Genomic DNA, 225,747 nt, shown 5'->3' with positions numbered 1-225,747 from the left:
ATGCTGCGGGCCGCTCTTTCGGAGCCGTCTCGGTAGATCAGGACCCGATTGCGAGCTGGAGCGCCACGGCGAGATTGGCCGCGAACAGAGCAGCGTCGACAACGAAGATCCGGAGCATCGGGCCTTTCAGCACCGGCCAGTACGCCACGCCGACGCGGCCGCCGCGCATCAGCACGGGGACGTTGTACGCGAACTGGCTGAAATGGCAGGCGGCGAAGAACAGGAACAGCGCGAGTTGAGCTTCGACCGGCTGGAAGAAGGACGGTCGGGCGACCAGTAGGTAGAGCGAGAGGAGTCCGATCGGCAGATTCATTCCGCCGAGGAACGCGACGCTTGCCGCAAGGGTGGGCGCGATCGGATTGCTGCGTTCTTCGCGCGGCAGCAGGATCTTCAGCGTGTTGGTTTGCGCGATGCTGAACTGGATGAAGGCCCCCACGAACCAGAGCGTGTTGAGAAGCAGAACGATATCGATCAGGCGCATGGTTATTTTCCGTAGAAGGCTTCGCTACGCACCACGCGGCCCGCATCGTCGAAGTCCATGAATTCGCTGGCGCGCGTATCGCCCAGTTGCCACCACACCGTCAGCCGCGCGATCGCCTCATCCCAGCTCCAGCTCAGTATCTTCAGGTCGGCACTCTCAACGTGGCCATAGGCTTTCCGCCAGTAGGCGCGGATGCTCTCGGCGCCGATGACGGACGGACACCCCGTCAGGGTGAGAGCAAGAGGGCTGCGCATCTGCGCATTCTCGGCGAAATGCGCGACGACCGCATCGATATCGACCCTGCACCAACTCGCGCACCATGCCGCAACGAAGCGTTCCGCGGCCGCGCGATTCATTGCCTGTCCGCTCATGACACGGCTCCTCCCTGGCTCGTCGCCGGGAAAGTGGCGCATCCCGCATCTCATGTCAACCATGTTGACTTTAGAATCGTCAGTTGTTGTCGGCGATCGCCTCCATCACGCCCATCCAGCCGGCCGCACCGGACGCTCCGACGCGATCGAACGCCTCGCGCATCACGTTGCGCTCGTGATCCGACGCGCGCTGCTCGACGCGCCGTCCCGCCTCCGTCAGGCGCAGCAGTTTCGAGCGGTGCTGCTCAGGTGAACGCTTCGAGGTCAGGAGCTTGCGCTCCAGGAGCAGATTGAGCGGCCGGTTGACCGCCTGCTTGGAAATGCCGAGGATCTCGATCAGCGCGCCGATCGCGATGTCCGGCCGGCGCGCCACCACGTAGAGGATGCGGTGATGCGGACGCGACAGGCCCTGCTTCGCAAGATATGCGTCGGCCTCCAGCGTCATCCCGCGCCAGCCGTAATACATCAGCTCCAGCGCCGCATCGAGTTCGTTCAGCTTTGCAAGTGAGGCGCGGTGAAGCCCCGTGGCGTGAGAGGTCTTGGCCATCGTCGGAAGCTAGCCCCTCGCCCGCAATTCGCGCCGCAGCACCTTGCCGGTCGCCGTCATCGGCAGCGTCTCCGTGAACTCGACGAAGCGGGGGTATTCGTGGGCTGCAAGCTGCACCTTGACGAACTCCTGGATCTCGCGCGAGAGCGCATCGCTGCCGGCAAAGCCCGGGCGCAGAACGATCCAGGCCTTGATCGACTCCGTGCGGATCGGATCGGGAATGCCGACCACGGCCGCCATCGCCACCGACGGATGCTTCATCAGCGTGTGCTCGATCTCGGACGGGCCGACGCGATAGCCGGCGGTGGTGATGACGTCATCCTCGCGGCTGACGTACCAGAAGTATCCGTCCTCGTCCTGCACACCGAGATCGCCGGTGAGGAGGAAGTCGCCGGCATATTTCTTCGCCGTCGCCTCTGGATTGCGCCAATATTCAAGCATGGTGACGGGACATGGCTGGCGGACGCCGATGATGCCGCGCTGCCCCCGTGGCAATTCCTCGCCCTTCTCGTTGACGATGCGGACGTCGAAGCCCGGCGTGGCCTTGCCCATCGAGCCGGGGCGGATCGGAAACAGGTTCGAGTTGCTGCCGATCACTAGATTGCACTCGGTCTGGCCGAACACCTCGTGCGCATCGATGCCGAAGGTCTCGCGCACCCAGCCGAGCAACTCGCCGCCGAGGGACTCGCCGCCAGTGAAGATGCTGCGCAGCTTGACGCCGGTATGCTTCACGCCGGCCTGCCGCATCAGCTTCAGCGCGGTCGGCGGCAGGAAGACATTGCGTACGCCGAGATCGGCCATCATCTGCATCGCCGCTTGCGGCTCGAACTTTCGCGCGCGGTGGCCGACCAGCGGGATGCCGTGGTACCAGAACGCCAGCAGGCCGTTGACGAGGCCGCCGATCCAGGCCCAGTCCGCCGGCGTCCACATGAGATCGCCGGGCTTGGGTAAGAAGTTGTGGCACATCTCAACGTTCGGGAGATGACCGAGCACGACCCGATGCGCATGCAGCGCACCCTTCGGATTGCCCGTGGTGCCCGAGGTGTAGATGATCAGCGCGGGATCGTCGCACGAGGTATCGACCCGCGGGAAGTCGGGCGAGGCGGTGTTCAACGCGTCCCAGAAAGATTTCGTGCCGGGCGGCGCGCGGCCGCCGACCACATAGACATTCTTCAGGTCAGGCAGGCGGTCGCGGATCCTTGCGAGCTTCTGCCAGCCGCCTTCATCGGTGACGATGGCCTTGGCCTGCGAATTCGATAGGCGGAATTCCAGCGCGTCCTCGCCAAACAGCGCAAACAGCGGGATCGAGATCATGCCGGAGCGGAACGCCGCCATATGCGCGATCGGCAATTCCAGCGACTGCGACAAGAAGACGGCGACGCGGTCGCCACGGTGCAGCCCATCTGCCTTCAGCACGTTGGCGAAGCGACGCGACATCTCCGCCATCTCGTCGAAAGAGGTGCGCGTGGTGGCGCCGTTCTCGTCGGCATAGATCAGCGCGAGCCGCCCCGTGCCGTCGGCATGACGATCACAGCACGCTTCCGCGATGTTGAAGCGCGCGGGGACGTCCCAGCGGAAGTTGCGATAGAGCTCGTCGTAGGTTTTGGCTTCGATCAGCATAGTCGTTCCCGGGCAGCGTCGTCCCGGCCGGGCTTGTCCCGGCCGTCCATGTTCTTTTTGGCGGTCAGTTTAAGGCCGTGGGGGCCCGGGACAAGCCCGGGCATGAGGACGGAGAGAATCCCCTCTCTCTGTCATTCCAGGTTCGCCCTGCGGGCGCCCCGAACGACAGTGGGGTCACCGCACGGTCGCGAAGAACGTCCTGACATCGCGGATGAACAGCTCCGGCTGTTCGAATGCCGCGAAATGGCCGCCCTTTTCCATCTCGCTCCAGTGGGTGATGTTAGGGAAGTTCGGCTCCATCCACCGCCGCACCGGCGTGACGATCTCCTTGGGGAACACGGCGACACCCGTCGGCACCTTCACCACCGGCGTCGCGCGGCGCTTGCCAAAGCTCTCCCAATAGAGCCGCGCGGAGGAGGTTGCCGTCGCGGTCGCCCAATAGAGCATGACGTTGTCGAGCAGCTCGTCCCTCGTGAGGATGTTCTCGGGGTGTCCGTTGCAATCGGTCCAGGCCCAGTACTTTTCCAGGATCCAGGCCGCCTGTCCGCTCGGTGAATCCGTCAAGCCGTAGCCAAGCGTCTGCGGACGCGTCGACTGCTGCTTGGAGTAGCCGGAATCGAGATCGGCATAGTGCTTGAGGCCGGCGAGCGCACGCTTCTCCTCCGCCGTCGGCTCGCCCTCGACCTTCGGTGCCGCGCTGAAGGCCAGCGTGATGTGGATGCCGGCGCAATGCTCGGCATCCTGCGCGCCGAGCGAACTCGTCACCGCCGAGCCCCAGTCGCCGCCTTGCGCGCCGTAACGCGCGTAGCCGAGCCGGGCCATCAGCTTCGCCCAGGTCGCGGCGATGCGATCGACGCCCCAGCCGGTGGTCTTCGGCTTGGCCGAGAAGCCGAAGCCGGGCAGCGAGGGACAGATCACGTGGAACGCATTGGCGGGACTGCCGCCATGCGCGGCGGGATCGACCAGCGGCGCGATCACCTTCTGGAACTCGACGATCGAGCCCGGCCAGCCATGGGTGATGATCAGCGGCAGCGCGGACGGCTCCTTCGAGCGCACATGGATGAAGTGGATGTCGAGCCCGTCGATCTCGGTGGTGAACTGCTCGAAGCGGTTCATCTTCGCTTCGCGCGCGCGCCAGTCGTAGTCCTTGGCCCAGTAGCTACACATCTCCTGGATCCATCGCAGCGGCGCACCCTGGCTCCAGTCGTCGACCAGCTCCGCCTCCGGCCAACGCGTACGGGCGAGGCGTGATTTCAGGTCCGCCAGGACGTCGTCGCTGATGGCGATACGAAACGGCTTGATGGCGGTCATCGGTTGCCTCCCAGTTCTTCTTGTCATTCCGGGGCGCGCGGAGCGCGAGCCCGGAATCCATATCGCAACGGAGTTCGGTGGCCGATGGATTCTGATGCGCAATTGCGCATCACAGCTCGAGGACTCGCGTCGTCCCGGAATGACAGCTCAACTGGACAGCGCGGCCTTCACCAAGCCGGACGCCTTGCCGAAATCCATCTGGCCGGCGTATTTCGCGCGCAGCGCGGCGATCACCTTTCCCATGTCCTTCATGCCGCTCGCGCCCGTCTCGGCGATCGCATCCGTGATTGCCTTCTTCACGTCGTCGTCCGACATCTGTTGCGGCAGATATGTCGAGATCACCGCGATCTCCTCGCGCTCTTGCGCGGCCAGCTCGGCACGGCCGCCCTTGTCGTAGAGCTCGACCGCCTCCTGGCGCTGCTTGATCATTTTCTGCAGCACGGCGAGGATCTCGGCGTCCGACAGCGGAGGCTTGCCGCTGCCCCGGGCGTCGATATCGGCGTTCTTGATGGTCGAGTTGACCATGCGAAGCGTGGACAGCTTGCGCTCGTCCTTGGCCTTCATGGCCTCCTTGACCGCATTGTTGATGTCGTCGCGCAGCATGTCGTGATCCCTTCGAGATAGACGCCTGATCTAGGCCGTTCGCGCCCCTGAGACAACCTCGCTCCCTAGCCATTCGATGAGCGCCCGCACGGTCGCTTCCGGCTGCTCGGCTTGCGGCAGGTGCCCGCAGCGATCGAGGATCACGAGTCTCGCGCCGGCGATGCCTTCCGCCATCTCCTTCGAGAGCGCATTCGGGATCGTGTTGTCGGCATCGCCTGTCAGTACCAACGTCGGGCAGGTAATCGTCGACAGCGTCGGGCGTGAGTCCACACGCGCGATGATCGCGGTCTGCTGCCGCAGATAGCCCTCGACGCCGACATCGTCGTCCTGCGCATGCACGAGCTCGAGAATATCGGCATCATCGCGCCGCGATGGATGCACCAGCTCCGGAAAGCTCTCCTCACGGATGGCGCGGAGCTCGCCCCGCCTCGCACGCTCCATCAGGCCACGGCGACGGGCGGTCGCCTCCGGCGTGTCGGGCCGCGCCTGGGTGTTGATCAGCGCGAGCTTCGTCACGCGCTCGCCCGCCTGACGTATGATCTCGAACGCGATATAACCGCCCATGGAATGGCCGGCGAGGGCAAAGCGCGGCGGGGCGTCAGCGAGGATCCGGCCGGCGATCGCGGCCATGCTGTCGTCGCGGATGTGGTTGGCGACCGTCACCGGTCCGAAACGCCAGAGTGCGGGGATCACGGGAGCATAGATCCGGGCCGAGGAGGCCAGCCCCGGAACCAGCACAATCGGGGTCGTTCGGTCCATTATTGCCTCGTAAGCCCCAAGATTTGCCGGAAATTAGCCGGCCGAGCTTAAGCGCCCAAGGAGGCCTGTCAAATATGCAAAAACGCATGTGAATCGGCGCTTCTCCGCTTTGACGGCGGCGCCTGCGAGGACTATGAAGCGGGCTCATGACACAACATGACAACGATACCGCTTGGCCGGACCACAAACCGACCGCGCTCCTCGTGCTTGCCGATGGCACGGTGCTCGAAGGCTTCGGTCTCGGCGCCGAAGGCCACGCCGTCGGCGAGGTCTGCTTTAACACCGCGATGACCGGGTACGAGGAGATCCTGACCGATCCCTCCTATGCCGGACAGCTCATCACCTTCACCTTCCCGCATATCGGGAACGTCGGCACCAACGACGAGGATATCGAGACGGTGAACATGGCCGCGACGCCCGGTGCGCGCGGCGTGATCCTGCGTACAGCGATTACAGATCCGTCGAACTACCGCGCTACCAAGCATCTCGACGCTTGGCTGAAGGCACGCGGCATCATCGGCCTCTCCGGCATCGACACCCGCGCACTGACCGCGCTGATCCGCTCCAAGGGCATGCCCAACGCCGTGATTGCGCATTCCAGGACCGGCGAGTTCGATCTGCATGGCCTCAAGGAAGAGGCACGCGAATGGCCGGGCCTCGAGGGCATGGACCTCGTGCCGATGGTCACGAGCGGCCAGCGCTTCACCTGGGACGAGACGCCCTGGCTGTGGGACAAGGGTTTTGGCCGGCAGGACAAGCCGGAGTTCAACGTCGTCGCGATCGACTACGGCATCAAGCGCAACATCCTGCGCCTGCTCGCCGGCGTCGGCTGCAAGGTGACGGTGGTGCCGGCGACGACCTCGTCCGAGGACATCCTGGCGATGAAGCCGGACGGCGTGTTCCTGTCCAACGGTCCGGGCGATCCCGCCGCCACTGGCAAATATGCCGTGCCGGTGATCCAGGACGTGATCAAGTCGGGCACACCGACCTTTGGCATCTGCCTCGGCCACCAGATGCTGGGCCTTGCCGTCGGCGCCAAGACCAAGAAGATGCATCAGGGCCATCACGGCGCCAATCATCCCGTCAAGGACGAGACCACCGGCAAGGTCGAGATCACCTCGATGAACCATGGTTTTGCCGTCGACGAGACGACCCTGCCGAAGGGCGCGACGCAGACCCACATCTCGCTGTTCGACGGCTCCAATTGCGGCATCCAGCTCGACGGCAAGCCGGTGTTCTCGGTGCAGTACCATCCCGAGGCGTCGCCCGGCCCGCGCGACTCGCATTATTTGTTCCAGCGCTTTGCCGATTTGATGCGGCAAAAGAAGAGCGCTTGAGATGACAAGCTGACCCGACGGATGAAGCCGCCGGGCCCGGCTTCAATCACGGACGCATGAACATGAAGTCCGTGTCGGGATCGCAGTTCTCGGCGATGAAGCGCAGCTCCGCCTGGATGTCGGCGACCGATCTCGTCTCCAGATATTTCGAGATCACCAGATTCAGCAAGGCACGACAGACGGCTTCGTGCCCGAGGCCGGCCGTCTCCGCCTCGTCGACGGCCGCCGAAAAATGTCGCTGCGCAACGTCGGATGCGTACATGGCGCTCCCCTTCTTTCGCTTCGATTTGCGTGCCCGCCAATGGCCGCCTGCGCCTTGATCTCCGTCAATTCGGCCTGTGGACTGCCGGGAGGAACAAGGGGACGGCCGTCGTCTTGACCCCAAACGGTTATTACCCGGAGCCCCACCATGTCCGTGGTCCGCGACAAAGCCGAGCCGCTCGCCATCGTCTTCGAGGACGATGGCCTCGTGCCGAACAACATCCTTCCGTTCCTGGTCTACCAGCGCGCGGTCAAGCTCGATCCAGGGCGCCCGGAGGAGACCATCGAAGACCTGTTCGAAGCAAACGGCTGGGGCGGGACGTGGCGCAACGGCGTCTACGACTATCTGCATTATCACGCGACCGTGCATGAGGCGCTCGGCGTCGCCCGCGGCAGCGCCCGCGTCCGCTTCGGCGGCGATCACGGCCAGGAGCTTCACATCACGGCCGGCGACGTCGCAATCCTGCCGGCCGGCACAGGCCACCAATGCGTCCAAGCGAGCGACGACTTCTGCGTGATCGGCGCCTATCCGCCGGGCGCCAAGATGGAGATCACGCAGGCGACGGCGGAGAACCACGCCAGGGCGCTGAAGACAATCCCGGAAGTTGCCCTGCCGCCGGCCGACCCTGTGACGGGCAAGGACGGGGCATTGATGCGGCTGTGGCGATAGCCGCAAGCGTGTGCCTTAGGTGGGTTGGCCGAAGGCGTAACCCACCGTCTCTTTCACCGCGGATACCAAGCGGCGGGTTACACGGGGCGATTGCGCTTCGCGCAATCCATGGCTTACCCACCCTCCCCACCCCGTTACGCCGCGTTGCTGCCTTCCTGGCGGCTGGCTTCGAACAGGAACCAGGTGCGGCGCTCGGTCTCGTCGATGAAGTTCTCGAGGATGCTGGCGCTCGCGATATCGCCGGCTTCGTCGCAGACATCATGCGCTTTGCGCATCGCCGCTGCCATCTGCTTGTTGTCCTGCATCAGTTCGCGCAGCATCTCGCGCGGCGGGACGTAGTCCTCGTTGTTGTCCTTGATGGTCTGGAGCTTTGCGATCTGGCCGATCGACTTCAGCGTGGTGCCGCCGATCTTGCGGACGCGCTCGGCAAGCTCGTCGGTGGTGGCGAAGATCTGGTCGGACTGCTCGTCCAGCAGCAGATGGTAATCGCGGAAATGCCGGCCGCTGACGTGCCAGTGGAAATTCTTGGTCTTCAGATACAGCGCGAACGCGTCGGCCAGAAGCACGTTGAGCGCCTCCGAAACCTTTTTGGCACCGTCGGACGACAGATCGGTGGGGGTATCGAGATCGGGCGAGATCTTGTTGCTGGTTTTGCTCACGGGAAACCTTCCTGTTAGGACGCGGGAGATTGACGGCGCAGCGTCGCACCCCTAACGCAAAGGCGGACAGCACGGTTCCTAGATAGGAACCGCCGGACGGGATACCATGGACGATTGGATCGATTATTACGACTCCACGCATACGATCTATGTCAGCAAGCTGCATCGCGACTTGCATTTCCAGATCATTGCGCGGGACATCATCGGCTATATCCCCTCGCCCGAGGCGGTCGTGCTGGACTATGCCTGCGGGGAAGCGCTCTCGGCGAGCCAGGTGGCAGCCGCCTGCGGCCAGCTGATCCTGGCAGAGCCCGCGCCGGGCGTGCGCGGGCGGCTGATAGCGCGGTTCGCCCCGAACACCAAGATCCGCGTCCGCTCGCTCGACGACGTCCGCAAGATGCCGGACCAGTCGATCGACCTCGTCGTGATGAACTCGGTCGCGCAATACATGACGCCGGCCGAACTCGATGCCGCGCTGCTGAACATTCGCCGCATCCTGAAGCCCTCGGGCAAGCTGGTCCTCGGCGACATCCTCCAGCCCAATGTCGGCATGGTCAGGGACGTCGCGGCGCTGCTCGGCTTCGGCCTGCGCCACGGTTTCCTGAAGGATGCGCTGATCGGGCTGATCAGCACCGCGCTGTCGGATTACCGGCAGTTGCGCTCGAAGATCGGGCTGCAACGCTACAGCGAGGACGAGATCACCGCCAAGCTGAAAGCAGCAGGCTTCGCGACCCAGCGCGCCCACAGCAACATCGGCCATAATCGCTGGCGCATGACCTTCATCGCGCGGCCGCCTCTGGTCCGTTAAGCATAACGATCAGCTGAGGTGGCTTGGCGCACGCTGATCGGGAATAATCCTGATGGCCCGGTGGCGGAAATGTCTACGCGGGGGCGGTGCATCGCTCTTCATCCTGGTTCAAATCCAGGCCGGGTCTCCAGCCTTCGCTGGCTTCGCCAGCTTCGGCTCGGCAAGCCTGACCTGAAGAAGGCTGCCGCGACGAAGCCGGAGGGCGAAGCCGGGCACGCTCGGCAGATTGCCCAAACCCCTGAAAATTGCCGGTTGATGGGCGTTTTTCGGGGTTTCGCCGCTCCAAAAACTGGTTTAAGACCCACCCCGCGCGCGAGGGAGACCCCGCGCTCTCGCCAAATGGGGACGCGCGGCAAGCGCGCCCTTTTTTTGTGCCCAGATCCCAGCCCGTGAGCGGTGATGCCCAAACGAACCGACATCTCGACCATCCTGATCATCGGCGCCGGTCCCATCGTGATCGGCCAGGCCTGCGAGTTCGATTATTCGGGCACGCAGGCGGTGAAGACGCTGAAGGAAGAGGGCTATCGCATCGTCCTCGTCAATTCGAACCCGGCCACCATCATGACCGATCCCGAATTGGCCGATGCGACCTATATCGAGCCGATCACGCCCGAGATCGTCGCCAAGATCATCGAGAAGGAACGTCACGTCATTCCCGGCGGCTTCGCGTTGCTGCCGACCATGGGCGGTCAGACCGCGCTGAACTGCGCGCTGTCGCTGCGCAGACAGGGTACTCTGGAAAAGTTCGACGTCGAGATGATCGGCGCGACCGCTGATGCGATCGACAAGGCGGAGGACCGCCAGCTGTTCCGCGAGGCCATGACCAAAATCGGGCTCGAGACGCCGAAATCGCGGCTCGCCAATGCCTCCGAGCTGAAGAAGTCGTTCCGCGACAAGTATCAGGCCGCGCGCGCAAAAGCTTCGGGCGCCGAGCTCGAAGAGCTCGACCGGCAATGGGTGCTGGGCGAGAGCGAGCGCCGCAAACGCTACCAGGAATATGCACTCGGACAGGCGATGATGGCGCTGTCCGAGATCGGCCTGCCCGCGATCATCCGCCCCTCCTTCACGATGGGCGGCACCGGCGGCGGCATCGCCTACAACAAGGAGGAATTCCTCGACATCATCGAGCGCGGGCTCGATGCATCTCCCACCAACGAAGTGCTGATCGAAGAATCCGTGCTCGGCTGGAAAGAGTACGAGATGGAGGTGGTGCGCGACAAGAACGACAATTGCATCATCGTCTGTTCAATCGAGAACCTCGACCCGATGGGCGTGCACACGGGCGATTCCATCACGGTGGCGCCGGCGCTGACGCTGACGGACAAGGAATACCAGATCATGCGCGACGCCTCGCTGGCGGTGTTGCGCGAGATCGGCGTCGAGACCGGCGGCTCCAACGTGCAGTTCGGCGTCAATCCCGAGGACGGCCGCATGGTCGTCATCGAGATGAATCCGCGCGTGTCGCGCTCCTCGGCGCTGGCCTCGAAGGCCACCGGCTTTCCGATCGCCAAGGTCGCCGCCAAGCTCGCCGTCGGCTACACCCTGGACGAGATCGCCAACGACATCACGGGCGGCGCCACGCCTGCCTCGTTCGAGCCGACCATCGACTACGTCGTCACCAAGGTGCCGCGTTTTGCCTTCGAGAAATTCCCGGGCGCCTCGACCACGCTGACCACGTCGATGAAGTCGGTCGGCGAAGTCATGGCGATCGGCCGTACCTTCCAGGAGAGCCTGCAGAAGGCGCTGCGCGGGCTCGAAACCGGATTGACCGGCCTCGACGAGATCGAGATCGAGGGCCTCGGTCGCGACGACGACAAGAACGCGATCCGCGCCGCGCTCGGCACGCCGACGCCGAACCGCATTCTCCAGGTCGCCCAGGCCATGCGGCTCGGCTGGTCGAACGAGGACATCTTCAAGTCCTGCAAGATCGATCCGTGGTTCCTCGGCGAGATGCGCGGCATCGTGGACATGGAGGAGAAGGTCAGGAAGAAGGGCCTGCCCAACAACGCCTTCGGGATGCGCACGCTCAAGGCCATGGGTTTTTCCGACGCGCGACTCGCAGTGCTCGCCGAGACCACGGAAGCCGAGGTGACGGCGAAGCGCCACGCGCTCGGCGTTCGCCCGGTCTACAAGCGCATCGACACCTGCGCGGCCGAGTTCGCCTCGCCGACCGCCTACATGTATTCGACTTACGAAGCGCCGTTCGCGGGTGCGCTGGCGGACGAAAGCACCCCGTCGGACAAGAAGAAGGTCATCATTCTCGGCGGCGGACCGAACCGCATCGGCCAGGGCATCGAGTTCGACTATTGCTGCTGTCACGCCTGCTTTGCACTGCACGACGCGGGCTACGAATCGATCATGGTGAACTGCAATCCGGAGACGGTGTCGACCGACTACGACACCGCCGACCGGCTCTATTTCGAGCCGCTCACCGCTGAGGACGTGCTGGAGATCATCGCCAAGGAGCGCAGCAAGGGCACGCTGCACGGCGTGATCGTGCAGTTTGGCGGCCAGACGCCGCTGAAGCTGGCACGCGCGCTGGAAGCCGCTGAAGTGCCGATCCTCGGCACATCGCCGGATGCCATCGATCTTGCCGAGGACCGCGACCGATTCAAGCGCGTGCTCGACAAGCTCCGCCTCAAGCAGCCGAAGAACGGCATTGCTTATTCGGTCGAACAGGCACGGCTGGTTTCAGCCGATCTCGGCCTGCCGCTGGTGGTGCGCCCATCCTACGTGCTCGGCGGCCGCGCCATGCAGATCATCCGCGAGGAGAACCAGCTCAACGACTATCTGCTCGGCACGCTGCCGGAGCTGGTGCCGGCCGACGTCAAGGCGCGCTATCCGAACGACAAGACGGGGCAGATCAACACCGTGCTTGGCAAGAACCCGCTGCTGTTCGACCGTTATCTGTCAGACGCGACCGAGATCGACGTCGACTGCCTCTGCGACGGCAAGGATACCTTCATCGTCGGCATCATGGAGCACATCGAGGAAGCCGGCATCCATTCCGGCGACAGCGCCTGCTCGCTGCCGCCGCACTCGCTCGAGCCTGACATGATCGAGGAGCTGGAGCGGCAGACCCGCGAGCTCGCACTCGGCCTCGACGTCGTCGGCTTGATGAACGTGCAATACGCCATCAAAGACGGCGAGATCTACGTGCTCGAGGTCAATCCGCGCGCTTCGCGCACCGTGCCGTTCGTTGCCAAGGTGATCGGTACGCCAGTCGCCAAGATCGCCGCGCGCATCATGGCGGGCGAGAAGCTCGCCGACTTCAAGCTGAAGAAGGCGAAGCTCAATCACGTCGGCGTCAAGGAATCGGTGTTTCCGTTCGCGCGCTTCCCCGGGGTCGACACGGTGCTTGGGCCCGAGATGCGCTCGACCGGCGAGGTCATGGGCATCGACCGCTCGTTCGCGGTGGCCTTCGCCAAGAGCCAGCTCGGCGGCGGCACGCGGGTCCCGCGCAAGGGCACGGTGTTCGTCTCGGTGCGCGAAAGCGACAAGACGCGCATTGCCGAGGCAGTTCGCGAATTGCATTCGCTCGGCTTCAAGGTGCTGGCGACCTCGGGCACTCAGCGCTTCCTGACCGACCAGGGCATCCCGACCGAGAAGGTGAACAAGGTGCTGGAAGGGCGGCCGCACATCGTCGATGCCATTACCAATGGCGACGTCCAGCTCGTCTTCAACACCACCGAAGGCCCGCAGGCACTGGCCGACAGCCGTTCGCTGCGGCGCGCGGCCCTCTTGCATAAAGTGCCGTATTACACCACTCTTTCCGGGGCCGTGGCGGCCGCGCAGGGCATCCGCGCCTATCTGGGCGGGGACCTTGAGGTTCGTACCCTGCAGAGCTACTTTTCGGAAACCTGATTGCTGGCGGCAGCGAAGTTTCCGCTAAGTAATTGGCAATGAACCCACAATGGCCAGAGGAACTGTCCGGCCATGTGGTAGTTCTGTTCCGGCGCCAGACCCACATGAGATCCCGGTGGGTGCGTGTTCAGCCCCGGGGAGCACCGACGAATCAAGGTTGTCGCGCCCTTCGTTTTCTGGGGGCGCGCAGCTGAAGGACGAGAGAAAAGATGGAAAAGGTTCCGATGACCCAGGCCGGCTTTGTCGCGCTCGGGGAAGAATTGAAGAGGCGTCAGTCGGAGGACCGTCCGCGGATCATCGAGCATATCGCGGAGGCGCGCTCGCACGGAGACCTGTCGGAGAACGCGGAGTATCATGCCGCGAAAGAAGAGCAGTCCCATAATGAAGGCCGCATCGCCGAGCTCGAGGACAAGCTTGCGCGCGCCGACATCATAGACATCTCCAAGCTTTCCGGAGACACCATCAAGTTCGGCGCCACCGTGACGCTGGTCGACGAGGACACCGAGAAGAAGACGGTGTGGCAGATCGTCGGCGAGGTCGAGGCCGACGCCAAGAAGGGCCGCATCTCCATCACCTCGCCGCTCGCGCGCGCGCTGATCGGCAAGAAGAAGGGCGCCTCGGTCGAGGTCAACACGCCCGGCGGTGCCAAGGCGTATGAGATCACCAAGGTGGAGTGGCGGTAGGATTGGCCGCAGCGCTGACATTTTGAAAAAGGCCGCGCGTTGCGCGGCCTTTTTGTTTCGGTATGCCTGATGCATGTGACGAAGCACGCTTTCACCGCGCGTCACTGCGAGCGGTGTTGATACATCAGCGTCCACGTTTTCGTGTCCCGAACACGCTGCAACGCGTAGCGTTGCTGCGCGGAGCCGGCCCCAGAGAGGCAACGCAAGTACACACGGCGAGATCGGCCCCGGCTCAGCGACACACCAGTGCGTGCTGCGCTGCGTCCGGAGCACGAGAGCGGAGCGCGATCACCGCCGTCGCTTCACCTCCAGCGGCACGGCCGCCTCGTACTTCGAATTGTGCAGCACCAATGACGTGCGCACGTTGCGCACGTGGGGCGCCGCTGTCAGATGCGTGACGAAATCCTGGAAGGTAGCCATGTCGGGTGCGACACATTTCAGGATGAAATCGACCTCGCCCGATAGCATCCAGCATTCGCGCACCAAGGGCTCGGCGCGGACGAAGTCCTCGAAGGCGCGCAAATCAGCTTCCGCCTGGCTGGACAGATGCACGGCGGCGAACACGGTGACGTCGAAGCCCAGCTTGCGGGCGTCCAGGAGGCCGCGATAGCCGTGGATGTAGCCCTCCTCCTCCAGCGCCCGGACGCGGCGCAGGCAGGGCGGCGGCGAGATGCCGACGCGCTTGGCCAGCTCGACATTCGTGATTCGACCGTCAGCCTGAATCTCGGCGAGAATTTTAAGGTCGATCTCGTCTAGGTTCCGCGACACGTGATTGGAACTCCTGGCATTTGCGGAGGTATCGGGTGGATTTGTCGAAATCCTCATAGCCCAATCCGCGCGCTAAGCGCAATTTTATTGCGCGCGCAGCACAATCGACTTTTGTTCCGTGTTGGAAAAATCCGCCGTGAGGGAATGCAATTCTTGCATAGCTCACCAGAAGGCTTAGATTAGCTCTGATATTTCAGCGCCTGCGCTAGGCCTCCCGGCACTTTCCGCGTCCGCGCTGCAAATCCCCCGTGAAAGGCGTCCATCGAAATGTCCGCTCCTGTTCATGCAAAGGTCGTCATTATCGGCTCGGGCCCCGCCGGCTATACGGCGGCGATCTACGCGGCGCGTGCGATGCTCGAGCCGGTCCTGATCCAGGGTCTCCAGACGGGCGGTCAGCTCACCATCACCACCGACGTCGAGAACTATCCAGGCTTCGCCGACGTGATCCAGGGCCCCTGGCTGATGGAGCAGATGGAGAAGCAGGCACTCCATGTCGGCACCAGGATCGTCTCCGACCTCGTTACCAGGCTGGAGACGGCACAGCGACCGTTCCGCCTCACCTGCGACAGCGGCGACGTCTATCTCGCCGACGCCGTGATCCTCGCCACCGGCGCGCAAGCGCGCTGGCTCGGGCTGCCGTCCGAGGCGAAGTTCCAGGGTGGCGGCGTATCGGCTTGCGCCACCTGCGACGGCTTCTTCTATCGTGGCAAGGAAGTCATCGTGGTGGGCGGCGGCAACACCGCGGTCGAGGAAGCCCTTTATCTGACCAACCATGCCTCGCAGGTCACCATCGTGCACCGTCGCGACCATTTCCGCGCCGAGCGCATCCTGCAGGAGCGGCTGTTCAAGCATCCCAAGATCAAGGTGATCTGGGACTCGGCCGTCGACGAGATCTGCGGCACTGAGAACCCCAACAAAGTCACCCATGTCCGGCTCAAGAACGTCAAGACCGGCGCGCTGACTGACGTGAAGGCCGACGGCGTCTTCATCGCCATCGGCCACGCTCCGGCGACCGAACTCGTCAAGGATCAGGTCAAGCTCAAACCGTCGGGCTATGTCGAGGTCGCCCCGAACTCGACTGCCACCTCGGTGCCCGGCCTGTTCGCCGCCGGCGACGTCGCCGACGAGACTTATCGCCAGGCCGTGACGGCCGCCGGCCTCGGCTGCATGGCCGCACTCGAAGCCGAACGTTTCTTGGCCCTGCGCGCCAGCGAGCGCGCGGCAGCGGAATAGAATCATGCCTCGATCACGCGACGGATTTACGGATATGGACTGGGACAAGCTGAAGGTGTTTCACGCGGCGGCGGAGGCGGGCAGCTTCACGCATGCGGGAGAGCAGCTCGGCCTGTCGCAATCTGCGGTGTCGCGCCAGGTCTCGGCGCTGGAGCAGGAGCTCTCGGTCTCGCTGTTCCACCGCCACGCCCGCGGCCTGATCCTCACCGAGCAGGGCGACCTGCTCTTCCGCACCGCGCACGACGTGTTCATGCAGTTGCAGGCGGCGCGCGCGAAACTCACCGACAGCCGCGAGCGGCCGAGCGGTGACCTCAAGATCACCACCACGCCTGGCGTCGGCATCAACTGGCTGATCCCGCGGCTCGGCGAGTTCACCGGGCTCTATCCCGAGATCCGCATCTCGCTGATCGTCACCGACGAGGAGCTCGATCTGTCGATGCGCGAGGCCGACGTCGCGATCCGCACCCGCAAGCCGACGCAGCCGGACCTGATCCAGCGCAAGCTGTTCGCGATGGGCTTCCACGCCTATTGCTCGCCGGAATACATCAAGCGCTTCGGCACGCCGCGGACGCTCGAGGAGCTCGACTCCCATCGCATCATCACGCTCAGCGACGGCAACTTCGCGCCGCATCTGCAGAACCGCAACTGGCTGGTTGAAGCGGGCCGCAATGGCTCGGGTCCGCGCGAGGCCTATTTCAGGGTGAACAACATCCTCGGTCTCGTGCGCGCGTGTCAGCAGGGCCTCGGCATCGCCGCGCTGCCGGACTATCTGGTCGAGGAACAGAGCAAACTCGTGCAGCTGTTCGGCGAGTCGGATTCGATCCAGCTCGACACCTACTTTGTCTATCCCGAGGAATTGAAGACGGTCGCACGCGTGCAGGTGTTCCGCGATTTCGTGGTGAGCAAGGCACAGCGCTGGCCGTCGTGATTTCCGCATGACTGACATGCGGCCTCGGCTGTTGCTGCAGGGCACTCGGCAAGCCCATAATGTTTACACGCTGAGCCTTCGCGTCGCGCATTTGTCCCCCTCCTCCAGTGGCGCGGGAGTTCAGTAATCCCTCTTGGAAGGTGATTGTGTCGGCCTCACGTGGCCAATACCTAAGCCGGGCCTTCGGGTCCGGCTTTTTTTCGTCAAAGTGTCGCTTCGCCCTCCGCGTGTATTGACAGTTCCACGCATACCCAGCATCATCTGGACATGATCACGAAGTCGTGCGCATCCGTTTCGAAAAAAGGCCCCCATTCGGGGACCTCGGAATGTTGCGCGCACTAGGCTGACTTCGTCGTCGCTGCAATCCCGAAAACCCCGCCGCCTGGACGGGGTTTTTTCATGTGCCCTCCGTCTCAGGCATTTTTCCCGAGAAGGAGATGGAACATGACCGGTCTTGAAGATCATTTGCACGGGCTTTGGCTGCCGCTGGTGACGCCGTTTCAGGGCGGCGCGCTCGACGAAAGATCGCTGCGGCGGCTGACGCGGCACTACAGCGCGCAGGCGGTCGACGGCTTCATCCTCGGCGCGACCTCCGGCGAGGGCATGACACTTCGCGAGGCCGAGTTCGAACGTCTAGTCGCCACCGTGCGCGAGGAGATGGCGGCAAGCGGCCGCACCTTGCCGGTCTGCCTCGGGCTGTCGGGGGCGGATACTTCGCGGCTGAAAGAGCGCCTCGACGAGACCGCGGACTGGCCGATCGACGGCTACCTGATCGCAAGCCCCTATTATGTGCGGCCGTCGCAGCGCGGGCTGCTTGCGCATTTCGAGGCGCTCGCCGATCACGCCGCCTGGCCGATCGCGCTCTACAACATCCCATATCGCTGCGCGGTCAGCATCACCAACCAGACGCTGCTGCGGCTGGCCGAGCACAGGAACATCGTCGGGCTGAAGGATTGCGGCGCGAGCCGCGAGCAATCGATCGCGCTTCTGCGCGACCGGCCGAAGGATTTCCGCGTCCTCACCGGCGAGGACGCGAATTATTTCGAGGCGCTCTGTGACGGCGCCGACGGCGGCATCGTGCTCTCGGCGCATGTCGAGACCGCGACGTTCGCGTCCATCGATGCCGAGCTGAAGCGCGGCGACCATGACGCCGCGCAGGCGCGCTGGCAGGAGGTCGCCGAGCTGACGCGGCTGTTGTTCGCCGAGCCGAGCCCTGCCCCGGCAAAGTACTGGCTGTGGCGATGCGGCCTGATCGACAGCCCCGAAGTGCGCCTGCCGATGGTGGAGGTGAGCAGCGAGCTCGCGGCGTCGATCGACCGCGAGATCGAGCGGCGGACGAAGGTCGCGGCGTAAAGCGGTTGTCTCACGCCGCTCGCATGTCATTCCGGGGCGCGACGAAGCCGCGAGCCCGGAATGACGGTGGGGAGAGACGGCGCAGCGTGCCGCGTGGTTAACCGCACCCCAACGGCGTCCGCGTCCACCGCATGGCGCATCCACGTCTCGTTTACGTGATCGCCCCTATCGTTTTGAAGAGAGCCTTCCAAAGGGGGAATGACCATGAGGCATCGCATCCAGCCTACGGCTGCGCGGCAATTCGCGCCGGCCGATCTCCTGCAGGGAATTCTGGTGGTGTCGTCGTTCGGGTTCTGGGCGGTGATGCTCGGCCTGATCCCGGTGCTGCTGTTTCGAGTCTGGCAAGTCGGCTGAAGCCCGCCGGAATAGTTAACCCGTGGTAGCGGCTGTCTCCAAATGCGCTGCGATCGGCGATCCGGAATTTTAAAACATCGAGGCTAACACGGACGTCCATAAGCGAAGAAATCGCGGAGGCGTTTGTGAATAGTCAGAATGAAATGGCGTCGCATTACGACGCCGGACAGCAGGGCTTCACCACCGAGGACATTCTCTGGGCCACCGGCATCTGGTCGGTGATCCTCACGTTGTCGCCGGTCATCGTGTTCTACATGCTGATGGTGGCGTAGCGCCATCAAATCCCCAGCGATGCGCTGGCGCCTGCGCGCCGTCCCGGCGATGACGTGTCAGCAGAAACGCAAAACGCGCGGCTCGTCCGCGCGTTTCTCGTCCGGGGAAATGAACAATGAAACTTAAGCAGCCTGCTTGTGCATTGCGCCGGAAGCCGACGCCGTGCCGCGAATAGCCTTCACCGAACGCTCGATCGCCGCCCACAGCCTTGCAATCTCCTGGGCCGCACGGCTCTCGGCCTGATACTCGCGCGCGCCTTCGCCGTGGCTCAGCGCCATCAGCAGGTCGGAACGATTGGTGATCTGGCCGCCCCACACCGGCGCACGGAATTTCGCCAGCGCCTCGCGGGCGATGGTGACGATCGGGCTTTCGGCGTCGTCACGCTTGGCCGGAGCTCCGTTGAGCACGACCGCGTAGGGTTTGCGCGCGGCGCGGCACATCTGGATGGTTTCCTGCACCGCGTTGACGTCGAACACGCCGGGACGCGCCGGAATGATCACCATCGTGGCATTGCGGATCGCGTCGTCGACGACGGCCGACAGGTTCGGCGGCGTGTCGATCAACACCCATTCGAAACCGTCGCGCTTGGCAGCGGAGACGATGCCGCTGACGGAGTTCACGGCAGCCTTGATCGGCGGCTCGTTGGTGCCACGCAGCTTGTGCCACAGCGTGAGCGAGCCCTGCGGATCGGCATCCACGAGCATGACCTGCTTGCTTGCCTTGATCTGCGCGGCAAGATGTGCAGCCAGGGTACTCTTGCCCGAGCCGCCCTTACGCGATGCAAAAACAATAACGTTCATACCTTCGGCCTCCAGATTGACCCCAGGCCGCGAAAATGAATCAGCGCGCTGATTCGTGAAAGATAAATTTATCGCGAGCTGCGCTCAGGCCATGAAATAACAATGCGCACTGGCTTTTGAGTCACACTAACCAGTGTGACGTCACACACGAACGGCAACGAAGCGCTTCACGCGCAAGCAATCGTGCGTTTTTTGAGCAGAGACGGGCCAAGTCGGAGCGCAACCTAACCGCGCAAACCTGCGGGCGACTCTTTTCCGTCAGGCGCGCGCCCGTAATTGCCGCAGGTCTGCGCGCCGTTGCGAGAACAAACAGAGTCCGGAAGCTGTCGCGGAGCTTATGCAGCTCCCCACGCGGGGGCGAACACATGCACGCTGCGGCAGCTGGGCGCACGCCACGTCTTCGAGCCGGCGCTTGCGCGCCTCCTTGCCTCGCGCTCAGCCCTGGCTGGCTTTCTTCTTCGGCGCCGGCTTGGCGCTCTTCTTCGCGGCCTTGGGCGCGATCTGGGTCGGCTTGCCGGCGCGGAGCTGGCGCGGCTCGGGGCCCGGGCGGAAGAACACCCGGCATTGCGGCGACAGCTGCGCCTTCTTCTTGATCATGCAGGCGGTGATGGCATCGACGTTCGGAATGAACTCGTTGCACAGCCGCATCGCATCCGGCGTGCAGGCCTGCTGCTCCTCCTGGGTGTAGGCGAAGCCGGCGCGCGGCAGGGCCAGGACGGCCAGGGCAAGCGAGAAGCTTGCGACGGCCAAGGAGGTCTTGAAGCGAAACGCCGGCATTGATTCCCCCACATGTCGAACAGGCGGGAATAGTGGGTGAACGACGGTTCGTTGGCAACCGAGGGGGCATGCGAAAGGTCGGAGCTGTGCGGTCTCGGCAACAGGGGCGGTGGACTGGCGTTCAGGGTTCCTGGCCCCTCCCGCACAGAATGCGAAAACAACCCCATGCACAGTAGCCAAATGGCTGCAAACGCTCGCCCTCCCCATTCTTAGGATTTTTCGAAGCCGAATTTGACTTGTCGGGCAAAACAGGGGCATGATGGCACCATCAAAAATCGCGTGGGTGGTCGGCTCGTTCTCCTGCGCTGGGTCAAAAGCTGAGCGGGCATGGAGGCGATCGCATGGATGGGAATGAGGCGGAGCTGCCGCTCGCGGGCGTGACGGTGGTGTCGCTGGAGCAGGCGATCGCGGCGCCGCTGGCCAGCCGGCACCTGGCGGATTGGGGCGCGCGGGTGATCAAGATCGAGCGGCCCGGCAGCGGCGACTTCTGCCGCGACTACGATCACGTGATGAACGGCATGTCGAGCCAGTTCGTCTGGACCAACCGCTCCAAGGAAAGCCTCGCCATCGACATCAAGAGCCCCGAGGGGCGCAAGGTCCTCGACGCCCTGCTGCCGCGGGCCGACGTGTTCATCCAGAACCTTGCGCCGGGAGCGGCGGAGCGGCTCGGCCTCGATGCGGCATCGCTGCTGCGCAGGCATCCGCGCCTGATCGCCTGCGACGTCTCGGGCTATGGCACCGGCGGTCCCTACAGCGACAAGAAGGCCTATGACCTGCTGGTGCAGTGCGAGGCCGGCGTGCTCGCCATCAACGGCACCGAGGCGGAGCCTGCGAAGGTCGGGCTCTCCGTGGTCGACATCGCCACCGGCATGTACATCCTCAACGGCGTGCTGATGGCGCTCTTCCGCCGCGAGCGCACCGGCAAGGGCACCGCCTTCCAGGCCTCGCTGTTCGATTCCATCACGGACTGGATGAGCTATCCCGCGTTCTACACCGAGAGCACCGGCCGGCCGCTGCCGCGCACCGGGGCGAAGCATGCGACGATCGCGCCCTACGGCCCGTTCCGCGTCGGCGACGGCAACACCATCTTCTTCGGCATCCAGAACGACCGGGAATGGCGCTCGTTGTGCCGCATCGTGCTTGGCGATGCCGCACTTGCCGACGACCCGCGCTTCCGCATCAATCCGCTGCGCATGCAGAACCGCGACGAATTGCAGGCGCATATCGAGCAGCGCTTCGCGTCGATGACGAGCGAAGAGGTGCTGCGGCTGCTGGACGAAGCCGCGATCGCGAATGCGCATCTCAACTCGGTCGAGGCCTTCCTGAAGCACGAGCAGTTGCACGCGCGCGGGCGCGTGAGAAGCGTCGGCTCTCCCAACGGCCCCCTGATGAGCTTCCTGCCCGCGCTCACCCTTCCCGGCGTGACGCCGCGGATGGACCCGGTGCCCGATGTCGGCGAGCACAACGCGGCCATCCTCGCTGAACTCGGCCTGGCCAGGGAGACGTGACGGTGGCTGTGCTGCGGCCGAGCCGGGCCTATCTGGCTGTTCCCGCCCATCGCGCCCGCCTCGTCGCCAAGGCGGCGGCGTCAAGCGCGGATGCGGTGTTCATGGATCTCGAGGATGCCGTGCCGCCCGCCGAGAAGGGCGCTGCGCTTGCGGAAGCCGCCGGCGCGCTGTCCTCGCTCGACTGGGGCAGCAAGCACGTTACGGTCAGGCTCAACGTGGTCGACAGCCCGTTCATCGCAAACGAGATCCGCGCGCTGGCGGCGCTGCCGCGGCTGGATGCGGTGATCGTGCCGAAGGCGGAGCGCGCCGGCGACATCGCCGCCATCGCCGGCCAGTTGCGCGCGGCGGCGCCGGATCGCGCCGAACCCGTCGCGCTGGAATTGCTGATCGAGACCGCGCTCGGCCTCGTCAATGTCGACGCGCTCGCCGCCGCGCACTCGAGCGTGGCGTCACTGCATCTCGGCGTCGGCGACTTCGCGGCCTCGCTCGGCGCCCGCACCTCCGACGTCGGCATCTCGCCGGACGGCTATCGCCACGTCGGGTCGGCGCAAAGCGGCTACGCCTCCGCGCCGCTCGACCTGTTCGCCTATCCCATGATGCGCCTCTTGGTGGCCGCGCGCGCCTTCGGCCTGCGCGCCATCGACGGCCCCTGCGGCGCGTTCCGCGATACCAGGCTGACCGAGGCCAGCGCGCAGAAGGCCGCTGCGATGGGCTTCGACGGCAAGCAGGTGATCCACCCCGACCAGATCGCGCCGACGCTGCGCGCGTTCACGCCGTCGGCCGAGGAGCTGGCCCAGGCGCGGCGGGTGGTCGAGGCGATGGAGAGCGCGGAGGCGAACGGCCAGGGCGCGGTGACGCTCGACGGCAAGATGATCGACTATGCCAATGTGCGGATGGCGCGACGGATCATCGCGCTGGGGTCTTGAGCGCGCATGGCCACCTTGCTGATCGTCGCGCCGGTGTTCGCGCTGATCGCGGCCGGCTATGCCTCGGTGCTGTTTCGCTTCGTCTCGGAGAGCGCGCACAAGGGCATCAGCGAATTCGCCTTCAGCATCGCGATCCCTGCGCTTCTGTTCCGCACCATCGTCGTCTCGGAATTCCCCGATGTCAGTCCTTACCGGATGTGGGGCGCCTATTACGGCGCGCTCGCCATCACCTGGATCGCGGCGATGGCGGTCTCGGCGCTGCTGCGCCGCCAGCGCGGCGGCAGCGAGGACGGCGTCGTGTGCGCGATCGGCTCGGTCTACGGCAACATCGTGATGCTCGGCATTCCGCTCGTGCTCTCCGCGCTCGGCAACGAGGCGGCGGGCCCGATGGCGCTGATCCTGTCGGTGAACACGCCGCTGCTCTGGCTGTGCGGCACGCTGCAGATGGAGTTCGTCAGCCGCAGGCAGGCGGGCTCGCCGCTCGCGATCGTCTGGCCCGTGATCGCAGACCTCGCGCGCAACCCCTTGATGCTGGCGATCGGCTTCGGCGTGATCTGGCGCTTCACCGGCCTCGGCCTCACCCCGGTCGTCGACCGCACCATCGAGCTGCTGGCGCAGGCGGGCGCGCCGACGGCGCTGATCGCGCTCGGCATCAACCTGTTCCGCTTCGAGGTGAAGGGCGAGAAGCCGAGCATTCTGGTGATGTGCGCGCTGAAGCTGGCGGCCATGCCGGTGGCGGCGTTCGTGCTGGCCAGACTGCTCGACCTGCCGCCGATCGCCGCCGGCGTCATCGTGCTGTTCGCGGCGATGCCGACCGGCGCGAATGCGTACATTTTTGCCGTGCAGTATCAGCGGCTGGTAAATCCGGTGTCGGGCGCGGTGGCGCTCGGGACGCTGCTGGCGGCGGTGACATTGCCGGTGGTGGTGTGGGTGGTGACGGGGGTGAGGTAGGGGGCGTGCCGATTGCCGACACCGCTATGCGACAGCCTGGCCCGCGCGCCAGGCCATCTCCCAGAAGTCTGCCTCGAGACGGGTGGCTTCCTTGAAGATCGCAATCAGCTCGGCCTCGCGGGCCGGCGTGGCGTAGAGATCGGCGAGATGCTCCATATGCGCCCGCGCCCTGGCAGCGACCTCCTGGTACGGCGCGCCGGCATATTCGGCGATCCAGACGCGATAGCCGTTGCTCAGCGCGTCGGCAGCGGGGTGCGAGGCGAGCCGCGTCGCGATCTCCGCGTACCCGATCACGCAAGGCGCAAGCGCGACCTTGAGCGCCAGCAGATCGCCGCGCATTCCCGCATCCAGCACGTAGCGCGTATAGGCCAGCATCTCGGCCGCCGGAGGGGCCTGTTCAAGGTCGCTCGGGGACAGGCCCCATTCGGCACAGAGCTTCACATGCAGGTTCATCTCGACATCAAGGATGGCCGAGAGGCCGCTAGCTGCTTCACGCATGTCGGCAAGCCTGGGGGACTTGTAGACCGCGAGCGCGTAGGCGCGAGCAAACTCGATGAGGAACAGATAGTCCTGAACGAGGTAGTGACGAAACGCAGCTTCCGGGAGCGAGCCGTCCGCCAATCCATTCGTGAAGGGATGCTCGGTGTAGGCCCGCCACTCAGCGGACGCGGCTGTCTTGAGACGCTCGAAAAAACCCACGATCTCTTCCGCCTGCTTGCTTGTCCATCAAACGTCATTGGCTCGCTACCGATAGCGCATTGCGAACGGAGGAGCTACGGTGGCGGCGGACAAAGCCGGCTTTGAGCAACGTTGCGGATAGGCCCCGCTTCGAGCCGCACCGATCGCTGGGCATCAACCTGCCCCGCTTCGCGGCGAAGTGCGAGCTGAGCATCTTGGCGATGTGCGCGCTGAAGCTGCCGGAGGTGCGGGTCGGGTTCGAGTTCGCAAGACTGCTCGACCTGCCGCCTATCGGTGTGTCAGGCGCGTGGTGCTGCAACACTGGCGGCGGTGACGTTGCCCGTGGTGGTGTGGGTGGTGACGCGGTGCGGCGTCGAAGGCTTAGGCGGCGACGCCTCACGGCCTCGCCGCGCCCAATCAGCAATCAGCGCAGACCCAGGAACGAGAGCACCGCGGCGATCACGACGACAAGCCCGATGATATAGATAATACCGTTCACAGTTCAGCTCCCTCAGCGTTGTCAGTCCTGCCTCAGCTAGAAACACCTGGGATCATGAAAAGGTTCGCGGTGCGTCCCGCCGTTTTCTTCCAGAACCGGGGAACGAAAACGAACGATCCCGCTTCGGGGCGCCGGCGCCACTCGATCATTTTGCCTTTGCACGCAAAGGTGGTTAGACTGGCCGGATACGTGTTGCAGGGAGGGTAACATGGGACAGCGCGAAGACATGCTCGCAGTGATCAGGGCTCGCAGCCTTTCATCCCGAGGGCTTGTTCACCTTGATGGGCCACAAGAATGCACTCGAACTGACAGGTAGCATGCAGGGGCACCCAACCCTGCGCGGGGTTTTCAATCAGTTGATTGAGGACTTCGGCTTTGAAGGTCGCGAAACGGACCAGTTCGAGAAACAGTACTACGACCTTTTGATAGCTCCACAATTCGCAGCCATAAAGGAGAATGAAACAGTTGACGATGCGGTCGCGCGCACGGTCGCGGAGATCGATCGAGCGTTCGTTCACATCGAAGCCCAATGCGAACGTAGACAACATGAGTCGTTGTCAAAACTGAAGAGTGCGTTTCTAGACTATTTATGGGCGCGATGCGACTTCCAAGCGAGCGTATTCATAGTCCAAAAGGCGGACTGGGCCCGAGCGCTCTTCTTAGATTTAGCCCCTGAGTATAGATGGGTCCTTGCTGATCTCGCGCTGAAGCAACGATTTATGCTCGCCAAGTACCCGATCGATGAGCAAGAAGCAGACCTGCTGGATCCTCTTGAAACCGAGACTACAAATTCGAGATGATGGCTCTCAGCGTGATTGAGCCTCGCAACTCATCTGGGCAATATCCCATCGAATACTGGAAATCGCTGGTACAGTTGGGTGGGCTCGAACCACCGACCTCCTGTTCCACAGACAGGCGCTCTAACCAACTGAGCTACAACTGCATCCTGGCGAGCCGCGCCTCAGGACGCCCTTCAGAGGGCCGGTGCCGAGGGGGCTGGACGGGGCGGAAACTAGGTGCAACGGGGGTTTTTGGCAAGGCCGCAAAACCCGATATTTGCCCGTCACTGCTGCGAGAAAACGAGTGGATCGGCGGGGCGTCGTTCACCTCTCCCCGGCGGGAAGAGGTCGGGTCGCTCGGCGCGCGCATGCGGGGCGGAGCGCGGTCCAACGCGAGAGCGGATCCCCTCACCCGGATCGCGCCGGACGATGCTTCGCATCGCCGGGGGGCGATCCGACCTCTCCCTTTGGGAGACGGAGCGCCGGGCGCGGTCGAGTGCACCATTTCAAAAAGAAAACCCGGGCGTTTCGGCCCGGGTTTCCATTGTTTGGCATGATCTGATCGGAAAACCGCTACACACTTTTCCGGATCATGCCGTTCAAACCGGCCCCGGCGCTCAGGCGGCGGGCGGATAATACTTGGAGGCGCTGGCCTTGATCGGCTCGGCCGTCTCGGCGGCGACGCGCTGGGTGAGCTCGGCCAGCTCCTTGGCCTGGGACTGGTAGGTCTCGAGCTGCTTGCGGGCGTGGCCGGTCCACAGCTCCATCGCTTCGGTCGGCGACTTGGCGCCGAACAGCTGCTGGGCGAAGTCGAGCTGGGCGCTGGAATTGGCCTTCATGAACTCGACCAGCTTGGCGGTGTATTCGCTCGCGCCCCTGGACGCGCAGGTGAACACGGCCTCGACGGTGCCGTTGTGGGTTTCGGCGGCGTCCTTGAACTTGGCGTAGTTCTCGCGGGCCTGCGACACGCCCTTTTCGGCGAACGCACGCATCTGCTCGGGAACCTCGAACGGGATGATCGAGGCAGAAAACGGATCAGTCGCACCTGTCATGTTGGTCCCTCACGCTAATTGAAAAATGGAGTGAGCCTTCTGGCGCGCCCGCCGGCCCCGACCGTGGGCCCTCGCATTCAGCGGGTACGAAAGACTGGAAACGCGAAACGAATGAGATGGCTCGCCCAGCGCCCAGCACTATGGCTGCCTATCATGTCAACATTGTGCATTGCAACGCGGCAGACGGGTGCGTTGCGGAAATTTAATCTAGGTAAGGGTGAGGTTCCGGTATGGGGGGACCGGGGGTTGAGGGCGGCGCGGGACATGCTCCATCGCCCTCATTCCGAGGCCGGAGCGAAGCGACGGAGCCATGGTGCGCAATTGCGCACCTGAGAATCCATCGGCCGCAGAGCAAGAGGATGGATGGATTTCCGGGTTCGCGCCGCGCGCGCGCCGGAATGACGGCGGAGCCGGCCCCGCGAATCCCTTGGATGCCGCATCGCTGCGGCTTGCGGGCCTGGCACCATTAAGGTTATCGGCGCTTGGGGGGCGTTTTCGGGCCCGGCGGCCGTGGACCTGCCCGCAGCCGCGGGCGATACTAACTCTTTCTTAAGGCTGTCATTCCGGCAGCCGCCACAGCATGCGCGAGTGACAAGCCGGCCCGATGATTCGTTCGGATTTCCAGTTGCGAGGTGTGGGCGATCCGCGGCTGGCCGTGCATGCGACCTCACCGCTGGCCACCTGGCTGTGGTCGACCGACGGCGCGCGCGTGCTGTGGGCCAATCCGGTCGGCGCAAAACTGTTCGGCGCGGCCAACAGCGCCGCCCTCGCCGACAGGGTGTTCGGCCCCGCCGACAGCCATCGCCGCCAGATCGCCCGTCTCGCGCGCCAGCTGCCGGCAGGCGGGAGCGTGCGGCTCGAACGGCTGCGTGGCTTCGGCGCCCGGCTCGGCACGCTGATGACCTGCGCCTGCGCCCGGCTCGATTTCGCCGACGGCAGTCACGCCGTGCTCGTCACCGCGATAGACCCGGCGCTGCGCACCATGCCGCTGGTCGAGCGGCTGCATCGGCTGGTCGCGGGCGCCAAGGTGCCGATGGCGGCGTTCGCGCCGGACGGATTGTTCGTCGGCGCGAGCGAGGCCGCCCGCACCCTGCTCGGCTTCCGCGACCTGTTCGAGGCCGGCCTCGAACGGGCCCGCAGCGACGCGCTGCGCGAAGGCCGCGCCGCGACGCAGATCGGCATCGGCCAGATGGTGCTGCAGCGGGTCGGCCGAGGCGCCGATATCGGCCTGGTCGCGCTGATCGAGCCGGCCGCCAACCCGGCCGCGGCGCGCGATGCCGCGCCCGCGGCGGCACCGGACGTCGCGCACAGCCAGCCGGCCCAGCCCTCGCACGAGATTGCGCCGGCCGCGCCCTCCGCCGCTGCGCCGGAGCCCCCGCCTGCTCCGTCCGCCGAGGCGCCGTCGGACATCGCACTGTTCGACGCCTTCGCCGAGCCGGAGGACATAGCGGCGCCGGCGGAGACGATCGCGCACGCGCAGCCGGACAGCGAGGCGGCAGCGCCTGTCGCATCCGCCGCGCCCGAGGCCCCGGTTGAAAACATTCCGATCGAAAGCACTTCGACCGAAAACACTCCGGTTGAAAACCGCAGCGCGGCCATCGTGTCGCCGCAGGGCGAGTCGATCACCGGCGGCATGGTCGAGCCTTCCTCGGGCAAGCCGTCTTCGGGCCAGCAAGAGCCGCCCGCACCGCGTCAGCATCCGCTGCGCTTCCTCTGGCAGATGGATGCGGAGGGCCGCTTTGTGCTTCTCTCCGACGAATTCATCGGCCTGATCGGCCCGCGCACGGCCGCCGGCTTCGGCCGGCCCTGGCGCGAGATCGCGGCCGACTTCGCGCTCGATCCCGACGGGCGCGTCGCACAGGCGCTGCAAAGCCAGGACACCTGGGCCGGCATCACGGTGAGCTGGCCGGCCGACGGCGGCGAGCGCCTGCCGGTCGAGCTCGCGGGCCTGCCGGTCTACGACGAGATGCGCAACTTCGCCGGCTTCAGGGGCTTTGGCGTCTGCCGCGATCTCGATGCGCTCAACCGGCTCGAGGCGCTTCGCCGTTTCGAGCGGCTCGCCGCGGCGCCGACGCAACATGGCCTCTCCGCCGATGTCGCCGGGCCCGCGACCGAGACCGAGACCGAAGCCGAGCCTCACATGAAGCCCGAAGCGGCGGCGGCGCCTCCGCCGATCAAGCCGGCCGAGCCCGAGCCGACATCCGGGCCTGAAGCACCAGAGACTGAAGCACCAGAGCCTGAACTGCCAAAGCCTGAACTGCCAGAGCCCACAAGCGACGCGACTTCACACCCAACCGATCTGGACACGCACGTGGAAACGCCTCCCAATGTCGTGCCGTTCCGCCCTCCCGGCGATACGCGCGCCCCGACGCTGACGCCGGTCGAGAACAGCGCGTTCAACGAGCTCGCGCGGCAATTGTCCGAGCGGCTCGAACGCGAGCGCGAGACGATCGCAGCCGACGCATCCGAGCCGGCGGCGGAGATCGCAGCCGAGCCAGCGGCACCGGAGCCGGAGGCGCCGCAGGCCGCCGCCGAATGGCTGAGCGAGCCGGCACCGCCGCCGCGCGGCACCAGCACGCGCGACCGCACGCTGCTCGACCTGTTGCCATCAGGCATCCTGATCTATCGGCTCGACCGCCTGCTCTACGCCAACCCGGCCTTCCTCGCGCGCATGGGCTATGCCAGCGTCAGCGCGCTGGAGAATGCCGGCGGGCTCGATGCGCTCTATGTCGAGCCGGGCGTGTCGTCCGCCAGCAGCACCTCGCAAGCCGGCACGCCGGTGACGATCAGCGCGACGGTCGCGACCGGCGAAGCGCCGCTGGCGACGACGGACGCGCATCTGCATGCGATCGACTGGGACGGCGAGAGCGCGCATGCGCTGATCTGCGCGCTGCCGCAGCCGACGCCGATCGTCGCGGAGAGCGTCGTCACCGAGGCCGTCGTTGCCGAGTCCATCGTCGCAGAGATCGCCGAGCCCGCAGCCGGCGAAGCCGAGGCCGAGGATCTCGCCGCCATCCTCGACACCACGGCCGAGGGCATCGTGATGTTCGATGCCGAAGGCAACATCCACGCCTGCAACCGCAGCGCCGAGGCGCTGTTCGGCTACGACGGCGAGGCGCTGCTGCAGCAGAACCTGATGACGCTGTTCGCGCCGGAGAGCCAGCAGGTCGTCGCCGATTATCTGCAAAGCCTGAAGAGCCAGGACATTGCGAGCCTGCTCGACCACGGCCGCGAGGTGCTGGGCCGCGAGAAGAAGGGCGGCGCCATTCCGCTCGCGATGATCATGGGCCGGACGCGCCCGGACGGGCCGAACTTCTTCGCGGTGTTCCGCGACCTCTCGCAGGCCAAGAAGGGCGAGAGCGAGCTGACGCAGGCCCGCCGCCTCGTCGACGGCGCGGCGAATGCCAAGGCCGACATGCTGGCGCGGATCAGCCACGAGATCCGCACGCCGCTCAACGCCATCATCGGCTTCGCCGAGGTGATGATCTCGGAGCGCTTCGGCACGCTCGGCAACGAGCGCTACGGCGAATACATGAAGGACATCCGCGCCTCCGGCGAGCGCGTCATCGCCATCATCGACGACCTGCTGGAGCTGTCGCGGATCGAGACCGGCCAGCTCGACCTGAACTTCGCCGACCTCAATCTCAACGATCTGGTCGAGGCTTGCGTCACCGTGATGCAGCCGCAGGCCAACCGCGAGCGCATCATCATCCGCACCTCGCTCGCGCATGCGCTGCCGCAGGTGAGCGCGGATGCGCGCGCGATGCGGCAGATCACCATGAACCTGATCTCGAACTCGATCCGGCTCGCCAGCGCGGGCGGCCAGGTCATCGTCTCGACCGCGCTGACCGACCGCGGCGAGATCGCGCTGCGCATCCGCGACACCGGCCACGGCCTCAGCGAGCGCGAGGTCGCCGCCGCGATGGAGCCGTTCCGCACACCGCCGCCCGGCGACGCCGCCGACAGCTCGGCGCTGAGCCTGTCGCTGACCAAGGCGCTGGTCGAAGCCAACCGCGCCCGCTTCAACATCAAGAACGCAGGCCACGGCACGCTGATCGAGGTGGTGTTCGCGCCGGTGCTGGCGAAGGCCTAGCAATCCAGGCTGTGCCGCGAAGCGATTCCTGATTGCTTCGCTGCGCGCGAAACGACGAAGGGCACGGCTCGCGCCGTGCCCTTCTGCATTCGGACCGCTCGCGTGGTCTCAGTGATAGATCTCGAACAGGCCGGCGCCGCCCTGGCCGCCGCCGATGCACATCGTCACCACGCCCCACTTCGCCTTGCGGCGGGCGCCTTCCTGCAGCAGGTGGCCGGTGAGACGGGCGCCGGTCATGCCGAAGGGATGGCCGATCGCGATCGAGCCGCCGTTGACGTTGTACTTGGCGGGATCGATGCCGAGCTTGTCGCGGCAATACAGGCACTGGCTGGCGAAGGCTTCGTTGAGCTCCCACAGATCGATGTCGTCGATCTTGAGGCCGGTGCGCTTGAGCAGCTTCGGAATCGCGAACACCGGTCCGATGCCCATCTCGTCGGGCTCGCAGCCGGCGGTCGCCCACGCGACGAAGCGGCCGAGCGGCTTGAGGCCGCGCTTCTCCGCGTCCTTGGCTTCCATCAGCACCACGGCGGCGGCGCCGTCCGAGAGCTGGCTGGCATTGCCGGCGGTGACGTACTTGCCGGGCCCCTTCACCGGCTCGAGCTTGGCGAGACCTTCCAGCGTGGTGTCGGGACGGTTGCACTCGTCGCGATCGACGACGTAGTCGACGATGCTCTCCGCCTTGGTCTGCTTGTCGACCACCTTCATCTTCGTCTTCATCGGGACGATCTCGTCCTTGAACTTGCCGGCCTGCTGCGCCGAGGCCATGCGGCGCTGCGATTCCAGCGAGAACTCGTCCTGGTATTCGCGGCTGAGCTTGTAGCGCTCGGCGACGATGTCGGCGGTGTCGATCATGGCCATGAAGATGTCGGGGGCGACCTTGAGCAGCTCCGGATCGATCGATTCCTTCGGCGTGGCGCCGCCCGGAATCGAGATGCTCTCGACGCCGCCGGCGACGATGCAGTCGGCGCCGTCCGAGCGGATCGAATTGGCGGCCATGGCGATGGTCTGCAGGCCCGAGGAGCAGAAGCGGTTCACCGAGACGCCGGCGGTGGTCTTCGGCAGGCCGGCGAGCAGCGCGGCCTGGCGGCCGATGTTCGGCGCGCCATGGGCGCAATTGCCGAGATAGCAATCCTCGACATAGTCCTTCTCGACGCCGGCGCGGTCCACCGCGTGATGAATGGCGTGCGCCGCGAGCGACATCGGCGGCGTGATGTTGAACCCGCCGCGGCCGGATTTTGCAAGGCCCGTGCGCGCATAGGAAACGATGACGGCTTCACGCATGTGTTTCTCCCTGTCGAACCATCTTGAACTGAGCGTCCTGACGCTATTGGTACACAAAGTTGGGCGGCCGCGGGAAAGAAAAACGCCATCCGGTCGCCCGCGGCTGTTTCCGCAGGTCGGAATATCCGCACGCTGTCGGATTCCGCGCTCTGGACTCGAACTCCGACCAGGAGGCGGCACTATCGCGGAGCGAATGCTTACGCCGACGCCTTCGAAGGCGGATTGTCCAGCAGGCCGAACAGCCACTCGACGCCGGCATCCATCATCGCGACCTTCGGAACGATGGCACGAAGTTGAAAGCTTCGCATCGGCAACGGTGAATCGATGCCGAGCAAACCAAAGCGGGCGCCGTGAACATCGAGAAGCCCCTTAGGCAGGGCGGCGATCAGATCGCTTTCAGCGACAACCGCCATCAAGAGCATGAAACTCGGCACGGTCATCGCGACGCGGCGGGATAGCCCTTTGCTGGCAAGGACGTCATCGACGTAAGCGCGCGTATCGCCGGCCGGGGACACGATGGCGTGCTGCATCTCGCAATAACGCTTCAGCGTCGGTTCTGCCGCGAAGGAATGGCCACGACGGACGGCGATCTGGAACCTGTCTTCAAAAACGATCTTGGACACGTAGCGCGCTGGAACGTCGTCGATCGGAACCACAGCGATGTCGACTGTCCGCGCATCCAGCGCTGCAAAGGCTGCTTCGCGCAGCACGTATCGCAAAGCCATGTCGATGAAGGGAGCCTCGCGCTGAACGAGCTTCAGCAATGGAGGCATCATGACGGCTGCGATCGCATCGGGCGCGCCGACCGTGAAGCGGCGCCTCGAGCGAGCCGGATCGAACGGCTCCGCCGTCCCCACCACGCGCCGCGCACGTGCCAGGACGTCCGCAATGGCATCGGCGAGTTGGAGAGCGCGCTCTGTGGGCACGACGCCTTTCGGCGTCTTGAGAAACAAGGGGTCGTTGAACTGCTGCCTGAGCCGGCCAAGTCCATGGCTCACCGCCGAGGGCGTGACATGAAGACGAGCCGCAGCTCTGGCGACGTTCCCTTCGGCGAGCACGGCCTCGAAAACCGGAAGCAGGTTCAGGTCGACCCGATTCAGCTGAATGTCATTCATGATGTTCGTGAAATCATATCGGCAAACTGATTTTGGGACAACAGCGACCAACCTTCGTGCATCCCCCAAGAAACGCTGCACACGAAAACCAAATGTATTTTCAAACCCTTACGGAGAACTTCCATGTCTTTTGCCACCCACCTCCCGCCATGGCTCCTGCGCAGTGCAGCGGCCTCGATCCTCCTGTTGATGACCGGCAGCACCGGCGCTCATGCGGCCCGCGCGAACGGCACGATCGCCGGCAACGGCTTCAGCTCCACCATCCTGAAGGTCGTTTCCGAGAATGGAACGTCGTGGACCAAGATCGAGGGCAGCACCATCAGCCTGCCCGTCAAGGTCCACATCACAACGCCGTCGTACCCGATCGTGAACTACAAGGTGCGTCAGCTCGGCCATCCCGAGGGCATGTATTTCGTCAACGCGTCTCCCGACAAGAAGCACGACGACGAGGTGAACTTCTCGACCACCTATGAAGGCTCGACCGACTTCATGACGGCTGCAGAAAAGCAGGCCATCATTGCGACCTGCAACAAGAAGCTCAGCGAAGGAAAGGGCATTCGCGAAAGCCACAACACGTTCGGTTCGGTCGGCGTCGAGCTGATAGCCTCGTTCCTGATCCCGAGCAACGATGTCGGTCCGCTTCCTTCGGGCGGGCTGGGAACGCCGCACAAGCACACGGCCAACGTGGCCGTGCCGGTGAAATGCGAGGGCAAGCATGGCAAGGCCGACGACGTCGCCGCCAAGGAGCCGAACTTCAGCGTCAAGGACATCCACCTCCGCTTCATGACCTCCGCCGGCCATGTGACGAGTCCCAATCCCGGGGCGAAATGCCAGGTGACCCACGCCCGCGTCCGCGTCGGCACCAGCAAGGCCGGTGGAGTCAAGTTCAAGCTCTGGACCAAGATCGGTAACGAGCCGATGCAGAGCCAGTTCGTCGAGGCCTGGTCGTCGTTCGTTTCGCCGGGCAAGTACGAGGCGGTCTTCACCAAGAAGATCTCGGTGTCGAAGACGACCAGCGTGCAGGCGATGGCCGAGGACAAGACCAATCCGATCGGACAATCAACCGGATGGAAGCAGGTTTCGCTCGACTGCACCGGCGCCGGCGGCGGCGGCTTCGCCGACAGGCCCGGCACGGCCAATCCCTCGGACAAGCGACTGCCGTCGCGCGTTTTCCTCGGCGAAGCACAGCCGGTACCCAACGCTCCACCATCCCGGCCGAGAGTTGGCGAAGCCAGGCTTCCGCCAATGCCGCAGGCTAATGCGGCGAGAGCGAAGGATCGGTTTTATCCGTCGAAGCCGCACGTAAACTAACGGCCCATCGAGCGGCCGACCGATACCGCCGGGCGAACCTCTCGGATTGATGGAGGTTCGCCCGACCGGCGCAGGAAGGTCTCTCTGGAATGCAGCGGCGGCTCAGCACGAGCGCCTCGATGTGAGACCGCCTTCGAGCTGATCTTGCGAATGAAGCCTTCGAACCGCGACGAGAGTCCTGTGGAATCTCCGCACTCAGAACGTCAGCGCCTTGGCCTGCTTGACCTGCGGCAGGGCCTGCACCTTGGCGAGCAGGTCGGCCGGTACCGCGCCGTCGACCTCGACCAGCGCGATGGCATCGCTGCCGGGCGCGACGCGGCCAAGGTGGAAGGTCGCGATGTTGATCTTGGCGTCGCCGAGCAGGCTCGCGAACTTGCCGATGAAGCCCGGCTTGTCCTCGTTGGTGACGTAGATCATCGACTTGCCGAACTCGGCATCGACGCGGATGCCCTTGATGTCGACGAGGCGCGGCTTGCCGTCGGCATAGACGGTGCCCGAGACCGACCGCTCCTGCCGCTCGGTGGTGACGGCGACGGTGATCAGGCTCTCATAATCGCTCTGCGCGGCGCGCACGATCTCGTCCACCACCATGCCGCGCTCCTTGGCGACGACCGGGGCGGAGACGACGTTGACCTCGCCCAGCATCGGCCGCAGCAGGCCGGACAGCACGGCGGAGGTGATCGCCTTGATCTTCATCTCGGCGACATGGCCCTCGTAGGTGATCTCCACCTTGAGGATGCCGGTCTCGGTGAGCTGGCCCGCGAAGGAGCCGAGCTTCTCGGCGAGGGCGATGAACGGCTTCAGCTTCGGCGCTTCCTCGGCCGTGATCGAGGGGAAGTTCACGGCGTTCGAGATCGCGCCGGTGAGCAGGTAATCCGACATCTGCTCGGCGACCTGCAGCGCGACGTTCTCCTGCGCTTCCGTGGTGGACGCGCCGAGATGCGGCGTACAGATCACGTTCGGATGGCCGAACAGCACGTTCTTGGTCGCCGGCTCCTCGACGAAGACGTCGAAGGCGGCGCCGGCGATGTGCTTGGAATTGAGCGCATCGACCACCGCCTGCTCGTCGACGAGGCCGCCGCGGGCGCAATTGATCAGGCGAACGCCCTTCTTCATCTTGGCGATCGCGGCCGCGTCGATGATGTTCTTCGTCTTCTCGGTGAGCGGGGTGTGCAGCGTGATGAAATCGGCGCGCTTGAGGAGGTCGTCGAGCTCGACCTTCTCGACGCCGATGTCCTTGGCGCGCTCCGGCGAGAGGAAGGGATCGAACGCAATCACCTTCATCCGCAGGCCGAGCGCGCGGTCGGCGACGATCGAGCCGATGTTGCCGCAGCCGATGACACCGAGCACCTTGCCGGTGATCTCGACGCCCATGAAGCGGTTCTTCTCCCACTTGCCGGCCTGGGTCGAGGCGTCCGCCTGCGGAATCTCGCGGGCCAGCGCCAGCATCAGGGTGATGGCGTGCTCGGCCGTCGTGATCGAATTGCCGAACGGCGTGTTCATCACGATGATGCCCTTGGCCGTGGCCGCGGGAATCTCGACATTGTCGACGCCGATGCCGGCGCGGCCGATCACCTTCAGCTTCGTCGCCTTTTCGAGGATCTTGGCGGTCGCCTTGGTCGCCGAGCGGATCGCAAGGCCGTCGTAATTGCCGATGATCTCGGCCAGCTTGTCCTTGTCCTTGCCGAGGTTGGGCTGGAAGTCGACCTCGATGCCGCGGTCCTTGAAGATCTGAACGGCAGCGGGCGAGAGCGCGTCGGAAATGAGAACTTTGGGCTTGGTCATGGGGATGATCCCTTAGTGGGCGCGATATGCTGATGTCGTCACCCGCGGGGCATGAGCGCGAAGCGCGTCTTCGCGCTCTGAGACCCGCGGGTCCATCTTTCTCGATGGATGGCCGGGTCAAGCCCGGCCATGACGAGAATGGGGTGACGAGTTACGCCGCCTTCGCGAGCGCGGCCTTGGTCTCGGCGAAGGCCCAGTCGATCCACTGCGTCAGCAGCTCGACGTCCCTGGCCTCGACGGTGGCGCCGCACCAGATGCGCAGGCCGGCCGGGGCATCGCGGTAATAGGCGAAGTCGTAGCCGGCGCCTTCCTTCTCGACCAGCGCGACCAGCTTCTTGGAGAAGTCGGCCTGCGCGTCGTCGGAGAGCGAGGTGATCGCGGGATCGGTGAACTTCAGGCACACCGAGGTGTTGGAGCGGATCGAGGCGTCCTTGGCCAGGAAGTCGATCCACGGCGTCTTCGCCTTCCAGTCGGCGAGCACCTTGGTGTTGGCATCGGCGCGTGCGATCAGCGCCTTGAGGCCGCCGATCGACTTGGCCCAGTTCAGCGCGTCGAGATAATCCTCGACGCAGAGCATCGACGGCGTGTTGATGGTCTCGCCGACGAAGATGCCTTCGTTGAGCTTGCCGCCCTTGGTCATGCGGAAGATCTTCGGCAGCGGCCAGGCCGGCTTGTAGGTTTCGAGCCGCTCCACCGCACGCGGCGACAGGATCAGCATGCCGTGCGCAGCCTCGCCGCCGAGTGCCTTCTGCCAGGAGAAGGTGACGACGTCGAGCTTCGGCCAGTCGAGCGCCTGCGCGAATGCGGCAGACGTGGCGTCGCAGATGGTCAGGCCCTCGCGGGTCGCACTGATCCAGTCCGCGTTCGGCACGCGCACGCCCGAGGTGGTGCCGTTCCAGGTGAAGACGACGTCGCTCTTGGGATCGACCTTCGACAGGTCGGGGATTTCACCGTAAGCCGCGCTCAGCTTGGTGACGTCCTTGAGCTTCAATTCCTTGACGATGTCGCTGACCCAGCCCTCGCCGAAAGACTCCCAGGCGAGCGTGGTGACGGGCCGCGCACCGAGCAGCGACCACAGCGCCATCTCGACCGCGCCGGTGTCGGACGCCGGCACGATGCCGATGCGGTAATCGGCGGGGACCTCGAGCACCTCGCGCGTCAGATCGATGGCGAGCTTGAGCTTGGTCTTGCCGATCTTCGCGCGATGCGAACGGCCGAGAGCTGCGTCCTTGAGATTTTGGGCGTTCCAGCCGGGGCGCTTGGCGCAGGGGCCGGAAGAAAAATGCGGCACGTTCGGCCGCGAAGCGGGCTTCGCTACGGTCATGATCTACCCTTCCAGATAGTAAGCCTCCCGTTGGGGGGAGGTGTCCCGCCGCGGCTGATACGGGAATCGGGAAGGGCAGTCAAGGAAGTTCCGGGGCCTCACGCGTCAGTGATGGGAGCTCCGGTGCAATTTCTGGAGCTTCGACAACAGCGAGCGCATTCAGCAAGTCCGTGGCATCGCTGATCAATTGCGCGGCCTTGCGGCGGCTGCCGACCTTCAAAATGCATTTGTCATTGGCCTGCACGACATAGCCGTTGCCGACCTTGATCATCGAATAGCTTGGCATCGAAATCCCCGAACCGACCGAGCTCGGTGTCAGAAGCTGCCGTAGCATTCTTCGTTCCTGTGAGAACGTGAACGACGGCTAGGTAGTTTACCAGCTCTTAAGATGAACGCATGCCCGACCTGATTTCGCCGGCCGCGCAACGCGCATTCCTTCCTGCCTCAAAAGCGGACAGTCATGCCGACGTGACTCGCCGTGAAGCCGAGCCGCTTGTAGAAGCGCTGCGCATCGACGCGCGTCTGATGCGTGAGCAGCTCGACGAGATTGCAGCCGCGCGCCTTCGCTTCCGTCACCGCCCATTGCACCAGTCGCTCGCCGATGCCGCGGCTGCGACAATCGGAAGCAACGCGAACGTCCTCGAGCAGGCCGCGTACGCCGCCTTGCGAGCTGATGCCGGGCAGGATCGCGAGCTGGAGGCAGCCGACCACCCTGCCCGCGCCCTCGGCCACCACGAGCGTCAGATTCGGATCGCGCTCGACCCGCGCGAATGCGTCGTAATACGAGGCCGGCAAGGGATCCTCCACACGCTCGCGTGCGCGACCGAGATGATCGTCGGCGAGCATCGCCACGATCGCGGCAACGTCCTCGCGGCGCGCGGAACGGATGACAATGGCATCGGCGTTCATGGCAGACAACTCCGCACCTCAGCGCGCCGGCGACAGGCCGAGAAACGCTTCGGCTTCGCCGATCCAGCGGCGGACGGAAGCATAGCGGCCGAGATCGAAGCCGCCTTCATGCGCGAGGCGCGTATAGGCCAGCAGCGACACGTCGGCGAGCGAAACTTCGTCGCCCGCGAAGAAGCGGCTGCCGGAAAGGTGCTGCTCCATGCGGTCGAGTGCCGCATAGCCGCGCTTGACCTTTTCGGGATCGAGCTCGGAGACGTCCTTTCCCAGATAGACCATGAGGAACCGGCACACCGCGATATAGGGCTCGTGGCTGTACTGCTCCCAGAACAGCCATTCGTCCATCTTGGCCGCCGTGAAAGCGTCGCGCGGGACAAGCGCGCTGTCGCGGGCGAGATAGCGGATGATGGCGTTGGATTGCGCCAGCGTGCGGCCGTCGTCGAATGCGACGGTCGGCACCTGGCCGGCGCCGTTCATCTTCAGAAATTGCGGCGTGCGCGTCTCACCCTTGCGGGTGTCGATCTCGATCCACTGGTAGGGCACTGCGAGCTTGTCGCAGACCCACTTCACCTTCAGACAATTGCCGGAATTGCTGTCGCCGTAAATCTTCATCGCAGCCCGCCCCACTTTCGGGCGACAGAGCATCAGGACGACGCGGCCGTGTCAACCGGCTGCAACGCCGGCCTAGAACTTGTAGCCGGCGCCCACACGAAAATTGTTCAAGTTGACGGAGATGTTCTTGGCGCTCGAAAACCCGACATGTTCCCACTCGCCGCGCAGGATCACACAGTCGAGCAGCGCGTATTCGATACCGATGCCTGCCGTCCATCCGTAGATGAAGCTGTTCACGCGTTGCTCGGACTGCGTCATCGTAGCGGAGCCGATGGTTGTGCGCGTGGTGACGCCGGTGTTGGGATCCGTGAAGTCGTCGTACTTCAGGTACGACACCGTCGCAAACCGCGATACATCGGCGCGTCCGATCGCGAGGCCGCCGAAGGCATAAGGCATGAAGTCTCCGCCGGACCATCCAACCCGACCCCGGAAGGTCACATAGTCCTTGAGCTGCAACGCGGCGCCGCCGCCCAGCGTCGTGTTGTAGGTATAGACGTGATTTGTGGGAGCTTCTTCGCCGGCGATCAATCTCGTCATGGAATCACTTGCGGTGCTCGCGAGATTGTTCATGTAGCTGTAGTTGGCTTCGACGCCCATCACAGCGTCGTAATACTGCCAGTTCCGGCCGACAAAGGCGCCGAATCCCGTCGTCTGCACGTGATTCTTCGGCAGCAGCGACCATCCTCCAACCGGGGCCTGCAGGATGCTGTCGCGCAGCATGAAATCCGTCATCGATTTCGGAGCGCGGCTGAAGTCCATCTCGGACGTGGCAAAGCCGAACTGACCACCGACGTAGAAGCCATCCCAATTGACGGATGACTTCGACAAGCCTTCGGTGAAGCCGCCCCGCAGCACCGGCAGGTCCGGCATGTCAGCCGCATGCGCGACAGACATCGTCCCCAACACCGCCGCTGCCAACACCAGCCTACGCATCACCACGCTCCATCGGACTCGAACTGTTGCGATGATCATCGCCTGTTAACCTTAACCAATGGTTGCGGCGGGTGCTTTCATCACTGCGCGCCATGAAAAATACGCAAAGCAAAACGGCGCGGGATGATCCCGCGCCGTTAAGAAGTCCTAACCGATCAGCGTGGGCGATCAGCCCTTGGTGACCAGCGGCGGCGGCATGTAGGCCGGCGGGCTGTTGAGATCCCAGCGCACGCCGAGCTTGATGTCGTGCGAGGTGATGTCCTTGATCTTGATCGAAGTCGGGCCGGAGGCGCTGTTGTCGAACAAGCGATAATTGCCGGGCGCCGCATCGCCGAGGTTCATGTAGCTGTAGGCCAGTTCGACGGTGAAGCCGGGGTTGACCTTGTAGGCGAGACCGGCGTGAGCGGCCCAGGCGAAGTTCCACTTTCCGTTGTCGGCGAAGTAGGCGACGCTGTTGTTGAGAGCCGGGCTGTACGACACGCCGTCGTCGCGGAAGCCGCTGATCTTGTTGTAGGAGCCGCCGACACCGGCGCCGATGAACGGCGTGATGCACCACCAGGTGCCGAGGTCGACATAGGCGTTGGCCATGACGACCCACTCGGACTTGCTGCCGCTGTAATTGTTGACGCCGACGAAGCCGGGTCCAACGACGTTGTCGCTGCCGTGCAGATTGGCTTTGCCGCGGTACTGCCCGATCAGGTCGGCACGAAACCAGTTGTTGAAGCGATAACCGACGCCGAGGCCGAACAGCGGCGAAGAGTCGAAGCCGAGGCCTTCCGTCGACTTCGTATACCCGGCCGGAAGGGCGCTATCGATGCGCTTGGCGCTCTGGTTGGTCATGCCGATGTCGCCGCGCAGATACCAGCCGCCGAAGTCGGCGGGCGGAGCCGGGGGCGCGTACATGGGAGGGGGCGCGGCGATCGGCATATCGGCGGCGAACGCCATCGACGAGATCAGGGTTGCCGCACTCGCGACAAGGAGAGACTTAACGCTACGCATTGGCTTCGTCCTTATGGCCGGTGAGGCTAAAAAACGAGCGCCTCACGTTCTGGAAACTCACGGCAGGACGATGCCAGCAAATGTTTAAGCGCCACTTAACCCTAATTTTTAAGGTTGATTTTTTCTCACTGCTCGCGCGGGCGCGGCGGGAGCGTTGCAGAAATGCAGCGCCGGCGGTTCGCAATTGCTAACGATGTATGAAGCCCTGGAGGCAGCAGTTGAGAATGCGTTAACGCGCGTGACGCGGCAGCTTTGGCAGGAACACCGCGAGCAGTCCGATCGCCGGCAGCCAGGCACAGACCTGGTAGACGAACTCGATCGAGGTATGGTCGGCTAGCTTGCCGAGCACGGCCGCGCCCAGGCCGCCGATGCCGAAGGCAACGCCGAAGAAAACGCCGGAGATCATGCCAAAGCGATGCGGCACCAGCTCCTGCGCAAACACGATGATCGACGACGTCGTCGAGGAGATGATCAGGCCGATGACGACGCTGAGCACGGCGCTGGCAACGAGCCCGGCATAAGGCAGCGCCAGCGTGAACGGCAGCGCGCCCAGGATCGAGATCCAGATCACGATCTTCCGGCCGAAGCGATCGCCCAGGGGACCACCGAGAAAGGCACCGACGGCGTTCGCCGCCAGAAAGATGAAGAGATAGATCTGGGCTGCCTGCGTCGAGACACCGAAGCGGTCCATCAGATAGAAGATGTAGTAGCTCGACAGGCTCGAGACGTAGAGCTGCTTCGAGAACAGGAGCGCGACGAGCACGGCCAGCGCGACGGCGACGCGGCGCGAGCTCGGCGCGTCGGGACGGGACTGGACAGCGGCCGTCGTCCTCGCCTTGATCTGCGGCGCGTACCAGCGGCCGATGCGCCAGAGGATGAGGATCGCGAGGAACGCGATCGAGGAGAACCAGGCGATGCTGCCCTGCCCGAACGGCACCACGATCAGCGCCGCCAGCACCGGCCCCATCGAGGTGCCGAAACTGCCGCCGAGCTGGAATACCGATTGCGCAAAGCCGTAGCGGCCGCCCGAAGCGAGCCGCGCGATGCGCGCCGACTCCGGGTGAAACACCGCCGAGCCGAGCCCGACCAGTGCAGCGGCGACGAGGATGACGAGATATTGCTGCGCGGCGCTGAGCAGCAGCAGGCCGAAGAAGGTCGAGGCCATGCCGATCGCCAGCGAATAGGGCTGCGCCTTCTTGTCGGTGTAGTGCCCGACGACCGGCTGCAGCAGCGAGGCCGTGAACTGGAAGGCCAGCGTGATCATCCCGATCTGCGCGAAATCGAGCGCATAGGTGTCCTTCAGGATCGGGTACACCGAGGCGATCAGCGACTGCATGGTGTCGTTGAGGAAGTGCGAGAAGCTGATGCCGGCGAGCACGATGTATGCCGGCCCTGCCGCCTTGCCGGCGGCGGGCGTCACATCGCTGACGACGACGGGCTCGGTCAGCGTTTCATCCGAGACGACAACAGGCTTGTTCAATGCAGCAATCCGGCGCGGCAGAACGCCGCGAACCGGTGATTACGATGCGAGCGGCAGCCAAACCACCGTCAATCGCAAATGGCTGGAATGCGTCTCTTACCCTCTCCCCTTGCGGGAGAGGGTGGCTCGCCGCATTAGCGGCGAGACGGGTGAGGGGTCTCTATCCAAACGAACAGCATTGCGAGTTGCGAGAACCCCTCGTCCGGCGCTTCGCGGCACCTTCTCCCACAAGGGCAGAAGGAAGAGAGCTCGCCTTACGCCGCCGCCTGGCCCAGCGCCGAAACGATGGTGTCGACGACGTCCTCGACCAGGATGCGGTCCTCGCCTTCGCCCATGACGCGGATCACGGGCTCGGTGCCGGAGGAACGGATCAGCAGGCGACCGTGGCCATTGAGCCGCTTCTCGCCGTCCGAGATCGCCGACTTGACGTCGGAATCGTCGAGCGGCTTGCCGCCCTTGTGCCGGACGTTCTTGAGGATCTGCGGCAGCGGATCGAAGCGATGGCAGACCTCGGACACGGGACGGCGCAGCTTCTGCACCACGGCCAGCACCTGCAATGCGGCAACGAAGCCGTCACCGGTGGTGGCATAGTCGGACAGGATGATGTGGCCGGACTGCTCGCCGCCGAGATTGTAGCCGCCGCTCAGCATCTGCTCGAGCACGTAGCGGTCGCCGACCGGCGTGCGCACGAGATCGAGCCCCTGCCCGTTCAGGAACCGCTCCAGCCCGAGATTGGACATCACGGTGGCGACGATGCCCGGCCGCGACAGCCGGCCGTCTTCCTTCCAGCTCTGCGCGATCACCGCGAGCAGCTGGTCGCCGTCGACGACATGACCGCGTTCGTCGACCAGGATGACGCGGTCGGCGTCGCCGTCGAGCGCGATGCCGATATCGGCGCGCATCTCGCGCACCTTCTTGGACAGCGCTTCCGGCGAGGTCGAGCCGCAATCCTTGTTGATGTTGAAGCCGTCGGGCTCGACGCCGATCGGCACGACGTCGGCGCCCAGCTCCCACAGCGCCTCGGGCACCACCTTGTAGGCGGCACCGTTGGCGCAGTCGATCACGACGCGAAGGCCATCGAGCGACAGATCGCGCGGCAGCGTGCGCTTGGCGAACTCGATGTAGCGGTCATGCACGCCATCGATGCGGCGGGCACGGCCGAGGCTCGCGCTTTGTGCGAGCCGCTTGTCGATGGGCTCGTCGAGCAACTGCTCGATCTGCTTCTCGACGTCGTCGGAAAGCTTGAAGCCCTGCGGGCCGAACAGCTTGATGCCGTTGTCTTCGAACAGATTGTGCGAGGCCGAGATCATCACGCCGAGGTCGGCGCGCATGGACTTGGTCAGCATCGCGACCGCCGGCGTCGGCATCGGGCCGACCAGCAGCACGTCCATGCCGACCGAGGTGAAGCCCGCGACCATCGCGTATTCGATCATGTAGCCGGACAAGCGGGTGTCCTTGCCGATCACGACCCGGTGGCGGTGGTCGCCGCGCTGGAACGCGAGACCGGCGGCCTGGCCGACCTTGAGCGCGAGCTCCGGCGTGATCAGTCCGTTGGCGCGGCCCCGAATCCCGTCCGTCCCGAAATATTTGCGGCTCATATCGTCCCCCAAGGCAGCAACCAGGGGATCCCCTCGACAACCACGGGCTTCCCGATGGGGACCCGCATCCCTGATTTGCTGGGGGTCTTATAAGGCCATCGCGGCTAACTTGGCTTCAAAAAATATGATGAATCATTACGGAACCGGCTGCGGGGCCGATTCGGTAAGGTCTTGTTAACGCTATGCTTCCCGCCAAATCGCCGCGCCGGGGCGAAACCCGTCCTACCCGCTGCGCTTCACATGGCCGTCCTCGCGGCTCGGCGGCGGCTGGGTGACGTTGACGGGATCGGAGCCCGGAAATGTCTCCTCCAGTCCCTCTTCGAGCGCCTCATCGAGATCCTGCTTCTCCTTGATCTCTTCCGGCGACGGTCCAGCGTGCGGCCTCGTCATGGCGCCCTCCTGCAAAACATCCCGCAAACGATTTGGCTGTGCATCCAACCATGCTAGATGACCCCGAAATGTTCCGATGCAAGACTGCTGGGTCAAAGACGGGCGGGGAAGCGACATGAAGCATATCACCTGTATCGACGATCTTCGTACGCTCCATAAGCGCCGCGTGCCGAAGGCGTTCTTCGACTATTGCGACCGCGGCTCCTATGCCGAGGAGACGCTGCGCGCCAACCGCGAGGACATGCAGGCGATCAAGTTCCGCCAGCGCATCCTGGTCGATGTTTCCAAGCGCGACACCTCGACCACGATCCTCGGCGAGCCCTCCACCATGCCGCTGATCCTGGCGCCCGTCGGCCTGCTCGGCATGCAGCATGGCGATGGCGAGATCCATGCCTGCCGTGCCGCGCAGGCGGCCGGCATCCCGTTCACGCAATCGACGATGTCGATCTGCTCGATCGAGGACATCGCCGCCAGTGTCGAGAAGCCGTTCTGGTTCCAGCTCTACGTCATGAAGGACCGCGGCTTCATCAAGGAATTGATCCAGCGCGCGATCGCGGCCAAGTGCAGCGCGCTGGTGCTGACCGTCGACCTGCAGGTGATCGGCCAGCGTCATGCGGACATCAAGAATGGCATGACGGTGCCGCCGGAATGGTCGCTCTCGAAGCTATTGGACTTCGCCAGCAAGCCGGCCTGGGTCTCCGGCGTGCTGCAAGGCAAGCGCCGCACCTTCGGCAACATCGCGGGGCACGTGAAGAACACCGAGGATCTCAACCGTCTCGCCGAATGGACGGCCTCGCAATTCGACACCTCCCTGAACTGGAAGGACGTGGAGTGGGTCCGCAGCATCTGGCCCGGCAAGCTCGTCATCAAGGGCATCTTGGACGTCGAGGACGCGGAGGAAGCCGCCAAGACCGGCGCGCAGGCTCTCGTCGTCTCCAACCATGGCGGCCGGCAGCTCGACGGCGCACCGTCCTCGATCGAGGTGCTGCCGGAGATTGCGGACGCGGTCGGCGACAGGATGGAGATCATGTTCGACGGCGGCATCCGCTCCGGCCAGGACGTGATGCGCGCGCTCGCGCTCGGTGCAAAGTCCTGCATGATCGGCCGCGCCTATGCCTATGGTCTCGGCGCCGGCGGCCAGGCCGGCGTCGCCAAGGCGATCGACATCATCCAGAAGGAGCTGCTCACCACGATGGGCCTGTGCGGCGTCAACAGGGTGGACGAGATCGACGATCACATCATTGCGGTCTAACACTCGTTATTCCGGGACGGTCCGAAGGACCAGACCCGGAATCTCGAGATTCTCAGGTGCGCAATTGCACACCATAGTTCGCGTTGTGCGCGCCCCGGAACGACATTCCGCCTCACATCGGCGGCGTCAGTCCGTCGCGGCCGACGCTGACGCGGTTGGTCTCGAACGAGCCGTCGGGCAATTGCTTCATGAAGGCGATGACCTTGGCACCTGGCTTCAACTCGGATCTGTCGCTCGGCACGAAGGTCACCACCGGGACGTTGTCGGGAACGAATACTTTCTTCTCGCCGTCCTTGTATTTCACCAGCAACGTGTGACCGTCATTGCCGACGACGCTTTCGGCCACGGTCGCATTGGTCATGCTGGAGTTGGGCTTGAGATCCCACGGCCGCGAGCCTTCGCCGGTGCCGCGCATGCTCTCCGGAAACACGTGGACCTCGACCGCGTTCTGGCTGCCGTCCGGTCCCGGCACGGTGGTCGCGCCGATGAACGAGCCCGGCTTGATGTCGGCGAGCGAAATCCTGGTGATCCCCGACACGTTCACATCGGAGGCGAGGTGAAGCTTGACCTCTTCACCGCTTCGCGACTTCACCTGCATGGTGTCGCCATTGACGCTCTCGATCGTGCCACGCACGCGCGTCGGCACCGGCGCCCTTTGGGCGAAGGCGCAGTAGGTTGAGACGGCCACCATCGCGACGGCGATCAGCGGACGTGTGAAGGTTGCACGTTGAACAGACATGACGGTCTCCGATTGTCCCCCACGATGGAGAACTCCGAAAGACCGCGCCCTATTCTCTCAAGACTTTGTGAGATCGGCCTCGACCAATGCGCGCAGCTCGGCCGTGACCTCGGGCCGCCGCCCAAACCACAGCTCGAAGCCGCGCACCGCCTGATGCAGCAGCATGCCGAGCCCGTCGGCGGTGCTCAGGCCACGCGCCCGTGCTTCGGCGAGCAGCGGTGTCGCCAGGGGAACGTAGACGAGGTCGGCAACGACCGCGGCTTGCGGCAGCCGCGCGACATCAATATCGAGTGAAGGCTGCCCATGCATGCCGAGCGAGGTCGTGTTCACGAGAAGTCTTGCGCGCGGCAGCACGTCGCCGATCGCGTTCCATGGCAGCGGCCTCACGTCCGGCCCGAACTGCTTTGCCAGCGTCTCGGCCCGGGCAACGGTGCGGTTGGCGACATGCACCCGCTTGATGCCGCGTTCGAGCAGGCCGAACACGACCGCGCGCGAGGAGCCTCCGGCGCCGAGCACCAGCGCCTCTTCCGCCGCGTCCCACCCGGGCGCGCTGGCGTCCAGATTGTTGATGAAGCCTTCGACATCGGTGTTGGTCGAACGCAGCTCGCCTTCGGCGAACCACAGCGTGTTGGCGGCGCCGACCGCCTTCGCGCGCGCGTCAGGCGTCGACAGCGCCAGCACGGCTTCCTTGTGCGGGATGGTGACATTGGCCCCGACGAAGCCGCGGAGCGGCAGCCGCAGCACGAAATCGCGCAGGTCCTCAGGCGGAACCGCCTCGATGACGTAGCCCCCCTCGATTCCGAGCGTGCGCAGCCAGTAATGATGGATCAGCGGCGAGCGCGAATGCGCGGCCGGCCATCCGATCAGACAGGCTGCGGGAGCTTTGGGCGCGGTCATGTTTCCCTCGGGTCGTTTCCGAGGCGATCCATTTCGCGTCGCGCCCGCCCTGTCAAGCGCGCGCCGTCAGTTCGCCCCGGCCTCGTCGGCGGTCCGGCCCTTGATGTCGGCGATGGCGCGCTCGAGGCTCGTGCGATAGCGCGCGCGCGGCGGCGTCACACCGTGGGTGAGCAGCGCGCGTCGGACCGTGGGCGATGCCCCCGTGATGAACAGCCTGATGCCCTGGCGGTGCGCCTTGGCGGCGACCCGGCCGAGCACGTTGGCCGCGGTCGAATCCAGGAACGGCACCGCGGCGAAGTCAACCACGAAGGCCTTGCGCTGGTCGGCGATGCCGTCGAGCACGCTGCCGATCGCCGAGGCAGCGCCGAAGAAGAACGCGCCGGTGATGCGATACACCAGCACGTCGCGATCGACCGCAAGCGCGGGATCGTAAGGCACGCGTTCGCCATTGCCGTCGTCGGGGCGATCGTCGGCCACCAGCGGCGTCCGCTCCTCGATGCCCGTCATCTCAGCCATGCGATGGATGAACAGCACCGCGCCGAGGGCGAAGCCGACCAGGATGCCTTCGGTCAGATCGCGGAAGACCGTGAGCAGGAAGGTTGCGAGCAGCACGACGGCATCGCCCCATGACGAGCGCAGGAGCGTCGCGAACTCGTGCTTCTCCGCCATGGTCCAGGCCACCACGACCAGCACGGAGGCCAGCGCGGCGAGCGGGATGTAGCTCGCCAGCGGCGCGGCGATCAGCATGAACAACAGCAGGAAGACCGAATGCAGCATGCCCGCAATCGGTCCGCGCGCGCCGGCGCGGATGTTGGTTGCGGTGCGGGCGATCAGGCCGGTGACGCAGATGCCGCCGAACAGCGCCGAACCGACATTGGCGGCGCCTTGCGCCACCAGCTCGCAATTGGAGCGATGACGACGGCCGGTCATGCCGTCGGCGACCACGGCCGACAGCAGCGACTCGATGGCGGCCAGCAGCGCGAAGGCGATCGCATCCGGCAGCACCGCCCTTGCCTTCTCCAGCGAGAACGCAGGCAATGCGGGCGAGGGCAGCTCGCGCGGAATACCGCCGAACCGGGAGCCGATCGTTTCCACGGGCAGCGACAATACGGCAGTTGCGACCGCCGCAAACACGACAGCGATCAGGATGCCGGGCCAGGACGGCCGCCAGCGGCGCAAGGCAGCGATGATGGCGATGCTGACGAAGGCCACCGCGACGGCGGACGGATTGACGGTGCTGATCCCGCCGGCGAGCGCAACGAGCTTCGGCACGAACTCGCTGGGCTCTTTTCCCGCAAGCGTGATGCCGGAGAGATCGCGGAGCTGGCTGGCGAAGATGATCACCGCGATGCCGGCGGTGAAGCCGACCGTGACCGGATAGGGGATGAACTTGATGTAGGTGCCGACCCTGAGCAGGCCCGCGGCGACCAGGAAGAGGCCCGCCATCATGGTGGCGAGGATCACGCCATCGACGCCGTGACGCTCCGCAGTCGCTGCGACCAGGACGATGAACGCACCGGCAGGTCCGCCGATCTGGAACCGGCTGCCGCCGAGCAGGGAAGCGATGAAGCCGCCGACGACGGCGGTATAGAGGCCGCGGTCCGGCGTCACGCCCGAGGCGATCGCGATCGCCATCGACAGCGGCAGTGCCACGATCGCAACCGTGAGGCCGGCGAAGACGTCGGCGCGGAAATCCGCGACGCCGTAACCTTCACGCCAGACGGTGACGAGTTTCGGCAGGTACAGTTCCGCGAAAGTCGGACGACGCAGCTGATGCAGCTTGGCCGCTTGATCCGTTGTGATGCTCATGCACGACGCTCCGAAGCATCGTGCGTCCCGTGTTGCCGAGGTGCGACGATGCGCTTACCCATCCTGACCCCGAGCACGATCAACCTCCGATCATGCCCCGATGCGGCGCGGCGGCCCCGGCTCCTTCAGGCGAACGCCACGCCCGCCACTGTCGCTGCGCGCCTGTTCGCCGATCAGCTCGATGCCGGCCCGGTCAAACGCCTCGACCACCTTGATCAGGGTCTCGACCACGCCGCGAACGTTGCCGGTCGAGGCCTCCATCCGCTGGATGGTCGGCAGTGACACGCCGGCAAGCTCGGCCAGGGTTTTCTGGTCAATGCCAAGCAGCGCCCGGGCTGCGCGCATCTGAAACGACGTGATCACCTCAGCCTCACTTATGGGCACCTATAGATGATATCTAGAACATATACAATGATGTAAAATACATCATTCATGCGCATGCGCAAGGGGGCCTGATCTCGCCCCTCGTGGTGAATGCGCGGCAGAAATGAAGGGCCGTACAGGAGGTGACAGCCTCTCACCCCCCTCCCCGTGAAGATGTTCAGACGGGGAAAGGGGGAGAGAGGCCGTTACCTCCCCGCTGGAATCACGCCGCGTGCTGATGCGCGGCGATGATCTGGTCGGCGGCGCGGCCGGTGACCTCAGCCATGTGATCGAACTGGCGGGTAAAGCTGCCGGCGCCGGCGGTGGCCGAACGCAGTTCGACGATCAACTCGCCGATCTCGGCCTCCGGCATCATGGCGCGGACGCAATCCCACCCGCTCCAGCCCTCGCGAGTGTCGAAGCCGAGGATCTGCCCGCGCCGCGCCGACAGGATCGCGTTGATCTTGGCCGTAGCGTCGGTCGGGCAGACGATCTCGACCATGTGGATCGGCTCCAGCAGCACCGGCTGGCATTGCGGCAGGCCTTCGTTCAATCCAATGCGCGCCGCCGTGCGGAAGGCGAGATCGGAGGAGTCGACGCTGTGATACGAGCCGTCCGTCAACGTCACCTGCACGTCGGTGACAGGAAAGCCGAGCGGGCCGCGCGCGAGGCCGTCGACGACGCCCTCTTCCACCGCCGGGATGTAGTTGCGCGGCACCGCGCCGCCGACCACCTTCTCGGCGAACTTGAAGCCTTCGCCGCGCGGCAGCGGCTTGATGTCGAGCACGACATCGCCGAACTGGCCGTGGCCGCCGGACTGCTTCTTGTGACGACCGCGCTGGGTGATCGGCTTGCGGATGGTTTCCTGATAGCCGATAGCCGGCGGATGCGAGGTGACCTTGACGCCGAAACGATCGCGCAAGCGCTCACCGGCGACACGCAGGTGCATCTCGCCCTGTCCCCACAAGACGGTGTCGTGGGTCTGAGCGTTCTGCACGACGACCAGCGAGGGATCCTCCTCATGCAGCCGCGTGAGCGCCTGGCCGAGCTTGACGTCATCCTTGCGGTCGGTGGCGGCGACCGAGATCGCAAGTACCGGCGGCGTCGGCTCGATCGTGATCAATGCAGCGGGCGGGCTCTTGCCGTTCGAGATCGTGTCGCCGGTCTTCACCGTATCAAGCTTGGCGAGCGCCACCGTGTCGCCGGCTTCGGCCGAAGCACGCTTGGTGTCGTAGGCGCCGTTGACGGCGAGGATGCCGGAGATGCGCCCCGCACCGCCCGAGGAGGATTGCAGCGTCGCCCCATCGTCGAGACGGCCGGCGAGCAGCCGCGTCAGCGACAGCTTCCCGCCGTGCTGCGAATGCAGCGTCTTGAAGACATAGCCGAGTGCGTCCTTGCTCTCGGGTACGCCGAGGCGTTTTGCCGTCTCCGCGACCCCGGGCGCCTCGTGACGCAACGCTTTCATCAGGCGCAACACGCCGTTCTCGCGCACGGCTGCACCCAGCAGCACCGGGCAAATCAGCCCCTCCCGCAATTCGCGGGCGAGATCGTCGAATACGGCATCCCGCGGCGGCTGGATGTCCTCGAGCAATTGCTCCATCAGCGCGTCGTCGTGATCGGCGAGCTTCTCCAGCATCGAGAAGCGCGCTTCCTTCTCGCGATCGAGATCGCCGCCTTCGAGCGCGACCACCTCCGAGGCCTTGTGCTCGCGATAGACGAAGGCGCGCTCCAGCGCGAGATCGACGAAGCCTTCGATCAGCTCGCCCTTCCAGATCGGGATCTGGCGCAGCACCAGCGGCACGCGGGAGGCGGGCTGCAGCATCGCGAGGGTCTCGCGGATGCGCTGGCTGGCGCGATCGATCTTGTTCAGGAACAGGAACCGCGGGATCTTCAGCTCCTCGAGCTCGCGCAGGATGATCTGAAGCTGCGGCAGCTTCTTCTCGTCGGCCTCGCAGACCACGATCGCAGCATCGACCGCGGGAAGCGCGGCGCGCATGTCGTGGGCAAACTCGACGGAACCGGGACAATCGAGAAAGGTGTAGCTGTCGCCCATGAAGCTCGTCGTGGCGGCAGTCAACCCGACGGTCATCTTGTGATGACGGGCCTCTGGCGTGGCGTCGCCGACGGAAGTGCCGGCGTCGACACTGCCGGCGCGCGGGATTGCGCCCGTCCGCGCCATGATTGCTTCCAAGAGTGTGGTCTTACCGCTTTGGAAAGGGCCCACCAGTGCGATGCACCGTGGACCCGACGTTTTATTGACTGGGGGACTTCTGACGTCTTGTCCCATTCGCCGCCTCCTTCTTGTGGAGCTCGGCCCATCATTGGGTCGGCAAACGCTGATGCTCTGCCCGTCCCCGAGATTTGGCAAGCGTCAAACGTCGCTGCGGTGCGTCGTCAGTTGGATCGAGTTTTATAGTGCCTGATGAGATCCAGCGTGATGAGATCAAATCGGCCAATCGCCGGTGTTCCACCTCTCGCAATCAGGAGAGGTGAACGAAGCACCACCGGCGGTGCGCCTTAGCGGCCGGGTCGGAGTTCCAAACTTTCGAGGCCGGCCGCGATATTGAGGCCGACCTGACCCTGGACGCTCAGCGGCTGCAGCGCGATCGAATTGTTGGAGCCGCCGACCAGGACGTTGCCGCCGAGACCGACGCCGATCGAGGCGCTGCCCTGCGCGCCCACGTAATTCCCGGAGAGGTCGCCGGGGCCGAGGCGGTCGACCGGTGCAAACACGCCCCAGGCGAGCGCGGTCTCCTGGGTGATGCCGATGTCGAGGCCCACCTTGCGGATCGTCGCGACATAGCGATCATCGGGCAAGCCGTCGGCCCGCAGCACGCAGCCGAGATGAGTCACCGATCCCACGATGAAGCCCACACTGGCGCCGCCGCGGCATTCGAGCACGCCGATCCGCGCCATCCGCTGCTGCGCGCCACTGCTCGTGACGGAGGCAACGAGGCTGGCGGCGGTGAGCCCGGCGAGGAGGAGCGAACGGCGCATGAAAGATATCTCCGCGATGATGTGATCCGAGCAGAGAGCGCCCCACCCGTGTTGCGCGATGATCTATGCCACAACAGCCGCAATGGTGCCAGATCGCGCGCAAGGAAAGCGTGCAACCAACCAAAAAGGCCCGCCGGAGGCGGGCCTTTTCGATGTCTCGTCGCGACTGAGTCTCAGCGCAGGTTGCCGCAGAAGCGCTGGATGCGCTTGCAGGCGTCTTCGAGGTCCGAGGTCTTGGTCGCATAGGAGATGCGGAACGCAGGTCCAAGACCGAAGGCCGAACCCTGCACCACGGCGACGCCTTCGGTTTCCAGCAGCTCCGTGACGAATTGCTCGTCGTTCGCGATCACGTTGCCCGACGGCGCCTTCTTGCCGATAGTGCCGGCGCAGGACGGATAGACGTAGAACGCGCCCTCGGGACGCGGGCACTCGATGCCATTGGCCTGGTTGAGCATGGAGACCACGAGGTCGCGGCGCTCCTTGAACACCTTGTTGTTGGCCGGGATGAACTCCTGCGGCCCGTTCAGAGCCTCGACCGAGGCCCACTGCGCGATCGAGCACGGGTTCGAGGTCGATTGCGACTGGATCGTCGCCATCGCCTTGATCAGATGCGCCGGACCGCCGGCATAGCCGATACGCCAGCCGGTCATGCAATAGGCCTTGGAGACGCCGTTCACGGTGAGCGTGCGGTCGTAAAGACCCGGCTCGACCTGCGCGACGGTGGTGAACTGGAAGTCGTCATAGACGAGATGCTCGTACATGTCGTCGGTCATCACCCAGACATGGGGATGCTTCACCAGCACGTCGGTGAGCGCCTTGAGTTCCGAACGCGTGTAGGCAGCGCCCGTCGGGTTCGAGGGCGAGCACAGGATGACCCATTTGGTCTTCGGCGTGATCGCGCGCTCGAGCGCTTCCGCCTGGAGCTTGAAGCCGGTCGCTGCGGTGCAGACCACGGGCACCGGCTCCCCGCCGGCGAGCGCGACCATCTCGGGATAGCTGACCCAATAGGGCGCGGGAATGATCACCTCGTCGCCCGGATTGATGGTCGCCATCAGCGCGTTGTAGAGCACCTGCTTGCCGCCGGTGCCGACGATGATCTGGTTCGGCTTGTAGACGACGCCGTTCTCGCGCTGAAACTTGGCGATGATCGCTTCCTTCAGCTCAGGGATGCCGTCGACCGCAGTGTACTTGGTCTTGCCGGCCTCGATGGCATGGATCGCCGCCAGCTTGATGTTGGCGGGCGTGTCGAAGTCGGGCTCGCCGGCGCCCAGGCCAATGACGTTACGCCCCGCCGCTTTCAGCGCGCGTGCTTTGTCCGTGACCGCGATGGTCGCGGACGGCTTCACACGGTCGAGCGCAGCGGCAAGGAAGGACATCATCATCTCCTGGCGAGCGTCGTGAAGCCTTTCGCCTCACGACTCTGATTGTGGGAATGCGCCACCCTAAAACGTGCGCCGCTGCGCCGCAAGAAACTTCGGCCTGATCGCGGAAAAACTTACGGATATCGAGCGGTTCAAGCCGTGATTTCCCGCAATTTTCCGCAACTTTGCCTCCCGAATGGCTCATATCCGACAAGGCTTGTCCTCGGAGCAATTTTGCGTGGTGCATCTCTCCAAAGCCGCTCGTCGACACGCCCGGGCTTGCCCCGGCATCCACGTTCTTCGCCCCATGGCCAAGACGTGGATGACGGGATCGTGCCTGGCGACGACGATGGCGGAAGTTTGCGCTTCATCATGTACGTCTCGCCGCCTCCGCGTTGACGCAAGCGTGATCTGATCTTCATCATCGCGCGGAAATGATCTTCAGCACCGTTGCAGTGCGGTAGGGTTTTCGAGTTTTTCTATCGGCTGGCTCTTGCGGCGGATTCGCATCGGCATCATTGTTTAGCCGCCTCGCGGGGCAACGAGCGCCGCGCCTTCCCGTCTTCGGATTCGAACGCCAGAATGTACAAGCTCTATTCGATGCAACGCTCCGGCAACAGCTACAAGGTCCGCCTTGCGCTGGCGCTGCTCAACCTGCCCTACGAAGCCGTTGAGGTCGACATTCTGCGCGGCGAGAGCCGCACGCCGGATTTTCTGAGCAAGAACCCTTCGGGCCAGGTGCCGCTGCTCGAGGTCGGCGAGGATCGCTATCTCGCCGAGTCGAACGCCATCCTCTGGTACGTCGCCGTCGGCACGCCGCTCGCGCCGGAGAACCGCATCGACCGCGCCGAGGCGCTGCAATGGATGTTCTTCGAGCAGCACGCGCTGGAGCCGAACATCGGCGCCGCCTACTTCTGGCTCTCGCTGGTCAAGGGCGGCCGCGACCTCCAGACCCATTCGCTGGAGGACTGGATGGAGCGCGGCTATGGCGCTCTCCAGGTGATGGAAAACCATCTCAAGACCAACGCCTATTTCGCCGCGCGCCAGCTCACGGTGGCGGACATCGCGCTGTACGGCTACACCCATCTGGCCGACCGCTGCGACTTCGACCTTTCAACCTTTCCCGCCATCCGGGACTGGCTCAAGCGCGTCGAAGCCGCACCCGGTTTCGTGACGATGGACTGGCGCCCGGCCGACATTGCCGACCCCGCCAGCATCGCCGCCGGCGTCTGACTGCGCCCCGCTCCGTCGAATAGCGGGCATAAGGGACGCCGTCGCCGCAATTTCGCCGCTTTTGGCGCAACCGCCGCCGCAATATTGCCGGTTGCAGCGGTGAAGTTTGCGGGAGGTCGCGGGTGATTCGCTCGCGCGTTGAAGGATTTAGACCATGATGCGGGCGTCCGGCACGGCAGGCTTTCAGGGCCCATCCGCTACCGTCGCGTCTTCCCGGCTCACCCATGCGGTCGCGGCCTCGCTTGCCGTCGCCGCACTCTCGCTATGCTTGATCGTCACCCTGACGGTGCTGTCGACCAAGGCGACCATGGCGATGGGCCTGCCGGTCTGATCCCCGTTCCATCCTGGACCGGCCTTCAGGGCGCCGTGCGGCCCGCGCCGACCGGCATCGCGACAGGACGTCGATGAAATCACCTGTGGTAGTCGTTGCAATTACGCTGACTGCGGCCATCCTGGTCGCGGCGTCGCTGTTGATCATCGTCGGCACGCGCAAGGGCGTGGGGACGTCGACGCTGAACGCGCCCACGCTGCAACAACCCGTCAAGCACGCGCACATGGTCTAAAATCATCCGAAAGCCTCACGCTTGCACGCAAGCGCGCCTTAGGCACACCGCACGAGATCGCGGCGCACTGGCGCAACAATCAGTCAGTGTTGCCGCCTTGCCTCGTTCGGGAGGAGCGAGACTGGCCCATGCGGCTCGGATGGCGTGCGATTTACGGTCCGGTCCTGACGGCAGCAACCCTGCTGCTGGCTGTGCTTCTCGATCGCGTTGTCCCCACCCTCCCCGCTCCATCGGCGGCACCGCTGCTGGTCTGTCTTGTGGCCCTTGCCGGCGCCTCGTCGGGCCTCGCCTCGGCCATGACCAGTGCGGTCGTCGCGGTGATCGGTGCCACGCTGATCTTCCTTCATCACCAGAGCGCTTCCGGTCATGGCAACGCGGATCTGGCACGGCTCGGCGTCCTCGCAATCGCGGCCGTCGCCACCGCCGGCACCACCGCGATTGATCGGCAATGCCGTCATCACGTATGAAGGCATCTTCATCGTGCATCTCGGACATCGCGGTAACCCACATGTCGCTCATCATTCGCGCCGTCACCAGGCAGGACTACGATCAATGGCTGCCGCTGTGGGACGGCTATAACGCCTTTTACGGCCGCTCGGGTCCGACCGCGCTCGCTCCCGAGATCACGCGCATGACCTGGCAGCGCTTCTTCGACGCCTATGAGCCGATGCATGCGCTCGTCGCCGAGGACGACGGGCGCCTGCTCGGATTGACGCACTATCTGTTTCATCGCAGCACCACTGCGATCGAACCATCCTGCTATTTGCAGGACCTGTTCACGCTGGAGGCCGCGCGCGGCAAGGGCGTCGGCTCGGCGCTGATCCATGGCGTCTATGAGCGGGCAAGGCTCGCGGGATCGCCCCGCGTGTACTGGCAGACGCACGAGACCAATCTCACGGCGCAGCGCCTGTACGACAAGGTCGCGGAGCGTTCCGGCTTCATCGTCTACCGCAAGGTCTTCTGAGTCCTGCGCCCGGAGCCCTGTGGATAACTCCGCCTGTCACCCGCGCGTAACACAGCAAGTCTAGGCTGGCCTTGCGTCTGGTCAGGCCCCCCGTCACCGATCAAGCGCCCCAAAGCGGTCCCCGTCAGTCGCCGCGTCTGACAGGGGCCGCATTTTTTTGCCTGGGATCGCCTGCATGGCAGCAGCGCAGGCAGCGGCTTGCTGCTGCGGCGCCCGGTGGTCACAATGTCCACTGCTCATCTGAACGGGATCCCCCATGGAAATTCGCAATCTCGGCGCCTCCGGCCTTCGCGTGTCGGCGGTCGGACTCGGCTGCAACAATTTCGGTCAGCGCACGGATCTGGAGACCTCGCGCAAGGTGATCCACCGCGCGCTCGATCTCGGCATCACGCTGTTCGACACCGCCGACATCTATGCCGGGATGGGCGGCTCGGAGACCGTGCTCGGCACCGTGCTCGGCGACCGCCGCAAGGACATCGTGCTCGCGACCAAATACGCCAAGCCGATGGCGACCGACGGCACCAAGCAGGGTGCCTCGCGCCGCTACATCATGAGCGCGGTCGAAGCCAGCTTGATGCGGCTCAAGACCGACTACATCGACCTCTATCAGCAGCACGATTACGACCCGCTGACGCCGATGGAAGAGAGCTTGCGCGCGCTCGACGACCTCGTCCGGCAGGGCAAGGTGCGCTACATCGGCAATTCCAACTTCCCGGCCTGGCGCATCGCGGAAGCCGAGTTCACCGCGCGCGCGATGAACGTCAGCCGCTTCGTGTCCTGCCAGGACGAGTACAGCCTCCTGGTCCGGGACATCGAGAAGGACCTGCTGCCGGCGGCGCAGGAGTACAAGCTCGGCCTGCTGCCGTTCTTCCCGCTCGCGAGCGGCCTGCTCACCGGCAAGTACCAGCGCGGCGCGGCCGCCCCGGCTGACACGCGCTTCGCCAAGGCGCCGGCCCTGCGCGACCGTTACGTCACGCCCCGCAACGAGGACATGGTCGAGAAGCTCCAGGCCTTCGCGAAGGCGCGCGGGCACAGCATGCTCGAGCTCGCCTTCTCCTGGCTCGCCGGCCGTCCGCAGGTGTCGAGCGTCATCGCCGGCGCCACGCGCGTCGAGCAGATCGAGGAGAACGTCAAGGCGATCGCCTGGAAGCTCAGTGCGGAGGAGATGGCGGAGATCGACCGGATCACGCTGGGCTGATGCGTGAGGCGCGGCGCCTACTTCGCGCCGCGTCCGACCGTCTGCACCACCTCGAAGCCCTCGAACTGGGGATGGCCGAGATAAAGCGGCTTGTTGTCGCCGGCCTTGTGATGCGCGGCGCGAAACGCCTCCGACTTGGTCCAGGCCTCGAATGCCGCGTGGTTCGCCCAGACGGTGTGCGAGGCGTACAGGGTGTGATCCTCGAGCTCGGGGCCCCTGAGCAGATGGAATTCGACGAAGCCCGGCACCTTGTCGAGATGGGTGTCGCGCGAGAGCCAGACCTGCTCGAAAGCGGCTTCGGAGCCCTTGGCGACGCGGAAGCGGTTCATGGCGATGTACATGGGTGAAATCTCCTGAGAGTGGGGACGCAGCGCCTTTCCCGGTTCTTATGGGAAGAGGCGAAGTGAGGGGCAGCCTCCGCGAGCTCGGTTCGAGTTATAGTCGAAACGCCATCGAAATGGCCAAGGACATCGTTGTTCCCGCGAGGGAGCGCCTTGTACCTGTCTCTCGGGCGTACGTCTCGGACTGGATTTGCGGCGGCTGATCGTGTCGCCCGGGACGAGGTGAAGGGCTCGCCCAGCGCGTGACCCATCTCACATCAGCGCATCGGCATCGCAGCTAGCGTCATACGCATGTCATCAGGGAGACGTGCCATGGCCGGCATCGCCACCGCCAGAAAGTCCCGCCTGCACAACGCACTCGAAGGCCTCGCGCTGACAGCGACCCTCCAGAGCTTCCCCACCTTCGCCGCCGCGGCGTTCCTGCTCAAGCTCTGCGGCGAGCGCGACCTCTCCGGCGACCCTGGCGTCGCCATCTTCGTTGCCGTCGCCTCGTTCGTCCATGCGATGCTCGCGGTCACGTTCGGGCCGAGTTTCCCGCATTTGTTCAGGACCGTCTACGACCCGAAGTTCTTCGAGGCCCATCTGTCGCTGTCAGACAAGATCACCGCCTGGCGCACCCAGCCGGTCGCCTCGCTCCAGCTCGTGACAATCGTGCTGATGCTGTCGGTGATGGCCGTGGTGGAGGCGAGCGTGGGATGAGAATCGCAATCCTCCCCGTCATTCCGGGGCGTCGCAAAGCGGCGAGCCCGGAATCCACGGCACGAAGGGCAGTGCGCGGAGGCCCTACCTCTTCTTCCACCCACCGCGCCGTCCCGGCTGCCCGCCCGTCGATTTCGGCGCCGGGCCGAACTCCGGGCCCGACTGCCGTGAGTCCGTCGGCTGGATGATCCGGCTGTTTCCGCCGAACGGCTTCGCCGGCAGTGCGCGGGTCTCGCGGTAGGGCAGGGATTCCGGGCCGTGCATCTCGTCGAGATGCGGCTTGTGCACCCTGGAGCCGCTGCCGCCGCCGCTCGCCTTCAGCGCCGAGCTGACCGTCTTCTTCTTCATCGCGCTGACCGGCAGGTTGGCGGCGTCGCCGTACTTCTTCGTCCCCGCATAGGCGCCGGCCTTGCCCTGCACGGTGCGCTGCTTGGCGGTGGGGTCGTCGACCACGGCGAGCTCGGTGGCGCGCAGGCGCTTGACCTCGTCGCGCAGGCGCGCGGCTTCCTCGAAGTTCAGGTCGGCTGCGGCCTCGCGCATCCTGGTTTCGAGATCGGCGAGCACGGCTTCGAAATTGTGGCCGATCGAGATGACGTCGTCGGTCATGTCGTGGCCGCCGACCTCGACCAGCACGTGGTCGCGCTCGTAGACCGAGTTGAGGATGTCGCCGATCTGCTTCTTCACGCTCTCCGGCGTGATGCCGTGGGCCGTGTTGTACTCGACCTGCTTCTCGCGGCGGCGGTTGGTCTCGGCGATGGCGCGCTCCATCGAGCCGGTCATCTGGTCGGCATAGAGGATCACCTTGCCGTCGACGTTGCGCGCGGCACGGCCGATGGTCTGGATCAGCGAGGTCTCGCTGCGCAGGAAGCCTTCCTTGTCGGCGTCGAGGATCGCGACCAGCGCGCATTCGGGAATGTCGAGGCCCTCACGCAGCAGGTTGATGCCGACCAGCGCGTCGAACGCGCCCAGGCGCAGATCGCGGATGATCTCGATGCGCTCGATGGTGTCGATGTCGGAATGCATGTAACGGACGCGGATGCCCTGCTCGTGCAGGTATTCGGTGAGATCCTCCGCCATGCGCTTGGTCAGCACCGTGATCAGCGAGCGGTAGCCGGCCTGCGCGGTGGCGCGCACCTCGCCGACGAGATCGTCCACCTGCGTGCGGGCCGGGCGGATGTCCACGGGAGGATCGATCAGCCCCGTCGGGCGAATGACCTGCTCGACGAACACGCCGCCGCTCTCGTTCAGCTCCCAGCTACCCGGCGTCGCCGACACCGCGATGGTCTGCGGCCGCATCATGTCCCACTCCTCGAAGCGCAAGGGGCGGTTGTCCATGCAGGAGGGAAGGCGGAAGCCGTATTCGGCCAGCGTCGCCTTGCGGCGGAAGTCGCCGCGGAACATGGCGCCGATCTGCGGGATGGTGACGTGGCTCTCGTCGGCGAAGATCAGCGCGTTGTCAGGGACGTATTCGAACAGCGTCGGCGGCGGCTCGCCGGGGCGGCGCCCCGTGAGATAGCGCGAATAGTTCTCGATGCCGGCGCAGCTTCCCGTCGCCTCCATCATCTCGAGGTCGAAGGTGGTGCGCTGCTCCAGCCGCTGCGCTTCGAGCAGCCGGCCCTGATCGTGCAGCTGGTCGAGCCGCTGCTTCAGCTCCGACTTGATCGACTTGATCGCCTGCACCAGCGTCGGGCGCGGCGTCACGTAGTGCGAATTGGCGTACATCTTGATGAATTCGAGCTCGTCCTGCTTGTGGCCGGTGAGCGGGTCGAACTCCTCGATGGTCTCGATGGTGTCGCCGAACAGGTTCACGCGCCAGGCGCGGTCCTCGTAGTGCGCCGGGAAGATGTCGATGACGTCGCCGCGCACGCGAAAGGTGCCGCGGGTGAAATCGGCCTGGGTGCGCTTGTACTGCAGTGCGACGAGGTCGGCGATGAGCTGGCGCTGGTCGATGCGCTCGCCCTTTTTCAGCGCGAAGGTCATCGCGGTATAGGTCTCGACCGAGCCGATACCATAGATGCAGGACACCGAGGCGACGATGATGACGTCGTCACGTTCGAGCAGCGCGCGCGTCGCCGAGTGGCGCATGCGGTCGATCTGCTCGTTGATGGAGGAATCCTTCTCGATATAGGTGTCGGTGCGCGGGACGTAGGCTTCGGGCTGGTAGTAATCGTAGTAGCTGACGAAATATTCGACGGCGTTGTCGGGAAAGAAGTTCCTGAACTCGCCATAGAGCTGGGCGGCGAGCGTCTTGTTCGGCGCCAGGATCAAGGCCGGGCGCTGCGTCGCCTCGATCACCTTGGCCATGGTGTAGGTCTTGCCCGAGCCGGTGACCCCTAACAGCACCTGCGAACGGTCGTTGCGGTTGATGCCTTCGACCAGCTCGGCGATTGCGGTCGGCTGGTCGCCCTTGGGTTCATAGGACGACTTGATCTCGAAGCGGACGCCGCCCTCGGACTTTTCCGGGCGCGGCGGCCGGTGCGGCGTCCACACCTTCGTGGAGCCGTCGCCCTTGCGGAACTCCGGCCGCCCCTCGCGGATCAGTGCTTCAAGCGCATCCGCGGTGGCCTTGACGCCGAGCGCCTCCATCTTGCTGCGCGGTGGGCGCGCCAGCGCCTCGGCATCGTCCTCTTCGGTCGGCAGTCCGAGCTGCCGCGCCAGTTCCGGATCGAGCGTAGGAATGGTGGCGGCAGTGCCGTAATTGGCCTGCGGCGCCTCCGCGAAACCCTCGGTCGATGCACGTGCTCCCGGCGGCTGTGGATCGGGCCGGAGCGGCATCGGCCGTGCGGTGTCCTGCGGAAACTCCTTCGGCGTTGAAGCGCGCGCGCGGTGCGCGGCGGCCTCGCCCCCGGCGCGGCGGTCGCGCGAATTGTCCGGCGGCGGCTGCAGGCCTGTGCCAGATCCCAATCCGGCATCGCCGCGATTGATCGCGGGATTGAGCAACTCGGCCAGCGCCGGCCCGATCGGCTGCACGTCGGGCCGATGTGCTTTCGAGTTCGGGGCCTTGGTCCTGGGGGATTTGCCGGATTTTTCGGAGGATGCGGGTTTCTTCGCCATGGGGCGAATATGGGACGAGTCCGCCCCGCGCGAAAGGGCGAATGCCCGCCGCCATGCAGGCTGCTGACAGCAGGCTGGCAGCAGCGCGCCGCTCACGCCGCCGGCAGCGGTCCCCCATTATCCCCGGCCGGAAGATTCGGCTCGAGGATGTCGAGATGGATGCCGCCGCAATCGGTGCAGCGCATGGCCCAGTACTCGCAGCCGGCGCGGCCGCTCATCACGCGCAGCACCTCAAGATCGCCGTCGCATTCCGGGCAGTTTGACAGCACGGCGCGGGCATAAATTCGCGGCCGCGCCGCGTCGAATTCGATGATGGACATGATCGGTCCCCCCTTTGCGCCGCACTGTTTGTGCCGTCATGCCGCTGATGCGGCTGCGGCCGCTCGTCTATTCGTCGTCGCCCTCGGCCCGCCGGCGGAAACGGTCGATGTGGTGCTTGGCATCGGCGATCGCGGCATCGCGATCGGGCCAGGCGAAGCCGACTTCCATGGCCGGAAACAGCACGCCGTCGATGGCCACCGGGCTGAAATCGGCCCGCCGGATGCGCGCGTGCCACAGCCCCTTGCCAGCTTCGAAGGATTCGATGTCAAAGCCGTCGTAAAGGGTCGTCATAAGTGTAGGTCCCACGTTTCTTTTCGGAGAGTCAGGGGACCACGTTTGCGGATTTTGAAATGTGAACCCGTTCACAAGCGGCCGGGTTTTTGTCGCGGAGCCCTTGGCCTCGGTTCCGCCCCGCGGAGCGGCCGATCCGCCTGACGGGGCGCGGGTTCCGACGCCGCCCGCATGATCCAGCGGCGGAACGCGGCGAAGTCGCGCTGCTCGGTCTGGAAGCTGCGATAGACGAGGTACCAGCGCATGCCCTTGGGCACCGAGAGGTCGAATGGTGCCACCAGCCGGCCGGCCGCCAGATCGTCGTCGATGTAGGGGCGGATGCCCATGGCGATCCCGAGCCCGTCGGCGGCAGCCTGGAGCGCCTGGCCATAAAACTGGAATTCGGGTCCGCGCGCGTTGAGGCGGGCGAGGTTCGCGGCTTTCAGCCAGATCGGCCAGTCCTCGGGCGAATGCGCGACGCGGATCAGGCTCGGGCCTTTCAGGTCAGCCGGGCGCTTCAGCCCGCTCGCAAGACGCGGCACGCAGACCGGGGTCAGATCGCCGGCAAACAGCGGCTCGGCGACGAGGCCGGGCCAGTCGCCGGTGCCGAGCTTGATGCCGCAGCTCCAGTCCTCGCCGAACGGCACCGCCGCGCCGCCGGTGGTGAAGCGCACCTCGATGTCGGGCTCCTCGCTGCGGAACTCCGACAGGCGCGGGATCAGCCAGCGCATCGCAAAGGTGTGGCCGACGCCGATGGTGAGCACGCGCACGCTCGCGGGCGCCGTCACCTGCGCGGTGAGGCTGGCCAGCGCGTCGAAGATCGGCGTCAGACCGCCTTGATAGGCGCGGCCCGCCTGCGTCAGCACCAGGCGATTGGCCTTGCGCTCGAACAGCGCAACCCCGAGGCGCTCTTCGAGCAGATGCACCATGCGGCTGACGGCCGCCGCCGACACGCTCAGCTCCAGCCCGGCCGCAGCGAAGCTGCCGGTCCGCGCCGCCGCCTCGAATGCCTTGATGCCGTTGAGAAACAGCAGCCGCCGCAAACTTTCTACCCTCAGGAAAACTGATGCCAGGGCAAGATAACTCAGTTTGCGAGGGAGGGGCAAGCAAGGCACGCTCCTTCAGACCTGTTCCATGACGCGAGGGCTGAATTGCCGGCCCGCGTCCCCGACACGCACCAGCGGAGCTCCCTGCGTGACGCCCATCATGATTGCGGCCCTTGGATTGCTGATGGTGGCTACGGCGTTCCTGTCGGGGCTGTTCGGCATGGCGGGCGGGCTGATCCTGATCGGCGTGCTCCTGGCGTTGATGCCGCTGCCGACCGCGATGGTGCTGCACGCGATCACGCAGATGGCCTCGAACGGCTGGCGCGCGTTTCTCTGGCGGGCACATATTCGCTGGCGGGCGGTCGCGAACTATCTGGCCGGCTGCGCTGTCGCGCTCGCGGCATGGTCGCTGACCCGCTATGTGCCGGACAAGCCCATGGCGCTGCTGCTGCTCGGTATCACCCCGTTCATGGCGCGGCTCTTGCCCGCGAACATCAAGCCGAACCCTGATCGGCTCTGGCAGGGCACGGTCTATGGCACGATGTGCATGGGCCTGATGCTGATGACCGGCGTCTCCGGCCCGCTGCTCGACACCTTCTTCCTCGGCGGCGATTTCGGCCGGCGCGAGAAGGTCGCGACGAAGGCGATGTGCCAGCTCGTCAGCCATTTCACCAAGTTGATCTATTTCGGCGGGATCATCGATCAGGCGGCGAGCCTCGATCCCGTGCTCGCGGGCGTCGCCATTGCGGCCTCGATGCTCGGAACCACGCTGGCGCGGCGCATCCTCGAAGCCATGACCGACCAGCAATTCATGGCCTGGTCCAACAGGCTGATCACCACCATCGCCTGCTACTACATCGCCTATGGCGGCTGGCTCCTGGTTCGCACCCCGGTGCTGGCCGCTTTCGACTAGGGAGGCCTGCAATGAGCCGTGGCGCCGATCCGCTGGTGCTGGATTTCGTCGAATGGGTCGCGCGCGAGCCGCGCGCCTATGTCGAGGTGATCGCGACCTGGAAGACCTCGTGCCCGCGCCTCACCATCTGGGAAGATGCGGCCGAGCGCGGCTATGTTACGCGCGAGACGATTGCCGGCGTGGGGCTCGTTATCGCCGTCACCGAATGCGGCGAGAAGCTGTTGCGCGCGCATGGGCGGTGACGCGCGCACCTGCCTCCACAACATCATTGCGAGCAAAAGCAAAGCAATCCAGAATGTCACCGCAGCGGCAGTCTGGATTGCTTCGCTGCGCTCGCAATGACGGAGCACCCGCCAATGTCACTCAAACTCTTCGAACTCGTCGGCACCGACGCCTCGCGGCCGTTCAGCCCCTATTGCTGGCGCACGCGGATGGCGCTGGCACATAAGGGGCTCGCAGCGGAAACACTGCCCTGGCGCTTCACCGAGAAGAGCGCGCTTGCGCCGCATGGCTCGGAGAAGGTCCCCGTGCTGTTGCACGACGACAAGCCCGTCGTCGATTCCTGGACGATCGCGACCTATCTCGAAGACAATTTTCCCAACCGTTCGTCGCTGTTCGGCGGCGATGGCGGCCGCGCCATGGCGCGCATGATCAACGCCTGGGGCGACATCGCCATCGTCGGCGGCATCTTTCCGCTGATCGTGGCCGACATTCCGAACAATCTGGCCGAGATCGATGCTGCCTATTTCCGGAAGTCGCGCGAGGCACGCTTCGGCGGCAAGACCCTGGAAGAGGTCATGGCGAGCCGCGACACCGGCGTGGTCGCATTCCGCAAGTCGCTGGAGGTGATGCGGCAGACGTTGAAGAAGCAGCCTTATCTCGGTGGAGAGGCGCCGAACTACGCGGACTATATCGTGTTCGGCGGTTTTCAGTGGGCGCGGTTGGTCAGCCCTTTCAAGCTGCTGGAGACGGACGATCCGATCCATGGCTGGCGCGAGAAGCTGCTTGACGCGTTCGACGGCATGGCGCGGAAGTCGCCGGGATTTGCGGTGTGATCGTCCTAGCCCGGATGGAGCGCAACGAAATCCGGGTCGGCGCCAGCGGAACGAATCCGGATTACGCTTGCGCTCCATCCGGGCTACGGGATGCCGCCGCCTTGCGCAAACACGCCCGGCACAGACAATCCTCACCCTCGATCGGCATCGGCAGTTTTGCCGCCTCCTCCGCGCACCAGCAATTGCCCGAGAGGTCGCAGCTGAATTCGGAGCCGCAGCGGGAGCAGGCGAGACGGCGCGCAAGTGCCGGCGCTGACGGCATTTCCTTCGGATTTGTCATGATCCACGTCGAGGCTTCGCCGTCATTGTCATGTCGGGTTCGTCTGTCGCTGCGGTATAGTACGCGCCGCGCACGTATCAGGAAAGCGGCCCCCAACGCGCGAAGGACAGACCCGATGGCCCGCGATTCGCATGCCTCGCTGCGCTCAACCGTGTCAGCTTGGGCGCCCGCATGCTGGCGGGAACGGTGTTTTTGGACAGTGCCGCAGCGCGGCCGATGAGGGACTGGTGACTTAACTCCTCCCGCTGCTTGCCTGTTGCGCATTGCTCCATACGCGTTGCGCGCCACGCAAGCGCGTATGACGGAGATCCGCGCAGCCATACCGAATTCGATCCGCAATTGCGCCCCATGAACCGGGCATTGCGCTCGCGCGTCAAACCGTCTGCAACATCCCTGTGATTTTGCGGATTGTCGGTGCGCGAGGCCGCGCGCTACCGTTGCGGCGCCACGGGGCCAATGAGGACAGGCGGGATGACAGTTGAGAAACTGAATCGCCAGCGTGTGGTGCACCTGCTCGACGCCTTCGCCCGCGGAGATATCGAGACGGCGCTGTCCTGCTGCACCGACGATGTCGACTTCCTCACCCATGCGCCGATCGACGTGCTGCCACACATGGTGCCGCGCCATGGCAAGGACGAGCTACGCGAGCTCTGGCAGACGATCTGGGCACGCTATTCGGAGATCCGCTACAGGGCACCGCACATCCTCGCCGAGGGCGACGCGGTGGCAACTTACGTGCAAGCCCATTTCAGGAAACGCAGCAACGGCCGCATCGTGCAGTTCGACATGGCGGTATTCTACCGCTTCCGCGGCGGGCTGGTTGCGGAGATCCGCGAGATCATCGATTCCTACGATCTGGTGCAGCAGGTGCTGGAGCGGGAGATCGGGCCGTTGATCACGGGCGCGCGGGCGGATTGATCCTGTTCACCCCGCCGGGAACCGGTCTGACCCGCCCCCGGAACATTACGGGGTCCTATTGTAAATCTCACAAAATCGGCTCAATGGTGCATTGCAAAAACGTGAATTGCGTTTTGGCCGAAATGCCTTATTTTATTCGTATACAAACGAATTGAGCCCCGGCACCCGACGGTGCATGGGGTTGTTTTCCGTTTCTTTCGCAAGCCAGCTTCAGGACTTCCCAAAATGACAGAGCACAGTCTCTGGCGTTTCTCGCGTGCGTTGCACCGCGCCATCAACGACCGGCATTTCGACGACGTCGAAGCCTTGATCGATGAGGACGTCGACTGGGCGCTCTACGGCCCGATCGACATGTTTCCGTTCCTCGGCGCGCGTCAAGGCAAGGAGGCCGTGCTCGAGGTCATCCGCCAGTTCGCCGACAACTTCCAGGTCCGCCGCTTCGACCGCGAGAGCATCATGCTGGGGGTCGATTCCGCCGCCTCGATGCTGCGTTATTCGCTGACGGCTCTGGATTCCAACAAGCCGATCAGCCTGCGGGTCGCGCAGTTCGCCCAGTTCAAGGCGGGCAGGCTCGTCAGCATGCGCGTGCTGATCGACACCTTCGATCTGGTCGAGCAGGCACTCGGCCGCGCCATTCATCTGCCGAAGATGACCAGCGTCGGCTGAGGGGGACGCCAACGGGCCCCGTTCGTCGGGACCGGTGACGAGGCGATCGCGACGTCCTGGCCTCCAGCCCCGCCGGATGCCGTCGCATCTCGAAGCTCGTCGCCGGGCGCGCGCCTATCGCGCGGCCCGTTGGTTCTTTTTCGCCGCGGGCCGTCACATTTTCGCGACGATGGATCAGCATGTTCGGCGCGGAATGGCACATGGCCTGAACTCGATATATAACATCGAACGGCATGTGCCGGGGGTTGCGGGCAGGACGATGGAATTCTCGACAGGGTTTGGCTGGACCAGGCTGCCATTGCTGGCGGCTGCATTCATCCTGAGCTCGACGCTGACTCTTTCGGCGCAGATCATTCCGCCCACGGCGGCCGCGCCTGACGACGAAGCGGAGATGGAAGCGGCCGAGGCTCCCAGCGCGAACGACGCCGACGTGCTCAAGGACATCGATGTCGACAAGCTCGACTGGAGCCAGCTCGCAGTCGACGCCGGCACCGGCATCGATCCCATGGCCGCCAAGAAGCGCGCCCAGGCCGCCCAAGAAGGCCTGGACTGGTCGTCGAACTCCAATGCCAACGGCTCCTCGGCGGTGACCGTGAAGCAGTCGGTGTTCTCGTTCTGGGATACGAGAATCGGCGCCGACCTGACGGTGACCAACGAGCCCAGGACGATGTCCGAGCTGCTGGCGCAGAAGGCCGCCAATGGCGGCAGCCTGCCGCAATCCTCCGGCAGCGCGTGGGCCATGGCGACCGCGCCCGGCGCGGGCACCATCTGGGACAAGACTGCGGTGGAAGCCCGGGTCGATCCCGGCGCCGAGCACAGCAAGATCGGGGCATCGCTGACCAAGTCCGTGCCGCTGTCGGGCGACACCTCGCTGACGCTCCAGAACGGCTACAGCGTCAACCAGCAGGGCACCACCGCGCTCCCCGGCATCGGCGGCCACATCACCCGCAATTACCAGACCGATCAGATCGCCAAGGTCACCCTGAACGACTCCGGCACCAGCATCACCGCCGGCCAGACGCTATCAACCACCGATGACAAATGGCTGCGCAGGTTCGGCGCCGAGCAGAAACTGTTCGACAATGTCACCGTCTCCGGTTCGGTCGGCGAGACCTCGCAAGGCACGTTCAACAAGAGCGTAGCTGCAGGGTTCAAGAAGAGCTGGTGAGCCCAGCGCTCCCCTGTTTCCTGGGGAGCCGCGTCGCCGGGTCCAGCGTTTAGACTCCCCTAACCATACGCCACGGCAAAGCCCCCGAATCGTCCGCCCTTGCCGTATCTCGGCCAAGTTGCGGTCAAAATCCGACGTCCTAGTCGGATGATCGAACTCGTCGTGCGGGGGACACTCGCGCTGCGCTCAACGCGAACAGGGGAACAACGATGAACGCCATGCGTCCCGAGAAGATCGAAGCCACCGAGACCGAGCCGGTCGACACCAACCTTGCCGCCGTGACCGAAGTCGAGGCCGGCATCCGCGATTTCGTCCGCAACGACATCGCCTATCTGCGCCGCCCGGCATCGACCACCACCGACGCGCCGCCGCTCGACCCGAGCGCGGAAGCCACCGTCAACAACGTCAACTCGCTGATCCAGCGCGTCGCCGGCACCTCGCTCGCCGAAATCGAGAATCTGATCTCGGAGCTGGAGAGCCTGCGCGACCTGCTGCATGCCGAGGGCCAGCGCGTCCAGCGCGAGATCTCCGGCTACGCCCAGCTCAGCCAGGCCGCGATGAAGTCGACCCGCATGATCGCCGACAACGTCGCGCAGTGGAAGCGCGCCGCCGACGGCCTGCGCAACAGCTAAGCATCAATACAAGACATCACCGGCCGCCGCGTTCCGCTGGGAGCGCGGCGGTTCTGATTCGTGAGGGTAGGTGTTTGAACGCGACTTCCCGAACACAGCTGTCATCACCCACGAAAGCGTGTGACCCAGTATTCCAGAGGCGAAAGATTGACCTGATGGGTCGCGGCGTACTGGATGCCCCGTTCAAGCATTCAGTCCGTAGCATGACAATTGTGGGTGCGCCGGCGCGAGGCGTTGAACCCTCCGCCTCTCCCCGGCGACCAACGCCAAGCGCCCGTGCAGCCATGGCCGGGTCTTGGGGATACGTCAGATGGAAAGCATTCGGCCCGACAACACGGACCCTGTCGCGCTGCGGCCCGCGCCGAATCAGCTCGGCACGATCGTGCTGCGCTTTATCGGATTGCTCGCGGTTGCGATTGCCGTGCTCGCGTTCGTCTACAGCCGCTGACGCAGGAGCGGATTCCGCGGCCCTGGATAATTAAGGAATTCTTACCGGCGCGCGTCGACGGTCGAAGCTTCGAGGGTGTAGGCGCCATCGGCATAGCCCTTCACCACCATGCCGGCGACCAGCATCACGGCCAGCGTCGCAGTCGCAAAAATGAATCCAACGAATTTGAGTGCGCCGCGGTCTGCCATGGTCCTCGTCCCCTGTCTCTGCCAATTCGTTTCAAATAGACAGCGACAGGTTCATAATTAGTTAGCAACTCACTGGTTCCGCCGAACTGCTTCGCGGCGACCAGCTCGCGCAGGCTTATGGCAGCCGCCCGGAATCGCGTCCATAGCGCGCGGGCAACACTTGCGCGCTCAATTGCCCCGTTCATCTTGGAACAAGTCTAAACGCTCTTTCCACGCATCGGCACGAAGGCCGATGCGGTGATGGAATAGACCTCTTCGCCGCGCTGGTTGGTGCCGGTGGTGCGGGCGGTCAAGATGCCCCAGCCGGGGCGCGAGGCCGAGGTGCGCTTGTCGATGACGACATTGACGTAAGCGACCGTGTCGCCGGCGAGCACCGGCCTGATCCAGCGCAGGTCGCGAAAGCCCGGCGATGGGCCCCACACGGCAACCTCCTCGCCGCGTGAAGCGGCTTCTCGCGCCAGGCGCTGGCCGTCGGCGACAAGCAGGCCCATGCAGGCCGAGCCGACATGCCAGCCCGAGGCCGCGAGCCCACCGAACAGCGAGTTCTTGCCTTCCTCCTCGTCGAGATGAAAACGCTGCGGATCGAACTTTGCGGCGAATGTCTTGATGGCCTCGGCCGTGAACGTATAGGTGCCGATCTCGCGACGCTGTCCGATCGCGATGTCTTCGAAGAACCGCATCAGACCGCTCCCTCGCGCCGCTTGATCAGGATGGGCGAGGTCATCTCGGCAAGCGCCTGCCCCGCCGCGTTGCGCACGGTGCATTTGAACTTGACGATGCCGAGTTCGGGCCGGCTCTTCGAAGCGCGCGCCTCCACGACGTCGACGTCGAGCATGAGATCGTCGCCGGGCCGCAAGGGCGACAACCAGCGCACCTCATCCACGCCAGGAGATCCCAGCGACGCGGAGCGGGTGATAAATCCGTCGGCCATCATCCGCATCATCAGCGAGCAGAGATGCCAGCCCGAGCCAGACAGGCCCCGCAGCATGCTCTTGGCTGCGGCCTCCTCGTCGAGATGCATCGGCTGCGGATCGAACTCGGCGGCGAAGGCCAGAATTTCGTCGCGGGTGACGTGGCGCGGGCCGAACGTGCCGAACCGGCCGGGCGGGAAGTCTTCGAAGGTCAGGGTCATCTTGGAAAGCTTTGCAGGAATGACAGATTGTGGCCGCACTTTGCAGCAATCTCAACCCGCCGGCCCGCATGGCTCGTGCTACATACAGGCTGGCGGCGTGGCCTTGAGTCGGACCATCTGCCACGGCCCGGTGTGGGGGCCCGATCTTGCCCTGGGGAGAGTAATGTTTTCATTCAGCGATCTGTTTCAGTGGGACCGCTTCATCACGCCGACGATCATCAAGACCTTCTACTGGCTGGTGATCGCGCTGATCTGTCTGTTCGGCCTCTCCGGCATCTTCTCAGGGCTCGCCGCAATGGCGATCAGCCCGTTCGGCGGCTTCCTGGTGCTGCTGTCCTCGATCGCCAGCGTCGTGGTCGGCATCGTGTTCTCGCGCATCGTCGCGGAATTGATCCTGATCGTCTTCCGCATCAACGAGCATCTCGGCGCGATCCGCGACCAGGGCGGCGGGATGCGGTAGCCGTCATTGCGAGGAGCGAAGCGACGAAGCAACCCAGACTGCCACCGCGGCAACAGTCCGGCTTGCTCGATCGCTCGCAATGACGAGGAGAGATACTACGTGTTGAACCTGAAATGCATCACGTCGCCGTCGGCGACGACGTATTCCTTGCCTTCTAGCCGCAGCTTGCCGGCATCCCGTGCGCCGGCTTCTCCGCCGGACGTGATGTAGTCCTCATACGCAATGGTCTCGGCGCGGATGAAACCCTTCTCGAAGTCGGTGTGAATCACGCCGGCCGCCGCCGGTGCCTTGGTGCCGCGATGGATGGTCCAGGCGCGCGCTTCCTTCGGGCCCACGGTGAAATAGGTGATGAGATCGAGAAGCCGGTAGCCGGCGCGGATCAGGCGATCGAGGCCGGCTTCCTCCAGTCCCAATGTCTCCAGGAAGTCCGCGCGTTCCTCACGCGAGATCGTCGCGATCTCGGACTCGATCTTGGCGGAGATAACGACGGCGACCGCGCCCTCCTTGGCGGCCTGCTCCTCGACTGCCCTTGAGAAAGCGTTGCCGGTAGCCGCGGAGCCCTCTTCGACGTTGCAGACGTAAAGCACAGGCTTAGACGACAGCAGGCCGAGCATGGAGAAGGCGCGCTCCTCCTCGGCCTTGCGCTCGACGAGGCGCGCGGGCTTGCCCTCGCGCAGCAGCACGAGGGTACGGTTGACGAGGTCGAGCTGCTCCTTGGCGTCCTTGTCGTTGCCCTTGGCCTTCTTGGTGAGGTTGTCGACACGCTTTTCGAGGCTGTCGAGGTCCGCGAGCATCAGCTCGGTCTCGATGGTCTCGATGTCTGCGAGCGGGGCGATCTTGCCCTCGACATGGGTGATGTCGGAGTCCTCGAAGCAGCGCACCACGTGCGCGATGGCATCGACCTCGCGGATGTTTGCCAGGAACTGGTTGCCGAGGCCTTCGCCCTTGGAGGCGCCGCGCACGAGGCCCGCGATGTCGACGAAGGTCAGCCGGGTCGGAATGATCTGGCCGGACTTGGCGATGGCGGCGAGCTTCTCCAGCCGCGGATCGGGCACGGCAACCTCGCCGACATTCGGCTCGATGGTGCAGAACGGATAGTTCGCGGCTTGCGCAGCCGCCGTCTCGGTCAGTGCATTGAACAAGGTCGACTTGCCGACATTGGGCAACCCGACGATCCCGCATTTGAATCCCATGATGTCCTCTATCCGTATTCGTCATGGCCGGCTTGAGCGGCCATCCACGCCCTAACGCGCGGAAGGAAGAACGTGGATGCCCGGAACATCTAGCGCGAAGACGCGCTTCGCGCTTCTGCCCGGGCACGACGGAGAGAACGGCGACCTTATTCCTTGCCGTTCTCGTCCTTGGTCAAAAACCCCTTCGCCTGCATGGCCAGATGCACCCTGTTGGCGAAGGTCGCATCCGTGCCCTTGGCGATCAGTGGCGCGTGCTCGGCGACCGCATCGCAGAGCGTCGCCACCCATTCGCTGTCGGCCTTGGCGAAGTCCGACAGCACGTGGCCATGCACCAGCTCCTTGACGCCGGGATGACCGATGCCGAGCCGGACCCGGCGGTAGTCGTTGCCGATATGCGCCGAGATCGAGCGCAGGCCGTTGTGGCCGGCGATGCCGCCGCCGATCTTCACCCGCACCTTGCCCGGCGGCAGCTCGAGCTCGTCATGGAAAACGCTGACGTCGCCGGCGGCGATCTTGAAGAAGCTTGCGGCTTCCTGAACGCTGCGGCCGGACTCGTTCATGTAGGTCGCGGGCTTGAGCAGGATCACGCGCTCGGTGCCGAGCGTGCCCTCTGACGTCTCGCCCTGAAAGCGGCGGCGCCATGGCGTGAAGCCATGACGCCGCGCGATCTCGTCGACAGCCATGAAGCCGATATTGTGCCGGTTGCGTGCGTATTTCGCGCCGGGATTGCCGAGCCCAACAAAGAGTTGCATGACGCGGCGCGCCCCTCGCTCGGCGCGCGATCAAGGACCGCGCGCCAGCCTTGAGAGATTACTTCTTCTTGTCGCCGCCGGCAGGAGCCTTGGCAGCCGCCGCGAGAGCAGCAGCCGGAGCGGCCGCGCCAGCCGCCGGGGCAGCCGCAGCGCCTGGAGCGCCGCCAGCAGCAGCCGCAGCCGCGGCCTTCTGCTCTTCGGCGTAACCGGAAGGCGGCACGATGGTGACGAGCGTCGCATCCTCGCGCGCCAGCGTCTTCACGCCGGTGGGCAGCTTGACGTCGGACAGATGCAGGGAGTGACCGATCTCGAGCGAGCCGACGTCAACCTCGATGAACTGCGGGATGTTCTCGGCACCGCATTCGAGCTCGATCGCGTGGGCAACGATGTTGACGGTGCCGCCGCGCTTGACGCCCGGAGAGGTTTCGGCCTTCACCACGTGCAACGGCACGCTGATGCGGATGGTGGCGCCTTCGCCGAGCCGCATGAAGTCGACGTGGATCGGGAAATCCTTGACCGGATCGAGGTGGTAGTCGCGCGGAATGACGCGGTGCTTCTTGCCGTCGAGGTCGATGTCGACCAGCGTGGTCAGGAACCGGCCGGCGAGGATGCGCTGGCGCAGCTCACGATCCTCGATCGAGATCGTGACCGGGGGCTGGTTGTTACCATAGATCACTCCGGGCACTCTCCCGGCGCGACGCTCAGCCCGGGCGGCCCCCTTGCCGCTCTTCGGACGTGCGGTCGCCTTCAATTCCTTGACGGTCGTCGCCATGTCGTTAAGTCCTTGTTTTTGCAAAAGTTAATGGGCCGCAGCGCGGCCCATGGCATCATCCGCAGCAAGCCTCCAGGGGTGCGGGGGCTGCGAACGTGGCGGGCTTTTACCCGGAAGATGCGGAAATGACAAGGAGAATGGGCCGCTGTCATGCCCGGACTTGACCCGGGCACCCATCACGCAAAGCGACGGCTGTTGAGGAAGATGGATGACCGGGTCAGGCCCGGCCATGACGATTTGGCGATGCCCGGGCCTGTTATTGCCTCAGAGCGTCGGCGTCCCGCCAAGCTTTGCCTCGAGCGCTGCGATCCGCGCCTTCAGTGCCTCGTTCTCTTCACGGGCGAGGCGCGCCATGTCCTTGACCGCCTCGAACTCCTCGCGCTTGACCAGATCCATGTCGCGCAGGAATTTTTCCGCCTGGGTGCGCATCACCGTATCGAACTCGCGCTTGACGCCCTGGGCGGCACCGGCGGCATCGTTCATCAGGCGGCCGATCTCGTCGAAAAACCGGTTGTTGGTCTGGGTCATTTCGGTCTCCGATAAACTTTGCGCGAACTCTCGAAAGACAATGGCAATCCGCAGGGAATGGTTCAAGGGCCGCCGCGCGGCATCCTTGTCATGAACCGGTTTCCTTGCAATCGTATTCAACCTCCCTGCATAAGAAGAATCACACGGCGCCTGCCGGTGCTCCTTCGCTGCGATCTCGTCCAGACCTGGAAGGCGCGATGCCCTATCTGCTCATCGACTTTCCCGCCTTCAAGCCGATCGCGATCGAGATCGGTCCGTTCGCGATCCGCTGGTACGCGCTGGCCTATATCTGCGGCATCGTGTTCGGCTGGCTCTATGCGCGCTCGCTGCTGAAAAACGAGCGCCTGTGGGGCGGACCGGCCCCGATCTCGCTGGTGCAGATCGACGATTTCATCCTCTGGGTCACGCTCGGCATCATCCTCGGCGGCCGCACCGGTTACGTGCTGTTCTACAATCTGCCCTTCTTCATCGATCATCCCGCCGCGATCTTCAGATTGTGGGAGGGCGGCATGTCTTTCCACGGCGGCTTCCTCGGCTGCGTCGTGGCGGTGATGGGGTTTGCCTATCGCAACGGCATCCCGATCCTGTCCCTCGGCGACATCACCACTGCGGTCGCCCCGGTCGGGCTGCTGCTCGGGCGCATTGCCAATTTCATCAACGGCGAATTGTGGGGCCGCGCCGCCGATGCGAGCCTGCCCTGGGCGATGATCTTCCCCAATGATCCGACGCAGCTGGCGCGCCATCCGAGCCAGCTCTATCAGGCCGGCCTGGAAGGCATCCTGCTGTTCACGGTGCTGGCCGTCATGATCCGCCTCGGCGCGCTGAAGCGACCCGGCATGATCCTCGGCGCGTTCATCCTGATCTATGGTCTGGCCCGGATCATCGGCGAGCATTTCCGCGAGCCGGACGCCCAGCTCGGCTATCTCTGGGGCGGATTAACCATGGGCATGCTGTTGTCGATCCCGATGCTTATCGTAGGCCTTATACTTATTGTATCGGCAATCAGGCGCGGTGCGCCGAAGCCGATCGAGACAGTTAGCTAGTTCATCTCCAGAAAGCAGGCCGTGACCGACTCGCCGCTCCTCAACGAGATCAAGGCCCTGATCAAATCTTCAGGCCCGATGCCGGTCTGGCGGTACATGGAATTGTGCCTGATGCATCCGCGCTACGGCTATTACGTCTCGCGCGATCCGCTCGGGCGCGAGGGCGACTTCACCACAGCCCCCGAAGTCAGCCAGATGTTCGGCGAGCTCCTGGGACTGTGGACCGCCTCGGTGTGGAAGCAGATGGGCTCACCGCAGTTCCTGCGGCTGATCGAGCTTGGTCCCGGGCGCGGCACCATGATGGCGGACGCGCTGCGCGCATTGCGCGTGCTGCCGCCGCTGTACCAGGCGCTCCACATCCACATGGTCGAGGTCAATCCGGTCCTGCGTGAACGGCAGAGCGCGACGCTCGCCAACGTGCGCAACATCGCCTGGCACGACAGCATCGACGAGGTGCCGGAAGGACCAAGCATCATCCTCGCCAACGAATATTTCGACGTGCTGCCGATCCACCAGATGATCCGCCACGAGAACGGCTGGCACGAGCGCGTCATCGAGATCGATGCGAACGGCAAGCTTCAGTTTGGCGCAGCGCCGGAGCCGACCCCGCGCTTCGACGTACTGCTGCCACCCTTGGTGCGCGCCGCTCCCGTCGGCGCCGTGTTCGAGTGGCGGCCCGACGGCGAGATCATGAAGCTCGCCACGCGCGTGCGCGACCAGGACGGCGCGGCGCTGATCATCGACTACGGCCATTTGCGCAGCGATGCCGGCGACACCTTCCAGGCGATCGCGCGCCATACCTTCGCCGATCCCCTGAAGGCGCCGGGCCAGGCCGACGTCACCGCCCATGTCGACTTCCAGGCGCTGGCGCGCGCCGCCGAGGATGTCGGCGCGCGCGTGCACGGCCCGGTGACGCAGGGCGACTTCCTCAAGCGGATCGGCATCGACACCCGCGCGGCCGCGCTGATGCAAAAGGCGACGCCCGAAGTCGCCACAGACATTTCGGTGGCGCTCAAGCGCCTGACCGATACCGGGCGTGGCGGCATGGGCTCGATGTTCAAGGTGCTTGGCATCTCCGAGCCGCGGTTGACGGGCCTTGCCGGCCTCAGCGACCTCGATCAGGCAGGAGAAGCCTCATGACACTTGCTTCGTCGCTGCTGTCCGCCGTGCCCGGCCTGCGCCATGCCTTCTTCACTCGCGAGGGGGGCGTCTCCAGCGGCATCTATGCCGCGCTCAACGGCGGGCTCGGCTCCAATGACGATCAGACCCTGGTCGCCGAGAACCGCCGCCGCATGGCCGAGCATGTCGGCGTTGCGCCCGAACGCTTCCTCAGCCTGCACCAGGTTCATTCGCCCGACGTGCTCGTGGCTGATGCGCCCTGGCCGAACGGACCGCGGCCCAAGGGCGATGCGCTGGTGACGAAGACGCCGGGCATCGCGCTCGGCGTCTCCACGGCCGATTGCGGACCGGTGCTGTTCGTCGATCCCAATGCGCGCGTGATTGGCGGCGCCCATGCCGGCTGGAAGGGCGCGCTGACCGGCGTGCTGGAAGCAACGATCTCGGCGATGGAGAAGCTTGGTGCCACGCGCGGCGGCATCATCGCCGCGATCGGCCCCATGATCCGCCAGGAGAGCTACGAGGTCGGCAACGAGTTCGTGACGCGCTTCATCGAGGCGGATGCGGACAACGCCATGTTCTTCATCCCGTCTGTGCGCGAGGGCCACGCGATGTTCGATCTCGCCGGCTTCGTTCGCAAGCGGCTGGAATCCGCCGGCATCCTGATGATCGACGATCTCGGGCTCGACACCTATGCCGACGAACGCTTCTTCAGCTATCGCCGCTCGGTGCACCGCAAGGAGCCGGATTACGGCCGCCACATTCACGCGATCGCGCTCGAGACGTGAACACATAGGCAACCCCGTGTCATTCCGGGGGTGATCCCGGACACGATGACGGTGCGCTGTGGCGCGGCTGCCCTAGACCTTAATCGATTTTAACGATATCGCTGCCCTCCATAATGAGGGACGCGTCATTCACTTTGCGCCGCGCGGGTTCGCGCGCGCTGGCGGTCATGCTGCTGGCGGCTGCGACCGCACTTGGCGGCTGCGCCGGAGGTGGCGGCGGTGCCGCGAACTCCTATGCGATGGCGCCGAGCGGCGGCAGCAGCGCGACGGTGGCGTTCGAATCGATCGACGGACCGCCGCCGCAGGTGTTCGACCGCATGGTCGGGGTGCTCGACAGCGAATCCAAGCTGCGCAGCCTGTCGGTGGTCTCCCGCGAGGGCACTGCCGCCTATCGCGTGCGAAGCTACCTCTCCGCCCAGGTCGTGCGCGGCAAGACCGTGATTGCCTGGGTCTGGGACGTCTACGACGCCAACCAGCAGCGGGCGCTGCGCCTCTCCGGCGAGGAACCGACCTCGGCCAAGGGCGGCCGCGACGCGTGGGCGGCTGCCGACGACCTCGTGTTGCGGAAGATCGCCCAGGCCGGATTCAGCGGACTTTCCAACATGATCAACGGAACGCCGGATGCCCCGGGCGCGGCTCCGGCCTTGCGGGGACCAGCGGTGGCGAGCGTCATCAAGGACGCTCCGCTGTCGGACATGCCGACTTCGGCGCTAGGCTATGCCGACCAATAACCCCTGCTAAACCAAGGCCTCAACTTGCGGCCAAGCCGTTGGCCCGACTCAGGATTTTCGAAGGGAAAACGTAGCATCCCGGGTTGCCATTGCAGCCTCCCGCCTGATATTTCCTCGCGCGTCGTAACCGTGCTGCCAGTGGGTATTCTCTGATGTTGAACGTCGTATCCAGCAAAGCGCGGGAGGAAGCGTCCATGTCGGCCAAGAACGGCTCCATCAAGCTCGTCGCCGGCAACTCCAATCCGGCCCTCGCCCAGGCCATTGCGCAGGGCCTGGATCTGCCGCTGACCAAGGCGGTGGTACGGCGCTTCGCCGACATGGAGATCTTCGTCGAAATCCAGGAGAACGTCCGCGGCTCGGATGCTTTCATCATCCAGTCGACCTCGTTCCCGGCCAACGACCACCTGATGGAGCTCCTGATCATCACCGACGCGCTGCGTCGTTCCTCGGCACGCCGCATCACGGCGGTGCTGCCCTATTTCGGCTACGCGAGGCAGGATCGCAAGTCCGGCTCGCGCACGCCAATCTCGGCCAAGCTCGTCGCCAATCTGATCACGCAGGCGGGTGTCGACCGCGTCATGACCCTCGACCTGCATGCCGGCCAGATCCAGGGGTTCTTCGACATTCCGACCGACAATCTCTACGCGGCGCCGCTGATGGTGCGCGACATCAAGGAGAGGTTCGACCTCTCCAAGGTGATGGTGATCTCGCCCGACGTCGGCGGCGTGGCCCGCGCGCGCGGCCTTGCCAAGCGCATCAACACCCCGCTCGCCATTGTCGACAAGCGCCGCGAGCGTCCCGGCGAGTCCGAGGTCATGAATGTGATCGGCGAGGTCGCCGGCTACACCTGCATCCTCGTTGACGACATCGTGGACTCCGGCGGCACGCTGGTGAACGCGGCCGACGCGCTGATCGCCAAGGGCGCCAAGGACGTCTACGCCTACATCACCCACGGCGTGCTCTCCGGCGGTGCGGCGGCACGCATCTCCGGCTCGAAGCTGAAAGAGCTCGTGATCACCGACTCGATCCTGCCGACCGATGCGGTGACCAAGGCGCCGAATATCCGCACGCTGCCGATCGCCAGCCTGATCTCCGACGCGATCGCGCGCACGGCGGCGGAGGAGTCGGTGTCGAGCCTGTTCGACTGACTTTTTCACCCCCGTCATTCCGGGGCCTTCGGCGAGGCCAATCCGGAGTCCGTCTCCCAACGAACCGTTGCACATCAAGGGACTTGGGGCTCGTGCAACGCACGCCCCCGAAATGACAGTCTGACCTCGGCCATCGCCCCACCGCAGCCTGGCCGCGCCGGTTGTTGCCAGCGGCGGCCCGTGACATCATCGAGATACCGAGTCATCTCTGCCTCTGGATGCCTGATGCCACGCCGGAAATTTGCTTGGGAGAAGCTGTCGGATGACGCGTTGCTCAAGCAACGCCTCCGCAGCCTGAAGGTTACAGTCGAAGGCACCTGGCTCGAAGACTGCGTTGGCACCCTCTACGAGGAACTGGAAGAGCGGGGCATCCGGCTGCGGCCGCACACATGGATCTCGAGCGAATGGTTCAGCCCCGGCGACGTGCCCGGCATCGCCATCCCTTTTTATCTCGCCCATCCGCGCCTGATGAAGCTCGAGAAGAAGATGATGTTCGACGTCGAGGGCGGAACCTGGCGCGAGTGCATGGCTATCCTCCGCCATGAGGCCGGGCATGCCTTGCAGCATGGTTACCAGTTGCAGCGGCGGCGGCGCTGGCAACAGCTGTTCGGCCCGTCGTCGAAGCGCTACCCGCGCTACTACCGGCCCAATCCGGCCAGCAGACGTTACGTCCAGCACCTTCGGCTCTGGTATGCACAGAGCCATCCCGACGAGGATTTCGCCGAGACCTTTGCGGTGTGGCTGCGGCCGCGCTCGAACTGGCGGACCCGATATGCCGGTTGGCCGGCGCTGAAGAAGCTCGAATATGTCGACGAGTTGATGGGCGAGATCGCGGGAAAGCGGCCGCAGATCACGACGCGGGAGCGCGTCGACCCGCTGAGCCGGCTCAGCCAGACCCTCGAAGAGCACTACAAGAAGAAGCAGGCGTTCTACGCCTTCACGCCACCGAAAACCTACGACCGCGACCTGTCCCGGCTGTTTTCAGCCGATCCACGTCACCATCGATCAACGCCGGCCTCGACCCTGATCAGGCGGCACCGCGCCCAGATCAGGCAATTGGTCGCGCGATGGACGGGCGAGAACCAGCTCACGCTCGATGCCGTGCTTGACGACATGATTTCCCGCTGCCGGGATCTCGATTTGCGGGCCGTCGGCCCCGAACAGAAGCTCGTCCTCGATTTCATCGTCCTCGTGACCGCCAAGACGATGCACGCGCTGTTTGGCCCGTCCCGGCGCAAATGGATCGCGCTATGAGACGTCTCCGCATTCTCGTGCTGATGCATCCGGACTTCCTGCCTCCGGACTCCTCTGACGGATACACCGCACAGGAAATCAACGCGTGGAAAACGGAATATGACGTGGTAAGCACCTTGCGCGAGGCAGGCCATGAGGTTCGCCCGCTCGGGGCGCAGGAGGAGATCAAGCCAGTCCGCGAAGCGATCGAGGAGTTCAAGCCACACGTGGTTTTCACGCTGCTGGAAGAATTCCATTCCAACGTCGCTTACGACCAGCACATCGCCAGCTATCTCGAGCTGATGAGGGTCCCTTATACCGGGTGCAATCCGCGCGGCCTGATCCTTGCGCGCGGCAAGGATCTGTCCAAAACGCTGGTGCATCACCGCCGCATCGCGGTGCCGGCCTTCGCCGTTTTCCCAATGCGCCGCAAGGTCAAGCGCCCCCCGCGTCTTGCGCTGCCACTGATCGTCAAGAGCCTGAACATGGATGGCTCCTTCGGCATCTCGCAAGCCTCCATCGTCGACACCGACGAGAAGCTCGCGGAACGCGTCGCCTTCATCCACGAGCGGAGCGAAACCGCCGCCATCGCCGAGCAGTTCATCGAGGGACGCGAACTCTATGTCGGCGTTCTCGGCAACAACCGTCTGCGTGTTCTGCCTGTTTGGGAACTGAAATTCGGCAACATGGGCGGGCGCAGGTCACGGCACATCGCCACCGAGAAAGCCAAGCACGACACCGATTATCAGGAGCGGGTCGGCATCGTCGACGGGCCTGCAAAAGACCTCACGCCGGAAGTCACCGCGCGCATCCAGCGTGCCGCAAAACGCATCTATCAGGTCCTGGGCCTCGACGGCTATGCGCGCATCGACTTTCGCCTCTCCGCCGACGGCACGCCCTATTTCATCGAAGCAAACCCGAATCCGGAAATCGCCAGGAACCAGGAGTTCGCCACCGCGGCTCAACATGACGGGCTCCAATATCCGGATCTCCTGCACCGCATCCTGACCCTCGGAATCAGCCGGGCAAAGGCAGGTGTATCGTTAGGCTGACGAAAGGCGGATTGGCGCCGATACCTGCGCGAAGCGCGGGCGGCGCGGCGGCGCCGGGCCCGGAATCCATCTTGCCGCAATCGATGTCGATGCACCGATTCCGGGCACGCGCGTCGCGCGGCCCGGAATGGCCATCGCCTATCCAACGATTCCCGCAGCGACCTGGCCGCGCAGGCGCTCCAGACCAAGCAACGTCTCCGCACAGGCTGCCGCGACCTCCACGCCCTTGATGGCGAAATGCTTGCGGAAGAAGTCGTAGTGGACCTCGGTCTCATGGAATTGCTGCGGCGTCAGCACGGCCGAGAACACCGGCACCTCGGTGCGCAGCTGCACGTCCATCAGCGCCTTGATCACGGTGTCAGCGACGAACTCGTGGCGGTAGATGCCGCCGTCGACGACGAGGCCGGCCGCGACGATCGCGGTGTAGCGCCGCGTCTTGGCGAGGACCTGCGCGTGCAGCGGGATCTCGAACGAGCCCGGCACCTCGAACACGTCGACGTGGGTGAGATGGCGCGCTTCCGCCTCCTTCAGGAAGGCGATGCGGGCTTCCTCGACCACGTCGCGGTGCCAGCAGGCCTGCACGAAGGCCACCCGCTGCGGCTTGGCGAAACGCGGATGGTCGGGCGCCGGCGGCAGGTCTGCGGGAACCTGCGTGGGCTCTGTTTGGGAGGTTTCGGCTTGGGGATCTTGCAACATCTGATTCATGGCTTTCCTCGGTTTAAGGACCAGAATCAGGGCACACGGAACGACAAACAGCCGCACCTTGCGATGCGTCTGCCACCGACCGTTCTCTTTCATCCGGACTTTAACCGTCGGCTTCGGAATTGCACCGAATCTGCTGACCCTTCCCTGCGGGATACCCCTCACGGAAAGCGCTCGCGGGCTTAGGCCTTTTCGGCCCTTACCGCCGGTGGGGACTTTCACCCCGCCCTGAGAACATCGGCCGCCCGGAATGAACGGCCTATCGGGAAATATGCAGCCGGCGAGCCGGCGCGGCAAGCATGTTCCGCATGGGCCAAGCGCATGGTCCCATGCCGTCACGGCGACTCGGCTCGCCTGGCGGAACTGCGCTCGGCGTCTTTTGCCGAATCCGATTCCGATTTGTTCTCATCCGTTAAGGATTGTGGCGGAGATGAGCTGTGGACGAACGAGTCCTGGCTTGTGGACGGACTCGCGACCCCGTTGCGCAGATTCCGCAAATCACATCACTTGATCCGCGACAGGCCCGCGCTGATCCGAGGGGATCGCGAGAGCGACTCCGGAGATCGCGGTTAGCGTCTAGGTAGCGCGCGCCGGGCCCAACCGCGTGCGTATCAAGGACAACAAGAAGGCAAGAGGTCGAGACGGCATGTCCCTGCTCGAAGGCGCTATCGATTCCAGAAGCCATCCGCTTGCGGTGGTCGAGGACATCGCTGCCAGCAACAACTGGCCGTTCGAACGCTCCGGCGAAGACGAACTCACGATTGTCTCGAAGGGACAATGGACCGACTATCAGCTCTCCTTCACCTGGATGGGCGAGATCGAGGCGCTGCATCTGGCCTGCGCCTTCGACATGAAGATCCCGCCCGCCCGGCGCGGCGAGGTGCAGCGGCTCGTCGCCGCCGTGAACGAGCAGCTGTGGGTCGGCCATTTCGACTTGTGGACCAACACCGGCATGGTCATGCATCGCCAGGCCCTTGTGCTGCCGGGCGGCCTCACCGCCTCGACGGCGCAGTGCGAAGCCATGCTGGCCGGCGCCATCCACGCCTGCGAGCGCTACTTCCCCGCGTTCCAGTTCGTGGTCTGGGCCGGCAAGACCACCACACAGGCCATGGACGCCGCGATGTTCGACACGGTCGGAGAGGCGTAGGGCTCTCGGATGTCGTGAGAGAGGCGCGACAGCTCCCTGGTCGTCGTCGTCCCGGACGAGCGGCGCGATGATCCGGAACCCACACCGCCCGATGCCTCGTGGCACGACGCTTGTTGCCCTGCGCTCCATCCCCTAGAACCAGTCGTGGTTATGGGTTCCTGCGTTCGCAGGGACGGCACCGTTTGCTAAGGTGATCGCAGTGGCAGATAGCAGCACCCTCCAAAACATCACCGGTACCATCCTCCTCGCCGGCGCCGGCAAGATGGGCGGCGCGATGCTGACGGGATGGCTGGCAGGCGGACTCGATCCACGGCGGGTCGCGGTGGTCGATCCGCACATCGCGCCCGAGATCGCCGCACTGGCCGCCAAGGGCGTCGTGCTCAATCCCGATGTGAAGACCGCCGGCCCGGTCGAGACGCTGGTCGTCGCGGTGAAGCCGCAGATGTTCCGCGAGGCCCGCGCCAAGCTGAAACCGTTCATCTCGGACAAGACCTCGGTGGTCTCGATCATGGCGGGCACCACGATCGCCTCGCTCGATGAGGTCTGCGGCGGCGCCGTGGTCCGCGCGATGCCGAACACGCCGGCCGCGATCGGCCGCGGCATCACCGTCGCGGTTGCGGCGAAGAACGTCAATGCCGGGCAGCGCGCGGTGGCCGACGCGCTGCTGCGCGCCACCGGCTCGGTCGAATGGGTCGAAGACGAAGCCCTGATGGACGCGGTCACCGCCGTCTCCGGCTCGGGCCCCGCCTATGTGTTCCTGCTTGCCGAGGAGCTCGCCCGCGCCGGGGTCGAGGCGGGCCTGCCCGAAGCGCTGGCGACGAAGCTCGCGCGCGAGACGGTCGCGGGCTCCGGCGAGCTGCTGCACCGATCGGAGCTTGCTGCGAGCACACTGCGCCAGAATGTCACCTCGCCCGGCGGCACCACCGCGGCGGCGCTCAGCGTGCTCATGGGCGAGCCCGGCCTGCGCGAGCTGATGATCCGCGCGATCGCCGCGGCGACAAAGCGGTCGAAGGAACTGGCGAAGTAGACGGATCAGGGCACCTCGGCGGCCGAATGCGCGGCGATCCCGGCTGTCGCCGATAGGGAGAGCGATCGTGAACCTCTACGCAAAACTTCTGGAACGACAGGCCGAGCGGCGCCCCATCAAGATCGGACTGATCGGGGCGGGCAAATTCGGCGCAATGTATCTTCATCAGGTCCTGCGTACGCCGGGCGTCCATCTCGTCGGAATTGCCGACCTGTCTCCATCGCGTGCCCGCGAAAACCTGAACCGGGTGGGCTGGCGCACGGAGCAATTCGCCGCGGCCTCGCTCGGCGATGCTCTCAAGAACGGCACGACCTTCCTGACCGACGACTGGGAAGCGCTTGTGAAGTGCGAAGGCATCGAGGTGATTGCCGAGTGCACCGGCAATCCTGTCGCGGCGGTCGAGCACTGCCTCGGCGCCTTCTCTGCAGGCAAGGCCGTCATCAACGTGACCGTCGAGGCCGACGCCTTCTGCGGACCGATCCTCGCGCAGAGAGCCAGGCAGGCCGGCGTGATCTACAGCCTCGCCTATGGCGATCAGCCGGCCCTCGCTTGCGACCTCGTAGATTGGGCGAGGGCCTGCGGATTTCCCGTCGTGGCAGCGGGCCGCGGCCACAAATGGCTGCCGCATTACCGGGAATCGACGCCCGAAACGGTCTGGGATCACTGGGGATTGTCTGCCGAGCAAGCTGCGCGCGGCGGCATGAATCCAAAGATGTTCAACGCGTTCCTCGACGGCTCCAAGCCTGCGATCGAATCCGCCGCAATCGCGAACGCAACAGGCCTGAAGGCGCCCTCGCATGGCCTCGCATTCCCACCGGGATCGGTCGACGACATCCCGACGCTGATGCGCCCCCGTTCGGAGGGCGGCATCCTGGAATCCAAGGGCCAAGTCGAGGTCGTGTCCTGCCTGACGGCCGAAGGCAGACCCATCCCCAACGACATCCGCAAGGGCGTGTGGGTCTGTTTCGAAGGCGACAGCGATTACATCCGCAACTGTTTCCAGGAATACAGCGTCGTCACCGATCCAAGCGGTCGTTACATGAGCTCCTACAAGAAGTGGCATCTCATAGGGCTGGAGCTTGGAATTTCAGTTGCCTCGATCGCTCTGCGCAACGAGGCGACAGGCGTTGCCACGACGTTCAACGCCGATGTTGCCGCCACAGCCAAGAAGGACTTGCGCGAGGGAGACACGCTCGACGGAGAAGGCGGCTACACCGTCTTCGGCAAGCTGACGCCCGCCAGCACCTCGCTTGAAAAGGGCTATCTGCCGCTCGGGCTTGCGCACAATGTGCGATTGACCAAGGCGGTCGCCAAAGACGCCTGTATCACCTGGGCGGATGTGACGATTGACGAGAGGCTGCCTGCCGTGCGTCTCCGCAAGGAGCAGGAAACGTCGTATTCGTCTCCACAAGCCCGAAAGGTGGGTTAGGCGAAGTCCACGGCCGCGCTAGGCTCCGAGCCGTTTGTTGAACATCTCGACATTGACCAGTCCGCGCGCATGGTGGCCTTCACCGAGCTTGCGCGTGCCTTCGAACGCCTCGACCTCGAAGCGGATGACGCGGCGCTCGACCGCGACCACCTTCGCGGTGGTCCGCACGGTTGCGCCGACGAGGGCGGCAGCGAGATGGCGGATGTCGACCTCGGTGCCCACGGTCACCCAGCCTGGCTGGAGCGCGGCGCGGATCGCATCGCCCGAGGTCATTTCCATCTCCAGGATCATCATCGGTGTCGCGTAAACCATGGGCATGCCGGGCACGAAGTGCCCGACGGTGCGCTCGGTCGGCACCACCAGCGTGCGCTCGGCGCTCATGCCGGGCTTGATGAAGTCGCGTGCGTCCATGGGTACCGCTCGTCGTTCCGGCACGCGCGAAGCGCAAACCCGGAATCCAGGGATTGTCGATCGAGATTCCGGGTTCAGCCCTGGCGGGTGCCCGGAATGACGCTAACGCGTCACTTCTTCGCCGCCGCCGCGCGCTCCACGAAAGTCTTGCCGCCCTTCATCTTGTGGCGGAGCGGGGCCTCGTTGATCTGGATGACGACGGCTTCGGCATCGACGCCGAGATTCTTCACCAGTGCCTGGGTGATGTCGCGCATCATGCCGGCCTTCTGCTCGTCGGTGCGGCCTTCGGCCATGCTGATGGTGATCTCAGGCATCGTTGTCTCCCTGCTGCTTCGGTATTGCCTGCTTCGTCATTGCCCGGCGTAGTCGTCTGCTCTTGCAGACTACGTACACTCGTCTGCATCCGGCAGTCCATCATTTTGAAGATGGATGCGCGGGTCAAGCCCGCGCATGACGATCGCGGCGAATGGCTAGCCCCAACTCACGTCATGGCGCGCCAGCACCTCGCGCACCTTGGCGACGAGGTCGGCCTCGCTGCACGAGAATTGCGCCGGGCGAGTCTCACGCCATTCCTGGTTGGAGGCGATCGCTGCCGCCGCCTTGGCGCCTTCGATCAAGTCCTTGATCTGCACCTCGCCACGCGCCTTTTCATCCGAGCCCTGGATGATCACGCATGGCGAGTTACGGCGGTCGGCGTATTTGAGCTGATTGCCCATGTTCTTGGGATTGCCGAGATAGAGTTCGGCGCGGATACCGGCTGCGCGCAAGGATGCGACCATCTTCTGATAGTCGGCGACGCGGTCGCGGTCGAACACGGTGACGACGACGGGCCCGAATTCCGGCCGCGTGTCGAGCTTGCCGAGCAGCGTCAATGCGGCCTGCAGCCGCGACACCCCGATCGAGAAACCGGTCGCCGGCACCGGCTCGCCCCGGAAGCGCGAGACGAGGCCGTCGTAGCGGCCACCACCACCGACCGAGCCGAACCGTACGGGGCGGCCCTTCTCGTCCTTGGTGTCGAGCAGGAGTTCGACCTCGTAGACGGGGCCGGTGTAATATTCGAGGCCGCGCACGACGGAGGGATCGATCTTGATGCGATCCGCGTCATAACCGGACGCCGTGACCAGCCGGGCGATCTCTTCCAGCTCGTTCACGCCGGCCTGACCGACTTCGCTCTTGGCGAGGTAGGTTTCCGCCGCCGCAATGGCCTCTTTCCAATCGTCGCGCGGCTTGGTGATGGCGAGAACAACGTCAGCTTCCGCCGCACTCAGATTGGCGCCTTTCGTGAAGTCGCCCTTGCCTTCCTCGCCGCCGTCCCATCGTCCGGGACCGAGCAGCTTGCGCACTTCGTCGGCAGAAAACTTGTCGAGCTTGTCGATCGCGCGCAGGACGGTCAGTCTGCGGCCTGCGTTTTCGTCACCCGCGAGCCCGATGGCTTCCAGAACGCCATCCAGCACCTTGCGATTGTTGACCTTCACGACATACTGGCCGCGTGCAATGCCGAGCGCTTCCATCGTGTCCGCCGCCATCATGCAAATCTCGGCGTCCGCCGCCGGCGTGGCCGAGCCGACGGTGTCGGCATCGAACTGCATGAACTGGCGGAAACGGCCCGGGCCGGGCTTTTCGTTGCGGAACACGTAGCCGGCGCGATAGCTGCGGTAGGGCTTTGGCAGCGTGTCGAAGTTTTCTGCGACGTAGCGGGCGAGCGGCGCGGTGAGATCGTAGCGCAGGCTGATCCACTGCTCGTCGTCGTCCTGGAACGAGAACACGCCCTCGTTCGGGCGGTCCTGGTCGGGCAGGAATTTGCCGAGCGCGTCGGTGTATTCCATCGCCGGCGTCTCCACGGGCTCGAAGCCGTAGAGCTCGTAGACGGCGCGGATCCTCTCGACCATCTCGCGCGTCGCCCGGATCGCTGAGGGATCGCGATCCTCCAGCCCGCGCGGCAGGCGCGCCTTCAATTTCTGCGGTTTCTTGGGTTTCTCGGCCATGCGCGGCGTTTACCAGCCGGGACGCAGGGCGGCAACGGGGGGCTTGGGGAACGCCGTCATTCCCGGGCGATGCGCAAGCACCGAACCCGGAAATCTCGCAATCCTCAGGTGCGCAATTGCGCACCAGGGTTCGCGCTTCCGGCGCCCCGGAATGACGCTCCGTCCTACGGCGTCTCCAGCCGGGCCCTCAGGGCATCGGCATCGGCCTTCGGCAGGAATTTCAGCGTCGGCTTGATGGTTTCGCCGCCGACGATCTTGCCGTTTCGCATGAACATCCAGTCCGAGATGTCAGCTTCCCCGAACGCGACTTTATCGCCGGCCCGCTTGCCCGGCATGTCGCGCGGCTCGTTGGCGAAGAGGCCGGTCAAGGTCCCGTCGGGCTGCTTCTTCACCTCACCGATCCAGATGTGCTCCCCGCCCTTCCGGGTCGAGAAGCGGACCTTGAGGGAATGCCCGGCCTCGGACGGCTTGGGCGACTCATAGGAGGCCCAGAAGGTCGGGAGCGTGGCACGGGCGCGTACGATCGCGGCGTTCATCTCGGGATCGGAGGTGCGCACGTCGACGATCGGCGAGCGGTCTTGCGCGACGACCTCGTGCGTGGGGCCGACGGTCAGGATGCCGAAGACGGAGACGCCGGTGATTGCGGCGAGAACGACCCACTTGATGGGCTGCGAGAGCTTGGTTGCCATGATCGCGATATCCAGGATGCCTTGATGTATCCTGGCTTTGTCGCCGAGTTATGGCGGTGCGTTCAGTGCATGATAAGCCACAAGCATTGCACGTTTCCCCTCTCCTGATCAGAAAGGGGAAACGTTTCGACGTCCCTCAGAACACCTTGCGGATCCAGTTGTGCGGATCGTTGGTGCGGCCGTACTGGATGTCGACCAGCTGCTTGCGCAGGCCCATGGCCACGGGGCCGGCGGCGCCGCCGCCGATCTCGAAATCGCCGCTCACCGAACGAACCTTGCCGATCGGCGAGATCACGGCTGCCGTGCCGCAGGCAAAGGCTTCCTTGAGCCTGCCGCTCGCCGCATCCTTGCGCCACTGCTCGAGCGAATACGGCTCCTCCCGCACGGTCTTGCCGGCGTCGCGCGCCAGCGTGATGATGGAGTCGCGGGTGATGCCGGGCAGAATGGTGCCGAGGGGCGGCGTCGACAGCGAGCCGTCGTCGAACACGAAGAACACGTTCATGCCCCCGAGCTCTTCGACGTATCGGCGCTCGATCGCATCGAGGAAGACGACCTGATCGCAGCCGTGCTGCATGGCCTCGGCCTGGGCGCGCAGGCTGGCGGCATAGTTGCCGCCGCACTTGACGGCGCCGGTGCCGCCGACCGCAGCGCGCGTGTAGTTCTCCGACACCCAGATCGAGACCGGCGCAGGGCCGCCCTTGAAGTAGGAGCCGACCGGCGAAGCGATGACCGCAAAGATGTATTCGGACGACGGCTTGACGCCGAGAAAGGTCTCGCTCGCGATCATGAAAGGACGCAAGTAAAGGCTGCCCTCGCCGCCCGGCATCCAGGCGCGATCGATGCGCACGACCTGCTCGACGGCCTCGATGAAGACGTCTTCCGGAAGCTGGGCCATTGCCATGCGGTCGGCCGAGTCCCTGAACCGTCGCGCATTGGCGTCCGGCCGGAACAGGTTCACCCCGCCGTCGTCGCGCTTGTAGGCTTTCAGGCCTTCGAAGATTTCCTGGGCGTAGTGCAGGACGGCACCGGCCGGATCGAGCTGGAAGTTGGCGCGCGCCTCGATCTTGGCTTCATACCAGCCGCCCTTGGCCTGATTGTAGCGGACAATCGCCATGTGATCGGTGAAGACCCGTCCGAAGCCGGGGTCCACCAGCTTGGCGACGCGGTCCTTTTCAGGGGTTGGATTGGATGCGGGCTGGATATCGAATTTCATGGTCATGTCCTTGCCTCCCGCTGCCGGTGGCGGCGCTGTTCTGGCGCCCGCCCTGCCCGCTCCGGGCCCGGCTGGCTTTGATTGGTTTCTGCCGGATCGCCGCCAGCCTTGTTACGGCCGGTTTCCGTGGCCAGCATGCCGCCGAGGACATGCTTTTGCGGAAGGCGGAAGTCCAGTATGTTTTGCCGAAATGCCGCTCGACAATCGCACGGTAGATCTGTTTCGGCCGTCGTCGCCTGTCCGGCACTCTCAGGCCGCGTGGCTCCGATGCCACCCGACGCGAAACGATCTAAAATTTCGTGCGGGCTTATGGTTTTGTAACATTGAACCCAAGATACGTCAATATGCCTGACATAAATTTCGCCACTTCGTCTCCCGACGCTGCCGTGCCCCGGCCGGCGGCCGATGACGGAGGCAATTTGCGCTGGGATATCATCGAGCTGCTCTTCTTCGCCTATCGCGATTTCGTCGGCGACCCCGACCAGGAGCTCGAGGCTTTCGGCTTCGGCCGCGCCCATCACCGGGTGATGCACTTCGTCTATCGCTATCCCGGGCTCAAGGTTGCCGATCTCCTCGACGTTCTGCGCATCACGAAACAGTCGCTCGGCCGCGTGCTCAAGCAGCTCCTGGATGAAGGCTATATCGTGCAGAAGACCGGCGACAATGATCGCCGCCAGCGTCTGCTCTATGCGACGCCGAAGGGCGAGGCGCTGGTGCAGAAGCTCGCCGGACTTCAGACCACGCGCATCACCAGGGCGCTTGCCGAGATGACGCCGCAGGACGCCGAGACCGTGAAGCGCTTCCTTCGCGCGATGATCGACCGCGACGATCCGGACAAGGTGCTCGAGACGATCTTCGCTTCCGTCAACCACGACGCCAAGGAGTGACCGTGCCGCTCGCTGCCACGCTCGCCCGCCCGCCGGTGCAACCCGCCGACGACGCCCCACATTTGCTTCTGGTCGATGACGACCGCCGCATCCGCGATCTGCTCTCGCGCTTTCTTGCCAGCGAAGGATACCGGGTCACCACCGCGGCGAGCGCTGGCGATGCGCGCTCGAAACTGCTGGGCCTGCATTTCGACCTCCTGATCCTCGACGTGATGATGCCGGGCGAGACCGGCTTCGACCTCGCCCGCTTCATCCGCACCTCCTCCTCGGTTCCGATCGTGATGCTGACGGCGCGGCACGAGGCGGAAGCCCGTATCGAAGGCCTGCAGATCGGCGCCGATGATTACGTGGCAAAGCCGTTCGAGCCGCGCGAGCTTGCGCTGCGCATCAACAACATCCTCAAGCGCGCCGCCCCGCCGCCGCAGGCCGCGACCGTGGAGAAGATCGCCTTCGGTCCCTACGTCTACCATCTGGAGCGCGGCGAACTGCGCCAGGGCGAGGAGGTCATCCACCTCACCGACCGCGAGCGCGAGATGCTGCGCATTCTCTCGGAGACACCGGGCGAGACCGTGCCACGTAGCGCACTGACCGGGAACGGCAGCGTCAACGAGCGCGCCGTCGACGTGCAGATCAACCGCCTCAGGCGCAAGATCGAGACCGATCCCGCCAATCCGCTATTCCTCCAGGCGGTGCGCGGCATCGGCTACCGGCTGGTGGCCTCGCCCTAACGCAGTGAAGCGCGCCAGATGAGCACGATCGATACCGGCCTGACGCTGCTCAAGAGCGCTGCCGGCCGCGTCTCCGCCGCCAATGGCTGGATGGGCAACGCGTTCAAGGGCTGGATGCCGACCGGCCTCTACGCTCGCGCGCTCCTGATCATGATCGTGCCTATGGTGATCCTGCAATCGGTCGTCGCGTTCGTGTTCATGGAGCGGCACTGGAACACGGTGACGCGCCGCCTGTCGGCCGCTGTGGTGCAGGACATCGCCGCACTCATCGACGTCTACAAGGGCTATCCGCAGGACCGGGATCGCGACCAGATCCGCCGCATCGCCCAGCAGCGGCTCGGCCTCGTCGTCGACTTCCTGCCTGCCGGCGATATGCCGCCGCCAGGGCCGAAGCCGTTCTTCTCGCTGCTCGACCAGACGCTGTCGGTGCAGCTCGGCCGCCAGATCGGCCGCTCGTTCTGGATCGACACGGTCGGCCGCTCCAATCTGGTCGAGATCCGCATCCAGCTGGACGATGCCGTGATGCGCGTGTTCGCGCAGCGCAGCGCCGCCTACGCTTCCAACTCGGAGATCTTCCTGTTCTGGATGGTCGGCACGTCGTCGATCCTGTTGATCGTCGCGGTGCTGTTCCTGCGCAACCAGATCAAGCCGATCCTGCGCCTCGCCGATGCCGCCGAAAGCTTCGGCAAGGGCCGCGAGGCGCCAAATTTCCGTCCGAGGGGCGCACGCGAGGTGCGGCGCGCCGCAGTCGCCTTCCTCGAAATGAAATCGCGCATCGAGCGCACGATGGAGCAGCGCACCGCGATGCTCGCCGGCGTCAGCCACGACCTGCGCACCATCCTGACCCGCTTCAAGCTCGAGCTCGCGCTGATCGGCGACAGCCCCGAGCTCGAGGGCATGCGCAAGGACGTCGACGAGATGTCCATGATGCTGGAGGACTATCTCGCCTTCGCCCGCGGCGATACCGGCGAGCAGTCGCAGCCGACCGACATGGCGCAGGCGCTCGAGGAGCTGCGCAGCGATGCCGAACGCCACGGCCACAGCGCAACCGTCGCCTTCCACGGCCTGCCTGTGGTGACGGTGAAGCCGGCCTCGTTCAAGCGCTGCCTCGCCAACCTCGTCACCAATGCGGCACGCTACGGCAAGAACATCGCCATCACCGGCCAGCGCGATCACCGCTATTTGACCGTCACCGTCGACGACGACGGCCCGGGCATTCCCGCTCACTTGCGCGAAGAGGTGTTCAAGCCGTTCCTGCGGCTGGACAACGCCCGCAACCAGGACGAAGGCGGCACCGGCCTTGGTCTCGCGATCGCCCGCGACATCGCCCGCACCCACGGCGGCGATATCACGCTCGGCGACAGCCCGATGGGTGGATTGAGGGCGAGCGTCCGGATTCCGGTGTAGCCGCCATGGCCCTACTTCGGAAGCAGCGCCTTCAGCTTGTCCATGTCGCGCACGTTCATCTTGAAGCCGCCGGGCATCACGATGTCGCCCGGCTTCTGGTCGGGCTTGCAAGCTCCTAACCATTTGGCTTGCAGCGTCATGGTGGTATCGCGCCCCGCCGCGCCGGCGACGCCGCCTTGCGCATGGGAGGTGGTCTTCATTGTATAGGCCGAATTGAAGTCGCCAGTGATCTCGGCATGCGACGTCGTGCTGACGCCCGCGACGCTGCACTCGGAATCGCTGACATAGCCGGTCGCGGTCTTCTTGATCTCCTGCTTGGCGCAAATCTGCTTGGCCATCGGGGAGACGTTGTTGCTCATCTCCTTGTCGACGGTCTCGTCGGTACAGTGCTGCATGGTCATCTCAGGCACGGGCGAGCCTGATGTGACCAGTTTCATTTCCCAAAGACCGGCCTTGCGCACCGGCAGGTCGTCGGTGCTGGCTCTGCCTGCGGAGAACACGAGGCAAAGCAGCGAGCCGAGCAAAGCGAGTTTGCGCGTCATGTGGAGGCTCCCGGCCGAGAATTGCGGCGTGACGACAGCGTCTCAGTAGAGCGTGCGGATCGGCTGCTCGGCGGCGCCATAGGGCACCCAGCGGCAGGAGAACGAGATGTAGCCGCCCTCATAGGGCTGCACGGCCAGGAATTTCACCACCTTGCCGTAGCGCGCGCAGTGATCGACCGCGACCTGACGCGCATCGACCTGGGTCGCCATCGAGTAAGCGATGATGCCGCCGGTGTCGTTGCCCTTGAACGGCGGCACGTAGTCGGCACGCGCCGACTGGCTCGCCATCATGCCCGGGACAACCAGGCTGGCAAGAAGGCCCGCGGCCGCAATGATTCGCATTCCCGTCACTCCAATTGGCTGGAGGGCAGTCTACGGTGCCGTGATCGCCATGAAAAGAACTGAAGCCCTGTGGGCGGCAGCGTTGCAGTCAACTCCTGGCCAAGTGTTGCCGCGCTGCACTTGACCTGCCCCGGCCTTCGCGTCACCGTCCGACCTTCGCAAGACTTGAGCTGTCTGGATTGACCATGCGCGCCCCCTCCCTGAAATCGCTTCGCTTCGCCGCCGTGCTCGGCCTCATGTTCGGAGCGCTGACGCTCGGCGAGGCCAAGGCTGCCAATCCGCTCGAGATGAATTTCTGGCTGAGCGGGCCGCGCTATGACGGCACTGTTGCCGATTGCGACAGGGCGCTGCCGACGATCGCCACCCAGTTCTGGGAGAAAGAAAGCTCGTTCTGGAATTCCCCTTTGAAGATCACCGGCTTCTCCGCCGTTCGCGAAGTCGCATTCCGCCCCTGGCAGTCCGACAACATTCCGCGCCGGTATTGCGCCGCCGACGCTATCCTCAATGACGGCAAGGTGCGCAAGGTGCATTTCTCGCTCATCGAAGACGGTGGCTTTGCCGGTTACGGCAATGGCGTCGAATGGTGCGTGGTTGGGCTCGACCGCAACTGGGCCTACAATCCGGCATGCCGCGCCGCCAAGCCCTGATTCGGACTGCGCTGGCTGCTCGACCGTGGCCGCATCAATTTTGTTCTTGAAATGTTCTCATCGCCTGCTAGGCTTGCTTGCACAGTCTAGTTGAGGGGCGTCGCCATGTTTCATTCCAGATTGCATTCATTCTCCCGCCTCGTGATCTCGCTGACCCTTTCCATGATGCTTGCTGCAGGCCTGGCCTCATTCGCAAGCGACGCAAGGGCTCAGGACAAGCGGCAGAACGCGCCCGGTGAATTCGATTTCTATGTGCTGGCGCTGTCATGGTCGCCCTCCTTCTGCGAGGAAGCCGCCGAGCGCGGCGGCCGTTCGCAGATGCAATGCGGCGGACGGCCCTATGCCTTTGTCGTGCATGGGCTATGGCCGCAATACGAGAGCGGTTTTCCGGAATATTGCAAGCGGCCGGCCCCGCGGCTGAATCGCAACATCGTCTCCTCCATGCTCGACTTGATGCCGGCGCCGGGCTTGATCTTCAACGAATGGGACAAGCACGGCACCTGCTCCGGGCTCGAGGGCCGCAGCTATTTCGAGACGATCCGGAAGGCACGGGCCGCGATCAAGATCCCGGCCGATTATCTCGATCTGTCGCAAGCCAAGACCGTCTCGCCGGCGGAGGTCGAGGAGGCCTTCGTCCAGGCCAATCCGGGTCTCAGCAATGCCGCCATCTCGGTCACCTGCAACCGGACACGGCTCTCCGAGGTCCGCATCTGCCTCAGCAAGGATCTGCAATTCCGCGCGTGCGACGAGATCGAACGCCGCGCCTGTCGCCGCGACCAGGTGACGATGCCACCGATCAGAGGTGGGTGAAGGCCGCCGTGGCGAGTTAGTACCGGACGGGAATCTCGTAGATTTCGGGTTCACACTTCGCGTGCCCCGGATTGACGGCAGTTACTTTCATCGCGCGATGTCGTAACTCTCCGCCATGAACTACCGACACGCCTTTCACGCCGGCAACTTCGCAGATGTCATCAAGCACATCGTGCTGGCGCGCATCCTCACTTATCTGCAGGACAAGCCGGCCGCATTCCGCGTCATCGATACCCACGCCGGCGCCGGCCTCTACGACCTCGATAGCGACGAGGCGCGCCGGAGCGGCGAGTGGCTGACCGGCATTGCGCGGCTGATGCAGGCGCGCCTGTCGAACGAGACCGCAGCGCTGACCAAGCCCTATCTCGACATCGTCCGTGCCTTCAATCCGAAGGGCGAGCTCAGGGCTTATCCGGGCTCGCCCCTGATTGCCCGGGGCCTACTCAGGCCGCAGGACCGGCTCGTCGCCTGCGAGCTCGAGCCGAAGGCACGCAAGGCTCTGATCGACGCGCTGCGCCGCGACGAGCAGGCCCGCGTGGTCGATCTCGACGGCTGGGTGGCACTGCCTGCCTTCGTGCCGCCGAAGGAGCGGCGCGGCCTCGTGCTGATCGATCCGCCCTTCGAGGCCAAGGACGAGTTCGAACGGCTTGGCGAAACCTTCTCGGTCGCCTTCGCGAAATGGCCGACCGGTATCTATGTAATTTGGTACCCCGCCAAGAGCCGGCGCGCCACCGACACGCTGGCCCAGACGGTGGCGCGGCTCGCAGCTGCAGCAAAACCGCCGGGAAAATGCCTGCGCCTCGAATTCAGTGTCGCGCCGCAGGCCGATAGCAAGGCTCTCACCTCCGCCGGGCTTCTGATCGTCAATCCGCCCTACACGCTACAGGGCGAACTCAAGACCATCCTGCCCGAGCTGGAAATGCCGCTGGGCCAGGGCGGAGCTGCCAGATTCCGACTTGAGGTGCCGAGGCCGTAACGCTTCGGCGTTCTTGGGAAAAATATGCAGGACCGGTAGTCAATCTGCAACGAACCGTATTATGCTGTTTCCGTGACTGGCTTTACGTTCCGCTTCCGCGAATGGTTGCGGCGGAGTGAAGGCCCTAAGAAAGATCCCGTCGGACCGATGAGGTCCGTCCAAGGATGGCCAGCTCCCGGGCTCCGTAACGCCCGGTCATGTCGCGACGTGAGTCTGCGTCGCGGCGGAGGAGCAATGAGGGGGAGTTTCCCGATGGCCATGACGGGAACGGTCAAGTTCTTCAACGGCGAGCGCGGCTACGGCTTCATCAAGCCTGACGACGGCGGTCGCGATGTCTTCGTTCACATCACCGCCGTCGAGCGGGCGGGACTGAAGGATCTTGCCGAAGGACAGCGTATTACTTTCGAAGTCGAACCGGACAAGAAGGGGAAGGGACCGAAGGCGGTCAATCTGGTGATCCTCTCCTAGCGGGTCCTGAGCAAAAAAATCCCGGCCGCAAGCGGCCGGGAGGCTGGTCCGGTATTTTCTTCTTCACTATCAGAAGTGATAGTTCACGCCTGCGCGCACAACGCTGGCGCTATAGCCGTTTGACACCCCCGTAATTGCGAACTGGCTCGTCGACAGATCGATGTAGAGATATTCGAGCTTGACGCTCCAGTTCGACGCAAGGCCCACTTCCGCGCCGGCACCGATGGTCCAACCCGCAGTCGTATGCGACTCCGCCCAGCCGAAGGTCTGGCCGCGCAACTCGCCGAAGGCGAGACCGGCGGTGCCATAGAAGAGAACGTTGCTGAAGGCATAGCCGGCGCGGCCGCGCAGGGTGCCGAACCACGGGTTGGAGAACTTCCACGGCGCAAAGGTGTCGTCGGCACCGGCCGCCTGGATGTCGCCCTCGACGCCGAACACCCACGGACCGTTCTGGAAATTGTAACCGGCCTGCACACCGCCCACGAAGCCCGACGGCTTCGTGGGGTTGTTGTCGACCGAGCCCCATTCATAGCCGATGTTGCCGCCGAGATAGGGACCTGCCCAGCTATAGGCATTGAGCGGCTGATTGACGGTGTAGGGCGCACGCTGCCCGTAATTGAGATCGGCGGCCGGTGCCGAAGCCGTCCAGCCGGCGGCGACCAATGCGGCTGCGCCCACAACGAGCCTCTTCATCACTCACTCCAACGCAACTGTCGCAACCCCTGGCGATGCCCGCGCCGCCGCGCCGGCCCGTCGCGTGGTTACGGAACCAAAAACTTTTCGCGTAGGATTTATCGAGAGTTTTAAGTTAAAGGGCTGTTAAGTCGGGTTACCGCCCGCTTAACAGAATTAAGGAAGCGTTACCGGGAACTGGCCGCCCTCCTCTGTGCGCGCCGCAGGGCCGGAACTTCAAATCGGCACCCCCAGCGCCTAAATTCGCACCATGGTTCACAATTCCTCCGACAACCGGGACGACCGCGCGCGCAAGTCGCCGCAGGCTGCCGCGAACGACGCGCCGCCCGAAGGGCTGGCAGCGCCGGACCTCGATCCCGCGACGGCAGGCGACGACGAGGACGATTCGCTGCTGCCGGATATCCTGGAAGAGAGCGGTACGGTCGGCGAAGGCCCACTGGCGAGCGGTCACGAGGCGATCGAACGCGCGGTTCGACTCGCCCCCACCTCGCCCGGCGTCTACCGCATGCTCAATGCCAACGCCGACGTGCTCTATGTCGGCAAGGCCAAGAACGTCAAAAAGCGCCTGTCCAGCTATGCGCGCCAGAGTGCGCCCCTTCCGGCCCGCATCCTGCGCATGATCGCGGCGACTGTGAGCGTTGAGATCGTCTCGACCACGACGGAGACCGAAGCGCTGCTGCTCGAGGCCAATCTCATCAAGCAGCTGCGGCCGCGCTTCAACGTCCAGCTGCGTGACGACAAGTCGTTTCCCTACATCCTGATCACCGGCGATCATTGGGCACCGCAGATTCTCAAGCATCGCGGCGCCCAGACCCGGCCCGGCCGCTATTTTGGCCCGTTCGCCTCCGCCGGCGCGGTCAACCGCACCATCACTGCGCTGCAGCGCGCGTTCCTGATCCGCTCCTGCACCGATTCCTTCTTCGAGAGCCGCACTCGGCCCTGCCTGCTCCACCAGATCCGCCGCTGCGCCGGTCCCTGTACCCGGGAGATCGACTTCGGCGGCTATTCAACTCTGGTGCGCGAGGCGAGCGACTTCCTGTCGGGAAAGAGCCATGCCGTAAAGCAGGAGCTCGCCGGCGAGATGGAGAAGGCGGCCGGCGAACTCGAATTCGAGCGCGCCGCGCTCTACCGCGACCGCCTCGCCGCGCTTTCGGCGATACAGTCCCAGCAGGGCATCAATCCGCGCACGGTGGAGGAAGCCGACGTATTTGCCATCCACCAGGAGGGCGGCTTCTCCTGTGTCGAAGTGTTCTTCTTCCGCACCGGCCAGAACTGGGGGAACCGGGCCTATTTCCCGCGCGCGGAGAAGACCTTTACGCCGGAAGAAGTGCTCGGCTCCTTTCTCGCCCAGTTCTACGACGACAAGCCGCCGCCGAGGAACATCCTGCTCTCGCACAAGATCGAGGAGAGCGAGCTGCTCGCCAATGCCCTCTCGATCAAGGCCGGTCACAAGGTCGAGGTCACCGCGCCCAAGCGCGGCGAGAAGAAGGAACTGGTCATCCACGCGCTGACCAATGCGCGCGAGGCGCTCGGCCGCAAGCTCGCGGACACCGCGACGCAAAGCCGTTTGCTCGAGGCCATGGCCGCGACGCTGAGCCTGCCGCACCCGCCCAAGCGCATCGAAGTCTACGACAACAGCCACATCCAGGGCACCAATGCAGTCGGCGCCATGGTCGTCGCGGGTCCTGATGGTTTCGTGAAAAATCAGTACCGCAAGTTCAACATCAAGTCGGAAGGACTGACGCCGGGCGACGATTACGCCATGATGCGCGAGGTGCTGGAGCGCCGTTTCAAGCGCCTGATCAATCCGCCCGAAGAGGGTGTAGCCAAGGGAAAGGACGACGACTTCCCGCAATGGCCCGACCTCGTGATCATCGACGGCGGCCGCGGCCAGCTCAACGCCGTCCGTGAGATCTTTGCAAATCTCGGCCTGACTCAGGTGTCGCTGATGTCGGTCGCCAAGGGGCCTGACCGGGATGCCGGCCGCGAGACCCTTTTCATGCCTGAACGCGAGGCCATCAAGCTCGAGCCGCGCGATCCCGTGCTCTATTTCATCCAGCGCCTGCGCGACGAGGCCCATCGCTTCGTCATCGGCTCGCACCGCAAGCTGCGCAAGAAGGACATCCGCGAGGCCGGTTTGCAGGAAATTCCGGGCATCGGCCCGTCACGCAAACGTGCCTTGCTGCACCATTTCGGGACCCTGAAGGAGATCGAACGGGCGTCGATCGCCGATCTCGGCAAGGTTCCGGGGGTGAGCGCCGAGAGCGCGCGCAGGATTTTCGAGTATTTCCATCCCCAGCCGGGGTGAACTAAAGGGGGACCGCGGTCATATGGTCGTCGTATCCCGCCCCCATCTGGGAAGCGGAACGGTTGACCTTCAGCCTTGAGCGGTATTGGTAGGACGGATGAACATCGCCACGACACGAGGGACGACCAGCCGCGCGATGTCCCTCCCCAACATCCTGACCTATGGCCGGATCGCCGCGATCCCGGTCGTGGTCGGATGCATCTATGCGCAGTCGATCCTGGATCAGCCGCTCTGGCTGCGCTGGCTCGCGGTCGCCCTTTTCATCGCGGCCGGGGTGACGGATTACCTCGACGGCTATTATGCGCGGATCTGGAATCAGCAATCGGCTTTCGGCCGCATGCTCGATCCGATCGCCGACAAACTGCTGGTCGCCTCCTGCCTGTTGATGCTCGCCGCCGACGGCATCATCCATGGCTGGTCGCTTTGGGCCGCCATCGTGATCCTGTGCCGCGAGATCCTGGTCTCCGGCCTGCGCGAATATCTGGCTGCGCTCCGCGTCAGCGTGCCCGTGACCAAGCTCGCGAAGTGGAAGACCACGGTCCAGCTGGTTGCGATCGGCTTCCTGATCGCCGGCCCGGCCGGCGATCAGGTGGTGCCGGTGGTCTCGATGATCGGACTGGCGCTGCTGTGGGCTTCGGCGATCCTGACCATGTACACCGGCTACGACTATTTCCGTGCCGGCATCCATCACCTCATCGAGGAGGACGAGGGATGAAGGTGAAATATTTCGCCTGGGTGCGCGAGCGCGTCGGCAAGGCGGAGGAGATCATCGAGCCGCCCGCCAGCGTGCGCACGGTGGAGGAACTGATCGCCTGGCTCTCCGGTCAGAGCGAGGCCTATGCGTATGCCTTCGAGAAGCCGAAGGTGATCCGCGCCGCGATCGACCACGCCCATGTCAAGCCGGACGCCGCCATCGCGGGCGCCCGCGAGATCGCGTTCTTCCCGCCCATGACGGGCGGCTAGGCTCATGACCTGCCCAGTCACCATCCGCATCCAGGAAGACGATTTCGACATCGCGCGCGAGATCGCGCTCCTGACCAGGAGCCGGACCGACATCGGCGCGGTCGTGAGCTTCTCCGGCATCTGCCGCTCCGACGAGGACGGCGCGAAGGTCGCCGCGCTGACGCTCGAACATTATCCCGGCATGGCGGAAGAAGAGATCGCGCGCCATGTCGGCGAGGCCACATCGCGCTGGCCGCTGAACGGCGTTACCGTCATCCACCGCGTCGGCCGCTTCATGCCGGGCCAGAACATCGTTCTGGTGCTGACCGCCTCACAGCATCGACAGGCGGCATTCCAGGCGGCCGAGTTCCTGATGGACTATCTCAAGACCAATGCGCCTTTCTGGAAGAAGGAAGAGAGCGCCACCGGCACGGGTTGGGTCGAGGCCCACATCCGCGACGACGAAGCCGCCGCACGGTGGACCCGATCCTGATGGCAAAGGTCGCGAAAAAGACCGTGCGCGGCCGCGCCGCGCCAAAGCTCGCGAAAGTCGGGCCAGGCGAGCTTCTGACGCTGCTCGATTTCGTCCGTTATGCGGTGAGCCGCTTTGTCGAGGCGAAGCTCGCCTTTGCCCACGGCACCACCGACCCTGTGGCGGAAGCCGCCTTCCTGGTCTGCGAGGCGCTGCATCTCACTCCCGACCAGTTCGAGGGCTTCGCTCATGCGCGCGTCACCGCGGCAGAAGGCAAGACCATCCTCGACCTCATCCATCGGCGCGTCACCACACGCAAACCTGCTGCGTACCTCGTCAACAAGATCTATATGCGCGGCCTGCCCTTCTATGTCGACGAGCGCGTCATCGTTCCGCGCTCCTTCATCGGCGAGCTCCTGGATTCGCATTTCGGCGGCGAGGACAATGCGGGCTCGCTGATCGACGATCCAACGGCAGTCGGGCGCGTGCTCGATCTCTGCACGGGATCTGGATGCCTCGCCATTCTCGCCGCGCATCATTTCCCGAACGCCGCCGTCGACGCTGTCGACATCTCCAAGGGTGCACTTGAAGTCGCGGCGCGCAATGTCCGCGAATACGGGCTTCAGCATCGGATCAGCCTCTACCGCGGCGACCTGTTCGCCCCCCTCGGCGATAACAGATACGACCTGATCATCACCAACCCGCCTTACGTCGACGCCGAAGGCATGGCGGCGCTGCCGCCTGAGTGCAGGGCGGAGCCGAAGATCGCCTTCGACGGCGGCGCCGACGGTCTCGACGTGGTGCGCCGCATCCTGCGCGAAGCACCCGATCACCTCACGCCGGACGGCGGGCTGATCTGCGAGATCGGCCGCGGCCGGGAATTGGTCGACGAGGCGTTTCCGGAGCTGCCGCTGCTCTGGCTGGACACCGAAGACTCCGAGGGCGAGGTGTTCTGGATTGCCGCCGCCGATCTCGGTTGAATCCTCACGACCGATCAAGCTCCGTCGGAACAAGTCAAATACCGTAACGTTCATCCCTCGACGAACTGTCTGTCTCTCGGAGGATGTCCGCATGCTCGCGCCATCGGGCGAATTGCTGCGCGCCGGCATGGCGCTCAAGCTCAACCATCTCAAGCGCGCCGCGCAATCTTATATGCGTGACCGCACCAGCCAGGCCACGGGGCGCGCAACGTCCTATGCGATCGCGGCCGGCCTGTTTGCAGCCGCCGGATTGTTCGCGATCGCGACTTTCTTCGTCGGCTTGATCGCCCTTTATCGCTGGGTCGCCATCACCTACGGGCAATTCTGGGGATTCGCGGTCGTCGGCGCGGTGCTGCTGGTGCTGGCGGCGGTCTGTGGCGGCGTCGCCATGGCGATGATGAAGCGGCCGACCAAGCCGATCGTGCCACTTGCCAGCCGGATGCGCGTAGCGATCGCCAGCCCGCGGATTCCCCGCGGAACGGTCAAGCAGGCCGTCAAGGAGGTCGCGACGACCATTCCCCTGGCGCCGTTCGCGCCCGGCGAGCGCGGCCATGGCAGAACTGCCTGGCCCGTTCGCGCCAACCGGCCCGTGCAGTTCGGGCTCATGCTTGCGGCGGTTGGGCTGGCAGGGTTCACAGCGGCGCGGCGAAGGCGTCGCAGTCAGAGACTGGACGCCTAAATGCCGCTGCGGCGCTCCGATCAGGTGGACTCGTGGGTGCTTGTGGCCGCAACGGCGCTGTTCGTGCTGACCGCGGAGCGCTACTTCAAGGATTTCGGCCTGATCAGATCGGGGCCTCCACAAGAGCACCGGAGAGGGGAAGCGAATTCCCCCGAAACGCAGCCGGCCGGGGCGGCGATGCAGCCCGGCCGCGGTCGCAAGGCGAAAAGTCCCTTCGAGATCCCCTGGGCCGGCTGGAAGGATATCTTTTGGCGGACCTATCAGCGCATTGACGAGGATCGACTGCTCGCGACGGCAGGCGGCGTCGTCTTCTTCGGCCTGCTCGCGATCTTTCCGGCCGTGACCGCACTCGTCTCATCCTACGGCTTGTTTGCCGATCCCGCGACGATCAGCGCCAATCTTCACACGCTCGCGACCATGCTGCCCGAGGGTTCCTTCCAGATTGTCGAGGAGCAGGTCGCCCGCGTGGTGTCGAACGGCAATGCGACACTCGGTGTCACGTTCCTGTTCGGCCTGCTGCTCGCGATCTGGAGCGCCAATGCCGGCGTCAAGGCGATCCTTGACGCCCTCAACGTCGCCTATGAGGAACGCGAGAAGCGCAGCTTCGTTCGGCTCAACATGGTTTCGCTGGCCTTCACCGTCGGCGGCATCGTGGCGCTGCTGTTGATGGTTGGGGCCGTCGTCGCCTTCCCCCTTGCGCTCAATCATCTCGGCCTGGCGCCCGAAAACAAGCTGATCGTTGCGCTGGCGCGATGGCCGCTGCTGTTCCTGATCCTGCTTGTCGCACTCGCCGTCCTCTATCGCTTCGCGCCAAGCCGTGACGCGCCGCGCTGGCAATGGCTGAGCCTCGGCGCGGTCACCGCCGCGATTCTCTGGATCGCAGGTTCGGCCCTGCTGTCCTGGTACCTCTCGGAATTCGCCAATTACAACGCGACCTACGGCTCGCTGGGCGCTGCGATCGGCCTGATGATGTGGATGTGGATGTCGGTGATCGTCATCATGTTCGGCGCCGAGCTGAATTCGGAAATCGAGCGGCAGACCCTGCGCGACACGACCACGGGGCGGCCGAAGCCGCTGGGTACCCGCCAAGCCGTTTCCGCCGACACCGTGGGCGCGAACGCGCCATTTTGACCCGGTGACGGTCAGGCCGGGGGCCGGCCTGACCGCATCGCAGGCGTCGTCAGCGCTTGGTGATCACGGCTTCCAGATATTCGCTGTGCACCACGATCGTGCCGTCGTCGGCGTGGTTGAACTCCTCGAGCAGCGCCAGGAGATCGCGATTCAGTGCGGCCTGGCCGTTCGCGTCGAGCGCAGCGAACGCCTTCAGCGTGGGTCCGTAGAAGGTCTTGAAGATTTCGAGCCAATGGTCCGGCGAGCGATAGCGGAACACGAACATGCGCGGCTCGGCCGCGATCTCGGAAGCCTGGCTTGCGAACATCTCTTCGAGCCGCGCCGCCGTGCCCCACAGCGCCGGCGACTTCACCCCGGCCGGCGGCGGTAAATGCTGGCCGATGGTCCTGAACAGCTGGCCGATGAAGCCTTGCGGCGTCCAGCTGGCGAGGCCGATTTTGCCGCCGGACCTGCAGACCCGTGCGAGCTCGGAAGCCGCCTTGTCCTGATCCGGCGTGAACATCACGCCGAAGGTCGAGAGCACCACGTCATAGCTGGCGTTGGCGAACGGCAACGCTTCGGCATCAGCCTCGCGGAACTCGACCGTGAGATGTTCGGCCACGGCGCGCTCGCGCCCGCGCTTGAGCAGCGCCGGCACGTAGTCGGTGGACGTGACGTCACACCAGCGCCGCGCCGCAGCCAGAGTCGCATTGCCGTTGCCGGCGGCGACGTCGAGCACCTTGCTGCCGGCACGCAAGTCGATTGCCTCACAGAGCTGTTCGCCGACGATCTGCAAGGTCGTGCCGACCACGGCATAGTCGCCCGACGACCAGGCGCCGTGCTGGCGCTGCTTGAGGGCGGCAAGGTCGGGTTGGGTTGGAGCTGGCTTGAGCGCGGCGGATGTCGACATGGGCAATCTCCTGCGGTTGAGAACGCCGGAAAGACTAGGGCACGTGCGGCTCGCTGGCCTTGAGAGGGGCGTTATTTTACGCTGAGAGCGCCTTGATTTCCCGACCGGAGCCGGGGAGGACGCGTGACGTTTCGGTGGAGCGCCGCGAACTGCGTGCGATCAAGCTCGCCCGCGACCGCATCGCGCGCTGCAAAGCTTTCGCCGGGCCGACCTGAGGTGGGCTGCGAGACAGTCTCTATCCCCTCGAATCAACAATGATGTTAGGGTGTTGCAATGCTTGGGGGAGCATGAGGCGCGACGGTTCGGACGCGACCCGTGTTTTCCCGGGTGAGGCAGTCAGCTCTTGAGGCGAACCCGCGGCATGATTCGCATTTCGACGATCTTCATCGCCATCTGCATGGTCCTGGTCGCGGCTTCGCTCGGGCTCGTGCTCTATTCGGTCGCGGGCATCAGCGGGACGCAATCGGCGATCGTGGCGCTGACCGCGCTGACTTTCCTGATTCTCTACAACGCGGTGTCGATGCGGCTGCGCGACCGCAGCGACGTCGGCGGCCAGATCGCCGACCTCTCGCGGGGCACCGCCGACCTCGCCCGCCAGGTGGCCGAGTTCGGCCGCCGGCTTGCCGCGATCGAGGGGCGCATCGCCTCCTCAAATGCGGCCAACTCCGACCGCATCCAGTCGGTGATCGGCGAAATCAACGAACTCGGCGGGCTGGTCAGGCAGCTTGCCACGACCGTGGCGACTCATGAGGATCTGCTGGCGGGCAACGCACCGGCGCCAGTTTCTGCACCGGTCACAAAGCCCGAGCCGGAGGCGATGATCGATCTGGCCGCCCCACTCGAGGAAAAGCCGGTCGCGCCTCCTCCGCTTCCCGCACCGCCCCCACGGCCGGCGCCGGTCGTTCAAACTCAATCCGCCAACCCGGTTCAGACCGCCAACGGACGCAATCAGACCCAGCTGCTGGCGACGCTGCGCAACGCGATTGACGAGAACCGCATCGACATCTTCCTGCAACCAATGGTGACGCTGCCACAACGCAAGGTGCGGTTCTACGAAGCGGTGACGCGCCTGCGCGACGAGCGCGACCAATTGATTGCCGCCGAGGAGTTCATCAGCATCGCGGAAGCCTCCGGGCTGATCGGGCGCATCGACAACATGGTGATGCTGCGCTGCGTGCAGGTGCTGCGGCGCCTGATGGTCCGCAACAAGGACGTCGGCGTGTTCTGCAACGTCGCGGTCTCCACGCTCGGCAATTCCACCACCTTCGCGCAATGCCTCGACTTCCTCGAAGCCAACCGGGCGCTGGCGCCCTCGCTGGTTCTTGAGTTCAAGCAGTCGACCTTCCGCAATCTCGGCCCGGCCGAGACCGAGAATCTCGCCGCCCTTGCCCAACGCGGCTTCCGTTTCTCGATCGACCACGTCACGGACCTGCGCATTGAGCCGCGCGAGCTCGCCGATCGCGGGGTCCGCTTCATCAAGGTGCCGGCTGCGCTGCTGCTCGACCCCAGACAGGCTTCGACCTCCGACATCCATCCGTCCGATCTTTCGGACCTGCTGGGCCGCTTCGGCATCGACCTGATCGCCGAGCGGATCGAGGGCGAGCGCGCGGTCGTGGACCTGCTCGACTATGACGTGCGATTCGGCCAGGGGTTCCTGTTCGCGCCGCCCCGGCCATTGCGGCCCGAGGGGGCATCTGCTACCGCCGGGACCTCACCTAACCAGGCGAAAGACATTCAGGGACCTAATGGCTCCGCTACACCCAGCGCAGGCGCGACGTCCTCTGCGCCTCCGCCACAACGCATCACCGGCAACGCGGCGCTCGCGCGTCGCATTTGATCGGCCGCGCGCCTCATGACTGCGCTGCATTTCGCCGAAGGCCTGCGCGAGCTCGTGGGCGGTGTGGACGTCGTGCTCAGCGATATCTGGGGCGTGGTCCACAACGGCCTGGAGTCCTTTCCCGAAGCCTGCGAGGCGCTGCACACCTATCGCAGCCACGGCGGTACGGTGATCCTGATCACCAACGCGCCGCGTCCGGCGGACTCGGTGCAGCGGCAATTGCGCAAGCTCGGCGTCGCGGATGAGACCTATGATGCGATCGTATCGTCGGGCGATCTGACCCGGCTCTATGTCGCCGAGCATCCCGGTCGCAAGATGTTCTGGCTCGGTCCCGAGCGCGACAACTCGATCTATCGTGGCCTCGACGCAGTGACAGCTCCGCTCGAGGAAGCCGATTACATCGTCTGCACCGGCCTCTATGACGACGAGACCGAGACGGCGGAAGACTATCGCGGCATGATGCTGAAGGCGCGCGAGCGCAAGCTGACGCTAGTCTGCGCCAACCCCGATATCGTGGTGGAACGTGGCGACCGGCTGATCTATTGCGCCGGCGCAATCGCGGAGCTCTACCGCGAGCTCGGCGGCGAGGTGATCTTCTACGGCAAGCCGCACCGGCCGATCTACGAGCGTGCCATGGCGCTCGCCGGAGAACGACAGGGCTACCAGATCGACCGCAAGAAGGTGCTTGCCATCGGTGATTCCGTCCGCACCGACCTAACCGGCGCGCGCGAGTTCGGCATCGATTGCCTGTTCGTGACCCGCGGAATTCATGCCGAGGAGTTCGAGGGTCTCGACCAGCTCGACCCGGCGTCCGTGATGGAATTGTTCGGCCACCCGCCGAAGGCGCTGATGCGCGAATTGAAGTGGTGACGGCTTCGGCCGACCGCGACAGTTCGGACTTAGACCAATTGCCTAAGTGCCCGACCCGTCACGGCCGGCTTGACTCGGCCATCCACGGCTCTCTGCACCAAAACGTGGATGCCCGGGACAAGCCCGGGCATGACGATCTCAGCAGATGAATGTTGTCAGGCGAGGCGCGCTTACGCGCTCGCCATGTCCGGGAAGACCGCCTCGATCTTGGTCTTCAACGTCGCCGCGTTGAACGGCTTGACGATGTAGTTGTTCACGCCAGCCTTCTTGGCGGCAATCACGTTCTCGGTCTTGGATTCCGCCGTGATCATGATGAAGGGCGTGGTGGCGAGGTTCGGATCCGCGCGCACTTCGCGCAACAGGTCGTAACCCGTCATCGGCTCCATGTTCCAGTCGGAGATCACGAGCCCGTATTTCTTGCCACGCATCTTGTTCAGCGCTGCCGAACCGTCGCTTGCATCATCGATATTCTCGAAGCCAAGCTGCTTCAGCAGATTCCGGATGATACGGATCATGGTGCTGTAGTCATCCACCACCAGAACCGGCATCGACAAATCAACCGCCATCTCGACTCCCCCAACGCAAACCCAGGAAATATTAGGATCGGATCTGCCAAGCCGGGGCCCGGCAGTTCCACGCTCAAGGACTAGCACCAAGGCGTTAAACAGCGCGTTAATTGCCGACATGTTCGAAGGACTGAAATCGTGTTCAATGTCTTCGCTCCCCCCGCTTGACTTGGTCGGGCCGGTCGCGCCACGGTCCGGGCCGGTCCTGCCCGCTTCGAGAATTTCCCTGATGGTCCAGCCTTTTACCGTTATCCGCGACACAACGCCGGATTCCGCGATTCCGAGGGGCGCCGTGGTCGCCATGGGCAATTTCGACGGGGTCCATCTTGGCCATCGGGCCGTGATCGCGGCTGCCCTGGAGATGGGCCGGACGCATGGCCGCCCTGCGCTGGCATTGACCTTCGAACCCCATCCGCGGCGGTTTTTCAGCCCCAACACCCCGCAATTCCGCCTGACGGACGAGCGGGCCAAGCTGCGACTTCTGGCCGGCACCGGCCTTGCCGGCGCCGTCGTCATGACATTCGACAAGGCCCGTGCCGGAACCAGCGCCCAAGATTTCATTCACCATGATCTGATCGGACGTCTCGGCGTCAGTGGTATCGCGGTCGGCTACGACTTCCATTTCGGCAAAGGTCGCGTCGGCTCGCCGAGCCTGCTCGTCAACGAGGCGCCACGGCTCGGAATCGAGGTCGACGTGCAGCCGCATGTCGATATCGACGAACGGCCGGTGTCCTCCAGCGCGATCCGGATCGCCCTCGCCGAGGGCCAGCTGGATGAGGCCACGACCATGCTGGGCGCACCCTGGTTCATCACCGGCGAGGTCATCCATGGCGAAAAGCGCGGCCGCGACCTCGGCTATCCCACCGCCAACATCCGCCTCGACGCCAATTGCGGTCTCAAGCACGGCATCTACGCGGTGCGGGTCGGCCGCGGCGCCGAGCGGCTCGACGGGGTAGCCAGCTTCGGCCGCCGCCCGACGTTCGACAATGGCGCCCCGCTGCTGGAAATCTTCCTGTTCGACTTCAAGGGCGACCTTTACGGGCAGCTCCTCGACTGCGCTTTCATCGGCTTCATCCGCGAGGAGCTGAAGTTCGACAGCCTCGAGGCCCTGATCCGCCAGATGGACGACGATTCCGCCCGCGCCCGCGCCATGCTGGCCGCCGCCCCGGACGCGTTTCCGCGGCTCGGGACGGTCGACTGAACCTGAAGCGAGCCTCCGAACCTTTGCGCTTCCCCTGGCCCCCTGCTATGGAGAGCCCATGTTTGCGCGGCGCATCATAGGGATTAGCGGCCCGGCTTCCGCCTGAGCCTGAAGGCTCGGCGCAAGACCGGGATTTCGTCGTTTCGCCCGCGATTCCGCATCGCCATTCGTTTCCGCGCCCTTCCGAGCCAGTCAGCCTCATGTCCGAAAAGCCGCAAAAGTCCCAAAAGTCTGAAGCCAAAGACTATTCGAAGACCCTGTTCCTGCCGCAGACCGAATTCCCGATGCGCGCCGGCCTGCCGCAACGAGAGCCGGAGATCCTCAAGCGCTGGTACGAGATCGGCCTCTACGAGAAGCTGCGCGAGAGTGCCAAGGGCCGTGCCAAGTTCGTGCTGCACGACGGCCCGCCCTACGCCAACGGCAACATCCATATCGGCACGGCGCTGAACAAGATCCTGAAGGATCTCGTCACCAAGAGCCAGCAGATGCTCGGCTTCGATTCCAACTACGTGCCGGGCTGGGACTGCCACGGCCTGCCGATCGAATGGAAGGTCGAGGAGGAGCACTATCGCAAGAAGGGCAAGCAGAAGCCCGACTTCCGCGACAGCGCCGCAATGATCGATTTCCGGAAGGAGTGCCGCGCCTATGCCACGCATTGGCTCGGCGTGCAGCGCGAGGAGTTCAAGCGCCTCGGCGTGATCGGCGATTGGGATCATCCCTACGCCACCATGAACTATCCCGCCGAAGCCCAGATCGCGCGCGAGCTGATGAAGTTCGCCGCCAACGGCACGCTCTATCGCGGCTCCAAGCCTGTGATGTGGAGCGTGGTCGAGAAGACCGCGCTGGCCGAGGCCGAAGTCGAGTACGAGGACCACACCTCCGATACGGTGTGGGTGAAGTTCCCGGTGACGTCGCCCGCGCACGGCGCGCTTGCCTCCGCAAGCGTCGTGATCTGGACCACCACGCCCTGGACCCTGCCCGGCAACCGCGCCATCTCTTTCTCGCCGAAGATCGCCTACGGCCTGTACAAGGTCACGGACGCGCCCGCCGACAATTGGACCAAGACCGGCGACCTCCTGATCCTCGCCGACGCGCTCGCTGAAGAAGTCTTCAAGCAGGCGCGTGTGACCGCCTATGAGAAAGTCCGTGACGTCCCTGGCGACACCATGGACGCGATCGAATGTGCCCATCCGCTGAAGGGCGTTGGCGGCGGCTATGACTTCGTCGTGCCGCTGCTGCCCGGCGACCACGTCACCGACGACACCGGCACCGGCTTCGTGCACACGGCTCCCGGCCATGGCCGCGAGGACTTCGACGTCTGGATGGCGCATGCACGCGATCTCGATGCGCGCGGCATCACCACTGCAATCCCCTACACCGTGGACGAGAACGGCGCCTACACCGATCATGCGCCCGGCTTCGTCGGCAAGCGCGTCATCACCGACAAGGGCGAGAAGGGCGACGCCAACGAGGCCGTGATCAAGGCGCTCGTTGAGCGGGGCATGCTGCTCGCGCGCGGCCGGCTCAAGCATCAATATCCGCACTCCTGGCGCTCCAAGAAGCCGGTGATCTTCCGCAACACGCCGCAATGGTTCATCGCGATGGACAAGCCGATTGTGGACGCCCCGGGCAAGGCCGGGGCTATGGACATCGCGACGGGAGGCAAGACCAAGAGCGGCGATACGCTGCGCGCCCGCGCGCTGCACGCGATCTCGGTGACGCAATGGGTGCCGCCGTCGGGCGAAAACCGCATCAACGGCATGATCGAGGCCCGCCCCGACTGGGTGATCTCGCGCCAGCGCGCCTGGGGCGTGCCGATTGCCGTGTTCGTGCGCGAGAAGGGTGACGGCTCCGCCGAGATCCTCCAGGACGAGGCTGTCAATGCGCGCATTGGTGAAGCTTTCGAAAAGGAAGGCGCAGACGCCTGGTACGCGAAGGGGGCGCGCGAGCGCTTCCTCGGATCGCGCGCGAGCGAAGACTGGCAGAAGGTCGACGACATTCTCGACGTCTGGTTCGATTCCGGATCCACCCATGCTTTCGTGCTGGAAGACCCCGTGCATTTCCCGGGACTGTCGGGCATCAAGCGCAAGGTCGATGGCGGCACCGACACGGTGATGTATCTGGAAGGCTCGGACCAGCACCGCGGCTGGTTCCACTCGTCGCTGCTGGAAAGCTGCGGCACGCGAGGTCGGGCACCCTACGACATCGTGCTGACCCACGGCTTCACCCAGGCCGAGGACGGCCGCAAGATGTCGAAGTCGCTCGGCAACACCATCGAGCCGCAGTCGGTCATCAAGGAATCCGGCGCCGACATCCTGCGGCTGTGGGTTGCATCCTGCGACTACACCGACGACCAGCGCATCGGCCCCGAAATCCTGAAGAACACCGTCGAAACCTATCGCAAGCTGCGCAACACCGTGCGCTGGATGCTCGGCACGCTACATCACTACAAGCCGGCCGACGCGGTCGCGCCCGACCAGATGCCCGAGTTGGAGCGCTTGATGCTGCACGAGCTCGCCGTGCGCGCGGCAGCGATCGGGAAGGCTTATCGGGAGTTCGACTACAAGAGCGTGGTCGCGATCCTGTCCGCCTTCCTCAACAGCGAGCTCTCGGCGTTCTATTTCGACATCCGCAAGGACACGCTGTATTGCGACCCGCCGTCATCCGCGACGCGCAAGGCGGCGTTGACGACCATCGATCTGTTGTGCGCCTCGATACTGAAATGGCTTGCCCCGATCCTCAGCTTCACGGCAGAGGAGGCGTGGCGCATGTACCGGCCCGACGCCGAGCCGTCCGTGCATCTGACGCTGTTCCCGACCGATCTCGAAGATTTGCGCGACGACGAGCTCGCTGCGAAGTGGGAGGCGATCCGCAACGTCCGGCGCGTCGTCACCGGCGCGCTCGAGCTGGAACGGGCCGCCAAGAACATCGGCTCCTCGCTGGAGGCCTCGCCGGTGATCTATGTCGCCGATCGCGGCATGCTGATGACGCTGTTCGACACCGACCTCGCCGAGATCTGCATCACCTCGAACTACGAGGTGCGTGAGGGCGAGGCACCAGCTTCGGCGTTCCGTCTCGATGCCGTGCCGGGAGTCGCTGTCGTGGTGGAGAAGGCAGTCGGCAGCAAATGCGCCCGCTCCTGGAAGATTTCGCCGACGGTCGGCGAAGACGCTGAATACCCCGACGTCACCCCGCGCGACGCCAAGGCGCTGCGCGAGTGGAAGGCGCTGGGGGTGAGCGTCTGATCGGTCGGCCATGACCCCGCTCCGCGCCGGCATCCTCGCGGCCGTGGTCACGCTCGTGGCCGACCAGGCCACGAAGCTGTGGCTCTTGAATGTGTTCGACCTCGCCCGCCGCGGCGTGGTGCGGGTGACGCCGTTCTTCGACTTGGTGCTGGCCTGGAACATCGGCATCAGCTTCGGCTGGCTCCAGAGCGACAATCAGGCGGCTCAGTTCGCGTTGATGGCCGTCAAAGGTATCGCGGTGGTCGCGCTGGCAGTCTGGATGGCCCGCTCGCACACTCTGCTGGCGACCATTGCGCTCGGCCTCATCATCGGCGGCGCCATCGGCAACGGCATCGACCGCCTGGCCTATGGCGCGGTGGTGGATTTCGCCCTGTTCCACATCGAGATCGCCGGAAAAACCTATAATTGGTATGTGTTTAACCTCGCGGACGTGGCCATCGTTGCTGGGGTGGCGGCGCTATTGTATGATTCCTTCCTGGGGGTACCCGCCGCAAAAGCGCCCTGATCCCGGCCGATACGGACCGGCAGCTGGAACCCGGCTTTGCGAGGGTTAGAGCCGCGTGCGAGCGGCAATCGGCCACGATATGAAACAGGTAAAGTGATGCGCAGCGCGATGACCAGCGGTTCGATGGTGCAAGACCCCCGGTGGGGGTTCTGGCGGGCATTGAAATTATCCGCTGTTGCACTCGGCATCGGTCTCGTCATGTCGACCGGCGCGGCCCGCGCCGGGGACGACGACGAAGAAGACGATATGACCTTCGAAGAGAGGCTCATCGACAACCTGATGTCGGGCATCGGTGCCAAGAGCATGGAGAAGAAGGGCATCGAGTACCGCGAGCGCTCGCCGCTGGTCGTGCCGCCCAAACTCGATCTGCCGCCGCCTGCGACCGAAGCCAAGGCTGCGCCGAACTGGCCCAAGGACCCCGACGAGAGGCGCCGCAAGGAAGCCATCGCCGCACGCAAGAAGGCCACGAAGGCAACGGAGAGCTGGCAGGCCGCCCAGCCTCTGACTCCTGCCGAGATGAAGTCTGGCCAGGTCGCCGCAGCGCCCCGCACCAGCAACGATCCAATTCAGCCGGGTACCAACAGCAACCCTTCTCTGAGCCCCGCCGAACTCGGTTTCACCGGTGGCCTGTGGAATATGATGAAGGGCGGCAGCAGCTCCGAAACCAAGCAGTTCACGTCGGAGCCGCCGCGCCAATCGCTGGTCGAGCCGCCGCCGGGATACCAGACGCCCTCGCCGAACTATGCCTATGGCGCCGGCGGGCCGGACAAGTCGCGACGGATGTACTACGACATCATGTCGGGCAAGGAGAAGGAACAATAGCGTTCCCCGTCCTGTCGCGACATTTTGACCGACGCGAGTCGAGGGTCGACGGCTCATGTCCGCGCCCGACGCCGTTTAAGATTGCCTATCAGTAACTTGCCTCCGCGTTGAGTTCTCTGCTTCGTGACGCGAAGCCTTGGCCGCACGGTGTAACATGCCGTGCCTTCAGAGCCGGACATCCGGGCTCGGCCTTTCACTAGGGATCATGATGTCATCTTACCGATCGGCTGCCTGCCTCCTTGCCGCGCTGCTTTCGACGAGTGTCCTCTCGGCCGGCGCCGCCACGGCCCAGACCACGGTAACATCGGCCCCACCCACCAGCTTCACGCTCGGCAACGGCATGCAGGTCGTGGTGATTCCCGATCGCCGCACGCCTGTCGTCACAGAGATGATCTGGTACAAGGTCGGCTCCGCAGACGAGACGCCGGGCAAGTCCGGCCTCGCCCACTTCCTCGAGCACCTGATGTTCAAGGGCACCGCGAAGCATCCGGCGGGAGAATTCTCCCAGACCGTGCTTCGCATCGGCGGCAACGAGAACGCCTCGACCTCGGTCGACTACACCAATTACTACCAGCGTGTACCGAAAGAGCAGCTGCCGACCATGATGGAGTTCGAGGCTGATCGCATGACCGGCCTCGTCCTCAAGGACGAGAACGTGCTGCCGGAGCGGGATGTCGTGCTTGAAGAGTACAACATGCGCGTCGCCAACAATCCGGACGCGCGGCTGAACGAGCAGATCATGGCCGCGCTCTATCTCAACCATCCCTATGGACGTCCGGTGATCGGCTGGCATCAGGAGATCGAGAAGCTCGATCGCGAGGATGCGCTCGCCTTCTATCGTCGCTTCTACGCGCCGAACAACGCGATCCTGGTGATCGCCGGTGACGTCGACGCTGCCGAGATCCGTCCGCTGGTCGAGCGCAATTTCGGTTCCATCCCGGCGCAGCCCGCGATCCCGGCGCGACGTGTTCGTCCGCAGGAACCGGACCCCACGGCGCCGCGCACCGTCACGCTGGCCGACCCGCGAGTCGAGCAGCCGAACATGCGGCGCTATTATCTCGTGCCGTCGGCGACCACGGCTGCAGCCGGGGAAAGCGCGGCTCTCGACGTGCTCGCGCAGCTGATCGGCAGCGGCAGCAATTCCTATCTCTACCGCGCGCTCGTCGTCGACAAGCCCCTGGCGGTCTCGGCCAGCGCCAGCTATTCGAGCATCTCGCTCGACCCAACCCAGTTCGCGATCTCCGCTGCGCCGAAACCCGGCGTCAGCTTCGCAGAGGTGGAGCAGGCGGTCGACGATGTCATCGCCAGCGTTGCGCAGAACCCGATCCGCGCTGAGGATCTGGAAAGGGTCAAGACCCAGCTCATTGCCGAGGCGATCTACGCCCAGGACAACCAGGCGGTGCTGGCGCGTTGGTACGGCGGCGCGCTGACCACGGGCCTTTCGATCGAGGATATCAGGAGCTGGCCCGATCGCATCCGCGCCGTCACTGCCGAGCAGGTCCGAGCCGTTGCGCAGAAATGGCTCGAGAAGAAGCGCTCGGTGACGGGCTATCTGATCAAGGACACCGCCACCGCCAAGCGCGAGGAGAAGCGTTCGTGACCCATCACTTCCTTCGCGCAAGATGCTTCCGAGGCACAAGACACGCCGCGCACTCCTTCGTCATCGGCGCGGCGCTTGCGCTGGCGGCGGTCTCGCCGTCGCAGGCTGCCGCAAAGATCCAGCACCTGATCTCGCCGGGCGGCATCGAAGCCTGGTTCGTGCAGGACGCAACCGTGCCGCTGATCGCCATGGAATATTCCTTCGCCGGCGGCTCGGCGCAGGACCCCAAGGACAAGCCGGGCGTTGCCAATCTGGTCGGCTCTCTCCTCGACGAAGGCTCAGGCGATCTCGATTCCAAGACATTCCGTGAACGGCTCGACCGACGCGCCATCGAGCTCTCCTTCAACGCCACCCGCGACACCCTCCGGGGCAGCCTGCGCATGCTGCGCGACAACAAGGACGAGGCCTTCGACCTGCTCAGGAGCGCGCTCACGTCACCGCATTTCAACCCGGCGGATGTCGAACGCATCCGCTCGCAGGTCATTTCGGGCCTGCGTCGCGAGACCACCAATCCCACCTCGCTGGCAAGCCGCAAGTTCCTGGAGGTCGCCTTCGGCGATCATCCCTACAGCCGGCAGACCAACGGCAACCTCGACAGTGTGCCGACCATCACCGTCGCCGATATGAAGGATTATGTCGGTCGGGTGATCGCCAAGGATGGGCTGAAGATCGCCGTGGTCGGCGATGTCGATCCGGCGACCCTCGGCAAGTTGCTCGACCACACGTTCGGTAGCCTGCCCGCCAAGGCCAATCTGACGCCGGTCCCCGACGTCGAGGCCGCCAATCCGCCGCAACGCGCCTTCGTCACGCTTGATGTGCCTCAGACCGTGATCACCTTCGGCGGCCCGGGCGTGAAACGCAGCGATCCCAACTTCATGGCGGCCTATGTCGTCAATCACATTCTCGGCGGCGGCGGACTGTCCTCCCGGCTCTATCGCGAGGTCCGCGAAAAGCGTGGACTGGCCTATTCGGTGTTCGAATCGCTGCTTTGGATGGAGCATTCGGCCATCTTCATCGGCAATACCGGCACGCGCGCCGACCGCGCCGGCGACACCATCGATGCCATCGAGAAAGAGGTGCGCCGCATCGCCGAGGAAGGCCCGACCCAGAAGGAGCTGGACGAGGCCAAATCCTACCTGAAGGGCTCGCAGATGCTGGCGCTCGACACCTCGTCCAAGCTGGCGCAGGCGCTGCTGCAATATCAGCAGGACAAGCTGCCGATCGACTATATCGAGAAGCGCAACGCCATCGTCGACGCGGTGACGCTGGACGACGCCAAGGCGGCCGCCAAGCGCCTGTGGGGCCAAGGTCTCCTGACCGTCGTGGTCGGCCGCACCCCGCAGGCCGCTGTGCAACCGGCGGCAGCACCGACGACGAAGTCGAACTGACCAGCTGCCATTCCGGGACGATGCAAGGCATCGAAGCATGGTGCGCGATTGCGCACCTGAGAATCTCGTCGTTCCGGCTGGCCCTTCGGACAGCCGGAATGACGAACTCCATCTAAAACCGCTATTGTGCGCACCCGAATCTCTTGCTGGTGCCATCATGCTGCGGATATCCCGCAATCTCGTCATCGACGAGGACGATATCGAGATCGGCTTTGTCCGCGCCTCCGGCCCGGGCGGGCAGAACGTCAACAAGGTCGCGACATCGGCGCAGCTGCGCTTCGATACACGCAAGCTGACCTTGCCGGAGGATGCGGCGATCCGCCTCGCCCGCCTCGCCGGCCAGCGTATGACCAAGGACGGCGTCATCGTCATCCAGGCGCAGCGCTTCCGCACCCAGGAGCGCAACCGGCAGGACGCCATCGACCGTCTCACCGAGATGCTGCGCGAGGCGATGATCAGGCCGACGCCGCGGCGCGCGACGCGGCCGACCTTCGCCTCCAAGCAGCGCCGGCTCGAAGGCAAGAAGCGCCGGAGTGACGTCAAGGCCGGACGCGGCCGTAGCTTCGAAGACTAGCGGTTGTTCCAAGGTGGACAGCATGTGGGCAGCCCGGACATGCCTCATGCAATTGAGCGCCAGCAGGACTAGATTGGCCGTCTGAACGTCCACTGAGTCCCCCATGCCCGTCCGCCAGCTTCCAGAACAGGTCGTCAACCGCATCGCCGCGGGCGAGGTGGTCGAGCGCCCTGCGAGCGTGGTCAAGGAACTGGTCGAGAACGCCATCGATGCCGGCGCGAGCCGCATCGACGTCTTCACCGACGGCGGCGGGCGGCGGCGGATCGGCATCACCGACGACGGCAGCGGCATGACCGCGAAGGATCTCGCCCTTGCCGTGGAGCGCCACGCCACCTCCAAGCTCGACGACGAGGATCTGCTGCAGATCCGCACCCTTGGGTTTCGCGGCGAGGCGCTGCCGTCGATAGGCTCGGTGGCGCGGCTGTCCATCACCACCCGACATGCCAGCGAACCGCACGCCTGGGCGCTGACCGTCGAGGGTGGCACAAAGTCCGAGATCATGCCCGCGGCCCTGGCCCACGGCACGCGGGTCGAGGTTGGCGACCTCTTCTATGCGACGCCAGCGCGGCTGAAGTTCTTGAAGACCGACCGCACCGAGGCCGAAGCCATTCGCGAGGTGGTGCGGCGCCTCGCCATGGCGCGGCCCGACATCGCCTTCACGCTCGCGGGCGAAGAACGCGCGCCGGTGACCTGGGCCGCCGCCCTGCCCGGCACCGCGGGACGGCTGACGCGGCTCGGCGACATTCTGGGCGCGGAATTCCGCAGCCACGCCATCGAGGTCCATGCCGAGCGCGAGGGCGTGGTCGTCGCCGGCTATGCCGCAGCGCCGGCGCTCACGAAGGCCAACGCGCTCGGGCAATATCTCTTCGTCAACGGCCGCCCCGTGCGCGACAAGCTGATCCTTGGCGCGGTGCGTGCGGCCTATTCCGACTATCTGCCGCGCGATCGCCATCCGGTGCTGGCGCTGTTCGTCACGCTCGATCCGCGCGAGGTCGATGCCAACGTGCATCCGGCCAAGACCGAGGTACGCTTCCGCAACGCGGGCCTCGTGCGCGCGCTCATCGTGCACGGATTGAAGGAGGCCCTCGCGCGCGAGGGCCGGCGGACCGCCGCCAACAGCGGCGAGAGCGCATTGTCATCGTTCCGGCCCGCCTTCACGCCGCAGCGTCCGGCGAGCTGGGACTGGCGGGCCTCGCCATCAGCTCCCGTCGCGCCGTTACCATCATTCGAAGGTGCCGCAGCGCCGGCCTTCGCTGAACGCGCGCAGGCGGCCTTCGATGTCGGTGCACCCAGCGCGGACGTGCGGATCGAGCCGCAGCCCGCCGGCGATCTCGTCGACCGCCCGCTGGGAGCGGCACGCACGCAGATCCACGAGACCTACATCGTCTCGCAGACCCGTGACGGCCTGATCATCGTCGATCAGCATGCCGCGCATGAGCGCATCGTCTACGAGCGGCTCAAAGCCTCGCTGGCCGCGAACGGCGTTCAGCGGCAGATCCTCCTGATCCCCGAGATCGTCGAGATGGACGAGGCGACCGTGGAGCGCCTGCTCGAGCGCAGCGCGGAGCTGGCATCCTTCGGCCTCGCGATCGAATCCTTCGGCCCCGGCGCAGTTGCGGTGCGCGAGACACCGTCGCTGCTCGGCAAGACCAATGCCGGCGGCCTCCTGCGCGATCTCTCCGAGCACATGGCCGAATGGGACGAGGCGCTTCCTCTGGAACGTCGTCTGATGCACGTCGCCGCCACCATGGCCTGCCACGGCTCGGTACGCGCCGGCCGCAGGCTGCGGCCGGAAGAGATGAACGCCCTGCTGCGCGAGATGGAGGACACCCCGAACTCCGGCCAATGCAATCACGGCCGGCCGACCTATGTGGAGCTGAAGCTGAGCGACGTGGAGAAGCTGTTCGGGCGGAGGTGACTCCGCAGCGGCAGGGTGGATGAGCCGAAGTCGTAATCCACCTCTTCCTCTTCCGCAGCGAGAGACCGTGGCGGATTACGCTTCGCTAACCCGTCCTGCGCAAGAACACGAATTCCGTGTCGTCGTACGCCCGCCGCTCCAACTCCTCAAAGCCCTCCGGCGGCACGACCTGCGCGGCCTTCGACTCTTCCACCACCAACAACGCGCCCGGCGTGAGCCAGCCGCCATCGCGCAAGCTCGCAAGCGCCTTTTCCGCAAACCCCTTCCCATAGGGCGGATCGAGGAAGACCAGCGAGAACGGCTCGACGGGATGCGCAGGGCCGAGATCCGTCGCATCGCGGCGGTAGACCTTGGTGACGCCGCCGAGGCCGAGCGCCTCGACATTGTTACGCAGCAGTGCACGGGCCTCGGCGCCATTGTCCACGAACAGCGTGAACCTCGCGCCGCGCGAGGCCGCCTCGATGCCGAGGGCGCCCGTGCCGGCGAAGAGATCGAGCACGCGCGCATCCTCGATCGGATTGTCATAGGCGTGCACGAGAATGTTGAACACGGACTCGCGCAGCCGGTCCGCCGTGGGGCGGATGTCGCGCGAGGACGGCGAGGCGAGATTGCGCCCCTTCAAACGACCGCCGACGACGCGCAACGTCAATCCTCCCGCGGGGTCAGGTCGCGCTTGCCGTGGTAGCCGCGCTTGGGACGGCGCGGCGGGCCATAGCCGCCCGCTTCCATCTCGTTGCGCTCGCGCGCCTCCTCGCTGCCGGTGCGCTGCACCAGCACGCGGCGGCCCTTGCGGTCGTTGATCACCGCGCGCTTGCTGGCGGGCTTCTTCGATCCATCGTCCTCGCGTGTGGCTGGTTTCGCCGGCACATCGAACTCGGCACCCGACTTCTCGATCACCTTGTCGCCGAGCTGCTCGCGCAGCACCCGGGAGCGGACCTCCTCGACCTGGCCCTCGGGGATCTCGCCGAGCTGGAACGGGCCGTAGGAGACGCGGATCAGGCGGTTTACCTCGAGCCCGAGATGGGCACAGACATTGCGCACCTCGCGGTTCTTGCCTTCACGGATTGCGAACACCAGCCAGACATTGGCACCCTGGTCGCGCTCCAGCGTCGCCTCGATCGGACCGTACTTGACGCCCTCGATCTCTATGCCGTTCTTGAGCTCGTCGAGCTGCGCCTGCGTGACGTCGCCATGAGCGCGGACGCGGTAGCGGCGCAGCCAGCCGGTGTCGGGCAGCTCGAGCGTGCGGGCGAGCCCTCCATCGTTGGTGAGCAGCAGCAGGCCTTCGGTGTTGAAGTCGAGCCGGCCGACGCTGATGAGGCGCGGCAGGCCCTCGGGCAGATTCTCGAACACGGTCGGACGCCCCTCAGGGTCGTCATGCGTGGTCATCAGCCCGCGCGGCTTGTGATAGAGGAACAGCCGCGTGCGCTCGCGCTCCGGCAACGGCTTGCCGTCGACCATGACGACATCGTTCTTCGTGATGTCGAGCGCCGGCGAGTTGATGACACGGCCGTTGACGGTGACGCGGCCCTGCGTGACCATTTCCTCGGCGTCGCGGCGCGAGGCAAGACCCGCGCGGGCCAGCGCCTTGGCGATGCGCTCTCCGGCCTTCTTCGGCTTCGGCGCGTCTTCGCGCCGCGGCCGACCCTCGAAGTCGCGATCACGCTCGCGATAGGCGCCGCGGCCGCCGAAAGCGGGGCGCTTCTCGAAAATCCTGCCGTCGTCCTCGTTGTCGCGCCGCGGCCTGTCGCGAAAACGACCTTCGTTGCGCGGATGCTCCTGCCAGTCCGTGCGGCCTTCCGGCCGTCCTTCGCGCGGACGCTTGAAGTGCGGACGATCGTCGCCGGAACGCTCCTCACGCGGGCGCGAGAAGCGCGGGCGATCATCCCCCTCGTCACGACGCTTGGAGAAGCGCGGACGGTCTTCGCCGCGACCACCGTCCGGGCGGTCGGGGCGCTGACGCCAGGGCTTCTCCTCGCCGCGGTCACGGCCGCCGAAGTCCCTGCCGAAGCTCTTGCGCGGGCGATCTCCATGCGGCCGGTCATCGCGCTTCTGCCACGGCTTGGAATCGCCGCGCTCGCCACGATCGCGCGGACGATCACCGCGATCGCCGCCACGCGAAAACTTCCGCTCGCCGTCGAACTTCCGTTCGGGACGATCGCCGCGCGGCGCATAGGGCCGCTTGTCGCCGAACTTCCGCTCGCTGGAGCGCCCGGCCGGACGCGCATCGTCGCGATCCCGGCTGCGCGGCGGGCGGTCGTCGCGGCTATGGGACGGACGGTCACCGCGGGGCTTGAACGGCCGCTTCTCGCCATCGCGCGAGCCGCGATCGGAAAACGGGCGGTCGCCGCGCGGCTTGAAGCTGCGCTCGCCGCGGCCCTCACCGCCGCGGTCGTCGCGCTTGACGCGGGGACGGTCGCTGAAATCGCGGCGCGGGGCATCGCCCTCCTCGCGGCGGCGGAACGGGCGGCTGTCACGGTCGCCTCGCGGCGGCGGACGGCTGTCGCGATCGCCCTTGCCCTCGAAGCCGCGCTTGGCGAATTTCTTCTCAGGCCCGCGCGGCTTGCCGCTGCGGCCTTTGGCGGGGCCTCGCCGGCCGCGGGAATCGTTGTCTTTGTCGCTGTCGCGAGGCATGACTAATCTCACTTGACGGGGTAGCCAGACGGCACTGCGCGCTCGTTCCGAGCCGCACGCTCAGGCAAATTCGGTATCCACTCTCGCTGAAGGCGGAGCTAGTAGCAGGTTTCTGGCGATGATACGAGGCATGAAAGCCCCTTCTTTCATGGATTTGGCGCTTCAGGCGGCTGAAAATGCCGGTCAATCGGGCGAAGTTCCGATCGGATGCGTGGTGGTCCGCAACCAGGAGGTGATCGCCACCGGGGCCAACCGGACGCTGACGGACCATGATCCGACCGCCCATGCCGAGATCGTCGCACTGCGCGAGGCCGCGAAAAAGATCGGCAGCGAACGTCTCGTCGACTGCGACCTCTACGTGACGCTGGAGCCCTGCACCATGTGTGCGGGCGCGATCTCCTTTGCAAGGGTGAGGCGCCTCTATTACGGCGCGGCGGACCCGAAGGGTGGCGCGGTGGAATCGGGCGTCCGGTTCTTCGCTTCGCCGACCTGCCATCACGTGCCGGACGTCTATTCCGGCGTCGGCGAGAGCGAGGCCGCGCGGCTGCTCAAGGAGTTCTTTCGCGAGCGGCGGTAGGTCTCTCCCCCGTCATTGCGGCTTAGCCTGAGAAGAACTCCAGCAGCGCCTTCGCGGTCACCTGCGGATTCTCCTCGGTGAGGAAGTGCCCTGAATCCACCGGCATGCCGTCGACGTTGGTGGCCCATTGCTTCCAGGTGTCGAGCGGGGTCGCGGCCGCCTGAGCGATGCCGGCATTGCCCCACAGCGCCAGCATCGGAATGGTGATCTTCTTGCCGGCCTCGAAATCGGCCTTGTCGAGGTCGTAGTCGAAATAGGCGCCGGCGCGGTAGTCCTCGCACATCGCGTGCACCCGGGAAGGATCGCGGAACGGGGCGATGTAGTGCTCGAGCGCGCGCGGATCGATCGCGTCCAGCGTCTTCGACCTGGTCTGGCTCGCCATCTTGAAGCGCAGGAAGAATTCGCCATTGCTCGCGATCAGCGTCTCCGGCAGCGGAGCGGGCTGCGCCAGGAAGGTCCAGTGGTAGATCTTCAGCGCTGAGGCGCGGTTCATCCGCTCCCAGTAATCGTAGGTCGGCAGGATATCGAGCACGGCGAGCTTCGACAGCCGGCCGGGATGGTCGAGCGCCAGGCGGTAGGCGACGCGGCCGCCGCGGTCGTGGCCGGCGAGACCGAAATGCACATGGCCGAGGCGCTCCATCGCCTCGACCATGGCTCGCGCCATCGCGCGCTTGCTGTAGGGCATGTGCAGCGCATCGCTGGTGGGCATGTCGGACCAGCCATAGCCCGGCAGATCGGCGATGATCAGCGTGAAGGCTTCCGCGAGGTCGGGCGCCACCCGGTGCCACATCACGTGCGTCTCGGAGAAGCCGTGCAGCAGCAGCAGCGGCGGGCCCTTGCCGCCGACACGGGCGAAGATGCGGCCGAAGGAGGTATCGATCCATTCGGCGGCGAAGCCCGGATAGAGGTCGACGAGGTCGGACATCTTCTTGCATCCTTATTGGTCGGTCGCGGGGCCGCCCGACACAGCGAAAGTCGAAAACAACCCCATGCACAGTACCGGTATTATCAGCCCGGCACCTAACCCCAACAGCTGATTGCATAATCTGCAATGCCGATGTGGCGGGGTGGTGACGCAAAACCGCGATGGACCGGACGGCCGGCTTGCGCGCCGGCCGGCATGACGGGCTAGCCCTGGGCCTTCTCCGCCTCCACCGCCTGCCAGCCGATGTCGCGGCGGCAGAAGCCGTCCGGCCAGTCGATGCGGTCGACGGCCTGGTAGGCGCGGGCTTGCGCCTCGGTCACGGTCTTGCCCAGCGCGCAGACGTTGAGGACGCGGCCGCCATTGGCGAGGATGGCGCCGTCCTTCGCCACCGTGCCGGCGTGGAAGATCTCGACGGTCTCGACCTTGGCGGCCTCCTCCAGCCCGGCGATGCGGGTGCCCTTCCGGTAGTCGCCGGGATAACCCTTCGCGGCCATCACCACGGTGAGCGCGGAATCCGGATGCCAGCGCAGGTCGAAATTCTTCAGCTGCCCGTCGCAGGCGGCCAGGAAGGCCGGCACGATGTCGCTCATCATGCGCAGCATCAAGACCTGGCACTCGGGATCGCCGAAGCGGACGTTGAACTCGAACAATTTCGGGCCCTGCGTCGTCAGCATGATCCCGGCATAGAGCACGCCGCGGAACGGCGTGCCGCGCTGCTTCATGCCTGCGACCGTCGGCAGGATGATCTTCGCCATGATCGCGTCGTGGACGGCAGGCGTGACCAGCGGCGTCGGCGAATAGGCGCCCATGCCGCCGGTGTTCGGGCCGACGTCGTGGTCGAACACGCGCTTGTGGTCCTGGGCGGAGGCGAGCGGAATCGCCGTCTCGCCGTCGCACAGCGCAAAGAAGCTGATCTCGCGGCCCGGCAGAAACTCCTCGATCACGACCTCAGCGCCGGCCTCGCCGAAGGCGCCCTCGAACATCATGGCGATGGCATCCTCCGCCTCGCGCACGGTCTTGGCGACGACGACGCCCTTGCCGGCGGCGAGGCCGTCGGCCTTGACCACGATCGGCGCGCCCTGGCTCTGCACATAGGCGCGCGCGTCATCGGCATTGGTGAAACGCTTGTAGGCGCCTGTGGGAATGCCGAACTCGGTGCACAGCGCCTTGGTGAACCCCTTGGAGCTTTCGAGCTGCGCCGCCGCCCGGCTCGGGCCGAACGCCTTGATGCCGCTAGCTGCGAGATCGTCGACGATGCCGGCCGCCAGCGGCGTTTCCGGCCCGACCACGACGAGCTCGACCTTGTTCTGCCGGCAGAAGTCGATCACCGCGGCATGGTCGGCGACATCGAGCGCCACGCACTCCGCCTCCCTGGCGATGCCGGCATTGCCGGGCGCGCACCAGAATTTGGTCACCAGGGGAGAGGCTGCGATCTTCCACGCCAGGGCATGTTCGCGGCCGCCGGAACCGAGCAGGAGAATATGCATAAGAGGCTCAGAATGAGGGGTTTTGCTGGGGCGGAGGTCGCATGAATCGGGGTGGGGCTCAAGGGGGACCTGCTCCGAACTCCCGTCATTCCGAGGCGCGCACGCTAGGGCGTGAGCCCCGATCCGTAGGCCGCCGGCTGTCAGCACGGACAGTATTTGCGCAAACCGGACACTCGGTTGGACCCACTAGTCTCAGATGGGCGAGGAGCGGACATCTCGAAGATTGGGAATGGCCGCGCTATGAGCAATGCGCGGTGGAAGCTGCACTGTCGCAGGTAGCGCCTCGGATCCAGCAAATCAAACCGACAAGGACCAAATCCGCTGGGGGTAACCTGAGCTGATTTATGTCAGGTTGCCCGTGCCACTTTACAATGCGCAACGAATCGTCGGTGCCGCGTCAGTGCGGCCGGAAGCTCAATCCCCAACAGACGTATCCCGCGTGAGGGTAGCGGCATGAAGGAAGAGCATGCATTTGACCAAAAAGCGCTGATCGAGATCGTCAGCGCCAAGCCGCAGAACTTCGCGTGGTTCCTGGGCGCTGGTGCATCACGGTCTGCTGGCCTCCCCAGCGCCACCGATCTCCTTTGGGACCTCAAGCGCCATTATTATTGCCGCGAGGAAAATCAGGAAATTACGCGCCAAGACATCCAGAACGACGCTGTCCGTCACCGTATCCAATCGTTCATGGAGTCTCGCGGATTTCCTGCCGAATGGGCCGACAACGAATACGAAGCGTACTTTGAGAAGCTGTTCGGCAAAGAAGTCCTTGAGGTCGGCGTTGAACACGAACCGCTTGTTTCGGTGCGCCGTGGCGTTCGTGACAATCGAAAAGTCCCTCTTAAAGCCGTGTGCCAGTCGGCACTGACTTCGGGAGCGGGATTGTTCCAACTCAACATGAATGTCCAAAAGAAGATCAGCCAACTTTGTCTGAATCATCTTCAGGCGCGGCTTGGGGGCCGTGATTAATCGCCAGCCACCTCCCTTCTTGGGTATAGTGAACTGCTCGTACTTCTGCTCATCAGGGAGCCAGTAAAGAACGAACGACAAGGATGCCGGTTGGACTCCCAAAACTCGTGCCAGTTGGGGGAGCGTCTTAACGCCTCTGAGTCTAGCCAGCTGTGTCATGAGGGAAAAGGGCTTGCGGATACTCGTACGCCAGATCAGACGCATAGACGCAGCGAACGGCACGGAGCGCGCATTCCTACGCGCATTCATATCAACTGTCGCGAAGCACAACAGCAAAATCTATCCGCAAGCCTTAGTTGCAGTTGATCAGTCCACTCTTGCTAGGGCAAGGCTCGCGGCTACTTATCAACAAGAGCATCAAGCGGTCTAAGCCCTCCCAGCCTTGTACCAACCGAAGCAGATTTAAACGTCAGAATTACGGTGACAGCCCGTAGGACAGGTTGAGCTCTTGCGAAACCCATCGCGCTTGTTTCGTGATAAGATCGCGTTATGACCGCGTACCGCCGCAACTTCGTGCCGGTGGTTGTTTCTTCTTCACCGTCAATCTGGCGGAGCGGAGGCTGTCATTGCTGACAGATCATGTCGAGGCGTTGCGCGCGGCGTTTCGCGAAACGCGTCAGCGCCATCCGTTCACGATCGATGCCATCGTGATTTTGCCTGACCACCTTCACACGGTGTGGACGCTACCAGAAGGTGATGCCGATTTTGCGATGCGCTGGCAGCTGATCAAGTCCACCTTTTCGCGCGGCCTGGCGCACAATGAAAGGATATCCCAAAGCCGCTTGGCCAAACGTGAACGGGGCATTTGGCAGCGCAGATATTGGGAGCATACCATTCGTGACGACGTCGATTTCGCGCGGCATGTCGACTATGTTCACATCAATCCGGTCAAGCACGGGCTCGTCAACCGGGTGCGTGACTGGGCGCCCTCGTCGTTTCATCGCCACGTCAGGCTTGGCAATTATCCGGTCGATTGGGCCAGCGATCAATTGGATCACGGCCGCGACTACGGTGAGCGGGGATAAAGCAGCGATGGGTTTCGCAAGGGCTCAACCCATCCTACGAACTGTCTGGTGGTGAGCTCGTCGAGCTCGGCCAGGCGCTTGCCGGCGATCGACTTTTCGCCGTGCGAGCAATCGGCTACACGGGAATTGCATTTCCCCCGCGTGCTCGCAAAGCGCTGATCCAACAAGGCCCAGAGATGACTGAAAAGCCGCAGCCGGGCGCGCCCGCCCTGGAAAAAGGGCTGGACCTTCTGGAGGCATTGGCGGGCGCTGCGCGCGGAATGAGCCAGAAGCAGCTTGCCGAACGCGTCGGGCGCTCCGTCAGCGAGATCTTCCGGATGCTGGTGGCGCTGGAGCGGCGCGGCTATGTCGCGCGCGACCCGGCGACCGGCGAATACACCTTGACGCTGAAGCTGTTCCGGATCGCCTCGCAATTCCCGCCGACCGAGCGGCTGCTGAAGGCGGCGCTGCCGGTGATGGAGCAGCTGGCGTCGCGCGTGCAATTGTCCTGTCACCTCACGGTGCTGCACGGCGAGCAGTTCATGGTGATCGCCCGGATCGAGCCGGAATGGCTGATGGGCTGGTCGGTCAAGGTCGGCGCGGTGTTTCCGCTCACCCAGCAATACGCCTCCGCGAAGGTGCTGGCGGCCTTCCAGCTCGAGGGCCGGCGCGAGGAGCTTGCGCAGGTCATCGCGACCAATGACCGGATCAGCACGAAAAAGGCGCTTGCCGCGCTCGACCGCATTTCGGCGGAGGGAGGAAACTTCTCCAATGACGACGGCTATACGCGCATCCTGGCCTATAGCTGCCCGATCGTCGAAGCCTCAGGCCGCGCGGTGGCCGCGATGACCGTCCCGCTGGTGCGGCAGGATCAAATCCCCGCTAGCGAGGCCGGCACCATCGCCGCCGAGCTGCGCAATGCGGCCAGGATCGTCTCCGAGAAGATCGGCGGCGTGTCCTGACGTAGGTTGGGATCAGGCTTGATTGCTACAACGCAATTGCACTCCCTCTCCCGCTCGCGGGAGAGGTTGCACCGAACCCGCCGGGATCGCTTCAGCCAAAGCCAACCCGCTCAAGCGCGATGCGCGGGCAGATCTACCCATCGTGCTCTGCTGCTTTCATCCTTCTTGCTTCTCTTCTGCGCTTTTTCCATCGGAGCTTTTCGAGCGCTCTTCGAAACGATCAGCCCCCTTGGCCAGATCGTGCCCCATCCTGCTCTCGTTCTTCGCTTCTTCCTTGGACGCTGCTTCACGCAAGCCTTCGGCGGCCTGTTGCCCCGCCCTTGATGATTTTCGTTCGTCATCCATTTGGTGGCTCCTTCCTGATAAGACGCCTCCCAGGAAACTCGCTGGTTGATCCCAGGATCGGGCGTACAACGTTCCAATCAGATCCCCACGGCATTGTTCCCGATTCCGTTGAGGCTCCTGGTCGAGCCGCGGCAATGCCTGCCTGGCGATTCCAGGAGACGCCTTCGAGGGTGTCAGTGTGATATCATGATCCGATGCAGCTTATTTTCATCTATGGGCAAGTCGCCTCGGGCAAACTGACTATCGCGCGCCATCTTGCCTCCCGGACAGGGATTGCGCTGTTTCACAATCACCTCGTCGTCGACGCAGTTGGCTCGGTGTTTCCGTTCGGCACGGAGGCATTCTCGCGTTTGCGCGAACAGTTCTGGATGGCCGTGTTCGAGGAAGCTGCCAAGGAGAAGCGATCGTTGATATTCACATTCGCCCCCGAGCCAACGGTGGCTGGGGACTTCCCGGTCCGGGTAAAAGAACTCGTGGAGCGGAATGGCGGCGAGGTCATCTTCGTGGCACTGCACCTGGAACAGGCAGAGCAAGAGCGACGCCTGGTCGATGACAATCGTGCCGCATTCGGCAAGATGCGGGACCTGTCGCTACTGCGCGCACTTCGACCGCAGTTCGACGCCTGCATGGTATCGATGCCTCAGCCTGCAGTCACCCTCGATGTAAATAATCTGAAGCCATCTCAGAGTGCCGAGGCTATCTCACGCCTGATCTCGGTAAATCCCGAGCGAGAGACCTGAGGCGCGCTGCGAGCGACAGCCCTGCCGGGCGCGACTTCCGCTCCGGGTCGATCAGCGCGCCGACACCGGACTCACGTCAGTTTGGCACCCGCTTTGAATCCGGCGCAAATCGTGCGCACGACGTTGCGGGCCATCTTCTCGCTGGGGAGATTGGCCGCGACGGCGGCTGCCACGTGGACGGGATGGACGAACACGGTCACCGCGTCCCGCACGACGCCGGCCGCGGCCTCGACGTCATCAACCCGGATTTCGCCGCGCTTTTTTGCGTCGGTCAGGATGCGGCCGACCAGAGACGTCATCGCTTTCGCATACGCCGCGATGATCTCAGGCCGCTCCTCCACGATCCGGCGGTACAGGCCATAGACCTCCGCGTCGGCCGTGAACCGTTCGCGCTTGCGGGCGTGCAGCGCCAGCACCATGCCCTCCAGGCGTTCCGCGAAGGATCCTCGCGCCTCGACGAACTGTCTCGCCATCTCTTCCTCGTCGCGCATCATTTCAACGACGAGGGCGTCGAAGATGTCGGCCTTGGAGCGGAAGTGGCGATAGATCGTGGTGTGCGACGTGCCGAGCGCGCGCGCGATGTCGACCACGTTCGTCTTTGCCTCGCCATGCCGACGCACCTGGGCTCGCGCGGTTTCGAGAATCTGCTCTCGGAACGAATTGTCGTCGGAAGAAGGACTTGAAGGCATATCGACCTGCGTTTGCTGGCGAAAAGTACAGCAAAGCCGCCCTGCGCGCAAATCCGAACAAGATATGAATTATGTTCGTTGACTTTTGAACGGGTGCGCGACATCATCAGGCTTAATCCAGCCCGAGAGGTTCGCCATGACTGATGCCCTGAAGCCATCCGAACAGGCCCGAATTGCGCTCGTGACCGGCGGCTCCGGCTTCGTCGGCGGCCGCCTGATCTCGCACCTTCTCAGCCACGGCTGGCAGGTGCGGGCGCTGGCCCGAAGCGCTTCGAGCGAGGCGCAGGTCAAAGCGCTGGGAGCGACGCCGGTGCGGGGTGCGCTCGACAACGAGCAGGCGCTGCGAATGGCGATGCAAGGCTGCGAAATCGTGTTTCACGCCGCCGCGCACTTCAAGCTTTGGGGCAAGCGCGAGCTTTTCGACCGGACCAACGTCGAGGGCACGCGCGTGGTCGTGAACGCGGCGGCGGCGACGGCCAGCGTGCGCCGCGTGGTCGCGGTCAGCGCAGCGGCGGTGGTCATGGGTGATCCCGAGCCGATGTCGAATGCCGACGAGAGCCTTCCGCTGCAAGTCCGCGCCTTCTCGCCCTACGCCTCATCGAAAGCTGAGGGCGAGCGTGTCTTGCTGGCCGCGAGCGGCGTCCGCCCGGGCCTGGAGACGATCGCGCTGCGGCCGCCCTTTGTCTGGGGAGGCAACATGCCGACCCTCGATCACATGGTGCAGACGGTAAAGGCCGGCCGGTGGCAATGGGTCGCTGGCGGCACGCAGGCCATCTCGAGCTGTCACGTCGACAATCTGTGCTCCGCGCTGATACTCGCCGCGGATCGGGGTCGTGGCGGGGAGGCGTACTTCGTCGCAGATTCGGAGCAGAGCACGCTCAAGAGCTTCATCTCGTCGCTGCTCGCCACCCGCGGGGTGAGCCCGCCAGACAAGTCCGTCCCGTTCGCCATGGCCTGGACCATGGCCGGCCTCATGGGCGCAGCGTGGCGCATCCTGCGCCTCGGCGGCGAGCCGCCGATCACGCGCCAGATGCTGCGCCTTATCGGCAAGCCGTTCACGATCAGCACAGCCAAGGCGCAGGCCGAGCTGGGCTACGCGCCGCAAATCACGATGACGGAGGGACTTGCCGCGATGCGGCAGGGCGAAGCCAGCCTCGCCAGTCTGGCCGGCCATCGCGGCGACCTGCGTGCAGTCGCCGTCTCCTGACGGCAGAGCGTCAGGCGCTAGAGCATTTTCGGTTCTGATTGAATCAGAACCGAAGCTCCAGATTCTTGTTTGACGCGTTTTCTTTGCGCAAACCGGTACCCACTTCGCTCGAAAACGAGCTAGGCCAGCGTCATCCCGCCGTCCACGACCCAGGCGGCACCATTCACATGCGCCGCCTCGTCGGAGGCGAGAAAGGCAACGACGTTCGCGACATCCTGCGGCCGCCCATGCGCTGTCGCAACGTTTCGACGCAACGCAATGGCGCTGTCATGCGCCTGGCCCTCCAGTTCCCGGATCATGCGCGACTCGACCGGTCCGGGCAGAACGGCGTTGACCCTGATCCTCGTCCCGGCCACATCGAGCGCCGCGGTGCGTGTCAGCCCGAGCACCGCGTGCTTGGAGGCGACATAGCCGGCGAGCCCTGCACGCCCGCGGATCGCGGAGGTCGATGCCGTGTTGATGATTGCGCCCGTCCCACGCTGCATCATCCTTGCGATCACGTGCTTGAGGCCGAGAAACACGCCCCTGACGTTCACCTGCAGCAATCGATCGAACGTCTCGTCGGGGTATTCGTGGAGAGGCGCGACGACGCCCTCGATGCCCGCATTGTTGGCGAAGATGCCGATCGGCCCCAGGCGTGCTTCCGTCGCCTCGACGAAGGCGATCGTATCCTGCGCGCGCGAGACATCCGCGCGGATGGCGAGCGCCCTTGCCCCACCCTCCTCGACCAGTTGCGCCGTGGAGCGTGCAGCCGCTTCGTCGCGGTCGACGATCGCGACCGCAGCGCTCATCCGCGCCAGCCTCAACGCAATGGCGCGCCCGATATCGCCCCCGCCGCCGGTGACCAGCGCGACCGGCGGCCGGTCAGCACCGCTCACGACTTCAGGAACTCGCAGCCGCCATCCGCCAGCGGCCGCCAGGCCTCGGACGGCGCAATGGTCTTGACCAGCTTGTAATAGTCCCAGGGATATTTGGAATCGCCGGGCGTCTTCACCTCGAACAAATACATGTTGTGCAGCTTGCGACCGTCGGCGCGCACGCTGCCCTTGCCGAACAGGGGATCATCGGTCGGCAGCTTCTTCATCTGCTCGACCACGGCCTTGCCGTCGCCGGAGGCGCCGAGCGCATCGACGGCCTTGAGGTAGTGCAGCGTCGTGGCATAGGCGCCCGCATGCAATGCGGTCGGATAGCGGCCGTTGTTGCGCGGCGCAAAGCGCCTGGTCCATGCGCGCGTGTCGTCATTCAGGTCCCAGTAGAAGGACTCGGTGAACTGCAGGCCCTGCGCGATCTTCAAGCCGAGCGAATGCACGTCGCTGAGATACAGCACCGTAGCGACCACGCGCTGGCCGCCTTGCGGAATGCCGAATTCGACCGCCTGCTTGATCGAATTGATGGTGTCGCCGCCGGCATTGATCAACGCGATGATCTCCGCCTTCGACGACTGGGCCTGCAACAGGAAGGAGGAGAAGTCCTGCGTGTTGATCGGCGTGCGAACGGCGCCGAGAACCTTGCCGCTGGATTTCTGCACGACGTTCCTGATGTCGCCTTCCATGGCATGGCCGAAGGCGTAATCGGCGGTGAGCAGGAACCAGCTCTTGCCGCCGCTCTCGACGACGGCGCGCGCGACACCCGACGACAGCGCGTAGGTGTCGTAGGTCCAGTGCACGAGATTGGGCGAGCAGGACTTGCCGGTGAGGTCCGACGATGAGGCGCCCGACACCAGCAGCGTCTTGTTGTTCTGCTGCACGACGTTGCGCACCGCGAGGGCGACGGCCGAGTTCGGCGCATCGACGATGACATCGACGCTCTGCCGGTCGATCCATTCGCGCGCGATGTTGGCGCCGAGATCGGCCTTGTTCATGTGGTCGCCGCTGATGATCTCGATCGGCCGGGTCATCCTTGGACCCGAGGCCTGGAAATCCTCGACCGCCATTTTCGCTGCCAGCAGCGAGCCCGGGCCGGTGACATCGGCATAGAGGCTGGACATGTCGGTCAGCACGCCGATGCGGAGCGGCTTCGTCTCCTGCGCCCGCGCACCGAGCCCTGCCATGCCCAGCGCCAGTCCGCCGGCGCCAGCCAGCAGCCGGCGGCGGCTCACCCGAAATCGTCCTGCCATGTCGAGGCCCTCCTTGCCTTGTGCGTGTTTCTTCCCGGTATTCGCCGCCCGCACGTACATCGCATGCAGGCTGATCTTATTGTTCAGGGAGTGAGCCGCTCGATGAGCCGCCGGTCCTCGACCTCGAATCCGCCGCCATAGACGTCCGACACCATGAAATGCGCGCCGAGGATCTCCGGCTCGAGTTCGGCGATCGGATCGTACGCGCAGGCGTGCAGCGTCATCGAGGCGCGGCCCGGCAGCGGCCTGGAATATTTCAACGGCGTGCGGCGGTAGGCGATGTCGGCATAGGCCGTGCCGAGCCGCTCGGGGTGCGGCAAGCGGCGCACGTGGATCTCACCCGCCGGCAGTTCGTCGCCATCGACGACCCGGACCACGGGCGCGGACGGATCCGGCGTGAAGGCGAAATCGGCGAGCGGAATTCCGCGGCGCCGGACCCATCCGGTGATCGAGCCGTCCGGATGCTCGTCGAACGCGTAGTGCGCATCCTTCTTGGTGTAGCCGAACACTTCGCGCCCGGCGCAGATCCCCATGGGATCGCTGCAATACATGAAGATGTGCGTCTCGGTGAACAGTCCCTTGTAGCGCACGGGAACCGAGATCATCAGATCGAACATCTCGCCGGCGTGTACGGCGAGGGAGTGGCCAGGCGAACGCATGAAGCGGAAGGCGACGCGATCGCTTGCGATCTCGAACGGCGTGTCGGCGAGCAGGGTCGCGACCTTACCCGGCGCCACGCGGGTCATGATCTCGACGGTCCGCAACGTGCAGCCCCACTCGACCGGATAGGCCGGCGAATAGGGCGGATTGACCCCGCTGTTCGGCTTGAGCCGATAGTCCCCGAACATGCGTGCGCGCGGATCGTCGGGATCTGTGGCCACCGTCATCGGGTCCGCTTCCTCTTAATTCATATATGATTTGGTAATTTCATATATGAAACGAACCCGGAGTCAAGTGAGCGTCTTCGCGCCGGGTTCCCGCCCAATGGGAATCGATTGGCGCTTGCCTACGAAAATCCTTAACGTCCGGCGCGACCCCAAAATGCCGAATCGTTTGCCGATGCCGCCTGCGGAACAACTGCTCAACGCGCCCGAATTCACCGTCTCCGAGCTCTCCCAGTCCTTGAAGCGGACGGTGGAGGACGCCTTCGGCCATGTCCGGGTCCGCGGCGAGATTTCCGGCTTTCGCGGCGCCCATTCCTCCGGCCATTGCTATTTCGCGCTCAAGGACGAGAGCGCCAAGATCGAGGCGGTGATCTGGAAGGGCGTGCACGGCCGCATGCGCTTCAAGCCCCAGGAAGGGCTCGAGGTCATCGCCACCGGCAAGCTCACGACCTATCCGGGCTCCTCGAAATACCAGATCGTGATCGAGGCGCTGGAGCCGGCCGGCATCGGCGCGCTGATGGCGCTGATGGAGGAGCGCAAGAAGAAGCTCGCCGCCGAAGGCCTGTTCGACGAGGCGCGCAAGCAGCTTCTGCCCTGGCTCCCCGAGGTGATCGGCGTCGTGACCTCGCCGACCGGCGCCGTGATCCGCGACATCCTGCATCGGCTTGAGGACCGCTTCCCCCGCCGCGTGCTGGTATGGCCGGTCAAGGTGCAGGGCGAAGGCTCGGCCGAGCAGGTCGCGGCGGCGATCCGCGGCTTCAACGCGCTGCCGGAGGGCGGCAGGATTCCGCGCCCCGACGTGCTGATCGTCGCGCGCGGCGGCGGCTCGCTGGAGGATCTCTGGTCGTTCAACGAGGAGATCGTGGTGCGCGCCGCGGCCGAGAGCATGATCCCGCTGATCTCGGCGGTCGGGCACGAGACCGACATCACGCTGATCGATTTCGTCGCCGACAAGCGCGCGCCGACGCCGACGGCAGCGGCCGAGATGGCCGTTCCCGTGCGCAGCGAATTGCTCATCGAGGTCGCCGACCTCGGCCGCCGCACCCGCGCCTATTGGCAGCGCGCCCAGGAGAGCCGCCGCAGCGAGCTGCGCGCCGCCGCGCGCGCGCTGCCCGCGGCCTCCGATCTGCTCGCCATTCCCAGGCAGCGGCTGGATTCGGCGGGCGCGTCCCTGCCCCGCTGCCTCAAGGCCAACACGCATGCGCATTTCCGCCGGTTCACGGCCGCCGGCGCCAAGCTGACCTTGCGGGTGCTGCACGGCCAGATCGCGCAAGCCGATCACCGCCTCACCGTGTGCGGCGAACGGCTCGGCCTCTCGGCGCGCTCGCTGCTGCGGCAGCGGCGCGATCGCTTTGCCGGGCTGGAGGTACGCCTGCGCGCCTCGAAGCTGTCCAACGCGCAGGCGCAGCGCAACGCGATCGCCCGCCAGCGCGAGCGCACGCATCGCCTCGCCGAGCGCGCGGGGCGTGCGCTTGCGACGCTCCTGCACCGGCTCGACACTCGGGTCGAGAACAGCGGCAAGCTGCTTTCCGCGCTGTCCTATCGCAGCGTGCTCGCGCGCGGCTTTGCACTGGTGCGCGACGAGGCCGGCCACCCCGTGCATGCCGCGGACTCGATCGGTCCGGGGGCACGCGTCGAGATCGAGTTCGCGGACGGCCGCGTCGGCGCGACGGCGGATGCGGATCGCCCGCCTCCCGCCGCAAAGCGCGCGCCGGCGCAACCGAAGCCGGCTGCGCAGGAAACCAAGCCCGCACCGAAGCGGTTGGCCAAGCCGGTGGATCAGGGCAGCCTGTTCTGAGGCCTCGCCATTGCGAGGCGCAAAGCCACGAAGCAATCCAGAAATCTCTCCGGAACGACTCTGGATTGCTTCGCAGAGCCTGTCATCGGGCCGCGCTTCAGCGGCAGGACAATCCTGCATCGATCGTGGTCCAGAAACCGCAATGTCCCGGCGCGCGGTGCGGAGCTTTGGCCTGGGCTTCGAACAGGAAGACCGCGACGGTGAAGGCGATCAGTGCGGAAGCGAAGAGAGCGATGCGGTTGCGCATGTCACTGCGTTCAATCGACATCATGGTCGAATGATGGCGCCGTTGCGGGCCGAAAACCGGTCAGCTCCTCCGTCGGGCGACCGTCCGGAGGAATATGTAATCCGGTGTTGCGCCGCGCTCCATCCAGACTACGGGCTGCCATGCGTTGCGAGCGTTGACAACTCCCGTTGCGGGAGTAGCTTTTTCGTCGACAGAGCGGGACCAACCGCTCGCGACCTCTCGGGAGAAACGCCATGACGATCGCCATCCGGCAACTCCATAAGCATTTCGTCGGCGAGGTGTCCGGCCTCGACCTGCGCAAGCCGCTGACGGCGGACGAAGCGCGCGACATCGAAGCCGCGATGGACAAGTATGCGGTGCTGGTCTTCCATGACCAGGACATCACCGACGAGCAGCAGATGGCCTTTGCGCTCAATTTCGGCCAGCGCGAGGACGCGCGCGGCGGCACGGTGACCAAGGCGAAGGACTACCGCCTCCAATCAGGCCTGAACGACGTCTCCAATCTGGGCAAGGACGGCAAGCCGCTGGCAAAGGACAGCCGCACCCATCTGTTCAATCTCGGCAATTGCCTCTGGCATTCCGACAGCTCGTTCCGCCCGATCCCGGCGAAATTCTCGCTGCTGTCGGCGCGCGTGGTGAACCCGAAGGGCGGCAACACCGAGTTCGCCGACATGCGCGCGGCCTATGACGCGCTCGACGACGAGACCAAGACGGAGATCGAGGACCTCGTCTGCGAGCACTCGCTGATGTACTCGCGGGGGTCGCTCGGCTTCACCGAGTACACCGACGAAGAGAAGGAGATGTTCAAGCCCGTGCTGCAACGCCTGGTGCGGACCCATCCGGTCCACCGCCGCAAGTCGCTGTATCTGTCATCGCATGCCGGCAAGGTCGTCGGCATGAGCGTGCCCGAGGGACGATTGCTGCTGCGCGACCTGAACGAACACGCGACGCAGCCTGAGTTCGTCTACGTGCACAAATGGAAGCTGCATGACCTCGTGATGTGGGACAACCGCCAGACCATGCACCGCGTCCGCCGCTACGACCAGTCCCAGCCACGCGACATGCGCCGCGCAACGGTGGCGGGGACCGAGCCGACGGTGCAGCAGCAGGCGGCGGAGTAGGCAACACACGCCGTCATTGCGCGCCAACGGGTCCGCGCATAGCGCGGCCCGATGAAAGGCTCCGCGAAGCAATCCAGAATGCCTCCGCAGAGGGTTTCTGGATTGCTGCGTCGCTTCGCTCCTGGCAATGCCGGCAGCGACAGCTACGCGTGGCCGGCCTCGTTGGAGAGCATCCCGGGATCGATGCCGATCTTCTGCAAGGCGCGCGTGTATTTATCGTCGACGTCGTCGCCGAAGATCAGGTCGGCATCCGCATCGCAATGCAGCCAGCCGTTGCTCTGGATCTCGGTCTCGAGCTGGCCCGGCGCCCAGCCGGCATAGCCGAGCGCGAGGATGGCGTGCTTGGGACCGGAGCCGTTGGCGATCGCGCGCAGGATGTCGACCGTCGCGGTGAGGCAGACGCCGTCATCGATGCGCAGCGTCGCGTTCTCGATGTAGAAGTCACTGGAATGCAGCACAAAGCCGCGGCCGGTATCGACCGGGCCGCCGCGCAGCACCTTCATGCTTTCGGCATTTTCCGGCAGCTTGATGTGCTCGCCCTTCTTGACGATGCCGAGCTGCTGCAGGAGCTCGGGGAAATCGATGCTGCCGGCGGGATGGTTCACGATGATCCCCATCGCTCCCTCGGCGGAATGCGCGCAGAGATAGATGACCGAGCGCTCGAAGCGGGAGTCACCCATCACGGGCATCGCGATCAGCAGCCGGCCATCGAGATAGCCGGCCGAGCCGGAAAGCGCGAGGCCCGCACTGCGGGTGCTTTCGCCCGTCCTCTTTCCTGTGGGAGCCATCGGTGAAGCACTCCGGTTTCGATTCCTATCCTGATGTCGGGCCGGGCGACTGTCAAATCAAGGCTTGCACAGACTTGATTCCAGTGCATCCATCACAAGCAATTCAATGGTTTGGCCCAAGGCGACACTGTAAAGACGTGCCATGTCCAGCATAGTTCCCCTGCGTGCGGCGATTGGCGTCGCGACAATCTTGCTTGCGTCGTCACTGGCTTTCGCCGCCCATGCCGACGACGCCTCGCCGTGGCAGCGCGACGGACATTCCGCGGTGCGGCTTTTAGCGGGATCGCGCAGCGGGGCGGTGCTGCTCGGCGGTATCGCCTTCCAGCTCCAGCCCGGCTGGAAGACCTACTGGCGCATGCCGGGCGATTCCGGCGTTCCGCCGCGCTTCGACTTCTCGAAGTCCGAGAATGTCGAGGCGGTGACGGTCATGTGGCCGGCGCCGCTGAAGTTCGACGACGGCGCGGGCGGCCATTCGATCGGCTATCGCGACCAGATCGTGCTGCCCTTGCGCATCGTCGCCAAGGCGGCCGACAAGCCCGTGACGCTGCGCGCCGAGATCAGTTACGCGGTGTGCGAGAAGCTCTGCATTCCGGTCGAGGCCAGCGCCGAGCTCGGCTTCAACAGCGTCGCCTCGACCGAGGATGCGAACTTGCGTGCCGCGCTCGACACCGTGCCGAAGCCCGCCAATATCGGCGACCCCAATCCGCTCACCATCCGCGACGTCAAGCGTGACGGACCCAGGAACGTGGTGGTTGACGTGGTGACGCCGGACCGCCGGAACGTCAATCTGTTCGTGGAAGGCCCGACGCCCGATTGGGCGCTACCGATTCCGGCGCCCGTGCAGCACAGCCCGCCTGGGGTGACGCGCTTTGCTTTCGAGCTCGACGGGCTGCCGCCCGGCGCCAAGCCGGACGGGGCCGCGTTGAAGTTCACGCTGGTCGGGCCGGACAAGGCATACGAGTTCAATACGAACTTGGAGTGAGGGGTCGTCTCGGCGAAGCACAACGCCCGGGCGCTGCTGGCGCAGACCCAACCGAATCTTAACGAATGGTTGCTAGTTCCCAGGCATGCCGCAGCACGCGGGATGCCTTTGGGGGCTGTTCGACTTGGCCGTGATGGATGCACAACCTGCAACGACCGGACAGGCCGGGCTGATCGGGCGGCTGCGGGCCAAGCTGACGGGCGGATCGAACGAGGCGTCGCTGACGCGGCGGCTGGCCGGCACCATCTTCATCATCCGCGTCATCAGCGCCGGCCTTGCCTATGTCTCGCAGGTGCTGCTGGCGCGCTGGATGGGCACGTCCGATTACGGCATCTATGTCTATGTCTGGACCTGGGTGCTGCTGCTCGGCAGCATGATGGATTTCGGCATCTCTGCGTCCGCGCCAAAGATCATTCCGGAGTATCGCGCCAGCGGTGAGCACGCGCTGCTGCGCGGCTTCCTCTCCGGCAGCCGCTGGCTGACCCTTGCCGCTTCCATGCTGGTGTCGCTGGCCCTCGCCGGCATCGTCAAGCTGCTCTCGGCCTGGATGGATCCTGCCGAGGCGCTGCCGCTCTACATCGGCTGCATGACACTGCCGGCCTTCGTCGTCGCCAACACCCAGGACGGCATTGCGCGCTCGCACGACTGGATGCAGCTCGGCCTGATGCCGCAATTCATCATCCGTCAGGCATTGATCATCGGCATCACGGGCTCCGCCTTCCTGCTCGGCTATCACCTCGGCGCGGTCGCCGCGATGGCTGCAAGCGCCGCGGCGGTGTGGATCGCGATGACCGGGCAGATGGTGGTGCTGAACCGCAAGCTCGCCGATCACATCGAGCCGGGACCGAAGGCCTATGACGTCGGCGGCTGGCTCGCCGTCTCATTGCCCATCCTGCTGGTCGAGAGCTTCTACCTGCTCCTGTCCTACACAGACGTGCTGGTGCTGCAGCAGTTCCGTCCCTCCGAGGAGGTCGGCGTCTATTTCGCCGTGGTGAAGACGCTGGCGCTGGTCTCCTTCATCCACTACGCGATGTCGGCGACGACGGCGCATCGCTTCGCCGAATACCACGCGAGCGGCGACAAGGCGCGGCTGTCGGCTTACGTCGCGCACGCCATCAATTGGACGTTCTGGCCGTCGCTGGCGGCGACCATCGTGCTGCTGGGGCTCGGCAAGCCGCTGCTCTGGCTGTTCGGTCCGCAGTTCACGGTCGGCTACGACATCATGTTCGTCGCCGCAATCGGCCTCGTGGTGCGCTCTGCGATCGGCCCGGTCGAGCGGCTGCTCAACATGCTGGGCCAGCAGAAGATCTGCGCGCTGGCCTACGCGCTGGCCTTCCTCATGAACCTGGTGCTCTGCATCGCGCTGGTACCGCACTACGGCGGCCACGGCGCCGCGGCCGCAACCTCGATCTCACTCACCTTCGAGACGGTGCTGTTGTTCTGGATCGTGCGGCAGCGCCTCGGCCTGCATGTGCTGGCGTTTGGAAAATAGACAACGCCGCTGCCCGATGGGAAGCAGTGTCTTCGCAAGCGGCCGGCGAGCAGGGTAAATCGACTACGGCCTTTTTTGCCTGCAGCATGATTTTTCTTATTTGGCCCAAGCGGTTGCGTACTGGGGAAAGTTTATCTTAGGTCGTATTGCCCCGTCGACGAGATCAACCTAAGATTCGCCCTTACATGTTCGATCCACTCTACGTCGCCTCTGGTTTCGGTGTCGGTCTGCTCGTCGGCATGACGGGCGTAGGCGGCGGCTCGTTGATGACGCCGCTCCTGATCCTGTTGTTCGGCGTTCATCCCTCCACCGCGGTCGGAACCGACCTGCTCTATGCCGCCGCCACCAAGACTGCCGGCAGCGTGGTGCATGGCTGGTCGCGCAGCGTGCACTGGCCGGCCGTGCTGCGACTCGCCTGCGGAAGCATTCCGGCGAGCGCGCTGACGCTGCTGGTGCTGTGGAAGCTCGATCTCAAGAGCGATGCCGAGCGCAGCATGGTCAATCTGGTGCTGTGCTTCGCGCTGCTGCTGACCGCGACTTCGCTGATCTTCCGCAAGTCGCTCATGGAGCGCTATCGTCGTCGGCTCGAGCAGGTCGACGCGCGCGCCACCGCGATTGCGACCGTCGCCACCGGCATTGTGCTGGGCGTGCTGGTGTCGATCTCTTCGGTCGGTGCCGGCGCGGTCGGCGTCACGGTGCTGCTGCTGCTTTACCCGCGCCTGCCGATGGCGACCATCGTCGGCTCCGATATTGCACACGCCGTGCCGCTGACGCTGGTCGCCGGCATCGGACATTGGGCGCTCGGCGACGTCGACTGGGCGCTGATGGGCGTGCTGCTTTTGGGCTCGCTGCCCGGCATCGTTATCGGCAGCTACAGCGCAACGCGCGTGCCTGAAACCTTGCTGCGACTGACACTTGCCTGCGTGCTGTTCGCGGTCACAGGCAAGATCGTGTTTGCGGAACTGAATTTGTCGACGGTCTTCGTGACGGCGCTGGCCTGGACGCATTAGACCAAAGACCCCACACTCTCACGGCCATCGCCCGGCTTGACCGGGCGATCCGGTACCCCGGCAAGCTGTGATCGCATCGATAAGCCGCGGCGTACCGGATGCCCCGTCAAGCCGGGGCATGGCAGCGAGCCAGCTGAACCGGCGCGACCTACGCCGCCGTCCAGCCGCCGTCGATGGAGAGATTGGAGCCGGTGATCTGCGCAGCATCGTCGCTGCAGAGGAACAGCGCCAGCGCGGCGACCTGCTCGGAGGTGACGAACTCCTTCGTCGGCTGCGCATCGAGCAGCACGTCGTTGATGACCTGCTCGCGTGTCAGGTTGCGCGCCTTCATGGTGTCGGGAATCTGCTTCTCGACCAGCGGCGTCCAGACGTAGCCGGGGCTGATGCAGTTGCAGGTGATCTTGTGCGTGGCAACTTCCAGCGCCACGGTCTTGGTGAGTCCGGCGATGCCGTGCTTGGCCGAGACGTAGGCCGACTTGAAGGGCGAAGCGACCAGCGAATGCGCGGAGGCCGTGTTGATGATGCGGCCCCAGCCCCTCTTCTTCATGCCGGGGACGGCGGCACGGATGCCGTGAAAGGCCGAGGACAGGTTGATCGCGATGATCTGGTCCCACTTTTCCAGAGGGAACTCCTCGATCGGCGAGACGAACTGGATGCCGGCATTGTTGACGAGGATATCGACCGAGCCGAACGTCTTCTCGCCGAGCGCGATCATGCCGGCGATCTCGGCGGGCTTGGTCATGTCGGCGGGCGAGTAGATCGCCTTCACGCCGAATTCGGACTCGATCTTGGCGCGCTCCTTCTCGATATCTTCCGGCGCGCCGAAGCCGTTGATGACGACGTTGGCACCGGCGCCGGCGAACGCACGCGCATAGGCGAGCCCGATGCCGCTGGTCGATCCGGTCACGACGGCGTTCTTGCCTGACAGACTACCCATTCTATTCGCTCCTTTTTGCCGGGGGCGCGGTGACGTCCCCCGTGAGATCGTAGGTCACCATGGTCTCGCCGGACTGCGGCCGCTCGAGCCAGTCCTTGTGGCGCATCGACAGATGCACGTCGCGCACGCCGGCTTCCCAATGCTCGACCATGGCGACATGCGAGAAGTCGTAATCCTTGGACGAGGATTCGTAGTTCTTGCTGCGGTAGATCAGGTGCACCACCGTGACGGTGCTTTCGCGCGACACTTTCGCCAGGAATTCGACCGAAGGATCGTTCTTCAGGTCATCCGGCAATTTGCTGATGAGGTCGCGCACGGCCCTGCGGGCGTTATGCAACTGCTTGTTCTTGTCGGTGTTCATCCGCGTGCGGCTCGAATAGCGGATGTCCTTCTCGCGCTCGGCGGCCTCCAGCAGCGAGGTCGGCAGATCGCCGCGGGCGGAAAACAAATCGACCTGGAAGATCAGCATGTCGCGCTCGAGCTCGGTATCGAGCACGTAGTCGAGCGGGGTGTTGGAGGCGATGCCGCCATCCCAATAATGCTCACCGTCGATGATCACCGAAGGAAAGCCCGGCGGCAGCGCTCCCGAGGCCATGATGTGCTCGGGACCGATGATCTTGCCGAGCTTCTTGAACTCGAAATTGTCGAAATATCTGAAATTGCCCGAGGTGACGCCGACCGCTCCCACCGATAGTCGCGTCTTCAGATCGTTGATGCGGTCGAAATCGACCAGACCTTCCAGCGTCTTCTTGAGCGGCGAGGTGTCGTAATAGCTTTGTGCTTCGGGGTGCCCCGGCGGCCACAGCGGCGCCGGCGGAATGCGCGGCGTGAAGAACCCGGGCACGCCGAAGGTCGCGATCAGCGCTGCACTGGTCGAATTGAAAAGCTCGCGGCTTTGATCGCTCTTGCCGAGAGGCTTCCACGGCACCGGCGCCGACACCATCTCCCAGAATTCCTTGAGCCGCTTGACGCGCGTCTGGCCCTCATTGCCGGCGATGATGGCGGCGTTGACCGCACCGATGGAGATGCCCGCGACCCATTCGGGCTCGAAGCCGTAGCCGCACAGCGCCTGAAGGGCGCCGGCCTGGTAGGAGCCGAGCGCACCGCCGCCCTGGAGGACCAGGACGCGTTGCGCATTCGTGGGGATTGTTGCGATTTCCGGACTATGATCGGTCATGCTGGAACAATAGCAGAGGCCCGGTCAACGTGGCGACACTCCGCCGTGGCGTCAATGCACCCCAAATCAAGTCTGGCTTATCGCGGCTCCGTCGAGGCCAGGATCATGGTCCAGAACACCTTGTATTTGGTGCCGGGAGCATAGCTCGCCGCGATGCCCAATTTTGTGACACCGTTCTTGAGCATGTTGGCGCGGTGCGGAGGCGAATCGCGCCAGCCGGAAAACGCCTCCGCCAGCGTATGATAGCCTGCGGAGATGTTCTCGACGGCCACGGTCGCGGGATAGCCGCCGGCGGCCAGGCGCCTGGCCAGCGGCGCGCGGACATCGTGGTCCATCTTGTTGGCCGCCGCCATCGCATTGGACTGCGATTCGGCGAGCCGCGTCAGATCGGGGTCGATCACGACCGTGCCGAGCCCGTTGTTCTGGCGGTATTGCGAGATCATCACCGCTGCCGCTTGCACATCGAGCTTGGAGCCCGGGACCGCCATGTCGGTGTACATGGACGGCTGCTGGACCGGTGTCTCATTGCCGGCACAACCGGCGAGCAGCAAAGTGATGAGAATTGCGGCCGCAGCGCGCATGAATCGAGACCCCCAAATGAGGGGCCGTTGTTGCATACCAACCGTGGCTGAAAGGTGAATTTTGAGGAAAAATTGAGCCGTTATTCCCCACGCGCGCCTCAGCGCGAGCCCGGAATCTCGCGCGACGATCTCGCGATTCCGGGTTCGATGCTCCGCATCGCCCCGGAATGACCGGGCGCCTCAGCCCGCAAATATCCGGTAGCGGCGGGGCTCCAAGCCGATCATGTCGCCGACGCGCAGCTCCTTGTCGCGGGGGGCGTCGATCTCGATGGTCTCGCCGCCCGACAGCGCGACCTCGGCGCGCTGTACGGGGCCGAAATTGCGGACATGCCGAACAGCGCCCTCGAACGCGCCGCTGCCGGGCGGGCCGATCAGCATGTCGTGTCGCCGGACGAACAGCTTCGACGCGCCAGGCGCAAGCCCTTCGGCTGCGAGCCGAAGCGGCCGGCCACCGAGCCTGACAGCACCGCCCTCGACCTGGACCGGCAGCTCGATGGACTCGCCGATGAAGCCGTGGACGAAGGCGGTCGCCGGATATTCATAGACATCGCCGGGCGAGCCGATCTGCTCGATCCTGCCCTTGTCCATCACGACGACACGGTTGGCGACTTCGAGCGCCTCCTCCTGATCATGGGTGACGAAGATCGAGGTCACGTGGATTTCGTGATGCAGGGAGCGCAGCCATTCGCGGAGCTCTTTCCGCACCTTGGCATCGAGCGCGCCGAACGGCTCGTCGAGCAGCAGGATGCGCGGCTCGATCGCGAGCGCGCGGGCGAGCGCGATGCGCTGGCGCTGGCCACCGGAAAGCTGGCTCGGATAGCGGTCGGCGAGCCAGTCGAGCTGCACGAGATCGAGCAGCTCCTTGACCCGGGTCCGGATCGCGGCCTCGTCCTTGCGGACCGCGCGCGGCTGCACGCGCAGACCGAAGGCGACGTTCTCGAACACCGTCATGTGGCGGAACAGCGCGTAGTGCTGGAACACGAAGCCGACGTGCCGCTCGCGCGCGCCCTGGGCCAGTGCGTCCTCGCCATTGATGAAGACCTCGCCTGAATCGGGCCAGTCGAGGCCGGCGACGATCCGCAGCAACGTGGTCTTTCCGGAGCCGGACGGACCAAGCAGCGCCACCAGCTCGCCGCTGTCGACCTTGAGATCGATGCCGTCAAGCGCTTTGAAGCTGCCGAAAGTCTTGACGAGATTTCTGACTTCAATGGTCACTTGCGTCCTGTCCTTCGTCCAGATGGCGTTCGAGAACGGCCTTCGCGATCAGCGTGATCGGCGCCAGCATCGCCAGCAGCGAGGCGATCGCAAAGGCGGCGGCGAACTGATACTCGTTGTAGAGGATCTCGACCAGCAGCGGCATCCTATTGGTCTCGCCACGAACATGGCGGGAGACGCCTTCGACGACGCCCGATCAGTCTTGTAGATCTGATCAAAGTCGCCGCCATGGGCGAAATGCTCCTTCTGCGCCTTGGTCCAACCGCCGAAGACGTCCCGAACAGCTCGATCTTCGCGAAGATGCTCTCGTGCTTTCCTCGCAATCTTGGCGTCGCTGGAACGATAGAAAGTGCGCGCCGCGACCGCTCGCGCCCCTTAGTATACCAATACCGCAAGCAAGGGTCAGCCGCGTTCAGGCTGCTTTTCTGTCGACAACCTCGTCGACGATGGTGACGGGGGCTCGGCGAGGATCGATCGACGCAGTGCCACGGATAGGGCGACGAATTCTGCGCAGGCGCTTCTGCCAATCGGTCGTGGTGAGACCCTTGCGCGCGATGGCGTCGATCCCACAGGCCAGCGTAAGCGTCAGCACATCGGCCTGCCATCCATCGATCACCGCGCGCGCCTGCGAACGCTATCGCCATGCGACGGCCTGATCCCGACGCTCTTGCCTGTCTCCTTCCGATGGGCGGTCGAAGCCTCGTGACGGTGCTACGAAGCCTTCATCGTGTGAATGCCGCATTCTGTCTTGGCTCGGCCGCGCCAGCGACCAGCGCGCGCATCCTCACCCTCGGTCGTTCTGCTGGTGCAAGGCATGCACCCAACCGACAGGAATCCTGAAGCAACCAGAGGATGCCTCGGCAGCCTGGCGCGGACGAAGATCGCCTCGATCTCCTGGCGCGAAACATTGGCGAAGGGATTGAACTTCAAGCGCACGCCATCGTCCTCGACGACCGGAATCTCGGCGCGCGCATTGCCCTGGAAACGCTTGCGGCCGTTGATCCAGGCCGAGAACGGCTGCAGCGCGCGCGCCAGCGGCTCGACCTTGCGAATGCGGCAACAGGCGTCGGGATCGGAGAACCAGAGATCGCGGTCGGGATCGTCGAGCGACAGCACCTCCTCGGCCGGCTTGACCGAGCGGACATCCTTGAGGCCCAGCGTGGCGATCAGCGTATCGCGATAAGCCAGCGTCTCCTCAAACAACCAGCCGGTGTCGAGAAAGATCACCGGAATCGCAGCATCGACGTCTGCCATGACCTTGAGGAGCGTCGCCGATTCCGTGCCGAAGGACGACACCAGCGCGAGCTTGTCGCGCCCGACCGTCTTCAGCGCCGCCGCAACGATCTCCGCTGGCGAGGCATCGCGCAAGGCGCGATCGAGCTCGTCCGCCGAGGGCAACGAAGAGACTGCTGAAACCTGAGGCGCGACCGCATTCACGTGCCGACACCTTCAGAATGACGCAGCTGCATGCGCCGGTGCAGCGCCGTGATGCGGCCGTCGCCGGTCGGCTGGTAGAACACCGAATAGCGCTTGGCCGTCTGCATGAAGGCCTCGGCATCAGCCTGCTTCTTCACCTCGAAGGCATCGAACCCGGCGCGCAGCATGAACACGAACTGGTCGCGCAGCACCTGGCCGGTGGCGCGCAACTCGCCGCGGTAATTGTAGCGCTCGCGGAGCAGCCTCGCCTGGCTGTAGGCGCGCCCGTCCCGGAACGTCGGAAACACCAGCGCGACGGCGGCGACCTTGCCGAGATACGGCACCAGCTCAGCGATGTCACGATTGTTCGGCCAGATCACGCCAACCTTGCCCGAACGCTCGAGCAGCGCGTCGGCCTCAGCGAGAAACCGCTCGGCCGGCACCAGGATGTCGCCGCCCTCGGGCAGCGGGGTGTCGACGGCGAGCTTGACGAAGCCGTCGCCCGTGATCTTTCCGCCGCTAACGAGTGGCATAGACACGCTCCTTGAAGGGTTCGACGCCGAGGCGCTTGACCGTATCCATGAACAGCTCCTCCGGCCGCTCACGCAGCGCCAGATAGGCTTCCACGACGTCTTCGACGACATCGGCGACTTCGTCGAACTTGACGCCGGGGCCGATCAGGGTCCCGAGCGTGGCGTTCTCGTCGGCGCGGCCGCCGATCGTGATCTGGTAGACTTCCTCGCCGTTCTTCTCGACGCCGAGAATGCCGATGTGGCCGACATGGTGATGGCCGCAGGCATTGATGCAGCCGGAGATGTTGATGTGGAGCCGGCCGATGAGGTTGGCGAGCTCGTGATTGGCGAAGCGCCGCGTCAGCTCCTGCGCGATCGGGATCGAGCGGGCATTCGCCAGCGAGCAATAATCGAGCCCCGGGCAGGCGATGATGTCGGTGATCAGATTGACGTTCGGCGTCGCGAGCCCGAGCTTGTCGAGCGCCTTCCACAGCGCCGGCAGATCGCGCTTGGCCACATGCGGCAGCGCCAGGTTCTGCTCGTGGCCGACGCGAATCTCGCCGAAGGAATATTGGTCGGCGAGATCGGCGAGCGCGTCCATCTGCTTGGCGGTGGCATCGCCCGGAGGGCCGCCGGTCGGCTTCAGCGAGATCGTGACGATGGAATAGCCCTGCACCTTGTGCGGTGCGACCGAGTTCTTGCGCCACGCCTCGAAATCCGGATCGGCCGCGGCCTGGCGCAGCTCGTCGGGCATGTGCGGCAGCTTCTCGTAGGCGGGATAGGTGAAGCGCGAGCGGATGTCCTCGATCACCTCGTCGTCGATCTGGAGCGAGGAGTTGCGGATCTGCTGCCACTCCTCCTCGACCTCGCGCGAGAACTTCTCGATGCCGAGCTCGTGCACAAGGATCTTGATGCGCGCCTTGTAGATGTTGTCGCGGCGGCCGTACTGATTGTAGACGCGCAAGATCGCCTCGATGTAGCTGAGGATGTCGCGTCCGTGCACGAAGTGCTTGATGGTCTTGGCGATGAAGGGCGTGCGGCCGAGACCGCCGCCGACCAGTACCTCGAAGCCGGTCTCCCCCTTCTCGTTCCTGATCAGGCGCAGGCCGATGTCGTGGATCTTGATCGCGGCGCGGTCGTGATCCGAGGCGGTGATCGCAATCTTGAACTTGCGCGGCAGGAACGAGAATTCCGGATGCAGCGTGGTGTGCTGGCGGATCAGCTCCGACCAGATGCGGGGATCCTCGATCTCGCCGGGCGCGACGCCGGCCCACTGGTCCGAGGTGACGTTGCGCATGTTGTTGCCGGAGGTCTGCATCGCATGGATGCCGACCTTGGCAAGGTCTTCGAGCGCGTCCGGCAGCTCGGCGAGCTTGATCCAGTTGAACTGGATGTTTTGCCGCGTGGTGAAATGGCCGTAGCCGCGGTCGTATTTGCGCGCGACGTGGGCGAGCGCCCGCAGCTGGTTGGTCGCCAGCGTGCCGTAGGGGATCGCGACGCGGAACATGTAGGCGTGCAGCTGCAGATACACGCCGTTCTGAAGCCGCAGGATCTTGAACTCGTCCTCGGTGAGTTCGCCGGAGAGGCGCCGCTTCACCTGGTCGCGGAACTCCGAGACGCGCTCGTTGACGAGCGTGCGGTCGATTTCGTCGTAAGCATACATGAGTGCGTGCCTTAAACCTGGGCCGGCTGTCCGATGGTGACGCCGGTGCGGCGAATCTGTTCGCGCAGATTGCCGGGAACGATCCTGCCGTCGGCACCGATCTGAACCGGCGCGATATAGGGACCGATGGCACCGACGTCATCGGCCACGGCCTCCGCAAGCAACGCCTTGGCCTCCTCGGAGTTGCGCACGATCGCGGCTTCCGAGAGCTCCGCGGACCAGGCCCTAGCGGCGGTGCGGTACACGACGATGCCGTCCCAGGTGCGGTTGGCGGTCACGACGGAGGGGCCGGCGATGCGGATCTTCTTTTGTTCGAGCGGAGAGGTCATTCGGCTGCATCCAGGAGGTCGGAGATGATTTGTCTTGGAGATTGGCGGCGAAGCGAGCCGGCGTGCCGGACCACGTCGCCGATGATGAGGATGGCGGGACCGCCCTGGGTCCGCCGCACCAGTTCGGGCAGATCCCGCAGCGTGCCGATCGCGCCTTGCGCATCGGGCCGCGTGACGCGGGCGAACACGCCGACCGGCGTCTCCGGCGAGCGGCCGGCCGCGAACAGGCCCGCGCGCACGGCCGGCGCCGCGGTCATGCCCATGTAGACCACGACGGTCATCTTGGTGTCGGTCAACGTCGACCAGTCGACGGCTTCCGCATCGCGCGCCTTGTGTGCGGTGAGGAAAGTGATGCGCGTCGCTTCATGGCGGTACGTCAGCGGCACCTCGAAATCGGCGGCGCCGCCGAGGCCCGCCGTGATGCCGGGGATGATCGAATAAGCGACGCCGGCGGCACGCAGCGCTTCAACCTCTTCGCCGCCGCGGCCGAACACGAAGGGATCGCCGCCCTTCAGCCGCACCACGCGCTGACCGGATTGCGCCGCCTCGATCATGCGCTTGTTGATAGCGTCCTGGCCGATGCCGGGCTTGCCGACGCGGCGGCCGACCGCGACGCGCGTGGTGTCGCGGCGGATGCGATCGAGAATCTCGGGCGAGACCAGTTCGTCATGGAAAACGACGTCCGCATCCTGCAACGCGCGCAGCGCCTTGATGGTGAGCAGATCGGGATCGCCTGGCCCCGCACCGACCAGCGCGACCGAGCCTTCCGGCTTGTCGGCACGCGCGAATTCGGAAGGGTCGGCAATCGCCTTGAGCGATGCGTCCGCTTCGCTCCTGCGACCGGCGAGCACGGCGGCGCCGATCGGACCGTCGATCACGCGCTCCCAGAAGCGGCGACGCAGCGGAAATTCGGCGATACGTTCGTTGATGGACTTGCGGAAGCCGCCGATGAACTCCGCAAGCTCGCCGATGCGGGCCGGCAGCAGCGCCTCGATCTTCTCCCGCACGCGACGCGCCACCACCGGCGAGGTTCCGCCGGTGCCGACCGCGACCACGACATCCCCGCGATCGACGATCGCCGGGAAAATGAAGCTGGAATGTTCGAGATCGTCCATGACGTTGACGGGCAGGCCGGCAGCCTTGGCGCGGACCGACATCGCCACCCCGACATCACCCGCACCAGCGCAAACGATGGCGATGACACCTGAGAGATCGGCCGTGAGCGGATCGCCCGCCGCGATCTCGACGCGCGCCGCATCTTCCGGGTTGAGGCCAAGGTCATGGTTACCGTCGATCGCGTGCACGCGGATGCGTGCGCCGGCAGCAGCGAGCACGCGCAGCTTGGCGCGCAAAAGCTCGCCCGCACCGATGAGGACCACCGGACCGGCCTTGAGATCGAGAAATACCGGCAAGAACCGCATGCGCTACTCGCTTCCCCACAACCGGGGTTGACTGGAATTATTTTCTATATATGTCTCGTTTCTAGCGCGCAAAGAGAAAATTTTTTCTTCTCTTCCGCACTGCAACTATAGAATTTTCGCCTCCAAACGCAAAGTCGCAGAGATGCATCTTCTCAAGGACGATTCCGCCGCTGATCGAGTGAGCAAGCCGGCGCCGGCCGACCCCGCGCGCGCGCAAGAATTCTCCGCCGATGTCGCTCCGAGCATGGACCATCTCGACCAGCTCGAGGCGCAGAGCATCTACATCTTCCGCGAGGCTTTTGCCCGGCTGAAGAAGATCGCCTTGTTGTGGTCGCTCGGGAAAGATTCCAACGTGATGATCTGGCTGGCGCGGAAAGCCTTCTTCGGCAAGATGCCGTTCCCGGCTCTTCACGTCGATACCGGCAAGAAGTTTCCGGAGATGTATCGCTTCCGCGATCATTACGGCAAAGAATGGGATCTCGATTTGCGCGTCGAGCCCTGCCCGCCGATCGATGCCGTCGACCCGACGCTGCCGCCGGCCGCGCGTTCCGCCGCGCGCAAGACCGAGGGCCTCAAGATGGCGCTCGCCAAATACGGCTTCGACGGCCTGATCGCCGGCATCCGCCGCGACGAGGAGGCGACGCGCGCCAAGGAGCGCGTGTTCTCGCCGCGCGGCCTCGAAGGCAATTGGGATGTGCGCGACCAGCCGCCGGAGTTCTGGGATCATTTCAACGCCTCGCCGCCGCAGGGCGCGCATCTGCGCATCCATCCGATCCTGCATTGGACCGAGGCCGACATCTGGGCCTACACCAAGCGCGAGAACATCCCGATCATTCCGTTGTACCTCGCCAGGAACGGCAAGCGCTATCGCTCGCTGGGTGACCAGGACATTACCAATCCGGTCGCCTCAAACGCTTCGAACATCGACGAGATCCTGATCGAGCTCGAACAGACCAAGGTACCGGAGCGCTCGGGGCGCGCGCTCGATCACGAGACCGAGGACGCTTTCGAGCGCCTGCGCGTCGCCGGCTATCTCTGACCTCAAGGACGCGAGCGTTCCATGAACATGATCGTCACCACGGCTCCGCCGAGCACTCCGAACGGCACCACCCGTCCCCAGGTGCGCATCGTCATCGTCGGCCATGTCGATCACGGCAAGTCGACGCTGGTCGGCCGGCTCCTGCACGAGACCGGCAGCCTGCCCGAGGGCAAGCTGGACATGTTGAAAGCCGTCAGCGCGCGGCGCGGCATGCCGTTCGAATGGTCGTTCCTGCTCGATGCGCTGCAGACCGAGCGCGACCAGGGCATCACCATCGACACCACGCAGATCCGTTTCCGCACCAATTCGCGCGACATCGTGCTGATCGACGCGCCCGGCCATGCCGAGTTCCTGCGCAACATGATCACCGGCGCCTCCCAGGCCGACGGCGCGGTGCTGATCATCGATGCGCTCGAGGGTGTGCGCGACCAGACCAGGCGGCATGGCTATCTCCTGCATCTGCTCGGCGTGAAGCAGGTTGCGGTCGTCGTCAACAAAATGGATCGCGTCGATTTCTCCGTCAACCGCTTCAACGCGATCAGCGACGAGATCTCCGCGCATCTCAATGGCCTCGGCGTGACACCGACGGCGGTGATCCCGATTTCGGCGCGCGACGGCGACGGCGTCGCGGAGCGCACCGATCGGATCGGCTGGTACAAGGGACCAAGCGTGGTCGAAGCGCTTGACCGGCTCGAGCCCGCACGGGCGCTGGAGGCACTGCCGCTACGGCTGCCGGTGCAGGCAATTTACAAATTCGACGACCGCCGCATCGTCGCGGGCCGCATCGAGTCCGGCAACCTGATCGCCGGCGACGAGATCGTGATCATGCCCGCCGGCAAGATCGCCAGGATCAAGTCGGTCGAGAGCTGGCCGGTAACGTCGGTCGCCAGCCGTCAGGGCGCGGGCCGCTCGGTCGGCATCACGCTCGATCGCGAATTGTTCATCGAGCGCGGCGACATCGTCGCGCATGCAGGCAGCGCACCGCGCGAAACGCGGCGGCTGCGCGCGCGGATCTTCTGGCTGCACGACAAGCCGCTCGCCAGGGGCGACCAGCTGCTGGTGCGCTGCGGGCCGAAGGAAAGCCGCGCCACCGTGGTTGCCATCGAGAAGGCGATCGATCCCGGCGAGCTCTCGAGCTCCGAGAACAGGGTGATCGGCCGCAACCATGTCGGCGAGATCGACATCTCCCTGTCCAGTCCGATCGCGACCGACCCCTACACCGAGAACCCGCGCACCGGCCGCCTCGTGATCGAGGTGTCCGGACGCATCGCCGGCGGCGGCCTGGTGCTGTCGGTCGATGCCGGCCAACGCGCCGTGCCTGTTGACATCGTGCCGGTGGAATCGGCGCTGCGGCCCGACGAGCGCTCGGCGCGCTATCGCCACAACGGCGCCGTGGTCTGGCTCACCGGCCTGCCCGCCTCCGGCAAGTCGACGCTGGCAAAAGCGCTGGAGCGGCGGCTGTTCAGCCATGGCGGCTCGCCGATCCTGCTGGACGGCGACACGCTGCGCGCGGGCCTCAACAGCGATCTCGGCTTCTCCGCCGCTGATCGCAGCGAGAACATCCGCCGCCTCGCCGAGGTCGCGACGCACCTTGCCCGCAACGGCCATATCGCCATCGTCGCCGCGGTCTCGCCGGCCCGCGAGGATCGCGCAGCGGCACGCCGGATCGCCGACACCGCGTTCCGCGAGATCCACGTCGCGACGCCGGCCGAGGTGTGCGAGGAGCGCGACCCCAAGGGCCACTACAAGAAGGCCCGTGCAGGTGCATTGGCTTCGTTCACCGGGATCGGCAACGACTACGAGAAGCCTGACGCGGCCGAACTCGTGATCGACACGTCGAAGAGGACGGTCGCCGAGGCGACCGACGAGGTCGAGCACATGCTGAAGACGACCGGCGTGCTGTTCGACGAGGTCGTGGACCTCGCTGCGAATATTTGATTCTGTCCCAGCCCCCCGCGGTCCTCGCCCGATTGGCCGGGCGCCCCAATACGCCGGAGACAGCGATGGGATACGGAGAAGCCGCGGCGCACTGGCTTGCCCGCTTTCGCGGGAAATGACAGCGGCGCGAGCGGCTGCCCCTATTCCTTGACATTTTGACAACCGCGCGGGGGTCTTCTCACCGCCCCTTTTTTGGGGCTAATAGGCCCCCGAAAGCCGCTCCCTGGAGCGCATTTTGCTGCTGTCGGGTCAAAAGCAGCCAAAAGCAGCCATTTCCAACAAGAAAGCCCATCATGAAACGCGTCGACGCCCACGGATTGAAGATCGCTCCCGTCCTGTTTGATTTCATCGCCAAGGAAGCGGCCCCGAAAACGGGGATCGCGCCGGATGCGTTCTGGGCCGGGCTCGCCGGCATCATCAAGGAACTGGGGCCGAAGAACCGCGAACTGCTCGCATTCCGCGACACACTTCAGGCCAAGATCGACGACTGGCACCGGGCCAACAAGGGCAAGGCGTTCGACCTCGACGCCTATACCGCCTTCCTGAAGGAGATCGGCTATCTGGTCCCGGAGCCGGCGACCCAGAACGTCGAGACTGCCAATGTCGACGAGGAGATCGGCAAGATCTGCGGCCCGCAGCTGGTCGTGCCACTGACGAATGCGCGCTACGCGCTGAACGCGGCGAATGCGCGCTGGGGCTCGCTCTATGACGCCTTCTACGGCACCGATGCCATCCCGCATGATGCTTCCGAGAGCGGCAAGGGCTACAACAAGGCGCGCGGCGACAAGGTGATCGCCAAGGCCAAGGCGTTCCTCGATAACGCCGTGCCGCTCGCAACCGGCAGCCACACCGACGTCACCGCCTACAGCGTCGTCGCGGGCCAGCTTGCGGTAAAGCTGAAGAGCGGCAACGCCACCGCGCTGAAGAACGCCGCGCAGTTCGCCGGCTTCCAGGGCGATGCCGCCGCGCCGAGTGCAGTGCTGCTCGTCAACAACGGCCTGCATATCGAGGTCAAGATCGACCGCAGCAGCGCGATCGGCAAGGACGATCCGGCCGGCGTCGCCGACGTGATCATGGAGGCTGCAGTCTCGACCATCCTCGACATGGAAGATTCGGTCGCTGCCGTCGACGCCGAGGACAAGGTGCTGGTCTACCGCAACACGCTCGGCCTGATGAACGGCACGTTGTCGGCCGATTTCGAGAAGGGCGGCAAGACGCTGACGCGCTCGCTCAATGCCGACCGCAGCTACAAGACGCCTGACGGCAAGGGCGAGCTCAAGCTGCACGGCCGCAGCCTGCTCCTGATGCGCAATTGCGGTCACCACATGTTCACCGACGCGGTGCTGGACGAGAAGGGCGAGGAGGTCCCCGAGGGCCTGCTCGATGCCGCCGTGTCGGGCCTGCTTGCCATTCACGACCTCAAGGGTCTCTCCAAGGTCAAGAACAGCCGCACGGGCTCGGCGTATATCGTGAAGCCGAAGATGCACGGGCCGGACGAGGTATCGCTCACCTGCGAGATCTTCGACCGCGTCGAGAAGATGCTGGGCTTGCCCGAGAACACGCTCAAGGTCGGCATCATGGACGAGGAGCGGCGTACCACAGTCAACCTCAAGGCCTGCATCCAGCGCGCCTCCAAGCGGATCATGTTCATCAACACCGGCTTCCTCGATCGTACCGGCGACGAGATCCACACCTCGATGGAAGCGGGCCCCATGATCCGCAAGAACGAGATGAAGGCGCAGGCCTGGATCAAGGCCTATGAGGACTGGAACGTCGACATGGGCCTGGCCTGTGGCCTGCCCGGCCACGCCCAGATCGGCAAGGGCATGTGGGCCGCGCCCGACAAGATGGCGGATATGCTGGCGCAAAAGCTCGCCCATCCGCAGGCCGGCGCCACCACGGCCTGGGTGCCCTCGCCGACCGCCGCGACGCTGCACGCGCTGCACTACCACCAGGTCAACGTCATCGCGCGCCAGCAGGAACTCGCCAAGGGCGGGACGCGCGCAAAGCTCTCGGACATCCTCACCATTCCGGTGTCGAAGTCGAACTGGGCGCCAGATGACGTGAAGCAGGAGATTGACAACAATTGCCAGGGCATCCTCGGATACGTCGTCCGCTGGATCGACCAGGGCGTCGGCTGCTCCAAGGTGCCCGACATCCACGACGTCGGCCTGATGGAAGACCGCGCGACGTTGCGCATCTCCAGCCAGCATCTCGCCAACTGGCTGCACCAGGGCGTGATCACCGAGGCGCAGGTGATGGAATCGCTCAAGCGCATGGCCATCGTCGTCGACAAGCAGAATGCGGGCGACCCGATCTACAAGCCGATGGCGCCAAGCTTCGACGGCGTCGCCTTCAAGGCCGCCTGCGACCTCATCTTCAAGGGCCGCGAGCAGCCGAACGGTTACACCGAATACATCCTGACCGCGCGCCGCCGCGAGGCCAAGTCGCTGGGCTGAGCGAACTCAGTGAAACGTCAAAAGCCCCGGCGCATGCCGGGGCTTTTTCGTTGGACGAAACGCCGCAAGGTGCCGCGGAACCGGCTGCGAAGGGGTCGCGTTGTCGGGCCATCAACCAACAGGAGATGGTCATGGACTGGAATCGCATCGAAGGAAACTGGAAGCAGTTCAAGGGCTCGGCCAAGGAGAAGTGGGGCAAGCTCACCGACGACGACCTTCAACTGATCGAGGGTCGCCGCGAGCAGCTCGAGGGCCGGCTGCAGGAACGTTATGGCAAGGCCAAGGACCAGGTTCGGCAGGACGTCGACGACTGGCTCAAAGGGCTGCACTGAGAATTTACGCGAACGAAGCCCCGGCTCACGCCGGGGCTTTTGTTTGAACCGTAACCTGGATGAAGCGCAATCCTTGTTGCAGCAGCCCGGATATCGCGGCGCATCCCGGCTACGAACCTACGCGCTAGAACACCGCGAGATATTTCAGCAGCGACACGATGCCGATGATGATGACGATCACGCGCGCGATCTGCTTGGCGCGGCCATCCATCGGCAGCATGTTGATGAGATAAAGCACGAGAATGACGACGAGAAAGGTGACGAGTACGCCGACCAGCATCGCGAGACCCCCTTCAGGCAATTGCTACGCTGGTCTAACGCGCGGCACCCGGGCCGGTTCCATATGGGAAACCTGCGGCAACCGCTCACGAAGTCCCTGTCTCCCCAGCCGGCCAGCCAGCATTTGGCGGTCCGACAAGGTCCGCGCCGCCGTCGGATGCGGCGCTCGCTATTCCTTCGCCACCACCGGGACCTGGCGGAATCTGGCGCGCACAGAATCCGGCAGCGGCGAGAAGTTCATCGCGACGCCCCGCCGGTCGTTGGCATTGCGGCTGGCGACTACGAGACCATTGGCCCCCGCGACGATGTCGCCTTTACGCAAGGTCGGATCGTCCTCGACCTTGACCGATGCGAGCCCGACCGGATCCTTGCCGTTGCAGGTGCAGCCTGCGACGATCTCGTTGCGATAGCGATAGGCGTTGGGCAAATCGGAATAGGATTTTCCCTTTTCGGTCGTGGCGTCGTCGATATTGCCGCCGTAGACCAGCGAGGTTTCGGAGGCCGGGCAGAAGCTCTTGCAGGATTGCGCCTTGCTTTCGGCATCGCTTCCTTGCGCCGGGAAATACCGGCCGTCACAGCCGCGCACACAATAGGCCATGCCGCCGCCGTAAGAGGCGCGCTGGCGCGGCGCCTCATAGCGCGGCACATCGTCATGCGGGAACGGCATCCGGATCTCCGGTGGCGGCCGCATCCGGAAGCCGCCGAACAATCCCGAGAAAAAATCCTGCGCCTGCGCTGAAGGCGCCGACGCAAGACCGGCCGAAATAGCGACCAGGATCGCCGCACCGCCAGCCGTTTTGCCAACCAGGCGTCTGCTCATATGACCTCGCTCACTCTCAGTTCACGGCCGACGTCGTGATGTTCAACGCCTGCCGACCCGAGGGCAGCGCGCTCACGGCCGGGCGCTTTCGCGCAGGATCTGCGCCTCTGGCCATCAGCGGCGCGCTCTTCGGCAACACCACGACCTTGGCACCAACGTTGACCCGGCTGAACAGGTCGATGACGTCCTCGTTTGTCATGCGGATGCAGCCGGACGAGACGAACTTGCCGATCGTGGAGGGATCGTTGGTGCCGTGGATGCGGTACTGGCTCGAGCCGAGATACATCGCGCGCGCGCCCAGCGGATTGCCGGGGCCGCCTGCGACGAAGCGCGGCAGATAGGGCTGGCGCGCGATCATTGCGGCAGGCGGATGCCAGTCCGGCCACTCGGCCTTGCGGCTGACGCTCTGCACGCCCGACCAGGTGAAGCCTTCGCGGCCCACGCCGACGCCGTAGCGGATCGCGCGGCCGTTGCCGAGCACGTAGTAGAGATAGGTGTTGTTGGTATCGATGACGATGGTGCCGGCCGGCTCGCTCCGGTCGAAGCTGACGATCTGCTTGCGCAGCCGGTCGGGCAACTGGGCGTCCTCGTCGGCGGCCCGCGGCGCCTCGTTGGCAACTCCCTCGGTGTAACCCTCATCCTGCAGCTGCATCCGCTCATGGAGCTGCATCGGCGCATAGCCGAACGTTTGCGCGCTTGCGCCGTCCAAGGGCACTGCGAGCAGAGCGGACGCGAAACAGAATGCGGCGACGGCGCGCGGCGAGAAGCTGCTGCGGACTGCTAACAACGTTGTCATGTGCTGCCCCGTTGGTGTGTGCATCAGGGTGATGCGCTGCCGAACAAACTCCACCGGCCGGTTTGAAGTTCCGGCGTGGGATGCAGCAGCGACGTCACAGTCAAGCGAGCAGCAATTCACGAAAGCGCGATGGAACCGGCATGCCATCCGCGCGTTGGGATGTCGTCAACGGGCGCGGATCTCGGTTTCCGGGTGGGAGAAATATTGTGCGCGTCCTTCCCAGTGAACGTCTGATTTCCGGCAGCAGCGAAAGCGATCCGCTTCCCCACAGCCCTGCCGAGCTGCCGCCCGTGATCCGCCGCACGGAGTTCGTCGCCTTCGCACTCGCAGGCCTTTTGCTGATTGCCATCGTCACCGTGCTCTACGTCGGGCGGGCCTTCTTCCTGCCCGTGGTGATGGCCTTCGTCATCGGCACGATGCTATCGCCGGCGGCGGGCTTTCTCGAGCGGTACAGGGTCCCCCGCAGCGTCGGCGCGGTCCTGATCGTCATCGCCGTAACCGCGGTGGTCGCCTTCATGGTGGCGCTGATCGCCTCGCCGATGATGGAGTGGAGCACGCGCCTGCCGGAGCTCGGTGCCCAGCTGAAGGACAAGCTGCACGTGTTCGACCGGCCGCTCGCGCTGTGGCGGGAGATGCAGGCCATGCTCGGCGGCTCGGAAGGATTGCCGAGCTTCCACATACCCAAGATCGACTGGGTGCAGCCGACGATCGAATTCCTGTCACCGACCTTTACCGAGTTCCTGCTGTTCTTCGTCACCCTGATCCTTTTCATCGCAAGCTGGCGCGACCTGCGGCGGGCCATGATCATGACTTTCAGCGATCATGACGCACGGCTTCGTACGCTCCGGATTCTGAACGAGATCGAGGTCCATCTGGGAAATTATTTGCTGACCGTCACCCTGATCAATGTCGGAGTCGGCGTCGGCACAGGCATCATCTGCGCACTCGCAGGAATGCCCAACCCGGCCGGGCTCGGCGCGCTGGCCGCAACGCTCAACTTCATCCCGATCATCGGGCCGGTTGCGATGTTCGCGCTGCTGGTCGTGGTGGGGCTGATCGCCTTTCCCACCATCAGTGGCGGCTTGATCGCGGCACTCGCCTTCGGCGGTCTCACCTTCCTGGAGGGACACTTCGTCACGCCGATGATCATTGGGCGGCGGCTGGCGCTGAATGCGCTCGCCGTGCTGCTCGCGCTGGCGTTCTGGACGTGGTTGTGGGGCCCCATGGGCGCATTCCTGTCGTCGCCGCTCCTGATCGTTGCCCTCATCCTGAAGGAGCATCTGTTGCCGACGGATGCGCCGCAACTGCCACAGGGCTAACCGGTTTCCGCCAGCGGAACTTACCGGGCAACGAAACGTTCTCCGCCCATCTCAGCCGTCAACAGTTCGGAGCTCCTGATGCCGACGACAGATGCCGAAGCCCGGATGAGAGACTGGACCGACAAAGCCACCAGAGAACGCCTCGAGAAGGATGTAGCAGCCGTGAAAAGCGATATCGCCGCCCTCACCGACCAGATCACCGATGTGCTCAACTCCTTTGCCAATTCCACGAGCAAGCAGGCTCGCCGCGGCTATCGCCAGGCGCGCGAGAACGTGGATTCCGCGATGGACGACATGTCCGAGCGCGGCAGCGCGATGATGGAGGCCGCGCACGACGCCTACGGCTCCATCGAGGAGACGCTGGAAGAGGCGATCACGCAGCGCCCGCTTGCGACTGTCGGACTGGCGCTGGGTATCGGGTTCCTGATCGGCGCCGCCTGGCGCCGGTAACGGTCGCCGCCACATATCGAAACCGCGGCGGTGCCCCGCCGCGGCCGCACCCGTGACGATTCGGCTGTTGGGGATTGAGGAGTAAGGCCATGCTTCAGCGCATTATCGAGGGGATCAGTGCATCGACTGGCACGACTGTTCGGCTGACCTCCCTTGCCGCAGCCGCAGCCTTCGCGCTCCTGGTGACCACGAGCTTCCTTTGCGCTGCCGCATTCATCTCGGTCCTGCAGACATACGGTCCAGTGCAGGCCTGTCTTGCTGGCGCGGGCATCTTCTTCCTGCTGACCCTGGCGGCGGCGGGCTCGTATTGGGGCTACAAGCGCGAGCTGCAGAAGCGCGCTGAGATCGCTGCCGAGCGCGCCGCGAAGTCGGCCGCGCAGAGCATGCTCGCAGATCCGATGCTCCTCGCCACCGGGCTTCAGATCGTTCGCGCCATCGGGATGAAGCGGCTATTGCCGATCCTGGCAATCGGCGGCGTCGCCCTCGGTATCCTCGCGAGCCGTGCCGGCGTGTCCGACGAGGTATCCGCCGAACCGGCTGAATAGCGACGCCGAGAACCGTTCGAATATTTGCACTCTGAATCGTGAGCGCATCTGTCCGCATCTGACAGAGGCGACGCCGCGCAGTTTTGCGCCGTCCGGCACGAACGCCTCCGTCGCTCACGCAAACGCTACTCGGATGGGCGGGCGGTTGCCGCTAAAAGCGTCACCCTGATTCCCAAAGCTAATTTGCTCAATGAAACCGTCCGTCAAGGCGAACCTCGCCGCATTCCAGCACGACTCACGACTGTACCTGACGCTCGGCATCGCCAATTGGTCGGTGTTCGTCGACCACATTCCGAACAACGTCGTCAACCTGCTGACGCTGCGCAACTTCGGCTTCAGCGGTGCGGCCGATCTGTTCGTGTTCGTGGTGGGCTATGGGGTCGCCATCATCCATGGCAGAATGGCGCTGGAGCGCGGCTATCTGGTCGCGGCGACGCGGATCTTTCGACGCGTCTGGCGGCTCTATGCCGCCTATGTTGTGCTGTTCGTGATCTATATCGACACCATCGCCTACGTCGCCTCGCAATCCATGGCGCCGGAGATCATCCACCATTACAACATCTCGGGAATCCTCGAGCACCCGCTACGCATCCTGATCCGCGGTCTCGTGCTCCAGGAAGAACCGTTGAACCTCGACCTGCTGCAGCTGATGATCCCGCTGATGGCCTTCTTTCCGCTTGCGCTCTGGGGCCTGTTGCGACGGCCGAACCTGACGCTTGCGGCATCGGTTGCGCTGTATCTTGCCGCGCGCTGGTTCGACTGGAATTTTCGGGTCTCTCCGGACCAGGAATGGACCTTCAATCCGCTCTGCTGGCAGATGCTGATGGTGCTGGGCGGCTGGTTTGCCGTCACCGGCGCGCCCGGGCGGACGCTGCGCGATCTTCCCTGGCTTCGGATGCTCGCCGGCAGCTATCTCGTCTTCGCCATGGCGGTCGCCCTGTTGCGCCATTCGCCGGAATCGTCCGCCTATCTGCCGGACCTTCTGCTCGATACCATCGCACCGACCGACAAGGAGAACCTCGCGCCTTACCGCGTGCTTCACTTCCTCGCGCTCGCCTTCGTCGCGACCCGTCTCGTTCCGGCCGATCACCCCGGCCTGCGATTGAAGCCGCTTCAGGCAGTCATTCGATGCGGCGAGGAATGGCTCGCGGTGTTCTGCGTCGGCGTGTTCCTGTCCTTTGCCGGTCATCTCATCCTGATCACCGGCCCAAATCTCGTGCTGATGCAGATCGCGGTGAGCATCATCGGTTTCGCCGCCATGACCGCCGTCGCCTACTACGTGGCCTGGTCGAAGCGGCAGGACCTGCCTGCCGCCCTGCGGCAGCAGGCCTAGTCTAGCCGCAACGCCGTGCGATTCCGCTGGGCCGCCGGCTGCTGCTGCGCTATGCCGGAAATCTGCATGAGGAGACCGGCGCGGCGATGGCACAGGGCGGAGGGGACGAGGCTGACAGCGCGCCCCGGCGCGGCCGGCCAAGGTCAATGGAGACCAGCAACGCCATTCTCGAGAGCGCCTATGCGTTGATGGCTTCCACCGGCCTTGCCGCCACCACCATCGACGCGGTCGCCCGCCATTCCAGTGTCTCCAAGATGACGATCTACAAGTGGTGGCCGTCCCGCGAGGCGCTCTTGATCGACGCCTTTCTTCACCACGCCGCCCAGATGCTGCCGCTGCCGCCGGCGAGCTCCGGCAGCCCCGCGGCCCGTGCGCGCCGCCATGCCGCGGCCTACGCCGAAGCGCTTCAGGGCGAGTTCGGCAAGGTCCAGCTCGCCGTCGTCTCCGAATGCATCTCCAAGACCGGCTCGGCGGGGCTGTTCTACGCGCGTTATCTGCAGTTCCGTCGCGACGCGCTCGTCGAGATGATCGCCGAGGGCCAGAAGGATGGCAGCATTCTGGCGGGGGGGCTTCCTGAGGATCTCTACGACGCGATCTACGGCGGCCTGTTCTATCGCTATATCTTCGGCATTGCGCCGGTTACCGCGGCTTACGCGCGCAACCTCGTCGATCTCGTGTTGCGGCCTAAGGATTAGCTGCGCGCGGGCCGGACCGGCGCCGAGATCTTGTCCGTACGGTCGCGCTCGGTCATGTCGACGACCGTCTCCATCGGCGCGGTCAATTCGTAGACGTAGGAGACGTCGGTGAAGAAGCGCTTGGCGGTGCCCCCCAGCGCCTCGGGCGCGACGCGGTCGAGCAGGATCAGGCCGAAATCGGAATCCGGCCGGCGCGTCGCCTCGCTGGTGTTGAACTCCTCCCAGCGGAAATGGAAGACCTCCTTGCCCTCCTCTCCGGTCACCGTCCAGTTGGCGGTGATGTGCGGATGCTTCCCGACCAGCGACAGGCCCTCGTCGGAATGCGAGGCAAGCTCGAAGAACAGCAGCGAGAGGCTCTGCGCCGCGCGTGCGCTGACCGCGATATCGGGACCGTTGACGGCAATCCGGTCGGCATGCGGGATGGCGCGTGCCTCGAACAGGCCCTTCAGCTTGACGCCCTGCCACTGGCTCTCGCTGAGCAAAGAGACCACGTTGGACATGGCGTGGATGCGCCCGATCAGCAGCTCGCGCGCGATGTCGATGTCCGAGCCGTGACGCAAAGTGCGCGTCACGATCGACTGGATCACCGCCAGGATGTTCTTGACGCGGTGGTTGAGCTCGTCGATGACCGCGGTCAGCCGGCGCTCGAAGCCGATTCTGACCTGGATCTCCCGGCTGAGTCGCAGATTGTTGTATGCCACATAGCCAAAGAGGCCGCACACCATTGCCGTGATGGCAAAGCCGATGGCCGCCACGATGATCGCGGTCTGCTCGGCGCGGCGCACCGAATTCACGTTCGCATAATAGGAGAGCTGCCAGTCACGGCCGCCGAAGCTGAAGGTGCGCGTCGCCGACGGCGCGCGCCCGTCCGCTGCCGCCATGCGTGTGGAGACCACGCCCTGATCATTGGCGACGAGCTCGCCACCTTCCTTGCGCGGATCCCTGAGCGCGACCGAGAACAACGACATGTCGTCATTGGTCAGCATCAGCGTGGCAAGCTCGTAGGAGAACGTGACGAATCCTGCCGGCTCGGTTGCTCCCTCGGGAACGACAGGCGCCGCCACGATGATTCCGATCGGCCCGTTGCCACGAAGCAGCGGAATGGGGTCTGAGGCGATCGACCGCTTCTCGACCCGGGCACGCGTCAGCATGGCGCCTCGAACCGGATCCTGATCGTAGCTGCGGCCCGGCAGCGCCTTGGTCTCGTCGCTGCGCGGCTCGAGATCCAACAACACGTCGATCGGCCGGGTGACGTCGGCAGGATTGATCGGCTTGTCGTCATATCCGCGAATCTCGGGATTCGGGAAACCGGCGCCGGCAATGGCGGCTTGCGCCGCCGTCAATTCGTCCGGCTTCAGCCGGGCGATCCACCCCGCCACCACGAAATCAGTCTTGAAGGCGTAGATGGCCGAGCGCAGCGGCTCCAGCATGTTCGACTTGATCACGGATGGCGCGCGGAACAGGCCTGAGGCGACACGCGCGAGCAGCTCCCGCTCGGTCAGCCGGTCCTGGACGAGGCTCGCGTGAACGTCGATCGCACGCGCGAGCGCGATCCGATCCAGCGCCAGCTCCTGGTCGTGGACGCGATAGGCCGCAAGCCCGGAGAGCAAGACCCCGAGCAGAGCGATGAAGCCGATGATGAAACCCAGCCTGACCACGCGACTACTCAGGCGAAAGCAGGAGGTCGGCAGTAAACACGGAGCATATGAACGCCGCTCGAACGGCCATGTGCCGAAACGGGGTAAACCCAAGCGGCGGAGATAATGGAGGAGGAGGCATCAGTACGCAACTTGGGTCGCCTGAAAAGCTTAATCCGCCCGGCCGATGGGTCTCGCCGGGATGAACTTGCCCAGGAGCCGGAGGTAGTTAATTGCCATGTCCGAACTTTGTTCCGCGGGTGGCGGCGCGGCCCAGGCGTCGACGGCGAGAAACGCCTGCGCCAAGTGGTCGCGTCCGGTCAGCCCGGCCGCTGCAGGCCGCCTTTGGCCTCGATGAAGGCGACGATGCGGTCGAGCCCCACGCTCTTCTTCAGGTTGGTCATGACGAAGGGACGCTCGCCGCGCATGCGCCTGGCGTCCGTCTCCATCTTCTCCAGAGAGGCGCCAACATGGGGCGCGAGGTCGGTCTTATTGATGACCAGCAGGTCGGACCGGGTGATGCCGGGGCCGCCCTTGGACGGGATCTTGTCGCCGGCGGCGACGTCGATGACGTAAATGGTGATATCGGCCAGTTCGGGGGAAAAAGTAGCAGCGAGATTGTCGCCGCCGGATTCGATCAGCACGAGATCAAGTCCGGGAAACTTGGCGCGCATGTCGGCAACCGCGGCGAGGTTCATCGAGGCATCCTCGCGGATCGCGGTGTGTGGACAGCCGCCGGTCTCGACGCCGGCGATGCGATCCGGCGTCAGAGAGCCCGAACGCACCAGGAACTCCGCGTCCCATTTGGTGTAGATGTCATTGGTGATCGCCGCAATGTCGTAGCGCTCGCGCATGGTCTTGCAGAGCAGGTCCATCAGCGCGGTCTTGCCCGATCCGACCGGGCCACCGACGCCGACACGCAGCGGGCCGTGAGATTTCGACATGTCGCTCGTTCTCTCTCGATTGGTTAGGGCTGCATCGATCACGACCGAAACAGCCGCGTATATTGCGTCTCGTGCCGCAGGCTGGCGAGATCGGCGCGGAAAGTCGCGCTGCCGATATCGTCCAATGCCGCGTTCAGCGCACGATTGGCCGTCGCGGCGACGGCGGCTTCCAGCTTGACCAGCACGCGCTGGCTGTCGGTCTGGCCGAGCGGAATGAGCCGGCTGGCCGCAGAAATCCAATTCGAGACCAGCGCATGGAGGAAAGCGTGCAGCGTCGACCCCAGCGGCACGCCGTGCATTGCGGCGACCACACCGACCGCGACGGGGTAGACCAGTGGCGTGCTGCATGCTGCAATCATGGCGTCCAGTCCGTCGGCATCCCATGCGGCGCGGGCGATGTCGATGAAGGCACGGCCCTGCGAGGTCGTCTCCAGCTGCCGCTCGCGCGACGGCACGAAGGCGGCGGCGAGCTCGGCGATCTCGTTCAAAGCGGTCGTGTTGCCTGCTTCCGCGGCCCGATAAGCCCGGACCAGAAACGTCGCGTCGCAGAAGCCCGAGCCGTCGCCAAGCATCACGTCTAGCCAATCCGCCAGTGCCGCTGTGTCGGTGATATCGCCCGCCTCGACCGCCCATTCGAGGCCGCTGGAATAGGAGAAACCACCGACCGGAAACGCCGGCGATAGCCATGTCATCAGCCGGTAGAGCGCCGCCGCCTCCTCCTCAGCGAGGCCGCCGGCGCCAACCGGCTCATTTGTGGTCATGAGCATGCGTGTGGCCGTGGTGATGGTCGGGATGGTCGCAATGCTCATCGTGGTGATGGTGGTGCTCGTGGCCATGGCCATGCGCGGCATGATCATGGTGACGGTGGCCATGGCCGTGATGATCGTGACCATGGTCATGATGGTCGTGACCGTGATGCGCATGGTCGTCGTGCCCGTGCGCGTGGCCAGCATCCGCATACGCCCCGCCTTCTGGATCGAACGGCGCCTCGATCTCGATCACGCGCGCGCCGAGCCCCTTCACCATCTCCTCGATCACGTGATCGCGGCGGATGCGCAGGGCCTTCGCCATGATCTGGGTCGGCAGATGGCGGTTGCCGAGATGCCAGCCGACGCGAATGAGGTGGTGCGGATCGCGGCCGCGGATCTCGAGCAGCGGCTCGGGCGCCGCGACCACCTCGACCAGGCGGCCGTCCTCCAGCACCAGCGCATCCCCGCCGCGTAGCGCGACGGCATGCTCCAGATCGAGCAGGAATTCGAGCCCTCGCGTGCCCGTCATCGCCATGCGGCGGCGATGCCGGTCGTCGAAATCGAGCACCACCGTATCCACGGGAGCTTCCGTGAAGCGGTGCTGCCCCTTGACCTGCGTGGCCCGGATCATGCGGGTTACCTCTTTACCTTGTCTCGACCTTCTCGGGCGTGATCACCTCGATTTTCGGCGGCGCCGTGAAGCATTTCACCGCGACGCGGCCGAACGTCTTCATGTGCTCCATGGCCCGATGCGGCACCAGCGCTTCGGCGTTCTCCCACTGCTCCACGAAGACCATCTTGCTGGGGTCTGTGACGCTCTCATGCATGTCATAGGCGATATTGCCGGGCTCCTTCCGGGTCTCCTTGATGCAGGCAGTGGCGGCTGCGATGAATTCGGCGCGCGTCTCGGGCTTGATGGTCAAGGTGGCAACGACGTAGATCACGAGAAATCCTCCCGGCTTTTCTTCTAGGGTTACGATACCGGTTCGGACATTAGACCAGGCGGGACCGAACGCAAAACCGCAAAAGCCGTCCCCGGGTACATCCCGCGGACATGCGTTGAGGCGCTATTTCAGTACATGAAATATCGCTGCGACATCGGCAGCACCTCGGCGGGGGCGCAGGTGAGCAGTTCGCCATCGGCGCGGACCTCATAGGTCTCGGGATCGACCTCGATATTGGGCGTGGCATCGTTGTGGATCATGCTCTTTTTCGAGATCCTGCCGCGGACATTCTGGACGGCGTAGAGCTTCTTCTCGATGCCGAGCTTGCGCGCAAGGCCGCCGGTGACCGCAGCCTTGGAAGTGAACACCACGGACGACGCCGTACGCGCCCTGCCGAAGGCCCCGAACATCGGCTGATAGTGCACCGGCTGCGGCGTCGGGATCGAGGCGTTGGGATCGCCCATGGGCGCTGCAACGATGCTGCCGCCCTTGACGATGCAGTCCGGCTTGACGCCGAAGAAGGCCGGCGACCATAGCACGAGGTCGGCGAGCTTGCCCTTCTCCACCGACCCGATCAGCTTCGACACGCCGTGCGCGATCGCGGGGTTGATCGTGTATTTGGCGATGTAGCGCTTGACGCGGAAATTGTCGTTGTCCTTGCCCTTGTCCTGCGGCAAGGATCCCCGCTGCTTCTTCATCTTGTCCGCGGTCTGCCACGTCCGGATAATGACCTCGCCGAGGCGGCCCATGGCCTGCGAGTCCGAGGACATCATCGAGAGCGCGCCGAGATCGTGCAGAATGTCCTCGGCCGCGATGGTCTCCTTACGGATACGGCTTTCGGCAAATGCCAGGTCTTCCGCGATCGAGGGATCGAGATGGTGGCACACCATCAGCATGTCCAGATGCTCGTCGATGGTGTTGCGGGTAAACGGGCGCGTGGGATTGGTCGAGGACGGCAGCACGTTCTTCAGGCCCGCGACCTTGATGATGTCAGGGGCATGGCCGCCGCCGGCACCTTCCGTGTGGAAGGCATGAATGGTGCGGCCCTTGAAGGCCTTGATCGTATCCTCGACGAAGCCGGACTCGTTCAGCGTGTCGGTGTGGATCATCACCTGGATGTCGTGATCGTCCGCGACCGAGAGGCAATTGTCGATGGCCGCCGGCGTCGTGCCCCAGTCCTCGTGCAGCTTCAGCGCGCAGGCACCGGCCTTGATCATCTCGACCAGCGCGGCGGGCCGCGAGGCGTTGCCCTTGCCGGAAATGCCGAGGTTGACCGGAAAGGCGTCGAACGACTGGATCATCCGCGCGATGTGCCACGGGCCCGGCGTGCAGGTGGTGGCGAAGGTGCCGTGCGAGGGGCCGGTGCCGCCGCCCAGCATCGAAGTGACGCCTGACATCAGCGCGTGCTCGATCTGCTGCGGGCAGATGAAATGGATGTGGCTGTCGAAGCCACCGGCGGTGAGGATTTTTCCCTCGCCGGCGATCACGTCGGTGCCGGGACCGATGATGATGGTGACGCCGGGCTGGATGTCCGGATTGCCAGCCTTGCCGATCGCAGAGATCATGCCGTCCTTGATGGCGACATCGGCCTTCACGATGCCCCAGTGATCGACGATCAGCGCATTGGTGATGACGGTGTCGGCCGCACCCTGCCTGTTGGTGACCTGCGACTGCCCCATGCCGTCACGGATCACCTTGCCGCCGCCGAACTTCACCTCCTCACCGTAAGTCGTGAAATCCTTCTCGACCTCGATGATGAGATCGGTGTCGGCCAACCGCACCTTGTCCCCTGTGGTGGGGCCGAACATGTCGGCATAGACGGAACGTTTTATTCTGACGGACATCACAAGCCCCGTTTGCGATTGAATGTTTGAACGCTCAAAGCACGGCCTTCGCTGCTTTCACGGCATCATCGAATTTCTCGTCGAGCCATGCATTGGAGCCGCGGCAGCCTGCAACGACCTGCGTCGCCCAGTCGATGTAATCGGCGAGATCGTCGCGCTCCTCGGAAGTCGGGTCGGTTTGAATGCGCGCCCCTGTATTGCTGATCTTGTCGGCGATCTTGATCAGCTTGGCGCCCGGCGATTTGTGGGGCGCGTCCTCAATCTGCTTCTGCCTTCGCATCGCCTTCGGCAGACTCATGTCATCGGTGCATTCGGCGACGAGTGAGGCGACACGCTCGGAAAATCTTCGCGCAAGCTCTTCGCGCGTGGTGTCGGTGTCCTCGATGGTGTCATGCAGCCAGCCGGCAGCGACCAGCTCGGCGTCGGCGCCATCGGTCGCGGTCGCGAGCAGGTTCGCGACCTCGGCGAGATGATTGATGTAGGGCTCATTACCGCGCCCCTTGCGCGCCATGCCGTTATGGCGGCGCGCAGCGAGTTCAGCGGCTTCGGAGATGAGGCGGATTGGCGAGAGCATGGAAAACACCTCCGTTTCCGCCTCAACCGTGCCGCGCCGCGCTCGTTCCTGTGGAGCTCACAGCTTCCCCATCACATCGCCGCGGAAGCCGTAGATCGTCTTCTTCCCCGCCACCGCGACGAGCTGCACGTCGCGGGTCTGGCCGGGCTCGAAGCGGACGGCGGTGCCGGCGGCGATGTCGAGGCGCATGCCGCGGGCCTTCTTGCGATCGAACTTCAGCGCCGGGTTGGTCTCGAAGAAATGGTAGTGCGAGCCGACCTGAATGGGGCGGTCACCTGTGTTGGCGACCGTCAGCGTCACGGTCTTGCGGCCGGCATTGAGCTCGATCTCGCCGTCCTGGATGAAGAGTTCGCCGGGAATCATTCTATCCTCCTCGTCATTCCGGGGCTCGCGAAGCGAGAACCCGGAATCTCGAAAACAAAACCTCTGGATTCCGGGTTCGCCCTGCGGGCGCCCCGGAATGACGAATTCGATACTACCTGATCGGCTCGTGCACGGTGACGAGCTTGGTGCCATCAGGAAAGGTCGCCTCGACCTGGATGTCGTGGATCATCTCGGGAATGCCCGGCATGACCTGATCGCGGGTCAAAACCTGCGCGCCGGACTGCATCAGCTCAGCGACGGTGCGGCCGTCGCGCGCGCCTTCCAGGATGAAGTCGGAGATGATGGCAATCGCCTCGGGATGGTTGAGCTTGACGCCGCGATCCAGCCGGCGGCGCGCCACGATCGCGACCATCGAGATCAGAAGCTTGTCCTTTTCGCGGGGAGACAGGTTCATGCGAAATCTCTTCCGTTCAACACATCAGTTCAACCGGTCAGTTCAACCACAGCCGCGGCAGGACCGCGCCGGTTCGCGCCAGCACCGCCATCATGTCGGCGCGTAAGCGCGCCGCATCTTGGGCACAGAACCGCGCCATTGCAAAGCCATTCCAGGCCGAGATCCCGACTTCCCCGCCGAACGATTCCGAGGCCTCGCGAATGCGCTCGACCAGGGTCTCGTCACCGGGCACGATCAGAGCGGTGCCGATCGCCGTGCCGCTATTGGCGACCGCGGACCGCGCGAGCTTGGCGCCGATGTCGCCGTCAAGCCTGACCGTCTCGGCGAACACCAGCCTGCCGCCGCGGCGCAGCCGCCAGCGGTCGACGAACTCGCCCTGCTGCATCCGCTCGCCCATGGCGGTGCGGCCGAACACGACGATCTCGCAGAGCAGGAGCGAGGCCGCCTCGTCGAGCGCAATGTCGAAGCGGCGATGCACCCGCGCGCGGTCGAACAGGATCGTCTCCTGCGGCAACCAGGCCAGATGCGCGCCCGCGGCGGCTCGCAAGGCGATATTGAGCTGCGCCGCCTCCCCGGGGGCTCGATAGATCTTTTCGGCAGCTGCGGTCGTCAGAGTGAGCCGCGTACCTCCGCCCGCCGCGATGTCGATATCGAAACAGTCCCCACCGGCAACCCCGCCGGCCGTGTTGACGAACACGCCCGACAGCCCCTCGTCTTCCGGCGAGGGAAAGCGCACGCGTAAAGAGCCGGATTCGTGCAAGGTGCCGCGCCGGGTCACGCGGTCACGTGCGTGCACGTCGAGCCGAACCGCGCCACGGGCGCGGTTCGCCTCGAAAAGTCCTGGCATAACCGAAACGTCGCTCCGCATTCGCCTCCCCAGCCGATCGCGGCAGAATGAGCCTACAGCGCCATCTGGCGGCTGATCTCGCTCGCGTCGAGGTTGGCGCGGTCGCAGGTGAACTTCACAGCGCCGCGATCCATCACCGCAAAGCTGTCGCCGAGCTCGCAGGCAAAGTCGAGATATTGTTCGACCAGCACGATGGCGATGTTGCCGAGATTGCGCAAGTAGGAGATGGCGCGGCCGATGTCCTTGATGATCGAGGGCTGAATGCCCTCGGTCGGTTCGTCGAGCAACAGCAGCTTCGGCCGCATCACCAGCGCGCGGCCGATCGCGAGCTGCTGCTGCTGGCCGCCGGAGAGATCGCCGCCGCGCCGGCCGAGCATGGATTGCAGCACCGGAAACAGCGAGAACACGTCGTCCGGGATGTGCTTGTCCTCGCGCTTGAGCGGACCGAAGCCGGTCTTGAGGTTCTCCTCGACCGTCAGCAGCGGAAATATCTCGCGGCCCTGCGGCACGAATCCGATGCCCCTGCGCGCACGTTCATAGGGCTTCAGGCCGGTGATGTCGCTGCCATCGAGCACGATCGCGCCCGAGGAGATCGGATATTGCCCGACCATGGCGCGCAGAAGCGAGGTCTTGCCGACGCCGTTGCGGCCGAGGACGCAGGTCACCTTGCCGGGCTCCGCCGAGATCGACACGCCGCGCAGCGCCTGGGCAGCACCGTAGAACAGATTGATGTCTTTCACTTCAAGCATCGGAAACACCTTTGCGGGCGAATAGCGAATGGGAGAAGCGGCCGATCCATTCGCTACCTTCCCAGATAGACTTCGATGACCCGCTCGTTGGACGATACCTGGTCGATGGTGCCTTCCGCCAGCACGGTGCCTTCGTGCAGGCAGGTGACCTTGACGCCGAGCTCGCGCACGAAGGTCATGTCGTGCTCGACCACCATCACGGTGTGGGTCTTGTTGATCTCCTTCAGCAGCTCGGCGGTGAGATGCGTCTCGATGTCGGTCATCCCTGCAACGGGCTCGTCGACCAGCAGCAGCTTCGGATCCTGTGCCAGCAGCATGCCGATCTCGAGCCATTGCTTCTGGCCATGGCTGAGGCTGCCAGCGAGGCGGTTGCGCGCTTCGGTGAGACGGATCGTCTCCAGCACCTTGTCGATGCGCTCGGTCTCGGCCTTGCTGCCGCGCCAGAACAGCGTGCCGCGGACGGAGTGATCGACATTGAGCGCGAGCAGGAGGTTGTCGTGCACGGTCTGGCTCTCGAACACCGTCGGCTTCTGGAATTTGCGGCCGATGCCGAGCTCGGCGATGCGCGTCTCGTCGAGCCGCGTGAGATCCGTGACGCCGTCGAACAGCACGGTGCCTTCGTCGGGCTTGGTCTTGCCGGTGATGATGTCCATCATCGTGGTCTTGCCGGCGCCGTTCGGCCCGATGATGGCCCGCATCTCGCCCGGCTCGAGCGTCAGCGACAGGTTGTTGATGGCGTGGAAGCCGTCGAACGAGACGTGCACGCCATCCAGATAGAGCATTGCGGACGTCGTGCGGGTATCCATGACGTTCATGACCGCTTACTCCGCCATCTTCGGTTGGACCATGCCGTCTTCAGCCGCGGCGCTCGCGGCAGCTGCTGCGGTGCGCTTTTCCCGCGCCGAGTCCCGCCACGCATTGAAGGTGCCGACGATGCCCCTGGGCAGCAGCAGCGTCACCAGGATGAACAGCGCGCCCAGCATGAACAGCCAGTACGGCGCCAGTACGCCAGAGGTGAAGAACGTCTTGGCATAGTTGACGACCACGGCACCGAGCGCCGCACCGACCAGCGTGCCGCGACCGCCGACGGCCACCCAGATCACCGCCTCGATCGAATTGCCCGGCGCGAACTCGGATGGATTGATGATGCCGACCTGCGGCACGTAGAGCGCGCCGGCAACGCCCGCCATGCAGGCCGACACCGTGAACACGAACAGCTTGTAGGATTCGACGCGGTAGCCAAGGAAGCGCGTGCGCGATTCCGCATCACGCACCGCGATCAGCACCTTGCCCAGCTTGGATGAGACGATGGCGCGGCAGATCAGGAAGCCTATGATCAGCGCCAGGCAGCTCAGCGCGAACAGCGCGGCACGGGTGCCCTCCGCCTGCACGTTGAAGCCGAGGATATCCTTGAAGTCGGTCAGGCCGTTGTTGCCGCCGAAGCCGAAGTCGTTGCGGAAGAAAGCGAGCAGCAGCGCATAGGTCATCGCCTGCGTGATGATCGACAGATACACGCCGGTAACCCGGGAACGGAACGCGAGCCAGCCGAAGCAGAAGGCAAGCAGGCCCGGCACGACCAGCACCATCAGCGCGGCGAACCAGAACATGTCGAAGCCGTACCAGTACCAGGGCAGCTCCTGCCAATTCAGGAACACCATGAAGTCGGGCAGGATCGGATTGCCATAGACCCCGCGGGTGCCGATCTGCCGCATCAGGTACATGCCCATGGCGTAACCGCCCAGCGCGAAGAAAGCGCCGTGGCCGAGCGAGAGGATTCCGCAATAGCCCCAGATCAGGTCGATCGAGAGCGCCAGGATCGCGTAGCAGACATACTTGCCCCAGAGCGCGACGAGATAGGTCGGCACCTGCAGGAACGAGCCCGCGGGCAGCAGCAGGTTGGAGAGCGGGATGAGGATGCCGCAGGCTGCGACGATCGCAAGGAAGATCGTCGCGCCGCGGTCCAGCGATCGCGTCAGCATGTGAGGGGTCATGCTTCCACCGCACGGCCCTTGAGCGCGAAGAGTCCGCGCGGGCGCTTTTGAATGAACAGGATGATGAGAACCAGGATCGCGATCTTGCCGAGCACCGCACCGGCGACCGGCTCCAGGAACTTGTTGGCGATGCCGAGCGTGAAGGCGCCGACCAGAGTCCCCCAGAGATTGCCGACCCCGCCGAACACCACGACCATGAAGCTGTCGATGATGTAGCTCTGGCCGAGATTGGGGCTGACATTGTCGATCTGCGACAGCGCCACCCCGGCGATACCGGCAATGCCCGAGCCGAGCCCGAAGGTCAAGGCGTCGACGCGCGATGTGGCGATGCCCATCGAGGCGGCCATGCGCCGGTTCTGCGTCACCGCGCGCATTTCGAGGCCGAGAGCCGTGTAGCGCAGCATCGCGAGCAGGATCGCGAACACCGCGAGCGTGAAGAGAAGGATCCAGAGCCGGTTATAGGTGATGGTAATCTGTCCGAGCTCGAAAGCGCCGCTCATCCAGGAGGGATTCCCCACCTCGCGGTTGGTCGGGCCGAACATCGTGCGCACGGCCTGCTGCAGCACCAGCGACAGGCCCCAGGTCGCGAGCAGTGTCTCCAGCGGACGGCCATAGAGGAAGCGGATGATGCTGCGCTCGATCAGGACGCCGATGGCGCCGGCGACGAGGAACGCGAGCGGCACGGCGATCAGAAGCGAATAGTCGAACAGGCCGGGATAGCTACTGCGGATCACCTCCTGCACTACGAAGGTGGTATAGGCCCCGATCATCACCATTTCGCCATGCGCCATGTTGATGACGCCCATCACGCCGAAGGTGATGGCGAGGCCGATCGCGGCGAGCAGCAGCACCGAACCGAGCGAAAGGCCGTACCAGGCGTTCTGCACCATGGACCAGACTGCGAGCGAGTTCTGGATCGAGGCGATCGCGCTTGCGGCGGCCTTGGTCACCAAGGCTGGCTGGTCGCCCATGCCGGTGAGAAGCGCCAGCGCGTCCTGGTCGCCGCGCGCCTTAAGGGTCGCGACCGCCTCGAGCTTCTCGACCTCGGACGCGTCGGGCTTGAACAGCAGGATCGCGGCGCGCGCCTCGCCGAGGGCGGCCTTGACGGATCTGTTGGTTTCCTTGGCAAGCGCGGCATCGACCGCCTCGAGCGCGGTCTCTTCATGCGACTTGAAGACGGACTGCGCGGCCTGCAGGCGCGTCCCCAGGTCCGGTGACTGAAGCGTCAGGCTGCCGATCGCGGCGTCGACGCTGCGGCGCAGCCGGTTGTTGAGGCGAACCGCGCTCGCACTGTCGGGAACGCTGGCAACGGCCTCGCCGCTCGCGGCGTCGATCGACTTGCCGTCGGCGCCGGTGACGTAGACCTTCTTGCTGTCGGGATCGGCCATGAGGCGGCCGTCCTGGAGCGCGCTGATGATGGGGAACGCGAGCTTGTTGCCACTGCCCGCGATCACACCGATCGCCTCTTCCGTGTCGGAAAAATCGTCATTGGCGAACTTGGCGACCGCATCCTCGAACGGGCCGGCGAGGGCCGGCAGCGCGAACGCGATCAGGAATAGCGTGAGCGCGAGCGAATAGAGACGCGCGGACAAATGGGCTGGCACTGTGAATGACCCCGGCAGAAATGAGTGGAGAAGGCGGCGGGATCGCCGCCCTCTCCGGTCGCGCAATGGAGCGTCAGATCGGGATCAGGAACCCGAACCGAGGCACTTGTTGGTCTTGGTGTTGAAGTTGCCGCACTTCTTGCCGACCCAGTCGCCGATCAGATCCTTGGAGCCGTCGAGCTCCTTCGACCAGGCATCGCCCGGAACGAGGCCCGGGGTCTTCCAGACCACGTCGAACTGGCCGTTGCCTTTGATCTCGCCGATGAACACGGGCTTGGTAATGTGGTGGTTCGGCAGCATCTTCGACACGCCGCCGGTGAGGTTCGGCGCCTCGGTGCCGGGAAGCGCGTCGATCACCTTGTCCGGATCGGTCGACTTCACCTTCTCGACCGCCTTCACCCACATGTTGAAGCCGATCACGTGGGCTTCCATGGGATCGTTGGTCACGCGCTTCGGGTTCTTGGTGTAGGCCTGCCAGTCCTTGATGAACTTCTCGTTCGATCCGTCCTTGGTCTTGATCGACTGGAAGTAGTTCCAGGCAGCGAGGTGGCCGACCAGGGGCTTGGTGTCGATGCCGGCGAGTTCTTCCTCACCCACCGAGAACGCGACGACCGGGATGTCCTTTGCCTTGATGCCCTGGTTGCCGAGCTCCTTGTAGAAGGGAACGTTGGCGTCGCCGTTGATGGTCGAGACCACCGCGGTCTTCTTGCCGGCCGACCCGAACTTCTTGATGTCGGCCACGATCGTCTGCCAGTCGGAGTGACCGAACGGCGTGTAGTTGATCATGATGTCTTCCTGGGCGACACCCTTGGACTTCAGATAGGCTTCCAGGATCTTGTTGGTGGTGCGCGGATAGACGTAGTCGGTGCCCGCGAGCACCCAGCGCTTCACCTTCTCTTCCTTCATCAGATAGTCGACGGCGGGGATCGCCTGCTGGTTGGGGGCCGCCCCCGTGTAGAATACGTTGCGCTCGCTCTCCTCGCCCTCGTACTGCACGGGATAGAACAGGATGCTGTTCAGCTCCTTGAAGACCGGGAGCACCGACTTGCGTGACACCGAGGTCCAGCAGCCGAACACGACCGAAACCTTGTCCTTGGTGATCAGCTCGCGCGCCTTCTCGGCGAACAGCGGCCAGTTCGAAGCGGGGTCGACGACGACGGCTTCCAGCTTCTTGCCGAGCACGCCGCCCTTCTTGTTCTGCTCGTCGATCAGGAAGAGGATGGTGTCCTTCAGCGTGGTTTCGCTGATTGCCATTGTGCCGGACAGGGAGTGGAGCACGCCCACCTTGATGGTGTCGTCCGCGGCTTTCGCGCCAGTCAATGAAGCCAGACCAAGCACCAGTCCGGCGGTCGCGGCGAGCACGCCGCGGCGGCTAAATGAGGCCGCTATATCGTGAGTGGATTTGTTAAACATGAGTGTCTCATCTCCCTGACGCAGACGTGAAAAACGCTGCGAAACGGCCCCACGGCCGCCTGCGATTAACGGAATCGCAAGAACCGTGCCATGGACTCGGCACCCTTTAAGCAATTGATTTCACATCAATAATCGCCAGAAATCGCACTTTGGCCGCGCTTAGGTCGCCCAAAGGTTAGGCAATCAAAATGTATGCGAAAGGGGCATTCGGTCTATTTTGTAAGCAGACATGCAGTGCTGGCTAAATTTCCGGCAGCACAAATTTTGCGCCGCAATGGTCATTTCCGGCCAACTTGCCTTGAAAGCGCCCTCTCGATGTTCCATATGAGCGGACGAGACCTCTTGCGAATCAAGGGGTCGTAGCGAGCCGCGTGTTCTTAAGCCCTCTACGGGCCTCTGGCTTGCCCCATCCTCCCGAGCCATCCGACACCCCAAACACGCAGGTGTCTTCTCGACACCCCTTTGCGCGCGCCGCGCCGAATGCGCCGGGCGCCCGCTTTTGACATGGAAAGAACCCCTCTTTTGACTTCGTTTCAGGACTTCGGCCTCGCCGAACCCATCGCGCGCGCTCTTCGTGAAGAGAATTACGTCACCCCCACCCCGATTCAGGCCCAGACCATCCCGCTGGCGCTGACCGGCCGCGACGTCGTTGGCATCGCCCAGACCGGCACCGGCAAGACCGCGTCTTTCGCACTGCCGATTCTGCATCGCCTGCTCGAGAACCGCATCAAGCCGCAGCCCAAGACCGCCCGCGTACTGGTGCTGTCGCCGACTCGCGAGCTGTCCGGCCAGATCCTCGACAGCTTCAACGCCTATGGCCGCCACATCCGGCTGTCCTCGACGCTTGCCATCGGCGGCGTACCGATGGGCCGCCAAGTCCGCGCGCTGATGCAGGGCGTCGACGTCCTGGTTGCCACGCCGGGGCGCCTGCTCGACCTCGTGCAGAGCAATGGGCTAAAGCTTGGAAGCGTCGAGTTCCTCGTGCTCGACGAAGCCGACCGCATGCTCGACATGGGCTTCATCAACGACATCCGCAAAATCGTCGCTAAGCTGCCGATCAAGCGCCAGACGCTGTTCTTCTCGGCCACCATGCCGAAAGACATCGCCGAGCTCGCCGATGCCATGCTTCGTGATCCCGCCCGTGTCGCAGTGACCCCGGTGTCCTCGACCGCCGAGCGGATCAACCAGCGCATCCTCCAGGTCGATTTCACGGCCAAGCCGTCCTTCCTCGCCAAGCTGCTGAAGGACGAGCCCGTCAACCGGGCGCTGGTCTTCACCCGCACCAAGCACGGCGCCGACAAGGTCGTAAAGACGCTCGAGAAAGCGGGGATCCCCGCCAACGCCATTCACGGAAACAAGTCGCAGAACCATCGCGAGCGCACGCTCGCCCAGTTCCGCACGGGCGAGATCCGCACCCTGGTCGCCACCGACATTGCCGCCCGCGGCATCGACGTCGACGGCATCAGCCATGTCATCAATTTCGACCTGCCCAACGTGCCGGAAACCTACGTCCACCGCATCGGGCGCACCGCGCGCGCCGGGGCCGAAGGCACCGCGATCTCGCTGGTCGCAGGCGGCGAGGAGCTCAGCTATCTCCGCGACATCGAGCGGCTGATCCGCGTGGCGCTGCCGCGGGAGGACCACCGCACCGACGCCGGCCGCCGCGATGCCGGCCCCGCCCCGTCACAGCAACGGCAAGGACGGCCGGGCGGCCGCCCGGGCCAGCGTCCGCAGGGCGCACGCCACGGTGACGGGCGGCGTTCCGACGAAAGGCATGCCGATGGCCGCCACCATGGTGCCGGCAAGCAGGGCGACGGAAGGCCCGGCGAGGGACGGCACGGCGAGGCAAGGCACGTTGACGGACGGCCCGGCACCGGCCCGAATGCTTCGAAGGGGTCTCGCCGCCGCCGCTCCGGTGGTAAGATGCATTCATCGCCTGTCGACCGTCCGGAACAACGTTCCGCGCATAGCGCCGGGACGCCTGATGGGATACAAGGCGTTGCCTTTTTGCGCCGCGAGAGTCGGCCAAGCAGCCAACCGAACCGCAAACCCTATTCGCACTAGCCGTCCACGACCTGGAGAAATTCATGGCTAAGGAAGAGCTGATCCAGTTCGAAGGACTGGTCACCGAAATCCTCCCCGATGCCCGCTACCGCGTGCAGCTCGACGCCGGACACGAGATCGTTGCCTATACCGCCGGCAAGATGAAGAAGAACCGCATCAAGACGCTGGCAGGAGACCGCGTGACGGTGGAGATGTCGCCCTATGACCTCGAGAAGGGTCGGCTGATTTTCCGTCACAAGGACGAGCGTCCCAGCACGGCGGGCGGGCCACCCCGTCCCGGGCAGCGCGGCGGCCAGTTCCGCCGTCGCTAATCCGCTGCGGCGCAGAAGGGCGACAGAATTCCGGACTGCAACTTGATCCGCCGTCGACATGGCGGCGGTCAAAAAATCGTGCACGTCCGGATTGTTTCGGCCCCTCGTTTCCGATAAAATGAATTAATCGATTTTCGGCCGGACGACATTGGCATCCACCGGTACAGCCGGTTCAGACACGCTGACGACCCTTCCAGAAATTCGATCTAACCTGCCCGCGCGAGCGGGCTCCGACATTGTACTATCTGAGAAGGGACTACCCCCATGAGCATGGGAACCGTGAAGTGGTTTAACGCAACCAAGGGCTTCGGATTCATCCAGCCCGACGACGGCGGCCAGGACGTGTTCGTTCACATCAGCGCCGTGGAGCGCGCCGGCCTTGGCTCGCTGCGCGAAGGCCAGAAGATCTCCTATGAGATCGTGGCTGACCGCCGCTCCGGCAAATCGGCGGCGGACAACCTGCGCGCCGCCGGCTGAGCCCTGCGGGCCCCGTGGGCCCGATCGCTCGAACGAGCGAGGCTAAGCAACCAAACAGAAAGGCCGTGCGGAACGCACGGCCTTTTCCATTTCGGGGGAACTCGCAAATCTCAACACGTCGACGGTATGTCGTTGTAGGGCACGCAGCTGACCTGGCGCGGCCGCGTGTAGGAAAGATCGCTGAGGGTGATACTCGACTTCAACACGTATCCGACGGTCGGGGTGTAGGTGTAGCTCGCCTCGCTGAGGATGAGATAGCTCGACGGAATCAATAGCGTCGGGGGGATCATCGAGGTGACCTTGTCGCCGGCATTCCGAGCCGAGGTCGCCAGCGTAGCTTGCGTCGCGCCGCTCGCGATGGTGCCGGCCCTGCTCCACTGGACCGTCGCGATACTATTGGCATCGATGTAGATCTGCGAGATCGTGCCCTTCACGAGCGAAGCGTCGTAAGGCATGACGACCGAGATGCTCGCGGTGAAAGTGTTCTGCATGTCGGCGTCGTAGAGCTTCGTCGACTGAGACGTCAGGTCCGACAGAGTCCGTGCAATCAACGTGACCTTGCGGTCGATCGCTACGGCGGACGAAAATTCGACGGTGCCGAAGAACATGACCAGCATCAGCGGTACGATGACTGCGAATTCGGTCGCCGCGAGTGCGCGCTTGTCGGCAACGAACTCGCCCATGGAGCAACGTGCATTCCTCCAGATATTCGCAATCGTCTGCATCGGTCCGCTCAGATCCATCTGCCTCAGAAGGGTTCGTTCTTGAACGCAGCGGTCGCCACCAGCAGCCGCTTGTTGCTGCACCCGATGTTGTAGCCGAGGCCGGTGACGACGAGCGGCCACTGATAGAACAGGCGCACCACGACCACCTGGCCGGAGCCTCCGGCATTGTACTGCATGCCGGTCGGGTTGAAATTGCAGGAATTGCCGTAGCTGGTCAGGTTGAGCGTCCCGAAGGAACTTGTGCTCACCACGTCGACGTAGAGCTTGCTGCAATCGAACAACGCCGGGATCTTGCTGCAGACAAAGGCCTTGAACGTGGTCTGATCGCATGCCGTAACCGCGTTGGGCGCGGTCTGACACGCCGCCACCGAGCCGCCCTGTGCCTGCGCCTGGCCGGTCAGAATCGCCCGCGCGGAGTCCTGCGCGATCGTCTCGAGCACCTGGCCCGAGAAGAACACGAGCGCCGTCTCGATAATGGCGAACAACAGCCCGAAGAACATCGGCGCCACCAACGCAAACTCTACGGCCGCGGAGCCGCGGCGGTTGCCGCGAAACCGGGCCAGCGCTTTCCGGAGCGTGAACCTGGTAGGTGCATGCGATGGCATCGGGTCAAATTCCCCAGCAACGGTCGATCATCTGCCCTGTTCAATAGCGGAAACTGATTGTCTAAGTGTTTCGGACAGCCCGCGTGCGGCGGACCGCAACGTTAAGGCTGCGTTAACCAAGTGCGACCCGAAGCACACCAAGCGCGGCGCGGAGAGACGCCTCGGATCGCGCGGCGGACGCCACCGCGTCCCCGAGCCTGACGGGATCCCCCCGGCGGGCCCCCGCCGTTCGGCTAGTTGGGTTTGGCGGCCGCGCCGGCACCGCCAGCGCTGGCACTGCTGCTCAGCGAACCGGCCTGGCTCATGGTGTTGTTGAAGTAGGTGTCGCTGTCGCCGAGGGTCACGCGACGCTGGCAAAGCGGTGCGCAGCTGTAGGATTCGCGCTCGACCCCGCGATAGACGGTGACGAGCCGGTCGCTCGGACCTTCGACCTGGATCTGGCGGTCGACCAGAATCTCACCGCCCCGATCAAGTGCGATGAAATTGGTGGCCCCATAACCCTTTCCGGTCACGACGATCATGCCGCCCGGCTGGAGCGTGACGTCGGCGATCAGGGGATTGCCGACCACGATGGTCGCCACCTTGCCGGGCAGCCGTACCAGCTTGGCCTGATCGACATTGACGGCGATGGTGTCGACGGTGGGCTCGGCAAGGCCGGCGGCCGGCCAAGCCAGCGCCGCAGCGGCAACCAGAAGACAGACGCGCGCATGACGGCGCAGCATTTCCTTACGCATACTCTTACCCCCGGGACGCACAAACCGGCAGAAACGACTCGACGCAGCGGAGCCGGTGCCCGACCCGCTCAACCTGCCCTTAATTCATGAACGTTCCGCAAACTCGCCGCCTATTGTTTGAACGGACCGGCATTTACCGGCCTCGCTGTCCCCCTAATGGCGGAACGGATAGGCGAGCTGGCCGCCGATCTCCTTCGGCATGGTCGCTTCGTCCTTGCCGTAATCCTGCGGCAGCTTCCCCTCCGGCATGCGGAACGTGCCGAACAGCACGTCCCAGATCGGGAAAGTCCCGGCGAAGTTGGTGTCGCCGCCCTCTTCAAGCGAAGTATGGTGCCAGCGGTGGAACACCGGCGTCGCCAGCACATACTTGAGCGGTCCGAAGGTCCAGTTCAGGTTGGCGTGCACGAAAGCCGAATGGAACGTGGTGAACGGGCCGACCCAGATCATGACGTTCGGGGAGATACCGGCCATCAGCAGCACGACGTCGACACTGATCGTCCCGAGCAAGAGATTGACCGGATGGAAGCGGGCCGCGGAGATCCACCCGATTTCCTCCGAGGAATGATGAATGGCGTGATACTTCCAAAAGCCGCCGTCGTGAAAGACCCGATGCAGCCAGTACAGCATGAAGTCGGACAGGACCAGGAACAGCAGGCCCTGCACCCATAGAGGCAACTGTGCCAGCGGGCCATGGCCATTGTCGTAGAAGGCGATGAGTTCGTCGGGGTCATGGATGTTGAAGATGACGCCGGCGCCGACGATCAGAAGCCCGATCCGCATGGTGCGGGCGAACACCGGAACGAAGAACCAGTAGCAGATGTCGGTGATGATCTCCCGTTTGCGCCACCATGGCGCGCCGGGATTGCACGCCCAGAAATGCTCCAGCACGGTGAAGACCGCCGCGAGCACCATGGTGACGGGGATTACCTTCACGATGGTCTCGCCGAGCATCAGGGCGACTTGCATGGGCAGGCTCGACATCGTCGCCTCTCTTGGGAATTCCAGTCCTGCTACGCCTACTCCCCGAAATTTAAGGGACGGTGAAGCGAATATCGCGCTGCCGGTGCATTCGGAAGCCGAACGTCTTGCAGCTGCCGCCTTAAGGCGAAATTTACTCTGGGCAAAAGCATCGCGCCGGACCGGGGTTTACCCGATCGAATTAACTGTACCGAAAGAGCTCGGCTTTCATGGTCGTCGCGTCAAAGACAGCGCCGAACGAGGCGATCTCACCCAGACGGAGTTTTGTTCATGAAGAACTTGATTGCGCGTTTCGCGAAGGATGAATCCGGCGCCACCGCCATCGAATACGGCCTGATCGCCGCCGGCATCGCGCTGGCCATCATCACCGTCGTCAACAGTCTCGGCACCACGCTGAACAGCAAGTTCACCTCGATCAGCACGTCGCTGAAGTAAGCAACCGGCAAGCGACGGCAAATGCCCCGGACCTCCGGGGCCTTTGTTTTTCTGTGACGGCGAGTTCCAGTGGCGTTGCACAAGTTCAGAACCGATGCCGCGGTCGCGGCGAACGAGCCGAGGGCGGCGCAGGCCGGCTCGCCGGCTTATTGGATCTGCCTCGCGCTGCTGCTTGCGACGGTCGCGCTCGCCGCGCGCATTGCCATCTTCTGGTAGAGGCGTGTAGTCGCCCTGCGCGCCACAGCCTCCGTTGTCGGTTTGTTTAGCACTGCGTGCTAACATCCGGCGACGCCAGCTCCGACGGCAAACCCAGGCCTCAAGACGCAGCCCATGATCCTCGACCTTGCGCGCCTTCTGCTCTTCCCGGCCCTTATGGCGTTCGCCGCCGCGAGCGATCTCTTCACGATGACGATCTCGAACCGGGTGTCGCTATTGCTGGTGGCAGGCTTCTTCGTGCTCGCCTTCGCCGGTGGCATGGCACCTTACGAAATGCTCAGTCATGTCGGCGCGGGCGCGGTTCTCCTGGTCGTAGCCTTCACCTGCTTCGCGATGGGCTGGGTCGGCGGCGGCGATGCCAAGGTCGCGGCCTCCGTCGCGCTCTGGTTCGGCTTTGCACATCTGACGAACTTCCTGCTCTACGCGTCGCTGTTCGGCGGAGCGCTGACGCTGCTCCTGCTCCAGTTCAGGCAATGGCCGCTGCCCTACGGGCTGGCGGGTCAGGCCTGGCTCGCGCGGCTGCACGCCAAGGAAAGCGGCATTCCCTACGGCATCGCGCTCGCGCTGAGCGCGTTGATGGTCTATCCCGAGACCGAATGGGTGAAGGCGATCGACCTCGCTCACCTCGCACTGCGCTGAACGCAGCGGGTAAACCCGGCGTTAAGGCGATTTAGATACGCCTCATTAACCATGCTTTGACGAATAGCTGGTCAACTGCCGGTTACGGCGGCGGCTACGCCGCAGCGTATTGTTGGAAAGTCGAAGCGTATGAATAGGGCACGCATAGTCGTCCTGACCGTCGCCATCAGCGCCGGCGGTGTCGCCGCGTACCTGGCGAGCGGCACCGACAATTCTGCGCCGCCTCCGCTTCCGGCCGCACAGCTGCCGACAGTGGACGTCCTCGTGGCCAAGAACGACATCGGCCTCGGTCAGACCGTGAAGCCGGAAGACGTGCAATGGCAGACCTGGCCCGCCGCGACTGCCAGCGCCACGTTCATCCGCCGCAACGAGCGTCCCGAGGGGGTCACCCAAGTGGCCGGCTCGATCGCGCGCGCGCCGTTCATCCAGGGTGAACCGATCCGCGACCAGAAGCTGGTCAAGGCCGAGAACTCCGGCTTCATGGCCGCCATCCTGCCCTCCGGCATGCGGGCGATCTCGACCGAGATCTCGCCGGAGACGGGCGCAGGCGGCTTCATCCTGCCCAACGATCGCGTCGACGTCATTCTCACGCGACGGTTGAAGAACCCGGACCAGAGCAGCGGCGCGCCCGACGTCGTGACCTCCGAGATCATCCTGGCCAACATCCGCGTCCTGGCAATCGACCAGGCGCCCAAGGAAAAGGATGGCCAGAACGCGGTGATCGGCAAGACCGTCACCCTCGAGCTCACTCCGTCGCAGACCGCAACGCTCTCCGCGGCGCGGCAGAGCGGCACGCTGTCGCTGGCGCTGCGCAGCATCGTCGACGTCAAGATGAGCGAGATCACGCTCGATGACTCCGCGCAGAAGCAAGAGGGCGTCTCGATCATTCGCTACGGCATTCCAAGTCAGGCGGCTAAGGCACGATGAAGACAGTCGATATGAAATGCAGGGCAGATTCGGCGACGATGCGAACCTCACTGGTCCGCGCCCTGTCGTTTTCAGCCGCCCTCGCGCTGGCGCTCAACCCGATGATGACCCCGGCGGCCGCTGCCGATTACCGCCCCGTAGTGCAGGCCGCGGCGGACGGCCAGATCAACGCGCGCTTCCTCTCGCTCGGCGTCGGCAAGTCGATCGTGATCGACCTGCCGCGCGACATCAAGGACGTACTGGTCGCCGATCCCAAGATCGCCAATGCGGTGGTGCGCTCGGCGCAACGCGCCTATATCATCGGCGCCGCGGTCGGCCAGACCAACATCGTATTCTTCGATTCCGCCGGTCAGCAGATTGCGGCCTATGACATCGCGGTCAAGCGCGATCTCAACGGCGCACGGGCCGCGCTGAAGCAGATCCTGCCCAATTCAGACATTCAGATCGATGGTCTCGGCGACGGCATCATCCTGAGCGGCACGGCTGCCAACCCGATGGAAGCGCAGCAGGCGAACGAGCTCGCCGCCCGCCTGGCCGGCGGCGTCGACAAGGTGGTGAACTCCATCGTGGTGCGCGGCCGCGACCAGATCATGCTCAAGGTGACGGTCGCCGAGGTCCAGCGCAACATCGTCAAGCAGCTCGGCATCGACCTCTCCGCCAACCTCAACTACGGCACCTCCGTGGTGAGCTTCACCAATTCGAACCCGTTCACGGCCTATGGCCGCAACCTGGTGGACGGCAACAATCTGACGACGAAGTTCGGCGCGACGCCGTCGGTGCAGGCCACCCTGCGAGCCATGGAGACCGCGGGCGTGATCCGCACGCTGGCCGAACCGAACCTGACCGCGATATCAGGCGAATCGGCGACCTTCATTGCCGGCGGTGAATTTCCGGTCCCCGCAGGCTATTCGTGCGATCCCGTCACCCACGTCTGTACGACCCAGATCAGCTTCAAGAAGTTCGGCATCTCGCTGAACTTCACGCCCGTGGTGCTGAGCGAGGGCAAAATCAGCATGCGGGTGATGACCGAGGTCTCGGAACTGTCGAACGAAAATGCAATCACGCTGTCCCAGGCCGTGACCTCGACGTCGGTGAACTCGCTGACGGTGCCCTCGATCAGGACGCGCCGCGCGGAGACCTCGCTGGAAATTCCCTCCGGGGGCGCCATGGCGATGGCCGGCCTGATCCAGCAGCAGACCAAGCAGGCCGTCAGCGGATTGCCCGGGCTGATGCAGCTCCCGATCCTCGGCACGCTGTTTCGCAGCCGCGACTTCGTCAACAACGCGACCGAGCTGGTCGTGATCGTGACGCCTTACGTCGTGCGCGCGGTGGCGCCGAAGGACCTGTCGCGGCCCGATGACGGCTTCGCCCCGCCTGCGGATCCGCAGGCCCAGCTGATCGGCAACATCAACCGGCTCTATGGCGTGCCCGGACGGACCGAGCCGGCCAAGAACTACCGCGGCACCTACGGCTTCATCACCGACTGAGGCGGAACGGGGACTTCACGATGAACACAAGACGACCCCAGCTTCGCAAGCGCGCCATCCGCCTCAGTGGCGCGCTCGTCGGCATGGCTCTCGTGCTCGGCGGCTGCCGGCACGACGAGGTCGTTACGGCCTCCATTCCTGACGATTACAAGCAACGTCATCCGATCGCGATCGAGGAGCAGAACCGCTCGATCGTGGTCTTCGTGGGCCATGCCCGCGGCGGTTTGACCGCCGCCCAGCGCGCCGACGTGATGGGCGTGGCCTCGACGTGGTTGCGCGAGGGCACCGGCGCCATTCATATCGACGTGCCGTCCCATACGCCCAATGCGCGTCCGGTCGCGGACACGATGCGCGAGATCCAGGCGATCCTGGCGGCGGCGGGCGTTCCACCGCGCGGCGTCAGCGTTCGCCCCTATCAGCCGGAAGACAAGCGCTTCCTGCCGCCGATCCGGCTCACCTATTCCAAGATCGCCGCGGTCGCCGGCCCTTGCGGCCTGTGGCCGGAGGACATCGGCCCCTCGATGAAGAACAAGCGCTGGTTCGAGAACAAGGACTACTACAATTACGGCTGCGCCTATCAGCGCAACCTCGCGGCCATGGTCGACAATCCGTCGGACCTCGAGCAGCCGCGGCCCGAAACTCCATCGTACACGCCGCGGCGCATCACCGGTTTCGAGAAGTATCGCAGGGGAACGACGACGGCGACCACCTATCCTGAGGCCGACAGGGCCAAACTCAGCGACACCGGCAGATGATCAGCTACGCGCGTCAGACACACGAAGAGCAGCCTGCAGCAGCTCCGCCGCCGGTCGAGGAGCATATCGCGCCTGCGCCGCGCGTATCGGTCCAGGCCTTCTGCGAGACCGTGGAGACTGCGGCCGCGGTACAGTCGGCCGGCGAGGATCGCCGCCTCGGCAAGGCTCACCTGAAGATCCAGATGGGCGGCATGGCGGCCGCGATCGAAGCTTATCGCTCGGCCCCCACGCCGAACGTGATCGTTCTCGAGAGCGACGGCCGCAGCGATCTCCTGAGCGGGCTCGACCAGCTCGCCACCGTGTGCGACGCCGGCACCCGGGTGGTCGTGATTGGCCGCATCAACGACGTCATGCTGTACCGCGAGCTGGTTCGCCGTGGTGTCAGCGACTACGTGCTCGCGCCGGTCGGCGCGATCGACGTCGTGCGCTCGATCTGCAACCTGTTCTCCGCGCCTGAGGCCAAGGCGGTCGGTCGCATCATCGCGGTGGTCGGCGCCAAGGGCGGCGTCGGGGCTTCCACCATCTCTCACAACGTGGCCTGGGCGATCGCGCGCGACCTCGCCATGGATGCCGTCGTCGCCGATCTCGACCTCGCCTTCGGCACCGCCGGGCTGGACTACAACCAGGATCCGCCGCAGGGCATTGCCGACGCGGTGTTCTCTCCCGACCGCGTCGATACCGCTTTCATCGACCGCCTGCTGTCGAAATGCACCGATCACCTCAGCCTGCTGGCGGCCCCTGCGACGCTCGACCGGGTCTACGATTTCGGCACCGATGCTTTCGACGCCGTGTTCGACACACTGCGCTCCACCATGCCCTGCATCGTGCTCGACGTTCCTCATCAATGGTCGGGCTGGACCAAGCGCGCCCTGATCGGAGCGGACGACATTCTGATCGTGGCCGCACCTGACCTCGCCAATCTGCGCAACACCAAGAACCTGTTCGACTTGTTGAAGGCCGCACGTCCCAACGACCGCCCGCCGCTGTACTGCCTGAACCAGGTCGGCGTGCCGAAGCGGCCGGAAATCGCGGCTGCGGAGTTCGCCAAGGCGATCGAAAGTCAGCCGATCGTCTCGATCCCGTTCGAGCCGCAGATCTTCGGCTCGGCGGCCAACAACGGCCAGATGATCGCGGAGATCTCCGCCAATCATAAGTCGATCGAGATGTTCCTGCAGATCGCCCAGCGCCTCACCGGCCGCAGCGAGACCAAGAAGCAGAAGTCGTCCCTGCTTTCACCTCTGATTGACAAGTTGCGGGGAAAATAAGCCGCCGCATGGAGTTGTTAAGTGTTCGGTAAGCGTAGCGGAACAGACATCGATTTTCGGGCGCCCAAGCCCGGCGCCGTGTCGCCCGAGCCCTCCCAGGCTCCGGCGCCGACGGTGCCGCGCGCCCCGCCGCCGCCGGCCGTCGCCTCGCCACCGCTTGCTCCTGCCAAGGCCCCGCCGCCTCCGGCCATGGAGAGCCGGCGTTCGGACAATTACTACGAGGTCAAGGCGACCATCTTCGGCGCACTGATCGAAGCCATCGATCTCGCCCAGCTCGCGAAGCTCGATTCGGAATCCGCGCGCGAGGAAATCCGCGACATCGTCAATGAGATCATCGCGATCAAGAACATCGTGATGTCGATCGCTGAGCAGGAGGAGCTGCTCGACGACATCTGCAATGACGTCCTCGGCTACGGCCCGCTCGAACCGCTGTTGTCACGCGATGATATCGCCGACATCATGGTCAACGGCGCCAACACCGTCTACATCGAGGTCGGCGGCAAGATCCAGCGCACCGGCATCCGCTTCCGCGACAACCAGCAGCTTCTCAACATCTGCCAGCGGATCGTCAGCCAGGTCGGCCGGCGCGTCGACGAATCCTCGCCGATCTGCGACGCACGTCTCGCCGACGGCTCCCGCGTCAATGCCATCGTGCCGCCGCTGTCGATCGACGGCCCCACACTCACCATCCGCAAGTTCAAGAAGGACAAGCTGACGCTGGATCAGCTCGTCAAGTTCGGCGCGATCACGCCCGAGGGCGCCGAGATCCTCCAGATCATCGGCCGCGTCCGGTGCAACGTGCTGATCTCCGGCGGTACCGGCTCCGGCAAGACCACGCTGCTCAACTGCCTCACGAATTACATCGAGCACGACGAGCGCGTCATCACCTGCGAGGACGCTGCCGAGCTCCAGCTGCAGCAGCCCCACGTCGTGCGGCTGGAAACCCGCCCACCCAATATCGAGGGCGAGGGCCAGGTCACCATGCGCGAATTGGTGCGCAACTGCCTGCGTATGCGCCCTGAACGGATCATCGTCGGCGAGGTCCGCGGCCCCGAGGCCTTCGACCTGCTCCAGGCCATGAACACCGGCCATGACGGCTCGATGGGCACGCTGCACGCCAACAACCCGCGCGAAGCGCTGTCCCGCTGCGAATCCATGATCACGATGGGCGGCTTCTCTCTGCCCTCGCGAACGATTCGCGAGATGATCTGCGCCTCGATCGACGTCATCATCCAGGCCGCACGCCTGCGCGACGGTTCCCGCCGCATCACCCACATCACCGAGGTGATGGGCATGGAAGGCGACACCATCATCACCCAGGACATCTTCCTCTACGACATGGTCGGCGAGGACGCCAACGGCAAGATCATCGGCCGGCACCGCTCGACCGGCATCGGCCGCCCCAAGTTCTGGGAACGCGCCCGGTACTACGGCGAAGAGAAGCGCCTTGCCGCCGCGCTCGATGCGGCGGAAGTCGCTCCGAAGACTTAAAGCAGGTCAGCGCCGCCATGAACATGCAGGTACTCGCTCTCGCCTTCCTTGCCACCGCGGCGGTCGGCGGCATCGCCTGGGTCTTCCTCTATCCGCTGCTGTCGGGAGAACGGAAGGCGGAGAGCCGGCGCGCCTCGGTCGCGCGCGCCGAGGCGCCCGCGGCCCGTCAGGCCGAGAAGACCCAGCGTTCGCGCCGCGAGCAGGTCGAGACGACGCTCAAGGACCTGGAGGCGAGACGCGCGCAAGAGAAGAGCGTGCCGCTCAGCGTGCGCCTGTCGCAGGCCGGACTCGACTGGACGCCGCAGAAGTTCTGGATCGTGTCCGCCGTCGTGGCCGGGGTGTTCTTTGCAGGCGCTCTGTTCGCCGGCGGCGGCCTGATCGGCGCCGCCGGCCTCGCTTTTGCCGGCGGTTTCGGCCTGCCGCGCTGGGCACTCGGCTTCCTGAAAAACCGTCGCGAAGCCAAGTTCCTGGCTGCGCTGCCGGACGCGGTCGACGTGATCGTCCGCGGCATCAAGGCGGGCCTGCCCCTGTTCGAATCGATCAAGGTCGTGGCCGCCGACGCGCCCGAGCCGCTGCGCAGCGAGTTCCTGACGATCATCGAGACGCAGGCGATCGGCATGCCGCTGGGCGAGGCCTGCGCACGGCTCTACGAACGCATGCCGCTGCCGGAGGCCAATTTCTTCGGCATCGTGGTGTCGATCCAGCAGAAGTCGGGCGGCAACCTCTCCGAAGCGCTCGGCAACCTCTCCAAGGTGCTGCGCGACCGCAAGAAGATGAAGGAGAAGATCCAGGCGATGTCGATGGAGGCCAAGGCTTCCGCCGGCATCATCGGCTCGCTGCCTCCGATCGTGATGTTCCTCGTCTACCTCACGACACCGCAATACATCTCGCTTCTTTGGACCCATCCCACCGGACAGCTGATGCTGGTCGGCTGCGTCATCTGGATGTCGATCGGCATCATGGTGATGAAGAAGATGATCAACTTCGATTTCTGACGGTGCCGTATGGTCGAATTCCTCGTCTCAAAACTGCACGACGTCCGCTTCATGACGATGCTGCTCGCGGCCATCGCCGCCAGCGCCACCGTGTACACGCTGGTGATGCCGTTGTTCGCCGGCGAGGGCCTCTCCAAGCGCATGAAAGCGGTCGCGAGCGAGCGTGAGCGCATCCGGCAGCGCGAGCGTGAGCGTCTCCACAAGAGCGAAAAGGTCTCGCTGCGGCAGACGCCGAAGCAACTCGTCTCCAAGGTGGTGGAAGACTTCAACCTGACCAAGTGGCTGGCGCAGGAAGCTGCTCGGGACAAGCTCATCATGGCCGGCTACCGCGGCCAGGCACCCTATATCACCTTCCTGTTCGCCCGCATGGTCGCCCCGATCGTGCTCCTGATCGGCTCGGTCCTCTACGTCTTCTTGATCGCGCGCTTGGAACAGCCGATGCCGATCAAGATCGGCATCTGCGTCGGCGCGGCCTATCTCGGCCTCCAGGCCCCGATGCTGTTCCTCAAGAATGCGATTTCCAAACGCCAGCTCTCGATCAAGCGGGCTTTTCCCGACGCGCTCGACCTGCTCCTGATCTGCATCGAATCCGGCATGTCCGTCGAGATGGCGTTCCGGAAGGTTGCGACCGAGATCGTGGGCCAGTCGATCGCACTGTCGGAGGAGTTCACTCTGACCACGGCCGAGCTCTCCTATTTGCAGGATCGCAAGGTCGCCTATGAGAACCTGGCACGGCGCACCGGGCTCGAAGGCGTCAAATCGGTGTGTCTCGCGCTTCAGCAGGCGGAACGTTACGGCACCCCGCTCGGTCAATCCTTGCGCGTCATGGCACAGGAGAACCGCGACATGCGCATGAACGAGGCGGAGAAAAAGGCCGCCGCCTTGCCGCCAAAGCTGACAGTGCCGATGATCCTGTTCTTCCTGCCGGTGCTATTCGTGGTCATTCTCGGACCGACCGGCATCAAGATCTCGGAGATGCAATGAGAATCGGCGGCGAGCCTCGCGTTCGCCGCTCAGGCCAGAGCGAGACGATCGGACCTGATCAATCGGGTTGGCTCAGCGAAGCGATCGGCGTCCGCTTCGGTGCACCGCGCGGGGAGTCGCCGCGCCTGAGCATGTCCTTGAGATAGGCGACATTGGCCGCCGCCTCGTCCGGTGGCAGGTCCGCCTTCACGATGCTCTCCGCTTCCGCGAAGCGGCCCTGGAGGCCGATCACCAAGGCGAGGTTCTGCCGCACCCGGGCACTCGCACGCGGCGAGGCGTAGGCCTGCCGGAGCGACTCTTCGGCCTTCGGCAGCTCTCTCGATAACATGTAGGACAGGCCGAGATTGGAGAGCACGCCGGGATCACCCGGTGCGATCTTCAGCGCGCTCGCGTAATAGGATCGCGCCTCCTCATGACGGCCCATCTGATCCAGCGCGGTGCCCTGTACCGAAAGCAGGCGCCAGTCCGGATTGTCAGGCGAATGCGCTTTCGACAGGACGTCGAAGGCCTGCTTGAAATTGCCGTTGTCGGCGAGCGCGCGCCCGTACTGGGCCAGCAGCGCCTTGTTGCCGGGATTGGCGATGGTCGCCTGCTCGAGCACAGCGGCGGCCTGTGCACGCTGACCGTTGGCGCGCAGGGCCTGTCCATAGGCGAGCGCGGCGTCGGCATCCTTGGGATTGGCCCGGTAGCGCTCGCCATAGGCTTCGACGGCGCGCGCTGGATCGGCCGGCGCACGATCGGCGGAAGCCGCCTCGGCCCGGGGGCCGACGGAGCCTGTCGCTTCGGAGAGCTTCGACATGGCCGTGCAGCCGCCGAGTCCCACGGCCACTGCCGCGACGAGCGACGTGGAAGCAAGAAGCCGGGCTAGTCTGATCCGTGGACGCATGACGCTTTGACTCTCGAGCAGCTTGATCGAGCCGAACGCGCCAGCAATAGACTGTTAACCCTAACGGCCGGTTAACGCGCCCGCCCCCTCGTCTTACGGTGGCGAACTTGGCGGCACCTCACCGCCGAGGTCCAGATCGAGGCCGAGCGCCCTCACCTGTTGGTCGAGATCCCGAAGCAATCGCTGCCTCTGCCGCGCCCGCCGCCGAACGTCGGTGCCCTCACAAGACAGCCTCGGCAGCTCGCGGAGAAAGTCATCGCGGTTGATCAAGCCCCTCCCATGGAGTTCATCGAGCTGAGCGCGATCGATACCGAGCACGTCGGCGGACTGCTCGATCAATCGGCTGAGAAGCGTTCTCACCGCGGCGAGCGTGTCAATGACGGATTTCGACCTGGATCTCGCGACCTTGCCTTCGAGGCCCGCCCAGGCTTGAGACGAGACGACATAGGTATAGAGCGCAGCCGGCCAGTCCGGCTCGGCTTCATCATAGAAGCTTCGACGCATGAACAACCGGCGGGTGATCGCCGCGATCTGATCCCGCTTCAACGAAACGGATGAGGCAACGTCGATCGTCGACTGGACGGCGGGATCACGGGTAAAGTCCCGCCCAGCCGGCAACCCGATGACGCCGTCCGGCAGGTTCGAGTCGAGTGGCCTGAAGGCGGCATCGTTGCGTAACCTTGAATAGCGGGTGATCGAGAAGCGGTGCTCCGTGCCCCCGGCACGGACCGCGGGGCCGAAATGGATGAGGTTGAAGCCGGCATCGTCGCCGGCTTGACCGGTCGAGGATGGACAGCAAAGCACGTAGATCGTGCGCCAGAACGCCTCATCGCTCTCGCTCCCCGTCGCGCGCGGATCGGGTATGGAATAGCGGGTCAATCCCTCGACATGGCGATGACCGTGCAGGACCAGATCCACATTGAGCGATGTGGCGGCCTCGAGGAACGTGGCGGGTGCGGCGAGGTACATCAGCGGCTCGTCAGGCGCGCCGAGAAAGCGCTTTCCTTCGCCGGTCGCCTGCGGCAGGGGATGATGGTGCAGGGCCAGCACACGCACAAGGTTTTCCGCCGGCTCGGCATAATCGGCATGCCCTGCAGAACCGACGCTGCCCGCAAGCTCGGCGCTCAGCCGGGCGGAGTCTGCGACCGTTGTCCTGTATGTGCCTTCGTCGACCTTGCCGCTCGCGAGCGTCATCAGACTCGCGCGATTGGAATCGAGCAACACCAGGTCGAGGCCGGCCTGCCGGTAGTAGACGTTCTTCGCGACCCGCGGCAAATGCAGGTAATCGTAGGCGTCGTGACGGCCTGCGCGTTGGCTCGGGCGCTTGACATCGTGATCGCCGGCAACGGCCTGGATGTCGGTGAACAGCCCGGTCTGCCTGAAGGACGCAATGACGGCCAGCGCCTCGTCGAGCGCACGCGGCGTCGGCTCGTCCACCAGATCCCCCGTGATCAGCAGGATACGGTCGGGGACATCGGCGACACCCGCCATCTTCTCGCGAATCGCGGCCGTGAGTGTCTCGATGCTCGCAAGCTGCCGGCCCGACCCGTCCAGATGCAGGTCGGAGATATGCGCAATAACGAACGATCTATCCATTTTGCGCCGCTCATTTGCAAATGCTGCGCCGCCCTAAAGGGCGAGAGAAATGCTTCGACAAACAGGTTCGGGCCGGAGGGCCAAAGAATGGGCCCGGGCAGGTAGCCACCACGTGCCGCCGTGCATCTGCGTTCGGTGCATACAGCAAGGACACAATCTAAAATGTTCGCGGATAATGCCACAACCGATACGCTAGTAAAGGCCTGAGGCCGTGCTCTTCCAGCGCCAGCTCGCGCGAGATTCGTGCGATCTGCAGCGGTTGTGCCTCGCGCGACCGACTTTTCCGGGGCAGGCCGGTTGTGGATTTCGTCAAGGCGCTTGTCTGGCGTATCAGACCGCGCATGAACGGAGCGGTCATGGAAGTGGAGGACCAGCGGCCGGCAAGGAGCGCAAGGATTCGATAGTGGTGCGGCCGCGCCCCGGAACCTGGCAGCTTGACGGCAAAGCTGATTGCAGCGGCAGCGAAACTCTGCGAAGTCTCGTCCGTTTGCATGACCCGCTCGATCTGACGACTCCGGACCCGCCAATGCCTTCTGTCTTCGAGACATCGTCCACCGCCACCCCGATCACCTTCGTCACCAGATCGAGCTGGGATCGCGTCGCCGAAACGCTGCCGCCGGTGCAACGGCAGTTCGCGACCGTCAGCAGCTTTGCCGGAAAGCCAGGCAGTTCTCTGGCGCTGCCTGCGCCCGACGGGACGATTGCGCAGGTGCTGTTCGGCCTCGAGGATGAGGGTGCAAGATCGCGCGACCTGTTCCGGCCCGGCGCGCTGCCCGGCCTTCTGCCGCCGGGCACCTATCGCTTCGCCAATGCGCCGCATGACACGCGGCTGGCGGCGCTCGCTTTCACATTGGGATGCTATCGCTTCGCCCGCTACCGCAAGGCTGATCGCCCCGAGGTCCGGCTGGTGCCGCCCGACGACGTCGACCCGGCCGAGATCGAGCGCATTGCTGATGCCACAATGCTCGCGCGCGACCTGATCAACACGCCCTCCAACGACATGGGCCCGGAGGAGCTTGCCGCCGCCGCGCAGGCGCTCGCTACCGAGTTCGGCGCAAGCTTCACCTGCACCATGGGCGAGGAATTGAGGACCGGCTTCCCGCTGATCCATGCTGTCGGCATGGCCTCCAGCCGCGCGCCGCGGCTGATCGACATCGGCTGGGGCGATCCTGAACATCCCAAGGTGACGCTGGTCGGCAAGGGCGTCTGCTTCGACACCGGCGGGCTCGACCTGAAGCCGTCGAGCGGCATGCTGATCATGAAGAAGGACATGGGCGGGGCCGCCAACGTGCTCGCGCTCGCGCGCATGGTGATGGATGCGAAGCTGAAGGTGCGGCTGCGCGTGCTGATTCCGGCGGTGGAGAACGCGGTCGGCGGCAATGCCTTCCGCCCCCTCGACATCTTCACCTCGCGCAAGGGCATTACCGTCGAGATCGGCAATACCGACGCCGAAGGCCGGCTCGTGCTTGCCGACGCGCTGGCGCTCGCCGACGAGGAGAAACCCGACCTGCTGATCGACCTGGGCACCCTGACCGGCGCGGCGCGCGTCGCGCTGGGGCCGGATTTACCACCCTATTACACCAATGATGAGACGCTGGCCGCCGACGTCGCGCGCTGCGCGGTGAAGGAGAACGACCCGCTCTGGCGCATGCCGCTGTGGCCGGCTTACGATTCCTGGCTGGACTCCAAGACGGCGACCATCACCAACGCCCCGTCGGGCGGCTTCGCCGGCTCGATCACCTGCGCGCTGTTCCTGCAGCGCTTCGTCGAGCACGCCAAAAGTTGGCTGCATGTCGACATCTACGGCTGGACGCCATCGGCGAAGCCGGCGCGGCCCGAGGGCGGCGAGTGCCAGGCCGCGCGGGCCATCTACGCACTCTTGAGCGAGCGCTATGCGTGATCCAGGACGCGATCCAAGGCTGACGCCGGCGCGGGGCGACATCGCCGCGAAATACCTTGAAGGCAAGGTGCAGGCTGATCGCTTCGTCACCGGCGAGGAATTCGAGGTGGTCGACGCGATCGCATCGCTGCGCGAGCAGCCGTCCTCAAGCGCGATGCTGATGACGGAGGCTCTGCGCGGTGAGCGCGTCACGGTCTACGACCGCAACGGCGAGGGCTGGGCCTGGGGTCAGCTCGGTGGCGATGGCTATGTCGGCTGGCTGCCGGATGCAGCATTGATGAAGCCGGCGGCTGCACCGACTCACAAGGTAAGTGCACTTCGCACGTTTGCCTTCCCCGGCCCCTCGATCAAGCTGCCGCCTGCGGACACGCTCGTGCTCGGCTCAAGGCTCACGATCGTGCGCGAGGAAGGGGTCTTCTCGGTGACGCGCGAAGGAACGTTCCTGCCGAGGACGCATCTCGCGCCGCTCGACCGGCGCGAGTCTGATTTCGTCGCCGTCGCCGAGCGCTTCGTCGGCACGCCGTACTTGTGGGGCGGCAAGAGCAGCCTCGGGATCGACTGCTCGGGCCTCGTGCAGGTGTCGCTGTCATCGGCAGGCATCGGGTGCCCGCGCGACAGCGACATGCAGCTGGCCGGCCTCGGGCGCGGGCTGGAGCCGGATGAGCGCGGCAGCCTGGTGCGCGGCGACCTGATCTTCTGGAAGGGCCATGTCGCCATCGTCCGCGACGGCAGCACCATGGTTCATGCCAATGCCTATCATATGGCGACGGTCATCGAGCCGATCGAGCCCGCGATCGCGCGGATCAGGCAGGCCGGCAGCGAGGTCGTCGCGATCAAACGGCTCTGACGGGGCGCTACGTCGCCGCCGCCCAGTTCCCGGCCGTCTCCAGCCGGAACGCGGCGGCGAACAGCGCACGCGTATAATCCGTCTTCGGATTCTTGAACAGCTCGGCAGCCTGGCCTTCCTCGACCACCTTGCCGCCGCGCATCACGATGAGATGGCTGGCGAGCGAGGCGACGACGCGCAAATCGTGCGAGATGAACATGTAGGTGAGCTCGCGCTTGCGCTGGAGCTCGCGCAACAGGTCGACCATTTGCGCCTGGAACAGCATGTCGAGCGCGCTGGTCGGCTCGTCCAGCACGACGAAATCAGGCTCGAGCACGATCGCGCGCGCGATGCTGATGCGCTGACGCTGGCCGCCGGAGAATTCGTGCGGATAGCGATAGCGGGTGTCCGGCTGCAGCCCGACGTCCTCGAGCGCTTTGACCACGCGCACCTCGCGCTCCTCGCGCGACAGCTGCGGCTGATGCACGGAGAGACCTTCGGCGATGATGTCGGCGACCGACATGCGCGGGCTGAGCGAGCCGAACGGATCCTGGAACACGATCTGCATGTCGCGTCGGAACGGCCGCATTTCCTTGAAGCGCAGGCCCTGGATGTCCTTGCCCAGAAAGACGATGCGGCCGTCCGAGGAGATCAGCCGCAAGAGCGCGAGGCCCAGCGTCGTCTTGCCCGAGCCGGATTCGCCGACCACGCCGAGCGTCTCACCCTTGCGCACGGCGACGCTGACGCCGTCGACCGCCTTGATGTGGCCGACGGTCTTTCGCATCAGGCCGCGCTTGATCGGAAACCAGACTTTCAGATCATTGGCCGACATCACCACCGGCGCGTTCGGTTGCGGCGGCGCCGGATCGGGTTTCGGCTCCGCCGCGAGCAGGTCGCGGGTGTAGGGATGTTTGGGAGCCTTGAAGACCTGCTCGAGCGGTCCCTGCTCGACGATCACGCCCCCCTTCATGACGCAGACGGTATCGGCGATGCGGCGCACGATGCCGAGATCATGGGTAATGAAGAGCAGGCTCATGCCGAGACGCGAGCGGATCTCGGCGAGCAGCGCCAGGATCTGCGCTTGCACGGTGACGTCCAGCGCCGTGGTCGGTTCGTCCGCAATCAGCAGATCCGGCTCGTTGGCGAGCGCCATCGCGATCATGACGCGCTGGCGCTGGCCGCCGGAGAGCTGGTGCGGATAGCTCTTCAGCCGCGTCTCGGGCTCGGGGATACCGACCTGCGTTAGCAATTCCAGCGTCCGCTTGCGCGCCTGTGCATTGCTGGTGGGGTTGTGCAGCTGGATGATCTCGCCGATCTGCGCCTCGATCGTGTGCAGCGGATTGAGCGAGGTCATCGGCTCCTGGAAGATGATGGAGATGTCGCTGCCTCTGATCTCACGCATCTGCTGCTCGGAGCGGTCGATCAGCTCCTGCCCCTTGAAGCGGATGCTGCCTGAGGGATGCGAGGCATTCGGATAAGGCAAGAGCTTCAGGATCGAAAGCGCGCTGACCGATTTGCCGGAACCGGATTCACCCACCAGCGCGACGCATTCGCCGCGCTTGATCTGGAACGAGACCTTGTCGACCGCGAGCGTGGTGGCGCCGCCCTGGTGGAAGGCCACGGAAAGGTCGCGCACGCTGAGCAGGGGCTGGTTGATCGCGTCCATCGGACTACCTGAACGTCTTGCGCGGATCAAAGGCGTCGCGCACGGCCTCGCCGATGAAGATCAACAGCGACAGCATGATCGCAACCGAGAAGAAGCCGGAGAAGCCAAGCCAGGGTGCCTGCACATTGGACTTGGCCTGCGACAGCAATTCGCCGAGCGAAGGCGATCCCGGCGGCAGGCCGAAGCCCAGGAAATCGAGCGCCGTCAGCGTCATCACCGAGCTGGACACGATGAAGGGCAGGAACGTCATGGTCGCGACCATCGCGTTCGGCAGCAGGTGGCGGAACATGATGACCGGGTTCGAGACGCCGAGCGCCCGCGCGGCCTGAATATACTCGAAATTGCGCCCGCGCAGGAACTCGGCCCGCACCAGACCGACCAGCGAGACCCAGGAGAACAGCAGGAGGATGCCGAGCAGCACGAAGAAGCCGGGCACGAGCACCGAGGACAGGATCAAGAGAAGATAGAGCGAAGGGATCGCGGTCCAGATCTCGATGAAGCGCTGGAAGATCAGGTCAACCCGGCCGCCGAAATACCCCTGCACCGCCCCCGCCGCGATGCCGATGACGGACGAGACGATGGTGAGACAAAGTCCGAACAGCACCGAGATGCGGAAGCCATAGATCAATCGCGCGACCACGTCGCGGCCCTGATCGTCGGTGCCGAGCCAGTTGTATTCGAGGTCGCGGCAGCTCTTCAGCCCCTTCTTCTCCACCACCGGCCGACACTGCTTCTCCGTCAACATCCAGGTCGGCGGCGACGGTGCCGGCGTCGGCAAGTCGAGATTGTGAGTATCGTAGGAATAGCGGATCAGGGGCCAGACGATTGTGCCGTTCTTGTCCTTGATGAGCTTCTGCAAATAGGGATCGCGATAGTCGGCCGCGGTTTCGAAGTCACCGCCGAAGGCCGTCTCCGAATAGGTCACGAAGGCGGGCCAATAGAGCCGGCCATCGAACTTGATCAGGAAGGGCCGATCATTGGCGATCAGCTCGGCGAACAGCGAGATCACGAACAGGCTGATGAAAATCCAGAACGACCAGTAGCCGCGCCGGTTGGCCTTGAAGTTCTGCCACCGTCGCCTGTTGAGCGGCGAAGGCGCGAACGGCTTGCGCGTGATCGGCACCGAACCGCCCAGAGGCGATTTCGCCGTGGTTTCGATCGGCGTCCTTGGGGCGGCCAGCGTCATCAGACCTCCCGCGCCTCGAAATCGATCCGGGGGTCGATCCACATATAGGTCAGGTCGGAGATCAGGTTGATCACGAGACCGACCAGCGAAAAGATGTAAAGCGTACCGAACACCACGGGATAGTCGCGGTTGAGCACGCTCTCGAAGCTGAGCAGCCCCAGCCCGTCCAGCGAGAAGATGGTCTCGATCAGGAGCGAGCCGGAAAAGAAGGCGTGGATGAAGGTCCCGGGGAAGCCGGCGATCACGATCAACATCGCATTGCGGAAGACATGGCCGTACAGCACCCGGTTCTCGCTGCACCCCTTGGCGCGCGCGGTCATGACGTATTGCTTGCGGATCTCGTCCAGGAACGAGTTCTTGGTCAGGAACGTCATGGTGGTGAAGGCGCCGAGACCCATGGCGATCAGCGGCAGCGTCAGATGCCAGAAGTAATCGACGATCTTCCAGTACCAGGGAAAGTCCGACCACCCGTCTGACGTCAGCCCGCGCAGCGGAAACCAGTTGAAGAACGAGCCGCCGGCGAACAGGATGATGAGAAGGATCGCAAACAGAAAGCCCGGAATGGCATAGCCCAGCACGAGAACGGTCGAGGTCCAGGTGTCAAGGCGGGTGCCGTCCTTCATCGCCTTGCGGATGCCGAGCGGGATCGAGATCAGATAGGTGATCAGCGTCAGCCAGATCCCGAGCGAGATCGAGACCGGCAGCTTCTCCTTGATGAGCTGGATCACGCTGACATCGCGAAAATAGCTCTTGCCGAAATCGAAACGGGCGAAATTCCAGACCATCAGCGCGAAGCGTTCCGGTGCCGGCTTGTCGAAGCCGAACTGCGCTTCCAGCTTCTTGATGAAATCAGGATCAAGGCCCTGCGCACCGCGATATTTCGAGTTGATGGCATCGCCTCCGGCGCCGACCTGCCCCGGCGCGCGCTGCGCGAAATCGCTGCCGCCGGAAATGCGCGAGGTGCCCCCGGTGTCGGCCCCCGAGAGCTGGGCGATGACGCGCTCGACCGGGCCTCCGGGCGCGAACTGCACAACGACGAAAGACACAAAGAGGATTCCCAGCAGCGTCGGGATCATCAGGAGGATGCGGCGGGCGATATAGGCGCTCATGGCTATTTCGCCTGCTCGAGCTTGGCCGCCTTGGCAGGCTCATGCCACCAGATATCGGGCGCACCGACGCCGTTGGCATAGCGCGGCAGCTTCGGCGGATGACCAAACTGATCCCAATAAGCCAGCCGGTGCGTCTTGTTATACCATTGCGGCACCCAATAGCGGCCGGCGCGGAACAGGCGATCGAAAGCGCGGCAGGCGACGGTCAGTTCCTCGCGGCTGTCAGCCGCCATGATCTTCTCGATCATGGCGTCGATCGCCGGATTGGCGATGCCCGCCAAATTGTAAGAGCCCTTGGTATTCGCAACCTGAGACGAGAAGAACGAGCGCATGGCGTCTCCCGGCGTCGCCGACATGCTGAAGCGCTGGATCGTCATGTCGAAATCGAAATCATCCTGACGCGCCCGGTATTGTACCGCGTCGACGAGGCGCACATTGGCTTCGATGCCGAGCGTCGCGAGATTCTTGATGTAGGGTGCATGGTGCGGCTGGAAGGAGGGCTCGTCCAACAGGAACTCGATCCTGAACACCTCGCCGTTCGGCAGTATCCGTTTGCCGTCCTTGATCGCCACACCGGCCTCGGTCAGCAATTGCTGCGCCTTGCGCAGCAGGCTCCGGTCCTGCCCGGATCCGTCCGTGACCGGCGGCGTGAACGGTGCCGTGAAGACGTCGTCCGGAACCTTGCCGCGAAACGGCTCGAGCAGCTTCAGCTCTTCCGGCGAAGGCGGCGCATCGCCCGCCATGAGGTCCGAGTTCTGGAAAGGCGACACCGTGCGGGCATAGGCGCCGTACATGATCGTCTTGTTGGTCCACTCGAAATCGAAAGCGTTGATCAAGGCCTCGCGCACGCGCGGGTCCTTGAATTTCTCGCGCCTTGTATTGATGAACCAACCTTGCGCACCGGACGGCGTATCGTCGGGCACGACCTCCATCTTGACGCGGCCATCCTTCACGGCCGGGAAATCATAGCGTGTCGCCCAGAGGCGCGAGGTGAACTCCTCGCGATAGAGATAGCTCTTGCCGGTGAAGCCTTCAAAGGCGACATCGCGGTCGCGATAGAACTCGTAGCGCACGACGTCGAAATTGTAGCTTCCGCGGCAAGGCGGCAGATCGGCGGCCCACCAGTCCTTCACGCGCTCGAACTCGATGTAGCGATTGACCTCGAACCTGCCGACCTTGTACGGACCGGAGCCGAGCGGAATATCCAGCGTCGATTCATCGAACGGCCGGGACGCATAGTACGCTTTCGAAAAGATCGGCAGCCCGGCAACATAGAGTGGAACGTCGCGGGCGCGTCCCTTGGCAAAGGTGACGACGAGCGTCGCATCATCGATGGCTTCCGCGCTCACGAAGTCACGCATCTGCACGATGATCAGAGGGTGGCCCTTGGCCTTCAAAGTCGTCAGCGAAAACGCCGCATCATGCGCAGTGAGCTTCGTGCCATCGTGGAATTTCGCCTCCGGCCGCATCGTATAGCGATAGACCAGCTTATCCGGCGATATCTGCACGGACTTGGCGGCAAGACCGTACATCGCGTCCGGCTCGTCGCTTGCGCGCAGCATCAGCGGCGAAAACGTCATGTCCATGCCTTGCGCGCCGTCGCCCTTCAGAATGAAGGCGTTCAGCGAATTGAAAGTCTGGTAGGACTGGTTGTAGGCGCGCACGGAGGGGATCAGCGAGAACGTCCCGCCTTTAGGCGCCGCCGGATTGACGTAGTCGAAATGGCGGAAATCGGCGGGATATTTGAGATCCCCGAACGCCGAGATGCCGTGCGTCTCGGTCGCGGTTTCCGATGCACGCGCGCTGCGCAACGGCGCACCAATGGACGCCCCGAGGGTGCCGCCAACGCCCAGGGCCAGCACATGGCGGCGTGACATCTGCGTCATGCGGGAAACATCCTTCACGACTTCTTTACGATCCGTGCCGCCTTGTCTGCGTCGTACCACCAGATGAACGGGAAGCCGGACTGACCGTATCGTGGCAATTCCGCCGGACGGCCGAAGCGATCCCAGCGCGCGGTGCGCACCTTGTTATAGGTCCATTGCGGTACGACGTAGTGATTCCACAGCAGCACGCGATCGAGCGCCTTGGTCGCGGCGACGAGATCATCGCGATCGGTGGCATAGATCACCCGCTCGATCAGCTTGTCGATCGCCGGATTCTTGATACCGGCAATGTTGCGCGAGCCGGGGATGTCGGCCGTCTTGGACGACCAGAACTCGCGCTGCTCATTGCCCGGCGACTGCGACTCGCCCCATGAATTGGTGACGATGTCGAAATCCCACTCGCGCGTCCTGTTCTCGTATTGGGTCGGATCGATCGTCCGCACGCTCACGGCAATGCCGAGTCGCTCCAGCGAAGGCTTGTAGAACAGCGTGATCCGCTCGAAGCTCGGATCCGAATTCAGCAGTTCCAGCGAAAACTGGGTGCCGGTCTTGACGTCGACCAGCTTGCGCTCCCGCACCTCGTAGCCAGCCTCTTTGAACAGGCGCAGCGCCTCGCGAAGATTCTCGCGCACCGCTTCCGGACTGCCGCCGACGGGATTGGTATACGCCGTGGTGAAGACTTCGGGCGGGACCTGAGCGCGGACCGTCTCGAGGATCTCGAGCTCCTTCCCTTGCGGCAGCCCGGTTGCCATCAGGTCTTCGATGCCATCGAAATAGCTGCTGATGCGCTTGTACTGGCCGTAGAAGATCTGCTTGTTCATCTCCTCGAAGTCGAACGCGTAGTTGAGCGCACGGCGCACGCGCGGGTCGCTGAACTTGGCGCGGCGCAGGTTCGGCACGAAGGCCTGCATCACGCCCGAGCTGCGATTGACGAATTCCTCGAGGATCACCCGCTTATCCGTCACGGCCGGGAAGTCGTAGGCGGTTGCCCAGTTCTTCGCGCTGTTCTCGGTGCGCCAATCGACCTGGTCGGCCTTGAACGCCTCGATCGCGACGGTGGCGTCTCGGAAATATTCGTAGCGCAGCTCGTCGAAATTGTTGCGGCCAACATTCGCAGGAAGGTCGCGGCCCCAATAATCCTTGACGCGCTCCAGTGCGATCGATCGTCCCGCGACGAACTCCTTGACCCTGTAGGGACCTGAACCGAGCGGCACTTCCAGCGTGGTGGCGGAGACGTCGCGTTTGCGTCCCTGTGCGTCCGTCCCTTCCCACCAATGCTTCGGCAAGACGGTGAGCTGCCCGACGATCTGCGGCAGTTCGCGGTTGCCAGGGGCATCGAAGATGAACTTGACGTCCCGTTCACCGACCTTCTCGGCCTTCACCACATGGCTGTAATAGGCCGAGTACATCGGATGATGCTTCTTGAAGGATTCGAGCGAGAAGATCACGTCCTCTGCAGTAACTGGTTTGCCGTCGTGCCACTTGGCCTGCGGCCGCAAGCGATAGATGACGAAGGAGAAGTCGTCCGGATGGCTGACGGCTTCGGCCAATGCGCCGTATTCGGTCGAGACCTCGTCAAGCGAGGGTGTCATGAGGGATTCATAGATGAAGGCAACGGCACCGGCGACCTGCCCCTTCACACCCGAGACCACGATGTTGAAATTATCGAACGTGCCAACCGCGATCTGGCGCGCGATGCCGCCCTTGGGGGCGTCCGGATTGACGTAGTCGAAGCGCTTGAAGTCGGCGGGGTACTTGACCTTGCCAAATAGCGACAGCGCGTGGCGCCAGGGAAGCTCACTGGGAGATTGGGCGTGCGCTGGGCCGATGGCGGGAACGCCCGCGACGGAACCAAGGACGGGAAGCGCTGCGGCAGCAGTGCCGGTGAGCAGGAGATCGCGTCGGGTAATGGCCAAATCAACATCCCTGTCTTGAAGGAGGCTACTCCTTTAAGTGCCGAATATAGGCGAGGTTTCGACCGAATACGCGTTGCTTTTTCCTCATCTTGGAGGGCCGGATGGCCGATCCGATGCGGCCAAACGCCCCGATCACGTCCCGCGAGGTGTGGATAAGGAAACGGCCAAGCTTTTCAGCCTGGCCGCCATCCAGATGGGTTTTTCGCGCCCTACTTCGACGCCGTAGGCAACGGCTGAGGATGCTCCGACATCGAGTTCAGATAGGCAATGATATCGGCGCGCTCGGAATCCTTGGCAATGCCGGCAAAGCCCATCGCGGTACCGGGAATGAAGCCCTTGGGATTGGCGAGGAACTTGTTGAGGTCGTCGAAGGTCCAGTTGCCGCCCTTGGCCTTCATGGCAGCCGAGAAGTTGAAGCCACCATGGCCCTGGCCCTTGGGCTCGCCGACAACGCCGAAGAGGTTCGGACCAACCCGATTCGGGCCGCCCTTCTCGAAGGTGTGGCAGGCGCCGCACTTCTTGGCGGCGGCCGCGCCCTTCTCGACGGAGGCGGTCTGGAGCAGCTTCTCGATCGGCTCGGACGGCGCGGCCGCTGCGCCGCCTTCCTTGCCGGGACCGGCCTCCTGCTTCACTGCGATCTCGAAACCCGGTTTTTCCGGCATCTTCGGCGAGAACAGCGCCTGGGCGGTGAAGCTCGTCACCAGCAGAACGAGGCAGGTGCCGAACACGGCACCGAGAATCTTGTTGAGTTCGAAAGAGTCCATTTCCGGCCAGGCCCCACCGCAAGAAGGAAATAGCGGCTCAAGCGGCCGCCAGGACGAGCCTCGGGAGAATCAAGCGTTCCTGATTGTTTCCCCGAGTTTTGCCATTGAGATATCGGTTTGCCCGGGGTCTGGCAACCCGTATAAGCGACCCGGCTTTCAGACCGTTCCCGCGCCATTTCCCTGCGTGGAAAACGCCCCGTTTCCAGGCTCTTAACCCGATGATCGATCCCCGCATCCTGGTGTTGATCCCGGCCCGCATGGCCGCTACCCGCCTGCCCGGCAAGCCGCTCGCCGATATCGCGGGATTACCGATGATCGTGCATGTGCTGCGCCGCGCAGAGGCCGCTGCAATCGGCCGGGTCGCGGTCGCAACGGACACCGCGGAGATCGCCTCCGTGGTCACCGCGCATGGCGGCGAGGCGGTGATGACCCGCACCGACCACCCCTCAGGCTCCGATCGCATCCACGAGGCGATGCAGAAGCTCGATCCCGAAGGCAAAGCGGAGATCGTGGTCAATCTCCAGGGGGATTTCCCAACCATCACGGTCGACAATATCCGCGAGGTGTTGCCCCCCCTGCAAGACTCGGCCGTGGACATCGCGACCCTGGCCTCGCAGATCCACACCGAGGAGGAGGACCTTGCTCCGAGTGTGGTGAAGGCCATCGGAACCTCGGTCGGCGGCAGGCGGATGCGCGCACTCTATTTTACCCGCGCGACCGCACCGACGGGGGACGGACCGCGTTACCACCATATCGGCCTCTATGCCTATCGCCGTGCTGCGCTTGAGCGCTACGTCTCACTTCCGCCGTCTCCCCTGGAGTTGCAGGAGAAGCTCGAGCAGCTCCGCGCGCTGGAGGCCGGAATGCGCATCGATTTCACCATCGTCGATACCGTCCCCCGCGGGGTCGATACGCCGGCGGACCTGGAAACCGCCCGCAGCATCCTTTCCAATTCCTGAGCCGCTGTTACAAGGCCGATCATGAGCAAGATGAAGATCGCATTCCAGGGCGAATCCGGAGCCAATTCCCACATCGCCATCGTGGAGGCCTATCCCGAGGCCGAGCCGATGCCCTGCGCCACCTTCGAGGACGCGCTGTCGGCGATCTCGTCGGGCGAGGCCGATCTCGGCATGATCCCGATCGAGAATTCGGTCGCAGGCCGCGTTGCGGACATCCACCACCTCCTGCCGGCCTCCGGCCTCTACATCATCGGCGAATGGTTTTTGCCGGTCCGGCATCAGCTGATGGCGGTAAAGGGCACCAAGCTCGAAGACATCAGGAGCGTCGAGAGCCATGTGCATGCGCTCGGCCAGTGCCGGCGCATCATCCGCAAGCTCGGTATCAAGCCGATCGTGCACGCCGACACCGCCGGCAGCGCTCGTGACATCTCCGAGCGCAAGGACAAGACGGTGGCCGCCATCGCCTCGCGCCTCGCCGCCAAGATCTACGGTCTCGACATCCTCGCCGAGGACATCGAGGACGAAGCCCACAACACCACGCGCTTCGTGGTGCTGGCGCGCGAGCCGAAATGGGCCACCCAAGGCTCCAGCCCGCTGGTCACGACGTTCGTCTTCCGGGTGCGCAATCTGCCGGCCGCGCTCTACAAGGCGCTCGGCGGTTTCGCCACCAACGGCGTCAACATGACCAAGCTCGAAAGCTACATGGTCGACGGCAATTTCTTCGCCACGCAGTTCTACGCCGACGTCGAGGGTCATCCCGAGGACAAGGGCCTCGCTTTTGCGATCGAGGAGCTGAAATTCTTCTCGCGCGAATTCCGCATCGTCGGCGTGTATCCGGGCCATCCGTTCCGCGCGACGTTCAGCGAGACGCAGGACTGATTGCGTGTCCCGGACGCGCGAAGCGCGAGCCGGGATCGAGAAGCCGCAAGCCCCGGAGAGCGATGGACCTCGACTCGGCAGCGCGCCGGCGAAGGGGAGCTGCGTCGCGTCCGGAGCGGGAGGAGCCCCTCTAAGCCGCGCTCTTGGCGGCCCCAAAGGCCTCCGCGAGCAGCGAGTAGGACTTCTTCCGCGCCTCATGGTCATACACGGCCGTGATCACCATGAGCTCGTCCGGCTTGCTTGCGAAAATCAGCGGCTGTAGCTTCTTCTGCACCGTCGCAGGGCTGCCGACGAAGAGGCGCGAGCGGTTGCGCAGGATCGAGGCGCGCTCGGAATCCGTATATGGATAGGCCATCGCCTCCTCCACGCTGGGCAGGGGAAGATACTGCCCGCGGTCACGACGAAGGCGGTTGAGGTCGAAGGAAGAGGCGAGTCTTTCTGCCTCCTCGTCGGTATCCGCCGCAATGACGGCGACCGCAAGAATGGCATGCGGAGTCGCACGCCAGGCTGAGGGCTGAAAACGATTGCGGTAATGCACCATCGCATCGATCGCGTCGTGGGACGCGAAATGATGGGCGAAGGCGAAGCCCATGCCGACCTGGGCGGCCAGCTCGGAGGAATAGTCGCTGGAGCCGAGCAGCCAGATCGGCGGCAGTTTTGTATCGTCGGGCATCGCGACGACGGTGTTGTAGGGATGGCCCGCCGGGAATTCGCGGGTCTCCCACAAGATCAACTCGTGCAGCCGCTCCAGGAAATCGTCACCCTCGCGGCGATCAAGCCGGCTGCGCAGCGCGTAAGCCGTGGCGCCATCGGTGCCCGGGGCGCGACCGAGACCGAGATCGATCCGGCCGGGAAACAGCGCCTCCAGCATCTTGAAGCGCTCGGCAACCACAAGCGGGGCGTGGTTGGGCAGCATGACCCCGCCGGAGCCGACGCGCAGGTGCTTCGTCACCGCCGCGATCTGCCCGATCATGACATCGGGCGCGGGGCTCGCGACCGAGGCGAGGTTGTGATGCTCGGCCAGCCAGTAGCGGACATAGCCGAGCCCATCGACATGGCGCGCCAGATCGATGCTGTTGCGCAGCGCCGCAGCGGGCTTGGTGCCGGTGGTGACGACCGAGAGGTCGAGGACTGAGAGCGGAATCATGGCGCGTTAACGTAATGAAGGCCCGCGCGGCGGCAATGGGCAGCCTGCGCAGGCCTGACGTGTATGAACCTGCGAGCAATGCTGAAGACCTCAGTTGGGACAATCGATTCAGAAAAGCAATCTGATTATTCTGCCCACTTCGAAACCAGAAGCCAAGGATCTCGAAATCTCGGGCATTTAAGTTACTCTGCTATCGAACACCCTTCCCACTCCCGCTTCATCAACCAACTCAGACCGTTTAAATAACGCCATAGTGGGCAATTTCCCATCTTCGATGGGCTGTCGGCGATTCTTCCTTTGCCGTATCTTAGGCTCTCCAAGGTAGACCCCGGCCGCCGCCTGAATGGAGTGAGTGGTGCCATGACTGACGTGACGACGCCTGTGACAGCCAACGGGCACCTGAAGCGGCCTGCGATCTCCTTCGAATTCTTTCCGCCCAAGACCGAGGAGATGGAGCGCAATCTCTGGGAGACCATCAACCGGCTGGCTCCGCTCGAGCCGAAATTCGTCTCCGTGACCTACGGCGCCGGCGGCTCCACCCGCGAGCGCACCCATTCCACCATCGCCCGCATCCTCAAGGAGACCGCGCTGCTGCCGGCCGCGCATCTGACCTGCGTCGGCGCCGCACGCGGAGAGATCGACGAGATCGTCGACCGCTATCACGAGGTCGGCGTCCGCCACATCGTGGCCTTGCGCGGTGATCCCGTCGGCGGCATTGGCACGCCCTATTCAAGCCATCCCGACGGCTACCAGAGCTCGGCCGAGCTCGTCGCCGGAATCAAGAAGCGGCATGGCGACATCGAAATCTCCGTTTCCGCATATCCCGAGAAGCATCCCGAGGCGCGCGACTTCGACGCCGACATCGACACGCTGAAGGCCAAGGTCGATGCCGGCGCGACCCGTGCCATCACGCAGGTGTTCTTCGATAACGACCTCTACTTCCGCTATCTCGACCGCGTCCGCGCCCGCGGCATCGACATCCCCATCGTGCCGGGCATCATGCCCATGCACAACTTCAAGCAGGCACGCAATTTCGTCACCCGCGCCGGCACCACCGTGCCGGACTGGTTCGCCGCGAAGTTCGAGGGCCTCGACGACGACGCCGAGACGCGCAAGCTGGTGGCCGCGACCGTGGCGGCCGGCCAGGTGCAGAAGCTCGCCAAGCACGGCGTCGACACCTTCCATTTCTACACCATGAACCGCGCCGATCTCGTGTTCGCGATCAGCCATTTGCTCGGCATTCGCGCCAAGAGCGCCCAGAAGGCTGCGTAACAGAAAAATGACCGTAACCACTTCGCCCAAGCGAACCGCCCTCCTCGCTGCCGCCCGCGAGCGCATTCTCGTGCTCGACGGCGCCATGGGCACGATGATCCAGAACCTCCAGCTTGACGAAGCTGCCTTCCGCGGCGAGCGCTTCAAGAACTTCCACCGCGATCTCCGCGGCAACAACGACCTGTTGATCCTGACCCAGCCGCAGGCGATCGAGGACATCCACGCCGCCTATCTGCGTGCCGGCGCCGACATCGTCGCGACCAACACCTTCTCCACGACCTCGATCGCGCAGGCCGATTACGATCTCACCGACATCGTCTACGAGATGGCGCGCGAAGGCGCCCGCCTCGCCGGCAATGCCGCGCGGCGCGTCGAGGCGGAAGACGGCAAGCCGCGCTTCGTCGCCGGTGCCATCGGGCCCACCAACCGCACCGCATCGATCTCGCCCGACGTTTCCAATCCCGGCTATCGCGCCGTCACCTTCGACGACCTACGCAAATCCTATGGCGAGCAGATCCGCGGCCTGATCGACGGCGGCGTCGATCTGCTGCTGGTCGAGACCATCTTCGATACGCTCAACGCCAAGGCGGCGCTCTATGCGATCGCCGAGATCACCGAGGAGCTCGGCATCGACATGCCTGTGATGGTCTCCGGCACCATCACCGACAAGTCCGGCCGCCTGCTCTCGGGCCAGATGCCGGAGGCGTTCTGGAATTCGGTGCGGCACGCCAAGCCCATCACCATCGGCTTCAACTGCGCGCTCGGCGCCGAGGACCTGCGTGCCCATATTGCCGACATCGGCCGTGTCGCCGACACGCTGGTGTGCGCCTATCCGAACGCCGGCCTGCCCAACGAGTTCGGCCAGTATGACGAGACGCCCGAATATATGGCGCGCCTGATCGCCGAGTTCGCCTGCGACGGCCTCGTCAATATCGTCGGCGGCTGCTGCGGCACCACCCCGGACCATATCGCGGCGATCGCGGCTGCGGTCGCCCCGCACAAGCCGCGCATGGTGCCGGAAATCGAGCCACGCCTGCGGCTCTCCGGCCTCGAGCCCTTCGTGCTGACGGATGCGATCCCTTTCGTCAATGTCGGCGAGCGCACCAACGTCACCGGCTCGGCCCGCTTCCGCAAGCTGATCACATCAGGCGATTACACCGCCGCGCTGCAGGTCGCGCGCGAACAAGTCGAGAACGGCGCGCAGATCATCGACGTCAACATGGACGAGGGGCTGCTCGACTCGGAAGCGGCGATGGTGACCTTCCTCAACCTCGTGGCCGCCGAGCCCGACATCGCCCGCGTCCCCGTCATGGTCGATTCCTCCAAATTCTCCGTGATCGAGGCCGGCCTGAAATGCGTGCAGGGCAAACCGGTCGTCAACTCGATCTCGATGAAGGAAGGCGAGGAGAAGTTCATCCTTGAGGCCAAGATCGCCCGGCGCCACGGCGCCGCGGTCGTGGTGATGGCGTTCGACGAGGTCGGCCAGGCCGACACGTTCGCGCGCAAGACCGAGATCTGCAAGCGCGCCTACGACATCCTGGTGAACAAGGTCGGCTTCCCGCCCGAGGACATCATCTTCGATCCCAACATCTTCGCGATCGCGACCGGCATCGAGGAGCACAACAATTACGGCGTCGACTTCATCGAGGCCACACGCTGGATCCGGCAGAACCTGCCGGGCGCGCATGTCTCCGGCGGCGTCTCGAACCTGTCGTTCTCGTTCCGCGGCAACGAGCCGGTGCGCGAGGCCATGCACTCGGTGTTCCTGTATCACGCCATCAAGGCCGGCATGGACATGGGCATCGTCAATGCCGGGCAGATGATCGTCTATGACGACATCGACCCCGAGCTGCGGCAGACCTGCGAGGACGTCGTCCTCAACCGCGATCCCGGCGCATCCGAGCGCCTGCTCGCGCTCGCGGAGAAATTCCGCGGCAAGAAGACGGAAAGCAAGGAAGCAGATCTCGCCTGGCGCGAATGGCCGGTGGAGAAGCGGCTGTCGCATTCGCTGGTGCACGGCATCACCGAGTTCATCGAGCAGGACACCGAGGAAGCCCGCAAGAAGTCCTCGCGCCCGCTCGACGTGATCGAGGGACCGCTGATGGCCGGCATGAACGTCGTCGGCGATCTCTTCGGCGACGGCAAGATGTTCCTGCCGCAGGTGGTGAAGTCCGCCCGTGTCATGAAGCAGGCGGTCGCTTACCTCATGCCGTTCATGGAGGAGGAGAAGGCGCGCAACCTCGCGAACGGCATCGGCACGGAGGGCTCCTCGTCCGCGGGCAAGATCGTGCTCGCGACGGTCAAGGGCGACGTCCACGACATCGGCAAGAACATCGTCGGCATCGTGCTCCAGTGCAACAATTTCGAGGTCATCGACCTCGGCGTGATGGTGCCCGCGGCAAAGATCGTCGAGACCGTGAAGGCAGAGAAGGCCGACATCGTCGGGCTGTCGGGCCTGATCACGCCCTCGCTGGACGAGATGGCGTTCTTCGCCGGCGAGCTGCAGCGCGAGGGCCTGAAGCTGCCGCTCCTGATCGGCGGCGCCACCACCAGCCGCGTGCATACCGCCGTCAAGATCGACCCGAGCTATCGCGCCGGACCGGTCGTGCACGTCAACGACGCCAGCCGCGCCGTCGGCGTTGCCTCCGCGCTGCTCTCGCCGGAGAAGCGCGAGGCCTATGCCGCCGAGGTGCGCGCCGAATACGCCAAGATCTCGGAAGCGCATCTGCGCGCGCAGGCCGACAAGAAGCGTCTGAAGCTGGCCGACGCCCGCGCCAACCGGGTGCCGGTCGACTTCGCCAAGAGCAAGCCGGTGAAGCCGACCTTCCTCGGCATCAGGAGCTTCGACGAGTACGATCTCGCCGAGCTCGTGCCGTATATCGACTGGACGCCGTTCTTCCAGACCTGGGAGCTCGCGGGACGCTTCCCCGCCATCCTCGATGACGCCAAGGTCGGCGAGGTCGCGCGCTCGCTCTATGACGATGCGCGCAAGATGCTCGACACCATCGTCAGGGAGAAATGGTTCCGGGCGCGTGCGACGATCGGCTTCTGGCCGGCCAATGCGCAAGGCGACGACATCGTGCTCTATGCCGACGAGAGCCGGACCAGGCCGATTGCGACGCTGCACACGCTGCGCCAGCAGTTGGAGAAGCGCGAGGGCCGCTTCAACGCCGCGCTCTCCGACTTCATCGCGCCCGCCGGCATTCCCGACTATATCGGCGGCTTCGTCGTCACGGCCGGGATCGGCGAGGATGCCGTGGCCGACCGCTTCAGAAGCGCCAATGACGACTATTCCTCGATCCTGTGCAAGGCGCTCGCCGACCGCCTCGCCGAGGCGTTCGCCGAACGCATGCATGCCCGCGTGCGCCGCGAGTTCTGGGCCTACGCGCCGGACGAGGCGCTCTCGAGCGAAGAGCTGATCCTGGAGAAGTACCAAGGCATCCGCCCCGCGCCCGGCTATCCCGCGCAGCCTGATCACACCGAGAAGGCAACGCTGTTCGAGCTGCTCGATGCCGAGACCACGGCCGGCGTGAAGCTGACCGAGAGCTTTGCGATGTGGCCGGGCTCGTCCGTCTCCGGGCTCTATTTCGCCAGCCCCGAGAGCTATTATTTCGGCGTCGGCAAGATCGAGCGCGACCAGGTCGAGGACTACGCCGCGCGCAAGGGCATGAGCATTGCGGAAGCCGAGCGCTGGCTGGCCCCGGTGCTGAACTACATCCCCTCGCAACAGGACAAGGCCTTCGCGGCAACGCCTGCGAATGACGAGCCGTCAAACGACCTCGCCTCGCATCCGCCGGGCTGCACCTGCGCGGTGCACCTCGTCTGGCAGAAGAAGCGCGCCGGGGTGGGATAGGCGCGCCGAAACTCAAAGCTCGAAAACAACCCCATGCACAGTAGCGATGGGGTTGAAAAGGCCGGACAATTTCGGCCTTGCCGAAAAACGCGTTGCGGCGTCGGGCAAAACAGGGGTAGTATTGCATCATCGGGCTGCCACACGCGGTGACACAAAGGCGGCGGATGTACCCTCCCACATGCACGATGCCCATCCTCCCCTGGAGGGGGAGGAACGGTTCGTGTGCAGCGAAGCGGAATGCGGACCGAGGTGGGGTGACGGTCTCTCCGCGGAGCGCTGCCCGTGTGGAGAGATCACCCCACCCGCTCGCGCTTCGCGCGATCGACCCAGGGGAGGGTAAGAGCCCTCATCCCTTCGGCGGCGCCAGCGGCTGCACGATCTCCTGGAACGGGGCCAATGCCTCGCAACGTTCGGCATGTGCCGCAAGCGCGGGATAACGTGCCGCGTCGAACAGCTGCGGATGCGCCTCGCGGGTGAAGCGGACGACGCAGGCGACCGCGACGTCGGCATGGCCGATGCGGCCGCCCAGCCAATACGGCGTCGTCACCCCCGCGCGCTCGGCTTCCAGCACCGCGAGCACATCCGCGATCTGCGCCTGACACCGCTCGACCCACAGCGCGAGCTGCTCCTTCCGCAGCACGCGCTCGTAGAGCAGGCTCACCGCCTTGTCGCCGAGGCCGGAGGCGAGCGCGCAGATGCGCAAGTGTCTGCGTCGATCGGCGCCGCCGCGCGGCAGCATCGCCTGGTCGGGACCAACGAGCTCGTCGAGATAATCGAGGATGATCGTGCTCTCGATCAGCGCCTCGCCGTCGTCGAGCACCAGCGTCGGCACGCGGCGCAGCGGGTTATAGGGCGCGATCTTGTCGGCATCGCCGAAGGTCGACCACGGCCTGTGCTCGAAGGAGATGCCGTAAAGCTTCAGCGCGATCGCGACGCGGCGGACGAAGGGGGAATCATATTGGCCGATCAGGAACATGGTTCTCGCTCTTCTCAGTCGTTGGACGAGGCAGGCCGATCAGTCTCCACGACCAGCTCGTCGCGGCGCAACAAGAATCTCGGAAATGGAGCATTGCACCGGCTGCAACGACGCGCGACGGCCTGACGCGCGACACGCTCAAAGGCCGTCCTGGATCGAGCGCTTGATGGCTGCGATGGCGGTCTCGTTGCGCTTGTACATCGTCCACTGCTTGATCCGCTTGGCGCGCACCAGCTTGGCTGATGTCAGCACCCGCATATGCTCGCTCACCGTCGGGGCGCTGACGCCCAGCTTTTCGGCAATCAGCAAGCCGCAAACGCCGTCCTCGACCAGGTCGCCATCGGCCTGCTCGCGAAAATGCTTCCGCGGATCCCGCAGCCATTCCAGGATCTGCAGGCGGCGTTCGTTGGCGAGCGCGCGCAAGGCAACGGCAAATTTCATTTAGCCATTTTGCTAATTACCTAATTGATGTCAACGTTTCCTTGCGGTATCCTGGACGGCATCATGACAGCGACAATGGACATCACGCGGGAGCGGATTGCGGCGACCGAAGCCCTCATCCGTCCGCATATCAGGCGCACGCCGCTGCTTCGGGCCGATCTCTCCGATTTCGGCCTGCCGGCCGCACCCGTCACTTTCAAGCTCGAGATGCTGCAGCATTCCGGATCGTTCAAGGCGCGCGGCGCCTTCGCCAACCTGCTGCTGCGGCAGGTGCCGCAGGCCGGTGTCGTCGCCGCATCCGGCGGCAATCACGGCGCGGCTGTCGCCTATGCGGCGCAGCGACTCGGCATTCCCGCCACGATCTTCGTGCCCGACATCACCTCGCCGGCCAAGGCCGAGCGGATCAGGACCTACGGCGCAAAGCTCGTGATCGCGGGCAGCCGCTACGCCGATGCGCTCGCCGCGAGCGAGGCGCACGTCGCGCAGACCGGTGCGCTGGCCGTCCATGCCTACGATCAGGCCGAAACCCTGCTCGGCCAGGGCAGCGTCGGGTTGGAGCTGGAGCAGGACGCGCCCCGCATCGACACGCTGCTGGTGGCGGTCGGCGGCGGCGGGCTGATCGGCGGCATTGCGGCGTGGTACGCCGGCAGGACACGCATCGTCGCGGTCGAGCCGGAGCAATCGCCAACCCTGCACGCCGCGTTCGAGGCCGGCGCGCCGGTCGATGCGCCGGCCGGCGGTCTCGCCGCCGACAGCCTTGCGCCGCGGCGCGTCGGAGGACTGATGTTTCCGCTCGCGCGCGCCCATGTCGAGCGCGTCGTTCTGGTCAGCGACGATGCGATCCGGCAGGCCCAGGCCGCGCTGTGGTCGCACTTGCGCCTCGTGGCCGAACCCGGCGGCGCAGCCGCCTTCGCCGCGGTGCTCTCCGGCCGCTATCGTCCCTCACCCACCGAGCGCGTCGCGGTTCTGGTCTGCGGCGCCAACACCAATGCGGTGCATTTCGATAGTTGATTGGGAATGGCTTAAAGGCACCACGCGGACTGATCCTGAAGTTTGGCCGCACCGCGCATCGGATCGGCGGAAGGAGGACGGCACCTCACGTGTCATTGCGAGCCAGCGGGTCCGCGCAGGTGCGGGACCGATGACAGGCTCCGCGAAGCGATCCAGAATCTTTCCGCAGAGACAGCCTGGATTGCTTCGTCGCAAGAGCTCCTCGCAATGACGGCGGAAAGAGAGACGCACATCACTCGATGATCGGCACATGCCGCGCCGCGTCCCGCGGCACGGTGCCGTCGAGGCGCGGGTCGTCGGCGATCTCGATCTGGCGGCGGAACGCGCGGAAGCCGGAGCGCTGATAGAACGCGACGGCGGAAGGATGGTCGAGCGTGCAGGTGTGGACCCAGACGCGGCGGACGTCGCGTGACCACGCAATCTCCAGCGCGCGGTTCATCAGGAAGCGGGCGGCGCCGGTGCCGATCAAGGGGGCGGTGACGCCGAAATAGGTCAGCTCGCACTGGCCGGGCTGGCGGAAGTCCAGCTCCAGCAGGCCTTCGTCGCGACCGTCGAGGACGAGGGCGTAGACCTCGATTCCAGGCGCGTGGATGATCGCAGCGAGCTCGGCGTCAGTCATGCGGGCGCGCGAGAACCACAGCCAGTCCTCGCCGACGCGGCGGAAGATGTCGCGGTACCAGGGAAGCGCGGGCCTATCGACCTTGCGCAGGGTCCAGGTGCCGGGGGGATCGTCGCGGCGCGGAGGGGGCGCGGTCATCTCCAGATGAGTGACGATTGCGGCGATCTTGCCGGCGGGGACGTCGGAATAGCCGTCGGGGAGGATCATGGTCCGTTGCTTCCTTTCGCAATGAGAAAGTGGGCGACGCCGTAAGAAACGACAGCGGCGCCACACTCCGTCATTGCGAGCGAAGCGAAGCAATCCAGAGTCTTTCCGCGGAGGTAGTCTGGATTGCTTCGTCGCAAGAGCTCCTCGCAATGACGACGGAGGCAGTTGCGCGCGCATCGCGACAGCGGTCCCGGATTGCGCTGCGCTCCATCCTGGCTACGACATTTGCCCCTACCCCTCCCCCTCGTCGCTCGCCAGCACGCCTTTCACCGCCCTCGCCCAGCCCGCGAGCTTCCGCTCCCTCGTCGCCTTGCTCATGTTCGGCTTGAAGCGGTGCTCGAGGCGCCAGTTGTCGGCGAACCTGGTCGGCTCGGGATAGACGCCGGCATTGAGGCCGGCGAGATAGGCGGCGCCCAACGCCGTGGTTTCCTGGATGACGGGGCGATCGACCGGCGCATCGAGCAGATCGGCGAGGCGCTGCATGGTCCAGTCGGAGGCGGTCATGCCGCCGTCGACGCGGAGCACGACGCTGGCGGTTTCCGAGCTCGGCCAGTCCGCGCGCATCGCGGCCCAGAGGTCGTAGGTCTGGTAGCAGACGCTTTCCAGCGCGGCATGGGCGAGCTCGGCGGGGCCGGTGTTGCGGGTGAGGCCGAACAGCGCGCCGCGCACGCGCGGATTCCAATAGGGCGCGCCCATGCCGACGAAGGCCGGGACGAGATAGACGCTCTGCATGGAATCGGACTGGTCGGCGAGAGGTCCGGTCTCGGCGGCGTGCTTGATGATGCCGAGGCCGTCGCGCAGCCATTGCACCGCCGATCCTGCCACGAAGATCGAGCCTTCCAGCGCGTAGGTGCGCTTGCCGTCGAGCTGATAGGCGACGGTGGTGAGCAGCTTGTTCTTCGACACGACCGGCGTGGTGCCGGTGTTGAGCAACGCGAAGCAGCCGGTGCCGTAGGTGGACTTCATCATGCCCGGGCGGAAGCAGGCCTGGCCGATGGTGGCGGCCTGCTGGTCGCCGGCGATGCCGGAGATGGCGATCGGGCCGCCGAACAGGTCGGGCGTGCTCTCGCCGAAGCGCGCGGAGGAATCCTTCACCTCGGGCAGCATCGAGCGCGGCACGCCGATGATCTCCAGCAGCTCGTCGTCCCACTGGCCGGTGTGGATGTTGAACAGCAGCGTGCGCGAGGCATTGGTGGCGTCGGTGGCGTGCACCTTGCCGCCGGTGAGGCGCCAGAGCAGGTAGCAATCGACGGTGCCGAACATCAATTCGCCGCGCGCGGCGCGCGCGCGGGCGCCGGGCACGTGGTCGAGGATCCATGCGACTTTCGTTCCGGAGAAATAGGGATCGATGATCAGGCCGGTCTTCTGCGAGATCACGGGCTCGCGGCCGTCGGCTTTCAGCCTGGCGCAGATGTCGGCGGTGCGGCGGTCCTGCCAGACGATGGCGCGGTGCACGGCCTGGCCGGTGGCGCGGTCCCACACCACGGTGGTCTCGCGCTGATTGGTGATGCCGATCGCGGCGATGTCCTTTGCGCCGATGCCGGCCTGCGCGATGGCCTCCCGGCAGACCATCACGGTCGAGGTCCAGATGTCCTCGGGCTCGTGCTCGACCCAGCCCGAAGCGGGGAAATGCTGCGGGAACTCGGCTTGCGCCTTCGCCGCGATGGAAATGTCGCCGCGAAACACGATGGCGCGCGAGGAGGTGGTGCCCTGGTCGATGGCGAGGACGAAAGACATGGCAGGGTCCCTTGGCGTGTTTCCGGAAAGGTCGTTATGTCGGGCAGAGAAAACGGGATTGCGTTCGACAGGTCAAGGCGGACTGCCTCTTAACCCTCCCCGGAGGGGGAGGGTCGGCTCGCATGGAGCGCAGCGGAATGTGAGACGGGGTGGGGTGACAGACCCTCCCCGAGTGATCCCCCTGTCGTGTGCGCGCAGCGCTTCGTCGATCCGGTGAGACTACCGTTGTGGCCTCACCCCGCCCCGCGCTCCGCGCGGACGCCCCTCCCCCTCAAGCGGAGAGTCAGGAACACCAGACTAGGACCAACGCCGCCGAAATGCTACATGCCTCGCCGGGCAAGACGGGGCGGCATGACGTTTACTTCGTATCAGTTCGGCGTCTTCGTCGCCGTCGTGTTCGGCGCCTATTACCTGCCGCCTTTGCGCCGTTTCCAGGTGCAGCTGCTCGTGGCCGCCAGCGTGTTCTTCTACGGCTTCGGCCAACCCGAACTCCTGCCGCTGCTGCTCGTCGCGGTGCTCGGAACGCATATCTGCCTGGTGCTCGCGTTCGAGAACCGAACCGTCTGGATGCCGGCCGGCATCGTCTTCAATCTCGGCCTGCTGGCGTTCTTCAAGTACAAGCTCCTGTTCGTCGATGCCGGTGCCGCCGCTCTGACCGGCGTCGCGCCGCTCGATTTCCTGCTGCGGCTGCCGCTGCCGATCGGCATCTCGTTCTTCGTGTTCCACAACATCAGCCTGCTGGTCGATCTGACGCGCGAGAAGCGCACCGTGCCCCTGCGCGACGTCTTCCTCTACATCATCTTCTTCCCGCAGCTGGTGTCCGGACCGATCACGCGCGCGGCCCAGTTCATGCCGCAGATCGTGCCCAAGCGGATCAACGACGTCGCCTTCGTCGAGGCCGCGAAATGGATTCTCGTCGGCTACTTCTTCAAGCTGTATGTGGCGAACAATCTCAACGAGATGACGTCCTACATGGACTTCCCTCTCTACGAGACGCTGCGCACGCAGGACCGCTGGCTGCTCGTATTCCTCTACAGCTACCAGATTTACGCCGACTTCTTCGGCTACTCCGCGATCGCGCTCGGCCTCGGTCTCTTGTTCGGCTACCGCCTGCCCGTGAACTTCAACCTGCCCTACATCTCGACATCGTTCTCGGAGTTCTGGACGCGCTGGCATATCTCCCTGTCGACCTGGCTCAGGACCTATCTGTACATTCCCCTCGGCGGCAACCGGCATGGCGTGGGGCGCACCTATCTCAACCTGATGATCGTGATGACGCTGGGCGGGCTCTGGCATGGCGCGAGCCTGAGCTACGCGCTGTGGGGCATGGCGCACGGGCTGCTGCTCGTGATCGAGCGGCCGTTCCTGAAGCTTATCGGCAACCAAAGCCCTGCGGTGCGCGTGATCCGGATGGGAATCGTCTTCTTCTGCGTCACGATGCTCTGGATCTTCTTCAAGCTGCCGAATTTCGATCACGCGCTCGGCTACCTCCAGGGGATGTTCATCGCGACCGACGCCCCCAATCCGCCAAAACTGTTCACCAACCTTGCCCTGCTCTACGCCTTGCCGGTGATCATCCAGCATATCGGCATCGGCGCGCTCGTCGACGGCCGGTTGCGGCGATGGGAGCCATATCTCTATGGTGCGCTCGCGGCGCTCGCTTACCTCGAGGCGGGGCCCGACAGCGCGTTCATCTACTTCCAGTTCTGACATGCGGCAGGAACCGACGCTTTCGTGGATGGTCAAGTGTGCTTGCGTCGCGGCGGCGCTGCTGCTCGCCTGCGGCCTCGCCACCGCGCGCTTCGGCTCGGCGCTGCAACAGCCGGCCGTCATCACCCGCGACGGCAGCCTCGTCACCCTCACCCGCTACGTGCGGGAGCCCACGCCTGACATCGTGCTGGTCGGCAGCTCGGTGACGTGGCGTCTCAAGGAGGAGTATTTCTCGCTGCCCCGCGTCCGCAATCTGGCGCTGGCCGGAGGCTCGCCGGTGACCGGGCTCGAGATCGTCGCCGGGCAGGCAAGCCTGCCCAGGGTCGTCCTGATCGAGACGAACATCCTTTCGCGCGAGGCCGACCGCGCGCTGACCGAGGCATTCTCAGGCGGCGCGCGCGCGGACGCGCTGCTGCTACGTCCGGTGCGAACGGCGGTCGCGGCCTATGAAACCTGGAATCACGCCGCCCGCGATGCCGTCCAGGCCCGCGCCGGGCACGATCGCCTGCTCAGCCAGCCACCTGATACATTCGACAGCAAGATCTATCTCGACCGCGCGCGGGAGCAGATGAACGACGGTGATCCGACCGCGCCGGCACGCGCGAATGCGGTCCGCATCCGACGAGTCATCGACGATCTGCAACGGCGCGGCAGCCAGGTCTTCCTCATGCACGTCCCCTTCGCACCGGAGATCGAGGACACGCGCCTGGTTCGAACGACACGGGAGATCGCCAGCGAAGCCTTCCCGGATCGCGCGCTTTGGCTGCGGGTCGAGCCGCCGATGGGCGAACTGCGCTGGGCCGACGGCGTGCATCTCGATGAACGATCGGCCTTGATCGTCGTCCGCGTCATGGAAAGTATACTGGCCGCGCGAGACGGCACGCGCCGTTGATAGAGGCCCCCTGCGGCTGGAGCCCTGCCCGTTCCGCTACAATCGGAACGAGGCTCTGGATTCTTGCTTTGTCGCGTTCTCTCGACGCGAGCCTGTATCCGCTTCGCTCGAAAGCGCTCCAAGGCTGAATGGCTCCAGCTCGTATCGATTGCCGCGGGTCGTTCACCTCTGCCGCTTGCGGGAGAGGGAGTGCACCTCCGCCGCTGCATCGATCAACCCTCATCCCGTCATGTTTTAGACCGCCGCCGTCGTCACGCCGCCGTCGATGACGATGGTCTGGCCGGTCATGAAGCTCGAGGCGTCGGAAGCGAGATAGGCGACGGCCCCGGCGATCTCGTCGGGTTCGCCGATGCGGCGGAGCGGGGTGGTGGCGGTGCGGCGCTTCAAATTGGCTTCGTCCTCCCACAGCGCGCGGGCGAAATCAGTCTTGACGAGGCCGGGGGCGATGCAGTTGACGCGGACACCCTTCGGTCCCCATTCGCCGGCGAGCGAGCGGCACAGCGCGAAATCGGCAGCCTTGGAGATGCCGTAGGCGCCGATCACGGTGGAGCCGCGCAAGCCGCCGATCGAGGAGATGATGATCACCGAGCCGTTGCCGCGCTCGGCCATTTGCGGGATCGCCAGCGCGGAGAGCCAGATGTTGCTCTTGACGTTCGAGCCCATGATCTTGTCGAAGGCTTCGTCTGTGATGTCGAGCAGCGGGCCGTAATACGGGTTCACCGCGGCGTTGCAGACGAGGATGTCGATCTTGCCGTAATGCTTGGTCGCGCCCGCGATCAACGCCTCGACCTCGTTCTTGCGCGCGATGTTGCAGGGGATGACGATGGCGTCGCCGCCGGCCGCATTGATGCCGTCGGCGACCTCCTTGCAGGCATCCGCCTTGCGCGAGGAGACCACGACCTTGGCGCCGAGCCTGGCGAGCAGTTCGGCCGACGAGCGGCCGATGCCGCGGCTGGAGCCGGTGACGACGGCGACCTTGCCGGTGAGATCGAACGGGGTGTTTTTCATTTGTTATTGCCTCGCTGCGCCAACGGCGCCGTCATTGCGAGGAGCGAAGCGACGAAGCAAGCCAGCGATGTCGCCGTGGAGACAGTCTGGATTGCTTCGCTTCGCTCGCAATGACGGCGGAGCTATCAGATCAACCCGCCCGCGTCCGCGACGCGGCGCTGGTGGTAGTCGGTGTCGCCGAAGCTGTTCTCGATCATGGTGAGGCGCTTGAAGTAGTGGCCGATTCTGGCCTCCATGGTCATGCCGATGCCGCCGTGGAGCTGGATCGATTGCTGGCCGACGAACTTGGCCGACTTGCCGATCTGCACCTTGGCCGCGGCGATGGCGTTCGTGCGCTCCTTGGCGTCCTCGAAATCGCCCGCCATGGTCGCGAACATCGACATCGAGCGGGCCTGCTCGGCGGCGACGAACATGTCGGACGCGCGATGCTGGAGGCTCTGGAACGAGCCGATCGCAACGCCGAACTGCTTGCGGGTCTTGATGTACTCGACCGTGGTCTTCAGCGACTCGTCCATCAGGCCGACCGCTTCGGCGCACAGCGCGATGCGGGCCTCATCCACCACGCGCTCGATCAGCGCGAGCGAGTCCTCGGGATTGCCGAGAACGGCGTCCGCACCGACCTCGACGCCGGTGAAGGTGATGTCGGCAGCGTGCAGACCGTCCTGGGTGGGATAGCCCTTTCTGCCGACGCCCTTGGCATTGCCGGGCACAAGGAACACGCCGATGCCGCTTCTGTCGCGGCGGTCACCCTTGGTGCGCGCGGTGACGACGAGCGTGTCGGCGCTCTCGCCGTTGAGCACGACGAACTTCTCGCCGTCGATCACCCAGCCGTCGCCCTTCTTCTTCGCCGTCGTCGAGACGTCGAACAGGTCGTAGCGCGAGTTCTTCTCGAGCTGGGCGAAGGCGAGCGTCTTGCTGCCGTCGATGATCCCGGGCACGTGCGCCGCCTTCTGCGCGTCGCTGCCGGCATGGCGCAGGAAGCCGCCGCCGATCACGACCGTGGCGAGATAGGGCTCCAGCACCAGGGCCTTGCCGAGCGCCTCCATCACGATCATGGTCTCGACACCGCCGCCGCCGAAGCCGCCATCGGCCTCCGCGAAGGGCAGGCCGAGCAGGCCCTGCTCGGCGAGCTTGAGCCAGACGGCCTTGCTCCAGCCGCCCTTCTCCTTCATGTACTTCTTGCGCTGCTCGAAATCGTAGGAATCGGTCAGCAGGCCGTCGATGCTTTCCTTGAGAAGCCGCTGCTCCTCGTTCAGATCAAAATCCATGTTTCTCTACTCTCCCGGTATCTGATTTCGTCATGCCCGGCCTTGAGCCGGGCATCCACGTTTCGTGCCGCTGGGCGTGGAGGCCGGGTCAAGCCCGGCCATGACGGCGCGTGCGTGGCGGTGATATGCAATCACAGCCCCAGCACCGCCTTGGCGATGATGTTGCGCTGGATCTCGTTGGAGCCGCCGTAGATCGAGACCTTGCGGTTGTTGAAGTAGCTCGGCGCGATCTGGGCGGTCCAGTCCATGGCTTCGTTCGAGCCGTCGTCGCCGTGCACGTCGTATGGCGCGGCGAACGGGCCGATCACTTCCATCAGCAGCTCGGTGGTGGTCTGCTGGATCTCCGAGCCCTTGATCTTCAGCACCGAGGAGGCCGGATTGGGCTTGCCCTTGCCGTGCTTGCCTTCGTCGGCGACGACGCGGAGCTGGGTCAGCTCGAGCGCCTTCAGCTCGATCTCGCAGGCCGCGAGCTTCTCGCGGAAGGCAGGATCCTGGATGATCGGCTTGCCGCCGGCCTCGACCTTCGACGCCAGATCCTTGATGCGGCGGATGCGCTCCTTGGAGACGCCGACGCGGGCGATGCCGGTGCGCTCGTTGCCCAGCAGGAACTTGGCGTAGTCCCAGCCCTTGTTCTCTTCGCCGATCAGGTTCTCGATGGGCACCTCGACGTCGTCGAAGAAGACCTCGTTGACCTCATGGCCGCCGTCGATGGTCTGGATCGGGCGCACGGTGACGCCCTTGGACTTCATCGAGAACACGATGAAGGAGATGCCCATCTGCTTCTTGGCGTTGTTGTCGGTGCGGCAGAGGCAGAAGATCATGTCGGCGTGCTGGGCCAGCGTGGTCCAGGTCTTCTGGCCGTTGATGATCCACTTGTCGCCGCGGCGCTCGGCCTTGGTCTTGAGCGAAGCGAGGTCGGAGCCGGAGCCGGGCTCGGAGAAGCCCTGGCACCACCAATCGTCGACATTGGCGATGCGCGGCAGATACTTCTTCTTCTGCTCCTCGTTGCCGAAGGTGTAGATGACCGGCCCGACCATGCTGACGCCGAAAGCGAGCGGCTGCGGCGCGGGATGGGCCTGGAGCTCCTCGTTGAAGATGTAGTGCTGCACGGCCGTCCACCCGGTGCCGCCATATTCCTTCGGCCAATGGCTGACGCCCCAGCCCTTCTTGTTGAGGATGCGCCACCACGTCACCATCTCGTCCTTCGACAGATGACGGCCCTCGACCATCTTGCGCCGCGTCTCCGGCGGCACGTTGTCGCGGAAGAACTGCCGCACTTCCTCGCGAAACGCCTGCTCTTCTTTCGTGAATGCGAGATCCATCGGATCCTCCTGTGAAACGTTATTCCCTATTCGTCATTCCGGGGCGCGCGCAGCGCGAACCCGGAATCCGGAGATCGTGGCTCGAGGTTCCGGGTTCATTCGCTGACGCGAATGCCCGGAGCGACGGAGCCCACTACTGCAGCACCTCGAACAGCCCCGCCGCGCCCATGCCGCCGCCGACGCACATGGTGACGACCGCGTACTTGGCCTTGCGGCGGCGGCCTTCGATCAGGGCATGGCCGGTGAGGCGCGCGCCCGACATGCCGTAGGGGTGGCCGACCGAGAT

227 protein-coding genes, 1 tRNA gene, 3 pseudogenes and 1 riboswitch (2 of these 232 only partly in view) are annotated in these 225,747 nt (G+C 64.7%); of the genes and pseudogenes, 110 read left to right on the top strand and 121 right to left on the bottom strand.

All coding sequences use genetic code 11. The annotated features are described in order from the left end of the window. Positions 1-36: the 3' end of an ATP-binding protein gene (locus K408_RS0121840; RefSeq protein ID WP_024340368.1), read on the top strand. It extends 2,196 nt beyond the left edge of the window; only the last 36 of its 2,232 coding nucleotides appear in the window; its start codon lies off the left edge, out of view; it ends in the stop codon at positions 34-36. A gap of 1 nt (position 37) precedes the next feature. On the opposite strand, the gene K408_RS0121835 is transcribed toward K408_RS0121840, so the two are convergent. The 7 genes from K408_RS0121835 to K408_RS0121805 all read right to left on the bottom strand — a co-directional run bounded on the left by K408_RS0121835 (position 38) and on the right by K408_RS0121805 (position 5,692). Beyond that, on the bottom strand, positions 38-481 hold the full coding sequence (locus tag K408_RS0121835) for a hypothetical protein (protein ID WP_024340369.1): 444 nt from the start codon (positions 479-481) through the stop codon (positions 38-40). A 2-nt stretch (positions 482-483) separates the two neighbouring features. Then, positions 484-852, bottom strand: coding sequence for a nuclear transport factor 2 family protein (locus tag K408_RS0121830; RefSeq protein WP_024340370.1), 369 nt, complete (start codon positions 850-852; stop codon positions 484-486). Between the two features lie 79 nt (positions 853-931). After that, positions 932-1,399, bottom strand: coding sequence for a MarR family winged helix-turn-helix transcriptional regulator (locus K408_RS0121825; protein ID WP_024340371.1), 468 nt, complete (start codon positions 1,397-1,399; stop codon positions 932-934). 9 nt (positions 1,400-1,408) lie between these two features. Continuing rightward, on the bottom strand, positions 1,409-3,019 hold the full coding sequence (locus K408_RS0121820; protein ID WP_024340372.1) for an acyl-CoA synthetase: 1,611 nt from the start codon (positions 3,017-3,019) through the stop codon (positions 1,409-1,411). Positions 3,020-3,193: 174 nt separating this feature from the next. After that, positions 3,194-4,330, bottom strand: a complete 1,137-nt coding sequence (locus K408_RS0121815) for an epoxide hydrolase family protein (protein WP_024340373.1) — start codon at positions 4,328-4,330, stop codon at positions 3,194-3,196. A 147-nt stretch (positions 4,331-4,477) separates the two neighbouring features. Next, the gene (locus tag K408_RS0121810; RefSeq protein WP_024340374.1) at positions 4,478-4,933 is read right to left on the bottom strand and encodes a GatB/YqeY domain-containing protein; all 456 of its coding nucleotides are present in this window, start codon (positions 4,931-4,933) and stop codon (positions 4,478-4,480) included. Between the two features lie 30 nt (positions 4,934-4,963). Then, a complete protein-coding gene (locus tag K408_RS0121805; protein WP_024340375.1) occupies positions 4,964-5,692 on the bottom strand; it encodes an alpha/beta fold hydrolase in 729 nt (242 codons plus the stop codon). Between the two features lie 146 nt (positions 5,693-5,838). On the opposite strand from K408_RS0121805, the gene carA reads away from it, so the two are divergent. Beyond that, positions 5,839-7,029 (top strand): glutamine-hydrolyzing carbamoyl-phosphate synthase small subunit, encoded by a 1,191-nt coding sequence (gene carA / locus K408_RS0121800; RefSeq protein WP_024340376.1) that lies wholly within the window; start codon positions 5,839-5,841, stop codon positions 7,027-7,029. Between the two features lie 46 nt (positions 7,030-7,075). Here carA and K408_RS0121795 read toward each other — a convergent pair whose 3' ends face one another. Next, positions 7,076-7,291, bottom strand: a complete 216-nt coding sequence (locus tag K408_RS0121795) for a hypothetical protein (protein ID WP_024340377.1) — start codon at positions 7,289-7,291, stop codon at positions 7,076-7,078. A gap of 147 nt (positions 7,292-7,438) precedes the next feature. On the opposite strand from K408_RS0121795, the gene K408_RS0121790 reads away from it, so the two are divergent. After that, on the top strand, positions 7,439-7,960 hold the full coding sequence (locus tag K408_RS0121790) for a hypothetical protein (protein ID WP_024340378.1): 522 nt from the start codon (positions 7,439-7,441) through the stop codon (positions 7,958-7,960). A gap of 134 nt (positions 7,961-8,094) precedes the next feature. Here K408_RS0121790 and K408_RS0121785 read toward each other — a convergent pair whose 3' ends face one another. Beyond that, positions 8,095-8,619, bottom strand: coding sequence for a Dps family protein (locus K408_RS0121785; protein ID WP_024340379.1), 525 nt, complete (start codon positions 8,617-8,619; stop codon positions 8,095-8,097). A 106-nt stretch (positions 8,620-8,725) separates the two neighbouring features. Here K408_RS0121785 and K408_RS0121780 point away from each other — a divergent pair, with 106 nt between their 5' ends. From K408_RS0121780 to greA, 3 genes are all read left to right on the top strand, one after another. Beyond that, positions 8,726-9,427, top strand: a complete 702-nt coding sequence (locus K408_RS0121780; RefSeq protein WP_024340380.1) for a class I SAM-dependent methyltransferase — start codon at positions 8,726-8,728, stop codon at positions 9,425-9,427. 399 nt (positions 9,428-9,826) lie between these two features. Continuing rightward, positions 9,827-13,291: a carbamoyl-phosphate synthase large subunit gene (gene carB / locus K408_RS0121770; protein ID WP_024340381.1), complete on the top strand. Its 3,465-nt coding sequence runs from the start codon at positions 9,827-9,829 to the stop codon at positions 13,289-13,291. Positions 13,292-13,500: 209 nt separating this feature from the next. Further along, positions 13,501-13,974: a transcription elongation factor GreA gene (gene greA / locus K408_RS0121765; protein ID WP_024340382.1), complete on the top strand. Its 474-nt coding sequence runs from the start codon at positions 13,501-13,503 to the stop codon at positions 13,972-13,974. Positions 13,975-14,262: 288 nt separating this feature from the next. On the opposite strand, the gene K408_RS0121760 is transcribed toward greA, so the two are convergent. After that, positions 14,263-14,742 carry an Lrp/AsnC family transcriptional regulator gene (locus K408_RS0121760; protein ID WP_024340383.1) on the bottom strand — a complete coding sequence of 160 codons (480 nt, stop codon included), beginning with the start codon at positions 14,740-14,742 and terminating at the stop codon, positions 14,263-14,265. 267 nt (positions 14,743-15,009) lie between these two features. Here K408_RS0121760 and trxB point away from each other — a divergent pair, with 267 nt between their 5' ends. The 5 genes from trxB (at position 15,010) to K408_RS42200 (ending at position 18,882) form a co-directional block, all read left to right on the top strand. Further along, complete coding sequence (gene trxB / locus K408_RS0121755; RefSeq protein WP_024340384.1) at positions 15,010-15,975, top strand: thioredoxin-disulfide reductase; 966 nt, start codon at positions 15,010-15,012, stop codon at positions 15,973-15,975. Positions 15,976-15,979: 4 nt separating this feature from the next. Further along, positions 15,980-16,903: a LysR family transcriptional regulator gene (locus K408_RS0121750; protein ID WP_024340385.1), complete on the top strand. Its 924-nt coding sequence runs from the start codon at positions 15,980-15,982 to the stop codon at positions 16,901-16,903. A 444-nt stretch (positions 16,904-17,347) separates the two neighbouring features. Then, positions 17,348-18,256, top strand: coding sequence for a 4-hydroxy-tetrahydrodipicolinate synthase family protein (locus tag K408_RS0121745; protein WP_024340386.1), 909 nt, complete (start codon positions 17,348-17,350; stop codon positions 18,254-18,256). Between the two features lie 204 nt (positions 18,257-18,460). Further along, positions 18,461-18,610 (top strand): hypothetical protein, encoded by a 150-nt coding sequence (locus K408_RS42830; RefSeq protein ID WP_196232389.1) that lies wholly within the window; start codon positions 18,461-18,463, stop codon positions 18,608-18,610. A 125-nt stretch (positions 18,611-18,735) separates the two neighbouring features. Next, positions 18,736-18,882, top strand: a complete 147-nt coding sequence (locus tag K408_RS42200) for a hypothetical protein (RefSeq protein WP_155248527.1) — start codon at positions 18,736-18,738, stop codon at positions 18,880-18,882. Between the two features lie 123 nt (positions 18,883-19,005). Here the strand turns inward: K408_RS42200 and K408_RS0121730 are convergent, their stop codons facing one another. Together K408_RS0121730 and K408_RS0121725 are read right to left on the bottom strand one after the other, a co-directional pair. Further along, positions 19,006-19,683 carry a ParA family protein gene (locus K408_RS0121730; RefSeq protein WP_024340387.1) on the bottom strand — a complete coding sequence of 226 codons (678 nt, stop codon included), beginning with the start codon at positions 19,681-19,683 and terminating at the stop codon, positions 19,006-19,008. Positions 19,684-20,118: 435 nt separating this feature from the next. Then, on the bottom strand, positions 20,119-20,460 hold the full coding sequence (locus K408_RS0121725; protein ID WP_024340388.1) for a hypothetical protein: 342 nt from the start codon (positions 20,458-20,460) through the stop codon (positions 20,119-20,121). Positions 20,461-20,801: 341 nt separating this feature from the next. Between K408_RS0121725 and K408_RS0121720 the strand changes: the two genes are divergently transcribed. Genes K408_RS0121720 through K408_RS0121710 form a run of 3 tightly spaced genes read left to right on the top strand, consistent with a single transcriptional unit; the run spans position 20,802 to position 23,845 of the window. Beyond that, positions 20,802-21,968 carry a CaiB/BaiF CoA transferase family protein gene (locus tag K408_RS0121720; protein ID WP_024340389.1) on the top strand — a complete coding sequence of 389 codons (1,167 nt, stop codon included), beginning with the start codon at positions 20,802-20,804 and terminating at the stop codon, positions 21,966-21,968. 2 nt (positions 21,969-21,970) lie between these two features. Then, positions 21,971-22,894 carry an HpcH/HpaI aldolase/citrate lyase family protein gene (locus K408_RS0121715; RefSeq protein WP_024340390.1) on the top strand — a complete coding sequence of 308 codons (924 nt, stop codon included), beginning with the start codon at positions 21,971-21,973 and terminating at the stop codon, positions 22,892-22,894. A gap of 6 nt (positions 22,895-22,900) precedes the next feature. Continuing rightward, positions 22,901-23,845 (top strand): AEC family transporter, encoded by a 945-nt coding sequence (locus tag K408_RS0121710; protein ID WP_024340391.1) that lies wholly within the window; start codon positions 22,901-22,903, stop codon positions 23,843-23,845. Between the two features lie 24 nt (positions 23,846-23,869). Here the strand turns inward: K408_RS0121710 and tenA are convergent, their stop codons facing one another. The 4 genes from tenA to K408_RS0121685 all read right to left on the bottom strand — a co-directional run bounded on the left by tenA (position 23,870) and on the right by K408_RS0121685 (position 26,853). Then, entirely contained in the window at positions 23,870-24,544 is a 675-nt protein-coding gene (gene tenA / locus K408_RS0121705; protein ID WP_024340392.1) for a thiaminase II, read from the bottom strand. A gap of 717 nt (positions 24,545-25,261) precedes the next feature. Then, positions 25,262-25,570: a hypothetical protein gene (locus K408_RS42195; RefSeq protein ID WP_155248528.1), complete on the bottom strand. Its 309-nt coding sequence runs from the start codon at positions 25,568-25,570 to the stop codon at positions 25,262-25,264. A 318-nt stretch (positions 25,571-25,888) separates the two neighbouring features. Next, a tRNA-His gene (locus tag K408_RS0121690) sits at positions 25,889-25,965 on the bottom strand. Positions 25,966-26,418: 453 nt separating this feature from the next. Beyond that, positions 26,419-26,853, bottom strand: a complete 435-nt coding sequence (locus tag K408_RS0121685; protein ID WP_024340395.1) for a phasin — start codon at positions 26,851-26,853, stop codon at positions 26,419-26,421. A gap of 604 nt (positions 26,854-27,457) precedes the next feature. Between K408_RS0121685 and K408_RS0121680 the strand changes: the two genes are divergently transcribed. Continuing rightward, positions 27,458-30,946: a PAS domain-containing sensor histidine kinase gene (locus tag K408_RS0121680; protein WP_024340396.1), complete on the top strand. Its 3,489-nt coding sequence runs from the start codon at positions 27,458-27,460 to the stop codon at positions 30,944-30,946. Between the two features lie 108 nt (positions 30,947-31,054). On the opposite strand, the gene K408_RS0121675 is transcribed toward K408_RS0121680, so the two are convergent. Together K408_RS0121675 and K408_RS0121670 are read right to left on the bottom strand one after the other, a co-directional pair. After that, positions 31,055-32,227: a thiolase family protein gene (locus K408_RS0121675; protein ID WP_024340397.1), complete on the bottom strand. Its 1,173-nt coding sequence runs from the start codon at positions 32,225-32,227 to the stop codon at positions 31,055-31,057. Positions 32,228-32,424: 197 nt separating this feature from the next. Next, entirely contained in the window at positions 32,425-33,345 is a 921-nt protein-coding gene (locus tag K408_RS0121670; protein WP_024340398.1) for a LysR family transcriptional regulator, read from the bottom strand. Between the two features lie 120 nt (positions 33,346-33,465). On the opposite strand from K408_RS0121670, the gene K408_RS0121665 reads away from it, so the two are divergent. Further along, on the top strand, positions 33,466-34,653 hold the full coding sequence (locus tag K408_RS0121665; protein WP_024340399.1) for a hypothetical protein: 1,188 nt from the start codon (positions 33,466-33,468) through the stop codon (positions 34,651-34,653). 195 nt (positions 34,654-34,848) lie between these two features. Here the strand turns inward: K408_RS0121665 and serA are convergent, their stop codons facing one another. The 10 genes from serA to K408_RS42825 form a co-directional block, all read right to left on the bottom strand. After that, positions 34,849-36,438, bottom strand: coding sequence for a phosphoglycerate dehydrogenase (gene serA, locus K408_RS0121660; protein ID WP_024340400.1), 1,590 nt, complete (start codon positions 36,436-36,438; stop codon positions 34,849-34,851). A 151-nt stretch (positions 36,439-36,589) separates the two neighbouring features. After that, positions 36,590-37,762, bottom strand: coding sequence for a phosphoserine transaminase (locus K408_RS0121655; RefSeq protein ID WP_024340401.1), 1,173 nt, complete (start codon positions 37,760-37,762; stop codon positions 36,590-36,592). A 79-nt stretch (positions 37,763-37,841) separates the two neighbouring features. Further along, positions 37,842-38,033: a hypothetical protein gene (locus K408_RS0121650; RefSeq protein ID WP_230646619.1), complete on the bottom strand. Its 192-nt coding sequence runs from the start codon at positions 38,031-38,033 to the stop codon at positions 37,842-37,844. A gap of 173 nt (positions 38,034-38,206) precedes the next feature. Continuing rightward, positions 38,207-38,671 carry a GNAT family N-acetyltransferase gene (locus K408_RS0121645; RefSeq protein WP_024340403.1) on the bottom strand — a complete coding sequence of 155 codons (465 nt, stop codon included), beginning with the start codon at positions 38,669-38,671 and terminating at the stop codon, positions 38,207-38,209. Positions 38,672-38,689: 18 nt separating this feature from the next. After that, positions 38,690-39,280, bottom strand: a complete 591-nt coding sequence (locus K408_RS0121640; protein WP_024340404.1) for a glutathione S-transferase family protein — start codon at positions 39,278-39,280, stop codon at positions 38,690-38,692. 72 nt (positions 39,281-39,352) lie between these two features. After that, positions 39,353-40,213 (bottom strand): outer membrane protein, encoded by an 861-nt coding sequence (locus K408_RS0121635; RefSeq protein ID WP_024340405.1) that lies wholly within the window; start codon positions 40,211-40,213, stop codon positions 39,353-39,355. 168 nt (positions 40,214-40,381) lie between these two features. Then, positions 40,382-41,212, bottom strand: coding sequence for an outer membrane protein (locus K408_RS0121630; protein WP_024340406.1), 831 nt, complete (start codon positions 41,210-41,212; stop codon positions 40,382-40,384). Between the two features lie 229 nt (positions 41,213-41,441). Continuing rightward, positions 41,442-42,692 carry an MFS transporter gene (locus K408_RS0121625; protein WP_024340407.1) on the bottom strand — a complete coding sequence of 417 codons (1,251 nt, stop codon included), beginning with the start codon at positions 42,690-42,692 and terminating at the stop codon, positions 41,442-41,444. Between the two features lie 254 nt (positions 42,693-42,946). Then, positions 42,947-44,290, bottom strand: coding sequence for a phosphoglucosamine mutase (gene glmM / locus K408_RS0121620; RefSeq protein WP_024340408.1), 1,344 nt, complete (start codon positions 44,288-44,290; stop codon positions 42,947-42,949). A 222-nt stretch (positions 44,291-44,512) separates the two neighbouring features. Beyond that, positions 44,513-44,680, bottom strand: a complete 168-nt coding sequence (locus tag K408_RS42825; RefSeq protein ID WP_196232388.1) for a hypothetical protein — start codon at positions 44,678-44,680, stop codon at positions 44,513-44,515. A gap of 115 nt (positions 44,681-44,795) precedes the next feature. Between K408_RS42825 and K408_RS0121610 the strand changes: the two genes are divergently transcribed. Continuing rightward, positions 44,796-45,932 carry an alpha-hydroxy acid oxidase gene (locus K408_RS0121610; protein ID WP_024340409.1) on the top strand — a complete coding sequence of 379 codons (1,137 nt, stop codon included), beginning with the start codon at positions 44,796-44,798 and terminating at the stop codon, positions 45,930-45,932. A gap of 112 nt (positions 45,933-46,044) precedes the next feature. Here K408_RS0121610 and K408_RS0121605 read toward each other — a convergent pair whose 3' ends face one another. The 7 genes from K408_RS0121605 to K408_RS0121575 form a co-directional block, all read right to left on the bottom strand. After that, positions 46,045-46,671, bottom strand: a complete 627-nt coding sequence (locus tag K408_RS0121605) for a hypothetical protein (protein WP_024340410.1) — start codon at positions 46,669-46,671, stop codon at positions 46,045-46,047. A gap of 57 nt (positions 46,672-46,728) precedes the next feature. Then, a complete protein-coding gene (locus K408_RS0121600; protein ID WP_024340411.1) occupies positions 46,729-47,568 on the bottom strand; it encodes a shikimate dehydrogenase in 840 nt (279 codons plus the stop codon). Between the two features lie 66 nt (positions 47,569-47,634). Then, positions 47,635-49,377: a SulP family inorganic anion transporter gene (locus K408_RS0121595; protein ID WP_024340412.1), complete on the bottom strand. Its 1,743-nt coding sequence runs from the start codon at positions 49,375-49,377 to the stop codon at positions 47,635-47,637. A 90-nt stretch (positions 49,378-49,467) separates the two neighbouring features. After that, positions 49,468-49,740, bottom strand: coding sequence for a helix-turn-helix domain-containing protein (locus tag K408_RS0121590; protein ID WP_024340413.1), 273 nt, complete (start codon positions 49,738-49,740; stop codon positions 49,468-49,470). 223 nt (positions 49,741-49,963) lie between these two features. Then, positions 49,964-52,027, bottom strand: a complete 2,064-nt coding sequence (locus K408_RS0121585) for an elongation factor G (RefSeq protein WP_024340414.1) — start codon at positions 52,025-52,027, stop codon at positions 49,964-49,966. 230 nt (positions 52,028-52,257) lie between these two features. Further along, entirely contained in the window at positions 52,258-52,737 is a 480-nt protein-coding gene (locus K408_RS0121580; RefSeq protein WP_024340415.1) for a DUF992 domain-containing protein, read from the bottom strand. A gap of 173 nt (positions 52,738-52,910) precedes the next feature. Next, positions 52,911-54,113: a pyridoxal phosphate-dependent aminotransferase gene (locus tag K408_RS0121575; RefSeq protein WP_024340416.1), complete on the bottom strand. Its 1,203-nt coding sequence runs from the start codon at positions 54,111-54,113 to the stop codon at positions 52,911-52,913. A gap of 567 nt (positions 54,114-54,680) precedes the next feature. Between K408_RS0121575 and K408_RS0121570 the strand changes: the two genes are divergently transcribed. From K408_RS0121570 to K408_RS0121540, 6 genes are all read left to right on the top strand, one after another. Further along, on the top strand, positions 54,681-55,331 hold the full coding sequence (locus K408_RS0121570) for a glutathione S-transferase family protein (protein WP_024340417.1): 651 nt from the start codon (positions 54,681-54,683) through the stop codon (positions 55,329-55,331). 154 nt (positions 55,332-55,485) lie between these two features. Then, on the top strand, positions 55,486-55,662 hold the full coding sequence (locus K408_RS42820) for a hypothetical protein (protein ID WP_196232387.1): 177 nt from the start codon (positions 55,486-55,488) through the stop codon (positions 55,660-55,662). 73 nt (positions 55,663-55,735) lie between these two features. Continuing rightward, positions 55,736-55,894 carry a hypothetical protein gene (locus K408_RS42190; protein WP_035698338.1) on the top strand — a complete coding sequence of 53 codons (159 nt, stop codon included), beginning with the start codon at positions 55,736-55,738 and terminating at the stop codon, positions 55,892-55,894. 128 nt (positions 55,895-56,022) lie between these two features. After that, entirely contained in the window at positions 56,023-56,361 is a 339-nt protein-coding gene (locus K408_RS0121555) for a hypothetical protein (protein WP_024340418.1), read from the top strand. Positions 56,362-56,402: 41 nt separating this feature from the next. Next, on the top strand, positions 56,403-56,858 hold the full coding sequence (locus K408_RS0121550; RefSeq protein ID WP_024340419.1) for a GNAT family N-acetyltransferase: 456 nt from the start codon (positions 56,403-56,405) through the stop codon (positions 56,856-56,858). Between the two features lie 256 nt (positions 56,859-57,114). Continuing rightward, positions 57,115-58,056, top strand: coding sequence for an aldo/keto reductase (locus tag K408_RS0121540; protein WP_024340420.1), 942 nt, complete (start codon positions 57,115-57,117; stop codon positions 58,054-58,056). Positions 58,057-58,073: 17 nt separating this feature from the next. Here the strand turns inward: K408_RS0121540 and hmuQ are convergent, their stop codons facing one another. Then, positions 58,074-58,397 (bottom strand): heme-degrading protein HmuQ, encoded by a 324-nt coding sequence (gene hmuQ / locus K408_RS0121535; protein WP_024340421.1) that lies wholly within the window; start codon positions 58,395-58,397, stop codon positions 58,074-58,076. Between the two features lie 312 nt (positions 58,398-58,709). On the opposite strand from hmuQ, the gene K408_RS0121530 reads away from it, so the two are divergent. Beyond that, on the top strand, positions 58,710-59,096 hold the full coding sequence (locus tag K408_RS0121530) for a hypothetical protein (RefSeq protein ID WP_024340422.1): 387 nt from the start codon (positions 58,710-58,712) through the stop codon (positions 59,094-59,096). Between the two features lie 84 nt (positions 59,097-59,180). On the opposite strand, the gene uvrB is transcribed toward K408_RS0121530, so the two are convergent. From uvrB to K408_RS38405, 4 genes are all read right to left on the bottom strand, one after another. Next, positions 59,181-62,150 carry an excinuclease ABC subunit UvrB gene (gene uvrB, locus K408_RS38410; RefSeq protein WP_080654894.1) on the bottom strand — a complete coding sequence of 990 codons (2,970 nt, stop codon included), beginning with the start codon at positions 62,148-62,150 and terminating at the stop codon, positions 59,181-59,183. A gap of 92 nt (positions 62,151-62,242) precedes the next feature. After that, complete coding sequence (locus K408_RS0121520; RefSeq protein WP_024340424.1) at positions 62,243-62,470, bottom strand: hypothetical protein; 228 nt, start codon at positions 62,468-62,470, stop codon at positions 62,243-62,245. A gap of 67 nt (positions 62,471-62,537) precedes the next feature. Continuing rightward, positions 62,538-62,762 (bottom strand): hypothetical protein, encoded by a 225-nt coding sequence (locus tag K408_RS0121515; RefSeq protein WP_024340425.1) that lies wholly within the window; start codon positions 62,760-62,762, stop codon positions 62,538-62,540. Positions 62,763-62,833: 71 nt separating this feature from the next. Next, a complete protein-coding gene (locus tag K408_RS38405; protein ID WP_024340426.1) occupies positions 62,834-63,784 on the bottom strand; it encodes a LysR substrate-binding domain-containing protein in 951 nt (316 codons plus the stop codon). Positions 63,785-63,935: 151 nt separating this feature from the next. Here K408_RS38405 and K408_RS0121505 point away from each other — a divergent pair, with 151 nt between their 5' ends. The 3 genes from K408_RS0121505 to K408_RS0121490 all read left to right on the top strand — a co-directional run bounded on the left by K408_RS0121505 (position 63,936) and on the right by K408_RS0121490 (position 65,755). Continuing rightward, a complete protein-coding gene (locus K408_RS0121505; protein WP_028145954.1) occupies positions 63,936-64,700 on the top strand; it encodes a sulfite exporter TauE/SafE family protein in 765 nt (254 codons plus the stop codon). An 11-nt stretch (positions 64,701-64,711) separates the two neighbouring features. Then, positions 64,712-64,942 carry a hypothetical protein gene (locus K408_RS0121500; RefSeq protein WP_024340427.1) on the top strand — a complete coding sequence of 77 codons (231 nt, stop codon included), beginning with the start codon at positions 64,712-64,714 and terminating at the stop codon, positions 64,940-64,942. A 114-nt stretch (positions 64,943-65,056) separates the two neighbouring features. Then, a complete protein-coding gene (locus K408_RS0121490) occupies positions 65,057-65,755 on the top strand; it encodes a glutathione S-transferase family protein (protein ID WP_024340428.1) in 699 nt (232 codons plus the stop codon). 61 nt (positions 65,756-65,816) lie between these two features. On the opposite strand, the gene K408_RS43475 is transcribed toward K408_RS0121490, so the two are convergent. Then, positions 65,817-66,035 carry a hypothetical protein gene (locus K408_RS43475; protein ID WP_035698336.1) on the bottom strand — a complete coding sequence of 73 codons (219 nt, stop codon included), beginning with the start codon at positions 66,033-66,035 and terminating at the stop codon, positions 65,817-65,819. A 471-nt stretch (positions 66,036-66,506) separates the two neighbouring features. Between K408_RS43475 and K408_RS0121485 the strand changes: the two genes are divergently transcribed. The 5 genes from K408_RS0121485 to K408_RS42815 all read left to right on the top strand — a co-directional run bounded on the left by K408_RS0121485 (position 66,507) and on the right by K408_RS42815 (position 69,867). Beyond that, a complete protein-coding gene (locus tag K408_RS0121485) occupies positions 66,507-66,953 on the top strand; it encodes a nuclear transport factor 2 family protein (RefSeq protein WP_024340429.1) in 447 nt (148 codons plus the stop codon). Positions 66,954-67,178: 225 nt separating this feature from the next. Beyond that, positions 67,179-67,619, top strand: a complete 441-nt coding sequence (locus tag K408_RS0121480) for a nuclear transport factor 2 family protein (RefSeq protein WP_024340430.1) — start codon at positions 67,179-67,181, stop codon at positions 67,617-67,619. A 259-nt stretch (positions 67,620-67,878) separates the two neighbouring features. Beyond that, entirely contained in the window at positions 67,879-68,787 is a 909-nt protein-coding gene (locus K408_RS0121475; protein ID WP_024340431.1) for a hypothetical protein, read from the top strand. Positions 68,788-68,996: 209 nt separating this feature from the next. Continuing rightward, positions 68,997-69,419 (top strand): hypothetical protein, encoded by a 423-nt coding sequence (locus K408_RS0121470; RefSeq protein ID WP_024340432.1) that lies wholly within the window; start codon positions 68,997-68,999, stop codon positions 69,417-69,419. Between the two features lie 310 nt (positions 69,420-69,729). Continuing rightward, on the top strand, positions 69,730-69,867 hold the full coding sequence (locus tag K408_RS42815) for a hypothetical protein (protein WP_196232386.1): 138 nt from the start codon (positions 69,730-69,732) through the stop codon (positions 69,865-69,867). 41 nt (positions 69,868-69,908) lie between these two features. On the opposite strand, the gene K408_RS42810 is transcribed toward K408_RS42815, so the two are convergent. The 3 genes from K408_RS42810 to K408_RS0121450 form a co-directional block, all read right to left on the bottom strand. Continuing rightward, positions 69,909-70,055, bottom strand: coding sequence for a hypothetical protein (locus K408_RS42810; protein ID WP_024340433.1), 147 nt, complete (start codon positions 70,053-70,055; stop codon positions 69,909-69,911). A gap of 197 nt (positions 70,056-70,252) precedes the next feature. Continuing rightward, a complete protein-coding gene (locus K408_RS0121455; RefSeq protein WP_024340434.1) occupies positions 70,253-70,735 on the bottom strand; it encodes a MaoC family dehydratase in 483 nt (160 codons plus the stop codon). Continuing rightward, complete coding sequence (locus K408_RS0121450; protein ID WP_024340435.1) at positions 70,735-71,187, bottom strand: MaoC family dehydratase; 453 nt, start codon at positions 71,185-71,187, stop codon at positions 70,735-70,737. The genes K408_RS0121455 and K408_RS0121450 overlap by 1 nt, the downstream gene beginning before the upstream one ends. 163 nt (positions 71,188-71,350) lie before the next feature. Here K408_RS0121450 and K408_RS0121445 point away from each other — a divergent pair, with 163 nt between their 5' ends. Beyond that, complete coding sequence (locus tag K408_RS0121445) at positions 71,351-71,647, top strand: DUF4282 domain-containing protein (protein WP_018648333.1); 297 nt, start codon at positions 71,351-71,353, stop codon at positions 71,645-71,647. Between the two features lie 95 nt (positions 71,648-71,742). Here K408_RS0121445 and ychF read toward each other — a convergent pair whose 3' ends face one another. From ychF to K408_RS0121425, 4 genes are all read right to left on the bottom strand, one after another. Beyond that, complete coding sequence (ychF, locus tag K408_RS0121440) at positions 71,743-72,840, bottom strand: redox-regulated ATPase YchF (protein ID WP_024340436.1); 1,098 nt, start codon at positions 72,838-72,840, stop codon at positions 71,743-71,745. 146 nt (positions 72,841-72,986) lie between these two features. Continuing rightward, a complete protein-coding gene (gene pth, locus K408_RS0121435) occupies positions 72,987-73,592 on the bottom strand; it encodes an aminoacyl-tRNA hydrolase (RefSeq protein ID WP_024340437.1) in 606 nt (201 codons plus the stop codon). Between the two features lie 58 nt (positions 73,593-73,650). Then, positions 73,651-74,364: a 50S ribosomal protein L25/general stress protein Ctc gene (locus tag K408_RS0121430; protein ID WP_024340438.1), complete on the bottom strand. Its 714-nt coding sequence runs from the start codon at positions 74,362-74,364 to the stop codon at positions 73,651-73,653. Positions 74,365-74,628: 264 nt separating this feature from the next. Continuing rightward, positions 74,629-74,892: an accessory factor UbiK family protein gene (locus K408_RS0121425; protein WP_024340439.1), complete on the bottom strand. Its 264-nt coding sequence runs from the start codon at positions 74,890-74,892 to the stop codon at positions 74,629-74,631. 197 nt (positions 74,893-75,089) lie between these two features. Here K408_RS0121425 and lgt point away from each other — a divergent pair, with 197 nt between their 5' ends. The 7 genes from lgt to K408_RS0121390 all read left to right on the top strand — a co-directional run bounded on the left by lgt (position 75,090) and on the right by K408_RS0121390 (position 82,003). Beyond that, entirely contained in the window at positions 75,090-75,935 is an 846-nt protein-coding gene (gene lgt / locus K408_RS0121420; protein ID WP_024340440.1) for a prolipoprotein diacylglyceryl transferase, read from the top strand. Between the two features lie 21 nt (positions 75,936-75,956). Continuing rightward, positions 75,957-77,075: a class I SAM-dependent methyltransferase gene (locus tag K408_RS0121415; protein WP_024340441.1), complete on the top strand. Its 1,119-nt coding sequence runs from the start codon at positions 75,957-75,959 to the stop codon at positions 77,073-77,075. After that, the gene (pgeF, locus tag K408_RS0121410; RefSeq protein ID WP_024340442.1) at positions 77,072-77,839 is read left to right on the top strand and encodes a peptidoglycan editing factor PgeF; all 768 of its coding nucleotides are present in this window, start codon (positions 77,072-77,074) and stop codon (positions 77,837-77,839) included. Before K408_RS0121415 ends, pgeF begins: the two co-directional genes overlap by 4 nt. A 113-nt stretch (positions 77,840-77,952) precedes the next feature. Continuing rightward, complete coding sequence (locus tag K408_RS0121405) at positions 77,953-78,570, top strand: hypothetical protein (RefSeq protein WP_024340443.1); 618 nt, start codon at positions 77,953-77,955, stop codon at positions 78,568-78,570. Positions 78,571-78,764: 194 nt separating this feature from the next. Beyond that, positions 78,765-79,718: a ribose-phosphate pyrophosphokinase gene (locus K408_RS0121400; RefSeq protein ID WP_024340444.1), complete on the top strand. Its 954-nt coding sequence runs from the start codon at positions 78,765-78,767 to the stop codon at positions 79,716-79,718. A 225-nt stretch (positions 79,719-79,943) separates the two neighbouring features. After that, the gene (locus K408_RS0121395; protein ID WP_024340445.1) at positions 79,944-80,972 is read left to right on the top strand and encodes a putative zinc-binding metallopeptidase; all 1,029 of its coding nucleotides are present in this window, start codon (positions 79,944-79,946) and stop codon (positions 80,970-80,972) included. Then, positions 80,969-82,003: a D-alanine--D-alanine ligase family protein gene (locus K408_RS0121390; protein ID WP_024340446.1), complete on the top strand. Its 1,035-nt coding sequence runs from the start codon at positions 80,969-80,971 to the stop codon at positions 82,001-82,003. Before K408_RS0121395 ends, K408_RS0121390 begins: the two co-directional genes overlap by 4 nt. Positions 82,004-82,141: 138 nt before the next feature. On the opposite strand, the gene K408_RS0121380 is transcribed toward K408_RS0121390, so the two are convergent. Next, positions 82,142-82,708 carry a 6,7-dimethyl-8-ribityllumazine synthase gene (locus K408_RS0121380; RefSeq protein WP_024340447.1) on the bottom strand — a complete coding sequence of 189 codons (567 nt, stop codon included), beginning with the start codon at positions 82,706-82,708 and terminating at the stop codon, positions 82,142-82,144. A 77-nt stretch (positions 82,709-82,785) separates the two neighbouring features. Next, positions 82,786-82,945, bottom strand: a riboswitch (FMN riboswitch). A 406-nt stretch (positions 82,946-83,351) separates the two neighbouring features. Between K408_RS0121380 and K408_RS0121375 the strand changes: the two genes are divergently transcribed. The 3 genes from K408_RS0121375 to K408_RS0121365 all read left to right on the top strand — a co-directional run bounded on the left by K408_RS0121375 (position 83,352) and on the right by K408_RS0121365 (position 86,308). Then, positions 83,352-83,852: a type III secretion system chaperone family protein gene (locus tag K408_RS0121375; protein ID WP_024340448.1), complete on the top strand. Its 501-nt coding sequence runs from the start codon at positions 83,352-83,354 to the stop codon at positions 83,850-83,852. A gap of 190 nt (positions 83,853-84,042) precedes the next feature. Further along, the gene (gene proC / locus K408_RS0121370) at positions 84,043-84,879 is read left to right on the top strand and encodes a pyrroline-5-carboxylate reductase (RefSeq protein WP_028145953.1); all 837 of its coding nucleotides are present in this window, start codon (positions 84,043-84,045) and stop codon (positions 84,877-84,879) included. Between the two features lie 67 nt (positions 84,880-84,946). Then, positions 84,947-86,308: an NAD(P)H-dependent oxidoreductase gene (locus K408_RS0121365; protein WP_024340450.1), complete on the top strand. Its 1,362-nt coding sequence runs from the start codon at positions 84,947-84,949 to the stop codon at positions 86,306-86,308. Positions 86,309-86,326: 18 nt separating this feature from the next. Here the strand turns inward: K408_RS0121365 and K408_RS0121360 are convergent, their stop codons facing one another. From K408_RS0121360 to K408_RS0121340, 5 genes and pseudogenes are all read right to left on the bottom strand, one after another. Continuing rightward, positions 86,327-86,719, bottom strand: a complete 393-nt coding sequence (locus K408_RS0121360; protein WP_024340451.1) for a thioesterase family protein — start codon at positions 86,717-86,719, stop codon at positions 86,327-86,329. A 110-nt stretch (positions 86,720-86,829) separates the two neighbouring features. Continuing rightward, a pseudogene (locus K408_RS0121355) lies at positions 86,830-87,036 on the bottom strand (tautomerase family protein); the annotation flags it as partial. Positions 87,037-87,189: 153 nt separating this feature from the next. Beyond that, positions 87,190-88,704 carry a histidine--tRNA ligase gene (gene hisS / locus K408_RS0121350; protein ID WP_024340453.1) on the bottom strand — a complete coding sequence of 505 codons (1,515 nt, stop codon included), beginning with the start codon at positions 88,702-88,704 and terminating at the stop codon, positions 87,190-87,192. Positions 88,705-88,868: 164 nt separating this feature from the next. After that, a complete protein-coding gene (locus K408_RS0121345; protein ID WP_024340454.1) occupies positions 88,869-89,393 on the bottom strand; it encodes a YegJ family protein in 525 nt (174 codons plus the stop codon). A 136-nt stretch (positions 89,394-89,529) separates the two neighbouring features. Further along, a complete protein-coding gene (locus K408_RS0121340; protein WP_024340455.1) occupies positions 89,530-90,612 on the bottom strand; it encodes a branched-chain amino acid aminotransferase in 1,083 nt (360 codons plus the stop codon). A gap of 338 nt (positions 90,613-90,950) precedes the next feature. On the opposite strand from K408_RS0121340, the gene K408_RS0121335 reads away from it, so the two are divergent. From K408_RS0121335 to K408_RS0121325, 3 genes are read left to right on the top strand one after another with little or no spacing between them, the layout of a single operon-like run. Then, positions 90,951-91,493 (top strand): MarR family winged helix-turn-helix transcriptional regulator, encoded by a 543-nt coding sequence (locus K408_RS0121335; protein ID WP_024340456.1) that lies wholly within the window; start codon positions 90,951-90,953, stop codon positions 91,491-91,493. Beyond that, positions 91,490-92,221: a response regulator gene (locus K408_RS0121330; RefSeq protein ID WP_024340457.1), complete on the top strand. Its 732-nt coding sequence runs from the start codon at positions 91,490-91,492 to the stop codon at positions 92,219-92,221. The genes K408_RS0121335 and K408_RS0121330 overlap by 4 nt, the downstream gene beginning before the upstream one ends. A gap of 18 nt (positions 92,222-92,239) precedes the next feature. Continuing rightward, on the top strand, positions 92,240-93,628 hold the full coding sequence (locus K408_RS0121325; protein ID WP_024340458.1) for an ATP-binding protein: 1,389 nt from the start codon (positions 92,240-92,242) through the stop codon (positions 93,626-93,628). Positions 93,629-93,639: 11 nt separating this feature from the next. Here K408_RS0121325 and K408_RS0121320 read toward each other — a convergent pair whose 3' ends face one another. Both K408_RS0121320 and K408_RS0121315 read right to left on the bottom strand, forming a co-directional pair. Then, positions 93,640-94,170: a DUF3617 domain-containing protein gene (locus tag K408_RS0121320; protein ID WP_024340459.1), complete on the bottom strand. Its 531-nt coding sequence runs from the start codon at positions 94,168-94,170 to the stop codon at positions 93,640-93,642. A 42-nt stretch (positions 94,171-94,212) separates the two neighbouring features. Then, positions 94,213-94,512, bottom strand: coding sequence for a hypothetical protein (locus K408_RS0121315; RefSeq protein ID WP_024340460.1), 300 nt, complete (start codon positions 94,510-94,512; stop codon positions 94,213-94,215). Between the two features lie 185 nt (positions 94,513-94,697). Between K408_RS0121315 and K408_RS0121310 the strand changes: the two genes are divergently transcribed. The 4 genes from K408_RS0121310 (at position 94,698) to K408_RS0121295 (ending at position 97,413) form a co-directional block, all read left to right on the top strand. Beyond that, entirely contained in the window at positions 94,698-95,159 is a 462-nt protein-coding gene (locus K408_RS0121310) for a hypothetical protein (protein WP_024340461.1), read from the top strand. A gap of 105 nt (positions 95,160-95,264) precedes the next feature. Next, on the top strand, positions 95,265-95,969 hold the full coding sequence (locus K408_RS0121305) for a ribonuclease T2 family protein (protein WP_024340462.1): 705 nt from the start codon (positions 95,265-95,267) through the stop codon (positions 95,967-95,969). 115 nt (positions 95,970-96,084) lie between these two features. Next, entirely contained in the window at positions 96,085-96,945 is an 861-nt protein-coding gene (locus K408_RS0121300) for a 23S rRNA (adenine(2030)-N(6))-methyltransferase RlmJ (RefSeq protein WP_024340463.1), read from the top strand. A gap of 252 nt (positions 96,946-97,197) precedes the next feature. Beyond that, positions 97,198-97,413, top strand: a complete 216-nt coding sequence (locus K408_RS0121295; protein WP_008544396.1) for a cold-shock protein — start codon at positions 97,198-97,200, stop codon at positions 97,411-97,413. A 69-nt stretch (positions 97,414-97,482) separates the two neighbouring features. Here K408_RS0121295 and K408_RS0121290 read toward each other — a convergent pair whose 3' ends face one another. Next, complete coding sequence (locus K408_RS0121290) at positions 97,483-98,106, bottom strand: outer membrane protein (RefSeq protein WP_024340464.1); 624 nt, start codon at positions 98,104-98,106, stop codon at positions 97,483-97,485. 250 nt (positions 98,107-98,356) lie between these two features. Here K408_RS0121290 and uvrC point away from each other — a divergent pair, with 250 nt between their 5' ends. The 7 genes from uvrC (at position 98,357) to K408_RS0121255 (ending at position 104,618) form a co-directional block, all read left to right on the top strand. Continuing rightward, on the top strand, positions 98,357-100,414 hold the full coding sequence (gene uvrC / locus K408_RS0121285; RefSeq protein ID WP_024340465.1) for an excinuclease ABC subunit UvrC: 2,058 nt from the start codon (positions 98,357-98,359) through the stop codon (positions 100,412-100,414). Between the two features lie 97 nt (positions 100,415-100,511). Beyond that, positions 100,512-101,129, top strand: coding sequence for a CDP-diacylglycerol--glycerol-3-phosphate 3-phosphatidyltransferase (gene pgsA, locus K408_RS0121280; protein ID WP_024340466.1), 618 nt, complete (start codon positions 100,512-100,514; stop codon positions 101,127-101,129). Beyond that, positions 101,126-101,377 (top strand): molybdopterin converting factor subunit 1, encoded by a 252-nt coding sequence (moaD, locus tag K408_RS0121275; protein ID WP_024340467.1) that lies wholly within the window; start codon positions 101,126-101,128, stop codon positions 101,375-101,377. The genes pgsA and moaD overlap by 4 nt, the downstream gene beginning before the upstream one ends. Before the next feature lie 4 nt (positions 101,378-101,381). Next, a complete protein-coding gene (locus K408_RS0121270; RefSeq protein WP_024340468.1) occupies positions 101,382-101,849 on the top strand; it encodes a molybdenum cofactor biosynthesis protein MoaE in 468 nt (155 codons plus the stop codon). Further along, on the top strand, positions 101,849-102,808 hold the full coding sequence (gene prmB, locus K408_RS0121265) for a 50S ribosomal protein L3 N(5)-glutamine methyltransferase (RefSeq protein ID WP_024340469.1): 960 nt from the start codon (positions 101,849-101,851) through the stop codon (positions 102,806-102,808). The genes K408_RS0121270 and prmB overlap by 1 nt, the downstream gene beginning before the upstream one ends. 91 nt (positions 102,809-102,899) lie before the next feature. Continuing rightward, entirely contained in the window at positions 102,900-103,487 is a 588-nt protein-coding gene (locus K408_RS0121260) for a phage holin family protein (protein ID WP_024340470.1), read from the top strand. Next, positions 103,488-104,618, top strand: coding sequence for a YihY/virulence factor BrkB family protein (locus K408_RS0121255; protein ID WP_024340471.1), 1,131 nt, complete (start codon positions 103,488-103,490; stop codon positions 104,616-104,618). Positions 104,619-104,667: 49 nt separating this feature from the next. On the opposite strand, the gene K408_RS0121250 is transcribed toward K408_RS0121255, so the two are convergent. Beyond that, on the bottom strand, positions 104,668-105,507 hold the full coding sequence (locus K408_RS0121250; protein WP_024340472.1) for a class I SAM-dependent methyltransferase: 840 nt from the start codon (positions 105,505-105,507) through the stop codon (positions 104,668-104,670). Positions 105,508-105,868: 361 nt separating this feature from the next. On the opposite strand from K408_RS0121250, the gene K408_RS0121240 reads away from it, so the two are divergent. Then, on the top strand, positions 105,869-107,344 hold the full coding sequence (locus tag K408_RS0121240; protein WP_024340473.1) for an EAL domain-containing protein: 1,476 nt from the start codon (positions 105,869-105,871) through the stop codon (positions 107,342-107,344). Positions 107,345-107,359: 15 nt separating this feature from the next. Further along, entirely contained in the window at positions 107,360-108,214 is an 855-nt protein-coding gene (locus tag K408_RS0121235) for a TIGR01459 family HAD-type hydrolase (protein WP_024340474.1), read from the top strand. Positions 108,215-108,384: 170 nt separating this feature from the next. On the opposite strand, the gene K408_RS0121230 is transcribed toward K408_RS0121235, so the two are convergent. Continuing rightward, a complete protein-coding gene (locus K408_RS0121230; RefSeq protein WP_008567674.1) occupies positions 108,385-108,780 on the bottom strand; it encodes a response regulator in 396 nt (131 codons plus the stop codon). A gap of 229 nt (positions 108,781-109,009) precedes the next feature. Between K408_RS0121230 and K408_RS0121225 the strand changes: the two genes are divergently transcribed. The 8 genes from K408_RS0121225 to mutL all read left to right on the top strand — a co-directional run bounded on the left by K408_RS0121225 (position 109,010) and on the right by mutL (position 120,033). Then, the gene (locus K408_RS0121225) at positions 109,010-109,981 is read left to right on the top strand and encodes a bifunctional riboflavin kinase/FAD synthetase (protein ID WP_024340475.1); all 972 of its coding nucleotides are present in this window, start codon (positions 109,010-109,012) and stop codon (positions 109,979-109,981) included. A 200-nt stretch (positions 109,982-110,181) separates the two neighbouring features. Beyond that, a complete protein-coding gene (ileS, locus tag K408_RS0121220) occupies positions 110,182-113,226 on the top strand; it encodes an isoleucine--tRNA ligase (RefSeq protein WP_024340476.1) in 3,045 nt (1,014 codons plus the stop codon). A 10-nt stretch (positions 113,227-113,236) separates the two neighbouring features. Next, the gene (gene lspA / locus K408_RS0121215; protein ID WP_024340477.1) at positions 113,237-113,731 is read left to right on the top strand and encodes a signal peptidase II; all 495 of its coding nucleotides are present in this window, start codon (positions 113,237-113,239) and stop codon (positions 113,729-113,731) included. Positions 113,732-113,827: 96 nt separating this feature from the next. After that, positions 113,828-114,553 carry a hypothetical protein gene (locus tag K408_RS0121210; RefSeq protein ID WP_024340478.1) on the top strand — a complete coding sequence of 242 codons (726 nt, stop codon included), beginning with the start codon at positions 113,828-113,830 and terminating at the stop codon, positions 114,551-114,553. Positions 114,554-114,758: 205 nt separating this feature from the next. After that, entirely contained in the window at positions 114,759-116,153 is a 1,395-nt protein-coding gene (locus K408_RS0121205) for a M16 family metallopeptidase (protein WP_029674203.1), read from the top strand. Next, entirely contained in the window at positions 116,072-117,541 is a 1,470-nt protein-coding gene (locus tag K408_RS0121200; RefSeq protein ID WP_028145952.1) for a M16 family metallopeptidase, read from the top strand. The genes K408_RS0121205 and K408_RS0121200 overlap by 82 nt, the downstream gene beginning before the upstream one ends. A 157-nt stretch (positions 117,542-117,698) precedes the next feature. After that, positions 117,699-118,115 (top strand): alternative ribosome rescue aminoacyl-tRNA hydrolase ArfB, encoded by a 417-nt coding sequence (gene arfB, locus K408_RS0121195; RefSeq protein ID WP_024340481.1) that lies wholly within the window; start codon positions 117,699-117,701, stop codon positions 118,113-118,115. Positions 118,116-118,218: 103 nt separating this feature from the next. Next, positions 118,219-120,033, top strand: coding sequence for a DNA mismatch repair endonuclease MutL (gene mutL / locus K408_RS0121190; RefSeq protein WP_024340482.1), 1,815 nt, complete (start codon positions 118,219-118,221; stop codon positions 120,031-120,033). 85 nt (positions 120,034-120,118) lie between these two features. Here mutL and rsmD read toward each other — a convergent pair whose 3' ends face one another. Both rsmD and K408_RS0121180 read right to left on the bottom strand, forming a co-directional pair. Then, positions 120,119-120,676: a 16S rRNA (guanine(966)-N(2))-methyltransferase RsmD gene (gene rsmD / locus K408_RS0121185; protein ID WP_024340483.1), complete on the bottom strand. Its 558-nt coding sequence runs from the start codon at positions 120,674-120,676 to the stop codon at positions 120,119-120,121. Between the two features lie 2 nt (positions 120,677-120,678). Then, positions 120,679-122,667, bottom strand: a complete 1,989-nt coding sequence (locus K408_RS0121180; protein ID WP_024340484.1) for a pseudouridine synthase — start codon at positions 122,665-122,667, stop codon at positions 120,679-120,681. A gap of 118 nt (positions 122,668-122,785) precedes the next feature. On the opposite strand from K408_RS0121180, the gene tadA reads away from it, so the two are divergent. Further along, entirely contained in the window at positions 122,786-123,244 is a 459-nt protein-coding gene (gene tadA / locus K408_RS0121175) for a tRNA adenosine(34) deaminase TadA (RefSeq protein ID WP_029674204.1), read from the top strand. A gap of 22 nt (positions 123,245-123,266) precedes the next feature. Here the strand turns inward: tadA and K408_RS0121170 are convergent, their stop codons facing one another. Both K408_RS0121170 and purD read right to left on the bottom strand, forming a co-directional pair. Then, positions 123,267-124,169, bottom strand: coding sequence for an alpha/beta fold hydrolase (locus K408_RS0121170; protein ID WP_024340486.1), 903 nt, complete (start codon positions 124,167-124,169; stop codon positions 123,267-123,269). A gap of 203 nt (positions 124,170-124,372) precedes the next feature. Beyond that, entirely contained in the window at positions 124,373-125,656 is a 1,284-nt protein-coding gene (gene purD, locus K408_RS0121165; protein WP_024340487.1) for a phosphoribosylamine--glycine ligase, read from the bottom strand. Between the two features lie 453 nt (positions 125,657-126,109). On the opposite strand from purD, the gene K408_RS42805 reads away from it, so the two are divergent. The 3 genes and pseudogenes from K408_RS42805 (at position 126,110) to K408_RS0121150 (ending at position 128,588) form a co-directional block, all read left to right on the top strand. Continuing rightward, on the top strand, positions 126,110-126,622 hold the full coding sequence (locus K408_RS42805) for an SIR2 family protein (protein WP_162250046.1): 513 nt from the start codon (positions 126,110-126,112) through the stop codon (positions 126,620-126,622). A 489-nt stretch (positions 126,623-127,111) separates the two neighbouring features. Further along, positions 127,112-127,647 (top strand): annotated as a pseudogene (locus K408_RS38395) (REP-associated tyrosine transposase). A gap of 176 nt (positions 127,648-127,823) precedes the next feature. Continuing rightward, on the top strand, positions 127,824-128,588 hold the full coding sequence (locus K408_RS0121150) for an IclR family transcriptional regulator (protein WP_024340490.1): 765 nt from the start codon (positions 127,824-127,826) through the stop codon (positions 128,586-128,588). 156 nt (positions 128,589-128,744) lie between these two features. On the opposite strand, the gene K408_RS38390 is transcribed toward K408_RS0121150, so the two are convergent. Beyond that, positions 128,745-128,933: a hypothetical protein gene (locus K408_RS38390; RefSeq protein WP_035698329.1), complete on the bottom strand. Its 189-nt coding sequence runs from the start codon at positions 128,931-128,933 to the stop codon at positions 128,745-128,747. Positions 128,934-129,127: 194 nt separating this feature from the next. Between K408_RS38390 and K408_RS0121145 the strand changes: the two genes are divergently transcribed. Beyond that, a complete protein-coding gene (locus tag K408_RS0121145; protein WP_024340491.1) occupies positions 129,128-129,673 on the top strand; it encodes a P-loop nucleotide/nucleoside kinase family protein in 546 nt (181 codons plus the stop codon). A 71-nt stretch (positions 129,674-129,744) separates the two neighbouring features. Here the strand turns inward: K408_RS0121145 and K408_RS38385 are convergent, their stop codons facing one another. Continuing rightward, positions 129,745-130,362 (bottom strand): TetR/AcrR family transcriptional regulator, encoded by a 618-nt coding sequence (locus tag K408_RS38385; protein WP_024340492.1) that lies wholly within the window; start codon positions 130,360-130,362, stop codon positions 129,745-129,747. A gap of 136 nt (positions 130,363-130,498) precedes the next feature. On the opposite strand from K408_RS38385, the gene K408_RS0121135 reads away from it, so the two are divergent. Beyond that, positions 130,499-131,569 (top strand): NAD-dependent epimerase/dehydratase family protein, encoded by a 1,071-nt coding sequence (locus K408_RS0121135; protein WP_051160691.1) that lies wholly within the window; start codon positions 130,499-130,501, stop codon positions 131,567-131,569. A gap of 119 nt (positions 131,570-131,688) precedes the next feature. On the opposite strand, the gene K408_RS0121130 is transcribed toward K408_RS0121135, so the two are convergent. From K408_RS0121130 to K408_RS0121120, 3 genes are all read right to left on the bottom strand, one after another. Continuing rightward, positions 131,689-132,447 carry an SDR family NAD(P)-dependent oxidoreductase gene (locus K408_RS0121130; RefSeq protein ID WP_024340494.1) on the bottom strand — a complete coding sequence of 253 codons (759 nt, stop codon included), beginning with the start codon at positions 132,445-132,447 and terminating at the stop codon, positions 131,689-131,691. Beyond that, positions 132,444-133,685, bottom strand: a complete 1,242-nt coding sequence (locus tag K408_RS0121125; RefSeq protein WP_051160694.1) for an ABC transporter substrate-binding protein — start codon at positions 133,683-133,685, stop codon at positions 132,444-132,446. The genes K408_RS0121130 and K408_RS0121125 overlap by 4 nt, the downstream gene beginning before the upstream one ends. 83 nt (positions 133,686-133,768) lie before the next feature. Continuing rightward, on the bottom strand, positions 133,769-134,572 hold the full coding sequence (locus K408_RS0121120; protein ID WP_200948545.1) for an acetoacetate decarboxylase family protein: 804 nt from the start codon (positions 134,570-134,572) through the stop codon (positions 133,769-133,771). A 172-nt stretch (positions 134,573-134,744) separates the two neighbouring features. Between K408_RS0121120 and xseA the strand changes: the two genes are divergently transcribed. Beyond that, entirely contained in the window at positions 134,745-136,367 is a 1,623-nt protein-coding gene (gene xseA, locus K408_RS0121115; RefSeq protein WP_024340497.1) for an exodeoxyribonuclease VII large subunit, read from the top strand. A gap of 97 nt (positions 136,368-136,464) precedes the next feature. Here the strand turns inward: xseA and K408_RS42185 are convergent, their stop codons facing one another. Next, on the bottom strand, positions 136,465-136,638 hold the full coding sequence (locus K408_RS42185; RefSeq protein ID WP_162250045.1) for a hypothetical protein: 174 nt from the start codon (positions 136,636-136,638) through the stop codon (positions 136,465-136,467). 209 nt (positions 136,639-136,847) lie between these two features. Between K408_RS42185 and K408_RS0121105 the strand changes: the two genes are divergently transcribed. Continuing rightward, positions 136,848-137,735, top strand: coding sequence for a TauD/TfdA dioxygenase family protein (locus K408_RS0121105; RefSeq protein ID WP_024340498.1), 888 nt, complete (start codon positions 136,848-136,850; stop codon positions 137,733-137,735). A gap of 143 nt (positions 137,736-137,878) precedes the next feature. Here K408_RS0121105 and K408_RS0121100 read toward each other — a convergent pair whose 3' ends face one another. Then, positions 137,879-138,523, bottom strand: a complete 645-nt coding sequence (locus tag K408_RS0121100) for a YqgE/AlgH family protein (protein ID WP_024340499.1) — start codon at positions 138,521-138,523, stop codon at positions 137,879-137,881. Between the two features lie 142 nt (positions 138,524-138,665). Here K408_RS0121100 and K408_RS0121095 point away from each other — a divergent pair, with 142 nt between their 5' ends. From K408_RS0121095 to K408_RS0121085, 3 genes are all read left to right on the top strand, one after another. Beyond that, positions 138,666-139,505 carry a protein-disulfide reductase DsbD domain-containing protein gene (locus K408_RS0121095; RefSeq protein WP_024340500.1) on the top strand — a complete coding sequence of 280 codons (840 nt, stop codon included), beginning with the start codon at positions 138,666-138,668 and terminating at the stop codon, positions 139,503-139,505. Between the two features lie 124 nt (positions 139,506-139,629). After that, positions 139,630-140,997: a flippase gene (locus K408_RS0121090; RefSeq protein ID WP_024340501.1), complete on the top strand. Its 1,368-nt coding sequence runs from the start codon at positions 139,630-139,632 to the stop codon at positions 140,995-140,997. A 185-nt stretch (positions 140,998-141,182) separates the two neighbouring features. Then, positions 141,183-142,007, top strand: coding sequence for a sulfite exporter TauE/SafE family protein (locus tag K408_RS0121085; RefSeq protein ID WP_024340502.1), 825 nt, complete (start codon positions 141,183-141,185; stop codon positions 142,005-142,007). 148 nt (positions 142,008-142,155) lie between these two features. Here the strand turns inward: K408_RS0121085 and K408_RS0121080 are convergent, their stop codons facing one another. From K408_RS0121080 to cysG, 11 genes and pseudogenes are all read right to left on the bottom strand, one after another. Continuing rightward, the gene (locus K408_RS0121080; RefSeq protein ID WP_024340503.1) at positions 142,156-142,944 is read right to left on the bottom strand and encodes a 3-hydroxybutyrate dehydrogenase; all 789 of its coding nucleotides are present in this window, start codon (positions 142,942-142,944) and stop codon (positions 142,156-142,158) included. Between the two features lies 1 nt (position 142,945). Continuing rightward, positions 142,946-144,121, bottom strand: a complete 1,176-nt coding sequence (locus tag K408_RS0121075; protein WP_024340504.1) for a DUF3734 domain-containing protein — start codon at positions 144,119-144,121, stop codon at positions 142,946-142,948. Positions 144,122-144,198: 77 nt separating this feature from the next. Beyond that, positions 144,199-144,702, bottom strand: coding sequence for a CAP domain-containing protein (locus tag K408_RS0121070; protein WP_024340505.1), 504 nt, complete (start codon positions 144,700-144,702; stop codon positions 144,199-144,201). Between the two features lie 180 nt (positions 144,703-144,882). Then, positions 144,883-145,917, bottom strand: a complete 1,035-nt coding sequence (locus tag K408_RS0121065; protein WP_024340506.1) for a sulfate/molybdate ABC transporter ATP-binding protein — start codon at positions 145,915-145,917, stop codon at positions 144,883-144,885. Further along, a pseudogene (gene cysW / locus K408_RS41180) lies at positions 145,907-146,110 on the bottom strand (sulfate/thiosulfate ABC transporter permease CysW); the annotation flags it as partial. The gene K408_RS0121065 and the pseudogene cysW, both read right to left, overlap by 11 nt. A gap of 219 nt (positions 146,111-146,329) precedes the next feature. Beyond that, complete coding sequence (locus tag K408_RS0121055; RefSeq protein WP_024340507.1) at positions 146,330-146,533, bottom strand: hypothetical protein; 204 nt, start codon at positions 146,531-146,533, stop codon at positions 146,330-146,332. A 95-nt stretch (positions 146,534-146,628) separates the two neighbouring features. Continuing rightward, positions 146,629-147,354 (bottom strand): phosphoadenylyl-sulfate reductase, encoded by a 726-nt coding sequence (locus tag K408_RS0121050; RefSeq protein WP_024340508.1) that lies wholly within the window; start codon positions 147,352-147,354, stop codon positions 146,629-146,631. Further along, positions 147,351-147,866, bottom strand: a complete 516-nt coding sequence (locus K408_RS0121045) for a DUF934 domain-containing protein (protein ID WP_024340509.1) — start codon at positions 147,864-147,866, stop codon at positions 147,351-147,353. The genes K408_RS0121050 and K408_RS0121045 overlap by 4 nt, the downstream gene beginning before the upstream one ends. Continuing rightward, entirely contained in the window at positions 147,853-149,508 is a 1,656-nt protein-coding gene (locus K408_RS0121040; RefSeq protein ID WP_024340510.1) for a nitrite/sulfite reductase, read from the bottom strand. The genes K408_RS0121045 and K408_RS0121040 overlap by 14 nt, the downstream gene beginning before the upstream one ends. 11 nt (positions 149,509-149,519) lie before the next feature. Beyond that, positions 149,520-149,837, bottom strand: coding sequence for a DUF2849 domain-containing protein (locus tag K408_RS0121035; protein ID WP_024340511.1), 318 nt, complete (start codon positions 149,835-149,837; stop codon positions 149,520-149,522). After that, positions 149,834-151,258 (bottom strand): siroheme synthase CysG, encoded by a 1,425-nt coding sequence (gene cysG, locus K408_RS0121030; protein ID WP_024340512.1) that lies wholly within the window; start codon positions 151,256-151,258, stop codon positions 149,834-149,836. Before cysG ends, K408_RS0121035 begins: the two co-directional genes overlap by 4 nt. Positions 151,259-151,502: 244 nt before the next feature. On the opposite strand from cysG, the gene cysD reads away from it, so the two are divergent. The 4 genes from cysD (at position 151,503) to K408_RS0121010 (ending at position 157,026) form a co-directional block, all read left to right on the top strand. Further along, positions 151,503-152,297, top strand: coding sequence for a sulfate adenylyltransferase subunit CysD (gene cysD, locus K408_RS0121025; protein ID WP_024340513.1), 795 nt, complete (start codon positions 151,503-151,505; stop codon positions 152,295-152,297). 21 nt (positions 152,298-152,318) lie between these two features. Further along, positions 152,319-154,235, top strand: coding sequence for an adenylyl-sulfate kinase (gene cysC / locus K408_RS0121020; protein ID WP_024340514.1), 1,917 nt, complete (start codon positions 152,319-152,321; stop codon positions 154,233-154,235). A gap of 293 nt (positions 154,236-154,528) precedes the next feature. Next, positions 154,529-156,694, top strand: a complete 2,166-nt coding sequence (locus K408_RS0121015; RefSeq protein WP_024340515.1) for a malate synthase G — start codon at positions 154,529-154,531, stop codon at positions 156,692-156,694. 131 nt (positions 156,695-156,825) lie between these two features. Further along, complete coding sequence (locus K408_RS0121010) at positions 156,826-157,026, top strand: CsbD family protein (protein ID WP_024340516.1); 201 nt, start codon at positions 156,826-156,828, stop codon at positions 157,024-157,026. Between the two features lie 124 nt (positions 157,027-157,150). Here K408_RS0121010 and K408_RS42180 read toward each other — a convergent pair whose 3' ends face one another. The 3 genes from K408_RS42180 to K408_RS0120995 form a co-directional block, all read right to left on the bottom strand. Further along, the gene (locus K408_RS42180; protein WP_008546817.1) at positions 157,151-157,306 is read right to left on the bottom strand and encodes a Thivi_2564 family membrane protein; all 156 of its coding nucleotides are present in this window, start codon (positions 157,304-157,306) and stop codon (positions 157,151-157,153) included. A gap of 168 nt (positions 157,307-157,474) precedes the next feature. Beyond that, complete coding sequence (locus K408_RS0121000) at positions 157,475-158,125, bottom strand: DUF2865 domain-containing protein (RefSeq protein ID WP_024340517.1); 651 nt, start codon at positions 158,123-158,125, stop codon at positions 157,475-157,477. Positions 158,126-158,141: 16 nt separating this feature from the next. Continuing rightward, on the bottom strand, positions 158,142-158,921 hold the full coding sequence (locus K408_RS0120995; RefSeq protein ID WP_024340518.1) for a L,D-transpeptidase: 780 nt from the start codon (positions 158,919-158,921) through the stop codon (positions 158,142-158,144). A gap of 206 nt (positions 158,922-159,127) precedes the next feature. On the opposite strand from K408_RS0120995, the gene K408_RS0120990 reads away from it, so the two are divergent. From K408_RS0120990 to K408_RS0120970, 5 genes are all read left to right on the top strand, one after another. Continuing rightward, positions 159,128-160,240: an AI-2E family transporter gene (locus tag K408_RS0120990; RefSeq protein ID WP_024340519.1), complete on the top strand. Its 1,113-nt coding sequence runs from the start codon at positions 159,128-159,130 to the stop codon at positions 160,238-160,240. Between the two features lie 78 nt (positions 160,241-160,318). Next, positions 160,319-160,690: an ElaB/YgaM/YqjD family protein gene (locus K408_RS0120985; RefSeq protein ID WP_024340520.1), complete on the top strand. Its 372-nt coding sequence runs from the start codon at positions 160,319-160,321 to the stop codon at positions 160,688-160,690. Positions 160,691-160,779: 89 nt separating this feature from the next. Then, positions 160,780-161,235 carry a hypothetical protein gene (locus K408_RS0120980; protein WP_024340521.1) on the top strand — a complete coding sequence of 152 codons (456 nt, stop codon included), beginning with the start codon at positions 160,780-160,782 and terminating at the stop codon, positions 161,233-161,235. A gap of 190 nt (positions 161,236-161,425) precedes the next feature. Beyond that, positions 161,426-162,568 carry an OpgC domain-containing protein gene (locus K408_RS0120975; RefSeq protein WP_024340522.1) on the top strand — a complete coding sequence of 381 codons (1,143 nt, stop codon included), beginning with the start codon at positions 161,426-161,428 and terminating at the stop codon, positions 162,566-162,568. A gap of 86 nt (positions 162,569-162,654) precedes the next feature. Next, a complete protein-coding gene (locus K408_RS0120970; RefSeq protein WP_028145950.1) occupies positions 162,655-163,263 on the top strand; it encodes a TetR/AcrR family transcriptional regulator in 609 nt (202 codons plus the stop codon). On the opposite strand, the gene K408_RS0120965 is transcribed toward K408_RS0120970, so the two are convergent. From K408_RS0120965 to urtA, 15 genes are all read right to left on the bottom strand, one after another. Then, positions 163,260-164,921 carry a CHASE domain-containing protein gene (locus K408_RS0120965; RefSeq protein WP_024340524.1) on the bottom strand — a complete coding sequence of 554 codons (1,662 nt, stop codon included), beginning with the start codon at positions 164,919-164,921 and terminating at the stop codon, positions 163,260-163,262. The genes K408_RS0120970 and K408_RS0120965 overlap by 4 nt on opposite strands. Positions 164,922-165,220: 299 nt before the next feature. Next, positions 165,221-165,844 carry an urease accessory protein UreG gene (gene ureG / locus K408_RS0120960; protein ID WP_024340525.1) on the bottom strand — a complete coding sequence of 208 codons (624 nt, stop codon included), beginning with the start codon at positions 165,842-165,844 and terminating at the stop codon, positions 165,221-165,223. A 38-nt stretch (positions 165,845-165,882) separates the two neighbouring features. Then, complete coding sequence (locus K408_RS0120955) at positions 165,883-166,611, bottom strand: urease accessory protein UreF (protein ID WP_029674209.1); 729 nt, start codon at positions 166,609-166,611, stop codon at positions 165,883-165,885. Beyond that, entirely contained in the window at positions 166,592-167,224 is a 633-nt protein-coding gene (locus tag K408_RS0120950) for an urease accessory protein UreE (RefSeq protein ID WP_024340527.1), read from the bottom strand. The genes K408_RS0120955 and K408_RS0120950 overlap by 20 nt, the downstream gene beginning before the upstream one ends. 13 nt (positions 167,225-167,237) lie before the next feature. Further along, positions 167,238-167,537 carry a putative quinol monooxygenase gene (locus K408_RS0120945; protein WP_024340528.1) on the bottom strand — a complete coding sequence of 100 codons (300 nt, stop codon included), beginning with the start codon at positions 167,535-167,537 and terminating at the stop codon, positions 167,238-167,240. Between the two features lie 128 nt (positions 167,538-167,665). Then, complete coding sequence (ureC, locus tag K408_RS0120940; RefSeq protein ID WP_024340529.1) at positions 167,666-169,381, bottom strand: urease subunit alpha; 1,716 nt, start codon at positions 169,379-169,381, stop codon at positions 167,666-167,668. 34 nt (positions 169,382-169,415) lie between these two features. After that, positions 169,416-169,955, bottom strand: coding sequence for an HD domain-containing protein (locus tag K408_RS0120935; protein WP_024340530.1), 540 nt, complete (start codon positions 169,953-169,955; stop codon positions 169,416-169,418). A 57-nt stretch (positions 169,956-170,012) separates the two neighbouring features. Then, positions 170,013-170,318 carry an urease subunit beta gene (locus tag K408_RS0120930; RefSeq protein WP_007599812.1) on the bottom strand — a complete coding sequence of 102 codons (306 nt, stop codon included), beginning with the start codon at positions 170,316-170,318 and terminating at the stop codon, positions 170,013-170,015. Positions 170,319-170,430: 112 nt separating this feature from the next. Continuing rightward, positions 170,431-170,733 (bottom strand): urease subunit gamma, encoded by a 303-nt coding sequence (locus K408_RS0120925; protein WP_024340531.1) that lies wholly within the window; start codon positions 170,731-170,733, stop codon positions 170,431-170,433. A gap of 37 nt (positions 170,734-170,770) precedes the next feature. Beyond that, positions 170,771-171,601, bottom strand: a complete 831-nt coding sequence (locus tag K408_RS0120920; protein ID WP_024340532.1) for an urease accessory protein UreD — start codon at positions 171,599-171,601, stop codon at positions 170,771-170,773. Between the two features lie 32 nt (positions 171,602-171,633). Further along, positions 171,634-172,329 (bottom strand): urea ABC transporter ATP-binding subunit UrtE, encoded by a 696-nt coding sequence (urtE, locus tag K408_RS0120915; RefSeq protein ID WP_024340533.1) that lies wholly within the window; start codon positions 172,327-172,329, stop codon positions 171,634-171,636. Positions 172,330-172,382: 53 nt separating this feature from the next. After that, complete coding sequence (gene urtD, locus K408_RS0120910) at positions 172,383-173,144, bottom strand: urea ABC transporter ATP-binding protein UrtD (protein ID WP_024340534.1); 762 nt, start codon at positions 173,142-173,144, stop codon at positions 172,383-172,385. A 6-nt stretch (positions 173,145-173,150) separates the two neighbouring features. Continuing rightward, positions 173,151-174,320: an urea ABC transporter permease subunit UrtC gene (urtC, locus tag K408_RS0120905; RefSeq protein ID WP_024340535.1), complete on the bottom strand. Its 1,170-nt coding sequence runs from the start codon at positions 174,318-174,320 to the stop codon at positions 173,151-173,153. Further along, complete coding sequence (gene urtB, locus K408_RS0120900; protein WP_024340536.1) at positions 174,317-175,924, bottom strand: urea ABC transporter permease subunit UrtB; 1,608 nt, start codon at positions 175,922-175,924, stop codon at positions 174,317-174,319. Before urtB ends, urtC begins: the two co-directional genes overlap by 4 nt. 84 nt (positions 175,925-176,008) lie before the next feature. Further along, positions 176,009-177,337 carry an urea ABC transporter substrate-binding protein gene (gene urtA / locus K408_RS0120895; RefSeq protein WP_024340537.1) on the bottom strand — a complete coding sequence of 443 codons (1,329 nt, stop codon included), beginning with the start codon at positions 177,335-177,337 and terminating at the stop codon, positions 176,009-176,011. A gap of 480 nt (positions 177,338-177,817) precedes the next feature. Between urtA and K408_RS0120890 the strand changes: the two genes are divergently transcribed. The 3 genes from K408_RS0120890 to K408_RS0120880 all read left to right on the top strand — a co-directional run bounded on the left by K408_RS0120890 (position 177,818) and on the right by K408_RS0120880 (position 180,189). Further along, positions 177,818-179,401, top strand: a complete 1,584-nt coding sequence (locus K408_RS0120890; protein ID WP_024340538.1) for a DEAD/DEAH box helicase — start codon at positions 177,818-177,820, stop codon at positions 179,399-179,401. 23 nt (positions 179,402-179,424) lie between these two features. After that, positions 179,425-179,712 (top strand): translation initiation factor IF-1, encoded by a 288-nt coding sequence (infA, locus tag K408_RS0120885; protein WP_024340539.1) that lies wholly within the window; start codon positions 179,425-179,427, stop codon positions 179,710-179,712. Positions 179,713-179,976: 264 nt separating this feature from the next. Further along, positions 179,977-180,189: a cold-shock protein gene (locus tag K408_RS0120880; RefSeq protein WP_014439634.1), complete on the top strand. Its 213-nt coding sequence runs from the start codon at positions 179,977-179,979 to the stop codon at positions 180,187-180,189. 110 nt (positions 180,190-180,299) lie between these two features. On the opposite strand, the gene K408_RS0120875 is transcribed toward K408_RS0120880, so the two are convergent. The 4 genes from K408_RS0120875 to K408_RS0120860 form a co-directional block, all read right to left on the bottom strand. Continuing rightward, a complete protein-coding gene (locus tag K408_RS0120875) occupies positions 180,300-180,872 on the bottom strand; it encodes a TadE/TadG family type IV pilus assembly protein (protein WP_080654907.1) in 573 nt (190 codons plus the stop codon). Between the two features lie 65 nt (positions 180,873-180,937). Next, the gene (locus K408_RS0120870) at positions 180,938-181,519 is read right to left on the bottom strand and encodes a TadE/TadG family type IV pilus assembly protein (protein ID WP_024340541.1); all 582 of its coding nucleotides are present in this window, start codon (positions 181,517-181,519) and stop codon (positions 180,938-180,940) included. Positions 181,520-181,752: 233 nt separating this feature from the next. Next, positions 181,753-182,253 (bottom strand): pilus assembly protein N-terminal domain-containing protein, encoded by a 501-nt coding sequence (locus tag K408_RS0120865; RefSeq protein WP_024340542.1) that lies wholly within the window; start codon positions 182,251-182,253, stop codon positions 181,753-181,755. A 153-nt stretch (positions 182,254-182,406) separates the two neighbouring features. Then, on the bottom strand, positions 182,407-183,234 hold the full coding sequence (locus K408_RS0120860; protein WP_024340543.1) for a sterol desaturase family protein: 828 nt from the start codon (positions 183,232-183,234) through the stop codon (positions 182,407-182,409). On the opposite strand from K408_RS0120860, the gene K408_RS42175 reads away from it, so the two are divergent. From K408_RS42175 to K408_RS0120810, 11 genes are all read left to right on the top strand, one after another. Then, a complete protein-coding gene (locus tag K408_RS42175) occupies positions 183,218-183,505 on the top strand; it encodes a hypothetical protein (protein ID WP_155248545.1) in 288 nt (95 codons plus the stop codon). The two genes, K408_RS0120860 and K408_RS42175, sit on opposite strands and share 17 nt — an antisense overlap. Then, on the top strand, positions 183,502-183,666 hold the full coding sequence (locus K408_RS0120855; protein WP_024340544.1) for a Flp family type IVb pilin: 165 nt from the start codon (positions 183,502-183,504) through the stop codon (positions 183,664-183,666). Before K408_RS42175 ends, K408_RS0120855 begins: the two co-directional genes overlap by 4 nt. A gap of 69 nt (positions 183,667-183,735) precedes the next feature. Beyond that, positions 183,736-183,882, top strand: coding sequence for a hypothetical protein (locus tag K408_RS42800; protein WP_196232385.1), 147 nt, complete (start codon positions 183,736-183,738; stop codon positions 183,880-183,882). Positions 183,883-183,996: 114 nt separating this feature from the next. Next, the gene (locus K408_RS0120845; protein WP_024340545.1) at positions 183,997-184,521 is read left to right on the top strand and encodes an A24 family peptidase; all 525 of its coding nucleotides are present in this window, start codon (positions 183,997-183,999) and stop codon (positions 184,519-184,521) included. A gap of 129 nt (positions 184,522-184,650) precedes the next feature. Continuing rightward, positions 184,651-185,448, top strand: coding sequence for a Flp pilus assembly protein CpaB (cpaB, locus tag K408_RS0120840; protein ID WP_024340546.1), 798 nt, complete (start codon positions 184,651-184,653; stop codon positions 185,446-185,448). Between the two features lie 11 nt (positions 185,449-185,459). Then, entirely contained in the window at positions 185,460-186,935 is a 1,476-nt protein-coding gene (locus K408_RS0120835) for a type II and III secretion system protein family protein (protein WP_024340547.1), read from the top strand. Positions 186,936-186,955: 20 nt separating this feature from the next. Continuing rightward, on the top strand, positions 186,956-187,690 hold the full coding sequence (locus K408_RS0120830; RefSeq protein ID WP_024340548.1) for a CpaD family pilus assembly protein: 735 nt from the start codon (positions 186,956-186,958) through the stop codon (positions 187,688-187,690). Next, positions 187,687-188,955 (top strand): CpaE/TadZ family protein, encoded by a 1,269-nt coding sequence (locus tag K408_RS0120825; protein WP_024340549.1) that lies wholly within the window; start codon positions 187,687-187,689, stop codon positions 188,953-188,955. The genes K408_RS0120830 and K408_RS0120825 overlap by 4 nt, the downstream gene beginning before the upstream one ends. Before the next feature lie 21 nt (positions 188,956-188,976). After that, positions 188,977-190,446, top strand: coding sequence for a TadA family conjugal transfer-associated ATPase (locus tag K408_RS0120820; RefSeq protein ID WP_024340550.1), 1,470 nt, complete (start codon positions 188,977-188,979; stop codon positions 190,444-190,446). A 17-nt stretch (positions 190,447-190,463) separates the two neighbouring features. Continuing rightward, positions 190,464-191,441: a type II secretion system F family protein gene (locus K408_RS0120815; protein WP_024340551.1), complete on the top strand. Its 978-nt coding sequence runs from the start codon at positions 190,464-190,466 to the stop codon at positions 191,439-191,441. 9 nt (positions 191,442-191,450) lie between these two features. Then, positions 191,451-192,425: a type II secretion system F family protein gene (locus tag K408_RS0120810; RefSeq protein ID WP_024340552.1), complete on the top strand. Its 975-nt coding sequence runs from the start codon at positions 191,451-191,453 to the stop codon at positions 192,423-192,425. Between the two features lie 58 nt (positions 192,426-192,483). On the opposite strand, the gene K408_RS0120805 is transcribed toward K408_RS0120810, so the two are convergent. From K408_RS0120805 to K408_RS42170, 3 genes are all read right to left on the bottom strand, one after another. Continuing rightward, the gene (locus K408_RS0120805; RefSeq protein WP_024340553.1) at positions 192,484-193,311 is read right to left on the bottom strand and encodes a tetratricopeptide repeat protein; all 828 of its coding nucleotides are present in this window, start codon (positions 193,309-193,311) and stop codon (positions 192,484-192,486) included. 93 nt (positions 193,312-193,404) lie between these two features. Further along, positions 193,405-194,907, bottom strand: coding sequence for a metallophosphoesterase family protein (locus tag K408_RS0120800; protein WP_024340554.1), 1,503 nt, complete (start codon positions 194,905-194,907; stop codon positions 193,405-193,407). A gap of 157 nt (positions 194,908-195,064) precedes the next feature. Further along, complete coding sequence (locus K408_RS42170; RefSeq protein ID WP_057197577.1) at positions 195,065-195,400, bottom strand: hypothetical protein; 336 nt, start codon at positions 195,398-195,400, stop codon at positions 195,065-195,067. A 33-nt stretch (positions 195,401-195,433) separates the two neighbouring features. On the opposite strand from K408_RS42170, the gene K408_RS0120795 reads away from it, so the two are divergent. Together K408_RS0120795 and K408_RS0120790 are read left to right on the top strand one after the other, a co-directional pair. After that, positions 195,434-196,807: a leucyl aminopeptidase family protein gene (locus tag K408_RS0120795; RefSeq protein ID WP_024340555.1), complete on the top strand. Its 1,374-nt coding sequence runs from the start codon at positions 195,434-195,436 to the stop codon at positions 196,805-196,807. After that, the gene (locus tag K408_RS0120790) at positions 196,800-197,654 is read left to right on the top strand and encodes a C40 family peptidase (RefSeq protein ID WP_024340556.1); all 855 of its coding nucleotides are present in this window, start codon (positions 196,800-196,802) and stop codon (positions 197,652-197,654) included. Before K408_RS0120795 ends, K408_RS0120790 begins: the two co-directional genes overlap by 8 nt. Before the next feature lie 7 nt (positions 197,655-197,661). On the opposite strand, the gene K408_RS0120785 is transcribed toward K408_RS0120790, so the two are convergent. The 6 genes from K408_RS0120785 to K408_RS0120760 form a co-directional block, all read right to left on the bottom strand. Beyond that, entirely contained in the window at positions 197,662-199,299 is a 1,638-nt protein-coding gene (locus K408_RS0120785) for an ABC transporter ATP-binding protein (protein WP_024340557.1), read from the bottom strand. 4 nt (positions 199,300-199,303) lie between these two features. Continuing rightward, on the bottom strand, positions 199,304-200,485 hold the full coding sequence (locus K408_RS0120780; RefSeq protein WP_024340558.1) for an ABC transporter permease: 1,182 nt from the start codon (positions 200,483-200,485) through the stop codon (positions 199,304-199,306). Then, entirely contained in the window at positions 200,485-201,594 is a 1,110-nt protein-coding gene (locus K408_RS0120775) for a microcin C ABC transporter permease YejB (RefSeq protein ID WP_024340559.1), read from the bottom strand. The genes K408_RS0120780 and K408_RS0120775 overlap by 1 nt, the downstream gene beginning before the upstream one ends. 2 nt (positions 201,595-201,596) lie before the next feature. Then, on the bottom strand, positions 201,597-203,480 hold the full coding sequence (locus K408_RS0120770; protein ID WP_024340560.1) for an extracellular solute-binding protein: 1,884 nt from the start codon (positions 203,478-203,480) through the stop codon (positions 201,597-201,599). 14 nt (positions 203,481-203,494) lie between these two features. Beyond that, positions 203,495-205,396: an extracellular solute-binding protein gene (locus K408_RS0120765; RefSeq protein ID WP_024340561.1), complete on the bottom strand. Its 1,902-nt coding sequence runs from the start codon at positions 205,394-205,396 to the stop codon at positions 203,495-203,497. A 209-nt stretch (positions 205,397-205,605) separates the two neighbouring features. Further along, positions 205,606-206,160, bottom strand: coding sequence for a c-type cytochrome (locus tag K408_RS0120760; RefSeq protein ID WP_024340562.1), 555 nt, complete (start codon positions 206,158-206,160; stop codon positions 205,606-205,608). Positions 206,161-206,378: 218 nt separating this feature from the next. On the opposite strand from K408_RS0120760, the gene K408_RS0120755 reads away from it, so the two are divergent. Continuing rightward, positions 206,379-207,119, top strand: a complete 741-nt coding sequence (locus K408_RS0120755) for a 3-deoxy-manno-octulosonate cytidylyltransferase (protein ID WP_024340563.1) — start codon at positions 206,379-206,381, stop codon at positions 207,117-207,119. Between the two features lie 21 nt (positions 207,120-207,140). Further along, positions 207,141-207,998 (top strand): prephenate dehydratase, encoded by an 858-nt coding sequence (locus K408_RS0120750; RefSeq protein WP_024340564.1) that lies wholly within the window; start codon positions 207,141-207,143, stop codon positions 207,996-207,998. A gap of 130 nt (positions 207,999-208,128) precedes the next feature. Here the strand turns inward: K408_RS0120750 and K408_RS0120745 are convergent, their stop codons facing one another. Then, a complete protein-coding gene (locus tag K408_RS0120745; protein ID WP_024340565.1) occupies positions 208,129-209,145 on the bottom strand; it encodes an LLM class flavin-dependent oxidoreductase in 1,017 nt (338 codons plus the stop codon). Positions 209,146-209,505: 360 nt separating this feature from the next. On the opposite strand from K408_RS0120745, the gene metF reads away from it, so the two are divergent. Together metF and metH are read left to right on the top strand one after the other, a co-directional pair. Then, positions 209,506-210,417, top strand: a complete 912-nt coding sequence (gene metF / locus K408_RS0120740) for a methylenetetrahydrofolate reductase [NAD(P)H] (RefSeq protein ID WP_024340566.1) — start codon at positions 209,506-209,508, stop codon at positions 210,415-210,417. Between the two features lie 7 nt (positions 210,418-210,424). Then, positions 210,425-214,270 (top strand): methionine synthase, encoded by a 3,846-nt coding sequence (gene metH, locus K408_RS0120735; protein WP_024340567.1) that lies wholly within the window; start codon positions 210,425-210,427, stop codon positions 214,268-214,270. A 346-nt stretch (positions 214,271-214,616) separates the two neighbouring features. Here metH and K408_RS0120730 read toward each other — a convergent pair whose 3' ends face one another. Together K408_RS0120730 and K408_RS0120725 are read right to left on the bottom strand one after the other, a co-directional pair. Beyond that, complete coding sequence (locus tag K408_RS0120730; RefSeq protein ID WP_024340568.1) at positions 214,617-215,246, bottom strand: glutathione S-transferase family protein; 630 nt, start codon at positions 215,244-215,246, stop codon at positions 214,617-214,619. Between the two features lie 138 nt (positions 215,247-215,384). Then, positions 215,385-215,687, bottom strand: coding sequence for an ArsR/SmtB family transcription factor (locus tag K408_RS0120725; protein WP_024340569.1), 303 nt, complete (start codon positions 215,685-215,687; stop codon positions 215,385-215,387). Positions 215,688-215,714: 27 nt separating this feature from the next. On the opposite strand from K408_RS0120725, the gene K408_RS0120720 reads away from it, so the two are divergent. Continuing rightward, positions 215,715-216,698: a threonine/serine dehydratase gene (locus tag K408_RS0120720; RefSeq protein WP_080654895.1), complete on the top strand. Its 984-nt coding sequence runs from the start codon at positions 215,715-215,717 to the stop codon at positions 216,696-216,698. Between the two features lie 232 nt (positions 216,699-216,930). Here K408_RS0120720 and K408_RS0120715 read toward each other — a convergent pair whose 3' ends face one another. Continuing rightward, the gene (locus K408_RS0120715) at positions 216,931-217,524 is read right to left on the bottom strand and encodes a GNAT family N-acetyltransferase (RefSeq protein WP_024340571.1); all 594 of its coding nucleotides are present in this window, start codon (positions 217,522-217,524) and stop codon (positions 216,931-216,933) included. 231 nt (positions 217,525-217,755) lie between these two features. Further along, positions 217,756-219,261 carry a glycerol kinase GlpK gene (gene glpK / locus K408_RS0120710; RefSeq protein ID WP_024340572.1) on the bottom strand — a complete coding sequence of 502 codons (1,506 nt, stop codon included), beginning with the start codon at positions 219,259-219,261 and terminating at the stop codon, positions 217,756-217,758. Positions 219,262-219,612: 351 nt separating this feature from the next. Between glpK and K408_RS0120705 the strand changes: the two genes are divergently transcribed. Both K408_RS0120705 and K408_RS0120700 read left to right on the top strand, forming a co-directional pair. Further along, a complete protein-coding gene (locus K408_RS0120705; RefSeq protein ID WP_024340573.1) occupies positions 219,613-220,971 on the top strand; it encodes an MBOAT family O-acyltransferase in 1,359 nt (452 codons plus the stop codon). 28 nt (positions 220,972-220,999) lie between these two features. Further along, positions 221,000-221,863 (top strand): hypothetical protein, encoded by an 864-nt coding sequence (locus tag K408_RS0120700; protein WP_024340574.1) that lies wholly within the window; start codon positions 221,000-221,002, stop codon positions 221,861-221,863. 234 nt (positions 221,864-222,097) lie between these two features. Here the strand turns inward: K408_RS0120700 and K408_RS0120695 are convergent, their stop codons facing one another. From K408_RS0120695 to K408_RS0120680, 4 genes are all read right to left on the bottom strand, one after another. Further along, positions 222,098-222,871, bottom strand: a complete 774-nt coding sequence (locus tag K408_RS0120695; protein WP_024340575.1) for an SDR family NAD(P)-dependent oxidoreductase — start codon at positions 222,869-222,871, stop codon at positions 222,098-222,100. A gap of 125 nt (positions 222,872-222,996) precedes the next feature. Beyond that, positions 222,997-224,139 carry a pimeloyl-CoA dehydrogenase small subunit gene (pimD, locus tag K408_RS0120690; RefSeq protein ID WP_024340576.1) on the bottom strand — a complete coding sequence of 381 codons (1,143 nt, stop codon included), beginning with the start codon at positions 224,137-224,139 and terminating at the stop codon, positions 222,997-222,999. A gap of 131 nt (positions 224,140-224,270) precedes the next feature. Beyond that, positions 224,271-225,461 (bottom strand): pimeloyl-CoA dehydrogenase large subunit, encoded by a 1,191-nt coding sequence (gene pimC / locus K408_RS0120685; RefSeq protein ID WP_024340577.1) that lies wholly within the window; start codon positions 225,459-225,461, stop codon positions 224,271-224,273. A 133-nt stretch (positions 225,462-225,594) separates the two neighbouring features. After that, on the bottom strand, positions 225,595-225,747 hold the 3' end of the coding sequence (locus tag K408_RS0120680; protein WP_024340578.1) for an acetyl-CoA C-acyltransferase. Its footprint extends 1,035 nt past the window's final position; the window shows 153 of its 1,188 coding nt (coding positions 1,036-1,188); its start codon lies beyond the right edge, outside the window; the stop codon is at positions 225,595-225,597.

It is taken from the genome of Bradyrhizobium sp. in8p8, assembly GCF_000426845.1.
Classification (GTDB): domain Bacteria; phylum Pseudomonadota; class Alphaproteobacteria; order Rhizobiales; family Xanthobacteraceae; genus Bradyrhizobium; species Bradyrhizobium japonicum_C.
Note: the sequence above shows the minus strand (reverse complement) of the source record. Positions and strands in the feature narration are given on the sequence as shown.

Coding starts and splice junctions, on each gene's coding strand:
- K408_RS0121685 (WP_024340395.1), bottom strand. CDS start 26,853: ATGACAGGTGCGACTGATCCGTTTTCTGCCTCGATCATCCCGTTCGAG.
- K408_RS0120795 (WP_024340555.1), top strand. CDS start 195,434: ATGCCTTCTGTCTTCGAGACATCGTCCACCGCCACCCCGATCACCTTC.
- K408_RS0120770 (WP_024340560.1), bottom strand. CDS start 203,480: ATGACGCAGATGTCACGCCGCCATGTGCTGGCCCTGGGCGTTGGCGGC.
- K408_RS0121710 (WP_024340391.1), top strand. CDS start 22,901: ATGGCCACCTTGCTGATCGTCGCGCCGGTGTTCGCGCTGATCGCGGCC.
- K408_RS0121530 (WP_024340422.1), top strand. CDS start 58,710: ATGGCCGGCATCGCCACCGCCAGAAAGTCCCGCCTGCACAACGCACTC.
- K408_RS0121470 (WP_024340432.1), top strand. CDS start 68,997: ATGAACGCCATGCGTCCCGAGAAGATCGAAGCCACCGAGACCGAGCCG.
- K408_RS0120720 (WP_080654895.1), top strand. CDS start 215,715: ATGTCAACGTTTCCTTGCGGTATCCTGGACGGCATCATGACAGCGACA.
- K408_RS0121675 (WP_024340397.1), bottom strand. CDS start 32,227: ATGCGTGAAGCCGTCATCGTTTCCTATGCGCGCACGGGCCTTGCAAAA.
- K408_RS0120860 (WP_024340543.1), bottom strand. CDS start 183,234: ATGTCGAGCCTGCCCATGCAAGTCGCCCTGATGCTCGGCGAGACCATC.
- K408_RS0121795 (WP_024340377.1), bottom strand. CDS start 7,291: ATGTACGCATCCGACGTTGCGCAGCGACATTTTTCGGCGGCCGTCGAC.
- K408_RS0120695 (WP_024340575.1), bottom strand. CDS start 222,871: ATGAAAAACACCCCGTTCGATCTCACCGGCAAGGTCGCCGTCGTCACC.
- K408_RS0120790 (WP_024340556.1), top strand. CDS start 196,800: ATGCGTGATCCAGGACGCGATCCAAGGCTGACGCCGGCGCGGGGCGAC.
- K408_RS0121375 (WP_024340448.1), top strand. CDS start 83,352: ATGTCCCTGCTCGAAGGCGCTATCGATTCCAGAAGCCATCCGCTTGCG.
- K408_RS0121600 (WP_024340411.1), bottom strand. CDS start 47,568: ATGACCGCGCCCAAAGCTCCCGCAGCCTGTCTGATCGGATGGCCGGCC.
- K408_RS0120930 (WP_007599812.1), bottom strand. CDS start 170,318: ATGATTCCCGGCGAACTCTTCATCCAGGACGGCGAGATCGAGCTCAAT.
- K408_RS0120975 (WP_024340522.1), top strand. CDS start 161,426: ATGAAACCGTCCGTCAAGGCGAACCTCGCCGCATTCCAGCACGACTCA.
- K408_RS0121635 (WP_024340405.1), bottom strand. CDS start 40,213: ATGCGTAGGCTGGTGTTGGCAGCGGCGGTGTTGGGGACGATGTCTGTC.
- K408_RS0121815 (WP_024340373.1), bottom strand. CDS start 4,330: ATGACCGCCATCAAGCCGTTTCGTATCGCCATCAGCGACGACGTCCTG.
- K408_RS0120755 (WP_024340563.1), top strand. CDS start 206,379: ATGATCGATCCCCGCATCCTGGTGTTGATCCCGGCCCGCATGGCCGCT.
- K408_RS0120775 (WP_024340559.1), bottom strand. CDS start 201,594: ATGAGCGCCTATATCGCCCGCCGCATCCTCCTGATGATCCCGACGCTG.
- cysC (WP_024340514.1), top strand. CDS start 152,319: ATGAACATGATCGTCACCACGGCTCCGCCGAGCACTCCGAACGGCACC.
- K408_RS0121150 (WP_024340490.1), top strand. CDS start 127,824: ATGACTGAAAAGCCGCAGCCGGGCGCGCCCGCCCTGGAAAAAGGGCTG.
- uvrC (WP_024340465.1), top strand. CDS start 98,357: ATGGTTCACAATTCCTCCGACAACCGGGACGACCGCGCGCGCAAGTCG.
- K408_RS0121570 (WP_024340417.1), top strand. CDS start 54,681: ATGTACAAGCTCTATTCGATGCAACGCTCCGGCAACAGCTACAAGGTC.
- K408_RS0121145 (WP_024340491.1), top strand. CDS start 129,128: ATGCAGCTTATTTTCATCTATGGGCAAGTCGCCTCGGGCAAACTGACT.
- prmB (WP_024340469.1), top strand. CDS start 101,849: ATGGCAAAGGTCGCGAAAAAGACCGTGCGCGGCCGCGCCGCGCCAAAG.
- K408_RS0121295 (WP_008544396.1), top strand. CDS start 97,198: ATGGCCATGACGGGAACGGTCAAGTTCTTCAACGGCGAGCGCGGCTAC.
- glpK (WP_024340572.1), bottom strand. CDS start 219,261: ATGTCTTTCGTCCTCGCCATCGACCAGGGCACCACCTCCTCGCGCGCC.
- urtE (WP_024340533.1), bottom strand. CDS start 172,329: ATGCTTGAAGTGAAAGACATCAATCTGTTCTACGGTGCTGCCCAGGCG.
- K408_RS38385 (WP_024340492.1), bottom strand. CDS start 130,362: ATGCCTTCAAGTCCTTCTTCCGACGACAATTCGTTCCGAGAGCAGATT.
- K408_RS0121730 (WP_024340387.1), bottom strand. CDS start 19,683: ATGAACGTTATTGTTTTTGCATCGCGTAAGGGCGGCTCGGGCAAGAGT.
- K408_RS0121345 (WP_024340454.1), bottom strand. CDS start 89,393: ATGGCAACCAAGCTCTCGCAGCCCATCAAGTGGGTCGTTCTCGCCGCA.
- K408_RS0121205 (WP_029674203.1), top strand. CDS start 114,759: ATGATGTCATCTTACCGATCGGCTGCCTGCCTCCTTGCCGCGCTGCTT.
- K408_RS0121040 (WP_024340510.1), bottom strand. CDS start 149,508: ATGTATGCTTACGACGAAATCGACCGCACGCTCGTCAACGAGCGCGTC.
- K408_RS0121805 (WP_024340375.1), bottom strand. CDS start 5,692: ATGGACCGAACGACCCCGATTGTGCTGGTTCCGGGGCTGGCCTCCTCG.
- K408_RS0121170 (WP_024340486.1), bottom strand. CDS start 124,169: ATGTCCGACCTCGTCGACCTCTATCCGGGCTTCGCCGCCGAATGGATC.
- metF (WP_024340566.1), top strand. CDS start 209,506: ATGACTGACGTGACGACGCCTGTGACAGCCAACGGGCACCTGAAGCGG.
- urtA (WP_024340537.1), bottom strand. CDS start 177,337: ATGTTTAACAAATCCACTCACGATATAGCGGCCTCATTTAGCCGCCGC.
- K408_RS0120815 (WP_024340551.1), top strand. CDS start 190,464: ATGAACATGCAGGTACTCGCTCTCGCCTTCCTTGCCACCGCGGCGGTC.
- K408_RS0121125 (WP_051160694.1), bottom strand. CDS start 133,685: ATGGCAGGACGATTTCGGGTGAGCCGCCGCCGGCTGCTGGCTGGCGCC.
- hisS (WP_024340453.1), bottom strand. CDS start 88,704: ATGGCCGAGAAACCCAAGAAACCGCAGAAATTGAAGGCGCGCCTGCCG.
- K408_RS0120810 (WP_024340552.1), top strand. CDS start 191,451: ATGGTCGAATTCCTCGTCTCAAAACTGCACGACGTCCGCTTCATGACG.
- cysD (WP_024340513.1), top strand. CDS start 151,503: ATGGACCATCTCGACCAGCTCGAGGCGCAGAGCATCTACATCTTCCGC.
- greA (WP_024340382.1), top strand. CDS start 13,501: ATGGAAAAGGTTCCGATGACCCAGGCCGGCTTTGTCGCGCTCGGGGAA.
- serA (WP_024340400.1), bottom strand. CDS start 36,438: ATGACCAAGCCCAAAGTTCTCATTTCCGACGCGCTCTCGCCCGCTGCC.
- K408_RS42170 (WP_057197577.1), bottom strand. CDS start 195,400: ATGCAAACGGACGAGACTTCGCAGAGTTTCGCTGCCGCTGCAATCAGC.
- K408_RS0121310 (WP_024340461.1), top strand. CDS start 94,698: ATGCGCGCCCCCTCCCTGAAATCGCTTCGCTTCGCCGCCGTGCTCGGC.
- urtC (WP_024340535.1), bottom strand. CDS start 174,320: ATGACCCCTCACATGCTGACGCGATCGCTGGACCGCGGCGCGACGATC.
- K408_RS42805 (WP_162250046.1), top strand. CDS start 126,110: ATGAAGGAAGAGCATGCATTTGACCAAAAAGCGCTGATCGAGATCGTC.
- K408_RS0120835 (WP_024340547.1), top strand. CDS start 185,460: ATGAAATGCAGGGCAGATTCGGCGACGATGCGAACCTCACTGGTCCGC.
- carA (WP_024340376.1), top strand. CDS start 5,839: ATGACACAACATGACAACGATACCGCTTGGCCGGACCACAAACCGACC.
- K408_RS42180 (WP_008546817.1), bottom strand. CDS start 157,306: ATGCTGGTCGGCGTACTCGTCACCTTTCTCGTCGTCATTCTCGTGCTT.
- pth (WP_024340437.1), bottom strand. CDS start 73,592: ATGCAACTCTTTGTTGGGCTCGGCAATCCCGGCGCGAAATACGCACGC.
- K408_RS0121015 (WP_024340515.1), top strand. CDS start 154,529: ATGAAACGCGTCGACGCCCACGGATTGAAGATCGCTCCCGTCCTGTTT.
- moaD (WP_024340467.1), top strand. CDS start 101,126: ATGAAGGTGAAATATTTCGCCTGGGTGCGCGAGCGCGTCGGCAAGGCG.
- K408_RS0121630 (WP_024340406.1), bottom strand. CDS start 41,212: ATGCGTAGCGTTAAGTCTCTCCTTGTCGCGAGTGCGGCAACCCTGATC.
- K408_RS0121835 (WP_024340369.1), bottom strand. CDS start 481: ATGCGCCTGATCGATATCGTTCTGCTTCTCAACACGCTCTGGTTCGTG.
- carB (WP_024340381.1), top strand. CDS start 9,827: ATGCCCAAACGAACCGACATCTCGACCATCCTGATCATCGGCGCCGGT.
- K408_RS0121725 (WP_024340388.1), bottom strand. CDS start 20,460: ATGCCGGCGTTTCGCTTCAAGACCTCCTTGGCCGTCGCAAGCTTCTCG.
- K408_RS0121430 (WP_024340438.1), bottom strand. CDS start 74,364: ATGGCGACGACCGTCAAGGAATTGAAGGCGACCGCACGTCCGAAGAGC.
- K408_RS0120875 (WP_080654907.1), bottom strand. CDS start 180,872: ATGGGCGAGTTCGTTGCCGACAAGCGCGCACTCGCGGCGACCGAATTC.
- lspA (WP_024340477.1), top strand. CDS start 113,237: ATGACCCCGCTCCGCGCCGGCATCCTCGCGGCCGTGGTCACGCTCGTG.
- metH (WP_024340567.1), top strand. CDS start 210,425: ATGACCGTAACCACTTCGCCCAAGCGAACCGCCCTCCTCGCTGCCGCC.
- K408_RS0120970 (WP_028145950.1), top strand. CDS start 162,655: ATGGCACAGGGCGGAGGGGACGAGGCTGACAGCGCGCCCCGGCGCGGC.
- K408_RS0121425 (WP_024340439.1), bottom strand. CDS start 74,892: ATGACCCAGACCAACAACCGGTTTTTCGACGAGATCGGCCGCCTGATG.
- K408_RS0120985 (WP_024340520.1), top strand. CDS start 160,319: ATGCCGACGACAGATGCCGAAGCCCGGATGAGAGACTGGACCGACAAA.
- pgeF (WP_024340442.1), top strand. CDS start 77,072: ATGACACTTGCTTCGTCGCTGCTGTCCGCCGTGCCCGGCCTGCGCCAT.
- K408_RS0121135 (WP_051160691.1), top strand. CDS start 130,499: ATGACTGATGCCCTGAAGCCATCCGAACAGGCCCGAATTGCGCTCGTG.
- K408_RS0121075 (WP_024340504.1), bottom strand. CDS start 144,121: ATGACCGATCATAGTCCGGAAATCGCAACAATCCCCACGAATGCGCAA.
- K408_RS0121825 (WP_024340371.1), bottom strand. CDS start 1,399: ATGGCCAAGACCTCTCACGCCACGGGGCTTCACCGCGCCTCACTTGCA.
- K408_RS0121610 (WP_024340409.1), top strand. CDS start 44,796: ATGAAGCATATCACCTGTATCGACGATCTTCGTACGCTCCATAAGCGC.
- K408_RS42815 (WP_196232386.1), top strand. CDS start 69,730: ATGGAAAGCATTCGGCCCGACAACACGGACCCTGTCGCGCTGCGGCCC.
- K408_RS0120830 (WP_024340548.1), top strand. CDS start 186,956: ATGAACACAAGACGACCCCAGCTTCGCAAGCGCGCCATCCGCCTCAGT.
- K408_RS0120870 (WP_024340541.1), bottom strand. CDS start 181,519: ATGCCATCGCATGCACCTACCAGGTTCACGCTCCGGAAAGCGCTGGCC.
- K408_RS0121655 (WP_024340401.1), bottom strand. CDS start 37,762: ATGACCGTAGCGAAGCCCGCTTCGCGGCCGAACGTGCCGCATTTTTCT.
- K408_RS0121580 (WP_024340415.1), bottom strand. CDS start 52,737: ATGCGCCGTTCGCTCCTCCTCGCCGGGCTCACCGCCGCCAGCCTCGTT.
- K408_RS0121225 (WP_024340475.1), top strand. CDS start 109,010: ATGGTCCAGCCTTTTACCGTTATCCGCGACACAACGCCGGATTCCGCG.
- pgsA (WP_024340466.1), top strand. CDS start 100,512: ATGAACATCGCCACGACACGAGGGACGACCAGCCGCGCGATGTCCCTC.
- K408_RS0121475 (WP_024340431.1), top strand. CDS start 67,879: ATGGAATTCTCGACAGGGTTTGGCTGGACCAGGCTGCCATTGCTGGCG.
- K408_RS0121445 (WP_018648333.1), top strand. CDS start 71,351: ATGTTTTCATTCAGCGATCTGTTTCAGTGGGACCGCTTCATCACGCCG.
- K408_RS0121790 (WP_024340378.1), top strand. CDS start 7,439: ATGTCCGTGGTCCGCGACAAAGCCGAGCCGCTCGCCATCGTCTTCGAG.
- K408_RS0121745 (WP_024340386.1), top strand. CDS start 17,348: ATGACCGGTCTTGAAGATCATTTGCACGGGCTTTGGCTGCCGCTGGTG.
- K408_RS38390 (WP_035698329.1), bottom strand. CDS start 128,933: ATGGATGACGAACGAAAATCATCAAGGGCGGGGCAACAGGCCGCCGAA.
- K408_RS0121290 (WP_024340464.1), bottom strand. CDS start 98,106: ATGAAGAGGCTCGTTGTGGGCGCAGCCGCATTGGTCGCCGCCGGCTGG.
- ureG (WP_024340525.1), bottom strand. CDS start 165,844: ATGTCGAAATCTCACGGCCCGCTGCGTGTCGGCGTCGGTGGCCCGGTC.
- K408_RS0121300 (WP_024340463.1), top strand. CDS start 96,085: ATGAACTACCGACACGCCTTTCACGCCGGCAACTTCGCAGATGTCATC.
- K408_RS0121340 (WP_024340455.1), bottom strand. CDS start 90,612: ATGACCATGAAATTCGATATCCAGCCCGCATCCAATCCAACCCCTGAA.
- K408_RS0121500 (WP_024340427.1), top strand. CDS start 64,712: ATGAGCCGTGGCGCCGATCCGCTGGTGCTGGATTTCGTCGAATGGGTC.
- K408_RS0120880 (WP_014439634.1), top strand. CDS start 179,977: ATGAGCATGGGAACCGTGAAGTGGTTTAACGCAACCAAGGGCTTCGGA.
- K408_RS0121255 (WP_024340471.1), top strand. CDS start 103,488: ATGCCGCTGCGGCGCTCCGATCAGGTGGACTCGTGGGTGCTTGTGGCC.
- K408_RS0121315 (WP_024340460.1), bottom strand. CDS start 94,512: ATGCGAATCATTGCGGCCGCGGGCCTTCTTGCCAGCCTGGTTGTCCCG.
- K408_RS0121260 (WP_024340470.1), top strand. CDS start 102,900: ATGCTCGCGCCATCGGGCGAATTGCTGCGCGCCGGCATGGCGCTCAAG.
- K408_RS0121830 (WP_024340370.1), bottom strand. CDS start 852: ATGAGCGGACAGGCAATGAATCGCGCGGCCGCGGAACGCTTCGTTGCG.
- K408_RS0121665 (WP_024340399.1), top strand. CDS start 33,466: ATGTCTTTTGCCACCCACCTCCCGCCATGGCTCCTGCGCAGTGCAGCG.
- K408_RS42190 (WP_035698338.1), top strand. CDS start 55,736: ATGAAATCACCTGTGGTAGTCGTTGCAATTACGCTGACTGCGGCCATC.
- K408_RS42810 (WP_024340433.1), bottom strand. CDS start 70,055: ATGGCAGACCGCGGCGCACTCAAATTCGTTGGATTCATTTTTGCGACT.
- lgt (WP_024340440.1), top strand. CDS start 75,090: ATGCCCTATCTGCTCATCGACTTTCCCGCCTTCAAGCCGATCGCGATC.
- K408_RS0121515 (WP_024340425.1), bottom strand. CDS start 62,762: ATGACGACCCTTTACGACGGCTTTGACATCGAATCCTTCGAAGCTGGC.
- K408_RS0121540 (WP_024340420.1), top strand. CDS start 57,115: ATGGAAATTCGCAATCTCGGCGCCTCCGGCCTTCGCGTGTCGGCGGTC.
- K408_RS0121390 (WP_024340446.1), top strand. CDS start 80,969: ATGAGACGTCTCCGCATTCTCGTGCTGATGCATCCGGACTTCCTGCCT.
- K408_RS0121640 (WP_024340404.1), bottom strand. CDS start 39,280: ATGAAGATTTACGGCGACAGCAATTCCGGCAATTGTCTGAAGGTGAAG.
- K408_RS0121720 (WP_024340389.1), top strand. CDS start 20,802: ATGGATGGGAATGAGGCGGAGCTGCCGCTCGCGGGCGTGACGGTGGTG.
- K408_RS0121490 (WP_024340428.1), top strand. CDS start 65,057: ATGTCACTCAAACTCTTCGAACTCGTCGGCACCGACGCCTCGCGGCCG.
- K408_RS42825 (WP_196232388.1), bottom strand. CDS start 44,680: ATGACGAGGCCGCACGCTGGACCGTCGCCGGAAGAGATCAAGGAGAAG.
- tadA (WP_029674204.1), top strand. CDS start 122,786: ATGATACGAGGCATGAAAGCCCCTTCTTTCATGGATTTGGCGCTTCAG.
- K408_RS0121405 (WP_024340443.1), top strand. CDS start 77,953: ATGAGGGACGCGTCATTCACTTTGCGCCGCGCGGGTTCGCGCGCGCTG.
- K408_RS0121120 (WP_200948545.1), bottom strand. CDS start 134,572: ATGACGGTGGCCACAGATCCCGACGATCCGCGCGCACGCATGTTCGGG.
- K408_RS0121325 (WP_024340458.1), top strand. CDS start 92,240: ATGAGCACGATCGATACCGGCCTGACGCTGCTCAAGAGCGCTGCCGGC.
- ychF (WP_024340436.1), bottom strand. CDS start 72,840: ATGGGATTCAAATGCGGGATCGTCGGGTTGCCCAATGTCGGCAAGTCG.
- K408_RS0121000 (WP_024340517.1), bottom strand. CDS start 158,125: ATGAGCAGACGCCTGGTTGGCAAAACGGCTGGCGGTGCGGCGATCCTG.
- K408_RS0121335 (WP_024340456.1), top strand. CDS start 90,951: ATGCCTGACATAAATTTCGCCACTTCGTCTCCCGACGCTGCCGTGCCC.
- K408_RS0121070 (WP_024340505.1), bottom strand. CDS start 144,702: ATGCGCGCTGCGGCCGCAATTCTCATCACTTTGCTGCTCGCCGGTTGT.
- K408_RS0121045 (WP_024340509.1), bottom strand. CDS start 147,866: ATGCCACTCGTTAGCGGCGGAAAGATCACGGGCGACGGCTTCGTCAAG.
- K408_RS42830 (WP_196232389.1), top strand. CDS start 18,461: ATGAGGCATCGCATCCAGCCTACGGCTGCGCGGCAATTCGCGCCGGCC.
- K408_RS0121230 (WP_008567674.1), bottom strand. CDS start 108,780: ATGGCGGTTGATTTGTCGATGCCGGTTCTGGTGGTGGATGACTACAGC.
- K408_RS0120825 (WP_024340549.1), top strand. CDS start 187,687: ATGATCAGCTACGCGCGTCAGACACACGAAGAGCAGCCTGCAGCAGCT.
- K408_RS0120865 (WP_024340542.1), bottom strand. CDS start 182,253: ATGCGTAAGGAAATGCTGCGCCGTCATGCGCGCGTCTGTCTTCTGGTT.
- K408_RS0121605 (WP_024340410.1), bottom strand. CDS start 46,671: ATGTCTGTTCAACGTGCAACCTTCACACGTCCGCTGATCGCCGTCGCG.
- K408_RS0121645 (WP_024340403.1), bottom strand. CDS start 38,671: ATGAACGCCGATGCCATTGTCATCCGTTCCGCGCGCCGCGAGGACGTT.
- K408_RS0121210 (WP_024340478.1), top strand. CDS start 113,828: ATGCGCAGCGCGATGACCAGCGGTTCGATGGTGCAAGACCCCCGGTGG.
- K408_RS0121200 (WP_028145952.1), top strand. CDS start 116,072: ATGGCTCGAGAAGAAGCGCTCGGTGACGGGCTATCTGATCAAGGACAC.
- purD (WP_024340487.1), bottom strand. CDS start 125,656: ATGCATATTCTCCTGCTCGGTTCCGGCGGCCGCGAACATGCCCTGGCG.
- K408_RS0121575 (WP_024340416.1), bottom strand. CDS start 54,113: ATGTCCTTCCTTGCCGCTGCGCTCGACCGTGTGAAGCCGTCCGCGACC.
- K408_RS42195 (WP_155248528.1), bottom strand. CDS start 25,570: ATGTTGTCTACGTTCGCATTGGGCTTCGATGTGAACGAACGCTCGATC.
- K408_RS0120935 (WP_024340530.1), bottom strand. CDS start 169,955: ATGCTCTCGCCAATCCGCCTCATCTCCGAAGCCGCTGAACTCGCTGCG.
- K408_RS0121240 (WP_024340473.1), top strand. CDS start 105,869: ATGATTCGCATTTCGACGATCTTCATCGCCATCTGCATGGTCCTGGTC.
- K408_RS0121305 (WP_024340462.1), top strand. CDS start 95,265: ATGTTTCATTCCAGATTGCATTCATTCTCCCGCCTCGTGATCTCGCTG.
- K408_RS0121400 (WP_024340444.1), top strand. CDS start 78,765: ATGTCGGCCAAGAACGGCTCCATCAAGCTCGTCGCCGGCAACTCCAAT.
- K408_RS0121105 (WP_024340498.1), top strand. CDS start 136,848: ATGACGATCGCCATCCGGCAACTCCATAAGCATTTCGTCGGCGAGGTG.
- K408_RS0121555 (WP_024340418.1), top strand. CDS start 56,023: ATGCGGCTCGGATGGCGTGCGATTTACGGTCCGGTCCTGACGGCAGCA.
- K408_RS0120800 (WP_024340554.1), bottom strand. CDS start 194,907: ATGGATAGATCGTTCGTTATTGCGCATATCTCCGACCTGCATCTGGAC.
- K408_RS0120745 (WP_024340565.1), bottom strand. CDS start 209,145: ATGATTCCGCTCTCAGTCCTCGACCTCTCGGTCGTCACCACCGGCACC.
- K408_RS0120855 (WP_024340544.1), top strand. CDS start 183,502: ATGAAGAACTTGATTGCGCGTTTCGCGAAGGATGAATCCGGCGCCACC.
- K408_RS0120705 (WP_024340573.1), top strand. CDS start 219,613: ATGACGTTTACTTCGTATCAGTTCGGCGTCTTCGTCGCCGTCGTGTTC.
- K408_RS0120805 (WP_024340553.1), bottom strand. CDS start 193,311: ATGCGTCCACGGATCAGACTAGCCCGGCTTCTTGCTTCCACGTCGCTC.
- K408_RS0121650 (WP_230646619.1), bottom strand. CDS start 38,033: ATGATCAAGGTCGGCAACGGCTATGTCGTGCAGGCCAATGACAAATGC.
- uvrB (WP_080654894.1), bottom strand. CDS start 62,150: ATGGCGAAGAAACCCGCATCCTCCGAAAAATCCGGCAAATCCCCCAGG.
- K408_RS0120890 (WP_024340538.1), top strand. CDS start 177,818: ATGCGCCGGGCGCCCGCTTTTGACATGGAAAGAACCCCTCTTTTGACT.
- K408_RS0121380 (WP_024340447.1), bottom strand. CDS start 82,708: ATGAATCAGATGTTGCAAGATCCCCAAGCCGAAACCTCCCAAACAGAG.
- K408_RS0120920 (WP_024340532.1), bottom strand. CDS start 171,601: ATGCGGAGCGACGTTTCGGTTATGCCAGGACTTTTCGAGGCGAACCGC.
- K408_RS0120750 (WP_024340564.1), top strand. CDS start 207,141: ATGAGCAAGATGAAGATCGCATTCCAGGGCGAATCCGGAGCCAATTCC.
- K408_RS0120980 (WP_024340521.1), top strand. CDS start 160,780: ATGCTTCAGCGCATTATCGAGGGGATCAGTGCATCGACTGGCACGACT.
- glmM (WP_024340408.1), bottom strand. CDS start 44,290: ATGAGCCGCAAATATTTCGGGACGGACGGGATTCGGGGCCGCGCCAAC.
- K408_RS0120955 (WP_029674209.1), bottom strand. CDS start 166,611: ATGCTCATGACCACAAATGAGCCGGTTGGCGCCGGCGGCCTCGCTGAG.
- K408_RS0120950 (WP_024340527.1), bottom strand. CDS start 167,224: ATGATCCGGGCCACGCAGGTCAAGGGGCAGCACCGCTTCACGGAAGCT.
- K408_RS0121680 (WP_024340396.1), top strand. CDS start 27,458: ATGATTCGTTCGGATTTCCAGTTGCGAGGTGTGGGCGATCCGCGGCTG.
- hmuQ (WP_024340421.1), bottom strand. CDS start 58,397: ATGTACATCGCCATGAACCGCTTCCGCGTCGCCAAGGGCTCCGAAGCC.
- ileS (WP_024340476.1), top strand. CDS start 110,182: ATGTCCGAAAAGCCGCAAAAGTCCCAAAAGTCTGAAGCCAAAGACTAT.
- K408_RS0121320 (WP_024340459.1), bottom strand. CDS start 94,170: ATGACGCGCAAACTCGCTTTGCTCGGCTCGCTGCTTTGCCTCGTGTTC.
- K408_RS0121395 (WP_024340445.1), top strand. CDS start 79,944: ATGCCACGCCGGAAATTTGCTTGGGAGAAGCTGTCGGATGACGCGTTG.
- K408_RS0121270 (WP_024340468.1), top strand. CDS start 101,382: ATGACCTGCCCAGTCACCATCCGCATCCAGGAAGACGATTTCGACATC.
- ureC (WP_024340529.1), bottom strand. CDS start 169,381: ATGTCCGTCAGAATAAAACGTTCCGTCTATGCCGACATGTTCGGCCCC.
- K408_RS43475 (WP_035698336.1), bottom strand. CDS start 66,035: ATGACAAATCCGAAGGAAATGCCGTCAGCGCCGGCACTTGCGCGCCGT.
- K408_RS0120725 (WP_024340569.1), bottom strand. CDS start 215,687: ATGAAATTTGCCGTTGCCTTGCGCGCGCTCGCCAACGAACGCCGCCTG.
- K408_RS0121550 (WP_024340419.1), top strand. CDS start 56,403: ATGTCGCTCATCATTCGCGCCGTCACCAGGCAGGACTACGATCAATGG.
- arfB (WP_024340481.1), top strand. CDS start 117,699: ATGCTGCGGATATCCCGCAATCTCGTCATCGACGAGGACGATATCGAG.
- K408_RS0121100 (WP_024340499.1), bottom strand. CDS start 138,523: ATGGCTCCCACAGGAAAGAGGACGGGCGAAAGCACCCGCAGTGCGGGC.
- K408_RS0120730 (WP_024340568.1), bottom strand. CDS start 215,246: ATGTTCCTGATCGGCCAATATGATTCCCCCTTCGTCCGCCGCGTCGCG.
- K408_RS0120760 (WP_024340562.1), bottom strand. CDS start 206,160: ATGGACTCTTTCGAACTCAACAAGATTCTCGGTGCCGTGTTCGGCACC.
- trxB (WP_024340384.1), top strand. CDS start 15,010: ATGTCCGCTCCTGTTCATGCAAAGGTCGTCATTATCGGCTCGGGCCCC.
- K408_RS0121085 (WP_024340502.1), top strand. CDS start 141,183: ATGTTCGATCCACTCTACGTCGCCTCTGGTTTCGGTGTCGGTCTGCTC.
- K408_RS0121810 (WP_024340374.1), bottom strand. CDS start 4,933: ATGCTGCGCGACGACATCAACAATGCGGTCAAGGAGGCCATGAAGGCC.
- K408_RS0120715 (WP_024340571.1), bottom strand. CDS start 217,524: ATGATCCTCCCCGACGGCTATTCCGACGTCCCCGCCGGCAAGATCGCC.
- K408_RS42185 (WP_162250045.1), bottom strand. CDS start 136,638: ATGATGTCGATTGAACGCAGTGACATGCGCAACCGCATCGCTCTCTTC.
- K408_RS0121250 (WP_024340472.1), bottom strand. CDS start 105,507: ATGTCGACATCCGCCGCGCTCAAGCCAGCTCCAACCCAACCCGACCTT.
- K408_RS0121010 (WP_024340516.1), top strand. CDS start 156,826: ATGGACTGGAATCGCATCGAAGGAAACTGGAAGCAGTTCAAGGGCTCG.
- cpaB (WP_024340546.1), top strand. CDS start 184,651: ATGAATAGGGCACGCATAGTCGTCCTGACCGTCGCCATCAGCGCCGGC.
- K408_RS0120925 (WP_024340531.1), bottom strand. CDS start 170,733: ATGAACCTGTCTCCCCGCGAAAAGGACAAGCTTCTGATCTCGATGGTC.
- K408_RS0121180 (WP_024340484.1), bottom strand. CDS start 122,667: ATGCCTCGCGACAGCGACAAAGACAACGATTCCCGCGGCCGGCGAGGC.
- urtD (WP_024340534.1), bottom strand. CDS start 173,144: ATGAACGTCATGGATACCCGCACGACGTCCGCAATGCTCTATCTGGAT.
- K408_RS0121455 (WP_024340434.1), bottom strand. CDS start 70,735: ATGCGGTTCTTCGAAGACATCGCGATCGGACAGCGTCGCGAGATCGGC.
- K408_RS0121450 (WP_024340435.1), bottom strand. CDS start 71,187: ATGACCCTGACCTTCGAAGACTTCCCGCCCGGCCGGTTCGGCACGTTC.
- K408_RS0120995 (WP_024340518.1), bottom strand. CDS start 158,921: ATGACAACGTTGTTAGCAGTCCGCAGCAGCTTCTCGCCGCGCGCCGTC.
- K408_RS0120785 (WP_024340557.1), bottom strand. CDS start 199,299: ATGGACGCGATCAACCAGCCCCTGCTCAGCGTGCGCGACCTTTCCGTG.
- K408_RS0121820 (WP_024340372.1), bottom strand. CDS start 3,019: ATGCTGATCGAAGCCAAAACCTACGACGAGCTCTATCGCAACTTCCGC.
- K408_RS0121750 (WP_024340385.1), top strand. CDS start 15,980: ATGCCTCGATCACGCGACGGATTTACGGATATGGACTGGGACAAGCTG.
- K408_RS42820 (WP_196232387.1), top strand. CDS start 55,486: ATGATGCGGGCGTCCGGCACGGCAGGCTTTCAGGGCCCATCCGCTACC.
- K408_RS0120845 (WP_024340545.1), top strand. CDS start 183,997: ATGATCCTCGACCTTGCGCGCCTTCTGCTCTTCCCGGCCCTTATGGCG.
- K408_RS0121035 (WP_024340511.1), bottom strand. CDS start 149,837: ATGACCTCTCCGCTCGAACAAAAGAAGATCCGCATCGCCGGCCCCTCC.
- K408_RS0121360 (WP_024340451.1), bottom strand. CDS start 86,719: ATGGACGCACGCGACTTCATCAAGCCCGGCATGAGCGCCGAGCGCACG.
- K408_RS0121520 (WP_024340424.1), bottom strand. CDS start 62,470: ATGTCCATCATCGAATTCGACGCGGCGCGGCCGCGAATTTATGCCCGC.
- K408_RS0121595 (WP_024340412.1), bottom strand. CDS start 49,377: ATGAGCATCACAACGGATCAAGCGGCCAAGCTGCATCAGCTGCGTCGT.
- K408_RS0120700 (WP_024340574.1), top strand. CDS start 221,000: ATGGTCAAGTGTGCTTGCGTCGCGGCGGCGCTGCTGCTCGCCTGCGGC.
- pimD (WP_024340576.1), bottom strand. CDS start 224,139: ATGGATTTTGATCTGAACGAGGAGCAGCGGCTTCTCAAGGAAAGCATC.
- pimC (WP_024340577.1), bottom strand. CDS start 225,461: ATGGATCTCGCATTCACGAAAGAAGAGCAGGCGTTTCGCGAGGAAGTG.
- K408_RS0120780 (WP_024340558.1), bottom strand. CDS start 200,485: ATGACGCTGGCCGCCCCAAGGACGCCGATCGAAACCACGGCGAAATCG.
- K408_RS0121480 (WP_024340430.1), top strand. CDS start 67,179: ATGACAGAGCACAGTCTCTGGCGTTTCTCGCGTGCGTTGCACCGCGCC.
- K408_RS0121235 (WP_024340474.1), top strand. CDS start 107,360: ATGACTGCGCTGCATTTCGCCGAAGGCCTGCGCGAGCTCGTGGGCGGT.
- K408_RS0121485 (WP_024340429.1), top strand. CDS start 66,507: ATGACAGTTGAGAAACTGAATCGCCAGCGTGTGGTGCACCTGCTCGAC.
- K408_RS0121080 (WP_024340503.1), bottom strand. CDS start 142,944: ATGGGTAGTCTGTCAGGCAAGAACGCCGTCGTGACCGGATCGACCAGC.
- mutL (WP_024340482.1), top strand. CDS start 118,219: ATGCCCGTCCGCCAGCTTCCAGAACAGGTCGTCAACCGCATCGCCGCG.
- xseA (WP_024340497.1), top strand. CDS start 134,745: ATGCCGCCTGCGGAACAACTGCTCAACGCGCCCGAATTCACCGTCTCC.
- K408_RS0121095 (WP_024340500.1), top strand. CDS start 138,666: ATGTCCAGCATAGTTCCCCTGCGTGCGGCGATTGGCGTCGCGACAATC.
- K408_RS0121780 (WP_024340380.1), top strand. CDS start 8,726: ATGGACGATTGGATCGATTATTACGACTCCACGCATACGATCTATGTC.
- cysG (WP_024340512.1), bottom strand. CDS start 151,258: ATGCGGTTCTTGCCGGTATTTCTCGATCTCAAGGCCGGTCCGGTGGTC.
- K408_RS0121585 (WP_024340414.1), bottom strand. CDS start 52,027: ATGGGACAAGACGTCAGAAGTCCCCCAGTCAATAAAACGTCGGGTCCA.
- infA (WP_024340539.1), top strand. CDS start 179,425: ATGGCTAAGGAAGAGCTGATCCAGTTCGAAGGACTGGTCACCGAAATC.
- K408_RS42175 (WP_155248545.1), top strand. CDS start 183,218: ATGGGCAGGCTCGACATCGTCGCCTCTCTTGGGAATTCCAGTCCTGCT.